Annotated in this window: 208 protein-coding genes, 3 tRNA genes and 1 pseudogene (2 of these 212 cut by a window edge); 95 read left to right on the top strand and 117 right to left on the bottom strand. The window is 32.4% G+C overall.

Annotated elements, in window-relative coordinates; translation table 11 throughout:
* From OLM52_RS12360 to OLM52_RS12350, 3 genes are all read left to right on the top strand, one after another.
* On the top strand, nt 1-340 hold the 3' portion of the coding sequence (locus OLM52_RS12360; protein ID WP_264548810.1) for a T9SS type A sorting domain-containing protein. Its footprint begins 2 nt before the window's first position; 340 of the gene's 342 nt are visible here — the last part of the coding sequence; the start codon is cut by the window's left edge — 1 of its three bases falls inside, at nt 1; the stop codon is at nt 338-340.
* 103 nt (nt 341-443) lie between these two features.
* A complete protein-coding gene (locus OLM52_RS12355; RefSeq protein ID WP_264548809.1) occupies nt 444-2171 on the top strand; it encodes a T9SS type A sorting domain-containing protein in 1728 nt (575 codons plus the stop codon).
* Between the two features lie 117 nt (nt 2172-2288).
* Entirely contained in the window at nt 2289-3269 is a 981-nt protein-coding gene (locus OLM52_RS12350) for an acyl transferase (protein WP_264548808.1), read from the top strand.
* A gap of 52 nt (nt 3270-3321) precedes the next feature.
* On the opposite strand, the gene tyrS is transcribed toward OLM52_RS12350, so the two are convergent.
* Nucleotides 3322-4611 (bottom strand): tyrosine--tRNA ligase, encoded by a 1290-nt coding sequence (gene tyrS, locus OLM52_RS12345; RefSeq protein WP_264548807.1) that lies wholly within the window; start codon nt 4609-4611, stop codon nt 3322-3324.
* A 143-nt stretch (nt 4612-4754) separates the two neighbouring features.
* Between tyrS and OLM52_RS12340 the strand changes: the two genes are divergently transcribed.
* Nucleotides 4755-5738, top strand: coding sequence for an NAD-dependent epimerase/dehydratase family protein (locus OLM52_RS12340; RefSeq protein WP_264548806.1), 984 nt, complete (start codon nt 4755-4757; stop codon nt 5736-5738).
* Here OLM52_RS12340 and OLM52_RS12335 read toward each other — a convergent pair.
* The 3 genes from OLM52_RS12335 to OLM52_RS12325 are packed head-to-tail and all read right to left on the bottom strand — an operon-like array spanning nt 5735 to nt 8178.
* Nucleotides 5735-6109, bottom strand: coding sequence for a DUF4296 domain-containing protein (locus OLM52_RS12335; protein WP_264548805.1), 375 nt, complete (start codon nt 6107-6109; stop codon nt 5735-5737). The two genes, OLM52_RS12340 and OLM52_RS12335, sit on opposite strands and share 4 nt — an antisense overlap.
* Nucleotides 6110-7456: a dihydroorotase gene (locus tag OLM52_RS12330; RefSeq protein ID WP_264548804.1), complete on the bottom strand. Its 1347-nt coding sequence runs from the start codon at nt 7454-7456 to the stop codon at nt 6110-6112.
* Entirely contained in the window at nt 7456-8178 is a 723-nt protein-coding gene (locus tag OLM52_RS12325; protein ID WP_264548803.1) for a polyprenol monophosphomannose synthase, read from the bottom strand. Before OLM52_RS12325 ends, OLM52_RS12330 begins: the two co-directional genes overlap by 1 nt.
* A 105-nt stretch (nt 8179-8283) precedes the next feature.
* Here OLM52_RS12325 and OLM52_RS12320 point away from each other — a divergent pair, with 105 nt between their 5' ends.
* Nucleotides 8284-8949, top strand: a complete 666-nt coding sequence (locus OLM52_RS12320; protein WP_264548802.1) for a DUF4271 domain-containing protein — start codon at nt 8284-8286, stop codon at nt 8947-8949.
* Nucleotides 8950-8966: 17 nt separating this feature from the next.
* Nucleotides 8967-9716, top strand: a complete 750-nt coding sequence (locus tag OLM52_RS12315; RefSeq protein ID WP_264550549.1) for a uroporphyrinogen-III synthase — start codon at nt 8967-8969, stop codon at nt 9714-9716.
* Between the two features lie 107 nt (nt 9717-9823).
* On the opposite strand, the gene pckA is transcribed toward OLM52_RS12315, so the two are convergent.
* The gene (gene pckA / locus OLM52_RS12310) at nt 9824-11452 is read right to left on the bottom strand and encodes a phosphoenolpyruvate carboxykinase (ATP) (RefSeq protein ID WP_264548801.1); all 1629 of its coding nucleotides are present in this window, start codon (nt 11450-11452) and stop codon (nt 9824-9826) included.
* Nucleotides 11453-11522: 70 nt separating this feature from the next.
* The gene (locus OLM52_RS12305) at nt 11523-11909 is read right to left on the bottom strand and encodes a DUF423 domain-containing protein (protein ID WP_264548800.1); all 387 of its coding nucleotides are present in this window, start codon (nt 11907-11909) and stop codon (nt 11523-11525) included.
* A 126-nt stretch (nt 11910-12035) separates the two neighbouring features.
* On the opposite strand from OLM52_RS12305, the gene OLM52_RS12300 reads away from it, so the two are divergent.
* On the top strand, nt 12036-13406 hold the full coding sequence (locus OLM52_RS12300; protein ID WP_264548799.1) for a saccharopine dehydrogenase family protein: 1371 nt from the start codon (nt 12036-12038) through the stop codon (nt 13404-13406).
* A 102-nt stretch (nt 13407-13508) separates the two neighbouring features.
* Nucleotides 13509-13979: an Lrp/AsnC family transcriptional regulator gene (locus OLM52_RS12295; RefSeq protein WP_264548798.1), complete on the top strand. Its 471-nt coding sequence runs from the start codon at nt 13509-13511 to the stop codon at nt 13977-13979.
* A gap of 138 nt (nt 13980-14117) precedes the next feature.
* Here OLM52_RS12295 and OLM52_RS12290 read toward each other — a convergent pair whose 3' ends face one another.
* The 6 genes from OLM52_RS12290 to OLM52_RS12265 all read right to left on the bottom strand — a co-directional run bounded on the left by OLM52_RS12290 (nt 14118) and on the right by OLM52_RS12265 (nt 23411).
* Nucleotides 14118-14813, bottom strand: coding sequence for a zinc metallopeptidase (locus OLM52_RS12290; protein ID WP_264548797.1), 696 nt, complete (start codon nt 14811-14813; stop codon nt 14118-14120).
* Between the two features lie 79 nt (nt 14814-14892).
* Nucleotides 14893-15315, bottom strand: a complete 423-nt coding sequence (locus OLM52_RS12285; protein ID WP_264548796.1) for a hypothetical protein — start codon at nt 15313-15315, stop codon at nt 14893-14895.
* 209 nt (nt 15316-15524) lie between these two features.
* Nucleotides 15525-18554, bottom strand: coding sequence for a leucine--tRNA ligase (locus OLM52_RS12280; protein WP_264548795.1), 3030 nt, complete (start codon nt 18552-18554; stop codon nt 15525-15527).
* A 128-nt stretch (nt 18555-18682) separates the two neighbouring features.
* On the bottom strand, nt 18683-20239 hold the full coding sequence (locus OLM52_RS12275) for a WG repeat-containing protein (RefSeq protein ID WP_264548794.1): 1557 nt from the start codon (nt 20237-20239) through the stop codon (nt 18683-18685).
* Nucleotides 20226-21734, bottom strand: coding sequence for a toxin-antitoxin system YwqK family antitoxin (locus OLM52_RS12270; RefSeq protein WP_264548793.1), 1509 nt, complete (start codon nt 21732-21734; stop codon nt 20226-20228). Before OLM52_RS12270 ends, OLM52_RS12275 begins: the two co-directional genes overlap by 14 nt.
* A gap of 3 nt (nt 21735-21737) precedes the next feature.
* Nucleotides 21738-23411 (bottom strand): WG repeat-containing protein, encoded by a 1674-nt coding sequence (locus OLM52_RS12265; protein WP_264548792.1) that lies wholly within the window; start codon nt 23409-23411, stop codon nt 21738-21740.
* Nucleotides 23412-23526: 115 nt separating this feature from the next.
* Here OLM52_RS12265 and OLM52_RS12260 point away from each other — a divergent pair, with 115 nt between their 5' ends.
* The 5 genes from OLM52_RS12260 (at nt 23527) to OLM52_RS12240 (ending at nt 26861) form a co-directional block, all read left to right on the top strand.
* A complete protein-coding gene (locus OLM52_RS12260; protein ID WP_264548791.1) occupies nt 23527-24402 on the top strand; it encodes a cell division protein FtsX in 876 nt (291 codons plus the stop codon).
* Nucleotides 24403-24452: 50 nt separating this feature from the next.
* Complete coding sequence (locus OLM52_RS12255; protein ID WP_264548790.1) at nt 24453-24692, top strand: DUF3098 domain-containing protein; 240 nt, start codon at nt 24453-24455, stop codon at nt 24690-24692.
* A 75-nt stretch (nt 24693-24767) separates the two neighbouring features.
* Nucleotides 24768-25553 (top strand): undecaprenyl-diphosphate phosphatase, encoded by a 786-nt coding sequence (locus OLM52_RS12250; RefSeq protein WP_264548789.1) that lies wholly within the window; start codon nt 24768-24770, stop codon nt 25551-25553.
* Nucleotides 25553-26251, top strand: a complete 699-nt coding sequence (gene truB / locus OLM52_RS12245) for a tRNA pseudouridine(55) synthase TruB (RefSeq protein WP_264548788.1) — start codon at nt 25553-25555, stop codon at nt 26249-26251. Before OLM52_RS12250 ends, truB begins: the two co-directional genes overlap by 1 nt.
* Nucleotides 26238-26861 (top strand): YiiX/YebB-like N1pC/P60 family cysteine hydrolase, encoded by a 624-nt coding sequence (locus OLM52_RS12240; RefSeq protein WP_264548787.1) that lies wholly within the window; start codon nt 26238-26240, stop codon nt 26859-26861. Before truB ends, OLM52_RS12240 begins: the two co-directional genes overlap by 14 nt.
* Here OLM52_RS12240 and OLM52_RS12235 read toward each other — a convergent pair.
* Complete coding sequence (locus OLM52_RS12235) at nt 26853-27458, bottom strand: thioredoxin family protein (RefSeq protein WP_264550548.1); 606 nt, start codon at nt 27456-27458, stop codon at nt 26853-26855. The genes OLM52_RS12240 and OLM52_RS12235 overlap by 9 nt on opposite strands.
* Before the next feature lie 64 nt (nt 27459-27522).
* Here OLM52_RS12235 and OLM52_RS12230 point away from each other — a divergent pair, with 64 nt between their 5' ends.
* From OLM52_RS12230 to OLM52_RS12195, 8 genes and pseudogenes are all read left to right on the top strand, one after another.
* On the top strand, nt 27523-28305 hold the full coding sequence (locus OLM52_RS12230) for a patatin-like phospholipase family protein (RefSeq protein ID WP_264548786.1): 783 nt from the start codon (nt 27523-27525) through the stop codon (nt 28303-28305).
* A 68-nt stretch (nt 28306-28373) separates the two neighbouring features.
* Nucleotides 28374-29080: pseudogene (pyrH, locus tag OLM52_RS12225) on the top strand (UMP kinase).
* A gap of 107 nt (nt 29081-29187) precedes the next feature.
* Nucleotides 29188-29751 carry a ribosome recycling factor gene (gene frr, locus OLM52_RS12220; protein WP_264548785.1) on the top strand — a complete coding sequence of 188 codons (564 nt, stop codon included), beginning with the start codon at nt 29188-29190 and terminating at the stop codon, nt 29749-29751.
* A gap of 70 nt (nt 29752-29821) precedes the next feature.
* Nucleotides 29822-32305, top strand: a complete 2484-nt coding sequence (locus OLM52_RS12215; RefSeq protein WP_264548784.1) for a DUF5686 and carboxypeptidase regulatory-like domain-containing protein — start codon at nt 29822-29824, stop codon at nt 32303-32305.
* A 75-nt stretch (nt 32306-32380) separates the two neighbouring features.
* Nucleotides 32381-34792, top strand: a complete 2412-nt coding sequence (locus OLM52_RS12210; RefSeq protein WP_264548783.1) for an efflux RND transporter permease subunit — start codon at nt 32381-32383, stop codon at nt 34790-34792.
* Nucleotides 34793-34821: 29 nt separating this feature from the next.
* Nucleotides 34822-36267 (top strand): asparagine--tRNA ligase, encoded by a 1446-nt coding sequence (gene asnS, locus OLM52_RS12205; RefSeq protein ID WP_264548782.1) that lies wholly within the window; start codon nt 34822-34824, stop codon nt 36265-36267.
* 94 nt (nt 36268-36361) lie between these two features.
* Nucleotides 36362-37831, top strand: a complete 1470-nt coding sequence (gene rpoN / locus OLM52_RS12200) for an RNA polymerase factor sigma-54 (RefSeq protein WP_264548781.1) — start codon at nt 36362-36364, stop codon at nt 37829-37831.
* Nucleotides 37832-37838: 7 nt separating this feature from the next.
* Nucleotides 37839-38450, top strand: a complete 612-nt coding sequence (locus OLM52_RS12195) for a hypothetical protein (protein WP_264548780.1) — start codon at nt 37839-37841, stop codon at nt 38448-38450.
* Here the strand turns inward: OLM52_RS12195 and OLM52_RS12190 are convergent.
* From OLM52_RS12190 to OLM52_RS12150, 9 genes are all read right to left on the bottom strand, one after another.
* Entirely contained in the window at nt 38445-39101 is a 657-nt protein-coding gene (locus OLM52_RS12190; RefSeq protein WP_264548779.1) for a porin family protein, read from the bottom strand. The two genes, OLM52_RS12195 and OLM52_RS12190, sit on opposite strands and share 6 nt — an antisense overlap.
* A 74-nt stretch (nt 39102-39175) precedes the next feature.
* A complete protein-coding gene (locus OLM52_RS12185; protein ID WP_264548778.1) occupies nt 39176-39649 on the bottom strand; it encodes an ExbD/TolR family protein in 474 nt (157 codons plus the stop codon).
* A 12-nt stretch (nt 39650-39661) separates the two neighbouring features.
* Nucleotides 39662-40279, bottom strand: coding sequence for an ExbD/TolR family protein (locus OLM52_RS12180; RefSeq protein WP_264548777.1), 618 nt, complete (start codon nt 40277-40279; stop codon nt 39662-39664).
* Nucleotides 40280-40282: 3 nt separating this feature from the next.
* On the bottom strand, nt 40283-40711 hold the full coding sequence (locus OLM52_RS12175; protein WP_264548776.1) for a hypothetical protein: 429 nt from the start codon (nt 40709-40711) through the stop codon (nt 40283-40285).
* Nucleotides 40712-40717: 6 nt separating this feature from the next.
* Nucleotides 40718-41533 (bottom strand): MotA/TolQ/ExbB proton channel family protein, encoded by an 816-nt coding sequence (locus OLM52_RS12170; RefSeq protein ID WP_264548775.1) that lies wholly within the window; start codon nt 41531-41533, stop codon nt 40718-40720.
* A gap of 81 nt (nt 41534-41614) precedes the next feature.
* Nucleotides 41615-41702 (bottom strand) — tRNA-Ser (locus OLM52_RS12165).
* 75 nt (nt 41703-41777) lie between these two features.
* Entirely contained in the window at nt 41778-42809 is a 1032-nt protein-coding gene (locus OLM52_RS12160; protein WP_264548774.1) for an asparaginase, read from the bottom strand.
* Nucleotides 42796-43935 carry a 1-acyl-sn-glycerol-3-phosphate acyltransferase gene (locus OLM52_RS12155; protein ID WP_264548773.1) on the bottom strand — a complete coding sequence of 380 codons (1140 nt, stop codon included), beginning with the start codon at nt 43933-43935 and terminating at the stop codon, nt 42796-42798. Before OLM52_RS12155 ends, OLM52_RS12160 begins: the two co-directional genes overlap by 14 nt.
* A gap of 62 nt (nt 43936-43997) precedes the next feature.
* The gene (locus OLM52_RS12150; RefSeq protein ID WP_264548772.1) at nt 43998-44765 is read right to left on the bottom strand and encodes a TatD family hydrolase; all 768 of its coding nucleotides are present in this window, start codon (nt 44763-44765) and stop codon (nt 43998-44000) included.
* A 102-nt stretch (nt 44766-44867) separates the two neighbouring features.
* Between OLM52_RS12150 and OLM52_RS12145 the strand changes: the two genes are divergently transcribed.
* Nucleotides 44868-45305 (top strand): retropepsin-like aspartic protease, encoded by a 438-nt coding sequence (locus OLM52_RS12145; protein WP_264548771.1) that lies wholly within the window; start codon nt 44868-44870, stop codon nt 45303-45305.
* Between the two features lie 86 nt (nt 45306-45391).
* On the opposite strand, the gene OLM52_RS12140 is transcribed toward OLM52_RS12145, so the two are convergent.
* From OLM52_RS12140 to OLM52_RS12085, 12 genes are all read right to left on the bottom strand, one after another.
* Nucleotides 45392-46180 carry a hypothetical protein gene (locus tag OLM52_RS12140; RefSeq protein ID WP_264548770.1) on the bottom strand — a complete coding sequence of 263 codons (789 nt, stop codon included), beginning with the start codon at nt 46178-46180 and terminating at the stop codon, nt 45392-45394.
* A 16-nt stretch (nt 46181-46196) separates the two neighbouring features.
* Nucleotides 46197-46463: a hypothetical protein gene (locus tag OLM52_RS12135; RefSeq protein ID WP_264548769.1), complete on the bottom strand. Its 267-nt coding sequence runs from the start codon at nt 46461-46463 to the stop codon at nt 46197-46199.
* Between the two features lie 72 nt (nt 46464-46535).
* Entirely contained in the window at nt 46536-47432 is an 897-nt protein-coding gene (locus OLM52_RS12130; RefSeq protein ID WP_264548768.1) for a hypothetical protein, read from the bottom strand.
* A complete protein-coding gene (locus OLM52_RS12125) occupies nt 47333-47665 on the bottom strand; it encodes a hypothetical protein (RefSeq protein WP_264548767.1) in 333 nt (110 codons plus the stop codon). Before OLM52_RS12125 ends, OLM52_RS12130 begins: the two co-directional genes overlap by 100 nt.
* A 40-nt stretch (nt 47666-47705) precedes the next feature.
* Nucleotides 47706-48248: a hypothetical protein gene (locus tag OLM52_RS12120; protein WP_264548766.1), complete on the bottom strand. Its 543-nt coding sequence runs from the start codon at nt 48246-48248 to the stop codon at nt 47706-47708.
* 85 nt (nt 48249-48333) lie between these two features.
* Nucleotides 48334-51060 carry a fibronectin type III domain-containing protein gene (locus OLM52_RS12115; RefSeq protein WP_264548765.1) on the bottom strand — a complete coding sequence of 909 codons (2727 nt, stop codon included), beginning with the start codon at nt 51058-51060 and terminating at the stop codon, nt 48334-48336.
* A 127-nt stretch (nt 51061-51187) separates the two neighbouring features.
* Nucleotides 51188-52894, bottom strand: coding sequence for a helix-turn-helix domain-containing protein (locus OLM52_RS12110; protein ID WP_264548764.1), 1707 nt, complete (start codon nt 52892-52894; stop codon nt 51188-51190).
* 557 nt (nt 52895-53451) lie between these two features.
* Nucleotides 53452-53733, bottom strand: a complete 282-nt coding sequence (locus OLM52_RS12105) for a F0F1 ATP synthase subunit epsilon (RefSeq protein WP_026725933.1) — start codon at nt 53731-53733, stop codon at nt 53452-53454.
* 76 nt (nt 53734-53809) lie between these two features.
* Nucleotides 53810-55321 carry a F0F1 ATP synthase subunit beta gene (gene atpD, locus OLM52_RS12100; RefSeq protein ID WP_133608716.1) on the bottom strand — a complete coding sequence of 504 codons (1512 nt, stop codon included), beginning with the start codon at nt 55319-55321 and terminating at the stop codon, nt 53810-53812.
* Between the two features lie 152 nt (nt 55322-55473).
* Nucleotides 55474-57321 (bottom strand): glutamine--fructose-6-phosphate transaminase (isomerizing), encoded by a 1848-nt coding sequence (gene glmS / locus OLM52_RS12095; protein ID WP_264548763.1) that lies wholly within the window; start codon nt 57319-57321, stop codon nt 55474-55476.
* A 6-nt stretch (nt 57322-57327) separates the two neighbouring features.
* Nucleotides 57328-59034, bottom strand: a complete 1707-nt coding sequence (locus OLM52_RS12090; RefSeq protein WP_264548762.1) for a DUF4270 domain-containing protein — start codon at nt 59032-59034, stop codon at nt 57328-57330.
* A gap of 16 nt (nt 59035-59050) precedes the next feature.
* Entirely contained in the window at nt 59051-59857 is an 807-nt protein-coding gene (locus tag OLM52_RS12085) for a glycogen/starch synthase (RefSeq protein WP_264548761.1), read from the bottom strand.
* A 107-nt stretch (nt 59858-59964) separates the two neighbouring features.
* Here OLM52_RS12085 and panC point away from each other — a divergent pair, with 107 nt between their 5' ends.
* From panC to OLM52_RS12055, 6 genes are read left to right on the top strand one after another with little or no spacing between them, the layout of a single operon-like run.
* Nucleotides 59965-60813 (top strand): pantoate--beta-alanine ligase, encoded by an 849-nt coding sequence (gene panC, locus OLM52_RS12080; RefSeq protein ID WP_264548760.1) that lies wholly within the window; start codon nt 59965-59967, stop codon nt 60811-60813.
* 13 nt (nt 60814-60826) lie between these two features.
* Nucleotides 60827-61177, top strand: coding sequence for an aspartate 1-decarboxylase (gene panD, locus OLM52_RS12075; RefSeq protein WP_008255780.1), 351 nt, complete (start codon nt 60827-60829; stop codon nt 61175-61177).
* A 1-nt stretch (nt 61178) separates the two neighbouring features.
* Nucleotides 61179-62141: a lysylphosphatidylglycerol synthase transmembrane domain-containing protein gene (locus tag OLM52_RS12070; protein ID WP_264548759.1), complete on the top strand. Its 963-nt coding sequence runs from the start codon at nt 61179-61181 to the stop codon at nt 62139-62141.
* Between the two features lie 40 nt (nt 62142-62181).
* The gene (locus tag OLM52_RS12065) at nt 62182-63381 is read left to right on the top strand and encodes an alpha/beta hydrolase-fold protein (protein ID WP_264548758.1); all 1200 of its coding nucleotides are present in this window, start codon (nt 62182-62184) and stop codon (nt 63379-63381) included.
* A gap of 6 nt (nt 63382-63387) precedes the next feature.
* On the top strand, nt 63388-64749 hold the full coding sequence (gene radA, locus OLM52_RS12060; RefSeq protein WP_264548757.1) for a DNA repair protein RadA: 1362 nt from the start codon (nt 63388-63390) through the stop codon (nt 64747-64749).
* 42 nt (nt 64750-64791) lie between these two features.
* Nucleotides 64792-64998, top strand: a complete 207-nt coding sequence (locus tag OLM52_RS12055; protein WP_264548756.1) for a hypothetical protein — start codon at nt 64792-64794, stop codon at nt 64996-64998.
* Nucleotides 64999-65016: 18 nt separating this feature from the next.
* On the opposite strand, the gene OLM52_RS12050 is transcribed toward OLM52_RS12055, so the two are convergent.
* From OLM52_RS12050 to OLM52_RS12040, 3 genes are all read right to left on the bottom strand, one after another.
* On the bottom strand, nt 65017-65496 hold the full coding sequence (locus OLM52_RS12050) for a hypothetical protein (protein ID WP_264548755.1): 480 nt from the start codon (nt 65494-65496) through the stop codon (nt 65017-65019).
* A gap of 211 nt (nt 65497-65707) precedes the next feature.
* Nucleotides 65708-68971 carry a transcription-repair coupling factor gene (gene mfd, locus OLM52_RS12045; protein ID WP_413614428.1) on the bottom strand — a complete coding sequence of 1088 codons (3264 nt, stop codon included), beginning with the start codon at nt 68969-68971 and terminating at the stop codon, nt 65708-65710.
* Nucleotides 68972-69053: 82 nt separating this feature from the next.
* Nucleotides 69054-69683, bottom strand: a complete 630-nt coding sequence (locus OLM52_RS12040; protein WP_264548753.1) for a hypothetical protein — start codon at nt 69681-69683, stop codon at nt 69054-69056.
* Between the two features lie 226 nt (nt 69684-69909).
* On the opposite strand from OLM52_RS12040, the gene OLM52_RS12035 reads away from it, so the two are divergent.
* Nucleotides 69910-70866, top strand: coding sequence for an NAD-dependent epimerase/dehydratase family protein (locus tag OLM52_RS12035; protein ID WP_264548752.1), 957 nt, complete (start codon nt 69910-69912; stop codon nt 70864-70866).
* A gap of 49 nt (nt 70867-70915) precedes the next feature.
* On the opposite strand, the gene OLM52_RS12030 is transcribed toward OLM52_RS12035, so the two are convergent.
* The 5 genes from OLM52_RS12030 to OLM52_RS12010 all read right to left on the bottom strand — a co-directional run bounded on the left by OLM52_RS12030 (nt 70916) and on the right by OLM52_RS12010 (nt 75442).
* Nucleotides 70916-71497: a hypothetical protein gene (locus OLM52_RS12030; RefSeq protein WP_264548751.1), complete on the bottom strand. Its 582-nt coding sequence runs from the start codon at nt 71495-71497 to the stop codon at nt 70916-70918.
* Between the two features lie 18 nt (nt 71498-71515).
* Entirely contained in the window at nt 71516-71953 is a 438-nt protein-coding gene (locus OLM52_RS12025) for a hypothetical protein (protein ID WP_264548750.1), read from the bottom strand.
* 149 nt (nt 71954-72102) lie between these two features.
* Complete coding sequence (locus OLM52_RS12020; RefSeq protein ID WP_264548749.1) at nt 72103-72594, bottom strand: nuclear transport factor 2 family protein; 492 nt, start codon at nt 72592-72594, stop codon at nt 72103-72105.
* A gap of 47 nt (nt 72595-72641) precedes the next feature.
* A complete protein-coding gene (locus OLM52_RS12015; protein WP_264548748.1) occupies nt 72642-73976 on the bottom strand; it encodes an ammonium transporter in 1335 nt (444 codons plus the stop codon).
* Nucleotides 73977-74152: 176 nt separating this feature from the next.
* Nucleotides 74153-75442 (bottom strand): NAD-dependent succinate-semialdehyde dehydrogenase, encoded by a 1290-nt coding sequence (locus tag OLM52_RS12010; RefSeq protein ID WP_264548747.1) that lies wholly within the window; start codon nt 75440-75442, stop codon nt 74153-74155.
* Nucleotides 75443-75637: 195 nt separating this feature from the next.
* On the opposite strand from OLM52_RS12010, the gene OLM52_RS12005 reads away from it, so the two are divergent.
* On the top strand, nt 75638-76231 hold the full coding sequence (locus OLM52_RS12005; RefSeq protein ID WP_264548746.1) for a 2OG-Fe(II) oxygenase: 594 nt from the start codon (nt 75638-75640) through the stop codon (nt 76229-76231).
* A 56-nt stretch (nt 76232-76287) separates the two neighbouring features.
* Here the strand turns inward: OLM52_RS12005 and OLM52_RS12000 are convergent, their stop codons facing one another.
* From OLM52_RS12000 to OLM52_RS11980, 5 genes are all read right to left on the bottom strand, one after another.
* Nucleotides 76288-79338 carry a choice-of-anchor I family protein gene (locus tag OLM52_RS12000; RefSeq protein WP_264548745.1) on the bottom strand — a complete coding sequence of 1017 codons (3051 nt, stop codon included), beginning with the start codon at nt 79336-79338 and terminating at the stop codon, nt 76288-76290.
* 199 nt (nt 79339-79537) lie between these two features.
* Nucleotides 79538-79611, bottom strand: a tRNA-Asn gene (locus OLM52_RS11995).
* A gap of 37 nt (nt 79612-79648) precedes the next feature.
* A tRNA-Asn gene (locus OLM52_RS11990) sits at nt 79649-79722 on the bottom strand.
* Between the two features lie 72 nt (nt 79723-79794).
* A complete protein-coding gene (locus tag OLM52_RS11985) occupies nt 79795-81378 on the bottom strand; it encodes a site-2 protease family protein (protein WP_264548744.1) in 1584 nt (527 codons plus the stop codon).
* A gap of 70 nt (nt 81379-81448) precedes the next feature.
* Complete coding sequence (locus OLM52_RS11980; protein ID WP_264548743.1) at nt 81449-83374, bottom strand: M1 family aminopeptidase; 1926 nt, start codon at nt 83372-83374, stop codon at nt 81449-81451.
* Nucleotides 83375-83606: 232 nt separating this feature from the next.
* On the opposite strand from OLM52_RS11980, the gene serS reads away from it, so the two are divergent.
* The 8 genes from serS to OLM52_RS11940 all read left to right on the top strand — a co-directional run bounded on the left by serS (nt 83607) and on the right by OLM52_RS11940 (nt 92997).
* On the top strand, nt 83607-84878 hold the full coding sequence (gene serS / locus OLM52_RS11975; RefSeq protein WP_264548742.1) for a serine--tRNA ligase: 1272 nt from the start codon (nt 83607-83609) through the stop codon (nt 84876-84878).
* A 74-nt stretch (nt 84879-84952) separates the two neighbouring features.
* Entirely contained in the window at nt 84953-86734 is a 1782-nt protein-coding gene (locus OLM52_RS11970) for a tetratricopeptide repeat protein (RefSeq protein ID WP_264548741.1), read from the top strand.
* Between the two features lie 58 nt (nt 86735-86792).
* Nucleotides 86793-87119 (top strand): DUF4286 family protein, encoded by a 327-nt coding sequence (locus OLM52_RS11965; protein WP_264548740.1) that lies wholly within the window; start codon nt 86793-86795, stop codon nt 87117-87119.
* A 1-nt stretch (nt 87120) separates the two neighbouring features.
* Nucleotides 87121-87900, top strand: coding sequence for a 16S rRNA (adenine(1518)-N(6)/adenine(1519)-N(6))-dimethyltransferase RsmA (gene rsmA / locus OLM52_RS11960; RefSeq protein WP_264548739.1), 780 nt, complete (start codon nt 87121-87123; stop codon nt 87898-87900).
* Nucleotides 87890-89242: a magnesium transporter gene (gene mgtE, locus OLM52_RS11955; RefSeq protein WP_264548738.1), complete on the top strand. Its 1353-nt coding sequence runs from the start codon at nt 87890-87892 to the stop codon at nt 89240-89242. The genes rsmA and mgtE overlap by 11 nt, the downstream gene beginning before the upstream one ends.
* A gap of 67 nt (nt 89243-89309) precedes the next feature.
* Nucleotides 89310-89840: a hypothetical protein gene (locus OLM52_RS11950; protein ID WP_264548737.1), complete on the top strand. Its 531-nt coding sequence runs from the start codon at nt 89310-89312 to the stop codon at nt 89838-89840.
* 11 nt (nt 89841-89851) lie between these two features.
* Nucleotides 89852-91462 carry a DUF4139 domain-containing protein gene (locus OLM52_RS11945; protein WP_264548736.1) on the top strand — a complete coding sequence of 537 codons (1611 nt, stop codon included), beginning with the start codon at nt 89852-89854 and terminating at the stop codon, nt 91460-91462.
* A gap of 134 nt (nt 91463-91596) precedes the next feature.
* Nucleotides 91597-92997: a PQQ-dependent sugar dehydrogenase gene (locus OLM52_RS11940; RefSeq protein ID WP_264548735.1), complete on the top strand. Its 1401-nt coding sequence runs from the start codon at nt 91597-91599 to the stop codon at nt 92995-92997.
* Nucleotides 92998-93012: 15 nt separating this feature from the next.
* On the opposite strand, the gene OLM52_RS11935 is transcribed toward OLM52_RS11940, so the two are convergent.
* From OLM52_RS11935 to OLM52_RS11925, 3 genes are all read right to left on the bottom strand, one after another.
* Entirely contained in the window at nt 93013-94053 is a 1041-nt protein-coding gene (locus OLM52_RS11935; RefSeq protein WP_264548734.1) for an aldo/keto reductase, read from the bottom strand.
* Between the two features lie 100 nt (nt 94054-94153).
* Nucleotides 94154-95119, bottom strand: a complete 966-nt coding sequence (locus OLM52_RS11930; RefSeq protein ID WP_264548733.1) for an OmpA family protein — start codon at nt 95117-95119, stop codon at nt 94154-94156.
* Between the two features lie 28 nt (nt 95120-95147).
* Nucleotides 95148-95909: an exodeoxyribonuclease III gene (locus OLM52_RS11925; protein WP_264548732.1), complete on the bottom strand. Its 762-nt coding sequence runs from the start codon at nt 95907-95909 to the stop codon at nt 95148-95150.
* 196 nt (nt 95910-96105) lie between these two features.
* On the opposite strand from OLM52_RS11925, the gene OLM52_RS11920 reads away from it, so the two are divergent.
* The gene (locus OLM52_RS11920) at nt 96106-97896 is read left to right on the top strand and encodes a lysophospholipid acyltransferase family protein (protein WP_264548731.1); all 1791 of its coding nucleotides are present in this window, start codon (nt 96106-96108) and stop codon (nt 97894-97896) included.
* A gap of 35 nt (nt 97897-97931) precedes the next feature.
* On the opposite strand, the gene OLM52_RS11915 is transcribed toward OLM52_RS11920, so the two are convergent.
* From OLM52_RS11915 to OLM52_RS11870, 10 genes are all read right to left on the bottom strand, one after another.
* A complete protein-coding gene (locus OLM52_RS11915) occupies nt 97932-98348 on the bottom strand; it encodes a DUF2752 domain-containing protein (protein ID WP_264548730.1) in 417 nt (138 codons plus the stop codon).
* Nucleotides 98349-98370: 22 nt separating this feature from the next.
* On the bottom strand, nt 98371-98757 hold the full coding sequence (locus OLM52_RS11910) for a DUF4234 domain-containing protein (RefSeq protein ID WP_264548729.1): 387 nt from the start codon (nt 98755-98757) through the stop codon (nt 98371-98373).
* Nucleotides 98758-98836: 79 nt separating this feature from the next.
* Nucleotides 98837-99790: a 2-hydroxyacid dehydrogenase gene (locus tag OLM52_RS11905; protein ID WP_264548728.1), complete on the bottom strand. Its 954-nt coding sequence runs from the start codon at nt 99788-99790 to the stop codon at nt 98837-98839.
* 75 nt (nt 99791-99865) lie between these two features.
* Nucleotides 99866-101101 carry a murein hydrolase activator EnvC family protein gene (locus tag OLM52_RS11900; RefSeq protein WP_264548727.1) on the bottom strand — a complete coding sequence of 412 codons (1236 nt, stop codon included), beginning with the start codon at nt 101099-101101 and terminating at the stop codon, nt 99866-99868.
* 49 nt (nt 101102-101150) lie between these two features.
* Nucleotides 101151-101915, bottom strand: a complete 765-nt coding sequence (locus OLM52_RS11895; RefSeq protein WP_264548726.1) for a DUF4292 domain-containing protein — start codon at nt 101913-101915, stop codon at nt 101151-101153.
* Nucleotides 101915-103252 carry a tetratricopeptide repeat protein gene (locus OLM52_RS11890; protein WP_264548725.1) on the bottom strand — a complete coding sequence of 446 codons (1338 nt, stop codon included), beginning with the start codon at nt 103250-103252 and terminating at the stop codon, nt 101915-101917. Before OLM52_RS11890 ends, OLM52_RS11895 begins: the two co-directional genes overlap by 1 nt.
* Entirely contained in the window at nt 103253-104263 is a 1011-nt protein-coding gene (locus tag OLM52_RS11885; protein WP_264548724.1) for a sugar nucleotidyltransferase, read from the bottom strand. It abuts the gene before it with no gap.
* A 149-nt stretch (nt 104264-104412) separates the two neighbouring features.
* Complete coding sequence (gene dut / locus OLM52_RS11880; RefSeq protein WP_264548723.1) at nt 104413-104847, bottom strand: dUTP diphosphatase; 435 nt, start codon at nt 104845-104847, stop codon at nt 104413-104415.
* Nucleotide 104848: 1 nt separating this feature from the next.
* Nucleotides 104849-106309 (bottom strand): lipopolysaccharide biosynthesis protein, encoded by a 1461-nt coding sequence (locus OLM52_RS11875; RefSeq protein WP_264548722.1) that lies wholly within the window; start codon nt 106307-106309, stop codon nt 104849-104851.
* 27 nt (nt 106310-106336) lie between these two features.
* Nucleotides 106337-106792 carry a hypothetical protein gene (locus OLM52_RS11870; protein ID WP_264548721.1) on the bottom strand — a complete coding sequence of 152 codons (456 nt, stop codon included), beginning with the start codon at nt 106790-106792 and terminating at the stop codon, nt 106337-106339.
* A 108-nt stretch (nt 106793-106900) separates the two neighbouring features.
* On the opposite strand from OLM52_RS11870, the gene OLM52_RS11865 reads away from it, so the two are divergent.
* Nucleotides 106901-108982, top strand: coding sequence for a prolyl oligopeptidase family serine peptidase (locus OLM52_RS11865; protein WP_264548720.1), 2082 nt, complete (start codon nt 106901-106903; stop codon nt 108980-108982).
* Here the strand turns inward: OLM52_RS11865 and OLM52_RS11860 are convergent.
* The 16 genes from OLM52_RS11860 to OLM52_RS11785 all read right to left on the bottom strand — a co-directional run bounded on the left by OLM52_RS11860 (nt 108979) and on the right by OLM52_RS11785 (nt 123906).
* On the bottom strand, nt 108979-109407 hold the full coding sequence (locus OLM52_RS11860; RefSeq protein ID WP_264548719.1) for a GNAT family N-acetyltransferase: 429 nt from the start codon (nt 109405-109407) through the stop codon (nt 108979-108981). The two genes, OLM52_RS11865 and OLM52_RS11860, sit on opposite strands and share 4 nt — an antisense overlap.
* Nucleotide 109408: 1 nt before the next feature.
* Nucleotides 109409-111751 carry a S9 family peptidase gene (locus tag OLM52_RS11855; RefSeq protein WP_264548718.1) on the bottom strand — a complete coding sequence of 781 codons (2343 nt, stop codon included), beginning with the start codon at nt 111749-111751 and terminating at the stop codon, nt 109409-109411.
* Between the two features lie 514 nt (nt 111752-112265).
* A complete protein-coding gene (gene atpG / locus OLM52_RS11850; protein ID WP_264548717.1) occupies nt 112266-113123 on the bottom strand; it encodes an ATP synthase F1 subunit gamma in 858 nt (285 codons plus the stop codon).
* A 76-nt stretch (nt 113124-113199) separates the two neighbouring features.
* Nucleotides 113200-114777 carry a F0F1 ATP synthase subunit alpha gene (gene atpA, locus OLM52_RS11845; RefSeq protein ID WP_153201107.1) on the bottom strand — a complete coding sequence of 526 codons (1578 nt, stop codon included), beginning with the start codon at nt 114775-114777 and terminating at the stop codon, nt 113200-113202.
* A 23-nt stretch (nt 114778-114800) separates the two neighbouring features.
* Nucleotides 114801-115334 (bottom strand): ATP synthase F1 subunit delta, encoded by a 534-nt coding sequence (gene atpH, locus OLM52_RS11840; protein ID WP_264548716.1) that lies wholly within the window; start codon nt 115332-115334, stop codon nt 114801-114803.
* A gap of 4 nt (nt 115335-115338) precedes the next feature.
* Entirely contained in the window at nt 115339-115839 is a 501-nt protein-coding gene (locus tag OLM52_RS11835) for a F0F1 ATP synthase subunit B (protein ID WP_264548715.1), read from the bottom strand.
* A 90-nt stretch (nt 115840-115929) separates the two neighbouring features.
* Nucleotides 115930-116118 (bottom strand): ATP synthase F0 subunit C, encoded by a 189-nt coding sequence (gene atpE / locus OLM52_RS11830; RefSeq protein ID WP_111566383.1) that lies wholly within the window; start codon nt 116116-116118, stop codon nt 115930-115932.
* 36 nt (nt 116119-116154) lie between these two features.
* On the bottom strand, nt 116155-117297 hold the full coding sequence (gene atpB / locus OLM52_RS11825; RefSeq protein ID WP_264548714.1) for a F0F1 ATP synthase subunit A: 1143 nt from the start codon (nt 117295-117297) through the stop codon (nt 116155-116157).
* A gap of 117 nt (nt 117298-117414) precedes the next feature.
* Nucleotides 117415-117792, bottom strand: coding sequence for a hypothetical protein (locus OLM52_RS11820; RefSeq protein ID WP_264548713.1), 378 nt, complete (start codon nt 117790-117792; stop codon nt 117415-117417).
* 2 nt (nt 117793-117794) lie between these two features.
* Complete coding sequence (locus OLM52_RS11815; RefSeq protein ID WP_264548712.1) at nt 117795-118016, bottom strand: AtpZ/AtpI family protein; 222 nt, start codon at nt 118014-118016, stop codon at nt 117795-117797.
* A 33-nt stretch (nt 118017-118049) separates the two neighbouring features.
* Nucleotides 118050-118403 (bottom strand): bactofilin family protein, encoded by a 354-nt coding sequence (locus OLM52_RS11810; protein WP_264548711.1) that lies wholly within the window; start codon nt 118401-118403, stop codon nt 118050-118052.
* A gap of 17 nt (nt 118404-118420) precedes the next feature.
* The gene (locus tag OLM52_RS11805) at nt 118421-121057 is read right to left on the bottom strand and encodes a tetratricopeptide repeat protein (protein WP_264548710.1); all 2637 of its coding nucleotides are present in this window, start codon (nt 121055-121057) and stop codon (nt 118421-118423) included.
* Nucleotides 121058-121163: 106 nt separating this feature from the next.
* Nucleotides 121164-121829 (bottom strand): aspartate kinase, encoded by a 666-nt coding sequence (locus OLM52_RS11800; RefSeq protein ID WP_264548709.1) that lies wholly within the window; start codon nt 121827-121829, stop codon nt 121164-121166.
* A 71-nt stretch (nt 121830-121900) separates the two neighbouring features.
* Entirely contained in the window at nt 121901-122260 is a 360-nt protein-coding gene (locus tag OLM52_RS11795; RefSeq protein WP_264548708.1) for a YraN family protein, read from the bottom strand.
* A gap of 40 nt (nt 122261-122300) precedes the next feature.
* A complete protein-coding gene (locus OLM52_RS11790) occupies nt 122301-123263 on the bottom strand; it encodes a S66 peptidase family protein (RefSeq protein WP_264548707.1) in 963 nt (320 codons plus the stop codon).
* A gap of 4 nt (nt 123264-123267) precedes the next feature.
* Nucleotides 123268-123906, bottom strand: a complete 639-nt coding sequence (locus OLM52_RS11785; protein WP_264548706.1) for a hypothetical protein — start codon at nt 123904-123906, stop codon at nt 123268-123270.
* An 87-nt stretch (nt 123907-123993) separates the two neighbouring features.
* Here OLM52_RS11785 and metG point away from each other — a divergent pair, with 87 nt between their 5' ends.
* The 3 genes from metG (at nt 123994) to OLM52_RS11770 (ending at nt 127432) form a co-directional block, all read left to right on the top strand.
* The gene (gene metG, locus OLM52_RS11780) at nt 123994-126051 is read left to right on the top strand and encodes a methionine--tRNA ligase (RefSeq protein ID WP_264550547.1); all 2058 of its coding nucleotides are present in this window, start codon (nt 123994-123996) and stop codon (nt 126049-126051) included.
* Nucleotides 126052-126125: 74 nt separating this feature from the next.
* The gene (locus OLM52_RS11775) at nt 126126-126812 is read left to right on the top strand and encodes an HAD family hydrolase (RefSeq protein WP_264548705.1); all 687 of its coding nucleotides are present in this window, start codon (nt 126126-126128) and stop codon (nt 126810-126812) included.
* Complete coding sequence (locus OLM52_RS11770; RefSeq protein ID WP_264548704.1) at nt 126809-127432, top strand: chloramphenicol acetyltransferase; 624 nt, start codon at nt 126809-126811, stop codon at nt 127430-127432. The genes OLM52_RS11775 and OLM52_RS11770 overlap by 4 nt, the downstream gene beginning before the upstream one ends.
* 29 nt (nt 127433-127461) lie before the next feature.
* Here the strand turns inward: OLM52_RS11770 and OLM52_RS11765 are convergent, their stop codons facing one another.
* The 4 genes from OLM52_RS11765 to OLM52_RS11750 form a co-directional block, all read right to left on the bottom strand.
* Nucleotides 127462-127902, bottom strand: a complete 441-nt coding sequence (locus OLM52_RS11765) for an HRDC domain-containing protein (RefSeq protein ID WP_264548703.1) — start codon at nt 127900-127902, stop codon at nt 127462-127464.
* A gap of 4 nt (nt 127903-127906) precedes the next feature.
* Nucleotides 127907-128230 (bottom strand): single-stranded DNA-binding protein, encoded by a 324-nt coding sequence (locus tag OLM52_RS11760; RefSeq protein WP_264548702.1) that lies wholly within the window; start codon nt 128228-128230, stop codon nt 127907-127909.
* A 72-nt stretch (nt 128231-128302) separates the two neighbouring features.
* Nucleotides 128303-128623 carry a single-stranded DNA-binding protein gene (locus OLM52_RS11755; RefSeq protein ID WP_264548701.1) on the bottom strand — a complete coding sequence of 107 codons (321 nt, stop codon included), beginning with the start codon at nt 128621-128623 and terminating at the stop codon, nt 128303-128305.
* Nucleotides 128624-128701: 78 nt separating this feature from the next.
* Nucleotides 128702-129070 (bottom strand): four helix bundle protein, encoded by a 369-nt coding sequence (locus OLM52_RS11750; RefSeq protein WP_264548700.1) that lies wholly within the window; start codon nt 129068-129070, stop codon nt 128702-128704.
* A 186-nt stretch (nt 129071-129256) separates the two neighbouring features.
* Here OLM52_RS11750 and OLM52_RS11745 point away from each other — a divergent pair, with 186 nt between their 5' ends.
* Genes OLM52_RS11745 through OLM52_RS11720 form a run of 6 tightly spaced genes read left to right on the top strand, consistent with a single transcriptional unit; the run spans nt 129257 to nt 134041 of the window.
* Entirely contained in the window at nt 129257-130783 is a 1527-nt protein-coding gene (locus tag OLM52_RS11745) for a carbon-nitrogen hydrolase family protein (RefSeq protein ID WP_264548699.1), read from the top strand.
* Nucleotides 130784-131269 (top strand): DUF6265 family protein, encoded by a 486-nt coding sequence (locus OLM52_RS11740; RefSeq protein WP_264548698.1) that lies wholly within the window; start codon nt 130784-130786, stop codon nt 131267-131269.
* 3 nt (nt 131270-131272) lie between these two features.
* Nucleotides 131273-131623 carry a hypothetical protein gene (locus tag OLM52_RS11735; protein WP_113987668.1) on the top strand — a complete coding sequence of 117 codons (351 nt, stop codon included), beginning with the start codon at nt 131273-131275 and terminating at the stop codon, nt 131621-131623.
* Nucleotides 131624-131631: 8 nt separating this feature from the next.
* The gene (locus OLM52_RS11730) at nt 131632-132279 is read left to right on the top strand and encodes a hypothetical protein (RefSeq protein WP_264548697.1); all 648 of its coding nucleotides are present in this window, start codon (nt 131632-131634) and stop codon (nt 132277-132279) included.
* Complete coding sequence (locus tag OLM52_RS11725) at nt 132279-133115, top strand: SDR family oxidoreductase (protein ID WP_264548696.1); 837 nt, start codon at nt 132279-132281, stop codon at nt 133113-133115. The genes OLM52_RS11730 and OLM52_RS11725 overlap by 1 nt, the downstream gene beginning before the upstream one ends.
* Before the next feature lie 2 nt (nt 133116-133117).
* A complete protein-coding gene (locus OLM52_RS11720) occupies nt 133118-134041 on the top strand; it encodes a DMT family transporter (protein ID WP_264548695.1) in 924 nt (307 codons plus the stop codon).
* A gap of 46 nt (nt 134042-134087) precedes the next feature.
* On the opposite strand, the gene OLM52_RS11715 is transcribed toward OLM52_RS11720, so the two are convergent.
* Both OLM52_RS11715 and OLM52_RS11710 read right to left on the bottom strand, forming a co-directional pair.
* A complete protein-coding gene (locus OLM52_RS11715; protein ID WP_264548694.1) occupies nt 134088-136157 on the bottom strand; it encodes a M13 family metallopeptidase in 2070 nt (689 codons plus the stop codon).
* A 3-nt stretch (nt 136158-136160) separates the two neighbouring features.
* Nucleotides 136161-139559 carry a VPS10 domain-containing protein gene (locus tag OLM52_RS11710; protein ID WP_264548693.1) on the bottom strand — a complete coding sequence of 1133 codons (3399 nt, stop codon included), beginning with the start codon at nt 139557-139559 and terminating at the stop codon, nt 136161-136163.
* 126 nt (nt 139560-139685) lie between these two features.
* Here OLM52_RS11710 and OLM52_RS11705 point away from each other — a divergent pair, with 126 nt between their 5' ends.
* From OLM52_RS11705 to OLM52_RS11685, 5 genes are all read left to right on the top strand, one after another.
* Nucleotides 139686-140384, top strand: coding sequence for an SCO family protein (locus tag OLM52_RS11705; protein ID WP_264548692.1), 699 nt, complete (start codon nt 139686-139688; stop codon nt 140382-140384).
* A gap of 96 nt (nt 140385-140480) precedes the next feature.
* Nucleotides 140481-140711 carry a FeoA family protein gene (locus OLM52_RS11700; RefSeq protein WP_264548691.1) on the top strand — a complete coding sequence of 77 codons (231 nt, stop codon included), beginning with the start codon at nt 140481-140483 and terminating at the stop codon, nt 140709-140711.
* 2 nt (nt 140712-140713) lie between these two features.
* Complete coding sequence (feoB, locus tag OLM52_RS11695; protein WP_264548690.1) at nt 140714-142816, top strand: ferrous iron transport protein B; 2103 nt, start codon at nt 140714-140716, stop codon at nt 142814-142816.
* Nucleotides 142817-142855: 39 nt separating this feature from the next.
* Nucleotides 142856-143692, top strand: coding sequence for a hypothetical protein (locus OLM52_RS11690; RefSeq protein WP_264548689.1), 837 nt, complete (start codon nt 142856-142858; stop codon nt 143690-143692).
* Nucleotides 143693-143876: 184 nt separating this feature from the next.
* Nucleotides 143877-146102, top strand: coding sequence for a TonB-dependent receptor family protein (locus OLM52_RS11685; protein ID WP_264548688.1), 2226 nt, complete (start codon nt 143877-143879; stop codon nt 146100-146102).
* Nucleotides 146103-146298: 196 nt separating this feature from the next.
* Here OLM52_RS11685 and OLM52_RS11675 read toward each other — a convergent pair whose 3' ends face one another.
* Both OLM52_RS11675 and OLM52_RS11670 read right to left on the bottom strand, forming a co-directional pair.
* On the bottom strand, nt 146299-147117 hold the full coding sequence (locus OLM52_RS11675; protein ID WP_264548686.1) for a ZIP family metal transporter: 819 nt from the start codon (nt 147115-147117) through the stop codon (nt 146299-146301).
* Between the two features lie 2 nt (nt 147118-147119).
* Complete coding sequence (locus tag OLM52_RS11670) at nt 147120-147767, bottom strand: metal-dependent transcriptional regulator (RefSeq protein ID WP_264548685.1); 648 nt, start codon at nt 147765-147767, stop codon at nt 147120-147122.
* Between the two features lie 81 nt (nt 147768-147848).
* Between OLM52_RS11670 and OLM52_RS11665 the strand changes: the two genes are divergently transcribed.
* From OLM52_RS11665 to OLM52_RS11640, 6 genes are all read left to right on the top strand, one after another.
* Nucleotides 147849-150107 carry a TonB-dependent receptor gene (locus OLM52_RS11665; protein WP_264548684.1) on the top strand — a complete coding sequence of 753 codons (2259 nt, stop codon included), beginning with the start codon at nt 147849-147851 and terminating at the stop codon, nt 150105-150107.
* Nucleotides 150107-151246, top strand: a complete 1140-nt coding sequence (locus tag OLM52_RS11660; RefSeq protein WP_264548683.1) for a lycopene cyclase family protein — start codon at nt 150107-150109, stop codon at nt 151244-151246. Before OLM52_RS11665 ends, OLM52_RS11660 begins: the two co-directional genes overlap by 1 nt.
* Nucleotides 151247-151348: 102 nt before the next feature.
* Nucleotides 151349-151759, top strand: coding sequence for a BrxA/BrxB family bacilliredoxin (locus tag OLM52_RS11655; protein ID WP_264548682.1), 411 nt, complete (start codon nt 151349-151351; stop codon nt 151757-151759).
* Nucleotides 151760-151846: 87 nt separating this feature from the next.
* Nucleotides 151847-152581 (top strand): lysophospholipid acyltransferase family protein, encoded by a 735-nt coding sequence (locus OLM52_RS11650; protein WP_264548681.1) that lies wholly within the window; start codon nt 151847-151849, stop codon nt 152579-152581.
* Between the two features lie 4 nt (nt 152582-152585).
* Complete coding sequence (locus OLM52_RS11645; RefSeq protein WP_264548680.1) at nt 152586-153578, top strand: acyl-ACP desaturase; 993 nt, start codon at nt 152586-152588, stop codon at nt 153576-153578.
* Between the two features lie 67 nt (nt 153579-153645).
* On the top strand, nt 153646-154293 hold the full coding sequence (locus tag OLM52_RS11640) for an HD domain-containing protein (protein WP_264548679.1): 648 nt from the start codon (nt 153646-153648) through the stop codon (nt 154291-154293).
* Here OLM52_RS11640 and OLM52_RS11635 read toward each other — a convergent pair.
* From OLM52_RS11635 to OLM52_RS11615, 5 genes are all read right to left on the bottom strand, one after another.
* A complete protein-coding gene (locus OLM52_RS11635; protein ID WP_264548678.1) occupies nt 154290-155105 on the bottom strand; it encodes a LytTR family DNA-binding domain-containing protein in 816 nt (271 codons plus the stop codon). The two genes, OLM52_RS11640 and OLM52_RS11635, sit on opposite strands and share 4 nt — an antisense overlap.
* 73 nt (nt 155106-155178) lie before the next feature.
* On the bottom strand, nt 155179-155934 hold the full coding sequence (locus OLM52_RS11630; RefSeq protein ID WP_264548677.1) for a hypothetical protein: 756 nt from the start codon (nt 155932-155934) through the stop codon (nt 155179-155181).
* A gap of 108 nt (nt 155935-156042) precedes the next feature.
* Nucleotides 156043-156876, bottom strand: coding sequence for an enoyl-CoA hydratase/isomerase family protein (locus OLM52_RS11625; protein ID WP_264550546.1), 834 nt, complete (start codon nt 156874-156876; stop codon nt 156043-156045).
* 65 nt (nt 156877-156941) lie between these two features.
* On the bottom strand, nt 156942-158159 hold the full coding sequence (gene odhB, locus OLM52_RS11620; protein ID WP_264548676.1) for a 2-oxoglutarate dehydrogenase complex dihydrolipoyllysine-residue succinyltransferase: 1218 nt from the start codon (nt 158157-158159) through the stop codon (nt 156942-156944).
* A gap of 84 nt (nt 158160-158243) precedes the next feature.
* Nucleotides 158244-161015, bottom strand: a complete 2772-nt coding sequence (locus OLM52_RS11615) for a 2-oxoglutarate dehydrogenase E1 component (protein WP_264548675.1) — start codon at nt 161013-161015, stop codon at nt 158244-158246.
* 116 nt (nt 161016-161131) lie between these two features.
* Between OLM52_RS11615 and OLM52_RS11610 the strand changes: the two genes are divergently transcribed.
* Nucleotides 161132-161677 (top strand): hypothetical protein, encoded by a 546-nt coding sequence (locus OLM52_RS11610; RefSeq protein WP_264548674.1) that lies wholly within the window; start codon nt 161132-161134, stop codon nt 161675-161677.
* Here the strand turns inward: OLM52_RS11610 and OLM52_RS11605 are convergent.
* Together OLM52_RS11605 and OLM52_RS11600 are read right to left on the bottom strand one after the other, a co-directional pair.
* Nucleotides 161674-162027, bottom strand: coding sequence for a hypothetical protein (locus OLM52_RS11605; RefSeq protein ID WP_264548673.1), 354 nt, complete (start codon nt 162025-162027; stop codon nt 161674-161676). The genes OLM52_RS11610 and OLM52_RS11605 overlap by 4 nt on opposite strands.
* Before the next feature lie 47 nt (nt 162028-162074).
* Nucleotides 162075-163049 (bottom strand): polyprenyl synthetase family protein, encoded by a 975-nt coding sequence (locus tag OLM52_RS11600; RefSeq protein WP_264548672.1) that lies wholly within the window; start codon nt 163047-163049, stop codon nt 162075-162077.
* Between the two features lie 161 nt (nt 163050-163210).
* On the opposite strand from OLM52_RS11600, the gene OLM52_RS11595 reads away from it, so the two are divergent.
* The 8 genes from OLM52_RS11595 to OLM52_RS11560 all read left to right on the top strand — a co-directional run bounded on the left by OLM52_RS11595 (nt 163211) and on the right by OLM52_RS11560 (nt 176138).
* The gene (locus OLM52_RS11595) at nt 163211-163807 is read left to right on the top strand and encodes a TetR/AcrR family transcriptional regulator (RefSeq protein WP_264550545.1); all 597 of its coding nucleotides are present in this window, start codon (nt 163211-163213) and stop codon (nt 163805-163807) included.
* 3 nt (nt 163808-163810) lie between these two features.
* Nucleotides 163811-165151 carry a TolC family protein gene (locus OLM52_RS11590; protein ID WP_264548671.1) on the top strand — a complete coding sequence of 447 codons (1341 nt, stop codon included), beginning with the start codon at nt 163811-163813 and terminating at the stop codon, nt 165149-165151.
* Between the two features lie 5 nt (nt 165152-165156).
* Entirely contained in the window at nt 165157-166224 is a 1068-nt protein-coding gene (locus OLM52_RS11585) for an efflux RND transporter periplasmic adaptor subunit (RefSeq protein ID WP_264548670.1), read from the top strand.
* A 9-nt stretch (nt 166225-166233) separates the two neighbouring features.
* The gene (locus OLM52_RS11580; protein ID WP_264548669.1) at nt 166234-169410 is read left to right on the top strand and encodes an efflux RND transporter permease subunit; all 3177 of its coding nucleotides are present in this window, start codon (nt 166234-166236) and stop codon (nt 169408-169410) included.
* Between the two features lie 103 nt (nt 169411-169513).
* Entirely contained in the window at nt 169514-170104 is a 591-nt protein-coding gene (locus OLM52_RS11575; RefSeq protein ID WP_264548668.1) for a TetR/AcrR family transcriptional regulator, read from the top strand.
* Nucleotides 170105-170125: 21 nt separating this feature from the next.
* Nucleotides 170126-171472: a TolC family protein gene (locus tag OLM52_RS11570; protein ID WP_264548667.1), complete on the top strand. Its 1347-nt coding sequence runs from the start codon at nt 170126-170128 to the stop codon at nt 171470-171472.
* A gap of 9 nt (nt 171473-171481) precedes the next feature.
* On the top strand, nt 171482-172645 hold the full coding sequence (locus OLM52_RS11565; RefSeq protein WP_264548666.1) for an efflux RND transporter periplasmic adaptor subunit: 1164 nt from the start codon (nt 171482-171484) through the stop codon (nt 172643-172645).
* A 19-nt stretch (nt 172646-172664) separates the two neighbouring features.
* A complete protein-coding gene (locus OLM52_RS11560) occupies nt 172665-176138 on the top strand; it encodes an efflux RND transporter permease subunit (RefSeq protein ID WP_264548665.1) in 3474 nt (1157 codons plus the stop codon).
* Nucleotides 176139-176173: 35 nt separating this feature from the next.
* On the opposite strand, the gene OLM52_RS11555 is transcribed toward OLM52_RS11560, so the two are convergent.
* From OLM52_RS11555 to OLM52_RS11540, 4 genes are all read right to left on the bottom strand, one after another.
* Nucleotides 176174-177592: a sensor histidine kinase gene (locus OLM52_RS11555; RefSeq protein WP_413614427.1), complete on the bottom strand. Its 1419-nt coding sequence runs from the start codon at nt 177590-177592 to the stop codon at nt 176174-176176.
* 56 nt (nt 177593-177648) lie between these two features.
* Nucleotides 177649-178206: a CopD family protein gene (locus tag OLM52_RS11550; RefSeq protein WP_264548663.1), complete on the bottom strand. Its 558-nt coding sequence runs from the start codon at nt 178204-178206 to the stop codon at nt 177649-177651.
* Between the two features lie 52 nt (nt 178207-178258).
* Nucleotides 178259-179275 (bottom strand): ferrochelatase, encoded by a 1017-nt coding sequence (gene hemH / locus OLM52_RS11545; protein WP_264548662.1) that lies wholly within the window; start codon nt 179273-179275, stop codon nt 178259-178261.
* Nucleotides 179276-179379: 104 nt separating this feature from the next.
* A complete protein-coding gene (locus OLM52_RS11540; RefSeq protein WP_264548661.1) occupies nt 179380-180252 on the bottom strand; it encodes a helix-turn-helix domain-containing protein in 873 nt (290 codons plus the stop codon).
* A 230-nt stretch (nt 180253-180482) separates the two neighbouring features.
* Here OLM52_RS11540 and hemA point away from each other — a divergent pair, with 230 nt between their 5' ends.
* The 7 genes from hemA to hemF all read left to right on the top strand — a co-directional run bounded on the left by hemA (nt 180483) and on the right by hemF (nt 188238).
* The gene (gene hemA, locus OLM52_RS11535) at nt 180483-181739 is read left to right on the top strand and encodes a glutamyl-tRNA reductase (protein ID WP_264548660.1); all 1257 of its coding nucleotides are present in this window, start codon (nt 180483-180485) and stop codon (nt 181737-181739) included.
* Nucleotides 181736-182656, top strand: coding sequence for a hydroxymethylbilane synthase (gene hemC, locus OLM52_RS11530; protein ID WP_264550544.1), 921 nt, complete (start codon nt 181736-181738; stop codon nt 182654-182656). The genes hemA and hemC overlap by 4 nt, the downstream gene beginning before the upstream one ends.
* A 12-nt stretch (nt 182657-182668) precedes the next feature.
* Nucleotides 182669-184411, top strand: coding sequence for a TrkH family potassium uptake protein (locus OLM52_RS11525; RefSeq protein WP_264548659.1), 1743 nt, complete (start codon nt 182669-182671; stop codon nt 184409-184411).
* Between the two features lie 10 nt (nt 184412-184421).
* Nucleotides 184422-185129 carry a potassium channel family protein gene (locus OLM52_RS11520; RefSeq protein WP_264548658.1) on the top strand — a complete coding sequence of 236 codons (708 nt, stop codon included), beginning with the start codon at nt 184422-184424 and terminating at the stop codon, nt 185127-185129.
* Nucleotide 185130: 1 nt separating this feature from the next.
* Nucleotides 185131-185790, top strand: a complete 660-nt coding sequence (locus OLM52_RS11515) for a uroporphyrinogen-III synthase (protein ID WP_264548657.1) — start codon at nt 185131-185133, stop codon at nt 185788-185790.
* A 29-nt stretch (nt 185791-185819) separates the two neighbouring features.
* Complete coding sequence (gene hemE, locus OLM52_RS11510; RefSeq protein WP_153201084.1) at nt 185820-186845, top strand: uroporphyrinogen decarboxylase; 1026 nt, start codon at nt 185820-185822, stop codon at nt 186843-186845.
* 490 nt (nt 186846-187335) lie between these two features.
* Nucleotides 187336-188238: an oxygen-dependent coproporphyrinogen oxidase gene (hemF, locus tag OLM52_RS11505; RefSeq protein ID WP_264548656.1), complete on the top strand. Its 903-nt coding sequence runs from the start codon at nt 187336-187338 to the stop codon at nt 188236-188238.
* Between the two features lie 48 nt (nt 188239-188286).
* Here the strand turns inward: hemF and OLM52_RS11500 are convergent, their stop codons facing one another.
* Together OLM52_RS11500 and OLM52_RS11495 are read right to left on the bottom strand one after the other, a co-directional pair.
* Entirely contained in the window at nt 188287-190185 is a 1899-nt protein-coding gene (locus OLM52_RS11500) for a DUF4836 family protein (protein WP_264548655.1), read from the bottom strand.
* A gap of 6 nt (nt 190186-190191) precedes the next feature.
* Nucleotides 190192-190824 (bottom strand): hypothetical protein, encoded by a 633-nt coding sequence (locus OLM52_RS11495; protein WP_264548654.1) that lies wholly within the window; start codon nt 190822-190824, stop codon nt 190192-190194.
* Nucleotides 190825-190925: 101 nt separating this feature from the next.
* Between OLM52_RS11495 and hemB the strand changes: the two genes are divergently transcribed.
* Together hemB and OLM52_RS11485 are read left to right on the top strand one after the other, a co-directional pair.
* Entirely contained in the window at nt 190926-191921 is a 996-nt protein-coding gene (hemB, locus tag OLM52_RS11490) for a porphobilinogen synthase (RefSeq protein ID WP_264548653.1), read from the top strand.
* 69 nt (nt 191922-191990) lie between these two features.
* Nucleotides 191991-192404 carry a c-type cytochrome gene (locus tag OLM52_RS11485; RefSeq protein WP_264548652.1) on the top strand — a complete coding sequence of 138 codons (414 nt, stop codon included), beginning with the start codon at nt 191991-191993 and terminating at the stop codon, nt 192402-192404.
* 4 nt (nt 192405-192408) lie between these two features.
* Here the strand turns inward: OLM52_RS11485 and OLM52_RS11480 are convergent, their stop codons facing one another.
* Complete coding sequence (locus tag OLM52_RS11480; protein WP_264548651.1) at nt 192409-193095, bottom strand: response regulator transcription factor; 687 nt, start codon at nt 193093-193095, stop codon at nt 192409-192411.
* Complete coding sequence (locus OLM52_RS11475; protein WP_264548650.1) at nt 193088-194356, bottom strand: sensor histidine kinase; 1269 nt, start codon at nt 194354-194356, stop codon at nt 193088-193090. The genes OLM52_RS11480 and OLM52_RS11475 overlap by 8 nt, the downstream gene beginning before the upstream one ends.
* Before the next feature lie 147 nt (nt 194357-194503).
* Here OLM52_RS11475 and OLM52_RS11470 point away from each other — a divergent pair, with 147 nt between their 5' ends.
* The 6 genes from OLM52_RS11470 (at nt 194504) to OLM52_RS11445 (ending at nt 200771) form a co-directional block, all read left to right on the top strand.
* Nucleotides 194504-195004, top strand: coding sequence for a DUF1573 domain-containing protein (locus OLM52_RS11470; RefSeq protein WP_264548649.1), 501 nt, complete (start codon nt 194504-194506; stop codon nt 195002-195004).
* 74 nt (nt 195005-195078) lie between these two features.
* The gene (locus OLM52_RS11465; RefSeq protein ID WP_264548648.1) at nt 195079-195552 is read left to right on the top strand and encodes a methylated-DNA--[protein]-cysteine S-methyltransferase; all 474 of its coding nucleotides are present in this window, start codon (nt 195079-195081) and stop codon (nt 195550-195552) included.
* 61 nt (nt 195553-195613) lie between these two features.
* Nucleotides 195614-196813, top strand: coding sequence for a serine hydrolase domain-containing protein (locus tag OLM52_RS11460; RefSeq protein ID WP_264548647.1), 1200 nt, complete (start codon nt 195614-195616; stop codon nt 196811-196813).
* A gap of 17 nt (nt 196814-196830) precedes the next feature.
* Entirely contained in the window at nt 196831-197544 is a 714-nt protein-coding gene (locus OLM52_RS11455; protein ID WP_264548646.1) for a 3'-5' exonuclease, read from the top strand.
* A gap of 109 nt (nt 197545-197653) precedes the next feature.
* A complete protein-coding gene (locus tag OLM52_RS11450; protein WP_264548645.1) occupies nt 197654-199093 on the top strand; it encodes a nucleoside recognition domain-containing protein in 1440 nt (479 codons plus the stop codon).
* A gap of 76 nt (nt 199094-199169) precedes the next feature.
* Complete coding sequence (locus OLM52_RS11445; RefSeq protein WP_264548644.1) at nt 199170-200771, top strand: fumarate hydratase; 1602 nt, start codon at nt 199170-199172, stop codon at nt 200769-200771.
* Nucleotides 200772-200835: 64 nt separating this feature from the next.
* On the opposite strand, the gene OLM52_RS11440 is transcribed toward OLM52_RS11445, so the two are convergent.
* The 11 genes from OLM52_RS11440 to OLM52_RS11390 all read right to left on the bottom strand — a co-directional run bounded on the left by OLM52_RS11440 (nt 200836) and on the right by OLM52_RS11390 (nt 211419).
* Nucleotides 200836-201234, bottom strand: coding sequence for a hypothetical protein (locus OLM52_RS11440; protein ID WP_264548643.1), 399 nt, complete (start codon nt 201232-201234; stop codon nt 200836-200838).
* A 109-nt stretch (nt 201235-201343) separates the two neighbouring features.
* Nucleotides 201344-202507 carry a class I SAM-dependent rRNA methyltransferase gene (locus tag OLM52_RS11435; RefSeq protein WP_264548642.1) on the bottom strand — a complete coding sequence of 388 codons (1164 nt, stop codon included), beginning with the start codon at nt 202505-202507 and terminating at the stop codon, nt 201344-201346.
* A 114-nt stretch (nt 202508-202621) separates the two neighbouring features.
* Nucleotides 202622-202990, bottom strand: coding sequence for a four helix bundle protein (locus OLM52_RS11430; protein WP_264548641.1), 369 nt, complete (start codon nt 202988-202990; stop codon nt 202622-202624).
* Nucleotides 202991-203102: 112 nt separating this feature from the next.
* Complete coding sequence (locus OLM52_RS11425; protein WP_264548640.1) at nt 203103-203762, bottom strand: CoA transferase subunit B; 660 nt, start codon at nt 203760-203762, stop codon at nt 203103-203105.
* Nucleotides 203763-203764: 2 nt separating this feature from the next.
* Nucleotides 203765-204466, bottom strand: coding sequence for a CoA transferase subunit A (locus OLM52_RS11420; RefSeq protein WP_264548639.1), 702 nt, complete (start codon nt 204464-204466; stop codon nt 203765-203767).
* Nucleotides 204467-204484: 18 nt separating this feature from the next.
* Nucleotides 204485-206773 carry a penicillin-binding protein 1A gene (locus OLM52_RS11415; RefSeq protein WP_264548638.1) on the bottom strand — a complete coding sequence of 763 codons (2289 nt, stop codon included), beginning with the start codon at nt 206771-206773 and terminating at the stop codon, nt 204485-204487.
* A gap of 1 nt (nt 206774) precedes the next feature.
* Nucleotides 206775-207272, bottom strand: a complete 498-nt coding sequence (locus tag OLM52_RS11410) for a gliding motility lipoprotein GldH (protein ID WP_264548637.1) — start codon at nt 207270-207272, stop codon at nt 206775-206777.
* Nucleotides 207253-208413 carry a stage 0 sporulation family protein gene (locus OLM52_RS11405; RefSeq protein ID WP_264548636.1) on the bottom strand — a complete coding sequence of 387 codons (1161 nt, stop codon included), beginning with the start codon at nt 208411-208413 and terminating at the stop codon, nt 207253-207255. Before OLM52_RS11405 ends, OLM52_RS11410 begins: the two co-directional genes overlap by 20 nt.
* Nucleotides 208414-208589: 176 nt before the next feature.
* Nucleotides 208590-208820: a ferredoxin gene (locus OLM52_RS11400; RefSeq protein ID WP_264548635.1), complete on the bottom strand. Its 231-nt coding sequence runs from the start codon at nt 208818-208820 to the stop codon at nt 208590-208592.
* Nucleotides 208820-210061: a peptidase U32 family protein gene (locus tag OLM52_RS11395; RefSeq protein ID WP_264548634.1), complete on the bottom strand. Its 1242-nt coding sequence runs from the start codon at nt 210059-210061 to the stop codon at nt 208820-208822. Before OLM52_RS11395 ends, OLM52_RS11400 begins: the two co-directional genes overlap by 1 nt.
* Nucleotides 210061-211419: a rhodanese-related sulfurtransferase gene (locus OLM52_RS11390; RefSeq protein ID WP_264548633.1), complete on the bottom strand. Its 1359-nt coding sequence runs from the start codon at nt 211417-211419 to the stop codon at nt 210061-210063. Before OLM52_RS11390 ends, OLM52_RS11395 begins: the two co-directional genes overlap by 1 nt.
* Nucleotides 211420-211637: 218 nt before the next feature.
* On the opposite strand from OLM52_RS11390, the gene recA reads away from it, so the two are divergent.
* The 4 genes from recA to OLM52_RS11370 all read left to right on the top strand — a co-directional run bounded on the left by recA (nt 211638) and on the right by OLM52_RS11370 (nt 215276).
* Nucleotides 211638-212642 (top strand): recombinase RecA, encoded by a 1005-nt coding sequence (gene recA / locus OLM52_RS11385; protein WP_264548632.1) that lies wholly within the window; start codon nt 211638-211640, stop codon nt 212640-212642.
* Nucleotides 212643-212735: 93 nt separating this feature from the next.
* Nucleotides 212736-213143: a hypothetical protein gene (locus OLM52_RS11380; RefSeq protein ID WP_264548631.1), complete on the top strand. Its 408-nt coding sequence runs from the start codon at nt 212736-212738 to the stop codon at nt 213141-213143.
* A 7-nt stretch (nt 213144-213150) separates the two neighbouring features.
* Nucleotides 213151-213693, top strand: coding sequence for an RNA polymerase sigma factor (locus OLM52_RS11375; protein WP_264548630.1), 543 nt, complete (start codon nt 213151-213153; stop codon nt 213691-213693).
* Nucleotides 213690-215276, top strand: a complete 1587-nt coding sequence (locus OLM52_RS11370; RefSeq protein WP_264548629.1) for a hypothetical protein — start codon at nt 213690-213692, stop codon at nt 215274-215276. Before OLM52_RS11375 ends, OLM52_RS11370 begins: the two co-directional genes overlap by 4 nt.
* 89 nt (nt 215277-215365) lie before the next feature.
* Here the strand turns inward: OLM52_RS11370 and OLM52_RS11365 are convergent, their stop codons facing one another.
* Nucleotides 215366-216106: a lysophospholipid acyltransferase family protein gene (locus OLM52_RS11365; protein ID WP_264548628.1), complete on the bottom strand. Its 741-nt coding sequence runs from the start codon at nt 216104-216106 to the stop codon at nt 215366-215368.
* 140 nt (nt 216107-216246) lie between these two features.
* Between OLM52_RS11365 and trpS the strand changes: the two genes are divergently transcribed.
* Together trpS and OLM52_RS11355 are read left to right on the top strand one after the other, a co-directional pair.
* A complete protein-coding gene (gene trpS, locus OLM52_RS11360; protein WP_264548627.1) occupies nt 216247-217215 on the top strand; it encodes a tryptophan--tRNA ligase in 969 nt (322 codons plus the stop codon).
* A gap of 128 nt (nt 217216-217343) precedes the next feature.
* A complete protein-coding gene (locus OLM52_RS11355) occupies nt 217344-217688 on the top strand; it encodes a toxin-antitoxin system YwqK family antitoxin (protein WP_264548626.1) in 345 nt (114 codons plus the stop codon).
* Nucleotides 217689-217747: 59 nt separating this feature from the next.
* Here OLM52_RS11355 and OLM52_RS11350 read toward each other — a convergent pair whose 3' ends face one another.
* The gene (locus OLM52_RS11350) at nt 217748-219241 is read right to left on the bottom strand and encodes a PLP-dependent aminotransferase family protein (protein ID WP_264548625.1); all 1494 of its coding nucleotides are present in this window, start codon (nt 219239-219241) and stop codon (nt 217748-217750) included.
* Between the two features lie 68 nt (nt 219242-219309).
* On the opposite strand from OLM52_RS11350, the gene OLM52_RS11345 reads away from it, so the two are divergent.
* Together OLM52_RS11345 and OLM52_RS11340 are read left to right on the top strand one after the other, a co-directional pair.
* The gene (locus OLM52_RS11345; protein WP_264548624.1) at nt 219310-221133 is read left to right on the top strand and encodes a TonB-dependent receptor plug domain-containing protein; all 1824 of its coding nucleotides are present in this window, start codon (nt 219310-219312) and stop codon (nt 221131-221133) included.
* A gap of 51 nt (nt 221134-221184) precedes the next feature.
* Nucleotides 221185-221667 (top strand): hypothetical protein, encoded by a 483-nt coding sequence (locus tag OLM52_RS11340; RefSeq protein WP_264548623.1) that lies wholly within the window; start codon nt 221185-221187, stop codon nt 221665-221667.
* A 63-nt stretch (nt 221668-221730) separates the two neighbouring features.
* Here the strand turns inward: OLM52_RS11340 and OLM52_RS11335 are convergent, their stop codons facing one another.
* The 3 genes from OLM52_RS11335 to aspS form a co-directional block, all read right to left on the bottom strand.
* On the bottom strand, nt 221731-221931 hold the full coding sequence (locus OLM52_RS11335; protein ID WP_008255794.1) for a cold-shock protein: 201 nt from the start codon (nt 221929-221931) through the stop codon (nt 221731-221733).
* Between the two features lie 84 nt (nt 221932-222015).
* On the bottom strand, nt 222016-222246 hold the full coding sequence (locus OLM52_RS11330; RefSeq protein ID WP_264548622.1) for a hypothetical protein: 231 nt from the start codon (nt 222244-222246) through the stop codon (nt 222016-222018).
* 2 nt (nt 222247-222248) lie between these two features.
* Nucleotides 222249-223994 (bottom strand): aspartate--tRNA ligase, encoded by a 1746-nt coding sequence (aspS, locus tag OLM52_RS11325; RefSeq protein WP_264548621.1) that lies wholly within the window; start codon nt 223992-223994, stop codon nt 222249-222251.
* Between the two features lie 139 nt (nt 223995-224133).
* On the opposite strand from aspS, the gene OLM52_RS11320 reads away from it, so the two are divergent.
* Nucleotides 224134-225132 (top strand): TlpA family protein disulfide reductase, encoded by a 999-nt coding sequence (locus OLM52_RS11320; RefSeq protein WP_264548620.1) that lies wholly within the window; start codon nt 224134-224136, stop codon nt 225130-225132.
* A 137-nt stretch (nt 225133-225269) separates the two neighbouring features.
* On the opposite strand, the gene OLM52_RS11315 is transcribed toward OLM52_RS11320, so the two are convergent.
* Together OLM52_RS11315 and dprA are read right to left on the bottom strand one after the other, a co-directional pair.
* Nucleotides 225270-227843, bottom strand: coding sequence for a phosphoenolpyruvate carboxylase (locus tag OLM52_RS11315; protein ID WP_264548619.1), 2574 nt, complete (start codon nt 227841-227843; stop codon nt 225270-225272).
* Nucleotides 227844-227882: 39 nt separating this feature from the next.
* Nucleotides 227883-228986, bottom strand: a complete 1104-nt coding sequence (dprA, locus tag OLM52_RS11310) for a DNA-processing protein DprA (protein ID WP_264548618.1) — start codon at nt 228984-228986, stop codon at nt 227883-227885.
* Nucleotides 228987-229236: 250 nt separating this feature from the next.
* Here dprA and OLM52_RS11305 point away from each other — a divergent pair, with 250 nt between their 5' ends.
* Both OLM52_RS11305 and OLM52_RS11300 read left to right on the top strand, forming a co-directional pair.
* Nucleotides 229237-230169 carry an SPOR domain-containing protein gene (locus tag OLM52_RS11305; protein ID WP_264548617.1) on the top strand — a complete coding sequence of 311 codons (933 nt, stop codon included), beginning with the start codon at nt 229237-229239 and terminating at the stop codon, nt 230167-230169.
* Between the two features lie 98 nt (nt 230170-230267).
* On the top strand, nt 230268-230686 hold the 5' portion of the coding sequence (locus OLM52_RS11300) for an acyl-CoA thioesterase (protein WP_264548616.1). 94 nt of this gene lie beyond the right edge of the window; 419 of the gene's 513 nt are visible here — the first part of the coding sequence; its start codon is at nt 230268-230270; its stop codon lies off the right edge, out of view.

The raw sequence follows: 230686 nt of genomic DNA, 5'->3' as shown, positions 1-230686 counted from the left end.
GATAAAAAAATACTCTAATATTATTTTCTTACTAATTGTTTTATTTTCTTTCAGTGCACACGCACAGGAAAATAAACAATCTGCCGTATCTAAAAATCAAGAACCTTCAATTGAAGGACTTACAATCTACCCAAACCCTGTAAACTCTGGAAAAATTTTTATTACAACTAAGTCTTCTTTAGATAAAAAAGTAGAAATTTTTAATGTACTTGGGAAAAAAGTACTAGAGACTGTTATTACTTCAAAAGAAGTAAACGTGAGTCATTTAGAAGCAGGTGTTTACATCATCAAAATAAAAGAAGGCGAAGCCTCAGCTACTAGAAAACTAATTATCAATTAGTTAATATATCATATTCCTAAAATTTAATTTTAAGTTAACAACTAAATATTAGTCTAAAACTTAAAAACTATTTATCTTTGTACCATAATTTAATTTTATAAAAATGAAAAAACTTTACTTTTTATTATTTTCAATTTTGCCTTTTATTGGTTTTACACAAGCTTCTGATTTATATTTCAGTATGTATGGTGAAGGTTCTAGCAACAATAAATTCTTAGAAATTTATAATGGAACTGGCGCGCCAGTTGATTTAGTTGACTACTCTATTGAATTGTATGCAAATGGAGCTACTGCTGCTTCAAACACACAGACTTTTACTACTGGAACTATAATTGCAGCAGGAGATGTCTATGTTTTAAGAAACAGTAGTGCTGCTTTAGCTGCTATTACAAGCGCTGCAGATATTTCATCTTCCGTTTGTAATTACAATGGTGATGATGCAATTGCTTTAAAAAAACTTGGTGCTGTTATCGACGTGATAGGATCAATAGGTACTGATCCAGGTTCTGCTTGGGCAGTTGGTAGTACTACAGATGGAACACTTAACCATACCATAGTTAGAAAATTAACAGTTTGTAGTCCGAACCCGGTAAATTTAAGTTCATTTGGAACTGATGACGCCACTTCAGAATGGATTGTTTATGCTATCGATGGTGAGTTAGGCCAATTAGGCAGTCATTCTGGTTGTTCTTCAACACCATCATTATCAATATCTTCACCTGCTAACGCAACAATTTTCAATCCAAATACAACAAATGTGAACATAACTTTTATAGTTAACAATTTTACAGTTGCAAATGGAACGGGTGACGGTCATATCCATTACACTATAAATGCAGGTTCAGTTGTAATGAAATATGATACAACCCCAATTTCTATACCTACAACACCAGGAACATACACTGTTTACATGGAATTAGTAGACAACACACACACTGCAATAACTCCTGCAGTAAATGCAACTGTTACTTTTGAAGTTGCTGCATTAAATGTAGTTACAGATTTAGCAGCATTAAGAGCAGATGTAATAGCAAATGGTGCTGGAAAATACTATCAAGTATCTAGTACTCCTGTAATTTCTTATGCAAGAACAACTAGAAATCAAAAATATATTCAAGATGCATCTGCTGGTGTTTTAATTGACGATCTTCCTGGAACTATTACAACTACTATGGTTGCTGGTGACGCAATTTCTGGACTTAAAGGACAAGCAGCGCTATTCAGTGGTGTTTTACAAATTTTACCATTAGAAAATGCAACAGTTGCTTCTTCTGGAAACACAATTACTCCTCAAGTAGTTACTGCAGCAGATATTGCAGCTAACATAGAAATGTATGAAAGTGAATTGGTTCAAATTAATAATGCAACATTCACAGCTGCAGATGGAACTGTTGTTTTTGCAACTAATTCAAACACAGATTTAAATGATGGTTCTAGTATTATTTTTAGACCTATTTTTGCAGAAGCAGATTATATTGGTCAAGTTATTCCTTCAGGAGCTGCTAACAGAGTACTTTTAGTAGCTGAATTTAATGGAACTGCTCAAGTTGTAGCTCGTTCATTAGCTGATGTAACTTTATCATCAAATTCTTTTGATGCTATCAATGGTTTATCAATGTATCCAAATCCATTATCTGGAAACACTTTATTCTTAACTTCTACTGCAAATGCTCCAATGACTGTTCAAATTTTTGACTTATTAGGGAAAGAAGTTGTAAAAGCTGATGTAGTGAATAACACAGTAAACGTTGCTAAATTAACAGCTGGTGTTTATGTAGTTAAAATTACTGAAGAAGGTAAAACTGCTACAAGAAAATTAGTTATCAAATAATTTAGATGCTGAACTAAATTTAGCATAACAAATAAGAGAAAAGCATCAACGAAGGTTGGTGCTTTTTTTATTATCTAAACTTTACAGATTGCCCAAATTGTTTGTTATTTTTGCATTATGATTTCACAAGAAGACATCTTCCAAATTAATTCTAAAAAAGAATTTGAAAAAATTACTTTAAAAGTATTTCGTCATCAGTACGACAATAATTTGGTATACCAACAATTTTGCAACTTCTTAAAAAAAGACAAAACCAATGTGAAATCGTTAACCGAAATTCCTTTTTTACCCATTCAATTTTTTAAAAGTCACAACATCTTGAGCACTGACGAATCTATTCAGCAAACTTTTACAAGTAGCGGAACAACAGGAGTGCAAACCAGTAAACATTTCGTAACAGATGTAAGTTGGTACGAAATGAGTTACCGCTTAGGTTTTTCGGAATTCTATGGAAATATTGAAGATTATTGTGTTTTAGCCTTGCTTCCTTCCTATTTAGAACGCGAAGGTTCTTCGTTAATTTACATGGTCGAAGATTTAATTCAACGTAGTAATCATCAAGATTCTGGATTTTATTTACACAATTATGACGAATTAATTTCTAAACTAATTGAATTAGATCTTTTGGGACAAAATGTAATTTTAATTGGGGTCACGTATGCTTTGTTGGATTTGATTGAGCAACAAAATTTTCAATTAAAAAACACTATTATCATGGAAACTGGCGGTATGAAAGGCAAACGAAAAGAAATGATTCGCGAAGAACTCCATACTGTTTTATGCAAGGGATTTGGTGTTTCTAAAATTCATTCAGAATATGGCATGACTGAATTGCTTTCTCAAGCGTATTCTCTTGGCGATGGCATTTTCGAATGTCCGCCTTGGATGCAAATTCTAATTCGTGATACTGAAGATGCCTTAACTTATGTTTCTGAAGGAAAAACAGGTGGAATTAATGTGATTGACTTAGCCAACATCAATTCGTGTTCATTTATTGCTACGCAAGATTTGGGCAAAAAATATCCCAACCATTCGTTCGAAGTGTTGGGACGTTTTGATCATTCTGATATTCGTGGTTGTAATCTGATGGTAGTTTAACTGTTAAAATGTTTATTTTTTTAATCGATTCTACAGTTCAACAATTTATCGATTAAACAATTTTTATCACATAATAATTTTTCTTTCCTTTTTGCAATAATAAGAATTGGTTGTTGATTAAATCCTCTTTCGTAATAATTTTCTCTTCACCCACTTTCTCTTTATTCAAAGAAATTGAATTTTGCTTTAATTCTCTTCGTGCATCACTATTAGAAGCCAAGAAGTTGGTTTTAGCAGAAAGTGCAGCAATCATATCCAAACCTTCGTTTAATTCTTCCAAAGAAATTTCTGCTTGAGGAACTCCATCAAACACTTCTAAAAACGTTTTCTCATCTAACTTTTTCAATTCATCCATTGATGGACTAAAGAACGCATTTGAAGCTGCGATTGCATTTTCCAAATCTGCTGCAGAATGTACCATCACAGTAATTTCTTCAGCCAAACGTTTTTGCAATACTCTTAAATGAGGCGCTTCATTATGTACTCCAATTAGTTTTTCAATCGTTTCTTTATCTAAGAATGTGAAAATCTTAATGTATTTTTCTGCATCAACATCCGAGGTATTCAACCAGTATTGGTAAAATTTGTAAGGAGACGTTCTTTCTGCATCTAACCAAATATTTCCACCTTCTGATTTACCAAACTTCGTTCCATCGGCTTTTGTAATTAACGGACAAGTTAAAGCATACGCTTTTCCAGATTCAATTCTACGAACTAATTCTGTTCCTGTGGTTATATTTCCCCATTGATCACTTCCACCCATTTGCAACGTACATTTTTTTGCACGGTATAAATGTAAAAAGTCGTAACCTTGAACTAATTGGTACGTAAATTCAGTAAATGACATTCCTTCCGAAGTTTCTCCGGTTAAACGTTTTTTAACTGAATCTTTCGCCATCATGTAATTCACAGTAATGTGTTTTCCTACATCGCGAATGAAATCTAAGAATGAAAATTCTTTCATCCAATCGTAATTATTTACTAATTCAGCAGCATTAGCTTCCGCAGAAGTAAAATCTAAAAATCGAGCCAATTGTCCTTTAATTGCCTCTTGATTATGACGCAAAGTAGCTTCATCTAATAAATTTCTTTCATTAGATTTTCCTGATGGATCACCAATCATTCCTGTTGCGCCACCCACAAGCGCTAATGGTTTATGACCACTTAATTGGAAATGTCTTAACAACATCACTCCAACTAAATGCCCTATATGCAATGAATCTGCGGTTGGATCAATACCCACATACGCCACACGCATCTGCTCCATCAAATGTTCTTCGGTGCCTGGCATTACGTCGTGGAGCATTCCTCTCCAAGTCACTTCTTCAATAAAATTTTTCATGATTCTTAAATAATTTGAGCAAAGATAACTTTTAGTCTTAAAGTGGCAAAGTCTTAAAGTCAAAAGTGATAAAGTTTTGAAATTCTGAAATCAAAAATCGATAATCATAAATCTGTAATCAAAAGATTTGCTATTTTTACAACATGATTTTAGTCACAGGAGCAACGGGTTTAGTAGGTTCACATTTGTTAGTGCAACTTCTTCAAGAAAATGAGGAAGTAAAAGCGCTATTTCGTTCTGAAAAACAGCTTGAAAAAGTGAAGAATGTTTTTGCTTTTAAAAATCAATTAGGTCTTTTTGATAACATTCATTGGGTTAAAGGCGATATTACTGATATCCCTTCATTAGAAATAGCATTTGAAAATGTAACTCATGTGTATCATTGTGCCGCTTTAATATCCTTTGATCCAAATGATGAAGATGCACTTAGAAAAATTAATATTGAAGGAACTGCCAATGTTGTAAACTGCTGTATCGATTTTAATATTAAAAAATTGTGCCACGTTAGTTCAATTGCCGCACTTGGCGATACGAAAGAGCACGAAAACATCATTACAGAAGACACAGAATGGAATCCAGAAGAATTACATAGCGACTATGCCATTACAAAATATGGTGCAGAAATGGAAGTTTGGCGAGGTTTTCAAGAAGGATTAGATGTTGTGATTGTGAATCCAAGTGTGATTTTTGGTTATGGCTTTCCAAATCAAGGGAGTGATGTTATTATACAGTCTGTTAAAAAAGGACTTTCATTTTATACCAATGGTACAATTGGTATTATTTCGGTGGAAGATGTGACCAATTGTATGGTTCAATTAATGAAAAGTACTATTTCGGGTGAACGATATATTTTGGTTGGAGAAAACATAAATATTAAAGATTTCATTTATTATTTAGCTTCAAAATTTAAAATAAAACCACCTGGTTTTTATGCCTCCAAAAGCATAACAAACTTGGGTTGGCGATTAGATTGGTTATTAGCTAAAATAACAAACAGAAAAAGGAAGCTTACTAAAATAACTTCAAAAGCATCTCATTCAATTGATCAGTATGACACAACAAAAGTGGTTGCCGCTTTGGGTTATAATTTTCAAAAAAAGGAAACGTATTTACCGAACATTATTTAATTTTTAACAGAAGTACCGTCTATAGCTGTTGAATCTTTTTTAATTTCTGATTCCGATTTTATCTTTTCTAAACGCGCTAAAACGTCCTGATGCATTTTTTTGTATTTTCTGGTATTTGCAGCGTAGTACTTTTGATTTTGATAATAAGTAGTACTGTCAATTTTATACTTTTCATAAATAAAAGTATTTACTTTAATATTGTTTTCTGTTAAACGATATGTCATGGTTCCTTCCGCTGCTTGTAAAACGGCAATATCAAATAATATGTTTGTCATTACCTCATCATCTAGCAAATTATCAGGTTTTGGGGCCGGATTTTTTGAACATGAAATAATTACAATTCCAATAACTAATAGTAAAAACTTTTTCATTTATAGGGTTCTATCAAATAATAAACGTTGACCTGCTTTTGCTTCTTTAACCTTTCCATTAGCATACACTAATTTTCCGTTTACAAAAGTATGTGTAACTCTTGATTTAAAATTATAGCCTTCAAAGGGAGACCATCCACATTTGTAAAGAATATTTTCTTTTTTAACATTCCAAGGCAAATAAGCATTTACTATGGCAATATCTGCAAAATATCCTTCTTTAATGAATCCGCGCTTCTCAATTTTGAATATTTTAGCCGGATTATGACACATTTTTTCTACAATTTTTTCTACCGAAATTTTCCCTTGATGATGTGCTTCAAACATTGCTACTACTGCATGTTGTACTAAAGGACCTCCAGAAGGGCAAGTTGTATAAGAATTTATTTTTTCTTCTAGGGTATGAGGAGCGTGATCCGTAGCAATAACATCTATTCGATCATCTAATAATGCTTTCCACAAAGCGTCTTTATCTTGTTGCGTTTTAACTGCAGGATTCCATTTGATTAAAGAACCTTTTGCATCATAATCCGCATCGGTAAACCACAGGTGATGGATACAAACTTCTGCTGTTATTTGTTTGTCTTCCAACGCAATTTTATTGGTAAACAAATCCATTTCTTTTGCTGTTGACAAATGAAAAACATGCAATCGTGCGCCTGTTTTTTTGGCCAATTCAATCGCTTTTGATGAAGACAAATAACACGCTTCTGCGCTTCGAATTAAATGGTGATATTGCATTGGAATGTCGTCACCAAATTCTTCTTTGTATTTTAACGTATTGGCCTGTATTGTTGCTTCATCTTCACAGTGAACAGCTATAAGCATCTTAGTAGATGAAAAAATCTTTTCTAAAACTTCTGGATTATCGACCAACATATTTCCGGTTGAAGAACCTAAAAACAATTTGATTCCTGCAACATTTCTTGGATTAGTCTTTAAAACTTCTTCTAAATTATCGTTTGTTCCTCCCATCATAAACGAATAATTAGCATATGATGTTTGAGAAGCTATTTGGTATTTATCTTCTAAAAGTTCTTGTGTAACAGCATTTGGAACCGTGTTTGGTTGTTCTATAAACGAAGTAATACCGCCAGCAACTGCTGCTCTACTTTCTGTTTCAATAGTTCCTTTGTGTGTGAGTCCTGGCTCTCTAAAATGCACTTGATCATCAATAGCACCCGGAATTACATAACTCCCTTCTGCATCAATAATAACACAATCTGACGATTTTGGACTTATTTTTTCGGCAATTTCTTTTATAATTTCATTTTCAATTAATATATCACCTTCAAAAACAGCACCTTCGTTTACAATTTTGGCATTTCTAATTAAATATGTATTCATTATAATCTATTAAATATTTTTCTTAATCTCAACATTATTACTCCAACAACTGCTTCTCTAATAATTCCTCCACTCATTTTAGATTGTCCTTTAGTCCTATCCGTAAAAATAATAGGCACTTCAACAATATTGAATTTATTAACAAATGCTCGATATTTCATTTCAATTTGAAACGCATATCCAACAAATTTAATTCGGTCTAAATTTATTTTTTCTAAAACAATTCTTTTATAACATTTAAAACCTGCAGTTGCATCAGCAATTTTCATACCTGTAATCATTCGCACATAAACCGATGCAAAATAAGATAACAAAACACGACTTAAAGGCCAATTGACCACATTAACTCCATTTGAGTATCTTGAACCTATAGCTAAATCAGCCCCATTTTCGCAAGCCGCTAATAATTTTTCTAAATCATTAGGGTTGTGAGAAAAGTCGGCATCCATTTCAAAAATATATGCAAACCCATGTGAAAGCGCCCATTTAAAACCATGCACATAGGCTGTACCAAGACCTGCTTTTTTTGTACGAACCTCTAAAAACAACTTCCCTGAAAATTCCTTTTGCATTGCCCTAACTTTATCTGCTGTCCCATCTGGAGAATTGTCATCAACAATTAAAACATGAAAAGGAGTCTGCAAAGAAAAAACAGCAGCAATTATTGCTTCAATATTTTCAATTTCGTTATAGGTAGGGATTATGACAACGCTTTTAGCCATAGAGTGTGTTAATTTTGATGCAAAAATAAGTTATTTCTAGTGTATAATTCTTAATAATTTTATAATAATCAAATTGAGTGTATTTTTTGTAAATTTGCAAATAATATGTTAGCAATTCAACTCAATACTCGAATAATAGAAAATAACGATTGGGCAACCATTTTGTTCCTCTTGTGCGTGGGAATAATTGCCGTAAACAAAACTATTTCCTCTGTTAGATTTAATGAATTTATCCGGTTGGCTTATTCTGATAAATATACCAAAATTTATCGAGACAGCAGCAATTTAATGAGTGGATTTACTGTTTCAATGTTTGTCTTGCAGTTGTTTTCTTTTTCATTTTTTACGCTTTTAGTGTTGCATCAATTTGAAAAAACCGAAAAAACTAATTTCATTGTTTATATTCAGATATTTACTTTTTTAACCGTTTTTATTCTATCTAAATTTCTAATTGAAAAAATAATAGCAACCGCTTTTAAAATTGAAGAATTTAGCGAACAATTTAATTTACTAAAAGTCAACTATCGTGCCTACTTTGGTTTTATACTTTTGCCGGTGAATATTATTCTATTTTACAATTCATTTGATTCAAATTTGTTTTTTTGGATATTACTTATTGCATTATTCGTAATTAACACTACTACTTACCTAGTTGCATTGAAATTATATCAAAATTTACTGATGCGTAAAATATTTTATTTTATTTTATATCTTTGCACCCTTGAAATAGCTCCGTACTATTTTATTTATAATTGGTTTACAAAAAATTAGAGAGAAATATGTCAAATTTGAAAGTGAAAACAATATTAGTTTCACAACCAGAGCCTAAAGTAGAAAATTCTCCTTATTTTGAGCTTCAAAATAAACTTAAAGTAAAAGTTGATTTTAGACCCTTCATTCATGTTGAAGGTGTTCCTGCAAAAGAAGTAAGAGCTCAGAAAATCGATTTAAACAACTTCACCGCTATTATATTGACTAGCAGAAATTCTGTTGACCATTTTTTTAGAGTTGCAGAAGAAATGCGCTACAAAGTACCTGAAGATTTAAAATATTTTTGCCAATCTGAAGCCGTAGCTTTTTATTTGCAACGTTATGTTGTTTACAGAAAAAGAAAAATTTATGTGGGACAAAAAGACTTTGTTGACATGTCTCCACTTATAAAAAAATATAAAGACGAAAAATTCTTGCTTCCCTCTTCTGATCAATTAAATATCGATGTTCCTCAAACACTTGATGGACTAAAGGTAGATTGGACTAAAGCCATTTTTTACAGAACTGTAATGAGTGATTTAACGGATTTGAAAGATGTTTATTATGACATTTTAGCCTTTTTTAGTCCAACTGGAATTAAATCATTATTTAAGAATTTTCCAGATTTCAAACAAAACAATACTCGAATTGCAGTATTTGGAAGCACTACTCAAAAAGAAGCTTTAGAACATGGTTTACGCGTAGATATTATGGCTCCAAGCCCTGGAACACCTTCAATGACAGGTGCTTTAGAAAAATATGTTGCTGAAGCCAATAAAGGAAAATAAATCCAAAGATTCTTTTCAATCATTTAAAACACATTAAAAAGTTTTATTTAATACCATAAAAAAAGTCCCGAAAATTCGGGACTTTTTTTTATGAACTAATAATCTATTTATCCTAATTTTGGACCCGCAGCAACAAGGTTTTTACCTTCTTCATTGTCTGTATATTGTACGAAATTTTTAATAAATCTTGAAGCTAAATCTTCTGCTTTTGTTTGCCATTCTGCTGCATCAGCGTAGGTATCTCTTGGATCTAAAATAGCAGGATTTACATCATGTAAAGCCGTAGGCACAACAAAATTAAATACCGGAACTGTTTTTGTTGCTGCTTTCTCAATAGAACCATCTAAAATAGCATCAATAATTGCTCTAGTATCTTTGATAGAAATTCGTTTCCCTGTACCGTTCCAACCTGTATTTACCATATAAGCTGTAGCATTATGTTGCTCCATTTTCTTAACAAGTTCTTCGCCATATTTTGTTGGATGTAAAGACAAGAATGCTTTTCCAAAACAAGCTGAAAATGTTGGTTCTGGTTGGGTTACTCCTCTTTCTGTACCTGCTAATTTAGCTGTAAATCCTGATAAGAAATAATATTTTGTTTGCTCTGGTGTTAATTTAGAAACGGGTGGCATTACTCCAAATGCATCAGCTGTTAAGAAAATAACTTTTGTAGCGTGACCTGCTTTAGAAACGGGTCTTACAATGTTATCAATATGATAAATTGGATAAGAAACACGTGTATTTTGTGTAACTGAGCCATCTTTAAAATCAATTTTTCCATCCGCATCAAGAGTTACATTTTCTAATAATGCATCTTTTTTAATGGCCCCAAAAATATCTGGTTCATTAGCAGCACTTAAATCAATTGTTTTCGCATAACAACCGCCTTCAAAATTAAAAACACCATCATTGTCCCATCCGTGTTCATCATCTCCAATTAATTCGCGCTTTGGATCAGTAGACAAAGTGGTTTTTCCTGTTCCCGATAATCCGAAGAAAACAGCTACATCTCCATCTTTTCCTTTATTCGCAGAACAATGCATTGAGGCAATTCCTTGTAATGGCAAGTAATAGTTCATCATTGAGAACAATCCTTTTTTCATCTCACCACCATACCAAGTTCCACCAATTAACTGAATTTTCTCGGTTAAATTGAACGCAACATATACTTCAGAATTTAATCCGTGTGCAGCATAGTCTTTGAAACTTGTTTTTGAGCCATTCATTACAATAAAATCTGGCTCACCAAAATTTTCCAATTCTGCTTCTGTTGGACGAATGAACATATTTTTAACAAAATGCGCTTGCCAAGCCACTTCCATGATAAAGCGAACTTTTAATCTTGTATCTTCATTAGCGCCACAAAAAGCATCTACAACAAACAATCTTTTTCCAGAAAGCTGTTTAACCGTGGTTTCTTTTAAAGCATTCCATGTAGTTTGAGAAATAGGCTTGTTATCGTTTGCAGCTTTATCAGAATTCCACCAAACGGTGTTTTCGGTAACACTGTCTTTTACTATATATTTATCTTTTGGAGAACGACCTGTAAATTCACCTGTCATTACATTTACCGCACCAAGTTCAGACAATTGACCTCTTTCGAAACCTTCTAAAGTTGGATTTAATTCTTCATTATATAAAAATTCATATGAAGGATTGTAGATTATTTCTGATACATTAACGATTCCGTATTTTTCTAACGAAATCGATTTCGTAATTTGGGCATTCGTATCCATAAATTCTTTGTTATGTTGTGTATTTAATAAAGTGCAAAATTATAAATTTAATTTCAGATAGCGTTTTAAATTATGGTTTTTTACTTAAAATTGAGTAAAATAAATAGCTCCAAGCCGATATCAACAGTAATCCTCCTATAGGCGTGATTGGACCTAAAAATTTAGTTTTCAAATTGGTTATCCCATTAGTTGCCAATAAATAAATGGAACCAGAAAAAAACAATACTCCCGAAATAGTTAACCAAAATATAACTAAACGATCTTTTTCACTCAAAAAAGTAAATACGCCTATAAACAATAAAAACAACGCATGATACATTTGATAACGCACACCTACCTCAAAAGATTGCAATTGCGCTTCAGAAAGTACTTTTTTTAACGCATGTGCACCAAATGCACCTAAAATTATTGCCGTAACTCCTAAAAAAACAGCGACTAATAGAATTTTCTTATCCATTTTTCTTGATTTGTGACCAAAGATAGGAAAAGTTTTTATGTTAAATTATGACATAAATCAACAAAATGTTTTCATAAATATAACATTTTACTATCTTCGTGTGATATTTTTACAACACACCCAAAGATGAGACATATTCTAGTAATTGGAGCAGGTAGATCTGCTTCATCACTCATAAAATACTTATTAGAAAATTCAGAAAAAGAAAATCTTCATGTAACAATTGGCGATTTATCAGAAGAATTGGCGAAACAAAAAACAAATCACCACAAAAATGCTACTGCAATTGCTTTTGATATATTCAATGAAACCCAACGAAAAGCAGAAATTCAAAAAGCAGACATCGTAGTTTCGATGTTGCCTGCGCATTTGCATTTAGAAGTTGCTAAAGATTGTATTACCTATAAAAAACATATGGTAACTGCCTCATATATTAGTCCTGCTATGCAAGAATTAGATGCTGCTGCTAAAGAAAATGGTTTGGTTTTCATGAATGAAATTGGGCTTGATCCGGGTATTGACCACATGAGTGCAATGAAAGTATTAGATGAAATTCGTGAAAAAGGTGGAAATATTATTTTATTTGAATCATTCTGTGGCGGATTAGTTGCTCCAGAAAGCGACACCAACTTGTGGAATTACAAATTTACTTGGAATCCAAGAAATGTTGTATTAGCGGGTCAAGGTGGTGCAGCAAAATTCATACAAGAAGGAAATTACAAGTACATTCCGTATTCAAAATTATTTAGAAGAACTGAATTTTTAGAAGTAGAAGGCTATGGAAGATTTGAAGCTTATGCCAACAGAGATTCTCTAAAATATAGAAGTGTATATGGTTTAGACAATGCGTTAACTTGTTATAGAGGAACAATTAGAAGAGTAGGATATTCGAGAGCTTGGGACATTTTAGTACAACTTGGAATGACCGATGATTCATACATAATCGACAATTCGGAAGAAATGACGTATCGTGAATTTACGAATTCATTTTTACCCTATCATCCAACAGATACCGTAGAAATTAAATTGCGTGCATTGCAAAAAATTGATCAAGACGACATTATTTGGGACAAATTAGTCGAAATCGATCTATTTAATCCGAACAAAAAAGTGGGATTGGTAAAAGCAACTCCAGCTCAAATATTAGAAAAGATTTTAGCTGAAAAATGGGCTTTGGAACCAAATGACAAAGATATGATTGTGATGTATCATAAATTTGGCTACGAATTAAACGGCGAAAAAAAACAGATTGATTCTACCATGGTTTGCATTGGTGACGATCAAACATATACTGCAATGGCAAAAACAGTTGGACTGCCTGTCGCAATAGCAACATTAAAAATATTAAATAAAGAAATTACAACTCCAGGCGTTCAGTTGCCTATTACAAAAGAAGTTTATACTCCAATTTTAAAAGAATTAGAAAGTTATGGTGTAATTTTTAAAGAAATTGAAGTCCCTTATTTAGGATACAATCCCTTAAATGTAAAAAGTTAATGATTATTTCAAAGGTTGAAAAATCCGAAATCGTAATTGGTTTCGGATTTTTTTATTCCGTTTAAAATCGATTTTGTATTTTTACTTTCAAATCAACTCAAAATGAAGATAAATCAGTTACAAATTGAAATCGACGGAATTGACAAAGAAATCCTTCGTGATTTAATGGAGGATGCGCGAAAACCGATCTTACAAATCGCCAATAAAATCGGGATTTCAGGTGCTGCAATTCATCAACGACTAAGAAAACTAGAACAAGCTGGGGTAATCTCGGGTTCAAAATTTGTGGTAGACACAAAAGTTTTAGGTTACAGTACGATGGCTTTCATTGGAATTTATTTAGAAAAAGCCTCAAATAATCCAGAAGTGGTAAAAGAATTGAAAAAAATTCCTGAAGTTTTAGAATGTCACTACACCACCGGAAATTGGAGCATTTTAATCAAATTGATTTGTAAAGATAACGAACATTTGATGCAATTGCTCAACAAGAAAATCCAACCCATTGATGGAGTTTCACGAACGGAAACGTACATTTCTTTGGAACAGCAGATAGAACGACAAATTCAGTTGTAAAAAAATCCAATAGAAAAATTCCAAATTCCAAAACTCAGAAACAAAAAAATTCAGAAACAAAAAAATTCAAAATTAGAAGAAAAAAAATTCCAAACTCACATTGGAATTTGGAATTTCTATTTTTGGAATTTTAGTTGTTTAATCTCTCGAACCTAAAATTTGGAAAGCCCAATATAATAAAGATGCTAAAGCTCCTAAAGCGGCTACTACATAAGTACGTGCTGCCCATTTTAATGAATCTTCGGCACCCGCATATTCTTGCTGACTTACCATGTTTTTATTTTTCAACCAAGCCAAAGCTCTGTTACTTGCATCGTATTCTACTGGAAGTGTAACAAAACTAAATGCAGTTGCAATTGCCATTAAAATTAAACCTGCAACCGCCACATAAAATCCTAAACTTGATTTTGATGCAAAACCTAAAATTAACCCTCCCATAATTAACCACTGTGACATACTTGACGAAATATTAACCACAGGAACCATTTTAGAACGCATGGTTAACCATTCATAGGCATGCGCATGTTGTACCGCATGACCACATTCGTGAGCTGCAACAGCGGCTGCGGCTGCATTTCTTTGGTTATAAACTGCTTCTGACAAATTAACTGTTTTGTTCGCCGGATTATAATGGTCTGTTAATTGACCGGGTGTTGAAATTACTTTTACATCGGTAATTCCGTGGTCTTGCAACATTTTTTCTGCAATTTCGGCACCACTCATTCCATTACGCAAAGTTACTTTTGAATAAAAAGCAAACTTACTCTTCAATTTATTACTTACTAACCAACTCACAAGAGCAATCGCTCCAATTATTATATAATATGTCCACATATCTTTTTATTATTTACAATTTAAAGTTACTAAAATTATATCAAAATACAAGCCAAAATTTAGAAATGTCATTTTGACATTATTCTTGCATTTGCTTTACAGGTGATTTTTTAGAAACATCCATTACCGGAACCATTCCATTAGTTGGTACGTAGATAATTTGTGGTAAATCGCCTTTATCTGCTAATTTCTCTAACGTTCTAATGAATAAATATTGGTTATACGTTTCGCTTAACGTTCCATTTTCTAATTTCATGGCTTCTGCCATCCCTTTTGCGCGTTCAATTTCGGCTTGTGCGTTTAATTTTTCGGCTTCTAATTTGGCTTTTGCTTCTTCTACTAAAATTCTACGATTTTGCTCGGCTTTTGCCATTTCTGCTTTTCCTGCCATTTCTTGTTGCCACACGTTATATCTTGGCAAACCAAACATTAAAGCGGCAATAAACACAAATGCAATGACTACAACTCCAGCAATTATTTTTCCAACGTTTCTTTTTTCCATTTTTATAGTTTTTTAGTTTATCTATTATACGTAAAAAATGAAAAATGTTACAAAAACAAGAAGAAAAAACCGCAGATTCGCTGATTTTAAATCAATCTACGAATCTGCGGTTTAATGTTATTCACATAGTTTGTCACTCTGAAAGAGTTTCTAAAAGTCAATCAAGAAATCTAAAAGATGCTTTCAGCATGACAAGATTGTGTTTAAGTTTACACTACAAAGTTTATAACTCTTCCTGGTACAACAACTACTTTTTTTGGAGAAGCACCTTGTAATTGCGCTTGAGTTCTTTCATCCGCCATTACGATTTCTTCAATTTGAGCTGTCGTTAAATCCAATGGTAATTTAATCGTAAATCGCATTTTTCCATTGAACGAAACTGGGTATTCTTTTTCAGATTCGACTAAATATTTCTCTTCAAATTTTGGAAAAGCAACGGTTGCAATTGAACCTTCATGACCTAAAGCGCTCCATAATTCCTCAGCGATATGTGGTGCATAAGGTGAAACTAAAATAGCTAATGGCTCTAAAATAGCGCGGTGATTGCATTTTAATTGTTGTAATTCGTTCACGCAAATCATAAACTGAGAAACCGACGTATTGAAAGAGAAATTCTCAATGTCTTCTGTTACTTTTTTGATGGTTTTATGTAACGATTTATACATTTCTGCCGTTGGTTCATCATTTACAATTACGGAACCATTGTCATCAAAGTATAATCTCCATAATTTTTTCAAGAAACCAGAAACACCAGTAATCCCTGCTGTATTCCAAGGTTTAGATTGCTCTAATGGTCCTAAAAACATTTCGTATAAACGCAACGTATCGGCTCCATATTCTTCACAAATATCATCTGGCGAAACTACATTGTATTTCGATTTCGACATTTTTTCTACTTCTCTATAAACAGAAAGTATTTTAATATCATCTCCTTTTATAATAGAGTCACCATCGAAGTATGAAGAATTCAAAATATCTATTTTATATCTATTGTCGTCATTTAGTTCATCAACAATAATTTCATTTTTTAAATTAACATAATTTACATCAACAGGAGTTTTGTAACAAATAAAATTAAATGGCAAACCTTTCAAATCTTGGTTAAATTCCAAGTGAAAGTTCATACTTTCTTTGAGAAAAACTTCTAATTTATTAGGTAAAACATCAATACTTCCGCCATTAATAAACTCTGAATACAATTCTTTAGAAACTATTACTTGGATATTACCACTTTTATCACCAAATTTAGCTTGTAAAATATATAGAAAAGCACTTTCTCCCAAAATCATTCCCTGATTGATCAGTTTTTTGAATGGTTCTTCTGTTGGGGCGTAACCTCTGTCTTTTAAGAATTTGTTCCAAAAACGAGAATACAATAAATGTCCGGTTGCGTGCTCGCTTCCGCCAATGTATAAATCTACGCTTTCCCAATATTTTAAAGCTTCTTCATTCGCAAACTCTTCTGTATTATGCGCATCCATATAGCGCATCCAATACCATGAAGAACCTGCCCAACCTGGCATCGTGTTTAATTCTAACGGGAAAACTTTCACGTTATCTATTAACTGATTACTAACCACTGAACACTGAACACTATCCCATGCCCAAACGGTTGCGTTACCTAATGGTGGTTGACCGTCTTCGGTTGGTAAATATTTTTCGACTTCTGGTAAAACAATTGGCAAGTGTTTTTTGTCAATCATTTGTGGTAAACCATTCACATAATATACTGGAAAAGGTTCACCCCAATATCTTTGGCGAGAGAAAACGGCATCACGTAAACGGTAATTTACTTTCGCATTTCCTGCACCTAATTGTTCTAAAGCTTCAATTGCTTTTTTCGTTCCGTTTTTGTAATCCAATCCGTTTAAGAAATCAGAATTTACCAATTCAAAACCACCTTTTTCTCCAAAAGCGGCTTGTGAAATATCTTGGTTGAAAATATTCTTAATTGCTGGCATTCCATTAGTTCCTTTGAAGAAATTCGCGAAAGCATAATCACGCTCATCCCCACAAGGAACCGCCATAACCGCACCCGTTCCGTAACCTGCTAACACGTAATCGCCAATCCAAACTGGAATAGGTTCTTTTGTAAAAGGATGTTCTGCATAAGCACCTGTGAAAACGCCTGAAATGGTCTTTACATCTGCCATTCTTTCACGTTCTGAACGTTTTGCAGTTGCTTCTACATAGGCTTCAACTGCTGCTTTTTGTTCTGGAGTAGTAATTTGTGAAACCAAATCGTGCTCTGGCGCTAATGTCATAAAGGTAACTCCGAAAATCGTATCAGGTCGTGTTGTAAACACATCAATTTTCGCATTATGATTATTTACGTTGAACGAAACCATTGCTCCAACTGACTTTCCAATCCAATTACGCTGCGATTCTTTGATCGATTCACTCCAATCGATTTCGTTTAAACCTTGCAATAAACGTTCCGCGTAAGCAGAAATTCGCATACTCCATTGTGTCATTTTCTTACGAACTACTGGATGTCCACCACGCTCTGAAACGCCGTTTACAATTTCGTCATTCGCTAACACGGTTCCTAAAGCCGCACACCAATTGACTTCGGTTTCGGCTAAATAGGTTAATCTATATTGTAAAAGTATTTTTTGTTGTGCTGACGATGAAAATGATTTCCAATCTTCTGCTGAAAATGGCGCAATATTATCATCACAAACTGCATTTACATTGGCATTTCCGTTTTTTTCAAATTCTTGGATTAACGTGCAAATGCTTTCTGCTTTATCCGAATTTTTATTGTACCATGATTCGAATAATTGAATGAAAATCCACTGCGTATGCTTGTAATAATCGGGGTTAGAAGTACGCACTTCACGACTCCAATCGAAAGAAAAACCAATTCTGTCTAACTGATTTCTGTAGCCTTGAATGGTATTTCCTGATTTATCGATGCCACCTTCAATATTCATTCGAGTGGTATCAGCAGGATGTTGTCCTGTTTGAATCGCATATTGTTCGGCTGGCAAACCAAATGAATCATACCCTTGCGGATGCAACACATTAAACCCTTGATGTCTTTTATATCTTGCGACAATATCAGAAGCAATGTAACCTAGCGGATGCCCAACGTGTAAACCCGCACCAGAAGGATAAGGAAACATGTCTAATACATAGTATTTTGGTTTTTCAGAATGGTTAGATGCAGCAAAAGTTTGATTTTCTGCCCAATATTGTTGCCATTTGGCTTCGATTTTTTCGTGGTGGTATTTCATTTTTCAGTTTTCAGTCTCAGTTTTCAGTCTCAGTTTTCAGTCTCAATTAAAACAACTGATGACTGTGACTGCGACTGACTTCTATTTTTTTTCGGTGCAAAAATACGTTTTATAAAACTTTTATAAAACTAATCTTTAAAATATAGTGTTCCGTTTGGATTGGCATATCCTTTGAAGTTTCCATTTTGGTCTTCTAAAATTATATAATCAATGGCTTGAACTACATTTTCTGGGTATATTTTTTGTAAAGTGCTTTTTAAAACTATTTCTTTTATTTTGTAATCAAAAAAAGTAGGAAGTAGTTCAGCGTTATATTTTTTCCCATTATAATAATTAACCAAAGCTCCATATTGATTGCTTTTCTTCACTAAAAGAAAATCATCATTTTTGTTTGTGTCTGAAATATAGTCATAAACAACAGGAAGCAATTGTTCTTTTTTATCATTGATTAAACCATAAAAATTGTCTTTCTTTACTAGGAACGCTTTTTCTCTTTTAAAACCATAGTAATTGAAATGATACCCTAAAACAATATCGTCAAATTCTATGGGGATGATTTCATTTTGATACAAATTAACTACTCCAAAATTCATCTTTTTTGTTTTTTTGTTAAAAATTCCGACTTTGATGTAATTGGATTCGGTATCGTAATTTTTAATTGACTTCATTATTTGGAGAGAATCATACAAGTTTCCTTTTTCAAATGGATATTTAAAGAAAAAACCTGTTCTCTTTTTTTGTTTAAAAACGATGATATTAGAATATCTATTTATTGTATCATTAATTTTTTGTTCTGTAAATCCATTGGTAAGGGTTACTGTTTGAAAATTGGCCTTAAAAGGAAAATCTACAATTTTTTGATTTTGTTTTGATTTGGGAGCTCTTTGTTTTTTATAATTAATTTCGATTCCATTTTGATTAATTATATAATTGTGTGTTACAATATTTAAAACTTCAAAAGGCACATCCTCGGCAACATCAGTATGTGGTTCATAATCATTTGATGATTGTTTTTTTAGGAAGTTTTGTTTGGCATTTTCATCTAATACCGAAATAGCGTCTTCCTCTTTTTTAATAAAAACCAATTCTTCATTGCTTTTTTCTGTTTTTTTTATTTTTACAACATCAACTCTAAAATTTGATTTCGTTTGATCAATTTCTAAACTATATACATTTTCTATAAGATAATTAATTTTATTTTGATTGTAAAAATCGACACTAACATAGGAATGTTTGTTATTAATATCTTTCAAATAAAACCCCTTGATAAAATTACTGTATGAATAGTTATATCCTTCCATTAAACCGATGAAGCGAAATTTATTTTGGATCAGTAAACTTCCATCCGCATTAAAAACTTTAAAAACAGTTGCCCCATTTTCTTTGTTTTCGGTAATAATTATTCCCTTTCTGTAAATTTTAATATTTTCATATTCAGCTGGAATTATGATTTTTGAATTATAAAACAATCCTTTTTTTTCTCCATTGCTAATTTCATAATACCCTTTTTCATATATGCTTCTCTCAATATTTGTAAAAGTGGGTTGCAAAATTATTTGTGCACTTTCATCGCAAAATCCCCATAAATTACCTTCTCGATATGGAAAATAATTGTGTTGTGAATATCCAAGACATTGAACTAAAACTATAAAAGTTATGAGTAATTTGTGTTTATTTTTTTTCATTCTTGGTTAGCTTAATAAATTCTTCTTTGGATACAATTTTTGATTTTCCTTTGGTTTCATAATGATAGGTTTCTAATATTATTTTACCGTCAAGGTCATACTCTGTTCTTTTTCCGTGTGGTTGTTCGTTTCTGTATTGGTATTCATTTTTGCCTTTTGATGTAAAATAAATCCATTTTATTTTTTTTCCATTTTCGTCGTAATGTGTTTCGTCATAGAAATTCATTTCATCATTTTTCAAATAGCCATTTTTATGAATTCCAATACGTTTTCCTGAATCATTAACCTGATTTATGTGGATTGTTTTTCCTTCTTTATCAAAAAATTCTCGTTCGAAGTTTTCACCTTTTTTCGTTTCTGTTGAAAATACTTTGCCGTTTTCATAGTACATTTTTGACCATTTTGTGGTATGTCCAACTTTGAATATTTCACTTTCTAATATTCCGTTATTAAAATTTTGTGTTACTCCTGTATTGGAATTATTAGCATTATAATTTGAAATGGATTTGATATTTTCATTGTTATCATAAGTTGTTGTTTTATAAGAACCGTCAGTATTATAAGTAGTTTCAATATATTTTTTATCATAATTATACTTCATCCAAGTTCCCGTTTTATTGCCATTTTCATCATAATATTCAACATTTTCTAATTTTGAATCATGAGAATATTTTTCATGTTTCCCAATTTTTTTACCAAACTTGTATTCGCATTTAGACAACAATTCGCCATTTCTATCATAATATTCGACAATCCCATTTTTTAATCCAAATGTGAATGGAATTTTGGCATACATTTTATCATTTCCAATATTATAAATTATAGCTGTTCCATGAAGTTCACCTGCCACCAAATTATATTCTTCAACTAATTTATTTTGGTAAAAACGCTTCACTTTTCCATTTTTTAAGTCGTTTGGATAATGATACACATCACCATATTCTTTTGTAATGATTAAATCACCTATAATATTATCATTTTTATAAATTGCTTCAATACTTATAAATCCTCTTTTGTTGATATAAAATATTCTTTTTCCTTCTTTTACGTTGTTTTTATACTCGGTTTCAAAGGCTAATTGGTTTTTTTCGTCATAAATTTTTGCACTTCCATTGGCTTTGCCTTTTACATATTCCATTTCATAAAAAGGATTTCCATTTCCATGATAAATTATTTTTTTCCCCTCTAGTAATCCGTTTGAGAATTTAGAAAATGAAAAAAGTTTGTTGTTAACATAAATAGTAACTTGAGCATATTTACTAGAACCTTTTGAAATATCATATCTAACAATAGGAAACTGGTTTTCTTTGGCTGTTTTTTCTATTTCTGCCAATGTTTTTGCGTTTTCTGCAGGATTAAATTCATATTCAGAAAAATAAAAATTTTCAAAGTTTTTGGTTTCTAATAATCTAATGTCAAAATAGCCACCTTCAGAATAATATTGAGCAGAAGAAATTGAGCAAAAAAACAATAGTATATATAAATAATTCTTCATGTGTTAGTCTTTAAAAAATTGTTTTCCATTGAAATCTGCATAACCCATGAATTCTCCTGATTCATCTTTTAATTCAATGAGCGAGATGGTTTTTGGATTTTTTTTAGCGCTACTTATTTTGTTGTTTTTATATTCTGGATATTTTGGAATTACTCCTTTTATTGGATAATCAAAAATAGGTTCGAGTGCTTTAATTTCAGAGTTGGTTAAATAAATTAATCCAAATTTTGTGTTGTTTTGAATTTGAAACACTTTTGTTCCAGAACGATAGTTGTTGTGCACTTCCTTTAAATCGCTAAAATTTGCTGGCAACAAAATTTTTCCATCTGCTTGAATGACACCAAATTTATTGTTTTTTTTAACTTTGAATAAAAAAGTACCATCATTAGAATAATGTTGAATGTTAGTAAATTCGTCATATTCAAAATCAATAATTTGCTTTCTTGCATTAGAATACAAGCCATATTTTAATTGGTTATTTTTGTCTTTTTTTCCAACCAAATAAACGGTTTCTTTTGTACTATTATTTTCCTTTATTTGAAAACTTCTTTCATCAATAAAGTCAAATTCAATTTTTGTATTTATGTCATATGGAAAAATAACAATTGTTTTACCATTTTTTGGATAGCGAATGAAATTACTATAATTATCAGAACCATTTTCTTTTTTTAAATAAAACGAGCCATACGATAATTTGATTTCATTTGCTGGAATTTCAACTGGAATTTCTTTTGTTTTTTTATTTTTATAATTTCTATCTTCATAGCTTTCCATAAAGAGTTTATTATCTTTTACAACCAAATTATGTTTCCAATGTTTCTCTTTGAATTCTTGAGTTTCAGAAATAATTGTTCTTTCATCATAAGGAATTGCCATTGGCGCATCTTCCATTCTATCTGATGAACCAGTATATTCTACTACTTCCATTACTTCTCCAGTTTCAGAACCCGAATAATAATCATTATTTTTGCTTGAATAATATTTATCAGCAAAAAACCGCAAGAATTCATCTTCTTTTAAATACTGAAAGCCCGAATTGATTTTTACCAGTGGAATTGCATTACTTGTCCAATTTTCAACAAGTAAATTGCTAGTTGCTGTTTTTTTAACCAAAAAATATAATTGACTCACTTTTGTTATTTCATTTCTGGTTTTAAAAAGCGAAATCGAATGGTAATTGTCATACAAAACTTGTACTTTTTTCAATAATTTCATATCATAAATAAACAAGCTTTCGGTTAAATTTTGATTCAAAACATGAAATAATTTGTGATTTTTGTTAATTTCGAATCGAGACAAGATATTTATAAAAGGTTTTTCAAATATTGAAGTTCCATCAGGCAACAGAATGTCTTGCTGGCTTCCATTTTCGGTTGATCTTACATTAAAAAAGCCATCGTCATTATAAATAGATGTGTATTTTGGCTTTAAAATTTCTTTTCCATCAATAATCAATCCTTCTAAACCATTTAGTTTAGAAATCATATAATCGTTTGCATTTTCATAAGAATTAGGAAATTCTAATTGATCAAACTTGGGTTCAATCAGCATTTTACCAGCTTCATTAGAAATTCCCCATAAATTTCCATTGCGGAAAGGAATTGCAATTTCTTGTGCCGAAAGTGAAAGAAAATGGAATAAAAAAACAATTGAAAAAAAGTTAATTTTGAATGACATACTGCAAAATTTAGAAAACAAAAATAATGATTATAAATACTAAAGTTAAAACTTTGTTGTTATATTCTGTGTAAACAAAATATCTTTACTATTTTTACGGCTTAAATACACTTTTATGGCATCATCATTTGAAAATTACAACAAGCGACGTTTAATTTCGTCTTACTTTTCGGTAGTTTTAAGTATCTTTTTAGTTTTATTCCTTTTGGGAACATTAGGATTGTTTGTAATTAATTCTAAAAAAATATCAAATGATTTTAAAGAAAATATTCCTATGACGGTTTTCTTTAACAATGAAGCAAATGATAGCTTGTTAAATTCATTTGATGTAGAACTAAAAAATGCAAGATTCATTAAAGATTATGCATTTGTTCACAAGGACAGTGCTGCTAAAAACAATGTTGATATTGTAGGCAAAGATTTTATGGAATTTTTAGGATTTAATCCACTACAAAATTCATTTGATATTCACTTAAAAGGCGATTACGTTAACACAGATAGCATCAAAAAAATTGAGCGTACAATTCGTAAAAATGAAATGGTTACCGAAATAATTTATGACAAAGAACTTGTCGATTTAGTAAACAATAATGTAAAAGAAATCAGTTTTTGGATTTTAATTATTAGCGGAATTTTAACTGTAGTTGCTATGCTACTAATTAATAGTTCTCTTCGCCTTTCTGTTTATTCACACCGATTTACAATTAAAACGATGCAAATGGTTGGCGCCACTAAATCTTTTATTAGAAAACCCTTCATTTGGACCAGTATCAAATTGGGTTTAATTGGTTCTGCTTTAGCAATTATGGGTTTAATTGGTGTTGTAATTTATGTAGATGGTTTATTTCCAAGCCTTGGAATTGCTAAAGATTATGTTTCTATCGGAATTGTAATTGTGGGCGTTCTAATTGTGGGCATCATCATTACTTGGATTAGCACTTTCTTTGCTACACAACGTTTTTTAAACTTAAAAACAGATGATTTGTATTAATTTGAGATTGATGATTAACAATTTGCGATTTTACAATTAAATAAAAAATTATGAACAACGAAAATAACAAACCTGAATTTCTTTTTAATAAAGTTAACTACAAGATTCTTTTGGTGGGATTGGCAGTAATTGCGCTTGGATTTATTCTAATGAGTGGTGGCGGAAGCGATGACCCTAATGTGTTTAACAAAGAAATTTTTAGTTTCAGACGAATTCGTTTGGCTCCAACTGTAGTTTTAATTGGATTCGGAATTACAATTTATTCCATTTTAAAAAATCCTAAAAAATAGTGTTCAGTATTCAGTATTCAGTCGCAGTTAGCAGATTAATACTGAATACTGAGACTGAATACTGAAAACTAACAAATGAACGCACTACAAGCTATTATTCTTGCCATCATTGAAGGAATAACCGAATTTTTACCTGTTTCATCAACAGGACACATGATTATTGCCTCTTCATTTTTTGGTATTGCGCAAGACGATTTTACTAAACTTTTTACAATTGTTATTCAACTAGGAACTATACTTTCGGTAATTGTTCTGTATTTCAAACGTTTTTTTCAATCGCTTGATTTTTACTTCAAATTATTGGTTGCTTTTATTCCAGCCGTAATTTTCGGATTGTTATTAAGTGATTTTATCGACGGTTTATTAGAAAATCCCATCACAGTAGCGGTATCGTTAATCATCGGTGGTATTTTATTGTTAAAAGTAGATGAATGGTTTGGTAATTCAGAAGAAACCAAAATTTCTTATTTAACGGCTTTTAAAATCGGGTTATTTCAATGCTTAGCTATGATTCCGGGTGTTTCTAGAAGTGGCGCAAGCATTGTAGGCGGAATGACACAAAAATTATCCCGAACAACTGCTGCAGAATTTTCATTTTTCTTAGCCATTCCAACCATGTTGGGAGCAACTTTGAAAAAATCTTACGATTATCACAAAGATGGTTTTGTCCTTTCAGACGATCAAATCAATTTATTAATCATTGGAAATGTGGTCGGATTTATTGTTGCTTTAATTGCCATAAAATCATTCATCGGGTTTTTAACCAAACACGGATTTAAAATTTTTGGTTATTATCGAATTGTAGCTGGAATTGCTATTCTACTCATTCATTTCTTCGTTCAAAAATTAACTATTATCTAATGAATGCAGAAGAAATTTTAGAAGGAAAAGTAATTTTAGTCGACAAACCTTTGAAATGGAGCTCGTTTCAAGCGGTGAATAAATTAAAATATGTTTTAAAAAACGAATTGAATCTTCCTAAAAAATTCAAAATTGGTCATGCCGGAACTTTAGATCCACTAGCAACTGGTTTATTGATTATTTGCACGGGAAAATTTACTAAAAGAATCACTGAAATTCAGGCGCAGGCCAAAGAATATACTGGAACAATTGTTTTAGGCGCAACGACACCTTCCTATGATTTAGAAACCGAAGTAGATGCAACTTTTCCAACTGAACACATTACAGAAGCCTTGATTTTAGAAACCACCAAACAATTTATTGGTGAAATCGACCAGAAACCACCTGTGTTTTCTGCCATTAAAAAAGACGGAAAACGTTTGTACGAACACGCTCGAGCAGGTGAAGAAGTGGAAATTCAATCGAGAAAAACTACCATTCACGAATTTGAAATCACACGAATTCAATTACCAGAAGTAGATTTTAGAGTTACTTGCAGCAAAGGCACTTACATTCGATCGTTAGCTTTCGATTTTGGATTAGCATTGCAATCTGGAGGTCATTTATCAGTGCTTCGTCGTACAAAAATTGGAAATTATAGCGTTGAAAATGCGGTTAGTCCCGAAGATTTTGAACAATCACTTCATGATGAAAAATAAAATTTTACTTCTATTCTTTTTGCAGTTTCAATTTGGGTTTTCTCAAAATGTAAAACTAAAAACGGGCGATATTTTATTCCAATCGATGAATTGCGGACCACTTTGTGAAGCGATTAACGAAGTAACGGAAGGTTATCAAGGAAAAGATTTTAGCCATTTAGGAATGGTGTATATTAAAAATGATTCTGTTTTCGTAATTGAAGCCGCAGGAAAAGCAGTTAAAATAACATCTTTCGAAACCTTTAAAACCTACACTACAGAAGAAATGTTTGTAGGAAGATTGAAACGCAAATACCGAAAATACATTCCTGAGGCGATTTCATTTTCGTTACAACAAGTTGGCGTTCCATATGATGATGAATATTTGTACAACAATGGAAAATATTACTGTTCGGAATTAATTTATGACGCATTTCTTCATGCATACAAAAAACCATTATTTGATTTGTATCCGATGACGTTCAAATCGCCAAAATCAAATGAGTATTTCGAAGTTTGGGCAGACTATTATGAAAATCTACAAATGGAAATTCCAGAAGGTCAACTGGGTTGCAACCCTGGTGGAATTTCCACTTCTGATAAGTTAAGGATTATTGGAACCTTACGCTAAAATATTTTCATGCATTTCCACAATTTCATGCTGAATCGAAATTCCTTTATCGTGTAAATACCATTTTTGCAATTCAATTTTGGCCGTTTCATCTACAACACCATGCGCAGCTTTGTACTCTAAAATCAATTGTTTAGCACCATGAGGTCTTGGTCCCCAATCAGCTATAACTTCTGAAGTTTCTGCATCTAAAACGATTAATTTTGGAATGGCTTTTCCGCCATTCGTTAAAAAATGTTGCATTAAAGCATCGTTATCATCGCGTAACGCAATTTTTAATTCAACCTTATTTGTGGTTTCAGCCATTTTATGAATCACAGGCAAAACTTGCGCAGCATCACCGCACCAACCTTCTGCTAAAACTAACCAAATATACTTTTTATCTAAATTTTCTAATTTGGCTTTTACTTCATCAACAATTGCAATGGTTTTTTCTAAACGATTCATTCGGGCTTCATTCAATTCAGAATAATGCAATAAATCATTCGATTGTTCATGTCCTGTTGATTTTCCTTCAGCAATTAATTCGGTAACTTTTTTTCTATACTCCGAATAAGAAAAACTATTTAGTAACGTTTGTTGTATGGTATTTTTCATCATATTAACTTTATTTGACAAATTTAAGTCTAATTTTGGAAATTAAATGTAAGAATTGTTACATATGGATTTAACTTCAAAATCAATCGGATTAGCGCTTTCTGGTGGCGGTTCAAAAGGCATCGCTCATGCTGGAGTACTAAAATTTTTAGCAGAACAAGGTATTGAACCTGCTTGTATTTCAGGTTCTAGTGCGGGCGCAATTGTAGGAAGTATGTATGCTTTTGGCAAAAAACCTGAAGAAATTTTAGATTTTTTCAAGTCCATTTACTTTTTTCATTGGAAACACTTTACGTTTAAGAAACCTGGAATTGTAGATTCAGACTCGTTTAAAAAATATTTTGAGGAAATTTTTGGAGAAACTACTACACTTAGTGAACTCAAAATTCCGACCTACATTACCGCAACTGATATGGTAAAAGGCAAGCTGAAAATTTTTAGTCCCGAAACCAGAATTGTTGATGCTGTTTTGGCTTCAACGGCTGTTCCTGGGATGATATCACCATACATAATAAAAGAGAAATTATACAGTGATGGCGGTATTTTGAATCATTTTCCTGCTGATTTATTACAAGGAAAATGCGATTCAATTATTGGTGTTTATGTGAGTCCCGTTCAAAACATTGAAGCAAAAAATTTAAATTCAATCAAATCAGTAACCTATAGAGCATTAGAATTATTGACTGCTAATTCAAATCTTCAAAAATTTAATCATTGCGATTTAATCATTGAACCTAAAGAATTGACTAAATTTAGTACGTTTGAAACCAATAAAGCTAAGATGGATTTAATATTTGAAAGCGGTTACAATGAAGCAAAAAAAGCATTTCAAAATTTAGCAACATAAATGTTAAAACATTTTTTTTAGAAAAAAGCTATTTAACTATATTTGCACCACAAATAATACAACACACGATGAAGTACAAAAGAATTCTTCTAAAATTAAGCGGTGAAGCTTTAATGGGCGACAGACAATATGGAATTGACCCACAACGCTTGGCTGAGTATGCTGAAGAGATAAAACAAATTCACGATAAAGGTGTAGAAATCGCTATCGTTATTGGTGGTGGAAACATTTTTAGAGGTGTAGCTGGTGCAAGTAACGGAATGGATAGAGTGCAAGGTGATTACATGGGAATGTTAGCAACAGTTATTAATGGAATGGCTCTACAAGGCGCTTTAGAAGAAGCTGGAATGCAAACGCGTTTACAAACGGCTTTAAAAATTGAAGCAATTGCTGAACCTTACATCAAAAGAAGAGCTACACGTCATTTAGAAAAAGGTAGAATCGTAATTTTTGGTGCAGGAACAGGAAACCCATATTTTACAACAGATACTGCTGCAGTTCTTAGAGGAATTGAAGTTGGTGCTGATGTAATTTTAAAAGGAACTCGTGTGGATGGTGTATACACCTCTGATCCAGAAAAAATGCAGATGCCGTTAAATTTGACTTTATTTCGTTTGAAGATGTATTAGCAAAAGGACTAAATGTAATGGATACAACCGCTTTTACATTGAGTCAAGAAAATAAATTACCAATTATTGTGTTTGATATGAACAAAGATGGCAATTTATTAAAAGTGTGCGAAGGAAAAACTATCGGAACAACAGTAACAATATAATTAGATAATTAGACTTTTTAGAACATTAGATAGTTAGACTTTTAAAATCTGGTTATTTATACATTCTGAAAATCTAAAAATCCAACAATCTAAAAATCCAAAGAGAGATGACAGAAGAAATTAACTTTATTTTAGACAGTGCAAAAGAAGCTATGGTAGGTTCTGTTGCGCATTTAGAGAAAGAATTTTTAAACATTAGAGCTGGAAAAGCTTCACCTCAAATGTTAGGTGGTGTTTTTGTTGATTATTATGGTTCTCAAACAGCATTATCGCAAGTAGCAAACATTAATGCACCAGATGCGCGTACATTAACTGTTACACCTTGGGAAAAAAACATGTTGCATCCTATTGAAAAAGCAATTATGATTGCTAATTTAGGGTTAAACCCAATGAACAACGGTGACAACATCATCATCAATATTCCAGCTTTAACAGAAGAAAGAAGACGCGACTTAGTAAAACAAGCAAAAGCGGAAGCGGAAGATGCAAAAATTGGAATTAGAAATCACCGAAAGGATGCTAATTCAGACATTAAAAAAGAAGAAAAAAATGGAACTGCTGAAGATATTTGTAAAAAAGCAGAAGAAGATGTACAAAAATTAACCGATTCTTTCATCAAAAAAATAGATGAACTTTTAGCGGTTAAAGAAGCTGAAATTATGAAAGTATAAATTTAAGTCCCGATTAACACTCGGGACTTTTTATTTTAAATATCTTTGTGAAATACTTCAATAAACTTACATGAACTATTTTTGGCTTTTTTTGTGTTTTATTAGTACCCCTAGCTTACTCGCACAAAACAAAATTAAAGGACAAATTATCGATTTTGACAATGCAATTCCTATAGCGTTTGCATCGATTTCCTATAACAAAGCAACTATTACAGCTGATTGGGAAGGAAAATTTTCATTGGAAATAAAAGATTCAAAACTTCCAATTAAAGTAAATTATAAAGGCTATTATGAAAAAATTGTTTATGCTTCAAAGAACAATTCTATTCTTACAATTAAATTAATTACAGATTTAAATGATAAAAAAGCAGAAGTCTATTCTGAAATTGAAGTAAATAATATCATTAAAAAAGTAATTGAGAATAAAAAAAACAATGAGCCTGAAAAAGCCTTGTCGAGTTTTCAATACAAAAACTACGAATATTTATATGTAACGGCGAATCCAGACAGTATTTCGAATAAAATTGACACTATTTATAAAAATCGATTTCTTAGAAAACCATTACTAAAACTAGATTCTACCAATTATAAATTTAAAAAGTTAATTACAAAACAACATTTATATCAAACTGAAAAAGTTAACCTAATTCAATATGCAAATAAAAGAAGCAAAGAAACGATTCTCGCAAGTAGAATGGCTGGCTTTGAACAACCTCTTTATGAATATCTCGGATTAAAATTAGTCTCCTATTCGGTATACGAAAATCCATTTGAAATACTTGAAATTCCCGTTCAAAATCCAATTTCAAACTATGGTCGCAGATTATACTCCTATAAACTGATTGATACCGTTTCTATTCAAGGCAGAAAAGCATTTCGTATCTATTTTCAACCTAAAAAACTAAACGCCAATAGATTAAGAGGATTACTATACATTGATACCGAGACTTTTGCGATTTCAAAAGCATATTATCGAATTTATGGCATAGTAAACATAAATGCAACTTATAGTTTTAATTTTCTTAAAGAACACAACATTTGGTTTCCTGAAAAGCGTATTTTTAAAGTATTAAAAGGTAATAATTATGAAGATTTAAACATATTAGGTGGTACAATTAAATTTAGTTCTTCATTGGAAGAAATTGAAAATAAAAATGCAACTGATCAAGCTTATTTACAAATAGAATCTACTCCGTATGACATTGAAATCAATCAACCAATAACCATAACAAAACCCTATGTAAAAATCGAAGTCCCAGAAAGTAGCCTCAAGAAACCTGCTGCTTTTTGGAACACAGTCGCTAAAGATACGATAGACAAGAGAAAACTGAGAACGTACACTTCTATTGATAGTTTATCTATGTCAGAAAAAATAGAGCATAAAATCCTTTTGGGTAAAAAAATCATTAACGGTTATTTTCCTATATCTGTTGTTGATGTTGACCTAAGAAGTATTATTAAATATAATAATTTTGAAGGATTTAGATTAGGATTAGGCGGCATCACAAACGATAAATTATCTCAAAAATATAAAGTGGCCTTTTATGGAGCCTATGGTCTAAAAGACACCGAATTTAAGTTCGGAATTACGCCTTCCTATTTAGCGCACAAAAATTCTGAAACATGGATAAGTGCTTCCTATTCTGACGACATCAATGAAATTGCACAAACCAATTTTGCTACCGATTCGCGCAGATTTAAAATCTATGATCCTCGACCAATTAATATTTCTACTTTTTACAATAGTAAAGCGAGCTCGATTTTTGTAGAAAGTAAAATAGTACGAAAAACAACTAGTTATTTTGCACTTGCTCAAAGTCAAATAACACCTTTATTCAATTATACATTTGTAAACAATGGTGTTTCTTATACAGATTACAATATTACAACGGTTCAATTAGGCTTTCAGTGGAATCCATTTAGCAATTACATGCAAACGCCTATGGGGAAAATTGAGATGGAAAAACGGCATCCAAAATTCTCAATTCAATACACCCAAACACTTCCCGATGTTATTGGCAATGATTTTGAATTTTCCAAAATAGATTTCAAAACATACTATGAATTACCCTATTTATCGGGTCAAAAAAGTACTGTTTTATTCCAAACTGGTATTGCTTTTGGCGATGTTCCTATTACGCATTTATACAGTATTGTTCCCAATAATTTGAATCGTGATGCTATTTTACAACGAATAACTTTTGCAGGAAAAAATAGTTTTGAAACCATGTATTTTAACGAATTCTTCTCCAATAAATACGCTTCATTACAACTAAAACACACGTTTAACAAAATTAGATTAGGATACAAAATTAATCCTGAAATCACTGTGGTTTCCCGAATGGCAATTGGCTCAATCGACAAAAATAACCAACATTTAGGTATTACATACAAAACCATGGAAGAAGGCTTTTTTGAAAGCGGCATCGAATTAAATAAAATATTTAAAGGAATTGGCTTGGTTGCGTTTTACAGATACGGCCCAAATCAATTGGCTAACTTTGACGACAATATTGCCATAAAAGTTTCTTACTATTTGGATTTAGGCTTTTAAAATTAACTTAAATCTCACATTCTAAACCAATAAATTAAGCAAAAATCAGTACCTTTGCACACTAATTTTTGAGAGATGTTAAAGTGGTTAAGCACCAGTTTTTGGGATTATATTGCCAGTAGAATTTTAAGAAACCGCGTTTTTTTATTAGTTCTTGTTTTACTTTTTACCGTTTTTATGAGTTTTCAGTGGCAAAACATGCGTTTTACCTTTACTGAAGCTAACTTATTACCTGATGATCATGAAGTAAACATTCAATACAAATCATTTTTAGATAAATTTGGAGAAGAAGGAAATTTAGTCGTTCTAGGGTTCAAAGACAAAAATTTCTTTACCGAAAAAAACATTAAAGCTTGGGAGAAATTTGTTGAGACTATTAAAAAAGATAAAGCAGTTGAATTAACGCTGTCTATTGAAGATTTAAAAGTTTTAAGCAAAGACACTATTGCTCAAAAATTCAAATTAGTCCCTTTCATCAATAACGATAGTATTTCTGATGCTTATCTAAAAGTGAAAGAATCAGAATTCTATAACAACTTACCTTTTTATGAAGGTATGTTGTTCAATAAAGAAACTGGAGCTGTTCGGTTTGCAATTTACATGGATAAAAAAATTGTAAATACAAAAGCACGTAAAGACTTTATTGAAAAATATTTAAGCGACGAAAAAATTGCAGTTTTTGAAAAAGAAACTGGTATGGACCTTCGTGTTTCGGGAATGCCATACATTAGAACATTAAATGCAAAAAGTATCATCGATGAAATTGGTTTATTTGTTGGAGCTGCGTTAGGAATTACATCATTGCTTTTTTTCTTCTTTTTTAGAAGTGTTCGAGCTACACTAATTTCAATGTTTGTTGTAGTAATTGGTGTAATGTGGTCTTTTGGGACTTTAGGACTTTTAAATTACGAAATCACGGTTTTAACTGCGATTATTCCGCCATTAATTATTGTAATTGGAATACCTAACTGTATTTTCTTAATCAATAAATACCAACAAGAAATTAAAAACCACGGTAACAAAGCAAAATCGTTACAACGTGTAATTTCTAAAGTAGGTAACGCAACATTACTAACCAATTTAACCACAGCTGCTGGTTTTGGAACTTTCATTTTTACCGATAGTACACTACTAAAAGAATTTGGAATTGTAGCCTCGTTGAATATTGTCTTCTTGTTCTTCCTTTGCTTAATCATAATTCCTATTGTATATAGTTACATGCCTGCGCCAAAAGAAAAACACTTGGCACATCTAGGTAAAAATTATATGGCTTCATTTATTAATTGGATAGAAAACACCATAAGACATCACAGAGTAGCTGTTTTCTCAACTGCTATTGGATTATTGGTTTTAGGAATTATTGGAATTTACCAAATCAAAGTTTCTGGAAGTATTATTGAAGATATGCCTAAGAAAACTGGGTTCTATAACGATATTTTATTTTATGAAAAAGAATTTGATGGTGTAATGCCATTAGAAATTGTAATTAATACAAAACGACCTAAAGGTGCGTTAAAATCGGTTACTCTGAAACGAATTGAAGAACTTCAAGAAACAATTGAAGAGATTCCAGAATTATCAAAACCTGTATCTATTGTAAATTTGGTAAAGTATTCAAAACAAGCCTATTATAACGGGAATCCTGAATTTTACGAATTACCAACAAAACAAGAAGAAGCCTTTATTTTATCATATATCAAAAATTCGACTAAAAAAGGAAATGAAAACATGCTGAAAAGCTATGTTGACAGTACAGGCCAATATGCTCGCATTACGACTTTTATGAGAGATATTGGAACTGATAGAATGGAAAAGATTGAAGAACGCTTACAAGATAAAATCAATCATATTTTTCCAAAAGAGCGTTATGAAGTTTCACTAACTGGAAAAGCCTATGTTTTTGAAAAAGGAACACATTATTTAATCGGAAACTTAGTACAATCACTTTTATTTGCAATTGTTTTGATTGCATTGTTAATGGCATATATGTTTCGATCTTTTAAAATGATATTAATATCATTATTACCTAACATTTTACCATTGGTTATTACTGCAGGATTAATGGGCTTTTTAGGAATCCCGATTAAACCATCAACAATATTAGTATTTAGCATTGCCTTCGGAATATCAGTTGACGACACCATTCACTTTTTAGCAAAATACCGCCAAGAGTTAAAAGGAAACGATTGGAAAATAAAACGCTCCGTTTACAACACATTAAAAGAAGCAGGAATTAGTATGTTTTACACTTCAGTAGTATTGTTTTTCGGGTTTTCTGTCTTTACATTATCAAGTTTTGGAGGAACTGTTGCTTTAGGCGGATTAGTTGCAACAACTTTACTTTTCGCAATGCTTTCCAACTTAATTGTATTACCAGCTTTGTTATTATCCTTAGAAAAAACAATCGCTAACGAAAAAGAATTTTTGGAACCAACATTAGATATTTTAGCCGAAGATATTGAAGAAGAAAATTCAAACGAGAAATAGTATATTTGTATTTTAATAATTAACCGAAAATGAAACATTCAAAAGTTATAGACCTTTTAAACAGCACGAAAATAGTACATGAAGTAACCGCTAAAGGTTGGGTTAGAACATTTAGAAACAATCAATTTATTGCGTTGAACGATGGTTCAACCATTCATAATATTCAATGTGTTGTTGATTTTGAAAACACACCTGATGAAACTTTAAAAAGAATTACAACTGGAGCAGCTATTTGCGTTACAGGAACATTGGCAGAAAGCCGAGGTGCTGGGCAAAAAGTAGAAATTCAAGTAACAAAATTAGAGATTTTAGGCGATAGCGATGCGGAAAAATTTCCTATGCAACCTAAAAAACATTCACTTGAATTTTTACGAGAAAATGCACACTTGCGCGTAAGAACAAATGCTTTTGGAGCAATTATGCGCGTGCGTTCAACTTTGGCGTTTGCGGTACATCAATATTTTCAAGAAAAAGGTTTTTTCTATGTAAACACTCCTATTATTACAGGTTCTGATGCAGAAGGTGCAGGAGAAATGTTTAAAGTAACTGCTTTACCATTTGACAACACACCAAGAACAGAGGAAGGAAAAGTTAATTACAAAGAAGATTTCTTCGGAAAAGAAACAAATCTTACCGTTTCTGGACAATTAGAAGGTGAAACTTTCGCTATGGCGTTAGGTCAAATTTATACTTTTGGACCAACATTCCGTGCAGAAAATTCTAATACGTCTCGTCACTTAGCAGAGTTTTGGATGATTGAACCAGAAGTTGCTTTCAATGATTTGGCTGACAATATGGATTTAGCTGAAGATTTCATCAAATACGTTATCAAATATACAGTTGAAAAATGTGCCGATGATTTAAAATTCTTAGAAGGCAGATTACTAGAAGAAGAAAAGTCAAAACCACAAGCTGATCGTAGCGAAATGGCTTTATTAGAAAAATTAAACTTCGTATTAGACAACAACTTCAAACGTGTTTCTTATACTGAAGCTATTGATATTTTAAGAGATTCAACACCAAACAAAAAGAAAAAATTTCAATACCTTATTAACGAATGGGGTGCAGATTTACAAAGTGAGCATGAACGCTTCTTAGTAGAAAAACACTTCAAATGTCCAGTAATTTTATTTGATTACCCTGCAAAAATTAAAGCATTTTACATGCGTTTAAACGACAATACCGAACCCGGAAAAGAAACCGTTAGAGCTATGGATATCTTATTCCCTGGAATTGGAGAAATTGTTGGAGGTTCGCAAAGAGAAGAGCGTTACGATGTATTAGTAGAAAAAATGAAAGCCTTAGGAATCGACGAAGAAGAACTTTGGTGGTATTTAGACACAAGAAGATTCGGTTCGGCAGTGCACTCAGGATTTGGATTAGGCTTTGAAAGATTAGTACTTTTTGTAACCGGCATGACTAATATTAGAGACGTAATACCATTCCCGAGAACACCACAAAACGCAGAATTCTAATAAAATAGGTTATAAGTTTAAAAGGTTAAGAGTTTATAAGGTTTGATTTCATCCTTTTTAAACTCTTAAACGATAAACTCTTAAACATAAAAAGATGTTAAAACACAGTTTACAATTCAAATTATCTCAAAAATTATCGCCTCAACAAATTCAGTTGATGAAGTTAATTCAATTGCCTACGCAAGCTTTTGAGCAACGTCTTCAGGAAGAATTAGTTGAAAACCCTGCTTTAGAAGAAAGCAGTAAGGAAGATAATTACGAAATGGATGATTACGAAGTAAACACCAACGACGACGATTATGATGATTTTGATAATGAACACATCGACGCGCAAGACATCAATATTGACGAGTATTTAAGCAATGATGAGACGCCAGACTACAAATATCAAACTAACAATTATAGCGACGATGATGATGACAAATCACTTCCGTTTGCTGCTCCTGTAAGCTTTCATCAAGATTTAATCAATCAGTTAAATACTTTTATTTTGACCGATGATGAACGTGATATTGCTGAATTTCTAGTAGGAAGTATCGATGATATGGGTTATATCAGAAGAACCACTCAAGATATTGTGGACGATATGGCATTTACCCAAGGTATTTATACTGACGAAACCACAGTAGAACGAATTTTGCATCTGGTACAAGAATTAGAACCCGTTGGAGTTGGCGCTCGTGATCTACAAGAATGTTTATTGTTACAATTAAAACACAAAACACCATCAGATTCAGTAGTTTTAGCTATTAATGTGATTGAACAACAGTTTGAAGCATTCAGCAAAAAACACTATGATAAATTGTTACAAAAATTTGATGTTTCGCAACAACAATTACGAAAAGCAATTGATGAAATTGAAAAACTGAATCCAAAACCAGGTGGTAGTTTTGATGGCAATCAAAAAATGGTAGAACACATTGTTCCCGATTTTACGATACGAATTGTTGATGGCGAATTAGAGTTACTATTAAACGGAAGAAATGCTCCAGAATTGCACGTTTCTAAAGACTATCAGGAAATGTTGCAAAGTTATAAAGACACTTCTGAAAAGTCAACATCTCAAAAAGACGCGGTGCAGTTTATCAAGCAAAAATTAGATTCAGCAAAATGGTTTATTGATGCGATTAAGCAGCGTCAGGAAACATTATATGTGACCATGAATGCAATTATGTTTTATCAGCAAGAATACTTTTTAGATGGTGAAGAAACTAAACTTCGTCCAATGATTTTAAAAGATATTGCCGATATGGTTGGTTTAGATATTTCAACCGTTTCACGTGTGGCAAATAGCAAATACGTTGACACACCTTATGGTACGAAATTAATCAAAGAGTTTTTTAGTGAATCGATGACAAATGACCAAGGTGAAGAAGTTTCTACAATTGAAATAAAAAATATTTTACAGCAAGTAATCGCTGAAGAAGACAAGAAAAAACCTTTACCAGACGATCAATTGGCAGAAATTTTAAAAGAAAAAGGGTATCCAATTGCTAGAAGAACAATTGCAAAATACCGAGAGCAATTAGACATTCCTGTGGCGCGTTTGAGAAAGAAAATCTAAGCAAAAAATGGATTTAAAAAAAATACTTCCCGTGTTTTCTTATATATTTCATCCCATATTTATTTCTATTTATGGTACGCTTTTTTATTTTTTAGTTACACGCAGTTATTTTTATGATTCGCAAATTTATGTAACACTCATTCAAGTGATTATTTTGACTTTGCTTTTGCCGTTATCTATCTACTTTTTATTTCGTTCACTAGGAGTAGTTACTTCATTTACAGAAGCCACTTTGAAAGAAAGACAAATGCCAATTGCGGTTCAGGCGATATTGTTATTGGTTTTATTAAAATTTAGTGTTTCAAAGGAAATCACAACCGAATTATTTTACTTTTTCTTGGGTGGATTATTTAGCTCTATTTTGGTGTTAACGGCTGTAATTATAAAATTTAAAGCAAGTTTACACATGATAGGAATTAGCGCCTTAACCGCTTTTATTTATGGACTAAGTTCTTATTATCAATTGCCTTTTGTAAACTTAATTTCTTTTTGTATTGTTAGTATAGGATTAGTGGCATCTTCAAGACTTTACATGAAAGCTCACACTTATCCAGAATTACTTGTTGGAATTGTTATTGGGTTGGCTCCGCAATTGTTTTTATACCGCTACTGGTTATAAAATATAGAATTTAAGTCCCACATTTAAAGCAGTAACATTATTTTCTAATGTGGTTTTGTTTTTGTCAAAAATTGGGTTTAAACCATAATAAATATAAGGATTCCAAGTGTTGAAACCAAAAGCAACATAAACACCATATTGCAATTCATTGGCAACTTCTTTGATTTTAAAATCGCCATTCCCAATTGCATCAGACTCGTAGATAAACTTTCCTCCTAATAAATAGCTCACTTTAAAACCAATGTGAATTCTCCAAAATTTATGACTTTCAGGCGAGGCATTTCTCCATCTAATTTCCAGAGGCACTTCTAAATAATGAATCGTCATTCTACTCCTTACAATAGTGACGGCACTTGAACTTGAAGCAGCAGAAAAATCAATATTTTGCTTTAAATCATTATAGGAATAACCTATTCCTGGAGCAATGGACCAATGTCTATTTTTAGAAATTGGAAAATCTCTAAAAACCCCAGCTGTAAGTCCAGCAGAAAAAGAATACTGACTAAAATTATCAGGTTTATTTTGTAAAAAATTATACGATACAGAGCAATAGATTTGGTCTTCTCTAAATAAAGAATCTACAACCTTTTCTGTAGATTGTGAAAAGGTAAAATTTAAACCGATAAAAAAGAATACTACTAAAAATCGCATTTTATAAATTTTATATAAAAATAATAAAAAAAGGCACGCCAAAGCGTACCTTTTATACTTTATCAGTAAATAAATTACTCAACAGGATTTCCTTGTGTAGTAGTATAATTTACTTTTAATTGGTCTATTTTACGAAGTTCTAATTTAATATCACTTACAAGACCCATTTTTACGTTTTTATCAATCTTCAATGATGCAGTTAAATATTTCTCATCTTCAGAATTTCTATTAGCTCTTTCTAAGATAACAAAGTTTTTAATATCCGCAGTTGAAGCCATTTTATCAGCTAATTGTATACGATCAGATTTACCTAAAGTAGTAACATATCTTTCATTAGGTTTTCCAGCGTATAAATACATTACATATTGTTTCTTGTGCAATTTTGCTGTTTGATTTGCTTTTGGTAAAGTGTTTTCAATTTTCAAATCACTATCTTTCATTGTAGTAGCCGTCATAAAGAAAAACAAAAGCATGAATACAATATCTGGCAGCGAAGCTGTTGAAATAGCAGGTGTACCACCTGATTTTTTCTTTTTAAATTTAGACATAGTTATACTTTTTTAATTCTTTTTAGGTTCTGCTTCAGATAGTCTCATTGGAATTAATTCTTGAATTTTTTCCACTTTAGGCTTCAAATCATCAACTAATCCTTCGGTTGCTTTAGAAGCAGGATCATTATAAATATAATCCATTTCACTAAAAGTCATACCGAAACGTTTCTTACACTCTCTATCTCTTAAATAATTATAAGCTCCTACTAATTCATTCTGAACAGCTATATAAGTACCATATGAAGTTTGTCCATCATTATTTAACGAAATAACTGCATCTTGTGGACTATCAGATAATTTAGGATCTTTTTTTCCTAAACAATAGCTACAACTACCATTACCGTTATTCTCAATGAAATCTATAGCAGTTTGACGCAAATCTTGAATATCAACCAGTTTTTCGTTTACTAACAATTGGTTGTCTTTATTTACTAAAACCGTTAATATATTTCTTTCATTAATATCTGGAACTACTGGATTAGGTTCATAACGAGGCAAGAGTCTATTAATTCCTTGATCAACTCCAATAGTGGTAGTAACCAAGAAGAAAATCAAAAGTAAGAAAGCAATATCTGCCATAGAACCTGCATTCACTTCTGGTGGTGCACCTCTTTCTTTTCTAGCCATAGTTTATTTTTTAATTTTTGAAAAACCTGTCCAACCTAATACCGCAATTGATGCAAAAGCAAGAATATAAAATGTATTAAGTCCTGTACTAATTATTTTAGAATAAGAAGATGAAATCATCCCTCCATCTTTTAATTTTACTTCAGTACCATCAGCTAATATGAAAGCTACTAAAATAACTGCAAGAAATAAACCAACAGTAATCATAGCCCTTTTCAACTGATCTTTGTGAGTAAGTAAATTTTTTATTACATAGTATAAAACAGCTGCAACAGCAATTGCCATAGCAATGTAAGATACTGCAATAAAAACACCTACTAAACTATTTGCTTGCAATTCTTCTTGGTCATAGGCGAAAGTAGCGAAATATACTACTAAGCCAATGATACCAATAATGAAGGCAGCAATTTTTATTAATTTATGTGTGTTCATTTTTAATTATTTTTTGTCATTAAAGTAATCAGATAACATATCTACTAAAGAAATAGATGCATCTTCCATATCATTAACAATAGAGTCAATTTTAGCAGTAATGTAGTTGTAGAAAACTTGAAGAATCATAGCTACAATTAAACCAAATACCGTTGTTAATAACGCCACTTTAATACCCCCTGCTACTAATGAAGGCTCCATAGAACCAGCAGATTCAATGTTGTCAAAAGCAACAATCATACCGATTACTGTACCTAAGAATCCTAACATCGGTGCTAAAGCAATAAATAAAGAAATCCATGATACGTTTTTCTCTAATTGACCCATTTGAACACCACCGTAAGCAACGATAGATTTTTCAGCAGAATCTAATCCGTGAGAAGAACGATCTAACCCTTGGAAGAAAATAGAAGCTACAGGTCCAGAAGTGTTTCTTGCTACTTCTTTAGCCGCATCTATTCCACCTGATTTTAAAGCAGCTTCAACTTCTTCTACTAATTTTTTAGAGTTTGTAGTAGATAAGTTTAAATAAATAATTCTTTCGATTGCAATTGCTAAACCTAAGATTAAACATAATAATACTGCTCCCATGTAAATTGGATCTCCCTCAATGAAACGTTTTTTCATAGATTGAGTAAATGTAACTTCTTCTGCTGCTGCTTCTTCTGTTGGTGCTACTGCTGCTTCATCAGTTGTTGCTGTTGCAGTTGAGTCAGCTACTTGTTCTGTTGCTGGAGCTGCTGCTGCTGTTGAATCTTGAGCTTGAACATTTCCAAAAGTCATAAGCCCCGTGATTGCTAAAATAGAAAATAATCTTTTCATCGCTTTTGTTCTTAAATTTTAATTAGTTAATGGGTAAAGATATAAAAATATTTATAAAAATTTAAAATTAATATTATTCTGCAGAGAGGAAGGGATTCGAACCCTCGATACCCTTGTGGAGTATACACACTTTCCAGGCGTGCGCCTTCGACCACTCGGCCACCTCTCTATCGTAATAACACTCGATTTTAAGGGCGCTAAATAACATAAAAAAATTGATGTATAAAAATTTAATGTGTTATTTTTATGTCATTTCTCCACGAATAGCAGTTTCAAAAATAGTTTTTAACACATTTGAGGAAACTTTTTGCCCTAGGAGATACATTAACTTAGTAATTGCCGCCTCCGTTGTTATGTCTTTTCCTGAAATTACGCCTATATTTTTTAACTGTGTACTGGTTTCATAATTTCCCATCGAAACACTTCCTCCACTACATTGTGTTACATTAATAACGTGAATATTCTTTTTTATTGCCTTGTCTAATGCTTCAACAAACCATTTTTCAGTAGGCGCATTTCCCGAACCATAGGTTTCTAAAACAATACCTTTTAAGTTAGGTATAGCAAAAATAGCGGTTAACACGTTTTCGTTGATGCCAGGAAATAATTTCAGTATTGCTACATTATCGTCAAATTCTGTATGAACTTTAAGTTTTTTTGTTGGCTTTGAAACCAATATTAGATCTTTATTTACTTTTAAATGCACACCAGATTCAGCTAATTCAGGAAAATTTGGAGAAGTAAACGCATTAAAATGCTCGGCACTTATTTTTGTAGTTCGATTTCCTCGATATAATTTATATTCAAAATACAAACAGACTTCTTGAATTACGGGCTTTTTATTGCTTTGTAATGACGCAACTTGAATAGCAGTAATCAAATTTTCTTTGGCATCTGTTCTTAAATCACCAATTGGCAATTGTGAACCCGTAAAAATTACTGGTTTAGCTAAATTTTCTAACATAAAACTCAATGCCGAAGCACTATACGACATGGTGTCTGAGCCATGAAGTACTACAAAACCATCAAATTTTAAATAATTTTCTTCAATTAGTTGTGCCATTTTTTGCCAATTGGAAATATTCATATTTGATGAATCAATTGGCGTTTCAAAAGAAATGGTTTCAATTAAACAATCTAAAAGATATAATTCAGGAATTCGATTGAGCAATTCTTTAAAATCAAATGCCTTTAAAGCACCGGTTTCAAAATCTTTGACCATACCGATGGTTCCACCCGTATAAATTAGCAATATTTTTGCTTTATGCGATGTCATTTGTGTATTTCAATTTATTCACAACTGGGTTTGCGTACATGGCTAAAAAACCTTCTCTCATCGTTTCATTTTCGGCATCAATTCGCATTTCTAATCTTCTTTCAAATAATTGACGCTCTTTTTCGTCGTATAAATGCTCGAATTTATTAGTTTTATATAAAATATCGTATGCGATATAATTCGTTGGCCACAATTTATAAGTTTGCAGAATAGAATCATCAATTACTTGAGCCAACGCTTGAATTTGTTTGTTATTATTATCCGTTTCTGCTTTAATTTTTTCGTATTCAGCTTCTAAAACATCGCCCACATGAATATGAATGCGTTTCTTTTGACCAATAATACCACTTAAAAGGGTTATAAAATCCTCGTTTTTCTCTTTAATATATACTTCATCTTTTGAAAGTGCTAATAATTGTGGCATTTTCAAGGCATCCGTTGGATCGTATTCGTATGAAATAGAAACAGGAACTATTTTTAATTTTTTGAAGAAATCCATAACTTTTGCTTCATCGCTGGCCATTCCAAGCATTTTCAAAACTCCTTGATGAGTTGAATCGTTACCATCTTTTGTTCTTCCTTCACGTTGTGCAATCCATACGGAACGATTTTCTTTAGACAATAAATGATACATGTATTCTGACATCAACTTTGAACTTTGTAATAATTCTCGTGGTGATAAACCTCTTTGAACTAAGAAATTTCGATTGAGTTTAGATAATTTCAACAAAAAATCTTTTTGAACCAAGTTATCTCCAATAGCCGAAGCTGTCATTATCAATTTATGGTCATACAAAGAAACATTCAATAAAGACGTATCTAAAATAATGTCTCGATGATTGGAAATAAACAAATAAGAAGTGTTAGGATCTAATTTTTCGAAACCAGAAGTTGAAAGTCCTTCCGAACTCCTCTCAAGTACGCGTTGTATGGACTGATACACAAAATTAATTTGAAAATCGCGAATAGAATGTGTTCTACTCAATTGCTCTTTCCAAACCTCGTCTTCCACTTCCGGAAAAGTAAAATCCATCATAGCCTTCATCATAGGATGATTTAACAAAGATTTTAAGGCTTCGTTAACTTCTGAATCATAATACGGTCGAATAGAATCGAATTTTGACATAGTTTTTTTGGAATCAATCCACAAAAGAACAAAAATTTTATGAATTGAGGTTTGATTTTAGGTTAAATTCCGAAAATTTGCTTTGAATTCTCTGTAGTGATTTTTGCAATTTCTTCTACTGATAACTTATAAATTTCAGCTAATTTTTGTGCTACTAATAAAGTATAACTGCTTTCGTTTCGCTTTCCTCTGTATGGAACAGGCGCTAAATAAGGCGAATCGGTTTCTAAAACAATGTGTTTCAAGTCGATTTCATTTAAAAATTGATCAATTTTCCCATTTTTGAACGTTACTACTCCTCCAATTCCAAGTTTCATTCCTAACGAAATCGCTCTTTGGGCTTGACCTAAATCACCTGTAAAACAATGAAAAATTCCGAATAAATCAGCTGCTTTTTCACTTTCTAAAACCTCAAAAACTTCATCAAAAGCATCTCGACAGTGAATATTGATTCCTAATTTATACTTTTTCGCTAATTGAATTTGATGTTTAAAAGCATGTTGCTGTTCATTTAAGAAAGTTTTGTCCCAAAATAAATCAATTCCGATTTCTCCCACGGCATAAAATTTTCTAGAAGCTAATTCTTTTTCCACATGCGCCAATTCTTCCAAGTAATTTTCTTTCACATACGTAGGATGCAAGCCCATCATTAAAAACACATTTTCGGGATATTTTTTTTCTAATTCGTACATTTTAGTCGTATAATTAGAATCTATTGAAGGTACGAAAAAACGAGAAACCCCTTCATTTATAGCGCGTTGCATCATTTCGTTACAATCTTGATCAAATTCTTCTGAATATAAATGCGTGTGTGTATCGGTAAGTATCATTTATTGATGGGTTACAAAGTGGCAAAGTTATAATAAAAGTATTAAGATTAAAGAATTAAGTATTAAGACTGAAATAATGTAACAATTTTCTATTTTTGATTCATGGAAGATTTGCAAGACTTTTTAAAAGGGAAAAAATATAAAAAGATAAAATTTACGGTGCTAAAAACCCAACATTTATTAATCAAAGGAAAGATAAATGATGTTATGGGCAACTTTATTTTAGACACAGGAGCAAGCAATAGTTGTGTTGGGTTTGAAAGCATTGAACACTTCAAATTAGATGCGCAATTTTCTGAAACCAAAGCTGCTGGAGCTGGTGCCACTGGACTAGAAACGCAATTGGCAAAAAACAACGAAATTCAATTAGGAAGATGGAAAAATAAAAAATTTCATTTGATTGTTTTTGATATGAGTCATGTGAACCAAGCCTTAGTCCAATACAAAACCAAGCCGGTAGATGGTATAATTGGTGCTGATATTTTGCTAAAAGGAAAAGCAATTATTGATTATAGTAATCATTGTTTGTATATGAAGTGAATTAACCACAAAAAAAATCTAAAACTCCAAAATGGATTGGAATTTTAGATTTTAAAGTTCAATTTTTTATGTAAAATTTACACTAGTTAATCATCATCTATAACTACGTTGAAGTCTATTTCTTTATATGTCAAGGAATCTTTGATGCTAATTCTAGCTAAATTAGAGGCATCACTTTTAGAAAAAAGAAAAGTTTTAATGCAATCATTTTTAATTCCTTCAGGATATTTATTATACTCTGTAAATAGCGAATCAATGTCTTCAATACTATTTTTTGAATCTTCACAATAAATCATCATATTAAAAAGATCATTATAATTTTCAAAGGTCTTTTTCAATGTATTTTCAAACCTTTTTTGATTTAATTTGTTTTCTTTTACAATTCTTGCAACTTCTTTTTTATACTCAAATAGGTTTTGACCTTTTTTATTTTTTAACGCTTCAATGTCGACAACAATAATTTTAATCTCATTTTTTGAATAGATAGTTTTATTTACTTTTTCTAAGATACTATCAATTTTTATTATTGTTTCTGCCTCTTCTGAAATACTAAAAAAGCGTGCTTTACCATTGAGTGATATTATTTTTTTAGATTTTTTACTTTTTATAAAAGTTATCCAAAATTCACTGTTTGCTTGAGTTAAAAAATATTCAGGTTTAATTTTATGATGTGTTTCATCAGTTGCATAAGCGTCAATAAGTTCACATCTGTTTGTGTTATTCGGGAAATTATCAATCCTTAACTTTATCGTCTGATTAACAACGTCGCTTGTGTCTATATCGGTTCTATCATATACAACTTTTACCTCTTGACTTTGTACGTTATAAGTAGATAATAAAATTAAAATGATTAACTTTATTAGAATACTCTTCATATCTAAATACAAATTTTTAAAAATGACCCGTTGCTATATAAAACATTAGCCAACCAATACATCCAATTGCTAACCTCCAAATTAATTTCTTCAATAAACCGCTAGACATTGATTTTCCTTGTTCAAGATATTCGTCGGTTTTTTCATTTGCTGTTCCAACTTTCTTTGATAACTTGGTTCCAGCAACAGCGCTTAATGATATGATGTAAAGAATTCCAACCCAAGCGGCATTGATAAATCCTAACACCATCATTATCATTCCTATAATCGATAAATTTTCCATTTTGTTTTTGTTTTAAAATTAATCCCAAACAACATAAACTATGAAGTTTGGGATTAGAATCTGTTTTAAAAATTATTGCTTTATACTCTTTAAAAAAGTTTGCATATAAGTATCTATAGATTGTGCTGTTTCTGTGCCTCTTCCAATTTCATTGCATATCATTAATACTATATCTGGGTTCGTTGGATGGTTAAGGATATAGATTCTGAATTGTCCTACATCTTTATAAGTTTTTCCATCTTGTCTTCCTGTATTGTACAAACCAGATTGAAATGTGTATCCTTTCATATTTCCGAATTCTACTTTTTCATATAAACTCATTAAATCTTTTGATTTCACATCTTTGTTTATAAAATAATCTACATTTTGTATTTGTTCATCTCGGAAAAGTACGCAGATATGATACCAAGGTAAATTATATTTTTCGAAATCATATTCATGGATTTTTTTTACTTTATCATTATTTGAATGATAGGTAACTCTATGAATAAAATCTTTAGCTAATTCATCAACCGTCAAACCTGGATGTGCAGATTTTTCGAATGCATAAATTTTATAAGTTTCTTGATTTTTGTGTATTTGGTAGCCTACTTCTGTATCACTCCTGTCTGTGCTTCCTGTCTGGCTGGTATTGATATCTTCTTTTATATTCGTTTTATCTACAGTTAGATCAAGATAAGGAAGGTATAAGTTTTTTGGTTCCCAAATAGGCACATTAAAGAAAATTGGTTCTAATAATTGAACTTTTGGTCCATATTCTTTATATCCGATTTCTTCTCTAACCCAAAATCCAATTTCAACTTTTATCGTTTTTTGTTTTTCTACTCCATTTGCGCCGTTTAAAATCCATTCAAGTGTATTTCCTCTATTTATAAAATCTTTGCCTTCAAAAACACTGAATTTTTTGTTACAGGTGTATTTTTGATAAAATCTAACATGGCAGTATAGCCTTCTTTTTGAAGACTCCAACTATTTATATAGGTATTAGAATTATCTGAAAACTCTACATATAAATTTGTATAACCAGAATAAACGGTTACATTTTTGGCTTTTTTGAAACTAACTTGTAATGTTGCTAAGTCCTTTTTAGAAACCGTAGCACCAGACTTTACTTCTTTCCCATTAATAAGTACTGATAATTGAGCTTGAGAAAAAGTAAAAGAAAGTAATAAAACTAATAATAGTAAGCGATTGATTTTCATAGATTGTAATTGTATAATGAAATTAATTTGTATCAATTAATTAAGCTGTTGCTTGAGATTTTTTCAAGTATAATTTGTAGCTCATAAAAGCACATCCTGAGCATACTATAAGACCAATACAGGCAATTAAAGCAAGAGATTTAGGATTTGCTCCTGAGAATGTTCCCTCTTCCATGTATGGTGCAATAGCCCACAGAACTATTGACAATACAGCAACAAGAATACTTAATTTAGTAACAAATTCTTTTTTCATAAATGCTACTACAACCATTACAAAAGCAAGAACAGCTAATACTATACCTAATTTACCCGCATACACAACTTTCCATTTTGGAGGTGTACTTTCGATAATTTCTAAACTTTCTTTTATTTGTGGATCTTCAATTTTAGTAACGTCAATTCCGTCTTTTTTTAATTGATCTATTTGTTTTTGTTCGTTTTCTACTAAACGATACACTTCTTCCAGCTTTTCAGAATCGCCGTCTGTTCCCATTCTGTTTTCAATGTTTTTAAATAAAACTCCTGCACAAAAACCTCCTACTAAAAAGGATAAAATCATAAAAATTAAAGCTAATACTCTCATAAATTTGTTTGTTAAATAATTGGTTAATAAAATAAGTTTGATTTTTTTAAGAAACGCTTTCAATTAATAAATGAAACGTTTCGTTTTATTGTTTAATGATTTTTGCTGTTTTCACTTCATTATTAGAAGTTACTTTTACAAAATAAGTCCCAGCAGATACATCTGTAAAATCTATTGAAGTTTCATTGTTGTTTACAGATTTTGATAAAACTTCTTGACCTAATAAATTGTATATAGAAACAGTAGTAATTTCTTTATCAAATGAAAGGTTTAAAATATCTTTTACAGGATTTGGATAAAGCTTCAAATTTTTCATTGAGAATGATTCCGTAGTAAGCGTTTGGGTTGTAAACGAACCTCCCGAAACCCAATTGGTTTGTGTTTGTCCACAATTTGATTTTACCCAAAAATAATAGATAGTATTTGGCGATAAATTATTTAAAACCGCAAAGGTATCTGTTGTCGTTCCTGTGATTGCATTAGCAGAAAATGGATCGTTGATAGTACTATAACAATAAATATAACCATTACTTGGTGTAGGTGTAGCTTCTACCCATGCAATGTTATTAGTTGTCGACGTTAAACCATCGTAAAATAATTGTGTTGGTTCGTTACATCCAGATGCTGGATATGTGGTAAACGAACCTCCCGAAACCCAATTGGTTTGTGTTTGTCCACAATTTGATTTTACCCAAAAATAATAGGTAGTGTTTGGCGATAAATTATTTAAAACCGCAAAGGTATCTGTCGTCGTTCCTGTGATTGCATTAGCAGAAAATGGATCGTTGATAGTACTATAACAATAAATATAACCATTACTTGGCGCAGGATTTGGAGCAGACCATGCAATGTTATTAGTTGTCGACGTTAAACCATCGTAAAATAATTGTGTTGGTTCGTTACATCCAGATGCTGGATATGTGGTAAACGAACCTCCCGAAACCCAATTGGTTTGTGTTTGTCCACAATTTGATTTTACCCAAAAATAATAGGTAGTGTTTGGCGATAAATTATTTAAAACCGCAAAGGTATCTGTCGTCGTTCCTGTGATTGCATTAGCAGAAAATGGATCATTGACAGTACTGTAACAATAAATATAACCATTACTTGGCGCAGGATTTGGAGCAGACCATGCAATGTTATTAGTTGTCGACATTAAACCATCGTAAAATAATTGTGTTGGTTCGTTACATCCAGATGCTGGATATGTGGTAAACGAACCTCCCGAAACCCAATTGGTTTGTGTTTGTCCACAATTTGATTTTACCCAAAAATAATAGATAGTATTTGGCGATAAATTATTTAAAACTGCAAAGGTATCTGTTGTCGTTCCTGTGATTGCATTAGCAGAAAATGGATCGTTGATAGTACTATAACAATAAATATAACCATTACTTGGCGCAGGATTTGGAGCAGACCATGCAATGTTATTAGTTGTCGACATTAAACCATCGTAAAATAATTGTGTTGGTTCGTTACATCCAGATGCAGGATATGTGGTAAACGAACCTCCCGAAACCCAATTGGTTTGTGTTTGTCCACAATTTGATTTTACCCAAAAATAATAGGTAGTATTTGGCGATAAATTATTTAAAACCGCAAAGGTATCTGTCGTCGTTCCTGTGATTGCATTAGCAGAAAATGGATCATTGACAGTACTATAACAATAAATATAACCATTACTTGGCGCAGGATTTGGTGCCGTCCATGCAATATTATTTGAAGTCGAAGTTAAACCATCATAAAATAGTTGCGTTGGAGCATTACAAACTGAAATTGTAGCACATGTAATAGATCTTACTCTGTTTGTGTTTTGAGTTCCACAACTAGAATTGGCATTCAAATGGTATCTAACTACTCCAGAGGTTGTACCAGATAACCAAGTTAAAGGAGTTAAACCACTGGCTAAAACCGCTGTTCCTGTTGCATTAGTTATCGTAACAAAATCCGTAGAAACTGAACTAGTAAAAGTATATTGTTTATTTGACAATACATTTACATTTGAATATTCTCCCGCATAAGCATCTGCAACGATTTGTTCTGTATTTCCTGTACAAGCAGGTGTAAAAGTTGCATCAGGATATAATCCATAAATTGCACCGTTACAAGTTAATGCAGGTGGTGTAGTAAAATTACCACCAGAAACCCACACACCAGTTGTAGCTCCACAGTTAGAGCGAATCCAGTAGTAATAGGTAGTACCTGCCGCAACGTTTAAATACATAGTGGTAGTTAAGTTAGTTGTACTAAATAATGTAGGAGTAGAATTTGCAGTAGGAGCGCTATTTGTTGTAACGATATAAATATCATAATTAGAAGAAGGTACTGGTGATGCAGCTGTCCAAGTCATTTTACAAGAATTGGATGTTATATTTGATACCGCCAAATTTGAAGGTGGTACGCAGTTTGATGCATCAGCACATCGAATATAGCGAGACCTTTCTACTTGTTGGTTACCACATGAAGCATTAGAATGAAGGTAATAACGGATAACGCCTGTAGTACTTCCAGAATCCCATATTACGGGTTGTGTTCCGCTTGCATAAACAACACTTCCAGTTGCATTCGTAATTGTGATATAATCCGTTGTTACAGAGCTTGAGAAGGAATATTGTTTGTTTGCAATTACATTCACATTGCTGTATTCGCCTGCATAACTTTGACTGGTTAATGTCTCATAGTTTCCACTACAGTTTGGTGTATAAGTATTAGCTGGAAATAATCCATACGTTGCTGAAGTACATTGAGCAACAGCATTAGGGATGAAGTACAAAAATGCCAATAGGCAGAGTAAAGTAATTCTTTTTTTCATATTTTCGGTCTTGATTTTATTTTACACCAAAACTATGAGATAAGAAGAACTAGACCAATATATATATTGGACTATTTATAAATAATCAGAAGATTAAAAGATACTTATTTATTTGAATACCAAATACTTAATCTGTATTTTCTAATTTTTCAATGTAATAATTAGGAGAAAGTCCCGTTTGCTTTTTAAAAACGCGAACAAGCGTATTGGCATCTTTGTAACCCACTTCTTCTGCAATAGCTTGCAAGGTATATTTACGAAAATAGGGAGCATCTTTCAGTTTTTGAAGTACGTAATGAATTCGCAATTCTTGCGTATATTCTGAAAAGGTTTTTTGAGTTACCTGATTGAAGTATTGTGACAAATAAGCGGTATTTGTATTCAATTTTTTTGCCACAAAAGCCAACTTGAAGTTAGGATCTAAAAAGGTCTCTTTTTGTTCTAACTTTTTTAAACCACTTGCTATTTTTTCGATAAGCTCTTCATCGAGTGTTTGTTTTGGTTGTGGTTCGGTTTTATCAATTTGTAGAATACTAATTTCTGAAATTTTAGATTCTTTTAGATCTTGAATAATTTTTAAAAACCGATAATGCTTTTCTTTTTGATTTTTGTAATAATAATAAAAACTATAAATCACAACTGCAAAAAGAATCAAAATACCAAAAAGCGATATTTTAAAATAATTCTTAGATGTAATAACTTTATTAGATTCCTCTTTTATTTTATTTAAATCATAATTGTGAAGAAAATTTAAAGATTTACTTTTTATTCCTTCTATTGATTGAATTAATTCTAAACTTTTTTGGGCGTAGCGATACGCATTTTTAGTGTCATTTTTTTCATTATAACATTGTGTCATAATGTTATAGGTCATTAATAAATTTTCTTTGGAAACCTTAGTTATTTGATAACTTTCAACATATTTTTTACAATAAAAAAGTGCCGAATCAACTTGTTTTAAATGATGAAAACAATCGGCCATTCCTAAATCAAATAACTGCTCAGTTCTTATGTTATCATTAATCGTAGGAAAGTTTTTTCTTTTTCTATATAAAGACAATGATTTATCGTAATTTCCTGCTAAAGCAGCACTTTTTGCTTCTCTCATACTCAATAATGCTTTTGTATACTCAGGCTGAAAATTATCTTGTAGCATCATTCTTGCAGCAACATTAAAGTAGTGATTTGCAGAATCTAACAATACTTTTTTCTTAGACTGAATATAATATTTTTGATAAGCTTCACCTATGATATTGTATTTATCAGCAAATAATTTTTTGTTCATTACTTTTTTTTCTCCAACTCCTAATTTTAGGTGAGGAGTGGTTTTTAATTCTTTCTTTAACAAAGCAATTCCATTCACATAATCGCCCATAGCTACTTTTATTGAGCCATATTGTTCGTTAAAATGATTATTTGGTACACTCGTTTTATATTTATCAAGATAAAACAATGCTAAGTCATACTCTCCTAAATTTTTATGGATATAGAAAAGTTTATTGACACACATTCCAATCAAATCTTGGTATACTTTGCTTGATTTATCAATCTCACTTTTTTCAATACTCTCTATAAGTATGATAAGAAGCTTCTTTGAATAAGTAAATTCTGACTTGTTGTAAAAATAATTAGCTACGTAATATTTGCCATAAAAACGAAACAACTCATTTTTAGAATTACTAATTTCCAAAGCTTCGGCATAAGCTTTTTCGGGATTTGAAATAAGATATTCCTGAATACTTCGAGTTCTATTAATTTCAGATTCACTCAATTCTTGAGCAAATGCCAAGTTAATAAATAATAGTATTATGATAGAAAAAATAAATTTATGCATCTTGAAAATTGATAACTCAACCTGAAAATTATAATGCGCTAAAATAAGAATAAAACTATATTATTCTGTAAATTCTTTCTGTGAATAGCTTTTATCATTTTTACTATTTTTTTATGTTTAAAATTTAAACTAAGTCTTTTTCTTTCAAAGAAAAATCCCAAACTCTTTTGAATTTGGGATTTTAAATATTGGGATTTATATCTCTATAATTCTAACTCTTTTCACATTATCACCCATTAATAATTCTATTGGGATTTCTAATTCTTCTTTAACTGCTGCTAAGAAACCAACAGGCTCACGACTGTCAATTATTCAGTTTTTGTATGATAATGCAAAATACATTATAAGAGAAATTACTATTTTATTGTTTTTGATAAGATTAATGTGAATGATGTGCTTCGCTATTACAAAACCAAACCAGTTGATGGTATTATTGGTACTGATATTTTGCTAAAAGAAAAAGCAATTATTCATTATAGCAATCATTTCTTGTCTTTAAATTGATAAAACAAAAAAGTCCCGCAATTTGCAGGACTTTTTACTATAAATCTATTGTCTTAGTCGGCTAAAACAATAATCTTGTTTTCATTCATTTCGATGGTACCAGAATTAATAGGTAACCAATACGTTTGCTCATTAACTTTATTGAATTTAGAAACGAATTCTTTTTCAATTTTAATGTTTTGAGCATTGATTTTCACATTCCCTTTTGCTAATAATGAAACAATTGGTGCGTGATTATTTAGCATTTGAAACTCACCGTTAATTCCAGGAACTGCTACCGAAGTAACTTCTCCTTTAAACAATGTAGCTTCTGGTGATACTATTTCTAAAATCATATTTCTTAGTGATTAGTGAATAGTGATTAGTGATTAGCAAGTAACTGAATACTGTGACTGAACACTGAACACTAAATTATGCTTCTGCTAACATTTTTTGTCCAGCTTCAATAGCTTCTTCGATAGTACCTTTAAGGTTAAACGCTGCTTCTGGTAAGTGATCTAATTCACCATCCATAATCATATTAAATCCTTTGATAGTTTCTTTGATATCAACCAATACTCCTGGAATACCAGTAAATTGCTCCGCTACGTGGAAAGGCTGAGATAAGAAACGTTGTACACGACGTGCACGAGATACTGATAATTTATCTTCTTCAGATAACTCTTCCATACCTAAGATGGCGATGATATCTTGTAATTGTTTGTATTTTTGAAGAATCTCTTTTACTCTTTGAGCACAGTCATAATGTTCAGCACCTAAGATTTCTGGAGTTAAGATACGAGAAGTAGAATCTAATGGATCTACCGCAGGATAAATACCTAACTCAGCAATTTTACGAGACAATACTGTTGTTGCATCTAAGTGAGCAAACGTTGTTGCTGGTGCAGGGTCAGTTAAGTCATCCGCAGGAACGTAAACCGCTTGTACAGATGTAATAGATCCTTTTTTAGTTGAAGTAATACGCTCTTGCATCGCACCCATTTCAGTTGCTAATGTAGGTTGGTACCCTACTGCAGATGGCATACGACCTAATAAAGCCGATACTTCAGAACCTGCTTGTGTAAAACGGAAGATATTATCAACGAAGAATAATACATCTTTACCTTGGTCAGATCCAGCTCCATCACGGAAATATTCAGCGATAGATAATCCTGAAAGTGCTACACGAGCACGAGCTCCAGGTGGCTCATTCATTTGTCCGAAAACGAAAGTAGCTTTAGACTCTCTCATTCCTGGCATATCTACTTTAGACAAATCCCATCCTCCATTTTCCATAGAGTGCATGAAATCGTCACCATATTTAATAATTCCTGACTCTAACATCTCACGAAGTAAGTCATTTCCTTCACGTGTTCTTTCACCTACTCCTGCGAATACAGAAAGTCCACCGTGACCTTTTGCAATATTGTTAATCAACTCCTGAATCAATACTGTTTTACCTACTCCAGCACCACCAAATAATCCAATTTTCCCTCCTTTTGCATAAGGCTCAATAAGGTCGATTACTTTGATTCCTGTAAATAAAACTTCAGAAGAAGTTGATAAGTCTTCAAATTTTGGAGCTGTTCTGTGGATTGGTAAACCGTTTGCGCCTGCTTTAGGTAAATCTCCTAAACCGTCAATTGCATCACCAATTACATTAAATAAACGACCAAAAACGTCCGCTCCAATTGGCATTTGAATTGGTGCACCAGTAGCAACTACTTCAACACCTCTTGCTAAACCGTCTGTAGAGTCCATAGAAATGGTACGAACAGTGTTTTCACCAATGTGAGATTGAACTTCAAGTACTAATAAAGTACCATCTTTTTTAGTGATTTCTAATGAATCATAAATTTTAGGTAATTCGTTATTTGAGTCATTAAAAACGACGTCAACAACTGGCCCGATAATTTGTGCAACTTTTCCTGTGATTCTAGACATTGCTTATGTATTTATTTAATAGCTAATTAATGTTGAAAAAATGATGTATTTTTCCGAGTGCAAAGATAGTTTTTTCTAAAACAATTTTGCAATTTATTTTTTGAATTTTTTGCAATAAAAAAGCGAAATCTTCCAATTTCGCTTTTAAAATGTTATTCTACGGTAACGGATTTTGCTAAATTCCTAGGTTGATCGACATTACAACCTCTTAAAACTGCAATATGATACGATAATAATTGTAACGGAATTGTAGTTAATAACGGTGTAAATGGTTCGTTTGTTTCTGGAATTTCAATTACGTGGTCAGCTAAAGCTTTAACTTGCGTATCTCCTTTAGTAACTACAGCAATAATTTTACCGCTTCTTGATTTTATTTCTTGAATATTACTTACCACTTTATCATAATGTCCTTTATTTGGAGCAATTACGATTACTGGCATATGTTCGTCAATCAACGCAATTGGCCCGTGCTTCATTTCTGCTGCTGGATATCCTTCTGCGTGGATATATGAAATTTCTTTTAATTTTAATGCACCTTCTAAAGCTACTGGAAAGTTATAACCTCTTCCTAAGTATAAGCAATTGGTTGCATCTTTGTAAATTTCGGCAATTTGTTTAGCAACATCATTTGTTAATAAAGCCTCTTGAACTTTTTCTGGCATTAATTCTAATTCCAACAAATAACGTTGGTAATCTGAATTATTCATCGTCCCTTTTGCTTTTGCTAAACGTAGTGCTAACAAGGTAAGAATGGTAATTTGAGTTGTAAATGCTTTTGTAGATGCTACTCCGATTTCTGGACCCGCGTGAGTGTAAGCACCTGCATGAGTTTCACGAGAAATTGAAGAACCTACCACGTTGCAAACTCCAAACACAAAAGCTCCGTTTTCTTTAGCCAATTTGATTGCTGCTAACGTATCTGCCGTTTCACCTGATTGTGAAATTGCGATAACAACATCATCTTTATTGATGATTGGATTTCTATAACGGAATTCGGATGCGTATTCTACTTCTACTGGAATTCTTGAAAATTCTTCGATAATATATTCTGCAACTAAACCTGCGTGCCATGAAGTCCCACAAGCTACAATAAGGATTCGTTTTGCGTTTAAGAATTTTTCTAAATTATCTTCAACACCTGACATTTGGATAATTCCTTTGTTCGCCAAAAGTCTTCCTCTGTAAGTGTCTTTGATTACGCTTGGTTGTTCGTAGATTTCTTTCATCATGAAATGATCATAACCCCCTTTTTCAATTTGCTCCAAGTTTAATTGAAGTTCTTGAATGTAAGGATCAACCAATGAATCGTCTTTAATTTTTCTAACTTTTAATGGTTTGTGTAATCGTACAATTGCCATTTCTTCATCTTCTAAATAAATAGCATTTGAAGTATATTCGATAAATGGAGTTGCATCAGATGCGATAAAAAACTCATCTTCACCAATTCCAATTGCTAATGGACTTCCTAAACGAGCAACGATAATTTCATCTGGTTTTTCAACATCAATTACTGCAATAGCATAAGCACCTATAACTTGATTTAATGCAATTTGAACCGCTTTACCAAGTTTGCAATTTTCTTTTTTCTTAACTTCTTCAATCAAATTGACTAACACTTCCGTATCTGTATCAGACTTGAATGTGTAACCTCTTTTGATTAATTCTTGTTTCAATGGTTCATAATTTTCGATGATCCCATTGTGAATTATCACTAACTTTCCAGAGTTAGAAAAATGTGGGTGCGAGTTTACATCATTAGGAACTCCATGAGTTGCCCAACGTGTGTGTCCCATTCCTATTTTACCAATAGTTGTTTTCTCACTTTCGGCTTTTGCTTCTAAATCAGAAACTTTCCCTTTAGTTTTTGATAATTTTAAATCTTTTCCGTCATATAAAACAATACCAGCACTATCGTAACCTCTGTATTCTAAACGATGTAATCCTTTAATAATAACTGGATAAGCATCTCTATGACCAATATAACCTACAATTCCACACATATAATACTAGTTAGGTTTTGTGAAATAAATTTCAAGTTTTAATTTTTTAGCTTCATCTTGTGGCGCCACATTAGTTCCATATAAAACTGTCCCTAATGGGTTCATTACTGAAGTTACAGGAACAAATTCAACTGATTCTGATCCTATTGAAATAGGATTAGCAGGATTAATGAAAGCGTTTTCTGGAATATTTATTGATTCAATAACAACAACACCTATACGAATATTATCATCATAAGCATCATTTTCATTTTTTATCAATTGTTTTATATATTCAGTAAGTCTAATTTTATATTTTAAACCCTTTCCATCTGTGCCTTTTTCAATTAAACCACCGAAAGAACCTTTATTCTTTTTAGGATTAGAGCTCGTTGAATTATCAGCATAATAATCTAAAATTGGTTTATTATTTGTAGCATCAAAAATATAAATACGCTGTGGTTCAACTACATCTGTAATATCCATTACATCTCTATCAATATGAAATGTTAAACTCGCTTCATTTATTAACCAATTGTTTGCTAACATGTCGGCTCTAAGCTGTTCTAATTCATCTGGAATAGTATTATTGTCTGAATCAGCTCCAAATACATCAAGAAATACAACTGAACCATTACCTCCTTTTAAATACAATCTATCATCCCCATTAACCTCGTCTGAGCTTAACAATTTTGTATCATATGTAGCACTTTTAGTATGCTCGATAAAATTAACATTGTTACTTTTCTTACTTGCCGTAGCTTTATACCCCATTTGTAAACTCAATGTTCTTTTTAATGCATCTCCACCTCCAATAGAAGATTTAAAAAGCACTTTAAACTCTGCTGCAGAAAAATCCAGCATAGCCATAGCTCCTTGACCAGGAGTAATTTCTTCTACTTCAAATAACAATCCTCTAAAATATTCTTTAAAAGTGTTGTTGTTAAATAAAACCCCTGAAGCTGCTGCGTCTAATATCTTTTGTTGAAAAAAACTATTTTTTAAATCCAACCATATGCCTGGTGTTTTTCTTTCCTTTATAACACGAAGAGAAACGTCTGATTGATTTGCTAAAACAGCACCTGCCGCATCAACATACAAACCACTACCATTTGTTTTATAAATGTATAATTCTTTGTTACTGATTACAAATTCCTCATTTTGAGAAACATTAGAACTATTGTTTAATAATTCAGTCCCTTTATAGGCATCAACTAAACTTTTTTCGTTTGAATAATATTTTTGAGTAGTTTGAAAATCTTCTGCAGGATCAAAATCTCTTAAAAAATAACCATTTTCGTATACATGAAGCTTAAACTTTGCGTCTTCCGAATAGCCATAAACAGAATCTAATTCATAAATTCTCTCTCCTGATTCTGAAGTCGATTTTAAAGTACTAAAATAAGGTACATATAAATAAACCGAGTCTATAACCGGAGAATCTCCAATAGTTGGATTTGAACTACTCAATTCTATTTGGCTTACAAAGTGTGCTTTTGTAACCCCAAAATAAGGATTTTCATAAATTCCTAATGCGCTGATAGGTAAATTATTTGACTGTACAGGCCCAGTTGCTTTTGAATAAGCTTTTAAATTTTGAACTTCATATTTTTCAAGATTAAAATGAGCGTCGTCTGCTAAATCTGAATCTAATGAATTAAAATCCTTGTCACATGACGTAAATGTAAACAAAGCTGTTGCTAGTAATGTTATTTTTAAAAAAATGCTTTTCATAATGGGTTTACCCTTTTTATAATACGTTATTCTTAATAAACGAAGTATATACTTCTTTAATTGTGTCTTTCGATGCGAAAGGTAAAAAAGGTTTGTTTGAACTTTCTATATATTTTGTTAAAGTTGGAGAAAGCTTCTCAGAACCAATAACCACAGCATCTGAATGCAAAACTGAAAGCTTCATTATGTTTTCATAACTTGGTTTTTCAATTAAAGCTACGGCTTCTTTATCAATATTATCAAACAATATTTTATCTAATAAATTGGTATCTAATTCTCCTTCAAAACCTTGTTCATAAACTGAAGAAATGATTTTAGTTTCTGCAAAAATCCCTTCATCTTTATAATAGTGTTTCAAATAAACTGGCAATAATGCCGCCATCCATCCATGTACATGGATTACATCTGGAACCCAATTTAACTTTTTAACTGTTTCAACTACACCTTTCGCAAAGAAAATAGCTCTTTCATCATTATCTGGATACAATACACCTTCTTCATCTGAAAAAGTGGCTTTTCTTTTGAAATATTCATCATTATCGATAAAATATACCTGAATTCTTTCTTTTGGTATTGAAGCTACCTTTATAATAAGAGGCATATCCATATCGTTTACCACCAAGTTCATTCCTGATAAACGGATAACTTCATGTAATTGATGTCTTCTTTCGTTAATATTACCATACCTAGGCATAAAAATTCGTATTTGACCTCCTAAATCGTTAATCATTTTAGGCATTTCATACGACTGTAACGACACTTCGTTTTCTGCTAAATAAGGCACCACTTCAGATGATACATACAATATCCTCTTGTCTTCCATAATGTATTCTAGTTAATTAATGTTTTAAAAAACCTTGCAAAATTACAAAATTTTATGGATTTATCCACTAAAATAGTAAGTTTGCATCCGAATTAACCGTTATCAAAATGCTCATTTTTAACAAAAAGTCCGATTTAAGTGCTTTTTTAAGCCCATTAATCAATCAAAATAAATCTATTGGATTTGTTCCAACAATGGGTGCGCTTCATGAAGGGCACTTATCTTTACTAGAAAAATCACTTATAGAAAACGACATTACAGTGATGAGTATTTTTGTGAATCCAACACAATTTAATAATGCCGAAGATTTAGAAAAATACCCGAGAACACTTGAAAAAGATGTTGAAAAAATGAGCTTTGTTAGCCAAAAAATTATTGTATATGCGCCATCTGTTTCTGATATTTATGAAGGAAATACCATCTCAGAATCATTTGAATATGATGGATTAGAACACCAAATGGAAGGCCAACACAGACCGGGTCATTTTGACGGTGTAGGCACAATTGTTAAACGTTTATTTGAAATTATTAAACCTAATAAAGCTTATTTTGGCGAAAAAGATTTTCAACAATTACAAATCGTTAGAAAATTGGTTTCAAAACACAAGCTTCCTGTAGATATTATTGGTTGCTCTATTTTTAGAGAAAAAAGTGGTTTAGCAATGAGTTCAAGAAACGAAAGACTTTCTCCAGAAGCTCGAAAAAAAGCAGCTTTGATTTTTGAAATTTTAACCAAAGCTAAAGAAATCTTCCAAAACGAATCGATCACAGAAACAATTCACTTTGTAGAAAAATCATTTAAAAAACATCCTGAATTTGAATTAGAGTATTTTGAAATTGCTGATGAAGAAACACTTTTATCCACTGAAACAAAAGATACAACCAAGAAATATCGCGGATTCATTGCGGTTTTTATCGAGAAAATTAGATTAATTGATAATATTTCACTAAATTAATTACCTTTGCATCATGCAAATTCAAGTAGTAAAATCAAAAATTCATAGAGTAACTGTTACAGGTGCCGATTTGAATTACATAGGTAGCATCACCATTGACGAAGCGTTAATGGAAGCTTCTAACATTATCGAAGGCGAAAAAGTACAAATCGTTAACATCAATAATGGTGAGCGATTAGAAACATATGCCATCAAAGGACCAAGAAATACTGGCGAAATTACATTAAACGGACCCGCTGCTCGAAAAGTACACAGAGGTGATATCGTAATTATTATTTCGTATGGGATTATGGACTTTGAAGAGGCAAAAAAATTCAAACCTACATTAGTTTTTCCTAACGAAAAAGACAACTCCTTAACGTAGTTTGAAAACACCATTCCGTAAATTTTTAAGCTTAATTATTCCATTACTTATTGGATTGGGAATCATGTATTATCAATATAGTACTATGACTACCGAACAAATTGAAAAAACAAAAATTAGTTTCCTAAAAGCCGATTACTTTTATATTTTTTTATCTCTTTTTATCGCTTTATTTGGTTATTGGTCAAGAGCATATCGTTGGAAATATGCTTTACAACATTTAGGTTATCAAACTAAATTTCGAAACGATTTAATGACCGTTTGTGTTTCGTATTTGGTCAATTTAACCATTCCCCGTTCAGGAGAAATATCCAGAGCCGCTTTATTGAAAAAATATGAAAATGTACCATTTGACAAGGCGTTTGGGACTGTAGTAGCTGAGCGAATTGTGGATATGCTTATTTTTTTACTTTTTTTAGCAATCGGATTTGTTTTGCAATTTGACAAAATATATCAATTTTTAATTGAAAAAGGTGTAAAATTCGAAACTCTAATTTGGCTTTCAATTGGAGGACTTATACTTGTTATCCTTTTTGTTTTAGTATGGATTTATGCCGAATGGAACATTATTTTAAAACTAAAACAAAAACTTTCAGGGCTAATAGAAGGCATGCAAAGTATCTTAAAAATGAAAGACAAATGGAATTATATTTTTCATTCTTTTTTTATTTGGTTTTCGTATTTAATGATGTTTTACGTAACTATTTTTGCACTACCAGAAACCTCAAATATTAGTTTTGATGTAGTTGTGATGGGATTTATTTTTGGCACTCTTGCTGTTGGGTTTTCTAATGGCGGACTTGGGGCTTATCCTTTAGCAATATCTACCGTGCTATTTTTATATGGAATTCCTAAAGAAACAGGTGCCGCTTTTGGATACTTAGTGTGGACTTCTCAAACACTTTTAACTATATTTCTTGGTTTATTATCTTATTTACTTTTACCTATTTTAAATAAGAAATAAATTAGTAAATTGCTACTCTATTTAACCAAACTATTTTCTCATGAAAAAAATTCTTTTGCTAATTTTGTTAGCAACAACCAGCATTTTTGCGCAACGAACCCCTGAATCTATACAAACTAAAAAAATAGGAACAAGAACTTTTACAGTTGTTACACCACCTTCTTATGAATCAAGTCCCGAAAAAAAATATCCAACATTAGTTTTATTAGATGGCGAATATTTATTAGACCCTTTTGAAGGTATTTTAAAATATGGCAGTTATTGGGATGATTTACCTGAAATGATTATTATCGCTATTAATCAAAATAATGGCGAAACACGCTTTTTAGACAGCGAATACGATGAGGCTGGATTTCCTTCTGGTCCAGGAGCAAATTTTTTTGAATTTATCGGGCAAGAACTATATCCATTTGTTGAATCTAAATACAGAACATTGCCTTTCAGAGTGGTTGCCGGACATGATACCACTGCAGGTTTTTTAAATTTTTATTTATACAAAGACAATCCTGTTTTTAATGCTTATATTTCATTAGCACCAGAAATGGCTCCAGCAATGGAAACTAGAGTTGCTGAACGTTTAGCGAAAATCACAAAACCCGTATTTTACTATCAAGCAACTGGAGAAAGTGATTTGCCTGAAATCAACGAAAAAGCAGCCGATTTGGACGCAAATATTAAAGCAATTCCAAATCCAAATTTTAAATATTTTAACGACACTTTCAAAGGCGCTTCTCATTATTCATTAGTTGCAAAAGCAATTCCAAATGCATTATATTTTATTTTTGATGGTTATCAACCAATTTCAATGGTTGAATTTAAAGATAAAATTTTAAAATTAGACGCGGGTTATGCAGACTATTTAATTAAAAAATATGATGATTTAAATATAAAACTTGGATTGCAAATAAAACCAAGACTATCAGATTTTAAAGCTATCGAAGCGGCTATTATGAAAAATAAAGCCTATGATGATTTTCAGATATTATCAAAATATGCTGAAAAACATTACCCAAAAACTATTTTAGGCACTTATCATCAAGCAATGTACTATGAAAAAACGGGTAACTATAAAAAGGCATTAAAAGAATATCAAAAAGCTTACACACAAGAAGAAATTAGAGAATTAACTAAAGATTATATGCTCAGTAAGGCCGAAGCACTGAAAGGAAAAGAAGACAAACCAACAGAAGAAGCTCCAGCTGAAACTCCGACTGAAGAACCAACAGAAAAAACAGAATAAAACAAAATGAGTAAAGTAAAAACGGCTTTCTTTTGCCAAAATTGTGGTACCCAATATTCAAAATGGCAAGGACAATGTAACGCTTGCAAAGAATGGAATACCATTGTAGAAGAATTGGTTCAAAAAGAAGAAAAAGTAGCTTGGAAAACCACAAGTGCCTCTTCAAAAGCCGCAACTAAACCTTTACTGATTAGAGAAATAGATACCGCACAAGAAATCCGATTGAACACAACAGATAACGAGTTGAATCGGGTTTTAGGTGGCGGATTGGTTCCGGGTTCCTTAACTTTGTTAGGTGGCGAACCAGGAATTGGAAAAAGTACATTGCTGTTACAAATTGCTTTGAAATTACCTTACAAAACACTTTATGTTTCGGGTGAAGAAAGCCAAAAACAGATAAAAATGCGTGCCGAACGTATTACCTCAACGGGCGATAATTGCTACATTTTAACCGAAACCAAAACCCAAAATATCTTTCGACAAATTTTAGAAATTGAACCCGATATTGTCATTATCGATTCCATTCAAACGTTGCATACCGATTATATTGAATCGTCTGCGGGAAGTATTTCTCAAATTAGAGAATGCACGGCGGAGTTGATTAAATATGCCAAAGAATCGAATGTGCCGGTTTTATTAATTGGACACATTACCAAAGACGGCACCATCGCTGGCCCAAAGATTTTGGAACACATGGTCGATACCGTTTTACAATTTGAAGGCGACAGAAATCACGTTTATAGAATTTTACGTTCGTTAAAAAACCGTTTTGGTTCAACTGCCGAATTAGGTATTTACGAAATGCAAGGTTCCGGTTTACGAGAAGTGGACAATCCTTCCGAAATTTTGATTTCTCATAAAGACGAGCAACTTTCTGGTACAGCCATTGCTACAACTTTAGAAGGCATGCGCCCGTTGATGTTGGAAATTCAAGCTTTAGTTAGCACCGCCGTTTATGGAACACCACAACGAAGCACTACAGGTTACAACGCTAAACGCTTAAACATGATTTTGGCCGTTTTAGAAAAACGTGCAGGTTTTAGATTAGGCACAAAAGACGTGTTCTTAAACGTAACAGGTGGAATTTCAGTAGAAGACACCGCGATAGATTTAGCCGTTGTTGCCGCTATTTTATCCTCAAACGAAGACATTGCCATTGCAGAAGGTTTTTGCTTTGCAGGAGAAGTAGGACTTTCAGGCGAGATTAGACCCGTTAACCGTATTGAACAACGCATTCAAGAAGCCGAAAAATTAGGCTTTACTACCATTTTTGTTTCCAAACACAATAAAATTTCTCTAAAAAATACGGGAATTAAAATTGTTTTAGTGGCCAAGATTGAAGATGTGGTGAGTGAGTTGTTTGGGTAGGTTTTTATATCTCCCTAACGAAAAAATAAAACCTCGAAAATTATGAAAAAAATTCTTTTATACAGTTTATTCTTAGGATTGTTGAGTTTTTCGACCTTAAATCTTGAAAGATCTGAAAATAAAACTACAAGAACAGATGTTGTTTCTTGTAAACACGGTCAATGTAAAGCAATTGCTAAAAGCACAAAAAAACAATGTAAAAATTGCGTTTCAAAAAGAGGTGATTCATATTGCTCAAGACACAAATAAAAATCACGAGCAATCAGATTATTTTTTATTGTCGCTTAAAAGACATTTTAAATTTTCTTTAAATAATAAATCTTTTTTTTCAGAAATACTAAAATCTTTATTACTCTCAATTAATATTCTTATTTGTTTAATTTTACTATTCAATAACAGATTTATTTGTTCTTCGTCTAATCTAATTATAATTGACGTTCCCCCACAATCAATTTTTCCACGATAAGGAAATTCTTGAACCTCATCCTTTTCTAATAAGAAATAAACTTTTGATTTTTCAGTTAAACATTGTGAAGTTATATTATTTAGAAAAAAACTTAAATAATAGGTTTTTTCATCACTTTTTTCAAGTTTATAAAAGTCGCATGACAAGCCCGCTGATAAATTATTTTGAATTATTTTACTTTTAATTGTCATATTAAAAGCATCTTTTTCTACTTTAATTTTACAATCTTGAGAAAATAATTGTAAAGAAAATAACAAAGTAAATATTAAGAATCTTTTCATTTTTCTAAATTTTAATTGTAACAAATATAGAAAATAAAGCTTGATTCAACTATCAAATGTAACTTTTGAATTTACAAACTTAAAAATTGCCAACTTATTTTTTTCGATAGCACGGGATTTCATTCAATACCCACAATCTCCATCAATCAAACTAAATAAATCATTTAAACATTTCTTTAGATTCTGAAACAAGTTCAGAATGACACAACCACTAAATCCCCTCCAACAACTCCAAAGCCTTATTCACTGATTTCACATTGTCAAAAGTCAGTAATAAACGTAAGCCGTTTTTGGTTTCTTTCTCTTTCATTTTACACACGTTTCCGTTGCGTTGGGCAAATTGTACTACTTTGATAAAACGATTACTTTGGTAGAAATTACTTTGTTGATCGCCAATAAAATACCCTATCATTTTGCCTTGTTTCATCATCAAACGTTCAATTCCCATTGCGGTTGCTTTCCATTTGATACGCACGCTATTTAATAACGCAATGGCTGGTTTTGGCAACGCTCCAAAGCGGTCAATTAGTTTTTGTTCGTATTGTTGTAAGTCAGCTTCGTCTTTAATTTGGCTCAACTCGTTGTATAAATTCAAACGTTCGGTAATGTTGTTGATGTACTCATCTGGGAACAGCAATTCAAAATCAGTATCAATTTGAATGTCTTTGACAAATTCTTTGGTTTCAATGTCGTTTTCTTCCTGATACAAGTCTTTGAATTCGTTTTCTTTCAGTTCGTCAATAGCTTCGTTCATGATTTTTTGGTAGGTATCAAAGCCAATTTCATTGATAAAACCACTTTGTTCACCACCTAATAAATCTCCCGCACCACGAATTTCCAAATCTTTCATCGCAATATTGAAACCGCTTCCTAATTCGCTAAATTGCTCCAAAGCCGTAATACGCTTTTGCGCTTCACCTGTCATCATCGAATACGGCGGCGTAATGAAATAACAAAACGCTTTTTTATTACTTCTTCCCACACGCCCACGCATTTGGTGCAAATCAGACAATCCAAAATTATTCGCATTATTGATAAAAATAGTATTCGCATTCGGCACATCTAAACCGCTTTCGATAATGGTGGTGGCTACCAAAACGTCAAATTCGCCTTCCATGAAAGCCAACATCAATTCTTCTAGTTTTTTTCCATCCATTTGACCGTGACCGATACCCACTTTTGCTCCTGGCACCAAACGTTGAATCATTCCGGCAACTTCCTTGATGTTTTCAATTCGGTTATTGATGAAAAACACTTGACCACCACGCTGAATTTCATACGAAATGGCATCACGAATGGCTTCTTCGTTAAAACGAATCACATGCGTTTCAATTGGATAACGATTTGGCGGAGGTGTTGTAATTACCGATAAATCGCGCGCCGCCATCAACGAAAACTGCAACGTTCTCGGAATCGGAGTGGCAGTTAAAGTCAACGTATCGACATTCGTAGCTATGGTTTTCAATTTATCTTTTACGTTGACTCCGAATTTCTGTTCTTCGTCGATAATCAACAAACCTAAATCTTTAAACACTACATTTTTATTCACCAATTGATGTGTACCAATCAAAATATCGACTTTTCCTTCTTGCAATTTTTGAAGCGTTTCCGATTTTTGTTTCGCTGTTCTAAATCGGTTCACATAACTTACGGTAACCGGCATATCTTTCAAACGTTCCGAAAACGTTCTAAAATGTTGATACGCTAAAATCGTGGTTGGCACTAAAACCGCGACTTGTTTTCCGTTGTCCACCGCTTTAAAAGCCGCACGAATAGCCACTTCTGTCTTTCCGAAACCAACGTCACCACAGACTAATCGGTCCATCGGACGCTCGCTTTCCATGTCGGTTTTAACGTCTAAAGTGGCGGTAATTTGGTCAGGCGTATCTTCGTAAATGAATGAACTTTCTAATTCTTTTTGCAAATAACTATCGGGTGAAAACTGAAAACCTTTGTCTAATCTTCGCTTCGCATACAACTGAATTAGGTTGAACGCAATGTGTTTTACACGTGCTTTTGTTTTTTGTTTTAAGGTTTTCCAAGCATTACTTCCTAATTTGTAAATCTTAGGAGGAGCACCATCTTTCCCGTTGTATTTTGAGATTTTATGTAGCGAATGAATGCTCACATACACAATATCGTTATCGGCATAAACCAATTTTATGGCTTCTTGCGTTTTGCCTTCGACCTGAATTTTCTGTAAACCACCAAATTTTCCAATACCATGATCAATGTGCGTTACATAATCACCCACCGACAAAGAAGTTAATTCTTTTAACGTAATGGTTTGCTTTTTTGAATAACCATTTTTGATGGAAAACTTATGATAACGCTCAAAAATTTGATGGTCGGTATAACATGCAATTTGATTTTCTTCATCGATAAAACCTTCAAACAAAGGTAACACCATGGTTTTATATTGCTTGCGAATACTTTCGTGATTGGCTTCATCAATATCTTCAAAAATATCATGAAAACGACTCGCCTGATTTTCATTAGAACAACACAAATAATTTTTGTAACCGTTGAAATGATTCTCGCTCAAATTGTTCAACAACAAATCGAATTGTTTATTGAACGAAGGTTGCGGTTGTATATGAAATTCGACTTTTTTATCAGTTTTAAAAACAGCATTAGCCTGCAATTCAATTACTGAAAAATCTAGTGCACGTTTTAAAAACTGCTTTTGATTTAAGAATAATTCTTCTGGCGGTGCATGTTGAATGTCCTTAGATAATTTTTCGAAAGCTTCATTGGCTTTGTCGAATAATTTATCCAATTGTTGTCCTAATAATTCGGTGTTTTGAATCATTAAAACCGTTTTTTCGTTGATATAATCTAAGAAACTTTCACGGTTTTCTTGCAGTAATTTATTTTCAACATTTGGAATGATTGAAATCTTTTTCAGTTTTTCAATCGATAATTGTGTTTCGACATCAAAACTTCGGATGCTGTCGATTTCGTTACCGAAAAATTCAATTCGGTACGGATTATCATTGGAAAATGAAAACACATCGATAATTCCACCACGAACTGAAAATTCGCCTGGTTCGGTAACAAAATCTACGCGTTTGAAATTATATTCAAAAAGTGTTTCGTTGATAAAATCAATGGACAATTTGTCTTCCACAGATAGTTTCAACGTATTTTTCTCTAATTCTTTTCGGGTAACCACTTTTTCAAAAATGGCTTCGGCATATGAAACAATTATTGCTGGTTTTTTTCGTGAATTGATTCGGTTTAGCACCTCAGCTCGTAAGAGAACATTGGCGTTATCGGTTTCTTCAATTTGATACGGTCTTCGGTACGAACTTGGGTAAAAAAGTACGTCTTCGGCATTAATTAATTGCTCTAAATCATTTAAATAATAGGCCGCTTCTTCTTTATTACCGAATAAAATCAGGAAAGGAAGTTCTGACTTTTTAAACATCGAATGCACTACAAAAGACAACGACGATCCTACCAAACCCGTCATTTGAGACTTTTTACGAGATGCGAATGTGCTTTCTAAAACGGCGATTTTTGGTGACTTATCGTAAATGGATATGATGTCGGACTTACTCAAAACCTACTTTTTTAATATGATTTGAAATTTCCATTTTTTCTTTCATTTGAGAAGGTCTTGCATTTCTAGTAGTGTCCAATGCTTGTAACATTAATTCTTCACCAATTTCTTTTGGAATGGCTTTTTTTATAATAATTTCATCCCATTGATTGTATAACCCTCTAATTTCTTCATTAATTTCAGGAATCAATTTTGCAATTTTTTGTTCAGGAATTACTTCTAAATTCATGAAAGTTTCCAATGATTTTATTTTGGTATTCAATGTAGTCAATCGACTTAAAATTTGAGGTTTTTTATATTCAAAAGGAGCTGTGATTACTAAAGTATCTGCTTTAGAAGACACATTTTTAGTTTTCATTTTAAAAGCAGACAATGTTGATTTTGGCTTTTGTGAAAGTTCAATTTCAAATTGTCGCCATTCGTTCCATTGGTTTAAAGTACCAGCGACTTCGGGTCTTGGATTTGGGAAATTAAACTGCCACATTTTGGAAATATTTTTAAAAACAGCTTCGTTTTTTTGGGCTATTTTTTGGGCTTCCAATTGCTGATGCGAATCATTTTCACAAGCGATTAAACTTAATGTTAGAACCAATATAATTGCTATAAAACCTTTCATTTTCATAATTTAAAAAACAAAGGTACAAATGTTTATAAAATTTAAGTACTAATCTAATAATATCTTAACAGTTGATTGATAAGCAATCTATTAAGTTTTTAATAATTCCTATTTAAAAAAGTAAATTTTGTTAAATACGGATTAAAATAGCGCTTTTACTAAAAATATAACAAAAAAAGCGCTTTTCGATTCATCTGAAAATGGTATATTTGTTTTCTCTTTATTCTATCAAATGGACACGAAAATTTTAATAATTGGTGCTTGTGGTCAAATAGGCACTGAACTTACGGCAAAACTTAGAGCAACTTATGGTATTAATAATGTAATCGCATCTGATATTCGAAAACTAAATAACGATGTAGTTAATAATGGTATTTTTGAAGTAATAAATGCTTTAGATTATAATCAAATTGAGCACTTAATTGAGCAATATCAAATCACAGATGTGTATTTAATGGCTGCTTTACTTTCTGCTACAGCTGAAAAAAATCCTGCTTTTGCATGGGATTTGAATATGAATTCACTGTTTCATGTTTTAAATTTAGCCAAAGCAGGAAAAATAAAGAAAATTTTCTGGCCTTCAAGTATTGCGGTTTTTGGACCTACAACACCAAGACATAATACGCCACAATATACCATAATGGAGCCTTCAACGGTTTACGGAATTTCGAAACAAACTGGTGAAAGATGGTGCGAATATTACAACAAACAATATGGTGTTGATGTAAGAAGCATTCGTTATCCAGGATTAATTAGCTGGAGTACAGAAGCTGGTGGAGGTACTACAGACTATGCCGTTGACATCTATCATAAAGCCATTACTGAAGGTAAATTTACGAGTTTTTTGTCGGAAAATACCGAATTACCAATGATGTACATGGATGACGCTATCAAGGCGACTATTGGAATTATGCAAGCTCCAGCCGAAAAAATCAAGATTCGTTCTTCTTATAATTTAGCAGCAATGAGTTTTACGCCAAAACAAATAGGCGAAGAAATTAAAAAACATTATCCAAACTTTGAATTGAGCTATGAACCAGATTTTCGTCAAAAAATTGCAGACAGTTGGCCCGCAAGTATTGATGATACTTCGGCAAGAGAAGATTGGGGATGGAAAAATGACTATAATATAGAGAATATGACCACTGATATGTTCCAAAATTTAAAAGAACACATTTATAATAAATAGAAAAACGCTCCAATATTTGGAGCGTTTTTCGTTAAAACAAAAAACAAACTTACTCCTGAACTATAGGAGCTCTCAACGATTCCAATACTGCAACAACTTCACCAATAATTTCAGGATCAGTTACACCGTTTAAACCAGCAGCTGCACCTACATAACCAATAAACTTGTCGTATTCAGCATTGTTAGATTTTTTACCCATACGTGGATTTTGTGCAGGATCGTGTGCTGCCACCATTCCCAAACCACTGTATGTATTTGTTGCTCCTCCACCCGTATTGGCAGAAAAGAAATCAGTTAGATTTTTACTTAAAATTGCTACGTTTGTTGTGTTACCACTTAATGCCTCAGAAAGAACTGGTGCAAAATGCTGTCCCAAATTACCAGGTTCTCCATCAAGCACATCTGATACAATTAAAGTAATGGTTGAATCTACAACCGAACGGTAGCTTAAACGTCCTTGCTCAATCATTTGGCTTGGATTGTTTGGGTCAGCAACCATTGTAGTTCCGCCTAATTTTGCATACAAAGATGCTGGTTCTGCGGCTTTATCATCGTCGTCATTACATGATGTAACGAAAGCTCCCGATGTAATAAACAATGCCATTAAGGCTAATTTTGAAAAATTTTTCATAGTAATAGTATTTGGAAATTAATTAAAAATTCGTTGAATTCCTCTTGAAAATTTATAACTGAAACTATCTTCAGTCATAACTGGACAAGCGGTTTTGTTTTCTAATCCTTTAGGAAGTACGTATCGCTCTGCTTTATAATTTCCTAAAGCAATTAACTGATTGTATATTTCTTCTGAATTGGCGATTTTTATATCATGAAAATAAACCAATACACCCGTTTCTCTATTCAATCTATCCGTTTTTACACCGGGTATTTTTTTTAAGTTTCTGTGAATCTCTTTTGCTTTGAGCGAATCTATTGGTTCTTTAAAATCTATTCGACTAATTTGAAGCGATGCATTATCAATCACCAAAGGTTTTGCAGTAGCAATATGCACTACTAAAACCAAAAAAAGCAGTACAAATATTCCAAGAATACTTCCTACTATAATTTTGACATTTTTGTTAATTTTCATTTTTTTGAGATTTTTTTGTTTAGTAGCATTTACGAGAAGTAAATCATCTTGGTTTTCTCAAAATGGAAAAAAAATTAATTTTAACATTTAGGCATAAAAAAATCCCAAGACAAATTATCTTGGGATTGGATATTATTTAATTATTTTAATTATTTCTTTTCAGTAAGAATTTTATCTTCTAAGGCTGATTTTATTTTAACCACTTCATCCATGTTATCATTTGGAACGGTCATGGAAAGCACATAATGCTTAATTTTCCATTGTCCGTTTTCTTGAACCATAACGCCAGAGCCTCGACAAAGTTTCATTTGAGTACTTAATAATTCATCAAACCAAACATTTTTTCCATTTTTACTAAAATAAATATTACGTTCAATAGCTTTAAAATTCCATGCCTTTCCTTTGTCAAAATAAGGTTTTGCAAAAGCTTGAAATTGTTTTTTATTCCAATTTTCTGTAGCATCTGTACCTATGTATATGGATTCATCAGACATAGTATCAAAATAATTGTCATAATTTGCATCAGCGGCAGCTTTGTGCCAGTTGTCTAATACCGTTGAAATTTCTGTTTTTTGTTGGTCACTATTTTTTGTTGACGCACAACTTATTATTAGTAAGAAAAGAAGAGGCAAATATTTCATAATGCATTTGATTTTAAAATTTTCTAATCAAAAATACTATTTTATCTTTAAAACTTTTCATTATGTTGAGATAAATCGAGGCCAATTCGTTCAGAATCTTCAGATACGCGCAATGGAATAAACCAGTTTGTTACTTTATACAAAACTAATGAACCAAAAAATGCAAAAAGAGCAACTAGAACTAAAGCCATCATATGATGTCCAAAAACAGACCAACCGCCATGTAGCAAACTAGCATTTTCACCTTCTGCAAAAATTGCGGTTAAAATCATTCCCATAATGCCACCTACTCCATGACATGCAAAAACATCTAGTGTATCGTCAATGGCTTTAAGTTTGTTCCAATACAACATTCTATTTGATACAATTGCGGCTAAGAACCCAAAGAAAATACTTTTGGGGATAGAAATAAATCCTGCTGCAGGCGTGATAGCAACTAAACCTACAACAGCACCTATACAAGCGCCCATAGCTGAGGCCTTTCTTCCGTTTATCCTATCAAAAAAAATCCAAGTTAACATAGCAGAAGCAGAAGCGACCGTTGTAGTTGCAAAAGCCATAGCAGCCGTTCCATTTGCCGCTAAAGCCGATCCAGCATTGAAACCAAACCAACCAAACCACAACATTCCTGTTCCAAGTAACACAAACGGAATATTGGTAGGAATATGTTCGTTGTTTTTTCGTTTACCTAATACCAAAACCCCTGCTAAAGCAGCAAAACCGGCGCTCATGTGCACCACAGTTCCACCTGCAAAATCTTTTACACCAAAATAACTTCCTAACAATCCATTGGGATGCCAAACCATGTGACATAATGGAGTATATATGAACAAAGTAAACAAACAAATAAAAAATAAATATCCAATAAATCGAACACGTTCTGCAAATGAGCCTGTAATTATTGCAGGGGTAATGACTGCAAATTTCATTTGAAACAAGGCGAATAAAACAAACGGAATAGTACTTGCTAATTGTTGATGTGGTAGTGAACCTACGTTGTCAAAAAACATAAAATCAAATGGGTTACCTATTATTCCGTAATGTTTACCCGCTATTTCGAAACCTAAACTTTCTCCAAACGATAAGCTAAAACCTACAACTACCCATAATAAACTTACGACTCCCAACGAAATAAAACTTTGCAACATGGTTGAAATTACATTTTTTTTACCCACCATTCCGCCATAAAAAAACGATAAGCCAGGCGTCATCAACAATACAAATGAAGAAGAAGTTAGCAGCCAAGCCACATCGGCATAATTAATTGCTTCTGAAGTTAAAAAGTGTGCCTGTAATTGATTTTTATTTTCCCAAAATAAACTTGAAATAGAAACAATACAAATAATTACAAACGAAACGAGCCATCTTTTTTTAATTTTCATATACCCCTAATTTTATAGGGTAAATTTATAAAAAAGTTAATTTTTATAATACTAAATGTTGAAAATATAGAGGATACTTATTTATTTTTTTAGAATATTTACATTACACCCCATTAAATATAGAACAATTAGTGTATTTCTAAAATTTTGACTTCTTTTTGAGAAATAAGGAATAATTATAGCTTATTAATTACCACTGTTTTTATATTTACAAACTCTTTGATGCCTTCTATAGCTAATTCTCTTCCATAACCAGATTTTTTGACACCTCCAAAAGGCAATCTTGGGTCAGATTTTACCATTTCGTTGACAAAAACTGCGCCTTCGTTAAAAGCTGAAATCTTTGTTTTAATAAAATCAATGTCTTGAGTAAAAATAGAAACACCCAAACCAAATTCCGATTGATTACTTAATTCGATTGCGTCATCAATGGTTTTAAAAATTGTTATTGCAACCACTGGTCCAAATGTTTCTTCTTTGAAAATAGGCATTTCTGTTGTTACTTCAGTCAACAATGTGGGTTCATAAAAAGCTCCTTTTCTGTTTCCTCCAATGATTAATTTGGCTCCCATTTGAATTGATTTTTGCACTTGCACCTCTAATTCTTCGGCTAAATCTGGTCGTGCCAATGAACCAATTTGCGTTTCTATAGCTAATGGATTTCCTTTTTTTAAATTTTGAATTGCTACTTTAAATTGTGCAATAAACTCCGCTGCAATATTTTCTTGAATAAAAAATCGTTTAGCGGCAATACAACTTTGACCTGCATTTTGCATTCGAGCATTGACCGCTGTTGCCACCGCTTTTTCTAAATCGGCATCTTCTAAAACGATAAAGGCATTATTTCCACCCAATTCTAACACGCACTTTTTTAAATGTTTACCGGCTTCAGTAGCCACTGCAACTCCCGCTTGCTCACTTCCTGTTAAAGAAACGGCTTTAATAATTGGATTAGCGATAACTTTAGCAACTTCGCTACTTGGAATTGGTAAATCTTGATAACAGCCTTTTGGAAAACCAGCTTGCTCAAAAATCGATTGAATTAATTCGGCAGATTTAGGAACATTACTAGCATGTTTGACAACAACAGTGTTTCCTGCAATGAGTGTTGGAACAGCAAATCGAAATACTTGCCAAAAAGGAAAATTCCATGGCATTACACCTAAAATTACACCTAAAGATTCATAGGTAACAAAACTTTCTGAAGCATCGGTTTTTATGCTTTTTATAGCTAAAAATGATTCAGCATTTTCGTAATAGTAATTGCATAAAAGGGCGCATTTTTCAACCTCAGCAATGGCTTGCGAAATGGGTTTGTGCATTTCGGTAGTGATACAAGTTGCATATTCCTCTTTGTTTTCTAAAAGTAATTGAGCTAATTGAGACAAAAAAGAAATTCGATTTTGAATACTTAAATTACGCCAAGAAAGTTGCGTGTTTTCTGAAACTTTTAAAAAATTTTGCATGTTGAAAGGTTTTTGTAAAAATACAGATTTTAATTGAAAAGCCGGTTTGCGTTAGGGATAGAAGAGAAAATCCTTTATTTGTAAAATTCTTAAATTTTATAAATAAAGATTGAAACGAATAGCCCGACCCTTGTGGGAACGCCCAAATTCAAAAGGAAATGATATCTTTGTAGGGTATTTTACAACTTAAATAAAATGGAAGATTGTTTTGAAACCTTAATTTCGAGTTATTTGGATTCGAAAGTGGGCATTGTGGAACATTTTGTATCGGAAGAATTGGCGCAACACTTGGTAAATAGATTGTTTGAACTGAAAGAGCAAAATTTACTAAAAGCCGCTGGAATAGGAAATGCAGCAAAATTAACTCAAAATTCGGCGATAAGAAGTGATGCTATTTATTGGCTAGACCGGGCGAATAATAATGCACATGAAAATGCCTTTTTGGATCAAGTGGATGCTTTTGTGACCTATTTGAACCGCAGTTGTTATACGGGAATTACGGGTTATGAATTTCATTTTGCGTTGTTTGATAAAGGCAGTTTTTATAGAAAGCATTTAGATCAATTCCAAGATAATTCGAGCCGACAATTTTCGATGATTACCTATTTGAACGAAAATTGGCAACCTGAAGATGGTGGTGAATTGTGCATTTATGATGGTGATGTGGCTCAGAAAGTAGCTCCAACGAATCGAAAAACGGTTTTTTTTAAGAGCAATGAATTAGTTCATGAAGTTTTGGAAACTAATAAACCTCGATTGAGCGTTACGGGTTGGTTGAGAAGAGATTAAAATAAAATAAAAAAGCCAGTTTTAAAACTGGCTTTTTGTTCAAAAAAATTATAAAACTACTTAACAACTAATTTTTTTGTAATTCCTTCTGCTGTTTTAACAAAGTAAATCCCCGATTGTAATTTTGACGTATTGATAGTTAGTGCCTCTTTTTCTGAAAGGATTAATTTTCCAGTTACATCATACAATTCAATATCTGCTACTCTATTGAAATAAACTAATTCTGAATTTGATGCAGGATTAGGGAAAATTACAAATGTTTTTGAATCTGAATTAAAATCAGGAGACGTTAATGTGTTTGCATCTACTTCGTAAATTGTGATTGTTCCGCTGATTTCATTAGCTACTAAAACATAACCTAATCCTGTTGGGCTATTTACTGGAGCTATGTAAGTAATTCCTTCTGGACCGTGATCACCTGAATATGCTGAAGTACTTCTTGAATTTTTATAATCTACAAAAATTGGATTATTAGGATCCGTAATATTGTAAACCATTACACCGCCTACTCGTTCTAGAGAAACAAAAGCAAAAGTTTCAGTTGCAATTTGAGCAATAGTTACTCCTTCTGGCTCTGGACCTTTTGCACGGCTTCTTCCTTTTGGTGTGTTTTCTTCGTGATCTGCGTTAAAAAGTGTTGGTAAATTTGCTGCTGTGTAACGTTCAAAATCATCTCCACTATCAAAAACTATCTGTTTGGTAGTCGTATTAAAAATTGAGAACGAACGTGTTCCAACACAATGAATAGTTTCAAACTCTGCATCCGCATCTGTATTTCCGTTAAGATTTGTTGCTCTAAATCTTCCTAAATTGTGATTTTGTTTTAAAACAGAAGCATTTGGAAAATTTGCTGCATCTAAAAGATACGACCCAGAACCAACAGCAACTCTTTCGGTAAAAGCACCATATTCTTTTTCGTCACCTTCATTTGCGGTTACTAAATAAGTGGTTCCACCAACCGTGTAACTTGCAACACCATCTGGAATAAAATACGCTTGAATAGGCCAATTTGCAATTAAAACCTGACCATTATTATCAGAAACATCAAATCCGTTACCTGGCAAACTAATATCTTTTATTCCCAATGCCCAAATATCTGAAATGGTATTATTTGTTAGGTTAATTTCAGCAATTGCATTATTTTCTTGCAAGGTTACCCATGCTTTTTGAGAATCAGAACTTATTGTAATGTATTCTGGTTCAAAATCTTGAGACAATGTACTGGTTAACTTCAGTTTTCTAACTCCTGAAGCAATTAAAGTCGCTTCTTGCGCATTATAAGCCGTGAATAACAACGTTGTTACATTTGATTGCGATAAGCTTGCGATTCCTCCTGAAATATCAATAATACTTACCGAACCTTCTGGGTCAATTGAATAGTCGACATTAGGTTGTCCTTCATTTGCAGTCATTACTTTTGTTCCGTCTGGAGAAAAGGTAATCATATCTGGAAGTGCACCCACAGTTACTTGGTTTAAAAAAACTCCATTTGTATCAAAAAACAAAACTGAACCATTTAGTGTTTCATCAGCATTTGGTGAAGCAACAGCCACAATTCCGTTTTTTACAGCAACACTTGTAACACCTCCATAAGGATTTATGTTTACCGAATTAATTACTGAAGGATTCGTTGGGTTAGAAAAATCGATAATATCTAAATATCCTGCTACCGCACTTGTGGTAAACAAACGTTGTGAAGCAGCATCATGTACTACAATTTCGCAAGTACTTGTACTAGCTCCGGAAGGATCAAAACTTCCCACATAATTTAATTCGATTTGGTTACTTGGAATTGGAGCCTGACTGTCATTATCCACAATATAAATTGTAGTAGTTGGAGTTCCCGAAATTAAAATTCCTGAAGCATTTTCTAAACTCAAAACAAAATATTCTGAATGTTGTTCATCTAAACTGTCATCAATAATTGGAATATTTATAGTTTGAGTTGCTGGTGAAGAAGTCGTAATTGAAATTGTTTGTGTAGTCAACGTAAAATCTGAATTATCTGCTGTACTAAAAGGAGCTGACTTTACAACTAAATCTACCGAACTAGTTGCTGGATTAGCAATGTTTAAAACCAACGATAACGATCCATGATTTTCATTTACTGTAATAAAATTTGTGGCAAAAGAAATACTTGGATTTGCAGTTGTAAAAACTCCCGATTGAGTTGTTGTAATTGTATTATCGTTTAAATCTTCAACTGTGTTTTCTAATAAAGCGATATAAAAAGTTTGATTTACTGCTAAAGTTGAAAGTGGTATAATCGAAATTATATTTCCGGAAATAGTAGCATCAAAAGGAACGATTGCCCCAGAAGCATTATTTAAACGTAATTCAACTAACGCATCCACATTATTATTATCAATCGAAGTATTATCAACCAAACGAATTGCTTCGTTAAAAGAAATAGTAGGAACAATATTCGTAGCAACATTAGTTGCATTGTTAGCAGGCAAAAAAGTAACTATTGGTGCAATACTATCTGGTCCACCAAAAGCAGTTCCTTCCAAAGTAAAATTATCAAAACGATTGTTACCAACTGTTCCGCCAGCTCCTTGTTGAAATTCTACTTTCAGTTTAAAATTGGGATTATTGTCTGTTGCATCAATTCCTGAAAAATCTAAAGTTGCTAGAGCAGGATCTCCATTGTTAGGAATCACATTTGTAAATGGAAGGTAATTTGTTCCATCAATTGAATAAGACCAATTTTGCGTTCCTGCTCCTGAATTCGAACGACGAGTAGCAAATTTTACAATACAATTTTCATAACCTGTAGTTGGTAATGAAAATTCTAAGGCACCACCAATAGGATCGTTAAATCGTAAATGTGTTCCTGAAGCATCGCTATTTCTTGCATTTAAATTTAACACATTAAAATTTTGTCCGGTTCCATTTGCAAAATCAATTAAACTAATTCCGCCCGGAATTGCATTGATAGCTGCACCACCAAGTGATTGACTTGGCGAGGTGATTGTAGCAATTGATGTGCTATTGTTAAAGTTCCAATAATGTACTAATGTTTGTCCGTAGGTGGTAGAAACAAACAAAACCAAAAGTAGCGATAAGAATCTGCTGTTCTTTTTTGTAGTGTAATTTTTATTCATTTTTGTGTAGTTTAATGTTGCACAAAATTGAACTCTAAACGTTATAACTTAATGAATTAAAAAATAAGAAACTATTAAATCATTATAGGCTATTATTTGCTAAAAGTTAAGCCGTAATATTTTAATGATGTTGAAGAAATGATTCATTTTCATTTTGATAACACAAAAAAAGAGCAACACTTTCGTATTGCTCTTTTTGCTCCCCCTCTTGGGCTCGAACCAAGGACCCTCTGATTAACAGTCAGATGCTCTAACCAACTGAGCTAAGGAGGAATCACCTCAAAGGTTTATATTGTTGCTTAAAAGTTTGCTCCCCCTCTTGGGCTCGAACCAAGGACCCTCTGATTAACAGTCAGATGCTCTAACCAACTGAGCTAAGGAGGAAGTTGTATATCTTTTAAGCGAGTGCAAATATAAACTGATTTTTTGTTATCGCAAATTATTTTGTTGAAAAAATTATAAAACTTTATCTACTACCAATTGGTAAATATCTTTTCCGAAAGTTAATGCCATTAGTGTCAACAAGATAATCATTCCAAAGGTTTGAACATAACCAGCTGCTTTGTCTGATAATTTTTTACCTGTAATCATTTCAACGATTGTAAATAATGCATGTCCACCATCTAATCCAGGGATTGGCAACAAGTTCATAAAAGCCAATCCGATTGAGAATAATGCTGTAAAATTCCAAATAAATTCCCAATCCCAAGTATCTGGTAAACGACGTGCAATTCCAATAGGACTTTGAACATGCTTATAAGCTTCTGTTTTTGGACGTAAAATTAGTTTGAATTGTTTCACGTTGTAAACTAATAATGCCCAAGATTCTTTTACTGCTGCAGGAACTGCTTGACTTATTGTCAAATCATTAACCTTAGTATACATTACCTCAGCCGTTTTATCATTAAAACCTATTCCTAAGGTGCCTTTTTTGGAAACCATAGCAGTAATAGTCTTTGTAGCATCTTCTCTAATTATTTCAATGCTAACTTTTTCGCCTTTTCTAGTGCTTACAAATTGTTTAAAGTCTTTTACATTATTTATTGGTAAATTATTTACACTTTTTATAATGTCCCCAAATTCAATTCCAGCTTTTTCAGCTGCAGAGTTTTCTTCAATTTGATTTACAGCAGCATTTTTAAATTGATAGTTTGGAGCAATAAAAAAAGAACTATTTAACCCTATTTTCCCTTCACTATCAACCTTTACAGAAACTATTAATTCTTTGTTTTCTCTTTTTACTATTACATCAACAGATTTATTTTTATTGTTTTTCAACTCATCGGTAAACTGATCGAAATACTGAAACTTTTTGTTACCAATTCCAACAAACTCATCAAATCTTTTAAAAACAGAATTAACCCCAACAGAATCAATAAAAGCATCAGAAATGGTTCTTCTTGCAGCTATAAATCCTTTCCCTTCTTTACTTATAATTTCACCCTTCATTTCGTCGGTTAAAATCACATCAACTTTATCGCCATTACGTTCTACCTCAACTTTATCGCCTAATAAAACATCTAATGTCATTCGGTTAAAACTAGGTTGGTGTTTTCCGTCTACTGAAAGAATTTTATCTCCATTTCTAAAACCTGCTTTCTGACCTACTTCGCCAAAAGCCAATCCGTTTTCTTGAATTTTTGCTGTTGAAATGAATTTTTGCCCAACAGTTGAATACATAATTGTAAAAATCAACCAAGCCAAAATTACATTCACAATGATTCCACCTAACATAATAATTAAACGCTGCCAGGCTGGTTTTGAACGGAATTCCCAAGGTTGAGCTTCTGCGTTCATTTGTTCAGTATCCATACTTTCATCAATCATTCCAGAAAGTTTTACATAACCTCCTAATGGCAACCAACCAATTCCCCATTCAGTTTCACCGATTTTCTTTTTTACTAAAGAAAACCCAGCATCCATAAACAAATAAAATTTCTCTACACGTACCTTAAACATCTTGGCTGTAATGTAGTGACCAAATTCGTGAAGAATTACTAAAACGGATAATATGAATAATATTTGAGCTACTTGAATCATTTTAATGCATTTATTTAAACGACAAAAGTAAGGTTTTCACCTTACTTTACATCATATTTTTATAGTTGAACTATTTTTTTATAAAATTTTTATGAATTACACCTTCCGAAGTAGTGATTTTAATCAGATGCAATCCTGCAGATAATTCGGCTACAGAAAAATCATTAGCTTCTTTTGTATCTACTAATTGCCCTAACGTATTATAAATTTCAACTTTTTCTAATTGAATCGTTGTTGGCATCATAATATGCAAAACATCATTTGCTGGATTTGGGTAAATCGTAATGGTTTGCTCTAAATTGAAAGACTCGTTTGCCAAAGTAGCCACATTATTTTTTGAAATAATATGTTTGTTCGGATCAAAAGTCACTCCAGTAACTACAAAAGGAACCGGAACTATAAATTCTTGTCCGTTTGAAGTATGATTTACCACCACGTCATGCGTTAATCCACCAGCACCAGATAATCTGATTTCTAAAGGCATTTCAAAAAAAGAAACACTTGCATTTGACTGTGATTGGTTCACAGTAATTTTTGCTTGACCTGCTCCCCAATTTTGTGCATTAACCGTATAAGTTGGATAGCCTTGCAGGTAAACCCAGTCGTTAAAAAATTCTGTTAAACTACTTCCGTGCACAGCTTCTAATTGCGATTTTAGATCTGTAGTAACAGCATACCCAAACGCTAAATTAGGAGCGTTCAAATAATTTTGAAGTGCTTGAAAAAAATTCGCATCACCCATAACCCAGCGCAACATATGTGTCACCATAGACCCTTTGTTATAAGATAATCTTGAACTAAAAATTCTATTTACATCCTCAGCTTCGGTATCGGTTAAATAAACTGCACCACCTGTTTGTGATGTAATATTATTAATTTTTCCCGTTTTCCATGAAACAAATGCTGCATCTCCATCTAACTCTTCAACTACAATTCCAGCTGTATATTCTGTTAAGCCTTCATTCAACCAGATATCTTTCCAAGTTCCGCAGGTAACTTTATTTCCAAACCATTGGTGGCCTAATTCATGTGCGATTAAACTTCTGCTCCACCCTCCCATTGACGACATGGTAGTGTGCTCCATTCCTCCACCCCAACTAAATTGAACATGGCCATATTGCTCGCTTCTGTATGGATATGGTCCAAATTTTTCTTCAAACACATTCATTATTGGCACTGTTTGATTAATTGCATTTTGAACCGTTACAGTATTGCTTTCTGGATATAAATAATTGTTTATTGGAAAAAATGGACTCGCAACAGTACCTAAACCAGCCTGAATATTATAGGTAGCATAATTAGTCACATTTAATGAAATTAAATAAGCCGGAATAGGATAATTGTGATGAAAATGTCTTGTTACATTTCCACTAGAAGTTGTTGAACTTTGTAACAAACCATTTGATACACCAATATAAGCATCAGGACATGTTATATAAATATCAACACTATCAATTTTATCATTTAAATCTTGTTTGCATGGCCACCAATCTCTAGCTCCAAAAGGCTCTGAAAGTGTAAAAATTACTGGAGTCCCACTATGAGTTGTTTGTGTAAATGCAGCTTCAGCATCTGATGGAACACCTGAATAGTTAATTACAACTGTGGCTGAATTACCAACGTTTAATAATGATGGTAACGTTATTACCAATTCATTTGATGTATTTTGTACAAAAGTTAATGGGCTTCCTCCTAATGTTACAGTACTCACCGTCAATTCGTTTGTTAAATCAAAAACAACAGAATTCATTGGAGATAATGCCGTAAAAGTAGAAGTTACTTGACCCGAAATAAAATCAACTGCCGGATTAACTGTAAAACGCAATTCATGATAAGTTAAGTCATAATTCAAAGTATTTGGATTTACAGCAAAGGCTTGTAAAGAGGAAGCCGATTTCATTTCAGCTTCAACCATTTGTTCAAAATCAATCTCTTCGGTTTGGGCAAAACCAAAAATTCCTGAAATAAGAATTAGACAAAAAGTAATTTTTTTCATTTTCATGTAGGTTTTAAATTCTGGGCATACTTTTGTTAAAAGAAAAATTATTTCTTGGTAACAATAAATTTGTTTTTAAATAAAAATTTAGCGAATATAGTACAAAATGTTTAATTTTTAAGCAATTTATCACTGAATTTCATATATATACGTAAACCTAATAGCATTTCGTTTTTTTATAGATTTTCTAAATCCAATTTCTTAAATTTGCAACCTTAAAATCCTATATATTATGTTACAGATAGCGTACATTAGAGAAAACAAAGATGAAGTAGTAAAACGATTGGCTAAGAAAAACTTAGATGCTAAAAATGCGATTGAAGATGTAATTGCATTAGACGAAAAAAGAAGAGCAACTCAAGCAGAACTAGACACTATTAAATCTGAATCGAATAAGCTATCCAAAGATATTGGTGATTTAATGAAAAATGGTGAAAAAGCAAAAGCTGAAATCTTAAAAGAAAAATCAGTTCAACTTCGTGATAAAGACAAAGAGCTTACTGAAGTATTGAATAGTTTTGCCTCAAAATTACAAGAAGAATTATACAAATTACCCAATTTACCAGCAGACATCGTTCCGGAAGGAAAAACTCCTGAGGAAAACCTAAACGTTTTTCAAGAAGGTGAAATCCCTAAATTACACGAAGGTGCTTTACCTCACTGGGAATTAGCAAAAAAATACGATTTAATTGATTTTGAATTGGGCGTAAAAATTACAGGCGCTGGTTTCCCTGTTTACAAAGGAAAATGTGCCAAATTGCAACGTGCGTTAATCACTTATTTCTTAGATAAAAATACCGATGCGGGTTATTTAGAATACCAAGTTCCTCACATGGTAAATGAAGCTTCTGGCTTTGGAACAGGACAATTACCAGACAAAGAAGGACAAATGTATCACGTTGGCGTTGATGATTTGTATTTAATTCCAACAGCTGAAGTTCCAGTAACCAATATTTTTAGAGATGTTTTATTAAACGAAAATGACTTACCAGTTCTTTGTACAGGATACACACCTTGTTTCCGACGTGAAGCAGGTTCATATGGCGCACACGTTCGTGGACTAAATCGTTTACACCAATTTGACAAAGTAGAAATCGTTCGTATTGAACATCCAGATAATTCATACAAAGCATTAGACGGAATGGTAGAACACGTGAAAGAAATTTTACAAGAATTAAAATTACCCTATAGAATTCTAAGATTATGTGGTGGCGATATGAGTTTTGCTTCGGCTTTAACCTATGACTTTGAAGTGTATTCAACTGCACAAGAACGCTGGTTAGAAATTAGTTCGGTATCTAACTTTGAAACGTTCCAAGCAAATCGTTTAAAATTACGTTTCAAAGATAAAGAAGGTAAAAACCAATTGGCACACACGTTGAATGGAAGCTCATTAGCTTTACCTAGAGTATTAGCTGGAATTTTAGAAAACTATCAAACACCTGAAGGTATAGTAGTTCCTGAAGTTTTAAGAAAATACACAGGATTTGATATTATCAATTAAACGTTAATCTTTATAAAATAATGTACTAATTTGACACTAAAAAGTGTTACTTTAGTACATTATTTATTTTATTTATGTTACAAAAAATTGCTTTTTTTATTTTCTTTTTGACTTCGTTTTGGGTTTCGGCACAAAATGAACAATTGGCGCTACAATATTTTGACGATGGCGAATTTGAAAAAGCATTAACTATTTTTGAAGAAAATTTACAAAAACAACCTTCCAATTATTTCTTTTTTCAAAAAGTAATCGAATGCCGTCAGCAATTGAAACAATATGACAAAGCCGAAGAGGTTATTTTAAAAAGAAAAGAAAAATACAATCAACCTATACTTTTAGTAGAACTTGGCTACAATTATCAACTACAAAAAAATGAAATCGAAGCTAAAAAACAATATAATTTAGCGCTTTTAGAAGTTGAAAAACAAGCCAATCATGCCTATCAAGTGGCGAATTTCTTTGAAAAGAAAGTCTTGTTAGATTGGGCAATAAAAACATATGAAACCGCACAACAAGCCAACCCAAATCTTAATTTTGATTACCAAACAGCTTTACTGCAAGGACAATTAGGAAATTTAGATTTAATGCTAGAAAAATTACTCGATTATGGTTACAAAAATCAAGAAAATACTGCATTAGTTCAAAATCAATTAAGTCGATATTTGCTAGACGACACTGAAGGCACTTTTGCTGATGCCATCAAGAAAAGTTTGCTTTTAAAAACACAAAAATCGCAAGATGTGTATTGGAATCAATCGTTAAGTTGGTTGTTTGTGCAGCAAAAAGAATACGGCAAAGCTTTTGTTCAAGAAAAAGCAGTTTACAAACGAAATCCCGAAAGTTTTTACAACATTGTAACGCTTGCTCGATTGGCTATCGAAGAAAAACAAAACGAAGATGCAACTACAATTCTAACATTCGTTTTAGAAAACACACAAGATTTGGAGTTACAAATGCAAGCGCACCATTTTTTAATCTCTATGGAAATTGAATCGGCTTTGCAAAAAGAATATGCTGCAATCGATTTAAAACTGCAAGATTTACTAAAAAAATATGGAATTAGTCCGTATTCATTAGACTTACAATTGTTGACCGCTCATTTTGAAGCTTTTTATTTGAATCAGCCCGAACTAGGAAAACAATTGCTGCAAAACGCGTTAAAATTACCATTAAACCTGCGAGATCAATCAAAAGTAAAAATGGAATTGGCTGATATTATGGTCTATGACGAAAAATTCAATCAAGCCATTTTATACTATGCACAAGTGGAAGACAACCTTAAAAATGATGTTTTAGCACACGAAGCCAGCATGAAATTAGCCAATGCCAACTTCTATAAAAAAGATTTTGATTGGACTTTACAGCAAGTAAAAAACCTCAAACAATCATCAAGTTTACTAATTGCAAATGATGCAGTTGAACTGTTTTTACTTATTCAAGACAACTCTGTTGAAGACAGTTTACGCGTGGCATTACAAGCTTACGCAAAAGCAGATTTACAATTGTACCAAAAGAAAAACGAAGAAGCGCTTCAATCATTTTTAACCATTTTAGAAAAACACAAAGGTGAAAGTATTGAAGACGAAACCTTATTAAAAATAGCTGATATCTATTATCAAAAGAAAGATTATTTAAAAGCATTAAGCTATTATCAAAATATTTTAGATAATCATAAAGAAGGAATTTATATTGATGAAGCCTTATTCTTTTCGGCCGAAATTTATAGAAAATATCTTTTGGACAATGAAAAAGCAAAGGCTTTATTCGAAAAAATAGTTTTAGAACATCCAGATAGCTTATATTATACAGAAAGTAGAAAGCAATATCGAACGTTGCGAGGTGATACTACGATTTAGAGAAAAGGAGAAAGAATCAAGAGAGAAGATATTTTAGTTAAACGATTAAACAAGAATAATGATTATATATAACGTAACTGTAAACGTAGACGAAAGCATTCACCAGGATTGGTTAAAATGGATGCAAAACAAACATATTAACGATGTTTTAGCAACTGGTTTATTTACCAATGCTAAAATGGTTCGAGTAGTGGTGGAAGAAGAAATGGGAGGCACAACCTATGCTGTTCAATATTTCACCGATTCGAGAGCAAAGTTAGAAGATTATTACCAAAATCACGCACCGAGATTACGTCAAGAAGGGCTTCATCTTTTTGCAGATAAAATGTTAGCTTTCAGAACCGAATTAGAAGTAATGGGCGAATTCTACGGAGAAACAAATTAAAATGGAAAAAGTAAGCGCAAAAAAACACTTAGGACAACATTTCCTAAAAGATGAAAGCATTGCAAAAGATATTGCTGATACACTTTCGCTCGAAGGCTATTCAAAAATTTTGGAAATTGGTCCAGGAATGGGTGTTTTAACCAAATATTTATTGGACAAACCTACTGAGACTTATGTCATTGAAATCGACAAAGAATCGGTAGAATATTTGGGTGTTCATTTTCCAAAACTAGAAAATCATATTATTTCTAAAGATTTCTTAAGATACGATTTAAACGAGGTGTTCAACAAAGAGCCTTTTGCAATCATTGGAAATTTTCCTTATAATATTTCAACCCAAATTGTGTTCAAAACGCTGGAAATGCGCGACCAAATTCCAGAATTTGCTGGTATGTTTCAGAAAGAAGTTGCCCAACGCATTTGTGAAAAAAAAGGAAGTAAAGTCTACGGCATTTTATCAGTTTTAACCCAAGCATTTTATGAAGCGGAATACTTATTTACTGTTCCTCCAGAAGTTTTCAATCCACCACCAAAAGTAGATTCGGGTGTATTGCGATTGCGACGAAAAGCAGATTATTCGTTACCATGTGATGAAAAATTATTCTTCAGAGTAGTAAAAACTGGCTTCCAACAAAGGAGAAAAACGTTACGAAATAGCTTAAAATCGTTCAATTTTTCTGATAATTTAAAAGAAGACACTATCTTTGACCTCCGTCCGGAACAATTAACGGTGGAACAATTTATAGAAATTACCCAAAAAATAACAGCCGATGGAGTTTAAAATCAGCAGAGAGTTTCTATCTGAAATAGAACAACTTATAAGTGAAAACAAGGCGCAAGAATTACTTTTGCTTCTTGAAGATATTCACTTTGCTGATATTGCCGAAATCATGGAAGAACTCGATGATTATGGTGCTGGTTATATTTTTAAAACCTTAGATTCTGAAAAAACAGCCGAGATTCTGTTAGAATTAGACGAAGAAGTTCGTGAAAAAATCTTAAAAAACCTTTCTCCAAAAGAAATTGCAGAAGAGCTTGACGAATTAAGTACAGATGACGCTGCCGACATTATTGCCGAATTACCACAACACAAAAAAGAGCAGGTAATCTCGGAATTAGAAGACGTTGAACACGCCAAAGACATTGTAGATTTATTACGCTATGATGAAGATTCTGCCGGTGGATTAATGGGTAAAGAGCTTGTAAAAGTAAACGAAAACTGGAACGTACTAACCTGCGTGAAAGAAATGCGTGCGCAAGCTGAAAATGTTTCAAAAGTACATTCAATATATGTTGTTGATGATGAAGATCGTTTAAAAGGTCGTTTATCGTTAAAAGATTTGTTAACCACCTCAACAAAAACCCACATTAGTGAAGTTTATATCAAAAAAGTGGACTATGTAAAAGTGGACACTAAAGATGTAGAAGTAGCACGTATTATGCAGAAATATGACTTGGAAGCCATTCCGGTTGTAGATGAATTGGGTCGTTTAGTAGGTCGAATTACCATTGATGATATTATCGATGTCATCAAAGAAGAAGCCGACAAAGATTACCAGTTGGCAGCGGGTATTTCGCAAGACGTTGAAGCGGATGACAGTATTTTAGAACTAACAAAAGCACGTTTGCCTTGGTTAGTTTTAGCATTGTTTGGAGGATTTATTTCGGTACACGTTTTAGGAATCTTTGAGCCTGTGATGGAATTACATCCCGAATTATTTTTCTTTACACCGCTTATCGCAGCGATGGCGGGAAATGTAGGCGTTCAATCTTCAGCAATTATTGTACAAGGTTTAGCTAATAACACCATTATTGGCCCCGTTATAGAACGTTTACTAAAAGAACTTTCGTTAAGTTTATTAAACGGAGTGATTCTTTCAGTAATCTTATTGGCAGGTAGTTATTTCTTGTTAGGTTACGAAATCCATGTAGGTTATACTGTCTCAATTGCATTACTTTCGGTAATTATTATGGCATCGTTAATTGGAACTTTTATCCCAATTATTTTAAATAAGTACGGCGTTGACCCTGCATTAGCAACAGGCCCGTTTATTACTACCAGCAACGATATCTTAGGGATTTTAACTTATTTTACAATTGCGAAAATTATTTTAGGAATTTAATTTCACTCGCTTCCCAACCTTTTTATTTTTATTTCACTCTATACAATAAACACTAAAGTTTATAGAGATGAAAAAAATAATTTTGACGTTCCTTTTATCAACCTCAATAGCATCATTTTCACAAGAAGAAACTAAAGAGCACTTCTTATTTGAAAGAAAACTAAACCTGGCTACTAAAAATGATTCTATTTCCAAGCACATAAAAAATATTGAAGAAATTTCGATTCCTGCAAATATTGATTCTTTGTCATCTGACTCAAAATGGGAACTTTTATATTTGCACGAAACAGGATGGCAAGAATCAATGCCAAATAATCCTCATACCATAAATAACTTGTACATTGGTAAACAAAACAATATCGTTACTGGTAAAGATTTAAAAGACTTTTTTCAATCAATCGGGCAAAAGGAAATTGTATTTAACCAACTACCGCCTGAATTGTCCTACATGCATAGAGGGGCTCCTTTAAATGGAAAATTTACAATTATATTTCTAAAAAACAATCATATTACTTTACAATACATTCACAGTTATCCTAACGGAAATCAATCGAGTTGGTTCAGAAAAACCAATTATTATTTAAAAAGAATAAACTAAAACTATATCAAATGAAAAAAATATTTTCACTAGTAATTGTTCTGGTGTCAGCAATCACATTTGCTCAAAAACCAATTTTTACTTCAGCCAAAATTAAAAGCGCTACTATTTATAGTAATTCTGCCGAATTAAACCACACTGCTTCAGCTACAATCCCTTCTGGAACTAGTGAAATTGTCATTAAAAACGTTGCTGATTATATCAATGAAAACACCATTCAAATTGGTGCTCCTGCAAATGTTACGGTTTTATCGGTTCAGTTTACACGAAATTTTATTTCGGAATATGAAATTGACGAAAGCAATCCTGTGATTAAAAAAGTACGTGATAGCATTGTGTTGCTTCAAAAAGAAATCGCAAAAGTGGGGAACGAAAAAGTTTCTTTTTCTAAAACGATTGATTTATTAGACAAAAACCAAACTGTTGCCGGACAAAACTCAGGTTTAAATGTTGCCGAATTAATGAAACTAGTTGATTATTATAGTGCCAAAAGAAATGAATTGAGTAATTTGATAAATGCACTATATGAAAAAGAAACCAAACTGAATGAAAAGCTAGCCAAACTCAACATAAAATTAGAATTGAATACTAAAAAAGAAGAGAAAACTTCACAAGGAAAATTAGTATTGCAAGTCATGACTGATGTTGCAAGTTCAGTGAATCTTGACATTAATTACATCACAGCAAACGCATCTTGGTCGCCATTTTACGATTTACGTGCCGACAATATCAATTCTCCTATCAACTTAATGTACAAAGCAAAAGTGGTGCAAAACACAGGAATTGATTGGAAAAAAGTGAAACTAACACTTTCAAGCGGTAATCCAAATCAAAACAACACAGCTCCTATTTTACAAGCTTGGTTTTTGAGATATGGCTTTCCGAGAGCTATTAATAATAGTAATGTAGTTATGAATTCTATTCAAGGTTATGCTTCTGATGCAGCATATAAAAAAGATAAAACGTATAATGATGAATCCTCTATTTCAAATTATACTACAATCAATGAAAACCAATTAAATGTTTCTTTTGATATTGATATTCCATATGACATTTTATCCAATGGAAAAGCACATAGTGTGGCTTTGAAAGATTTGAAATTACCAGCAACGTATAAATATTATGCAGTTCCAAAAGTGGAAAAAGAAGCTTTCTTATTAGCTGAAATTAGCGAATATTCTAAATTCAATTTATTGCCTGGAGAAGCGAATATAATCTTCGAAGGAATGTATGTGGGTAAAACCATGATCCATCCAAATCAAACTTCAGATACATTGAATTTGAGCATGGGAAGAGATAAAAAAATCGCCATCAAACGGGAAAAAATCGCTGATAAATCGGGAACTAAATTCTTATCCGGTTATAAAGAACAAACGTTTACTTATGACATTACCGTAAAAAACAACAAAAAAGAAGCGATTGAATTATTGTTGAAAGATCAATACCCAATTAGCACAGATAAAGAAATTACCATAGAATTATTAGACAACGGAAAAGCAAAAGTAAACACCGAAACTGGAATTCTGACTTGGGATGTAAAACTCAACGCTGGAGAAACCAAAAAATATAGAATCAGTTATAAAGTCAAATATCCAAAGGATAAATTTATAGATAATTTATAATCACTAACCCTAGTGAATAAAAGCGTAAAGAGCGTGAAAACTCTTTGCGCTTTTTTATTTTACAAATGTAAATTACTGAAAATGAAATAGTTTAAAAAATATTTCTTAAATTTAAGAACTCAAAACTACCCATTATGAAAACAATACTACTTTTCAGTTTAATGATGATGTCATTTTTTGGACAGTCTCAAACCATCAGTTTACAGTCTTTTGCAACTGGTTTTGATAGCCCTGTTGAAATTACAAACGCTGGAGATTCACGCTTATTTGTTGTTCAAAAAGGCGGATTAATTAGAATATTAAATACAAACGGAACGGTAAATACAACTCCATTTTTAAACCTCTCTACCCTAATTTCTTCAGATGGAGAACGTGGATTATTAGGCTTAGCTTTTCATCCCAACTATACAACAAATGGGTATTTCTTTGTCAACTATACCAACACTTCTGGAAATACAGTTATTGCAAGATATTCTGTAAATTCAGGAAACCCAGATATTGCCAACACCACAGGAACAATTTTAATGACAATATCTCAACCTTATTCTAATCACAATGGTGGTAGCATAAAATTTGGCTCCGATGGCTATTTATACATTGCTATGGGTGATGGTGGTAGCGGTGGCGATCCTGAAGGATATGCTCAAAACTTAACTATAAATGCATCATTTCCTACAAGAGTATTTCTTGGTAAAATGTTGCGTATTGATGTCAATTCTACAATTGCACCTTTTTATACAATTCCAGCAACAAATCCTTATTTTGGACAATCTGGTTTAGGAGAAATTTGGGCAACAGGATTAAGAAACCCCTGGAAATTTTCATTCAACAGATTAAATGGTGATTTATGGATTGCTGATGTGGGTCAAGGTGCTATTGAAGAAATTAATAAAATTGTAAACCCATTACCAAACACTGGAATTAATTTTGGTTGGAGATGTTACGAAGGAAATTCAACTTACAATACCTCGGGTTGTGCGCCTTCAAGCACTATGACATTTCCATTTGCTCAATATGCACGTTCTGGCGGAGCTTGTTCAGTAACTGGCGGATATTTTTATACGGGTTCAACCTATCCAAATTTTCAAAACAAATATTTCTTTACAGATTATTGTGATGACAAAATTAGAATGGTTAACAGTGCTGGAGTCATAACAACTACTACTTCATTTTCGGGAAATAACTTTGTAACTTTTGGTGAAGATGTGAATGGCGAATTATATATCGCAGGAATTTCTTCGGGAACAATTTATAAAATAATCGATTCATCTTTAAGTAGTTCTAATTTCGAAACTAATGGGTTTTCATTATTCCCAAATCCAACCAAAGAATCGTTTACTATAAAAAGTTCGACCGCTAATTTGGCAACTAAAATTGATGTAATCGACTTAACCGGAAAATTGCTTTTTACCAAACAAGTAAGTACAAATCCTGAAAACACCATTACCACAGCATCCTTGTCAAAAGGAATCTACTTGGTTTCTGTTGAAACCACAAATGGGACTAATTATACAACAAAATTAATTGTTGAATAACTAATTGAAAACCATTTAAGGCGCTGGATTTGGAATTAATTCCTGAATTTTTTCAATTTCAGCAATAATTTCGTCTGATAAAACAGTGTCAAAAGCTTGAATGTTTTCTTGCAATTGTTCCATAGTTGTAGCGCCAATTATCGTTGAAGTTACAAATTGTTGACGATGTACAAATGCAATTGCCATCTGCGTTAACGTTAAACCGTTGGCTTCAGCTAATTCTTTGTATAATAGGGTTGCTTTGAAGCAATTTTCATTAGTATAACGAACAAAATTAGGAAACAATTTCATGCGCGAATTTTCGGGATAACCCTTCAAATATTTTCCAGATAAAAATCCGAAACCTAACGGAGAATAGGCTAATAATCCAACATTTTCTCGCATTCCAACTTCTGATAGCCCTACTTCATACAATCGATTCAATAACGAAAACGGATTTTGAATCGTAGCAATTCTTGGCAAACCGTGCTTTTCACTTTCCATTAAAAAACGCATCACGCCCCATGGATTTTCATTTGAAAGTCCAATGTGTTTGATTTTTCCTTCTCTGATTAATCCGTCGTACACTGTTAACACTTCAAAAATATTATCTTGCCATTTTGGGTCTAATTCCTGAACACCACGTTTTTGAAACATGTTCATAATGCGTTCTGGCCAATGCATTTGATATAAATCGATGTAATCCGTTTGAAGGTTTTTTAAACTCAATTCTACTGCTTCGTGAATACTATTTTTCGAAAAATCCAATGGTTGACGAATGTATTCCATTCCGCGATTTGGCCCTGCAATTTTTGTAGCTAAAACCAGTTTTTCACGCTCTGAAGTTCCAATTTTTTGAATCCAAGTTCCAATGTGACGTTCAGTACTTCCAAAAATTTGAGCGTTTCCACCAATAGGATACATTTCGGCAGTATCAATAAAATTAATTCCTTTTTCAATGGCATAATCCAATTGACTGTGCGATTCACTTTCGGTATTTTGATTCCCAAAAGTCATTGTTCCTAAGCAAATTTTACTGACTTTTAGTTGGGTATTTGGTAGTGTTGTATAGTTCATTTTCAATTTCAAAATTTAAAATCCAAAGTTACAAAGTTTAAACCAAAGAAAAAGGCTTGAATTTTGAACTCAAGCCTTTTTATCAATCTTTTATGAAATGTTATAGTTCATTCAACATTTTAGAAATTTCATCTAACTTAGGCGTTAAGATGATTTCGATTCTTCTGTTTTTTGCTTTTCCTTCAGCGGTTTCATTACTCATTAAAGGTGCATATTCACCACGTCCAGCAGCAGTTAAGTTGCGCTTGTCAATAGCTTTGTTTTGTGATAAAATGTTTACAATAGCTGTGGCACGTTTTGTAGATAAATCCCAGTTATTTTCAACTCCACCACCAATAGTTCCAGTAATTTTATCATCATCTGTATGTCCTTCAATTAATACAGAAATGTCTGGATTATCTCCTAAAACTTTACCTACTAAATCCACGGCTTTTTTACCTTCAGCACCCACTGTCCAACTTCCCGATTCGAAAAGTAACTTGTTTTCCATCGAAACATAAATTTTTCCATTTCTATTTTCAATGGTTAAACCTTTACCTTCAAATGCCTTTAACGATTTTGATAAAGTTTCTTTCAATTTTTTTAGAGCAGCCTCTTTGTCTGCCATCATTTTTTCTAATTCGGCCAAACGAGTGGATGATGCTTCTAAATCTTTTTTCAATTTATTCAATCGATCTTGTTCTGCTGTCAACGCTTTTTGTTTTGCTTCTAACTCTGCTAGTAATTGTCTGTTTTTATTGATATTTGCTTCTAGAGCAGCATTGCTATCTTTTTCAAGAGCAGCATAAGAAGATTTTAAGTTATCTAAACTTTTTTTAGTAGAAGCATAATCTGATGCAAGTTTGTCGCGCTCAGCTTTGGTTTTATCTAATTCCGTTTGTAAGTTACTTTTATCTAATTCTAACTGATTTTTATCGGTTTTTAAAGTCGTATTTTCATCTGATAAAGCGTTGTGCTCCTTCTTTAAATCAGCATATTTATTTTCTAAATCTTGATAGATTTTTTTAGAAACACATGAAGTAGTTAAACTTAAAACTACGCAGGCAAGGGCAAATTTTCTAATCATTAGTATGTCGTTTTTGATTAATTGATTCTTATTTAATTTCTACTAAAACTGGGCAATGGTCCGAATGTTTGGCTTCGGGTAAAATTAGTGCTCTTTGAATTTTATCTTTCAAAGGTTCGGCTGCCAAACAATAATCGATTCTCCAGCCTTTGTTATTATTTCGAGCATTGGCTCTGTAACTCCACCAACTGTAATTGTGTGGTTCTTTGTTTAAATGACGGAAAGTATCTACAAATCCACTTTTCATAAAACCATCTAACCAAGCGCGCTCTTCAGGTAAAAAACCAGAAATTTTTGCGTTTCTGATTGGATCATGAATATCAATGGCTTGGTGGCAAATATTATAATCACCACAAATAACCAAATTTGGGATTTCTTTTTTCAAATCATTTATATAGTTTTGAAAGTCATCCATAAACATAAATTTATGTTCCAATCTATCAATATTTGTGCCAGATGGGAGGTACAAACTCATTACAGATAGGTTTTCAAAATCTAGGCGTAAATTTCTTCCTTCAAAATCCATATGTTGAATTCCTGTCCCAAATACCACATTTTTAGGTTCAATTTTTGATAAAACTGCTACACCACTATACCCTTTTTTTTCGGCAGGAAAATAGTATTGATAGGGATAACCCGCTGCTTCGATTTCAATTTTTGGAATTTGCTCTTCCGTTGCTTTAATTTCTTGAAGACAGATAACATCAGGATTTGCTTGTTGTAACCAGTCTAAGAAACCTTTTGTAATGGCAGCACGAATTCCGTTAACGTTGTATGATATGATTTTCATGAATATAATTAGCTTTTGACCAAATATAAGAAAAAGGTTTTAAATAGTAACGCCCAAATAAACGCTCAATTTATAATTAATTAGTTATCAGATTAATAAAAAAAATAACAAAATTGCATTTTTAAATATAATATCAAATAGCGTTCAATTCAATAGAATTGTTATCTTTGTTTCTTGCTCAAAAAACAAATTATAAATGGGTTTAGTTACTGCTAAAGAAGTTGCAAAAGCGATTAACGTGGATAAATACGGAGTTTTCGGTACTTTTTCTGGGTGGCTATTAATGAAAGTACTAAAAATTTCTGCATTAAATAAGCTATATGATCGACATAAACATTTAAAAGATGTTGAGTTTTTAAAGGCTATTTTAGACGATTTACAAATAAAATTTGAGATTCCAGAAGAAGACTTAAAGCGTTTACCAAAAGATGGCGCTTACATAACAATCTCTAATCATCCTCTTGGTGGAGTTGACGGAATTTTACTATTGAAATTAATGCTTGAAAGAGAACCTAATTTCAAAATTATTGCAAACTTTTTATTGCATCGTATAGCGCCTTTGAAGCCCTATATTATGCCTGTTAACCCTTTTGAAAATCATAAAGATGTAAAATCAAGCGTGATTGGAATAAAGGAAACATTGCGTCATTTAAGTGATGGAAAACCTCTAGGAATGTTTCCAGCAGGTGAAGTTTCTACCTATAAAGACGGAAAATTAGTCGTAGATAAGCCTTGGGAAGAAGGTGCAATTAAAGTAATTCGCAAAGCACAAGTTCCGGTGATTCCTATATACTTTCATGCTAAGAATAGTAGATTATTTTACTTCTTATCAAAAATTAACGATACACTAAGAACTGCCAAATTACCAAGTGAATTACACACTCAAAAAGATCGTGTAATCAAAGTTCGTATTGGAAAACCTATTTCAGTTGCCGAACAAAATGAATACCAAGACATTGAAGCGTATGGCGATTTTTTAAGAAAAAAAACCTATATGCTTTCTAACGCTTTTGAAGATGAAAGTAAGATTAATTTACCAAAATTAAGCCTTCCTAAACCTCCAAAGCAAATTGCAAAACCAGCCAATCAAGATCAAATTTTGGAAGAAATGGCTTGTTTGAAAAAAGGTGATTATCGTTTATTGCAAAGTAAAAATTATGAAGTTTACTTTGTAACAGCTGATAAAATTCCGAATATTTTACATGAAATTGGTCGTTTAAGAGAAATTACTTTTAGAGAAGTGGGCGAAGGAACTAACGAATCGTTAGATTTAGATCCTTACGACAAATATTATCATCATATGTTTTTGTGGGATGAAGGTGCGCAATGCATTGCAGGTGCCTATCGTATGGGATTAGGTTCGCACATCTATCCAAAACACGGAATCGACGGGTTTTATTTGCATGAATTATTCCGTTTTGAACCAGAATTATATGACATGATGAGTAAATCTATCGAAATGGGTAGAGCATTTATCATCAAAGAATACCAACAAAAACCAATGCCTTTATTTTTACTTTGGAAAGGAATTGTACATACAACTTTACATTTTCCAGAGCATAAATATTTGATTGGTGGTGTGAGTATTAGTAATCAGTTTTCAGAATTTTCAAAATCATTGATGATTGAATTTATGAAATCACATTATTACGACCCTTATATTGCGCAATATGTGCATCCGAAAAAAGAATTTAAAGTAAAACTAAAAGATGCGGATAAAGATTTTGTTTTTAACGAAACTGAATCTGATTTAAATAAATTTGATAAGATTATTGACGAATTAGAACCTGGAACTTTACGTTTACCCGTTTTAATCAAGAAATATATCAAACAAAATGCTAGAGTGGTTGCATTTAATGTTGACCCACTTTTCAATAATGCTGTTGATGGATTGATGTATATTAGAATATCTGATATTCCTGAAAGCACCATGAAACCAGTTATGGAAGAATTTCAGGCAGAATTAGAACGAAAAGAAAAAGGATAAAAAATAAAAACGGCTTACAAATTTGTAAGCCGTTTTTATTTCCAAATACTTTGTTGCACAATATCATTCCATGAATTTTCTTGTACAAAAAGAATTAATCTTACAATGTGATATCCTATCAAAAATGTAGCTAAGTAATACGCTAATTTTCGGTTGTAAAACCATTCTCTAAAATAGGTTTTATTTGTTTTAATTTCAACTAAAAACAGTACAATCATAAAGATACAAAACCCAACAACTAATGGTCCAAACAGATGAAAACTTAAACTTTTCAATACGTTTCCATCATAAAAATAAACAATTGATTTTGTGATTCCACAGGATGGACATGGAAAACCTGTAGTTGCTTTTAATGGGCAAAACGATTGCTCTTTATCTAACGAATTATTACTGTTTTGAAGCCATAAAACAAAGGGTATCGCAAGTGTTAAAACTGCACCTGTAATACCCAAAATTCTATTTAAAACAAAGTTTTTAATTGTATAATCTATTAATATCTCCTTGAACAATCATTGCTGCTGCCATAGGGAAAAATAAACCTAAAATGATTAGTAAAGTAGATTGGTCTTTATTTAATTCTCCTGTTCTTTTATAAACATTTGGTAATCCGTCTTTACCTAAAACGTAATAAAAATATAAGTTTACTGGTAAACAACATCCTGAAAAAACGGCTACAGGTGTAGAAATCACTTCTTTATTAGATACTGCATTTACGACTTCAGCTACTTTTATATTCCAATAGATTAAATACAATCCACAAGTTATAAAACTCAATAATAATACAATAATTGGGTCAACTTTGAATACTGGAATGTTGTTGTTTGGCTGATTCCATGTTTCTTGTTGGTTGGTTACTTCCATTTGTTTTTGTTTTTTGGTTAGTTGTACGAATATATAAAAATATTGCTTATAAGTCTAACCTATTTGATTTTGTTACAACTTAATTTGTGTAATTATTTTTTATTTTATCAACTATAGTTTGTGCTAATTTTTGATGACTTTCAAATGTCCATCCCGCAATATGTGGCGTTAATAGTACGTTTTCAGCTTGTAATAAATACTCAAAAGCTGCAGGTTTTTCACCTTCAAACAACGTTTCAAACGAAAGTTTTTCATATTCTAAAACATCTAAACCTGCTCCAGAAATTTTTCCCGATTGAAGTGCTTGAACTAAATCCTCTGTTACTACCGAATTTCCACGTGCGGTGTTAATAAACCAAAATGGCTTTTTGAATTTATCAATAAAATCTGCATTTATCATTTTATCGGTTTCTATTGTCCAAGGTGTGTGCAAACTTAATACATCGGCTTTTTCTTGTAATTCACTTAGAGAAACTTGAGTTGCATTTGCGTCTCCCATATTGGGTAAAATATCATAACATAAAACCGTTACATCAAATCCTCGCAATTTTTTTGCAAACGATTTTCCCATATTTCCATAACCGATAATTCCGATGGTTTTTCCCTCTAATTCATGTCCGCGATTGGCTTCTCGTTTCCACTGACCTGATTTTACCTCGTTATTGGCTTTGTTCAAATTATTAAAAAGAGATAACAACATTCCGAGTGCATGTTCACCAACCGCATTGGCATTGCCTTCTGGAGCCGCGATTAAATGAACACCTTTTGCCACAGCATAATCGCAATCGATACTTTCTAAACCAGCACCAACTCGCGCAATAAATTGCAAATTAGTAGCTTTATCTATAAACGTTTTATCAATTTTAAAACGACTTCTGATGACAATTCCGTGGTAATTCTCGATTTTAGCTTCTATTTCTTGTTTTGATGAAGAAAAATCAGCTTCATTATGAAAACCGGCTTGTTGCAACTGTTCCCAAAGTAATGGGTGATTGCTATCGATGTGAAGAATTTTTATTTGTGACAAGTTCATTTTACTCAATTATTAGATAAAAATACAAGAAATAATAATTCAAAAAAAATGAGGCCATTTGACCTCATTCTTGTTTTATAAATTTAACCAAGATTCTGGATTTAGTGTTGTGGTATTTTGCAATACCAAAAACTTAATTACCGCACTACCCGAAGAATCGGTATGAATTTTTCCGATATTTTGTTTGATTGTCACTTTTTGACCTTTAGTAACACTCACAGAAGATAAATTCAAATAAACGGTAATAAAATCTCCATGCTGAATATAAACCGCTTTATTGTTTGCCGAAATGACCTGGACTTGTAAAACCTCGCCACCAAAAACAGCTCTTGCTGATGAACCTGGTTTTGTTGAAATTTCGACACCACTATTGTGAATGGTCAAATTCTTATGAACTGGATGCGGTTGATCGCCATGTTTTAATGAAATATAGCCATCCACTACAGGCCAAGGTAATTTCCCTTTGTTTGCTTTGAAATTATCTGAAACTACTTTACCTTCGGCAGATAAAACAAATTTAGACGCTGCAGCAGTTCCTGTTTTTGGAGCTGCTGTACCTGTTTTTGCAGCATTTCGTTTGTTAGCAGCAGCAATTTCGTCAGCAATAATTTTCTTGATTTTTGCATCAATTTCTTTTGCTTCTTTTTGCTTTTTGTTAATTTCGGCAGTATATTTTTTCTTATCCTTTTGAATTAGTTTTACTAAACGCTCTTGTTCTTGCTTTTCTTTCTCTAATTCTTGTTTTTCTTTTTCAGTTTGGACCAAAACCTTTTCTTTCTCCTTTTTACTGTTTTGTAAATTGATTTCGGCTTGTTGTAGTTTTTGTTGCTTTTCTTTTATTTCTTCACCTTGCATTTTTCTAAAACCTGCATACTGCTTCATATATTGAATGCGTTTGTAAGCTTGAAGGAAATTTTCAGAGGATAAAACAAACATAATTCTACTTTGTTCGTTTCTACTTTTATATGATTTCACAATCATTTTTTCATAATCCTCACGCAAAACTTTTAATTCTCTATTCAATTTGTTCATTTCGAGTTGCGTCAAATAAATGTCATCACTCAATAAACGGGTTTGTTTTGCAGTTGCACTTAATAACTTTTGTCTAAGATTTATTAAGTTTTTTTGTTGGGTAATTTGTTTTAATACCGATTTTTCCTTTTTCTTTTCCGATTCTAAACGTGCTTTGTTGTCTGCAATTTCTTTTAAAATTTGCGCTTTTTTTTGTTCTAATTTTTGCTGTTCAGAAGTTTGAGCAAAAGCAATAGAAGTAATAAAAAAGAAAAGAAGTATTTTGAAAAATTGGTTCATGCACTTTGGATTTTTACAAAGGTAGTTTTTGTTTTACTAAAATAAAAAATTAATCAATTTCAATTGCCTTATAATCGTTAGGTATCGAATAAGAATAACTCAAATTTTCATTAAATGTTGTGTTTTTATATTCAATATCAATTGAAACTTTATCCTTCTGAGATGCTTTAATGTTAATCTCATTAGGTAAAAACATTTTTTCAACCAATTTGTGTGACGGATATTTAATCTCTAATGCTCTATTTTGACTTGCCTGTGCAATCGTTTCTTTTTTTAATAAATAATTTGCTGCTTCAAAGTAGAACTCTTTTGTAATAGCCGTATCAGATGGTTTTGATAATTTGAATAGTTTTTCATTGATTTCAGAAACCCATTTGCCTTTTGTTAAATCATCAATTGATTTTCCAAGAAACAAATTTTGCACTTTGTTAAAATCTAAATCAGTTCCGAGCCAATTGCTTAACATACTAAAATCGCCTTCAAAATAAGTACTGTTTATTTTTTCGTAATAGCTCACTTTTGTTGGTGTAATGAGTGCTTTTGCTACAGGAAAACCTAAAACTTTAATATTTATCCAAATAATTTCGTCTTTTTTAATTCTAATTTCAGCGTTTATTGATTGCGATTGCTTTTCATCTTCATATTTGGCATTGGCACGAATACTTAAAGTTTTAAAATCGTGTTCGTTTGCATAATGACCTTTGATAATTTTTGAAACTTCTATAGTATCATTTGCTGCAGCAGTTGCCACAGATTGCTTGGATTTACATCCTATTAAAAAGAAAATTAGTATGGCTGATAAAAGGTATTTCATTATTTTGTTTGTTTTAGTTTATTTGAATACAATTGCTTTTTGGCAGTGTCATTCAAATTTTCGCAACTAATAATTAATTGTTTATAAAAATTAGCTTCTAAGGTTTTGTTTTCTACTACAAAATCTAAGCCGTTTTCTAATAATTCTTTTGCTTTTTTAAAGTTCTTCAACTGATTGTGTCCAAAACCTGCGTAAAAATAATAGCTTGCTTGTGTTGGATATACTTCTGTGAAATCAGTAGCTTTTTTTACCAATAGTTGAAAATCTTGTTTTTGATAAATCACTTCTAAATAATAATCGATACTTTCAATGTCTTCAGGATTTTTTTTGATTGCTTTCTCGAAGTAATAAATTGCTTTCTCTAAATCGCCTTTTTTCCAAAAGAATTTTGCTACTTCTTTTGCAACAGCAATTTCTCTATCGTTATCAAAATAAGGAATTGCAGTATCAACATCGTTGAAAAATGTTGGATTTTTTATAGCGAAAATCAAAAATTCATTAAAAATACGATGTTTGATTTTTAAATCAATTTTTTCATTTTCCAATACTTTAAACATTGATTTAGAAGCATTTACCCCATCATTATTGTTCAAGTGAAATTTTATTAAACTCACGTGAGCCCAATCGGAATTTGGAATTTCTTTCTCCAATTGTTTTGCCACTTCAAACGCTTTATCTTCTTGGTTAAAGCTCGAGTACAGCACAATTAAATCTATGTAATTTTGTTCGTACTTTGGGTTTTTTTTGATGGCTTCTTCTAATACTTCTTTTTTTGGTTTTGCAAATTCGTTTGATTCTTCTAATTTAAGTTTGTAGAATTCCATTGTAGTGGTCAAATGCGAACTTGCTTGCATTTCCTTTAACAAGGCTAATGCTTTTTCTTTTTGATTGGTATTCATGTAAAGTGAAACCAAATCTTCTCTCATATTTGGGTCGAACTCAATTAGTTTTTGAACCACTGGAATCGATTTTTGAAAGTCTTTGGTTTGGTAATATACATCATACAAACCATTCCAATACCAACGCTGTTTGTTATCTTGCTCTATTGCTTTTTTGAATGAGACTTCCGCATCAACATAGTTTTTTAAATCCAATTGATTTTTTCCTAATTCATATAAAAAAGCGGGGTTTTTTGGTTCTTTTTCTAAACATTTCTGAATCGCCACAATAGCTTTGTCATAATTTTCGATGCCTCGTTGTTTTAAAGCTTCATAAAAATTATCTTCGGTTTGGTTATCTACTAATGCAATGTCTTCGGGATTTTCTTGCGCAAAAGCATAGTTTCCAAAACTGAAAAGCAGGAACGCAAATAAAACGATGTGTTTTTTCTTTATCATCTATTCTAAAACGGAATAATCTCCGATACTAATACTTGTAAAATTGCCATCAAAAGTTGCATGATTTCCTATCATTGCATTGTCTAATTTGGCGTTTTTTATGTTTGAATGCGTTTGCACCAAACTATTTTTTATGGTAGAATCAATCACATGACATCCTTTTCCTAAGGAAACATTTGGTCCAACTGTTGCGTTTATCAAACATACATCCTCCCCAATATAACATGGAGGAATGATGGTTGCATTTTCTAATTTCACATCAGCAGCAACTAAATTTTCACCGTCGTTATGTAAAAAACCTAACATTCTTGAATTGGTTTCAACGGTAACGTCTTTATTTCCACAATCCATCCACTCGTCTACTTTCCCTGGTACAAATTTCATGCCTTTTGCCATCATTTGTTTAATACCATCATTAATTTGGTATTCGCCACCGTGAATAATATTGTTATCTAACACCGATTGCAATTCGTTTTTCAACACAGCAACATCTTTGAAATAGTAAATTCCGATTACGGCTAAATCTGATACAAATTCTTTTGGTTTTTCCACCAATTCGATGATTTCTCCGTTAGTGTTTAAATTTACTACACCAAAAGCTTCTGGTTGATCGACTTGTTTTACCCAAATTACGCTATCAGCAGTGGTATCTAAATCGAAATCAGCACGAATTAAGGTATCGGCATAAGCAATAACCGCTGGACCACTCAAAGAATCTTTGGCACACATAATTGCGTGACCTGTTCCTAAGGCTTCATTTTGATAATAAATGGTTCCTTTTGCACCTAATTTTTGAGCAATGGCAATTAAATCTTCTTCTACTTTTTTACCAAAACTTTCGTGAATAATAAACGCAACTTCATCTATTTTCTGATTTAAAACTCCGGCAATATCCTCCACTAACCTGTGAACGATTGGTTTTCCAGCTACAGGAATTAATGGCTTTGGAATGGTTAAGGTATGTGGGCGAAGACGTGAACCACGACCTGCCATAGGAACGATTATTCTCATTGTATGTTTTTATTTTAAACGCAAAGCTTGCAAAGGTTTTTCGCAAAGTTCGCTAAGATTATATTTTGATATTTTTCTGAACACTTTATTCAGAAGACTTCAACTTCGCTCAATCAGACAAACTGCTAACTGAGACTGAAAACTGATTACTATTTCACACCAGTACTCCCAAAACCACCTTCACCTCTTGAAGTTTCAGATAATTCTGTTACTTCAAGCCATTCAGCGCGTTCGTGTTTGGCGATGATTAATTGAGCAATGCGTTCTCCGTTTTCGATTACGAAATCTTCATGGGATAAATTTACTAAAATCACACCAATTTCTCCACGGTAATCGGCATCAACTGTTCCGGGTGAATTTAAAACGGTGATTCCTTTTTTGGCTGCTAAGCCACTTCTTGGGCGCACTTGAGCTTCAAAACCGATTGGTAATTCAATAAAAAGACCTGTTTTTACAATGGTTCTTTCTAATGATTTTAGTGTAATTGGTTCAGATATATTCGCGCGTAAATCCATTCCAGCCGAAGCGATTGTTTCGTAGTTTGGTAACTCGTGATTTGATTTATTGATGATTTTAATCTGCATGTTATTTTCTTCTGATAATCGTTAAAATACTTTCTTTTTCGTTTCGGTATACAAAGTAAGCAAAAAACAAGATAGCTGCAATTCCGAATATGTAAGTTTCACGTAAAATTGGCACATAAAACGAAATTCCAGAAAGCACTATTGCTAATCCCAAATACGTAAAAATCGATTTCTTATCGTATGGGATTGGGTATTTTTTTTGTCCCATCCAATATGAGATTAACATCATGGTTCCGTATGCAAAAATGGTAGCAATTGCTGAACCCATATAACTGATAATTGGAATTAAAAGTAAATTTAAAACTAAAGTTACTATTGCTCCAACAATTGAAATATAAGCCCCAATTCTAGTTTTGTCGATTAATTTGTACCAAACGGATAAATTGGTATAAATCCCTAAAAAGAAATTTGCTAAAACTATTAATGGCACTACATCCATCGCATCCCAGTAAATTGCTTTTGGTACTAAAATTAATTTTAAAATATCGGCAAAAACGATAACTCCTAAGCAGATGAATGAACCAAAAATGACAAAATATTTCGTAATTGTTGCATACGTTTGCGGTGCATTTTCGTTTTTTGAATGACTAAAGAAAAACGGTTCAATTCCTAAAGAATAAGCTGTTCGAAACAGCACCATAAACATCCCAATTTTATAACACGCAGAATAGGCTCCAATATCGGCCATATCCACATGCATCCAATCTAATAGAATCTTATCAAAATGTTCATTGATTGCAAAAGCAATTCCTGCAACTAAAATGGGCAAACCATATTGCATCATTTTCTTCCACAAATCAGTATCAAATTGCCATTTGATTTTGAAATAATCAGGTAAAACAAATAATAGCGTGCATAAACTTGCTATTAAACTCGAGACAAAAATATAACCAATTTGGAAATCATCATGATAGATGGTTTGTATAAACAAATTAGAAGATTCACTTGCGATTTCAGGTAGAAAAATCAAAAAGAAAACGTTGAACATCAAATTAATCAAAACATTTGAAATCTTAATTACTGCATATTTTATAGGACGACCTTCTGCCCTTATTTTAGAAAACGGAATAATTGCTAATGCATCTAGAGTCAAAATCCAAATGGCAAAAACAACATATTCAACATTAATTTCTGACCAATCCGCTAAGTTTTTTCGAAACAAAAGAAACAATACCAAAAAACCTATTGTGGACCAAAAAAGTGAAATGGTGGATGTAGAAATTACTTTGCCTTTGTTTTCTTCCGAATTATAAAATCGGAAAAATGCGGTTTCCATTCCGTAAGATAAAATCACATTAAAGAAAACTAAATAAGAAAAAATTACGGAAACTTCTCCCATTTTCTCCTTATCAGTAAGATAATAAACAAAAATTGGATTTAGAATAAAACTAATAATTCTAGGCAAAACTGTTGCTATGCCATAAATTGCCGTTTGTTTAAAAAGACTTTTGTAAAGACTCATTTATTGTTTTTAGAATAACAAATGTAATTAATTCTTTGGTTTTGTTGAAGGATATTGTAACATTGGTTTTTCTTTAACTTCTTTAATAGTTTGACGGATTTCTTTTCCGTTTTTTAAGAAGATTAAAATGGCTTCATTTTCGGCTAATGTTAAGGCATTTTTTGGACTGGTGTAAATTTGGGATTCATCACCATCAAATTTTTGTTGATTGCCTTCGGTTTTTATTCTTGCTATGAAATGTAATGCGTTTTGTTTTTCAAATGGCACTTCGTACCCTCTAAAAATTACTTTTTTTAACTCAATTTCTTCACTTAATGTCGTTTTTAAATTCACATAAAAGTTGATACCACTTCCACCACCACGCACTCCCGCTACCCAACTTTCATAGGATGCAGATAAGTTGGTTTCTTGTACAATTGTTTTAGATGAGTTGCAAGAAATTAAATTTGCACTAACAAATAGTATTAAAATATACTGAATCATTATAAATTTCGTTTTGATAAAGTTACTGAAATTATTATTGCAAAAAACAGTCCAAAAGTATTGTTTAGGATAATATTTTAATACTTTCGTAAGACTATTTGTATGATTATGACACGATATTTATTTTTACTACTTTTTGTTTCAATTACAGTTTTTTCTCAACATAAAATAGAAACAAAAAAAGTTTCGACAACTCTTTCTAAACATGGAATTACCATTCAAGACGACTACACTTGGTTAGAAAACACTTCTAACAAAGAAGTAATTGATTGGATAACATTACAAAATAATGTTAGTGAGCAAAAGCTTACTGAAGTTGTTAAAAACCATAACTTTTCGTTTAAAATAAAAGATTATGACTATTTATCCACCTATTCATTGCCAAGTAAAAACGGAAAATATTTTTATAACACTTACCGAATTGATAAAAACAAACCCGGTGTTTTATATTACAGAGAAAGCTTAAATGATTTAGGCAAACCGTTAGTTGATCCGTATGATGTTTATAAAGATGAAAATGTTGTTTTGTTAGGTTATTATCCTTCAAAAAATTCAAAATATTTAGCTTTTAGAATAAGTCCGAATGGAAGTGATCGACATGAAATAAAATTTAGAGATTTTGTAAATAAAAAATACCTTAATGATGTTTTAACCGATATTAAATTTTCGAGTGTTGCTTGGAATGGTGATAAAGGCGTTTTTTACAAGAAAAATTCAAACAAAGAATTCTTTGCAAGAGATTCTACCTATCAGTTATTTTATCATAAAATTGGTGATGTCCAAAGTAAAGACCAATTGGTTTTTGATACTTCAAATACAAAGTCAAATTTTAGTTTTTTCACTAAAAAAAATAAATTATACATAAGTGAGGTTAGTGAAGATGAAACCACTAAAAACTATTATTATACTGAACTAGATAATGAACAATTTGATTTTAAAAATTTTGTAAAAGAGGATAAAACAAATTTTGAATATTTAAATATTGTAGCTGATAAATTTTATTTTTCTGACGAAAAGTATCCTTGGGGAAATATAAGTTATTTTGATATAAATAATCGTGCTGAAAGTACGATTTTAATTCCTCAAGTATATTCTCATTTACTAATAGGAGCCACATTTTTAGACAATTATATCATTTGTAAGTATAACAATATGGGCAAATATTATATGTCAATTTACGATTATACAGGAAAATTTATTCGAAAATTTGAAGCACCACACAGTATGGATTTTCAAATTAGATTTTATGACGAAAAAACAAATGAACTTTTTGTTACTTTTTATTCCTACACAATTCCTTCATTAAATTACAAATTAAACATTACTACTGGAGCCAATGACATTTATTTTAATGAATTTATTCAACCAAAACCTACCTTGTTTCCGTTTAACTATTTTGAAACCAAAATTATTACGTATAAAAGCAGAGATAACAAAGATATTCCGATAGTTATTATTCACAAAAAAGGAATTGAGTTGAACGGAAACAATCCCACTTTATTAAAAGCTTATGGCGGTTTTGGAAGCATTAGTAGCCCAACTTATGACACCGGATTATTGCATTTTTTAGAAAAAGGTGGTGTGTATGCTTATGCACAAATTAGAGGTGGTGGCGAAAAAGGGAAAAATTGGCACAAAGAAGGAAAAGGTTTGAAAAAAATTAATTCGATAAATGATTTTGTGGATGCAGCCGAGTTTTTAATGTCGGAAAAATATACAAACCCTAATAAAATAGCAATCACTGGTGGTTCTAATGGCGGATTAGTGGTTGGTGCCGCAATGACCCAGCGCCCTGATTTATTTAAAGTCGTAGTTGCCAATGTGGGTGTGTTTGACATGATAAATGCTCAAAAATTCACGGTTGGAAAATATCACTTAGATGAATATGGAAACGCTGATATCAAAGAAGAATTCAATTCTTTATTAAAATTTTCTCCATTACATAACATAAAAGAAGATGTAAATTATCCAACTTGCTTAATTATTACATCTGAAAATGATGACAGAGTGCCTCCATTTCATTCTTATAAATTTGTTGCAAAACTTCAAAGTAGAAGCGCTCAAAAAAACCCCATTTATTTAAAAGTAAATAAAAATGCAGGTCATTATGGAAACATTTCAAATTATGAAAACAGAGTAAAAAAAGAAAGTGAATTTTATAGTTTCATCTGGGAACACTTAAATAATTAATGCTCTAAATATTTTACAAAATGAAATCCTTTGGGTACAAAACCATGATTCATGTAGAATTTTTGGGCTCCAAAATTAGTGGTATACGCATCTAAAGCAATCATATTACACTTTTCATCGATGGCTTTTTGGTTGAGATATTCGGTCATAATGCTGCCAATTCCTTTGGAACGAAAATCTTCGTGTACCACGACATTGTCTAATTCCAAATATTTGCCACACCAAAGCTTAGTTCCTATCCAAAACCCAGCCAATCCTGTAGTGATTCCGTTTTCCACTACAATTAATTGTTTGTAATTGTGCGGAATCATTTTATCTAACAAATCGCCATAAATTTCTGGCGTGTAATCGGGATACAATTGTTTTATGATGGATAATTGCTCCAACATTTCGGTTTTCGTTCCTAATTCAAGTAACTGGTGCATTTTATTTTTGTACTAAATTTTCGTTGAATAAGTCTAAAATTCTTCGGTATTCGTCTACCCATGAATAGGTTCTTTTAAATCCGTGTGCTTCTACTGGAAATACCGCTAAATCCCAGTCTTTTTTGCCTAATTCGATAAATCGTTGCGTTAATCGAACAATGTCTTGGAATTGGACGTTATCGTCTACCATTCCGTGGAGCATTAACAATTTATCTTGTAGATTATTCGCAAAATAAATAGGAGAACTTTTTTTATAGGCTTCTGGATCGGTTTCTGGGAAATTCAAAATGTTTGAGGTGTAGCCGTGATTGTAATGCGCCCAATCGGTTACCGAACGTAAAGCGGCTCCTGCTTTGAATTCGCCAGGTTCTGTCAACAAAGCCATTAATGTGATAAATCCGCCATACGAACCGCCATAAATTCCCACTCGGTTGGCGTCAATTCCTGCTTTTTCTACTAAATATTTCTTTCCATCCAATTGATCCGATAAATCTTTTCCACCCATGTGACGGTAGATTCCCGTTCTGAAATCACGACCGTAACCATCGCTGGCTCTGTAATCGATGTCTAAAACCGTGTAACCTAAATCGGTAAGTAAATTGTGAAACATGAATTCTCTATGATACGTGCTCCAATAATTGTGTGCATTTTGCAAATAACCTGCGCCGTGTACAAAAATGACTGCCGCTTTGTTCTTGTTCTCCACTTTTGGTTGGTACAAACGCGCGTAAACAGTTGTACCGTCTTCCGCTTTAAAAGTAATGACTTCCGGTGCTTTCCAATTGTATTTTTTGAATTCTGGCGTAGTTGAAAACGTAATTTGTTTTAATTCGGCATTCGGTTTGTTGGCACCAACGTATAATTCCCATGGTTTGTTTTTATACGAATAGCGCACCAAAAGTGTTTGTTCGTCAGGAGATAATTCCACTTCGTAATTGCCATCGTTTGTTAAAATTCCAGTCATTTTTTTTGAAGCGATGTCCAATTTGTAGAAACTTCTGTTGCCTGGATGCGTTGTGGTTGTCGTAATATAAAACGATTTGGCATCATTCGATAATTGAACTTTTCGAACTTCCCAATTGCCTTTTGTTAGCGCTTCTTTTTTCTTGGTTTTCAAATTATATGCATACAAGTGCGAAAAACCGGAAACTTCTGATTGAAAATAAATGGTTGAATTGTCAATAAAACCTAAAGTTCCGCTACTGAAACTATATCCTGGAATTCCTGGACCGCCAATCCATGCTTCGTCGTGTTGATGATCTAATTCGGTGATTTTTCCTGAAACTAAATCCAATTCCACAATCCAGCGGTGTTTATTGTCTTGACTTCTGATTTCTAAAACGGCATTTTTTCCGTCTTTGCTATACACTGGACTTTGCATTACTACAGGAATATCGTATTCCGAATCGCCTTTTAATTTTTCATATTCTTGATAATATTTTGGCGCTTCTTTTATACCCGATAAATTGGAAAACGAAACGTAATACGTAGTATCTTTTTCTACATTGAAAATTCCGAATTTGTGCTTACTGAAATTATCAATCGAAACTTTTGCGCGTGCTTTTTTACTTTGAGTAAATCCATCGGCTGTAATAAAATGCTCTACATCGGTTGACGTTTGCGTTGGATAATCTGAAATTCGGAACGTTACAAATTTTCCATCAGGCGAAATTTTTACTTGTTCCAAAGACGATTTATCATAGAAAATTTCTTTTGGAAACTTCTCGTTATTGGATTTGGATTGCGCTTCATACCATTCGTCTGATTTAGCTTCATCGCGAACAAATTGAAACAACTCCTTTTGTTGCGCAACAAGAAATGAATCTTCTTCTTTGTCGGATTTACTTTCTTTTCCTGTTTTGAAATTCGTTAATTGAACAATTGAAAAGTCTTTGGTATTAAATTGATATACATTTCGATTTTGCTGAAAGAAAATAATATCAGGATTACTGCTTCTTTCTACCGAGTTAATGCGTTCGGCTAATTGAATGACTTTTTTGGTCTTTTTTGTAGATTTGGTATACGCATACAAAACGCCTTGATTGGTGTAATATACAACATCATAATCTTTCTGTGTTGCCATAAAATCCAAATCGTAAATAGGATTTGAAGTCGTTACTTTTTGAGGCGATTTACTTGATTTGTTCCAAAAATAGGTGCTGTTATCAATTTCATTGTTCGGATTCCAATCAAATAAAACGGTTTGCCCATCGATAGACCAACGGTGATTTTCGGGTTGATGCCCGATGAATTCGTCTCCTTTCATGATGTCTTCTAAACGAAGATTTTGTGAATAACTAAAAAATGTGAAAAGTAGTAAGAAGAAACCGCAATATTTTTTCATTGGAAAATAGTTTGTTACTTACAAATATACCAATAAAAGTAAATGCGTAAAAAAAGGATTTGTTAAATGAGTTTGTTGTTTGTGGAAATTTTATTGTGGGAAGGAATAGAATTCTATTTTATCTTGGTTAGTTATAAATTTCTATAAACACTTAAAATTAAAAAAATTAAACAAAAAAATCCCATAAACATAAATATTATCGAAAACTGCTTAGAAATCAAAATAAAATAATTTTTAATGTTTGAATCCTCAGATGAAGTCTTAGCCTTTTTTATAGAGTGATTTTTAAAACCTAAAAAACCAATAATAATCATAAGAATTGATTGAAAAAAGAATATAGTTACCCATACACTATCCATAAGTATTTAAGATATAAACATTAATAATTGATTTTTACATTCTAAAGATTTCATTTAATAAAAAAATTGGTTTTATCAAACAATTATCATAAATACAAATATAAAACAAAAAAGTCCCGAATAAATCGGGACTTTTTTAAATATGTGTATTAAAACTAGCTTTTCAAAGCTTCTGCTCCACCAACGATCTCTAAGATTTCGTTTGTAATAGCCGCTTGACGCGCTTTGTTGTAAGTTAATTTTAATTGGTCTCTTAATTCTGTAGCATTATCGGTTGCTTTATGCATTGCTGTCATACGTGCTCCGTGTTCTGCTGCAAATGAATCTCTAATTGATTTGTATAATTGTGTTTTTAATGATTTTGGAATCAATGTCAACACAATTTCTTCTTTAGATGGTTCAAAAATATAATCAGAAGCTACTACTTCGCCACCCACAATTGGAGCTAAAGGTAAAAACTGTTGTGTTCTCACAATTTGAGTTGCAGCATTTTTAAATTCGTTATAAACGATTTCGATTTTATCGTAATCACCTTTCACAAATTTATCCATTAATTGTTGTGCAATATCAGAAGCATTTTCGAAAGTTAATTTGTCAAAAATAACATTATTAACTTCGATTACGTTGTTTGTTTTACGTAAAACGTCGTTTCCTTTTTTACCAATAGCAAAAATATCTACTTGTTTTCCTGCATACGTATCAGCAACTGCTTTTGCTTGTTTAATTACATTGGTATTAAACGCACCACACAAACCTCTGTTTGAAGTAATTGCAACGATAAGTACTTTATTTACTTCTCTTTGAGCTGTAAAAGCACCACCAACTTCTCCTTCAAGAGTTGCACTTAAGTTTTGTAATAGCTCAGTAAGTTTTTCTGCATACGGACGCATTGCTGTAATAGCATCTTGCGCTTTTTTTAATTTTGCAGCAGAAACCATTTTCATCGCCGATGTAATTTGCATCGTAGATGAAACAGAAGTAATCCTATTACGTATTTCCTTTAAGTTTGCCATTTTGTTAATTTGTCAATGTGCCAATTTATCAATGTGTCAATTAATTGTCTAATTGACACATTGTCTAATTGACTAATTAATTATATTTTGCTGAAATTTCTTTCGCTACTTTTTCTAAAACGTCAGTGATAGCGTCATCAAACTTACCTGCTTTAAGTGCGTCTAATGTATCTCTGTGTTTAGCGTTTAAGTATTCTAAGAAATCTTTTTCAAATTCTTTTACTTTAACAACTGGTACATTTCTTAACAAGTTTTTAGAACCTGCATAAATGATAGCCACCTGATCTTCTACTGTAAAAGGAGAGTTTAAACCTTGTTTTAAGATTTCAACGTTTCTTTTTCCTTTTTCAATAACGTTTAAAGTTACAGCATCTAAGTCAGAACCAAATTTCGCGAAAGCTTCTAATTCACGGAATTGTGCTTGGTCTAATTTTAAAGTACCTGATACTTTTTTCATTGATTTAATCTGTGCATTACCCCCAACACGAGATACAGAAATACCTACGTTAATTGCAGGACGAACTCCAGAGTTGAATAAATCACCATCTAAGAAGATCTGTCCGTCAGTAATCGAAATTACGTTTGTAGGGATATATGCAGAAACGTCACCTGCTTGTGTTTCGATAATTGGTAACGCTGTTAACGAACCACCACCTTTAACGATTCCTTTGATAGAATCTGGTAAATCGTTCATGTTTCTAGCGATTTCGTCGTTATTAATTACTTTACAAGCTCTTTCTAATAAACGAGAGTGTAAGTAGAAAACGTCTCCAGGATAAGCCTCACGTCCTGGTGGTCTTCTTAATAATAAAGACACCTCACGGTAAGCAACAGCTTGTTTAGATAAATCATCATAAACAATTAAAGCTGGACGACCTGAATCTCTAAAATACTCACCAATTGCAGCACCTGCCATAGGAGCATATACTTGCATTGGAGCTGGATCAGAAGCATTTGCAGCAACAATAACAGTGTAAGCCATTGCACCTTTTTCTTCTAACATTTTTGCGATTCCTGCTACAGTTGAAGCTTTTTGTCCAATTGCAACATATATACAGAATACAGGTTTTCCTGCATCGTAAAATTCTTTTTGATTTAAGATGGTATCAATACAAACTGTTGATTTACCAGTTTGACGGTCACCAATAACCAACTCACGTTGACCTCTACCTACTGGAATCATAGCATCAACTGCTTTTACTCCTGTTTGTAATGGTTCAGTTACGGGTTGACGGAAGATAACTCCAGGAGCTTTTCTTTCTAATGGCATCTCGTATAACTCACCACCGATTGGACCTTTACCATCAATTGGGTTACCTAAAGTATCCACAACACGACCTACCATTTGTTCTCCTACTTTAAGAGAAGCAATACGTTGTGTTCTTTTTACTGTAGAACCTTCTTTGATTCCTGTTGATGGTCCTAAAAGTACCACCCCAACATTGTCTTCTTCTAAGTTCAATACGATCGCCTCTAATCCGTTTTCGAATTGTACTAACTCTCCGTATTGAGCGTTTGATAATCCGTAAACACGAGCGATACCGTCTCCAACTTGAAGTACAGTTCCAACTTCTTCTAACGATGCACCAGATTCAAAACCTGATAATTGTTGTTTTAATATTGCTGAAATTTCAGCAGGTTTAATTTCCGCCATTGTGATATATCTTTAATGGTATATTAATTACTAAACTCTCTTTTTAAATTTTGCAATCTGCTTGCAACAGATGCATTGTATTGTTTGTCGCCCATTCTTAAAATAAATCCTCCAATGATAGCAGGATCTACAATGTTTTGAATGGTAATATTTTTATTTGAAAACGATGCAATTTTTGCCAATACTTTAGCTTCTAACTCAGGCGTAATTGGGAAAGCGGTAGTTACCTTTGCAATCTCAATTCCGTTAAGTTCATCGTATAAAGAATTGAACTGTAAAGCAACATCGTTTAATAATTCAAATCTTTTGTTTACTAAAAGCAATTGAAATAATCCTTTTGTCTCTTTTTGAGCAGAAGCAAAAATTTCGTTTAAAGAAGAAAATTTAATTTCACCTTTAACTATTGGACTTTGCAAGAAATCTTTTAATTCAGCGCTGTCTTTAATTGCGTTTACAATTGAAGTCATGTCAGAATTTACAGCTTGTGTGCTGTTGTTTACTTGGGCAATGTCCAAAATGGCTTTAGCGTATCGAATTGCTGCTCTAGTTCCTGCCATGATATTAGTTTAATTTAGCGTCACCTAACATTTTCTCAACCAATTTAGTTTGAGCTTCTTTGTTAGATAATTCTCCTTTTATTAATGTCTCAGCAATTTCTAATGACAAAGAAGAAACTTGATTTTTCAATTCTGCCATAGCTGCATTTTTCTCACTTTCGATTGAAGCTTTTGCCGATTCAATCATTTTTTCGCCTTGAGCTTGTGCTTCAGATTTAGCATCAGCAATCATTTTTTCTTTGATTTCTCTTGCTTCTTTCATCATCAAGTCTCTTTCAGCTCTTGCTTCAGCTAATAATTTTTCATTATCAGACTTCAAGTTCTGCATATCTTTCTTAGCGTTTTCAGCTGCTAATAAAGCGTTAGAGATTCCTTCCTCACGAGCTACAATTGAATTCATGATAGGTTTCCATGCAAATTTAACCATTAGTAAAATTAATACTAATAAGATAATTGCTTGCCAGAAAAATAGTCCGAATGAAAAATCGTTAATTAATTTCTCCATGTTTTGAAAAATATATGTTTAAATAGTACTTTCTTTTTTAAAAGCAGTACCTGTAACCAACCGTTACAGATACTGTTTTTTCTTTCTTTATTATTTTCCTAAGATTAAAGCAGCGAATGCTAAACCTTCTAATAAAGCAGCGATAATAATCATCGCTGTTTGAATTTTACCAGCAGCTTCTGGCTGACGTGCGATAGCGTCCATTGCAGAACCACCAATTTTTCCTAAACCTAAACCTGCACCGATTACTACTAAACCAGCTCCAATTAAATTGTACATAATAATTGATTTATAAAATTAAACAATACTCAAATTTTAATGATGATCGTCATGATGATGATCTTGAACTGCCATACCAATAAATAATGAAGACAACATTGTAAAGATAAAAGCTTGTAGGAATGCTACTAAAACTTCGATAATTGAAATGAACAATGTTAATCCTAATGATATAGGTAAGTCAGCTGCTAAATTTTTTCCAACAAAAATCATTGCAATTAAACTCATGATTACAACGTGACCCGCCGTAATGTTTGCAAACAAACGAATTAATAATGCGAATGGTTTTGTTAATGTTCCTAAAATTTCAATTGGCATTAAGATAATCTTCATTGGAACAGGAACACCTGGCATCCAAAAAATGTGTTTCCAATAATCTTTATTAGCACTAAATTGTGTAATAAAATAAGTAAACAACGCCAAACAAATAGTTACTGCAATGTTACCTGTAACGTTGATTCCTAGTGGAGTCATTCCAAGTAAATTTAATAACCAAATTAAGAAAAACACAGTTAATAAATAACCCATGAATTTTCTATATTTTTTCTCACCAATATTAGGAATAGCAATTTCGTCTCTAATGAATAAGATAAGAGGCTCTAACACTCTACCAAACCCAGTTGGAATTGGTCCTTTTTTATAAGATTTAGCTAAACCAATAAACATGAACAACAACAAGATTGAAGTAAACAACATTGAAAACACATTTTTCGTAATTGAAAAATCTAATGGTTTTGCATTTGTTGGATGATGATGCTCGTCATAATTAATAGTTCCTACAGCATCTGTTTTGTAAATTTTTCCGTGGTATAATTTGTAGAAATTTCCATCAACTTCAGCAACCGTTTCTCCGTGGTGAAATTTAGAAGATGAAAATACCTTTAAACCATTGTCAATTAAAATAACCGGCAATGAAAACCCATAATGCTTACCTTCTTTTTCATCTGAGAAAAAAGTAAAATCGTGAGAATCTTGCAAGTGATGTTGAATGTAAGCATCTACTTTAGCTTTTTTGTCCTGAGGCTCAGCTGTTTCTCCATGATTAGCTTCAGCAGCACCATGAACTTCATGCGCTTCTTTTTTAACTGAATCATTAGAAACATTAGCAAAACTAATTAAAGGCAATATCGCGATTGCGATTGCTGCTATTACATGAAGTGGTTTTCTTGAAATCACCATATTGATTATATTCTAAAATTTTGGTCTTAAAAATTTTTGCAAAAGTACAACTTTAATTAATATTCCAAGTTTCAAAAATATTTTTTTTTGAATATTTAATGATTTTTTTGCCTTAAATTACTTTTTGTTTAGCAATCTTATTGTAAAATAGACATCTAGGCTTAAAAAAAACAGAAAAGTGATAAAAAAATTAACTTTGTTTGTTTCAAGCATTGACTTATTCTGAAATAAATATTCGGTAGCAAAAAAATAACTAATTCCTACTTTTAATGTTGACAATCCTAAAAAAGCAAAACCTAATTGTTCTTTAGCGGTTTCATAAATTTTAATCATTGCTAATAAAATTACCAATGTCATTATAAATTGTAAAGCAAATGACATTAAAAAAGGTATTATGTCAATTTTATTTAAAAAAGTAACTATTCCAAAATGAATTAGAAAAAAAACGATTGAAATTAATATAGCTTGAACAGTTACGGGTAATTTTTTTAACATCTTTACTTTTTATTATTTAATTGATTTACTTGCTTGATTACATTATAAAGTGCAACAAAAACACCAAAAAGTGTAATTCCTTTTAGAAAATAACCTTCAGGATTTGGATATTTTTTATCCAACCAACTACCAAGATATGAAAAGCCAAAAATAATCAATCCCATTTGAAATGGGATATTAATTAGTGCCAACCACTTGTTGGATTGTTTTTTATTGGATTCCATTATTTGTTTTGTTTGGATTCGTTGAATTCGAAATTAAGAACTTCTCATTTCACAGCTTGCTTCAAATTTTGCTCCAGGCTCAACTGCTAATTTACCCACTATTACTTCTCCTGTTATGTGTGCCTTTGATTTAACATTTAACATCCCTTCAGCAATAAGTTTTCCAGAGAATTTTCCTTCAATGTCGATACTTTTACAGGTAATATCACCCATTACTTGTCCGGTTGGTCCAATTACTATTTTTCCTTCAGAAGTAAAGTTTCCAGTGAGTTTTCCATCTAATCTAAAATCAGCAAAAGTTGTAATATCTCCATTTATAGAAGTTCCTTCAACAATTCTGTTTGTTTTTCCTAATAAATGATCTTGGTTTTTAACTTTATCAAACATTTTATGAGGTTTTGGGATTATTGTTTATTCAACAAAAGCCATTCTTCAAATTTTTTCTTCATTTGAACAATCTTGTAATCTTCGGTTGAAATAATGTAGGCTTGGTCTTTAATTTTATAATTTTTATGTTCTTTTAAAACCGACAAAACTGCGTTTGCAGATTCTTTTGAACTAAATCCATGAATTACTATAAAATTATCTGAAATCAAATAGATATCATCTGAAGATTTTAGCAATACTGCATTAGCATCTTTAAGGTATTTTTCGATTTTATCGGTTAGATTTTTTACGTCTTTATCCAACGGAAATTTCTTTGGAAAAATAATTTTCCATTCCATTGCTTCGCTTTTGCCAAAATCTAAAGCTTCTAATTTTGGAATATCGGTTTTTAACAAACTTTCTGCTTGTTTTCCTTCTTCTATATTTGGATAGGTTAATGCTACAAAGTTTAATGCTTTTTTGTATTCGTCTAACCCTTGTAGTCTTCCAATAACTTTAGCTTTTAACAATTCGAATTTAGCAACCGATTCTTCGCCTGTAAATCGATTAATCATTTCGTCAATTTCGGAAGAAACTTCTCTTATTTGATTGTTTTCGAATTTCTTGTACACATTGTAATATACTGCTTCTGGATTGGTTTCATCAGCAATTTCAATGGTTGGGTTTTTAACAATTTCGGCATATCGACTTGTTGGATATTCGGTCAATATTTGTTGCTTCATCAATTCAGCCTTAGCTGGAGAAATGATTTGATAAATCTTATACAAATTATATTTTGCAGGAAGAATTAAACGTTCTTCGGGATTGTTTTTTAATAATTGTTCTAAGCGAGAAGCTGCCAATTCATTTTCTCTGAATTTTTCCTTGTAAATAAGTCCTAATTGATAATACGCGAAATTTCTATCCTTAGCTAAACTATCCAATAATTTTTTATCGGATGGGATTTGTTTTAAATAAAAGTCAACAGTGTAAAATGGATTTGAAACTGTTTCTTCTTTCTTCTCATCAACTACATCTTCATCTGTTCCTTCGTCTTCGTCTGCATTGATGTTTGCATTATTTCCTTTTAAATTAGACCATTTCCAATTGTCTTTTAGTTCGCGTTTCCCCCATTTACTTACGAATTCTTTCTTTCCATATTCGACAGTAACTGGATTGTAGAAATAAAAAGTGCTGTTATCAACACCGCCCATCATTCCTGGTGGCATATTCGAAGGCATAGTGTTAACTTTTGAAACAGTTGCATTATCTTTTCCACCCAAAATAGCAGGATTTGAAGTTGCTTTTTGACTTGCTAACAAATTGGCTTCTTTTTCAGCTTTTTCGGCCGCTAATTTTGCTTTTTTCTCGTCTTCGATTTTTAATTTAGCGATGTATTTTTCGTAATATTGATTTCTATCCGAATCGTTCATCGCAACAACTGATAAAATACTATCGTTTTGTTGTGCAATGGTTTCATATTTAATTACATCGTCCAGATTGATTCTTTTCTTTTTGATTCTTCTAAATTCTCTTGTTCGATCATCTAATCGAATTAATGTACTGTCATAATATTGCCCAGCCGTTTTATATTTTGCCTCACGAAAATATATTTCTCCAATATTTCTATAATTTGAAGAAATTAAATAATTATCTTGAGTAATAGATTTGATAGACTTATTATAATATTTTTCAGCTACTCTATTCTTTCCTTGCTTGTCATAAAAAAGGCCCATTTGATGATTCAAAATATCCAAATAAGGTCTATTTTCTCTGTCTTCTAATAAATTTTTGAATTTTTCTACGAATGCTAACGTATCCCCATTTTTGTAATCAAATTGTTGTGCTTGTTTGGCATGTGCTTGAATTACATATCTGCGTGGCGATTTTCTATTCATTTGAATTACATCCTCAAAAGCGACAAATGCACTATCTTGATAATTCATGCTTTCATACAATTGCCCCAATATGAATGAATATCTTGCTTTTTCTTCGTTATTTGCAGTGGTTTCTTTAGCAATTTTTAGGGTTGCAATAGCGCTATCCTTAGCCTGAATGTTCATGTAAGCTTGTGTTAACATGGCATTTGCATCCGCTAAATCTTGACCCGAAATTTTTTTATCTTCTAAAAGTTTTTTCAGATTCTTAATCGCAACTTCATCATTATCTAAGCGAATATTTACTTTTTCACGCCACACTTTTGCATGATAAATTCGGTCACTTAATGGATATTTATATAAAATGTAATTTAATGCTTCTAATGAAGGAATGAAACGATTATCATAATAACGTGATTTGGCTAATAGCAAATATGCCTCATCCATTTGCGGATTTTTTTCAGTACCTGCAATGTTCATTGAGTGCTTTTGAATAGCTTTAACAGCCTTTTCTTCGGCACGTTCAAAACTCGGATTTTTGCTTTGTCCTGGTAATAAAGCATCTTCATTTTTAGGCATTCTTTCTATAGGAAGAATTTCCCAAAAATTATCTTGATAGGTTGCTTTTAAATCTACTAAGCCCTTATCTAAGGCCAGATTTCCGTTATATAACACATTGTATTCAGTAGTTACAGCGTGAAAATTTCGATTAATAAACTTATCTTTTTTAACAGAACAAGCTATTAAAAAAAGAAGAAAACCAATCGATAAATAGTATTTTAATATGTTGCTTTTCAATGTAAAACGTTTTTGTTCTTAAACTACTAAAACTTGTTTTTAGTATGTATAGAGTGGTAAAAATACGTTTCTTTTTTTGATGTGAAAAAAAATAAACTACTTTTTGTTAATCAAATACATTTTTTAAGTCTTTTATGACTTTGAAAGCTACATCTATTTGTTCGTCACTTACAATAACTGTAAATTCATTTGTAGTAGAAATTACTTCATGAATAATTACTCCTTCCCAAGCTAGTCGCTGAAAAATATAATAATATACACCCGGAGTTGATATGTTTTCTTGAGGCAATTTAACCGTAATTGATGATAAATTATCTATCTTATGTGTTAATTTCTCCCCTTTAAATAAAGCATCTATAATAGGTGCAACTGAAGCACTGGTAACTATATTTGTTTCATTTACACCTCGCGATGAAGTGTAAAAAATATCTTGAAGTTTATTAATCTCTGGTAATAATTTTGCTTGGTTATCTAACAATGTATCCGAAATTACAAACGTATAATCTGTTAATGAGGAGCGCACAGTTATTTCACCAATATTTTTTAAAACTTTAGAAATCTTATAATTAATTTTAAAATCTAATTCTTCAGAAAGTCTTTTTAACGACATTACAACAGCTCCTTGCTTTACGTCTTTTCCTAAATGCGCCTCTAGTTCAGGCATCATTATTCTTGCCAATGATGTTAAATTGATAATTCCTTGCGACAGTGAACTCAATAAAAAGGGTTTGGATTTAATGTACTGTTCTACTACTGATGAGATAGTTTTCATTGTGATTTGTAGGTTATGTAGTTATTTGCTGCAAATATACAAACTAAAAACAAATTGTTATAAATATAACATTAAAAATAATAAAACGCCTCCTCTATGTGTTCTAATACAAAACCCTCATTTTCTTTGTGAATTGCTACAATATCAAATCGAACTTCAACCTCTAAATCATTTTGGGTAACATATTCATTTATAGCTTTTACCAATAATTGAATTTTTTTAGGCTTTACAAATTCTTGTGGCAATCCAAAATCTAAACTTGAACGTGTTTTCACTTCTACAACCGCTAAAATTGTTTCTTTTTGAGCAATAATATCAATTTCAGCTTTATCAAAAGTCCAATTGGTTTCTAAGATTTCGTAGCCATTTTTTTCTAAAAAATCAACTGCTAATTCTTCTCCAAGTTTACCTAAATCGTTGTGTTCTGCCATTTTTCAATGTGTCAATTTTCAATGTGTCGATGTGCCAATTTTAATGAAATTGAAGTTTTACTTCTTTATCATTCACTTCAAAATCTACTTGTTTTCCTAATATCAAAGTTCGGTTGTCTTTTTGATGACCCGCTGGGAATTCAAATGCAATTGGAATTTTAAATTCTTTAGCAATTTCAGTTATAATTTGCACTTCATTTTGTCCAAAAGGAATTTCATTATCGTGCATGTCGGCCATACTTCCTACAATAATTCCTTTTACATTTTCGAAATAACCATTGCGTTTCAAATTGTACATCATTCTATCGATGTGGTACAAATATTCATCCAAATCTTCAATGAAAAGGATTTTTCCTTTCGTATCAATCGATGATTTTGAACCCAATAAACTATATAAAATAGAAATGTTTCCGCCTACTAATTCGCCCGAAGCTTTTCCTTTTACATCATACGATTTAGACGGAATGGTGTACGAAATAGCTTCTCCAAAAAGTGCTTTTCGTAAGGTTTCTTTCACTTCTTCAGGTGCTTTTGGAACTGTAAATGGCATAATAGAATGCAATGTTGCAACGCGATCTACATTCAATTGACTGTGCAAAACCGTTACATCAGAGAATCCCATAATCCATTTGGGATGCTTTTTGAATTTGGTAAAATCCAACGAATCTATTATTCGAACCGTTCCATAACCACCGCGTGCGCACCAAATTGCTTTGATGTTGTCGTCGTCCATCATTTCTTGAAAATCGGCTATTCGTTCAGCATCAGTTCCGCCTAATTGACAACTATCTAAACCTATAGTTCTGCCTAATTTAGCTTTCAATCCCCAAGATGCTAATAATTCAATAGCGGGTTTAGCTTCATCTGGAGAAAATTTACGAGCGGTACAAACAATAGCAACTGTGTCGCCTTTTTTAAGATAAGGTGGAATTTTCATTTTCTTTTGTGCATAATTTTGAAACGAAATTACTAATAAAAATGATATCAATATTTTCTGTACCATAAAATTAATAGTTTTTGTGCCAACCAAATCCATAAGTAACCGCCAAACCAAGGTAATCATTTTTTGCAAAGTTACCTGTAATTTTAAAGCCAATACTCCTGCCAAAACTAACTCTTCTTGATCCAATTGGAATTAATCCATAATAGGCTCTAAATCGAGATTTCTCTGCTTTAAACCATTTGACATTTAGTTCTATTGGAATGCCAAAATAATCCTGATTTAATTTTTCATAATACTCATCAACTCTTTTATAATATACTCTGTCTGTATGCGAAACCCCAGAAGAAATACTAAATGAAACATTCTCTTTCACCCATCTCTTACCATACAAAAGTGCATATTCTTGTTGCGTTTCCTTCCTGTCAGAAAAAGGTAAAATAAGGGTAGGAGCTAGCAAAGTATAATTATCATAAATCCCTAACAAACCTGAAAATCTTGCAGTTAAAAAATCTTTGTCATTGAATTGATAATTCAAATTATAACCCAATAACCATAGGCCTCCATTATCACTTCCTGCTCCACCAAAATAAAATTCAGAAAAAAGTATAGGATTACTTTTATTTCTAATTTTACTAACAATTGAATCTTGTCCAAACGAATTTAGATGAAATAAAAATAATAGCAGAACAGCTTTAAATTTCATAGTTTTATTTCAAAAATAAACAAAAAGAAATAATTCTTCGTTAATTAGTAGTTAATGAATTATTTTTGCATCAAATTTTATGATGATATGTTAGAAAATCCAAAAAGATATACGATTACAGCGGCTTTACCCTATACAAATGGACCCATTCACATTGGGCATTTAGCGGGTGTTTATGTTCCTTCCGATATTTATGCAAGATATTTGCGTTTGCAAGGGAAAGATGTGGCCTTCATTTGCGGAAGTGATGAGCACGGTGTAGCGATTTCTATGAAAGCTAAAAAAGAAGGCATTACGCCTCAACAAGTAATTGATAAATATGACGGAATTATTCGTCAATCGTTTTTAGATTTCGGCATTTCTTTTGATAATTATTCGAGAACTTCTTCGGAGATTCATCATAAAACCGCATCAGAATTTTTCAAAAAATTATACGATAACGGCGATTTCATCGAAGAAACAACCGAACAATTATACGATGCGAAAGCGGACCAATTCTTAGCAGATCGTTTCGTAACTGGAATTTGTCCAAAATGCGACAATCCAGAAGCATATGGCGATCAATGTGAAAAATGTGGTTCGACTTTAAATGCAACCGATTTAATTAATCCAAAATCAACTATTACAGGCGAAACTCCGATTTTAAAATCAACCAAACACTGGTTTTTGCCTTTAAATCGTTACGAATCGTTCTTAAGAGAATGGATTTTGGAAGGTCATAAAAACGATTGGAAACCAAATGTGTACGGACAAGTAAAATCGTGGGTTGATGGTGGTTTAGAACCAAGAGCTGTAACGCGTGATTTGGATTGGGGAATTGATGTTCCTGTAGAAGGTGCGGAAGGAAAAAAATTGTACGTTTGGTTTGATGCGCCAATTGGCTACATTTCTTCAACCAAAGAATGGGCGGCTCGCGAAGGTAAAGATTGGGAACCGTATTGGAAAGATGCCGATACAAAATTGGTTCACTTCATTGGAAAAGATAATATTGTTTTCCATTGCATCATTTTCCCAGCGATGTTAAAAGCAGAAGGAAGTTATATTTTACCTGATAATGTTCCGGCAAATGAATTTTTAAATTTAGAAGGAAACAAATTATCGACTTCTAAAAACTGGGCGGTTTGGTTGCACGAATATTTACAAGATTTCCCAGAAAAACAAGATTCGTTGCGTTATGCATTAACGGCAAATGCTCCAGAAACCAAAGATAACGACTTCACTTGGAAAGATTTTCAAGCAAGAAATAATAATGAATTAGCTGCGATTTTTGGAAATTTCATCAATCGTGTCGTGGTGCTAACCAATAAATATTACGACGGAATTGTTCCAGCTCCGAACGAATTTTCTGAAGTTGACGAGCAAACATTAGCCGAGTTAAAAGCGTATCCTGCCGTAATTTCAAGTTCAATTGAACGTTACAGATTTAGAGAAGCTTTAGGCGAATTAATGAACGTAGCCCGTTTAGGAAACAAATATTTAGCGGATGAAGAACCATGGAAAATGGTGAAAGAAAATCCGGCTAGGGTGCAAACACAAATGTATGTAGCATTACAAATTGCTGCTGCATTAGCCGTTTTATCGGAACCATTTTTACCTTTTACGGCTAAAAAATTATCAAATATTTTAAAAATCGGTACTTTAGGTTGGAACGATGTAACTACTAAAACAGATTTAATACCAGCAGGACATCAAATTGGTCAAGCCGAAATTTTGTTTGCCCAAATTGAAGATGCCGAAATCCAAAAACAATTAGACAAATTAGAAGCAACTAAAACGGCCAATAAAGTGGAAAATGCAAAAGCTGAACCGCAAAAAGAAACGGCTTCATTTGAAGATTTTGCCAAAATAGATTTACGAATCGGGACGATTATCGAGGCAGAAAAAATGCCAAAAGCCAACAAACTCTTAGTTTTAAAAGTAGACACTGGAATTGATGTTAGAACCATCGTTTCTGGAATTGCCGAGCATTTTACACCGGAAGAAGTCATTGGAAAACGCGTAACTGTTTTAGTAAACTTAGCACCAAGAGCATTACGCGGTGTGGAAAGTGAAGGAATGTTGTTATTGACGAATAATGCAGAAGGTAAATTGGTTTTCGTAAATCCAGATGCGGAAGGTGTGATTAATGGCGCGATGATTTCTTAATAAAACATAAACACAGATTTCACAGATGAACACAAATTGAAAAAATCAGTGGAATCTGTGTTAAATAAAATAATATGACTCCAAAAATAATCGCTTTCGACGCCGACGATACTTTATGGCACAACGAACCTTATTTCGATGAGGCCCAAGAACGCTTTTGTGTTTTGTTTCAAGATTATGCTTCGAGTCAGGAAATTTTGGGATTGATTTTGAATCATCAAATTAAGAATTTACCACTGTATGGTTTCGGAATCAAAGCATTTACATTGTCAATGATTGAATCGGCTTTGGAATTGACCAATCATAAAATTTCGGGACAAAATATTCAAAAAGTGATTCAAATTGGGAAAGATTTACTGCAAAAACCAGTCGAATTATTACCCAACGTTACTGAAGTTTTAGAACAATTAAAAGGCAGTCATAAATTAATTGTAGCTACAAAAGGCGATTTAAAAGACCAACACCGCAAATTGCACGATTCAGGAATTGGTGCTTACTTTCATCATATTGAAGTCATGAGCGACAAAGCCGAATTGGATTATGAAAAAATGTTAGGTCGTTTAGATTGTAAAGCCGAAGATTTTCTAATGATTGGAAATTCATTAAAATCAGACGTTTTACCTGTTTTAAATATTGGCGGACATGCGATTCACATTCCGTATCACACGACTTGGGAATACGAGAAAATTGATTTTGAAATTGAGCACGATAATTTCAAATCGTTTACCAATATTACGGAAATTTTACCCTTACTAAAATGAAGCAGAAAATAGACCTCTCTACTTGGAATCGAAAAGAACATTTTGAATTTTTCTGTACTTTCGAAGAACCTTTTTTTGGGATTACTACACCTATAGACATGACTATTGCTTATGAAAAAGCGAAAGCCATGCAAATTCCGTTTTTTGTTTATTATTTACACAAAACGATTGCTGCTGTAAACCACGTGGAAAATTTCAGGTATCGAATTCAAGGAAATGATGTGGTGCTTTATGACGAAATTGACGCTTCTTCTACCATTATGCGCGAAGACAAAACGTTTGGTTTTTCGTTTATGAAATTTCATTCCGATTTGCATGAATTTGCTAAAATTGTGCAAACTGAAATTGAAAGAATTCAAATAACTCCTGGACTTTTTACTAGAGAATTTCCTGAAAATATTATTCATTTTTCTGCCGTTCCTTGGATCAATTTCACAGGATTAACACATTCTAGAAATTTTAGTATTCCAGATAGTTGCCCAAAAGTTTCTTTTGGAAAATTGATGACTGAAAATGATAAAAAAACAATGTCTATGACGGTTTTAGCGCATCATGGTTTGGTTGATGGTTATCACATGGGATTATTTGTTGAAGCTTTACAAACAGAATTAAATAAATAAACCACCGACAAAAGTCGATGGTCCATCCATTAAACAGCATTCAAAATTGCTAAAATATCTTCTCCAAATCGCTCCGATTTTTGTTTTCCGAAACCTTTAATCTGCTGCAATTCATCTAAGTTACTTGGCTTATATAGCGCTAAATCTATTAATTCTGAATTGTGACAAATCATGTATTTTTTCAATTTCAAAGCCTCTGATTTTTCGTTTCTCCACTGATTCAAATAACCATAAACTTGTTTGTCTTTTGGGTTTAAATCTTCGTAAGATTTTTGTTCAAATCGTTCTAGTTTTTGTTGTTCCAAAGTTTCATAATGAACAATAACCGACCAATGCGCTTCTTTTCCTTCAACAAATTGTGTGCTCGATTTCTTAAACGTTACCGTATTCAAAAAAGCATTCAATTGCTGTTGATCATACTCCAAAAACGCGTTATCCAAACGGATTGAAAATACGCAAACTTGCATCATCAACTTATTTACTGATTAATAAAATTTCATTAGCAATTACTTCTGTAATGAAGCGCTTGTTTCCGTCTTTGTCGTCGTAACTTCTGTGGGTTAGTTTGCCTTCAATAGCAATTTCTTTGCCTTTGGTTACAAATCTTTCAATGATATCCGCCGTTTTGCCCCAAGCGGTAACTCGGTGCCATTGCGTTTGTTCTACTTTGTCACCGTTTTCACGATAATAGACTTCATTAGTAGCTATTGAAATATTAGCTAATTTTTTTCCTCCTTCAAGATTTTTGATTTCTGGTTCTTGTCCAACATGTCCGATTAATTGTACTGAATTCTTCATGGCGTATAAAATTTAATATTTGTGTTTATAAAAATGTTTAGTATTTAAAAATGTCCTTGATTTTGAACTTGCTTATTTACTTAATAAAACCAATTCATTCGCAACCACTTCTGTGATATAACGTTTGTTTCCGTCTTTATCGTCGTAACTTCTGTGGGTTAGTTTACCTTCGATGGCAACGTGACTTCCTTTGGTTACTAATTTTTCGATTATGTCTACTGTTTTTCCCCAAGCGGAAACGCGGTGCCATTCGGTTTGTTCAACTTTTTCACCTTTGGCGTTAGTGTAATTTTCATTCGTAGCGATAGTGAAGTTTGCTACTCTTCCAGATTCTAATGTTTTGATTTCTGGCTCTTGACCTACATGTCCGATTAATTGTACTCTGTTTTTCATGGCGTTTAAATATTTAATGTTAATAATTATGTTACTTTTTTAGTCGCAGTCGCAGTGTTCAGTCACAGGTGTTTAATTTTATAATTTACAACCAAATCTTGTTGGATTTAAAATCATATAATTAATTATTTTACCAATTTCTTCGGATTTTACAACCATATCAATATGTTGTTCCTTTGATAAATAATTACATTCTAAAGCAAAATCTAACCAAACGGAAGTTTCAGAATTTTCACCATCAGAATCAGTAAGCTTACTTATAAAATGATTTATATATCTTCTTTTTCTGTAAGCTTCCGCGATATTGGCACATACACTTCTTGATGACCTTCTAATTTGATCCGTTAGTGCATATTTTTCATCTTTTGGAAACGAGTCTGATACTTTTTTAATTTCCATAGCTAATGAAAAAGCTTTTTGATAGACTAATAATTCTTTGAAATCCATTCTATTAATTTTTCTGAAAACTGTGACTGAAAACTGTGACTAATAATTCGTTCATTTCGACAGTGCAAAGATGTGGCGAGAAAAAAAGGTTATTCGGTATTTAGCTATTTACTTTCGGTTGTAAATATTTGTAAGCGTTTGTAAATGGGAATTATTTTCGCTATATTTGTTGAAAATCAATGTTATATGCCAAATTTAATTAACAAAGTAGAATTACGAAACCTTCAAATCGAAGATTACAAAGAATTAAAAAAATCCATGATTGAATCCTATCCTGAAATGGTAAATTCATATTGGAAAGAAGATCATATTGAAAAATTATTAGCTTTATTTCCTGAAGGTCAACTTGTAATTGTAGCTGACGGAGTTGTGGTTGGTTCAGCATTATCCATTTTAGTTACGGAAGATTTTGCATTTAAAACCAAAAATTACAAAACCATTACAGGAAATTATACGTTTTCAACTCACAATCCTAAAGGAGAAGTTTTATACGGAATTGACGTTTTTATCAATCCAAAATATAGAGGATTGCGATTGGGAAGAAGATTATACGATTCGCGAAAAGAATTGTGCGAGCAATTGAACTTAAAATCCATCATTTTTGCAGGAAGAATTCCGAACTATGGAAAATATGCATCCGAAATTAATCCGAAACAATACATTCATAAAGTAAAGCGTAAAGAAATTTATGATCCTGTTTTATCATTTCAGTTGAGTAATGATTTTCACGAAGTTCGTGTGCTAAAAAATTATTTAGAAGGCGACATAGAATCGCAAGAGTATGCGGTTTTATTAGAATGGAATAACGTTTATTATGAAGACAATCCTAGATTAATTAATACTGAAAAAAGTATTGTTCGATTGGGATTAATTCAGTGGCAAATGCGTTCGTTAGGAAATTTAGAAGCACTTTTTGAACAAACCGAATTTTTTGTAGATACCGTTTCTGGTTACGGAAGCGACTTTGCACTGTTTCCAGAACTATTCATTGCGCCTTTAATGGCAGATTTCAATCACCTTTCTGAAGCCGAAGCCATCAAAGAATTGGCAAGACACACCGATGCTATTCGAAAGAAAATGCAAGAATTTGCTATTTCTTACAACATCAATATCATTACGGGAAGTATGCCGTATTTAGAAGACGGACACGTGTATAACGTAGGATTTTTATGCCGAAGAGATGGAACACAAGAGATGTATCGTAAAATTCACATCACGCCTAACGAAATTTTCCATTGGGGAATTACAGGTGGTGATAGTATTCAAACTTTTGACACTGATTGTGGGAAAATTGGAATTGTAATTTGTTATGATGTAGAGTTTCCGGAACTTTCTCGTTTAATGGCTGATCAAGGAATGAATATTTTGTTTGTTCCCTTTTTAACCGATACGCAAAATGGTTATACACGCGTAAAACATTGTGCACAAGCGCGTGCTATTGAAAATGAATGTTATGTTGCCATTGCGGGTTGTGTTGGTAATTTACCAAAAGTAAACAACATGGACATTCAGTATGCACAAGCGGCGGTTTTTACGCCTTCTGATTTTGCTTTTCCGAGTAATGGAATTAAAGCCGAAGCTACGCCAAACACCGAAATGACGCTAATTGTAGACGTTGACATTAATTTATTAAAAGAATTACATGAACATGGTAGCGTTAGAACCATGAAAGATCGTAGACATGATTTGTATCAACTTAAAAAAATAAAATAGATGAAAACCTTTCTTTTTTTACTACTTTTTGTTTTAGGAAACACTTTTAGTAACGCACAAAACACTCTGAATTATAACGATGAAAAAGGTTCGCCAAAAGCCACTTTACAAGATGTAAAATGGATTGTCGGGAATTGGACAGGCGAAGCATTAGGTGGTATTTGTCAAGAAACTTGGAGCGAACCCATAGGAAATTCGATGATGTTTAATTTTAAATTAGTCGTAGACGGAAAAGTTGTTTTTTATGAATTGGGACACATTATTGAAAAAGACAAAACGCTATTATTACAACTCAAACACTTTGACGGCGAATTGAAAGGCTGGGAAAAACCAGAAGTCAGTGAAAACTTTGAATTGGTAAAAGTGACACCAACGCATGTGTATTTCGATAAATTTACGTTTGAGAAAATTTCGGATAACGAAATCAATCTTTATGTGGTTTTTGAAGATAGTGGAAATGAAATGAAGTTTAATTTCAAGAAGTAAACCATGAGTAAAACCTGCTTAGAATGTGGCGATAAAATCATTGGTCGCGAAGATAAAAAGTTTTGTTCGGATGGCTGCCGCAATGCATACAACAACAAAATGAACAAAGATCAGAACAATCTGATGCGCAACATTAACAACAAATTGCGTAAAAATTACCGCATTTTGTGTGAACTCAATCCAGAGGACAAAGGAAAAACTACGAAAACCAAATTACTTAGTAAAGGTTTCGATTTTGAGTTTTTTACAAGCATGTTACAAACCAAAACGGGTAACACCTATTTCTTTTTGTACGACCAAGGCTATCGTGCTTTGGAAGATGATTTTTATATGTTGGTGAAGAAAGATAGTTAAGAAAATAGATGAAAGAAAAAAGAAAAAAGATTTCATTTAGAGAAGAAATAACTATTTCTAAGCTAAGACTTTGGGGTGGATTTATAGTTAGCACTCTCTTAAGTTTTTCGGGATATCTATTTTTTACTTGCTTAAGAGATTTATATAGATTGTTTTCGTTAACAGAAGATTTTGAGTATTTAAAATTTAGTTCTGAAGAATTACAGTTTTATAATTTATTTTATGCATTTCTTGGTTTACTAATTGGTTTACATTTTTACTTAAAAATCTCATTTGATACAAATAAACAATTTTTAAGCAAAGATATTCTGTTCAAAAAAAGCAAAACAATAAATAACCAAAACTCCTTAATTTGGTATTTCTTGTCTTTTTTTTCAAAAGTTAGTTTTATATATGGCGGATTTATAATGAGTAGTTTTGGTCTTGAAAAAAACTACAATCTAAATTTATTCAATCATATTAATTTTTACAGAGAATATAAACTCTTATTTTTACTAATTATTTTAGTTCTTTTATCACAATCTTTGATGACACCAATGATTACTTTTAAAACTAAAATCAAAATAGTACTTCTTATTATTTTATTTGCATTTCTATTTTCACAATTTAATTTAATTGACGTAGAAACTTTAATAACTAAAATGAAATCACAGTAATGAATCAAAAAATCTCCATACTCGGCTGCGGTTGGCTTGGTTTGCCATTAGCTAAATCATTGCTTTCAAAAGGACACGAAATAAAAGGTTCAACCACTTCGGAAAGTAAATTAGAAATGTTAAAAAATGCTGGAATTTTGCCTTTCCAAATTCAGCTGGAAGAACATCAAATCATTGGAAATATTGAAGATTTTCTGAAGGAAACGCATGTTTTAGTGATTGATATTCCGCCAGGATTGAGAAGAGAGTTCTCGACTTCGCTCGAAATGACATTCGTAAATAAAGTAAAAACGTTGATTCCGTTTATTGAAAAATCAGGTATTCAGAAAGTTGTTTTTGTGAGTTCGACTTCAGTTTATGGTGATGGTTTCCCAATTGTTGAAATTACAGAAGAAACACAACCAAATCCAGATACCGAAAGTGGGAAACAATTAGTCATTGCCGAAACACTTTTACAATCGAACTCATATTTCAAAACTACCGTAATTCGTTTTGGTGGTTTACTTGGCGATGATCGTCATCCTGTGAAATTTTTAGTAGGAAGAACGAATGTGGAAAATCCTGATGCGCCTGTGAATATGATTCAGAGGGAAGATTGTATTGGAATTATAGAAAAGTCTCTCGACTTCGCTCGAGATGACAATTGGGAATGGAACCAAACGTTCAACGCTGTCGCACCTCAGCATCCAACACGTAAATCATATTATCACAAAAAAGCTGAACTATTCAATTTGCCATTGCCTACCTTTGCCGAAAATTCGGAATCGAAGGGTAAAATTATTTCTAGTAAAAAAGTGGAAACCATTTTAGGCTATTCGTTCCAAAAAGAAATTTAGTAATGGCGTATTTTAGCGTATTTCACAATTACATCCAACAAAAGAAAAATGCGATTGGGTTGCCCATTTTAGCACTAATTTGGATTAGTTTTTTCTGGGGAACTACTTGGATTGCTTCCAAAGAAGGTGTCAAGCACATGCCGCCAATGCAATTAGTAGCACTTCGTCAACTTTTTGGTGGATTGTTGTATCTTCTTTATTTCTTAGTCAAAAAACATCCTTGGCCAAACAAACGTCAATGGAGAAATATTCTTGTTTTAAGTGTTTTGAATTTCATGCTGAGTAACGGTTTGAGCACTTGGGGTGTGAAATACATTTCAAGTGGTTTGGGTGCCATTATTGGTTCTATTTTTCCGCTTTGGATTGTAATTATCAGTTTGTTTCGCGGACAAAAAACGTCTTGGAAAGCTGTTGTAGGTTTAATTGTCGCTTTTGGCGGCATTTGTGTGATTTTCTACGATTACCTCAACGATTTCTTACAACCTGAATTCCGATTTGGAATTTTACTTTCGGTTATTGCTACGTTCACTTGGGCATTATCATCGATTTACATTAAAGAAAATAAGACGAATTTCAATCCCTATTTTAGTTTAGGATTACAAATGTTAATTTCGAGCGTTGTGATTTCGAGTGTAATTGGATTTAATGGTACTTCGATTCCGTTGACTGAAATTCCAGCGATTTCTTGGTGGTCGATTGGGTATTTAGTCGTTTTTGGTTCAGTGTTAACGTTTATTGCCTTTATTTATGCATTGGAAAATCTGCCAACCGAAATTAGTAGTTTGTATGCGTACATTAATCCGATGGTGGCGTTGTTTTTTGGTTATTTGTTATTTAATGAACCTTTAACCACAGCGATTATCATTGGTGGAACAATAACCATTATTGGCCTTTATTTAGTGAATCGAGCAATTAAGAAGAAATAAAAAATCCCACCTAAAAGATGGGATTTGATTTGTTTTTTGAATTTGATTACCAAATTTTCACGCGTTTATCTGGTGCAACATACATACCGTTATTTTGTTGAATGTTGAATGCCTTATAAAACGCTTCCACATTTTGTAACGGCACATACGCACGATACATTCCTGGTGAATGTGGGTCAGTTTTTACTTGATTTTTAATCGCTTCATCACGCATTTTACTTCTCCAAATGGTTGCCCAAGAAATAAAGAAACGTTGTTCTGGTGTGAATCCGTCGATTAAACCTGGGTTTCCGTTTGCTTTCAAATAGATTTGTAATCCGTCGTAAGCAGCATTAACTCCACCTAAATCTCCGATGTTTTCTCCTAAAGTGAATTTTCCATCCACAAAAATTCCAGGCAATGGTTCTAATGCTGAATATTGATCTGCTAAAGCACTTCCTAATGTAGTAAATTGCTCTAAATCTTTATCACTCCACCAGTTTACTAAATTCCCATCCGCATTATATCGTGAACCTGAATCGTCAAATCCGTGTGAAATTTCGTGACCAATTACAGCGCCAATTCCTCCATAATTTACGGCTTCATCCGCTTTGTAATCATAAAATGGTGGCTGTAAAATCGCCGCTGGAAATACAATTTCGTTGTTAGTTGGACTAAAATACGCATTTACCGTTTGTGGTGACATTCCCCATTCTTCTTTGTCAACTGGTTTGCCTAGTTTTTCAATATTCTGTTTGTGACTCCAACGTGCATATAATCTTGAATTTTCAAAATATGTTCCTCCCTTTTCTGGACCTACAATTGTTAATTTTGAATAATCTTTCCATTTATCAGGATAACCAATTTTAACGCGGAATTTATTCAATTTAATCTTAGCATTTTCCTTAGTTTCTTTTGTCATCCAAGGTAAATTGTTGATTCTATTATCAAAAGCCAACATCACATTTGCAATCATAGCTTGTGCTTTTGCTTTTGCTTCTGGTGGGAATTTTTTAGCTACATACAATTTTCCTAACGCTTCGCCTAATCTTCCGTTAACTGTTGCTAAGGCTCTTTCTTCCGCTGGACGTTGTTTTACAGCTCCAGTTAATGTTTTTCCGTAGAAGTCAAAATTAGCATTTTCGATTTCCGTTGAAAGTAATCCTGACGAACCTCTTAATGCTGTCCAACGCATGTATGCCTTCCAATCTTCTATTTGATTTTCTTTCAAAATAGTTTCAACCGCTTGCAAATATTTTGGTTGCGAAACTACTAAAGAATCAACTTTACCAATTCCCACATTTTGAAAATACGCATCCCATTTAACTGTTGGAGCTAACTTTTGTAAATCAGAAAAACTCATTGGATTGTAGGTTTTTCTTCTATCTCTACGTTCAACTCGGTCTAAAGTTGCGGTAGACATTTTAGTTTCTAAAGCTAGTATTTTCTTCGCATTTGCATTTGCTGTGGCTTCAGATTCACCTAAATACTGTAACATTCTTGTTACGTGAGCCACATATTTTTCTCGCTTTTCTTTGTTATCTGGTGCATCAGAAACATAATAATCTCTATCTGGTAAACCAAGACTTCCCGTTCCTACATAAATTACATTTCTATTGCTATTTTTTGCATCAGCACCGATATAACTTCCAAAGAAACCTAATCCCATTTCTGGTTCCATTTCGGCTAATAGAGCGACTAATTGATCTGCGTTTTGAACACTATTAATTTTAGCTAAATAAGGTTTTAACGGGTCGATTCCTGCTTTATTTCTGCTAACTGTATCTAAAACCGTTTTGTATAAGCTAATTGCTTTTGCTTGATCAGAATTTGGATCGATGGTTTTGTCGTTGATGGCTTCTTTCAAAATGGCCATTACATCGTCATCGGTATTTTTGCGAAGTTCATCAAAACTTCCCCAACGTGTTCGATCGGCTGGAATTTCAGTTTTATCTAGCCAAGTTCCGTTTACATAACGGTTGAAATCATCGGCTGGATTTGTAGATTTATCCATGAAGGCAACGTTGATTCCAACCGACTCTTTTTTTGGTGCTACTTCTTGCGATGATTTACAAGAATATAATGCTACTGACAAAAAAAGGAAGCCGAAACTTCCTTTTAAGATGAATTTATTCATAATTTATTCTTTAATGATTCTTTTTACGGTTGATTGATTTTCAGCAGTAATTTTTACAAAATAAATTCCTGTTGCTGCATTAGATAAATCAATAGAAGTTTCAATATTTGACGATTGAATAGCTGATTTCGATAAAATAACTTTACCGGTTAAATCATAAACATCGATTGCGGTTGGTTGAATATTTCCAAGAGAAATATTAAAAATTCCTTTCGATGGATTTGGGTAAACCACAATATTATTCATTTCAAAATTTTGATTTGAAAGTGTACCGCTTATTACAAAATCATCAACATTTACACCTCTTAAATTTTCAGCTTCATCTGAATGGAATACAATTCTAAAAATGATATTTGTTTCCGTATTTAATGCATTTAATGGGTATGAGTAAGTTGTTAAACTTGCGTTAGTTCCCGTCCATTGTGCTCCAGGGCAGTTGTAACAATCGTTTCCAGCTGTTGCTTGAGTTCGATCACTATTATACCAGTTGGGTCCCATTTGTCCTAAAACACTCCAGTTAGCACCAAAATCTGTTGAATATTCTACGTAAACGATATCCCAGTTTAGCTCTAAATCATATTTCATTGCAAAACTAATTTGTGGATTAGTTACATTTGAAAGATTATAACATTGTGATACTAAATATGATTTTATATTGTCTGGATAATTTCCAGTCAAATTAGTTGTGTAAACCGTATTTCCTGAAGATGTCATGATACCAGAAGTTCTTATTCCTCTAACCCATTGTGAACCTGATCCTCCATCATTATATGAAATCAAAGCATTTGCAGGAGTTGTAAATGGATTCACAACACCAACCGTTCCTGGATCATTAACATAAAAAGATATTGTTCCGCTATTATTGTCAGAGTAGGCATCATTTGTTATTGTTGAAGTAACATTTAAATTGTGTACACCACGAGATAAAGAAGCCGCTGGTAAAGCAACCGTTGCATTCGCATTTGAAGCTATTGAACCATTCCAAACATAATTAAAAGGCGTACCATCTATTGTATAATTAAAAGTTACTGCTGTAATAGCATTCGTTCCCGTATTTTTTACTTCAACTTGAGGCGTAATCGTTGCACCACAATTGATGTCAATTCCAGGGCTTTGAATACTAACAAATTTTACGTCATCGGTTGGTATTTGTACAGGAATATCTGTTTGCCAAATTCCTCTTCCATAAGTTGCAGCTACTAATTTAGCATCTTCTAAGTTTACTTCTAAATCGGTAACAGAAACATTTGGTAGGTTAATATCAAATGGTTGCCAAGAAGTCATAGAATCATCTCTATAAAAAACGCCTAAATCAGTACCTAGATATAATGGATTGTCGGTATTTCTTCCTTGATGAACAATTATATTTTTACCTATACTTGGCAATCCTGTTGAGAAATTAGTAAATGTTGTTCCTCCATTTGTCGATTTTAAAACTTGACCTCCTACACCAGAAGTAGTTAAATAAACAATACTACTATCAGAAGAATGAACCTCAATAGAGGTAATAGCGCTTGAAGCACTGTATACATTGGTAAATGTAACCCCTAAATCAGTACTTTTATATAAACCCGAACCATTTGCAACATACATAGTATTGTCATTTGATGGATCAACACTAATTAATTCTATATTTCCTGAGCCAATTGGCGTTGTATTTTGCTGCACCCATGCTCCAGAAACTAATTTAAATAAGTTATTGTAGCCTGCAAACAAATCTCCCGCTGAATTAGCTGTAAGAGGCGTTACCCAGTTACCTTCTACTCCTGGTGAAGCAACAGAACCACTCGTGCCATTTCCAGCATTGTTACTGATATACATACTTCCACCAAATTGAATAAAACCGTAATATTGGTTTGGATTATTGGGATTAATTGCCGTGTCCATTCCATCTGCGCCATAGTAATTTTTCCACTGCCCACCACTGTAAGCATGTCCTCCATTATCTTGTAAACCACCTACCATGTTGGCTGCTGATTGTTTTGAAACCGCAATTTTATAAAATTGACTAATTTGAACGCCTGCCGTTAAATCTGTAAAGTTTGTTCCACCGTTACTTGATACATAAATTCCTCCATCACTTCCACAAAAAAGTCTATTTCCATGAAATCCCAAGTAATGAATGTCGGCATGTGTATAAGAAGGTGCCGAAGGAGAACTCCAATTGTTCATTTTTGTAACACTTACCCCACCATCAGTAGATTTCCACACATTTAAACATCCTGTGTAAATTTCATCTGCATTTGTTGTTGAAACAGCTAAAGCTAAATCATACCATGCTTGAGGTGATTCAAATACATCACCTATCACAGAGGTTTCATTTGAAGAAGTTTTTGTCCAATTCGTTCCACCATTTGTAGAGCGATAAATTCCTTGCATATCACCACTTCCATTTGCACTTAATATGTAAATATAATTTGCATCTGCAGGTGTTACATCCAACAAAAGTCTACTTGAATTTGCTGGCAATCCTGTATTAATTTGTGTAAAACTGTTTCCTTCATTTGTTGATTTATAAAATCTATTATTAGAAACTGCATAAACAGTTGAAGGATCACTTGGTTTTAATCTTATATTCCCTTGCGCAAAATCTCCTGTTTGAACTTGAGTCCATGAAATTCCTGCATTTGTCGTTTTATAGATACCATTATTTGTTGCACACCATAAAATTTGATTGTTAGTTGGATGAATTAAAATATCCCCTGCACGAGATGGATTTGAACCTCCCATAGTACCTGTAGGATTCCAAGTTAAACCACCATCTGTTGATTTGTATACTCCTACTGAATAAGAATCGCCTGCATCTTTATCTCCAGTTGCGATATAAATTACATTTGAATTGGAATAGTCAACCGCAATTCCTGAAACTCCAATTTGAGGTAACTCGTCAGTAAGAGGAGTCCATGTAGTGCCATTATCTATAGACTTCCATATACCACCTGCAGGTGCTCCTAAATAAATCGTATTTGGATTCGATGGATCAACATGAACAATATTAACCCTACCTTGACCCGAAGACCAAGAGCCTGTATTTGTATGTGTAAATGGACCAATAGGTTGCCAATTACTTACTGGAAGTGACATTGTTGCACTTCGGTTTGTTTTTGACTGATTTTTTTGGCGCCATGCATCCCAAAACTCATCTGAAGATACAATGTAACCCTGTTCGTTAGTGTAATTTCTCCAATGGTATTCCCAACGCATAAAAGGCTTGAAGCCAGAACCTCTAACGTTTTTATCTCTTGTTGACCAATAATGGTTGAATGCCTCAACTTGTTCGTCTATCGTAGCCTGACCTTGTTTTGCCGTTTTTACTTCACTCATCCAAGGGGCCGATGTATTAAATTGTGAAAATCCTATAAAGGAACACAATAAGCTAATAATCAGGTAATTTTTAATCATTTTTTTAGTAGATTTATGGTAAATTTTCACAAATATAATAAAGATTATCAAGTAATTACAAATTTAACATTTGTGTAATTCAGTAAAAAAATGAAATAAACACTATTTTTGTAAAAAAATTTAAAAATGTTGCATTATCTCAAATCCTACAAAACATTTATAATTGTCTTTTTAATTCTTTCTTTGGGGATTTTCTTTGGTATTTATGCCCTACAAACGCCAGAAAAAATGTTACCCATATATTCTCCAAGAGATATTAATCCAGAATTAGTAGATTCTACAGTACAACATATTGGCAATGACCACAAAATAGCCGATTTTGCTTTTACCAATCAAAACGGAAAATTAATCACACAAAAAGACTATGAAAACACAATTTATGTAGCCGATTTCTTTTTTACAACTTGTCCTACTATATGTCCTAAAATGACTGATAATATGGTTTGGCTACAAAATCAATTAGAAAAATATCCCAACGTAAAATTATTATCTTTTTCTGTGACTCCAGATATTGATACCCCACAAATTTTAAAAAAATATGCTGTTGAAAAAGGCGTTGATGATACGCGTTGGAATTTGGTAACTGGTGATAAATCAGCCATTTATTATTTAGCCCGAAAATCCTATTTGGCAGTAAAAACAGGTAAACCTGAGGAAATGTATGATATGGTTCATACCGAGAATTTTATTTTGGTTGACAAAAACAAACGCATTCGTGGTTTTTATGATGGCACTAATTTAGACCAACCTTCAGAAGATGATACAACCAAAAATATGCAGCAATTGCTAGCTGACATTATTTGGCTTTCTGAAAACCAAAAATAATTTTTAATGTAACTAATTGTATTAAAGTTGATAATTATCAGCTGTACTACAATAATAATTTTTACTTTTGTATTTTAATTCAATCTAAATAAGAAAATGGACATTCATTCGTCGGATCTCAAAATAGGACAAACAGCCACAATAACAGCTGTTAATTTAGACGAAATTCCTCTAAAGTTATTAGAGATGGGTTGTTTGCCGGGCAATAAAATCACATTGCTTCAAGTAGCACCTCTTGGCGATCCATTATATTTTAATGTAAACGATTCTCATGTGGCAATTCGTTTAGAAACAGCCAGAGAAATTAGTATTACAAAAGACCTTTAACAATGAGTTCAAATCTTATAAAAGTTGCTTTAATTGGAAACCCAAATGTGGGTAAAACCTCTGTTTTTAATGAACTTACAGGTTTAAATCAACAAGTAGGTAACTATCCTGGAATTACGGTTGAAAAAAAACAAGGCGTTTGCAAATTATCCGACTCAGTTAAAGCTAAAATTATAGATTTACCTGGAACATATAGCTTAAATGCAAGTTCAATTGACGAAAATGTAGTGATTGAATTACTGTTGAACAAAAATGATGAAGATTTTCCAGATGTTGCCGTTGTGGTTACTGAAGTAGAAAATTTAAAGCGAAATTTACTTCTTTTTACTCAAATTAAAGATTTAGAAATTCCGACCATTTTAGTTATCAATATGGCCGACAGAATGCAACTAAAAGGAATTGAATTAGACATTCCCCTTTTAGAAAAAGAACTAAAAACTAAAATTGCATTAATTAGTTCTAGAAAAAAAACAGGAATCGACGCGTTAAAAGCATTAATTTTAAACTTCCAAAATTTATCAACCGAACCGTGTTTACATGCGTCTTCGATTGATCCAGATTATTTTAATAATTTAAGACGCGCATTTCCCAACCAATTGTTATATAAACTTTGGTTAGTTATTACGCAAGATGTCAATTTCTTAAATTTAGAACGGAACGAAATCAAAAGTTCGTTTACCAAATCGCACGCAGATTTAAAACGTTTACAACAAAAGGAAACCATAAAAAGGTACCAATTTATTAATGATACGCTAAAAATTGGTCAAAAAATAGATGTTTCAAAAGCTTCAGATATTCGAGCAAAAATAGATCGAGTTTTAACACATAAAATTTTTGGGTATGTAATTTTCTTCGGAATTTTAATGCTTATTTTTCAGTTTTTATTTGATTGGAGTAGCATCCCAATGGATTTTATTGATGAATCATTTGCTAATTTTAGTTCACTTGCTAAACAACATCTTCCCGCTGGAGAATTTACAAATTTAATTAGTGAAGGATTAATTCCCGGTATTGGTGGTATTGTAATTTTTATTCCACAAATTGCGTTTCTATTCCTCTTTATTTCTGTGTTAGAAGAAAGTGGCTACATGAGTCGTGTAGTGTTTTTGATGGACAAAATAATGCGAAAATTTGGTTTATCAGGAAAAAGTATTGTGCCTTTAATTTCAGGAACTGCATGTGCTATTCCAGCAATTATGAGTGCACGAAATATTGAAAACTGGAAAGAACGTTTAATTACCATTTTAGTCACACCTTTTACCACATGTTCTGCAAGATTACCTGTTTATGCCATTTTAATCTCCTTAATTATTCCCGAAAAAAGAATTTTTGGCTTTTTAAGTTTACAAGGATTAACACTTATGGCATTGTATTTATTAGGTTTTGGTATGGCAATTTTTTCTGCCTATTTGCTTAATAAATATTTGAAGCTAAGTTGCAAATCTTATTTCGTAGTAGAAATGCCAAGTTATAAAATTCCAATGTTTAAAAATGTTGGGATAAACGTTTTAGAAAAAACCAAAGCTTTTGTTACAGGTGCCGGAAAAATCATTTTAGCTTTATCGGTAATTTTGTGGTATTTGGGTTCACATGGTTTGAGTGATGATTTTAATAATGCAACGCAAATTATTACCCAACAAAATAAAAATAAAACCATTACAACAGAAGCGTTTGAAGACCAAGTAAACTCATTCAAATTAGAAAATTCGTATATTGGTTATATGGGAAAAGCCATTGAACCGGTGATTCGTCCATTAGGTTATGATTGGAAAATAGGAATTGCTGTGGTAAGTTCTTTCGCTGCACGTGAAGTTTTTGTGGGAACATTAGCAACAATTTATAGTGTAGGAAGCCACAGCGAAGAAGAAAGTACAATTAAAAATAAAATGGCAGCCGAAGTGCATCCTATAACTGGAAATAAAATTTTTAATTTCGCAACCGGAATTTCATTATTACTGTTTTATGCTTTTGCGATGCAATGCATTTCTACATTAGCTATTGTAAAAAAAGAAACAAACTCATGGAAATGGCCCATAATTCAGTTGGTTTTTATGAGTGGATTTGCTTACATAACTGCGTTAATTGCTTATCAAGTTTTAAAATAAAAAGGCACAATTTTTGATTCTAAAAAATAAAAAAATGTGATGAAAAAATCGTTTCTTGTAATTTTACTTGGCTTTACAATACACACTTCTTATTCGCAAAAAATTGATAAATCAAAAAACGAATTAAAATCAGGGAATACTTCCTCAAGTTCATCTTCCAATGGCGGCACAACAAATACTTCTAATTCAGGCAGAAGCTCATCAAATAACGATGATTTTGGACTTGTAGGCTTGATTGCAGAAGGGTTTTTATATGTGACTTTTTATTCAACAATTGGCGATTACAGGAATGAAAATCATTTGTACAATTCACTTTCAAAATATCCGTATGCTGATGGTGATTCTGGAAACTTTCAAAGCAATAACGACAGCATAAACTATGGAAATCTGATGCGTTTGGATGTTGAAAATCATTTTCTTTACAGCAGTAATACTTCATTTGGAAATCATTTAAAAGTAAAGTTTAGACCTTTTCAGTACTTTTATCTGCAAGCAGATTATAAAGAGTTAATTGAAAAAAATGCCTTTACAGAGCGTTTTTCAAATCTTTCACTGTTTCAATTTAACGTATCATATGATAGAATACGTTTCAAAAAATTCAATTTAGGCTGGACATTAGGAGCTACTTATGTGGGAAATGATGTTCAAAAAGCTGGCTTTTCTTATGGTTTGCATACTGACGTTTTTGCGTTTAAAAACATTAGTTTTAATAGTGCAATACTATGGAGTAAAATAAATGGCTTACCCGTAAATTCATTTGAGATTAGAGGGAAATACCATAAAAAGAACTACTTTTTTGCTTTAGGTTATGAACATTTAAAAATTGCGACTCCTAATTATAATTATATCACTGTTGGAACAGGGATTTATTTCTAAAAAAAGAACTTATTTTTTCATCTTTTTCATCTTTTTTTTAAAATAAAATAGAAAAAACATAAACTTTTTCATAAAAAATAAGATTCTCAACAATTCTACAAAACTGCAGAAAAAACTTTATTTATAATTTGTCTAAATAAACTTTAGTAATTATTTTTGCTCCGTAGAATTAATCTAAATAAAAATGAAAATAGTTGTTACCCAAATTGCGCTATCATTATCGTTATGCTCTTTTGCACAAGAAGAACCTAAAACCACTGCAGCTGATTCTGTTAAAACTTTAAAAGAAGTTGTTGTTTCTGCGAATCAAATTATCGGAAGTAAATTTGAGGCAGCTAATAAAACAGGTTCGGCATCCTATATTTCTGCTGAAGATTTACAAAAATTCAATTACACCGATATCAATCGCGTACTACGCTCTGTAAATGGTGTTAATGTATATGAGGAAGACGGGTTTGGATTGCGCCCAAACATCAGTTTAAGAGGAACATCACCAGACAGAAGTGCAAAAATCACATTAATGGAAGATAATGTTCTAATAGCGCCTGCACCCTATAGTGCTCCTGCGGCTTATTATGTTCCATCGGTTGGAAGAATGAATGCCGTTGAAATTTTAAAAGGAAGTAGCCAAATTCAATACGGTCCATTTACCACAGGAGGAACGATTAACTTTGTTTCGGCACCAATTCCATCTAAATTTAGTGCTGGATTTTTGACCGATTATGGAAGTTTTAATACCAGTAGAACTATCGCAAATGTTGGAATTGCAAATGAAACTTTTGGAGCAGTTGTTCAGTTTTTAAATTACAATTCAGATGGATTTAAAGAGTTGCCAAACGGAGCAAATACAGGTTTTGACAAAAATGATGTAATGGCAAAATTCAAAATACAATCAAAACGAACTAGCAAAATTTATAATGCGCTAGAGTTTAAAATGGTGTATGCTGATGAAGATGCAAACGAAACTTACTTAGGTTTAACGGAAGAAGATTTCAAAACATCTCCTTTCAAACGCTATGCAGGTTCACAAAAAGATAATATTACTACAAAAAATAATCAATTTTCAATTACGCATACTTTAAAAACCAATAATTACTTTAGCATCACCACTACCGCTTATCGCAATAAATTTGCTAGAAATTGGTATAAATTAAACGATGTTAGATTTGGCGGAACTACGTATGCGATTGATGCAATTTTGGAAGACCCAACAACAAATGCATTAGCTTTTGATTATCTTACAGGTGCGCAAAACTCTCCAAATAATGCTTTAAGAGTTAGAGCTAATAATAGAGGTTATCTAGCACAAGGCGTACAAACCAAATTAGATTTTCATTTTTTAACAGGCAATATCTACCACGATTTAGAAATAGGAATTAGATATCACAAAGACAGTGAAGATCGTTTTCAATGGAATGATAGCTATGCAATGATTGATGGATCTATGGTTTTAACCACTGCTGGAACACCAGGAACACAAGACAATAGAATTGCATATGCTAAAGCCTTAGCCGCTCATGCTTTGTATAAAATTAAATACAATAATTTAACCATTACACCTGGAATTCGTTTTGAAACCATTGATTTAAGAAATGAAAACTATGGAACAAATGATGTGAATAGAACAGGAATAAACTTAGTTACAAACGACAATCACCTAAAAATTTGGTTGCCTGGCGTAGGTGCAAATTATAAAATTGACAACAATTTATCATTTTTTGGTGGTGTTCATAAAGGGTTTGCGCCTCCTACAAATACGCCTGGAACACAAGCAGAAAAAAGTGTAAACTATGAAATAGGATCACGTTTCAAACACAATAAATTATCGGGAGAAATTGTAGCTTATTTTAATGATTATTCAAATTTATTAGGAAGTGATTTAGCTGCAAGTGGCGGCACGGGTACATTAGATCAATTCAATGCTGGCGAAGCACATGTTAGAGGAATTGAACTGTTGTTAAATTATCAAATCTTAAAAGAAGACGGAAAATTCAAGTTACCTGTATCTTTTGGTTACACATTAACAGATACCGAATTTGTAAATGAATTTGCAAGTACAGATGGAATTTGGGGAACTATAGCTGAAGGAGATGAAATTCCATACATTTCTAAACACCAGTTTAATGCTTCTATTGCTTTAGAACATTCAAAATTTGAGTTGGTTTTAGCAGCTCGTTTTAATGGTGAATTTAGAACTATTGCGGGTCAAGGTTCAATCCCAAATGAGTTTTCAGTACCAAACAATACTGTGGTTGATTTTGCTTCTAAATATAAATTCAATAAAAATTTCAGCCTAACAGGAAACATAAATAATCTTTTTGATACCACATATTTGGTTTCAAGAGTTCCTGCAGGTTTGAGACCAGGAATGCCCTTTAGTGCTTCGGTTGGTATTGCAGCACAATTTTAATAAAAGTTAGTTTAAAGTTAATTAAAAAGCAATCTCAATAATATTGAGATTGCTTTTCTTATTTTTGTACTATGGATATACAACAAATATTAGTTTACATTTCATTGGCAATAGCCGTAGGATTTTTGGTTAAAAAATTCTTTTGGAAAAAACGCGTTAAGAAATCAAAACCTTGTGGCGACGATTGTGCATGTCATTAACCCAAAGCTACATCTAAAACCATCATTACAATAAATCCTCCGATAAAACCTAAGGTGGCAATATCGGTATTTTTATCTTGTTGGGTTTCTGGAATTACTTCTTCAACTACCACAAAAATCATCGCTCCAGCTGCAAAAGCTAAAGCATAAGGCAAAATTGGCGTAAAAAAAGTTACAGCAACCGCACCAATAACCCCAAAAATAGGTTCTACAATTGCAGACGATTGTCCGTACATGAAACTTTTTCTTCTGCTCATTCCCATTCTTCGTAAGGGCATAGAAACGGCTATTCCTTCAGGAAAATTTTGAATTCCAATTCCGATAGCTAACGTAACGGCACCTGCAATAGATGCTTCCGGAATTCCAGCGGCAACACCACCAAACAAAACACCAACTGCTAATCCTTCTGGAATATTGTGCAACGTTATAGCTAAAACCAAAAGCGTAGTACGTTGCCATGGTGATTTAATTCCTTCGGTTTCTTTAAAATTAATGTGCATGTGAGGCAACACTTTATCTAATCCGAAAATAAAAATAGCACCTAATAAAAATCCTATAGCAGCAGGAATTACTTTTACAAATCCAGCACCACCACTCATTTCTATAGCTGGCGCCAACAAACTCCAAAAACTTGCTGCTACCATTACACCGCCAGTGAAACCAAGCATTCCGTCTAAAACAACGCGGTTCATACTCTTAAAAAAGAACACAAACGAAGCACCAAATGCCGTTAGACCCCAAGTAAATGTGGTTGCTAAAAAAGCCGCCAAAATTGGGTCAATACTTTCAAAAAAATGAATAATTGAATCAAACATAATTATTGTACATATAAGTTATTAGCAATTTTATTCGAAATAGTCAATCGTTTTCCATCAATTTCAACCGTTAATGTATCATCAAAATCTTCTTTGTCAATTACTTTTACAACCGAACCTAAAGCTATTTTTTGTTTGTCTAAATATTTTAAAAAATCGGTAGAGGAATCTTTTACACCTACACAATGAAATGATGCATTAATTTCAACTTCCGACAAGAGTTGTTTTTCTATTTTCTTAATTATTCCGTTTTCATCTGGAATTGGATCACCGTGCGGGTCTGCTATTGGAAAACCTAAAAAGGCATCTAATTTATTTATCAGTTGTTCGGACTTGATGTGTTCTAATTCTTCTGCAATTTCATGCACTTCATCCCACGAAAACCCTAATTTATCTACCAAAAAAACTTCCCACAAACGGTGTTTTCTTACAATCATTTTTGCCGAATGCAACCCTTTTTCAGTTAAAGTTACGCCTTGATATTTTAAATAACTTACCAAATCTTTATCCGAAAGTTTCTTCATCATATCCGTAACAGATGATGCTTTTGTCTCTAACATTCCTGCAATAGCATTAGTATTAACGCCTTTTGGAGAAACCAACGATAAATGGTAAATAACTTTAATATAATTTTCTTCAGAAATGGTCATAAACAATTCTTTTTTACAAATATATATTCTTTTTTTAGATTACTAAATATTTTATTTTTAGTTTTGTCTAAATTTATTTTTATGAAACTACAAATATTTATTTCTATATCGCTTTTGTTTGGGATTTTTTCTTTCTCTCAAAACACGATAAAGGGAACAATTTCTGCAAACAACGAACCTTTATCTTTTGTAAATGTATACCTGAAAGAACTAAAAAAAGGTGCTGAAACAAATGAAAAGGGGATTTATGAATTTACAAATGTTCCTAATGGTTCCTATACAATTATTGCATCCTATGTTGGGTTTAAACCCGAAAGAAAAAAAATAACTATTTTAAATGAGCCAAATTTAACTCTGAATTTTAATTTGATGGAAGATGCAAATGTTTTAAACGATGTTGTGGTTTCGGGGACACTAAAACCTGTTTCTCGAATGGAAACCCCAGTTCCTGTAGAAGTATACACAACAGCCTTTTTGAAAAAAAATCCAACATCAAATGTTTTTGAAGCCTTGCAAAATGTAAATGGCGTTCGACCTCAACTCAATTGCAATATTTGCAACACAGGCGACATTCACATCAATGGATTAGAAGGTCCATATACTATGGTTACCATTGACGGAATGCCAATTGTAAGTTCGCTTTCAACCGTTTATGGTTTATCTGGAATTCCCAATTCGTTGATTGATCGAATTGAAATCATAAAAGGGCCAGCCTCAAGTTTATATGGAAGTGAAGCGGTTGGAGGTTTAATCAACATCATTACCAAAAAACCTTTGAATGCCCCTTTGTTTTCTGCTGATATTTTTTCGACTTCATGGTTAGAAACCAATGTGGATTTAGGATTTAAAAGTAACATTAGTAAAAAAGCAGTTACTTTAGTCGGCATCAATTATTACACTTACAACCAACCAATCGATAATAACAACGATAATTTCACTGATGTAACCTTGCAAGAACGAATTTCTATCTTCAACAAATGGAACTTTGACCGAAAAAGCAATAAAGAGTTCACCATCGCTGGGCGGTTATTTTATGAAGACCGTTGGGGTGGCGAAATGCAATGGAATAAAACCCATCGTGGTGGCTCTGAAGTGTATGGCGAAAGCATTTATACCAAACGAGTGGAGCTTTTGAGCAAATATCAATTACCCACCACAGAGGATATGTATTTGTCGTTTTCAGCAACAGCTCACGATCAAAATTCGGTCTATGGAAATACGATTTACTTGGCAAATCAAAAAATCGCTTTTGGACAATATACATGGGATAAAAAGGCAGAAAATCATAATTTACTATTAGGAGCGGCTTTTCGTTACCAATATTACAACGACAATACGACTGCTACTATTTCGGCAGAAAAAACAAAAATTTACAGTATTTTCATTCAAGATGAAATAAAACTAGCGCCTAAGCATACGATTTTATTAGGTGCTCGCTACGATTACAACAACAATCATGGTAACATATTTACACCGAGAATAGCCTACAAATGGAATCCAACAGAAAATGATGTATTCCGAATTAATGCAGGAACTGGATTTAGAATTGTAAATCTATTTACTGAAGAACATGCCGCTTTAACAGGCTCAAGAGATGTTGTAATTACAGAAGATTTAAAACCAGAAACTTCATATAACATCAATTTTAACTATTTGAAGAAAATTAGATTTGAAAACGGTACTTTTTTAGGATTTGAAACCTCGGCTTGGTACACCTATTTTAACAACCAAATTATTCCAGATTATGATACAAATCCAAATCAAATTATTTATTCAAACTTAAATGGATATGCACAAACCATAGGAATTAGTAGCAATATCGATTTAGTAACACCTTTCGGATTAAAAGCAATTGTTGGTTTAACAATTATGGAACCAAAAAATGTGCAAAACGGAGTGAGTTCAACACCAGTTTTAACAGAAAAATACAGCGCCAATTGGGCTATAACTTACGATATTCCAAAATGGTTTTTATCCATCGATTACACCGGAAATGCATACGGACCAATGCGATTGCCATTATTAAGCGACCTAGATCCAAGAAGCGAGTATTCAAACCTATGGAGTTTGCAGAACATTCAATTTACTTATAAAAAATTTCGTAATTTTGAACTTTATGGCGGCGTAAAAAATATTTTAAATTGGACACCTAACAAAGGAACTCCGTTTTTAATTGCAAGAGCAAATGATCCATTTGATGAAGATGTAACATATGACACTAACGGAAATGTTCTAGCAACTCCAAACAATCCATATGCTTTAACTTTTGATCCGAGTTATGTGTATGCGCCCAACCAAGGAATTAGAGGTTTTTTAGGAATTCGATATACTATTTTTTAATGCAACATTATCACTATATTTTCACTGGGTCAGGTTTATCGGCTTTAATGACCGTTTATGAATTGCTTCTATCTGGAAAATTTGATGATAAATCCATTTTGCTAATTGATGAAAATACTAAAAAAGCAAACGATAGAACATGGTGCTTTTGGGACGAAGATAATTTATTTGATGAAATTGTCTCAAAAAAATGGAATCAAGCCATTTTTGCCAATGAAAAATATAATCGGGTTTTAGAACTAACGCCTTATCAATACAAAAAAATCAATGGATTAGATTTTTACGAATTGATTTTTAAGAAGATTTCAAAATATAAAAACATCCATTTTCTAAATCAAAAAGTTGTTGATTTTACAGAATTAGGCAATCATTGCATCGTAAAAACCAAAGAAGAAACTTTCACTTGCAATAAAATTTTCAATTCGATTTACCATCCTGAAGTTGTTACAGCACAAACCAAATTCCCGTTAATTCAACAACATTTTGTGGGTTGGTTTATTAAGAGTAATGAAGACGTTTTTACGCCAAACTGCGCAACTTTTATGGATTTTTCAGTGGAACAAAAAGGTAATACAAGATTTATGTACGTTTTACCAACATCAAAAACTGAAGCGTTATTAGAATATACGTTGTTTTCAAAAGATTTACTTTTAAAAGAGGAATATGAGTCTGAAATCAAAAAATACATTGAAAATTTAGGCATAACCGAGTATGAAATCATCGAAAAAGAACAAGGAACTATTCCAATGACGTGTTATCCTTTTTGGAAACACAATACTAAAAACGTTATCAATATTGGTTCGGCAGGCGGTTGGACAAAAGCTAGTACGGGTTATACTTTTAAAAGCGCATCCAAAAAATCAAAGTCGTTAGTTCAATTTCTAAAATCAGAATCCGACTTTTCGAAGTTTCATAAAAAAGATAAATTTTGGTTCTATGATTTGTTGTTACTGGACATTTTAAGTTCAAAAAACGAGTTAGGTTCCAAAATATTTTCATCGATGTTTAAAACTGGAAACTCGACTGTGATTTTTAAATTTTTGGATGAAGAAACTACTATTTGGGAAGATTTACAAGTCATTTGGAAATGTCCAAAAATGATATTTGTGAAGGCGCTAATTGGTAGAATTTTAAAATAAGAGTAAACTATCAAATCATAACAAATCTTTATGAATTGGTTTTCTATAACAAGCAAAAAACTTTGTAACTTTGCAACTCGTTAACTTATAACAATACAAATTATGTATCCAGAAGAAATGGTAAAACCAATGCGTGCTGAATTAACAGAAGCTGGTTTTCAAGAATTATATAGCGCAGAAGCAGTAGAAAATGCTTTAAAAAACGAAGGAACAACATTAGTAGTCATCAACTCGGTTTGTGGTTGTGCTGCAAGAAATGCACGTCCGGGAGCAAAAATGAGTTTAGATGGTACTAAAAAACCTTCGCAGTTAGTAACTGTTTTTGCAGGTGTTGATAGAGAAGCTGTTGATGCAGCTCGTCAACACATGTTTCCTTTTCCTCCATCATCGCCGTGTATGGCTTTATTTAAAGATGGTGAATTGGTACACATGTTAGAACGCCATCATATCGAAGGTCGTCCGGCAGAATTAATTGCTGAGAATTTAAAAGACGCTTACAACGAGTATTGCTAATATACTATGCTGGCATACAATAAAAACCACCAAAACATTGGTGGTTTTTTATTTTAAACCTTACTTTTGTGCAAATTCAATTCAAAAATGGAAAAAATAGTATCCTATCCACTTTCAATAGTGTATTACTTCTTTTTTTTACTTTGGTTAGTAATCTTTCATCCTATCCAATGGATTTGTTTCAATCTCTTTGGATATAATGCCCATCGTTTGAGTGTAGCTTACCTGAATTGGTTTTTAGTTCGTACTACTCATATTTTAGGCGCTTCATATCATATTAAAGGAATGGAAAACGTTCCAGAAAACAAACCTTTAATCATCGTTGCCAATCACCAAAGTTTACACGATATCACAACTATTATTTGGTTTTTACGAAAAGTACATCCAAAGTTTATTAGTAAAATTGAACTCGGTAAAGGAATTCCGAGTGTTTCTTATAACTTACGTCATGGTGGTTCGGCTTTAATTGACCGAAAAGATCCAAAACAAGCGTTGCCTGAAATTAAAAAGGTAGCCGAATTAGTAAACAACAATAATTATTCTGTGGTAATTTTTCCTGAAGGAACACGAAGCAAAACAGGAACACCTAAACCTTTCGCAGTGAATGGATTAAAAATGTTATATAAGTTTGCTCCAGATGCTTACTTCTTGCCTATTACGATAAATAACTCATGGAAAATGACTAAATTTGGACATTTCCCATTAGGTCTTGGTGTGAAATTAGATTTTACCATTCACAAACCAATGAAGATTTCAGAACATAAGTTTGAAGAAATTTTTGAATACACAGAAAAAACAATAACAGAACACATCAAAATATAACCCCATGTCAACACACAATGTACGATTAGAAGTAATGCAATTTTTAGAAAAAAAAATTGACACTTTTGTGGATGAATTTTTAATTCCTGTGGAGAAAATTTGGCAACCAACCGATTTATTACCAAATTCTCAAAACGAAACTTTTTTTGAAGAAGTAAGAGAACTTCGAGAAATTGCTAAAGATTTACCTTATGACTTTTGGGTAACTTTAGTGGGTGACACCATTACAGAAGAAGCATTGCCAACATATGAATCATGGTTAATGGAAGTTGAAGGTGTAAACCAAGATGGTGTAGGAAACGGTTGGAGCAAATGGATTCGTCAATGGACAGGTGAAGAAAATCGTCATGGTGATTTGTTAAACAAATATTTATATCTTTCTGGAAGAGTAAATATGCGAGAAGTAGAAATAACCACACAACATTTAATCAACGATGGTTTTGATATTGGAACTAGTAACGATCCCTATAAAAACTTTGTTTACACCAGTTTTCAAGAATTAGCAACCTATGTTTCGCACAATAGAGTGGCTTTGATTGCAAAAAAATATGGGGATAAAAAATTACATAAAATTTGCAACATGATTGCAGGAGACGAAATGCGTCACCACTTAGCATATAGCGAATTTGTGAATCAAATTTTTAAAGTTGATCCAAGCGAAATGATGTTGGCTTTCCAACACATGATGAAGCACAAAATTGTAATGCCTGCACATTTTTTAAGAGAATCTGGGCAAAAAATAAGCACTGCTTTTGAACAATTTTCTGATTCAGCACAACGAATTGGTGTGTATACAGCGGCTGATTATGTTGATATTATGCAAAAATTAATTGATAAATGGGAAATTGATAAAATTTCTGGATTATCTGATGAAGCTGAAAAAGCAAGAGACTATTTAATGAAATTACCAGCAAGAATGATTAAAATTTCGGAACGATTAGTCATTCCTGAAACTGGTCATGTTTTCAAATGGGTAGAACCTGCTTTAGCAAGATAAACATATTAAATTCAAAAAATAAATTCCAATTTTACATAAAATTGGAATTTTTTATACCCCCCAAAAAATGACAATAATAGACAATACAATTCTTTTTGTAAAACAGCAATTAGAAAACGCAGAAGGTGGTCACGATTGGTTTCACATTGAACGGGTTTACAAAAACGCATTGTTGATTGCTCGAGAAGAAGAAGATTGTGATATATTAGTTATTAAATTAGGTGGTTTATTACACGATATTGCCGATTCAAAATTTCATGGTGGAGATGAATCGATTGGTCCAAAAACGGCTAGAACTTTTTTGGAATCACAAAATGTAAAAGAAGAAATCATTTTACATGTAATAGCTATTATTGAAAACATTTCATTTAAAGGCGGAAATTTCGAAAAGAAATTCAATTCTAAAGAGTTAGAAATTGTGCAAGATGCTGATCGATTGGATGCGCTTGGTGCAATAGGAATTGCCCGTACGTTTAATTATGGAGGCTTTAAAAATCGGGCTTTATACAATCCAAATATTCAGCCTAATATGAGTATGAATAAGGAAGCGTACAAAAACAGCGAATCACCAACCTTAAATCACTTTTACGAGAAACTATTACTACTAAAAGATAAAATGAATACCGAAACGGGTAAAAAAATTGCACAAAAACGTCATGATTTCATGATTACTTTTTTAGCACAATTTTATGCTGAATGGGATGGTGAAGTTTAGTTAATCAATAAAACCTCTTTTAAAGATTCAACTACAGATTTTGATACAGGAATCAATTCATCAATAAATTTAATTTTCACTAAAACTTTTCTCTTTCGTGTTTCTAAATTTATAATCTTACTTACATTTACTATGTATGAGCGATGTATTTTTAACATCTGATCTGTGGATTGAATTTGCTCCGAAATTAAAGAAAAACTATTTCTAATAATATCCTTTTCTATTTGTTTTTCATGATTTAAATAATGGACCAACACATAATTTCCAAGTGCTTCTATCATTACTAAATCTTCTATTTCTAATTTAATTTTTTCATGTTTATTTTTTCCAACCAAAACAATCTTTTGATTATCAATATTTTGAATGTTATTTTTACTTTTTTTCTTATAAAAAACATAAAAGTCTAAAAATTTAATCGCTCCAAAATTAACATTCCCAATAAAGATTAAATAGTAATATAATCGGCCATCATAAACATAAGAATCTATAAAATTTTCATCAATATAATTAATGTAAATTGAATTAAAAATTAGAATATATAAAAGCACAAAAGTTAAAATAAATAATAGTGCTACAATATCTTTACCAAAAGTCCAATTATTTGGATCTTTATACTTTTTAAAAATGAAATGAAATGTTAAATATGAAATACCTGCAATTAGCGAATAGGCAGTAATAAAATGCATTATCCAAACTTTAGGGCGATTTGGATTGTCAAAAGCTTCAAAATGTAATAAAACAAACGTTATTAAAACTATAGTTAATGCAGTTATTATAGGCTTTGAATAGGAAAATTCAATTGACGTTTTCATTTGTTTTTAGTTATGGATACAAAAAGCTAAATGCATCTAAAGAAAAACATGTAGCCGTTTTTAATGGTAAAATTTATCTTATTCTTTTAACAACAAGACTTGAAGTTCCGATTGAATCAAAATTTATAATTGTTGAATCTCCGTCGCGGTATGATCTAAATCGAAGAATATCATTTTCATTCAAAACCAAATATTGAGTAAAATGAATTGATAATTGACCATTACTTCCACTATCTTCAGGAGCAATACCTCTAATTTTCTCACCTACATCTACACCATTAACATTTAATCGCATATTTAAATAAACCTCAATATCACTTGATCTTAAAGAAAAATTTCCTGTAATCTCATACAATCCTGCTTCAGAAATTCTTAAATCAGTATTGTTAATTTTTTGAAATAACGTTGATTCTTCGTTCCAATCTACTGTATTAAAAATATCGATGTATACCCCTCCAACTGTTGAAAAGTTTACTGAAGTTGAATTATTTCTGAATTTAATTGTTTTATTGATTTTTGTGTCTGCAATTGCTCTCCATTCAAAACCATCCCAATAATAAAATCCTGGAACAACATTATTTGGAAAAACCCCATTAGTTGCGGTGTTATAAATTAGAGTTCCTGCGGGTGGAGTTGCACTTACGGGCGCAATAACATTTCTGGAAGTTAAAGCAATTCTAGGAATTAAAACACCAGAATTTGTACTTTCTACTTTAAATTGTACTCCGTTTTCTATAACAGTAGTACCAATAGCTACTTGAGATATGGCTCGAGAATTTATAAGTAAAGTACATAATAAAAGAAGAGAGGTAGAGAGTAATTTTTTCATTTAAAATGTATTTCAAACAAAAATACTATACATTGAAAAAAAAATTCACGTTACAAGTATTTTTATACGAAAACCTACAATTTTTACACGAAAAAGTAGGTTTTCTGTTTATTTGAGGGCCAAAACTTTAAAAATTAATGTATAATTTTCATGATGTAATTTATTTCCCCGGAAAAATTGCTTTTCTTTTTCTAAGAAAGCTGAAGTTCCTTCTTTAAAATCTTCGGTACCAAAAGAAAGACCAAAGTTTTTAATTTCTACTTCATAACCGTTCGTTCCGTCTTCAAAATTGGCATTAATTGCTTCAATTGCTTTGGCAATAGCAACACTTGAATTGTTTGCGATTTTTGAAGCAATTCCTTTTGTGAAATCTAATAACTCTTCTTGTACAACAACATGATTCACTAAACCATAATTTTTAGCCGTTTCTGCATCAATCATTCCTGCTGTCATGATTAGTTCCATAGCACGACCTTTTCCAACTAATTGCGCTAAACGTTGAGTGCCACCATAACCTGGAATTACTCCTAATGTCACTTCTGGTAATCCCATTTTTGCATTTGTAGAAGCTACTCTAAAATGACAAGCCATTGCTAATTCTAATCCACCACCTAAGGCAAATCCATTAACTGCAGCGATGACAGGAGTACTTAAATTTTGTACAAAATCAAATAATAATTCTTGTCCTTGTGCCGCTAATTTTTCGCCTTCTTCAACTGAAAAATTTGCAAATTCTGAAATGTCTGCACCAGCAACAAAGGCTTTTTCTCCACTTCCAGTAATAAGTATGGCTTTCACCAATTTATCTTCGTTTAACGCCTTAAAGCCATCATGTAATTCTTGGATTGTAGCTTTATTTAATGCGTTTAATTTTGTGGGTCTATTAATGGTAATAACCGCAATATTGTCTTGTTTTTCAATTAAAATATTTTCCATTTTTATTTTTTTAAAGAAATAATCCCAAACTCAATATGAATTTGGGATTATTTTATTTGCATGAATTTTGACTATAATTCTAACGCTTTTTTCACATTACCGCCCATTAATAATTCTGCTGGGTTTTCTAATGCTTCTTTTACCGCTACTAAAAATCCAACTGACTCACGTCCGTCAATGATTCTGTGGTCGTATGATAACGCAACGTACATAACAGGAGCGATTACGATTTGACCATTTTTAACGATAGCTCTTTCTACCACATTGTGCATTCCTAAAATACCTGATTGTGGCGGATTGATAATTGGTGTAGATAACATACTTCCAAAAACACCACCATTAGAAATTGTGAATGTTCCCCCTGTCATTTCATCAACTGTAATTTGTCCATCACGAGCTCTAATAGCCAATCTTTTGATTTCTGCTTCAACACCTCTGAAAGATAATGTTTCAGCATTTCTCATTACAGGAACCATTAATCCTTTTGGACCAGAAACCGCTACTGAAATATCACAGAAGTCGTAAGAAATTTTCTCTTGACCATCAATCATCGAATTTACATCTGGATACAATTGTAACGCGCGGGTTACTGCTTTTGTAAAGAACGACATGAAACCTAATCCTAAACCATGTTTTGCTTTGAACTCTTCTTTGTATTGATCACGTAAAGCGTAAATAGCCGTCATGTCAACTTCATTGAAAGTAGTTAACATTGCTGTTTCGTTTTTAGCCGAAACTAAACGCTCAGCGACTTTTCTACGTAACATAGAAAGTTTTGTTCTTTCCGAACCACGATTCCCACCTGTTGGTGTTCCCATTGATGGTACTGCATTTACTGCATCGTCTTTAGTGATTCTTCCACCTTTACCTGTTCCAACAATTGCAGAAGGCTCGATGTTTTTTTCGTCTAATATTTTTCTTGCTGCTGGAGATGGCGCTTGCGTTGCATATGTTTTTTCTGCTACTGGAGCAGTTTTTGGAGCTTCGGCTTTTGGAGCTTCAACTGGTTTTGCTTCTTCTTTAGCTGGAGCTGCACCACCTTCTGGTTTTGCTGCACCTGTATCGATTAAACAAACCACAGCACCAACTGCTACTGCATCACCTTCTTCTGCTTTTAATGTAATAATCCCGCTTGCTTCAGCCGGCAATTCTAATGTTGCTTTATCTGAATCAACCTCAGCAATAGCTTGGTCTTTTTCTACATAATCACCATCTTTTACTAACCATGTAGCAATTTCTACTTCTTTAATTGATTCCCCTGGAGAAGGGACTTTCATTTCTAAAATCATGTTTTTTAGTTTAAAAGTTTAAAATAAGTTTAAAAGTTTAAAAGTTGTGTTAGTCTTAAACCTAAACTATTATCTGTTTTATTTTTATTGAAATAATGTTTTATCAAAAACCATTGCAATGGCATTCTTTTGACGTTTTTTAGAACGTTCATAACTACCCGCTGCTGGTGCACTATATGCTTTTGGCGAAGCTAATCTTAATTTTACTAAATCGAAATTCATTAACATAAACGAATAAGCTCCCATGTTTTTAGGCTCTTCTTGTGCCCAAACATAATCATCAACATTTGGATAACTGTCGATAATTGCTTTGATTTGGTCAACTGCTAATGGAAATAGTTGCTCTAAACGAACCACTGCCACATCGTTTCTACCTAATTCTTCTCTTTGTGCAATGATGTCAAAATATACTTTTCCAGTACATAAAACCAATGTTTTGATTGCTTTTTTGTCTTTTACATTTGGATCATCTAATACTTCTTGGAATTGTCCGTTTGCTAATTCGTCCATTGAAGATACTACATCTGGATGACGTAATAAACTTTTTGGAGAAAATACTACTAATGGCTTACGAAATTCTGTCTTTAACTGTCTTCTCATTAAATGGAAGAAGTTAGCTGGCGAAGTTACATCGGCAATATACATGTTGTGTTTTGCACACATTTGTAAATAACGTTCCATACGTGCTGATGAATGCTCTGCACCTTGGTTTTCATACCCGTGAGGCAACAACATTACCAATCCGTTTTGATTGTTCCACTTATCTTCACCTGCAGAAATGTATTGATCAATCATAATTTGAGCGCCGTTAGAGAAATCTCCAAACTGTGCTTCCCAAATGACTAAGGTTTTTGGCGATGCCAACGCATATCCGTATTCAAAACCTAAAACACCATATTCTGAAAGGTGTGAATTGTAGATATAAAAGTTTCCTTTTTTATCTTTAATTTTATCTAAAAGAATTACTTCTTCTTCTGAATCTTCTACTTTAACTACAGCATGACGGTGGGAAAATGTTCCTCGTTCAACATCTTGCCCAGAAATACGCACGTCAAAACCTTCTGAAATTAAGGAACCATAAGCTAATAATTCGCCCATTGCCCAGTCTAATTTATTGGTTTCAACCATGTTTTTTCTATCTCCAATTAACTTCGTAATCTTACTGATGAATTTTTTATCAGCAGGAAGTTCTGTAATGGTTTTAGCAATTTCTGTTAATTGTTTTTTATCAAATGAGGTATCAAACTTTTGAAGCATTACATCATCAGAAACTTGTTTGTAGCCTTCCCATTCATTTTCCATAAATGGTGAAATTACAGTTAAATCTTTTTTACGAGAAGCTTCTAAATTTTCATCTAATTTTGCTTTATATGCTTCTTCTAATTCTTTTACAAATCCAGCCGAAATCACATTTTCTTGTGCTAATTTCTCAGCATAAATATCTCTTGGATTTTTGTGTTTCGCAATTAATTTATATAAAACAGGTTGGGTAAAACGAGGCTCATCACCTTCGTTGTGACCGTATTTTCTATAGCCTAATAAATCGATGAAAACGTCTGTTCCAAATTCCATACGGTAATCTAAAGCAAATAACATCGCGTGAACTACTGCTTCTGCATCGTCTGCATTTACGTGTAAAACGGGAGATAATGTTACTTTAGCCACATCCGTACAATAAGTTGATGAACGTGCATCTAAATAATTGGTTGTAAAACCAACTTGATTATTAATTACCAAATGGATTGTTCCACCTGTTTTATAACCATCTAATTTAGCCATTTGAATGATTTCATACACAATACCTTGACCAGCTACTGCGGCATCACCGTGAACGGCAATCGGTAACACTTTTGAAAAATCATTTGGATAATTTCTATCTTGTTTTGCTCTTGTAATTCCTTCAATAACTGCGCCTACTGTTTCTAAGTGCGAAGGATTTGGAGCTAAATTTAAGTTAATTTTTTTGCCTGAATCGGTTACTCTATCTGAAGTTAATCCCAAGTGATATTTTACGTCGCCATCAAAATTTACATCCTCATCATAGTCTTTTCCATCAAATTCAGAGAAGATATTTTGAGTGTTTTTTCCAAAGATGTTTGCCAATACATTCAAACGACCTCTGTGTGCCATTCCCATTACAAATTGCTCTACTCCTTTATCAGCTGCAGCTTCCACTAAAGCGTCTAAAGCAGGAATTACCGCTTCACAACCTTCTAGAGAAAAACGTTTTTGACCTACATATTTAGTATGTAAGAAGTTTTCAAATGAAACCGCTTCGTTTAATTTTTTAAGAATATGTTTTTTCTTATCGGAAGAAAAGTTTGGCAAATTATCGTTGATGTCTAAACGATTTTTAATCCATTCTAATTTGTGTGGCTCACGAATATACATGTACTCCACTCCAATAGATTGACAATATACGTTTTCTAAATGTTTGATAATTTCAGCCAAAGAACAAGGCTTCATATTTACCATTTTAGCAGCATCAAAAACCGTATTCAAATCGGCTTGTGATAATCCAAAGTTTTCAAGTGCTAACGAAGGACCATGAATTCTTCTGTCTCGTACTGGATTTGTTTTTGTGAATAAATGCCCACGTGTTCTATATCCTTCAATTAATTTAAGAACATTGAACTCCTTTTGCATTTTTTCAGAAATTTCGCCCGAATCACCAGAAGCTACATGAGCCACTTGTTGCGCCATTTCTTCTGAGCCATAATTGGCTTGAGCAAAATCAAATCCTTGAAAAAAACTTCTCCAGCTTGGTTCTACGCTATCTGGATTTTGTAAATATTGTTCGTATAAATCTGCAAAAAATGCAGTGTGTGCAGCGTTTAAAAAGGAAAACCTATCCATATCGTGTTGTCTGAAAGACCTTTTAATTAAAAATATTACGCAAAAGTAAAACATTTTATGATAATCTTTCAAGGATTTTTATACTTTTATAACATTAATTTTTTGAAAATTGAATTATGAAAAAGAATTCCGTAATAGATTTAACACTTTTGTTAACTATTGTGTTTTTATTTGGTTTTAAATCTGAAATTTATGCACAAGAAAACACTCAAATTAAAACAAAAAGTGATTTTTGGAAACACGTACAATTTGGAGGTGGATTAGGTTTAGGATTCGGAAATGGGTATGCCGATATCATGGTAGCTCCAAGTGCTATTTACAACTTTAATTCCTATTTTTCAGCTGGATTAGGCGCTCAATACAACTACGTTAAACAACGAAATTTTTACAGTGCTAATATGTATGGAGGTAGTTTAATCGCTTTGTTTCACCCAATTGAGGAACTTCAAATTTCAAGTGAGTTAGAGCAATTAAGGGTCAATAGAACTTTTGAAGATTCTTTTGGAAGTGAAAAACAGGATTTTTGGAATACCGCTTTATTTTTAGGTGCGGGTTATCGCAATCAAAATGTAACTATTGGAATTCGATACAATGTTTTGCATAAAGACAGAGACAATATATATGCAGAAGCTTTTATGCCGTTTGTGCGGATTTATTTCTAATACTTATTTCGAAACCACACTTTTTGCCATTCACGTTTTAACACTAAAAAAGCAACTTGTTCTGATAATTCTACTAAGTCTGAACCATCTAATTTTTTAATTTGTTCCTCTGGAACATCAATTATGTATAGTAAATTTAGGTATTCAGCAAATTTATATTGAATGAGTTTATATATTTTTTCTTGTACCAAATTTTTAAATTCAAACGGAAAAATACTTGTTGGCACATCTAAAGATTCATTTGCCAAAGCAAAATCTTTGTTGGTTTGCTCAATCAATTTAAAGTACAAATGCTCTTCTTCGGCTTGCGAAATTAGTGCATCTATATTTTGTGGGTTTACAAAATTCATTTTATTTTAAAATTGACACATTACCGAATTGATAAATTGGCACACTGTTAAACGTTTCTTCCCATTAAATTCTCACCAAAAGCTTTCAAAATAGCTTTCTTTTCAGCTTCGATATCCATTTTTTCTAAAGTTTCAAATGCTTTAAAAGTATAGTCTTGAATCGCTTTTTTAGTAGCTTCACTTGCTCCAGATGCATTAAAAATGGCTTTTACTGATTCTATTTTATCTGTATTTTCTGAAGGCTGAATGGAAAACAAATGTAATAATTGTTGTTTGTGTTCGGCTTGCGAAAACTCAATTGCTTTCAAATATAAATAGGTTTTTTTGTTTTCAATGATATCGCCTCCCACTTGCTTTCCAAAGGTTTCGGGATTTCCGAAAGCATCTAAATAATCATCTTGTAATTGGAATGCGATACCTAAATTTAATCCAAAATCGTATATCAAATTGGCATTTTCTTCTGAAGTTTCTGCAACAATTGCCCCCATTTTCATTGCCGCACCAACTAAAACTGCTGTTTTATATTCAATCATTTTTAAATATTCTGGAATAGTAACATCGTCACGCATTTCAAAATCCACATCATATTGTTGTCCTTCACAAACTTCTAAAGCGGTTTTACTAAATAATTTTGCTAATTTCTGGAATGTTTTTGGTTCGTAATTTTCAAAAAATTGATACGCCAAAATCAACATTGCATCACCCGATAAAATTCCGGTATTCAAATCCCACTTTTCATGAACGGTTTGATTGCCTCTTCGTAAAGGAGCATCATCCATAATATCATCGTGAATTAATGAAAAATTATGAAACACCTCAACAGCTGTTGCCGCAGGAATGGCTTTTTCGCTATCAACATTAAAAACTTCACAAGCCATTAAAGTCAAAACTGGTCGCATTCTTTTTCCACCAAGCGATAAAATATACTCGATAGGTTCGTATAAATTTTTTGGCTCTTTGTTGGCAACAATTTGCGAAAAATGATGGGTCATTTTTTCTTGGTAATAGGATATAGAATGCATTATTTGAATTTTTTGCTAAAATACTCCAATATTCTGAAATGAGACGAATATATCAAATGTTAAATTTTCGTAAAAACTTTGGAAACTATTTTTGTGTTAAAAGTTTCCGATATACATTTGTACCCGAAAATAAAATCCCAAAAAGCGATTTTAGAGAAATGATGAAAGATAAAATTATTAATAAAGCGAAAGAAATGTTTTTGAGACTTGGTTTCAAGAGCATTACTATGGATGATATTGCTTGCGAAATGTGTATTTCAAAAAAAACGATTTACAAGTATTTCAGCAATAAAGATGTTTTAATTGAACAAAGTGTTGAATTGGTTCACAAAGAAGTTCATGAAACGATAGACAAAATTGTATCTAAAAACTTCAACGCAATCGAAGAAAATTTTGAAATTAAAAGAATGTTTAGAGAAATGTTTCGTTCTGCAGAATCTTCACCTATTTATCAGTTAAAAAAACACTATCCTGAAGTATATGCAAAAGCATTAAGTACTCAAATTGAAGTATGCGAAACGTGTTTCAGGGAAAACATTCTAAAAGGCATCAGAGAAGGCTTGTATAGAGAAAATTTAGATGTTGACAATTATGTAAAATTTTATTACACGTTAATTTTTAATATCAATGAAAATACGATGTTAGAAAAAGATGCTCATGAATTAGAAGTTAAAGCATTAGAGTATCACATTAGAGCCATGGCTACATTAGCTGGAATTATTGAATTAGGAAAACACCTTAAAAACCCAATTATATAAACAATGAAGAAAACGATCCTCATAACATTATTAACTTTTACACTGTCAGTAAGTGCGCAAGAAGTGGCACCACTAACATTAAAAGACGCTATAACTTTTGCGCTTGAAAACAAAGCAGAAGCTAAGAAAGCAAAATTAGAAGTAGAAAATAGCGAGTATAAAATTCAAGAAGTTCGCTCTAGAGCTTTACCGCAAATTTCGGCTAATGGTAGCTTGAATTATAATCCTATTTTACAAACAACGGTAATAGATGGAGATAATTTTGGTGCACCTGGTACAACTATTCAAGCTGCCTTTGGGCAAAAATGGAATTCTGGAGCTGGTGTTTCTTTAAACCAAGCTTTGTTTGACCAATCGGTATTTACAGGATTGAAAGCAGCAAAAACCACTAGGGAATTTTATCAAATAAACGCACAATTAACAGAAGAACAAGTTATTGAACGTGTTGCAAATGCGTATTATCAAGTATATGTTCAGCAACAAAAACTTATCGTAGTTGATAATAACTTGAAAAACACAAACAAAGTAAAAGACATCATCAAAGGACAATTTGATAATGGTTTAGCTAAAAAAATTGATTACGACAGAATTACCGTTCGTGTAAACAATATCAATTCATTACGTCAGCAAATTTTAAATGCAATTTCGCTTCAAGAAAACGCCTTAAAATTTTATATGGGAATGCCAATGGAAAACAAAATCATCATTCCTAATACTGCTTTTGAAGTTACACCACAAGATTTATCATCAACAGCGGATGTTACTGGAAGAACCGAATATTTGTTACTAAAAAAACAAGAACAATTATTAACGTACCAAAAAAAGGTAGTTCAGGCGGCATATTATCCAACACTTTCATTAAGCGGAAGTTATAACTATATCGGTCAAGGTCCAGAGATGCCTCTTTTTGCAAAGCCATCAGATGGTGTTTATTGGTCTGATTATGCCTCAATTGGTTTAAATTTAAGAGTGCCACTTTTTGCTGGATTTGGAACAAGAGCAAAAGTAAGACAAGCAAATAATGCTTTAAATTCTTTAAAAGTTGATCTTGATGATACAAAATTGGCATTGGATTTAGCTTTTGATAATGCAAAAAAGCAACTTGAAAACAGTTTGATAACCATCAACAATCAAAAAGAAAACGCACAACTTGCTCAAGAAGTGTTTAACAATACGAATAACAATTACACGCAAGGATTAGCTGCATTAACCGATTTATTAGATGCTGAAAATGCAATGGTTGAAGCACAAAACAATTATACCAATGCTATTTTAGAATACAAATTAGCAGAAATTCAATTTATAAAATCAAAAGGCGAACTAAAAACACTAACCAATAAATAATTAAAATGAAAAAGAAAATTATAACCATAGTAATCATTTTAGCCTCATTAGGTTTAATCGGATTTATATTATCAAAAAACAAAACTGAGAACGAAGCTAAAACAGCAATTGTTGCAGAAAAAAATGCGTCGGTTTCAGTAAAAGTTGACACTGTAAAAACTGAAGAAGTTTCTTTAGATTTCGTATCAAACGGAAATTTTGAACCAATTCAAGAATTAAAATTTGCTGCTGAAAAGTCTGGAAAAGTAACTCAAGTTTTAGTAAAAGAAGGAGATTATGTAAAAGCAGGACAAACACTTGCTATTGTAAGAAGCGATGTTATAAACGTAAATGCGCAAAACGCAAATGCCGTGTATCAAAATGCTGTTGCAGATTACACAAGATTTGAAAATGCTTTTAAAACAGGTGGTGTAACAAAACAACAATTAGACCAAGCAAGATTAGCAATGGTAAATGCTAAAACAAATTTAACGCAAGCTAACATCAACGTAGGTGATACCAGAATTAAGGCACCAATTAATGGTTTTATCAATAAAAAATTCATTGAACCAGGATCTATTTTATCTGGAATGCCTCCAACAGAATTGTTCGAAATTGTAAACGTATCTAAATTAAAATTAAAAGTTACGGTTAATGAAAGTCAAGTGGCGAGCTTAAAAGTAGGAAGCGTAATTAAAATAGGTTCAAATGTGTATCCTGACAAAGAATTTACAGGAAAAATTACTTTTATTGCTCCAAAAGCAGATGCAAGTTTAAACTTTCCAGTTGAAATTGAAATTACAAACAATACTTCAAACGATTTAAAAGCAGGTATGTATGGAACAGCAAAATTTGCTTCAAACCAACAAAAACAAACTTTGAAAATTGTACCAAGAAATGCATTTGTTGGAAGTGTTAGCAGCAATGAAATTTTTGTAATTGAAAACGGAACGGCGAAACTTAAAAAAGTAACAGCGGGTAGAATTTTAGGTGACAAAGTAGAAATCTTAGACGGATTATCTAACGGAGAAATTGTAATTGTAACTGGACAAATCAACTTACAAGACGGAAACGCTGTTGAAGTTATTAAATAATCAAAATATATGAAATTAGCAGAAATATCGATAAAACGTCCGTCGTTAGTAATTGTATTGTTTACAATTCTAACACTTGGTGGACTGTTCAGTTATAGCAATTTAGGCTACGAATTGATTCCTAAATTTGAAACTAACGTAATTACGATTGCCACAATTTATCCTGGTGCATCGCCAAGTGAAATTGAAAATACGGTAACTAAAAAAATTGAAGATGCCGTAGCTTCTTTAGAAAACATCAAAAAAATTGATGCAAAATCATACGAAAGTTTATCAACCGTATCTATCACATTAACTTCAAATGCAGATGTTAATATTTCGATGAACGATGCGCAACGTAAAATTAACGCTATCATTAGTGATTTACCAGATGATGCCGAAACACCTTCGTTAACTAAATTCTCCTTGAGTGATTTACCTATTATGACTATTGGTGCCAACGGAAAAATGGACGAAGTTGCCTTTTACGACTTAATTGATAAAAAATTAGCTCCGATTTTATCTCGTGTTCAAGGTGTTGCGCAAGTAAACATCATTGGTGGACAAGAGAGAGAAATTCAAGTAAATCTTGATGCAGTAAAAATGCAAGGTTACGGACTTTCGATTCCGCAAGTGCAACAAAATATTTTATCATCAAATTTGGATTTCCCTACAGGAAACATTCAAACGCGTGACCAAAAAATATTAATTCGTTTAGCCGGAAAATATAAAAATGTTGAAGAATTAAGAAACTTAATTGTGTCATCAAGAAACGGAATTCAAGTTCGTTTAGGTGATATTGCAGATGTTCAAGACACGCAAAAAATTGCTGAAAAAGTTGCTCGTGTAGATCAAAAAAGTGCTATTCTTTTACAAATTGTAAAACAATCCGATGCAAATGCTGTAGCGGTAAGTGAAGAATTGGTAAAAACCATCAACAAATTAGAAAACGATTATAAATCTAAAGGTTTACAATTAGAAATTGCAAAAGACAGTACTATTTTCACATTAGAAGCAGCTGATGCAGTGGTTCACGATTTACTTATTGCCGTTATATTAGTGGCATTAGTAATGTTGTTTTTCTTACACAGTGTTAGAAACTCGTTAATTGTAATGGTTTCGATTCCTGCTTCGTTAATTGCAACTTTCATTGGGATTTACTTAATGGGATATACCTTAAACTTAATGAGTTTATTAGGATTATCATTAGTAGTTGGTATCTTGGTGGATGATGCGATTGTAGTATTGGAAAACATTTACCGCCACATGGAAATGGGTAAAAACAAAGTTCGTGCTGCTTATGACGGAACTGCCGAAATTGGAGGAACGGTTGTATCGATTACATTAGTAATCGTGGTAGTATTTTTACCAATTGCAATGAGTACAGGATTAGTTTCTAACATTATTACGCAATTCTGTGTAACCGTTATTATTTCTACTTTATTGTCGTTAGTGGCTTCGTTTACTATTATACCTTGGTTATCTTCTAGATATGGAAAATTAGAACACATTACTGGTAAAACCTTTTTCGGAAGAATTATCCTTGGATTTGAAAGTTATTTAACTCGTTTTACTGACTGGGTTTCAGGATTGTTGACTTGGTGTTTAGACCATTATATTAAAACATTCATTGTTGTTTTCACTTTATTTATTGCTTCAACAATAGGATTAATGGGTGGTGGATTTATTGGAGGTGAATTCTTCGCTGCGTCTGACAGTGGTGAATTTTTAGTTCAAATTGAAATGCCAAAAGACGCTTCGTTAGAACAAACCAATTTCATGACACAAAAAGCAGAAGCTTTCTTGAAAAAAGAAGAATATGTTCACAGTCAAATTACGACTATTGGGCAAACTAGTGAAGGTTTAGGAGCTTCTCAAGCAACCGCTTATAAATCGGAGATTAACGTAAAAATGGTTGGTTTAGACAAACGTGACGAACCAGCAAACGTTTATGCTGCCAAAACAAAACGTAAATTAGAAAAAATCTTAGTTGGAGCAAAAGTTAAAACGGTTCCAGTAGGTATTTTAGGAACTGCTGAAGATGCTACTTTAGGATTAATCGTTACTGGTCCAAATGTAGAAACAGCAATGGCATTTGCAAAAGCTGCTGAAAAAGAATTACGCACGATTCCTGGAGCAACAGAAATTGAATTATCGGTAGAAGATGGAAATCCAGAAGTAAACGTTCAAGTGGACAGAGATAAAATGGCTGCGCTTGGTTTAAGTTTACAAACTGTAGGTATGACCATGCAAACTGCATTTAGCGGAAATACTGATGGTAAATTTAGAGCTGGAGAATATGAATACGACATCAACATTAAATATAATGCATTCGACAGAAAAAGTATTGCCGATGTAAGTAACTTAATTTTCATTAACGATAGAGGTGAACAAATTAAATTAATACAATTTGCTACCGTTTCTGAAAGTTCTGGTCCAAGTGAATTAGAACGAAGAGACAAATCAGCATCGGTAACTGTAAAAGGTCAAAATGTGGGGGTTGCTTCAGGAACTATTGTATCGCAATGGCAAGAAAAAATTGATAAATTAGAAAAACCTACAGGTGTAGATTACATTTGGGGTGGTGACATGGAAAATCAATCGGAAGGTTTTGGAACACTTGGAATTGCTTTATTAGCGGCTATTATCTTGGTTTACCTTGTAATGGTTTCGTTATACGACAGTTTTGTGCATCCATTTGTAGTATTATTTGCGATTCCGCTTTCGTTTATTGGTGCAATGTTGGCATTAGCCTTAACTAATAATACTTTGAATATTTTTACCATTTTAGGTATCATCATGCTAATTGGTCTGGTTTGTAAAAATGCGATTATGTTGGTGGATTACACGAATCAAAGACGTAAAGCTGGAGAAAGTATTAGAACAGCATTAATTCAAGCAAATCATGCAAGGTTACGTCCAATTTTAATGACCACAATTGCGATGGTATTTGGTATGTTCCCAATTGCATTAGCTTCTGGTGCTGGAGCAGAATGGAAAAATGGTTTGGCTTGGGTAATTATTGGTGGATTAATTTCATCGTTATTCTTAACCTTAATTGTGGTTCCTGTAATTTATGAAATCATGGAGAAAATAATCGCTAAATTCTCTAAAGGAGAAAAAACAGATTATGAAGCTGAAATGGTTGCCGATTATGTTCACACAGAATTAAGTGAAGACGGTTTTAACCCGAAACACACTCTATAAGATTTAAATCTTTTATTTTAAAAAAACAGCTACAATTTGTAGCTGTTTTTTGTTTTCAAAAGTAAAACATTCAATTTACAAATGTACCTTTGCAAAAAAACAAATGAAAAACAGAATTTTACAAAAATCAACCGACATGTTTTTGAGACTTGGTTTCAAAAGCATTACAATGGATGATATTGCTTGCGAAATGTGTATTTCAAAAAAAACAATTTATAAATACTTCTCCAATAAAGACTTACTGATTGAAGAAAGTGTTCAAATGGTTCATAAGGAAGTGCATGAAACAATCACTAAAATTGTATCTCAAAACTTTAATGCCATTGAAGAAAATTTCGAAATCAGGAGAATGTTCAAAGAAATGTTCAAATCTACTGAATCATCACCAATATATCAGTTAAAAAAACACTATCCAGAAATTTACGAAAAAATTTTAACCATGCAAGTTAGTGTTTGCGAAGAATGTTTTCGTGACAATATTATTAAAGGAATTAAAGAAGGTTTATATCGAAAAGATTTAGATATTGAAAATTATGTGAAGTTTTATTACACTCTAATTTTTAGTATTAACGAAAACACTATGCTTGAAAAAGATGCTCAAGAATTAGAATTAAAAGCTTTAGAATACCACATAAGAGCTATGGCTACATTAGCAGGTATAAAAGAACTTGAAAAACAAATACTGAATCATTAATTAAAAATCAATAATCATTAAATGAAACAAAAACTAATACTAACCTTATTGTTCGTTTCACTATTCTTGAACGCACAAGATAAAAAAGAAACCTATAGCTTTACATTGCAACAAGCAATTGATCATGCTATTGAAAACAACTACAGTTCAATTAATGCAAAACGTGATATTGAAGCTGCCAAACAAAAAAAATGGGAAACAACTGCTTCCGGACTTCCACAAATTACCAGTAATTTACAGTATTTAAACAATCTTGACTTTCAAGTACAAGGGGTTTCTGGAAATGCGTTTAATCCGGGTGGTGATCCAAATGAAATTTCAACTATTGCTTTTGGAACAAAACACAGCGCAAATGCTTCCGCAACATTAAACCAATTAATTTTTGATGGATCCTATATTGTAGGATTGCAATCGGCTAAAGTGTATTTGCAAATTTCTCAAAATGCAAAAGAAAAAACCGATTTAGAAATCAAAGAAATGGTTACGAATGCCTATGGAAATGTACTTTTAGCTAGAGAAAGTGTTTTAATCTTTGAAAAAAACAAAACCACTTTAGAAAAAACATTATTTGAAACCAGTGAAACTTTTAAAAACGGTTTGACCGAAGAAGAAAACGTAGAGCAACTTCAAATTACGTTAACACAATTGAAAAGTTCTTTATCGAATGCCCAAAAAAGAGCCGAAATTGCATTAAATCTTCTTAAAATTTCTATGGGAATTGACATTAATAACGATGTAACGCTTACAGAAAAACTTGATGATTTAGCAGTTAAAAATGTAGATTTAGCTGTACTTGCTCAAGAATTTGATTCAACAAGTTCTATAGATTATAAAATCCAACAAAACAATGAAGAATCAAAACGTTTGTTATTAAAATTAGAGCGTTTTAGAGCACTGCCAACTATTGGAGCGCAATTGAACTATGGTGCAAATACATTTTCTAATGAATTTGATATTATTTCAACACAACAAAAATGGTATAATTACTCAAATTTTGGAGTAAATATTAGTTTACCAATATTCAGTAGTTTTAGAGATAAAGCCAGAACACAACAAGCAAAAATTGCTTTTGAACAAGCAAAAACACAACTTACCGAAACAGAACAACGTTTAAAACTTCAGTTTCAACAAGCTAAAACCGATTATGAATTTAGTATAGAACAATATGCTGCCTCAAAAAGTAATTTAAAATTAGCCGAAAGAATTGAAGGTAAACAACAAATAAAATTCAAAGAAGGACTTTCTACAAGTTTTGAATTTACCGAAGCACAACGTCAATTATACACAGCACAACAAGATTATTTACAAGCTATGATTGATGTTTTAAACAAAAAAGCAACTTTAGACAAACTAACCAATAAAAAATAAAAATACATAATGAAAAAAATACTATACATCAGTTTATTAGGTTTACTAATTACTTCTTGTGGAGGTGATTCAAAAACTGCTTCTGTTGACAAAGCGATTGAATCAAAGGATTTAACAACAATCAAAACTACAAGAGCCGAAATTCAGAAACAATATGATGCAATTGGAGCCGAATTAGCTAAACTTGATTTGGCTATTGCCGAATTAGACACACTAAAAAAATCAGCTTTAGTAACAACTGCAATTGTTAACGACACTATTTTCACGCATTACATTGACATTCAAGGAAATGTGGATACCAAACAAAACCTTATTATTTACCCAGAATATTCGGGAGTATTAACTCAAGTATATGTAAAATCAGGGCAAAAAGTAAATAAAGGGCAAATTTTAGCACGAATTGATGATGGTGGTTTAAGCAATCAATTGGCACAGATGGAAACACAAGCTACATTGGCAAAAACTACATTTGAAAGACAAAAAAATCTTTGGGATAAAAAAATTGGTTCAGAAATTCAATTTTTACAAGCAAAAACCAATTACGAAGCACAAATGAAGGCGGTTGCACAAATGAAGGCGCAACTTGGAAAAACAATTGTAAAAGCGCCATTTAGTGGTGTTATTGACGAAGTAATTACTGAAAAAGGTCAAGTAGTTGGCCCTGGACAACAATTAATGCGTATTGTAAATTTATCAGATATGTATGTTTCTGCAAATGTTCCTGAAAGTTTCATTGGGAAAATTAAAAATGGAGCAATCGTAGATGTTGAAGTAAAATCTACTGGTAAAATATATAAAGGAAAAGTGAGACAAATTGGAAATTATATTAATCCAAACAATAGAAACTTTAGTATTGAAGTAGCGGTTCCAAACTCAGATAATTTATTGCGCCCAAATCAAGTAGCTGTTTTAAAAATCGAAGACTACAAAAAACCAAATGCTATTTTAGTTCCAGAAAGTATTGTTACTGAAAATGCCGTTGGCGAAAAAATTATTTATACGGTTGATACTTCTGGTAAAGAACCAAAAGCAATCAAGAAAACCATTGTAGTAGGTTTAACTTCTGGTGCAAATATTGAAGTAAAATCTGGATTAAACAAAGGGGAACAAATCATTATTGAAGGCGCAAGAAGCGTTCAAAATGGCGATATTGTTGAAATTATTAAAAAATAGGTACTAAAAAATTATTGGTATGAGTAATAAAATAACCAAAAGCTTCGGAATTTCAACATGGGCCATTAATAATAAAATGACCGTGTATGTAATTACAGCTATTATCTTGATAGGCGGATTAATTTCCTACTATTCAATGCCTCGTGAAGATTTCCCTGAAATTATTGAAACTAAAATTTACGTTAGTTCAATCAACCCAGGAAATGCAGCTGAAGATGTTGAAAAACTAATCACAAAACCTTTAGAAGAAGAGTTTAACAATATATCCGGTGTCACTAAAATTACCTCAAACACACTTCAAGATTATTCTATGATTTTAGTGGAGTTTGATGAAGATATCTCGGTTGATGCAGCCAAGCAAAAAGTAAAAGACAAAGTAGATTTAGTAAAATCTGAAACGGATTGGCCAACCATGCCAGGAGGCGAAAAGGTAGAACCAAACGTTTTCGATTTAAACATTGCTGAAGAACAACCTATCTTAAATATTAATTTATCGGGAGATTTACCTTTAGATAAATTAAAAGATTATGCCGAATATTTAGAAGATAAAATCGAAAGATTACCACAAATTAAAGAAGCAGCTATTCGTGGTGCGCAAGAAAAAGAAGTGGAAATCGCAGTAGATATTTACAAAATGACGGCAGCTCAAGTCAGTTTTGATGATATTATTGGAGCTGTTTCTAGAGAAAACACAACCATTTCTGGTGGAAATGTAGTCAATAACGGCATCAAGAAAAACATTCGTGTAGTAGGAGAAATTGAAAATCCTGCCGAATTGGAAGATGTTGTGGTTAAAAAACAAGATGGTGTGGTGTATCTTAAAGATATTGCAACCATTAAGTTTCAACCTAAAGAAGCTACAACACATGCCAGAGAATATGGTAATGCAGTAGTAATGTTAGATGTTAAAAAACGTAGCGGTAAAAACATGATTGAGGCTACAGAAAGCATCAAACAAATTGTAAAACAAGCACAAGACGATTATTTTCCATCGAATTTAAAAATTTCTATGGCAAATGATCAATCTTCAAGAACCATTAACCAAGTAGATGATTTGGTAAATAACATCATTTTTGGAGTATTACTCGTTGTTGGTGTTTTGATGTTTTTCTTAGGATTTAGAAGTGCCCTTTTTGTAGGTTTTGCCATTCCGCTTTCTATGTTTATGTCGTACATTATTTTAGCTTCATTTGGAGTAACTTTAAATACGATGGTATTATTTGCCTTAGTAATGGGACTCGGAATGCTAGTTGATAACGGAATTGTAGTAGTAGAAAACGTACATTCGTTAATGAGTCAAGGCTTAAGCCGAAAACAAGCCGCTATTGAAGGAGTTGGAGAAATTGCTTGGCCAATCATTGCATCAACAGCCACCACTTTAGCTGCCTTTTTCCCATTAGGGTTATGGCCTGGAACAATGGGTAAATTCATGATTTATTTCCCTATGACGCTTTCAGTTGTATTATTTTCATCATTATTTGTAGCATTAGTTATCAATGCCCTTATTAATGCCGAATTTATGCAATTGGAAGAGAAAGAAATGTCTCAAAAAACATTAATTCGTTTGAGTAGCATTGTTGGAGGAATAGGAATAATTTTAGTAATTCTTGGTTTTTCAACCAGCACAGATGGTTTAAAAGGAATTGGAAATTTAATGGTTTTCTTTGCCGTAATGCTTTGGATTTACAAATATTATTTAGCAAGAGCTCAAAAATATTTTATGGAAGTTTCATTAGTTAAACTTGAAAATTTTTACAAAAAATCCCTGATTTATGTTTTGAGTGGTAAAAGACCTTATTATTTCTTATTTGGAACAGTTGGTTTATTAATTTTCTCATTTATTTTAGTGGGAATTGCCCAGCCAAAAGTATTATTCTTTCCGGAGAATCAACCTAATCAAATTATAACGTATATCGAATTCCCTGAAGGAACCGATATTGCTAAAACAAATGCTTTTACAAAAGAAGTTGAGAAAAAAGTATATGCTGTAGCCAATAAATATACCGATGAAGAGAATTTTAACTTTATGGTTGAATCGGGTGTAGCACAAGTTGGTGAAGGTGCTGGAAATCCTCAAACCGATGGTGGTTCACAAAATGAAATGCCACACAGAGGAAAAATTACTTTATCAATGCGTGAATTTAAGTTTAGAAAAGGAGTTGAAAGTAGCGATTTAATGAATGAAATTCGTGCAGCTGTTAAAGGTTATCCTGGTGTTTCCATCATTGTCGAAAAAGATCAAAACGGACCACCTTCAGGTTATCCGATCAATGTTGAAATTTCTGGTGAAAATTATAACGACATGTTAATTGAAGCTGAAAAAGTTAAAGATTTTATCAACTCGAAAAACATTGCTGGAATTGAAGAATTAAAACTAGATGTTAATAAATCAAAACCTGGTTTAGAAGTAATCGTAGACCGAAAAGTAGCGGGACAACTAGGGGTTTCAACAGCTCAAGTAGGACAAACATTACGTCGTTCTGTATACGGAGAAAAAATTTCTACTTATAAAGAAGACAAAGATGATTATGAAATAAATGTGCGTTTTAACGAAGATTTAAAAAATGATAACAGTGCTATTTTCAATCAGCCAATCACATTTAGAGATCAAGCTACTGGAAGATTACAACAAGTTCCAATTGCTGCGTTAGTAGAAAAAACAAATACATCTTCATTCAACACCATTAAACGTAAAAACTTAAAACGAGTAATTACAGTATATTCAAATGTATTGGAAGGTTATAATGCCAATGAAATTGTAGGTGCTTTGAAAAAAGAAATGGCAACTTATAAAATGCCAAAAGACACTAATTTCGCTTTTACTGGTGAACAAGAAGAACAAGAAAAAAACTCTTCGTTCTTATTTAAAGCTTTGTTAATTGCAATGGGAGGCATTATTTTAGTAATGGTAGCTCAATTTAATTCGATTTCAAAACCAGCTATTATTATGTTTACTGTGATTTTGAGTTTTATTGGAGTTTTCCTTGGATTGGTTATTTTTAGAAACGATTTCGTAATCATTATGACCATGATGGGTATTATTTCTCTTGCCGGAATTGTTGTAAACAACGGAATTGTATTGATAGATTACACTCAATTATTATTAGACCGAAAAGTAGCCGAATTAGGTTTAGAAGAAGGCGCAATCTTAAGTAAACAAGATTATTTTGATGCTATAGTTGAAGGAGGTCGTTCAAGATTACGTCCTGTATTGTTAACGGCTATTACAACGGTTTTAGGATTAATTCCATTAGCAATTGGTTTAAATATCGACTTCTTTGGATTATTTATCAACTACAATCCTAATATCTATATGGGTGGAGATAACGTAATTTTCTGGGGACCTTTAGCAAAAACGGTTATTTACGGATTAATATTTGCAACATTCCTTACGTTGATTATTGTTCCCGTGATGTTCTTCTTATTAAACAGAATGAAAATCAAAATTAAGAGTCGAAAAAACAAAGACACTGAAATCTTACCATCAGTATAAAACAAAAAAGTCCCGATTTAATCGGGACTTTTTTATTATAATGGTTTATTTATTGGGAAAGAAACCAGAAATTCGGTTCCAATGTTTAATTCAGTTTCAAAAGTAATTGTTCCGTGGTAATTTTCGATAATATTTTTAATAATTGCTAGACCAAGCCCCATTCCACTTGATTTTGTCGTAAATTTTGGCTCAAAAATTCGTGCTGCATTTTCTTCTGAAATTCCTTTTCCATTATCTTTTACTGCAATTTTCACTTGATTATCTTCTCTAAAAACGGTCACAAAAACAAGCTTATGTTCTTGCTCTTCCGGAATAGATTGAATAGCATTTTTTACCAAATTTGTGATTACACGTATTAGTTGCGTTCGGTCCAATTTGGCAATAATTTCGTCTTCTAATGCAGAAAATTGAATAAAATCTTCGTTAAAAATTTCCAATGCCATTTTAACAATAAACACCACATTTAAGGTTTCATTTTGTTGTGCAGGCATAGTTGCAAAGTTAGAAAAAGCACTTGCCACCGAACTCATTGTGTCTATTTGTTGTAAAATGGTTTGTGTGTAATCATTTAATTTTTTTGCAATATTAGGATCGTTTACATCAAACTTACGTTGAAAACTTTGCACCGTTAAACGCATTGGAGTAAGCGGGTTTTTAATTTCATGGGCTACTTGTTTTGCCATTTCGCGCCATGCTTGTTCCCGTTCACTTTGTGCTAATATAGTGGCACTTTCTTCTAATTTATCCACCATATTATTGTAGGAATTAATTAAAAGATTAATTTCCTTACTTCCATCTTCAATTACAATTTTTTCGTTGCGTTGATCTAATTGTGTTTGCTGAATTTTATCACTAATAATTTTTAATGATTTTGTAATATAACTCGATAAAAAGTAAGACAAAACAATTGCAATAAGAAACATGAACGTATAGACCTGTCCAAAACGAATTAAGAAATTTTGAACTTCATTGTCATAAAACTCTGCATCTTCTTCATACGGTAAATTTAAAATAGCAAGCGGCTTAAATTTATTATCTTTTAAATAAGAATAGGATGATCGAAACGTTCTATCGTCAACATTTGAAAATTCTATATACCTTTTATCCAATGAAGATTGAATGATTTTTAAGGTTGATGCATTTATTTTTGGTTTGTCTTTGTCTAGTCTAAAAATAGCTTTTGATGAAATTAATAAGTTTCCTTTTAAATCAAAAAAATTAATTTCCATACTATGAATATCTGCTAATTCAAAAATTTTATCTTTAAAAATTAACGGAATATTTTTTGTATTTAATGGATAAGTCGTCGTTTGTAAAACATAATTTATATGCTCAGCAATAGCGGTTTCCTTTCGTTCTAAACGATCTTGATGGTATTCTCTTGCCTCATTTCTAAATTGATAAATAGAAACCGTAGCAATAAGTATAGACGCAATAAGTGTTAAGAATATCATGGATAGAAATATTCTTATTCGAAGTGAAAGATTTTTAATATTAAAAATTCTATCCATTAACTGTTTTGATTCTTTTCTCTTATTTTTTTATACCATTTGAATCCTAACATAATAACTATCGAAAAAACAAAAATTCCGATGACGCCATAAATCCAATTAATTGCATTTTTTAAAATTACTAAAAAAACAACTGCAAATAAAATTATAGTAGCACCTTCATTCCAAATTCTGAAAAAATTACTTGAATGTTTTACTTCGTTACTTTGCAATTGCTTAAAAATTTGGTGGCATTTTAAATGATACAAATACAATAAAAACACGAAAGCTAATTTTACATGCATCCAAGGTTGAGCCATCCAAACTTTTCCAACTTCCGTAAAAAACAACATCCAAAAAGCAAAAACACTTGCCAAAACGGCACTTGGCCATGTAATTATATACCACAAACGGTATTGCATTAATTGGTATTGTTTAATCAAAATGTCTTGTTCAGGTTGTGGTTTTTGTTTGGCCTCTGCGTGATAAACAAATAAACGGACAATGTAAAACAACCCAGCAAACCAAGTGATTACAAAGATTAAATGCAATGATTTTATGTAGTTGTAAAGTTCCATATTTCAGTTTTCAGTTTTCAGTCGCAGGTGTTTACTGAGACTGTAAACTAATTTAGTTATTTTTAAATTCTTTAATCCAATTCGCAACCACAGCACACCATTCATCTTCATCATTTAAACACGGAACTGCCATGAATTCTTCACCGCCATGATGCAAAAATTGTTCGTTGGCTTCCATAGCAATTTCTTCTAAAGTTTCTAAACAATCGGCAACAAATGCTGGCGTTACAACCGCTAATTTCTTAATGCCTTGTTCTGGCATTTTGTTGATTTCTACATCTGTATAAGGTGTTAACCATTTATCACCTGCTAAACGCGATTGAAAGGTTTGGCTGTATTTTCCTTCTGGAATTCCTAATAATTTTACAACTTGTTTTGTAGTTTCATAACATTGATGACGGTAACAAAATTCGTGTGCTGGAGAAGGCGTGTTGCAACAAGAACCATCAATTTTACAATGCGATTTCGTTACATCTGTTTTACGAATATGGCGTTTTGGAATTCCGTGATACGAAAATAATAAATGGTCATATTCAAATCCTTCCAAATGCTTTTTAATAGAATTTGCCAAAGCCTGAATAAAATCGGGTTTGTTATAAAATGCGGGAACATTAGTAAATGTCATTTCTGGAAAATGCTTCTGACGTAATTCTTCTGCCAAAACTAAAATAGTAGTAGTTGAAGCCATGGCGTGTTGAGGATATAAAGGCAAAAGCATTACTTCGGTTACACCTTTATCTTTTAATTCTTGTAATCCTTTTAAAATGGTCATAGTTCCATAACGCATGGCTAAAGCAACCGGAACATCAACCAATTTTTGAACCTTTTGGTGCATTTTTTTAGAAATCACAATTAAAGGAGAACCTTCGCTAGTCCAAATTCGTGCATAGGCTTCAGCCGATTTTTTTGGACGCGTTTGCAAAATAATTCCTCTAACTAATAATGCACGCAATAAAAACGGAACATCAATTACGTATTTATCCATTAAAAATTCATCTAAATACGGCTTTACATCTTTTGCTGTTGGGCTTTCTGGTGATCCTAAATTTACTAATAATACTCCTTTCATATGGCAATTGTTTTTTTATAAAAGTAATTCATTTGGTTTTCTTACTTTTTAAATTATCATTTTTTTATTTATAGTTTGATATACGAAATTGATATCAATTGGTTTTATACATTCGTGTTCAAATTCATTAAATATTTTTTTGGTGTTGTCCCAAATTTCTTTTTAAAAGCTGCAATAAAATGACTTCCCGTGCTGTATCCGATTTTTAAACCTACTTCATTTACATTATATGAACCACTATCAAGCAATTGACGGGCATAATCCATTTTGTATTCAAATAAAAAGCCATAAACCGTATCGCCATAAATTTGCTTGAAACCCATTTTTAATTTCTTCAAACTTAATCCCACTTGTTCAGATAATTCTTCTAAACCTGGTGGCTCAGCCATATTAGAAATCATAATTTCTTTGGCTTTTTTTATTTTTAATACATTTTCTTCGTCTATCAAAAACGGACATTGTTCTGCATTTGGATCTTCAGAACGGTTAAAATACAAACTCAATAATTCGTAACCTTTTCCTTTATAGTATAGGTTTTTAATGAACGAGTTGAGGTTGTAATGGAACAATTGACTCAACACAATTGCCATCGACGGACTGATATCGTTTTCTTTATAGTACTTTTTATCTTTGTTTTCTTCGCTCAAAAACGGAATATGTTCTGCTTGAGATGAAAACAGACCATGAAATTTTTTTATCGAAATAATCACCGATACAATCCAAGTGTGTGGTGCCAATTCAAGATTAAGCGGCAATTCTTTTTGCGGATTATAAAACAAAAGTGACTTCTCTTCCTTTAAATCCAATGCATAATTTCCTTGATTGAAGATAAATTTTCCTTTTCCTTTTAAGCCAAAATGAAATTGAATAAATCCTTGATTTACAGGTTTTTGAATTCGATACATTTCGTCTCCATCATTTTGAAAAAGATATAAAATAAAATCATTTTCAATTTTTATTTCTTCTTGAGAACCCATAGCGATATTTTTTCGTATATAGTTACAAACAAAAATCAAATTGTTATTTAGAATTATTCTATATAGTTAAATTCAAAACACTTGATTTTGCTACAAATTTAATAGAAATAACGCTAAAAAGATGAATTAGATACAAAATATCTTTTATCGATACAAAAAGTCCTTTGAGCGTTACTTTTATAAATGGCATACTAATAATTTTGTTAAACTTTTAGGAAAGAGTATAAACCATGGAAAACAATACATTTGCGAAACATCCAACTTTCTACGCAGTAGGTTTAAGTTACAAAAAAGCCGATGCGGAAATGAGAGGTAAATTTAGTTTAGATGATAAAGCTAAGCAAAATTTATTACATCAAGCAAAAGCAGAAGGATTGGAAAGTTTAGTAGTTACTTCGACTTGCAATAGAACTGAAATTTATGGTTTTGCACAACATCCATTTCAATTAATTAAATTACTATGCGAAAATAGTCAAGGAACTGTTGAAGATTTTCAAAAAGTTGCTTTTGTATATAAAAACACGGAAGCAATTTCACATATGTTTCGTGTAGGAACAGGTTTAGATAGTCAAATTCTAGGTGATTTTGAAATCATAAGCCAACTAAAAAATGCTTTTGTTCAAAGCAAAGAGCTTAATTTGGCAAACGCTTTCCTAGAACGATTGGTTAATGCAGTAATTCAAGCAAGTAAAAAAATCAAAACAGACACACAAATTTCATCAGGAGCAACATCTGTTTCTTTTGCATCTGTGCAATATATCTTTAAAAATGTAGAAGATATTTCTAATAAAAATATTTTACTTTTTGGAACCGGAAAAATTGGAAGAAATACGTGTGAAAATTTAGTAAAACATTCGAAACACGAACACATTACCCTAATCAATCGAACAAAAGATAAAGCCGAAAAAATTGCCAACAAACTAAACGTAATTGTAAAAGATTATGCTGATTTGCAATTAGAAATTCAAAAAGCTGATGTTTTAGTCGTAGCAACTGGAGCTTTAAATCCTACGGTTGATAAAGCCATTCTAAATCTGAAAAAACCATTGTTAATTTTAGATTTATCTATTCCAAAAAATGTAAACGAAAACGTAAACGAATTAGATGGTGTTACATTAGTTCATATGGATCAATTGGCTCAAATGACCGATGAAACGTTAGAAAATAGAAAAAAACATATTCCTGCTGCCGAAGCAATTATTGAAGAAATTAAAGATGAATTTTTAGCTTGGACAAAACAACGCAAATTTGCACCAACAATTCATGCTTTAAAAGCAAAATTGAATTCTATTAAAGAAGGTGAATTGAATTTTCAACGTAAGAAAATTTCAAACTTTGACGAAGAACAAGCCGAATTAATTAGCGCAAGAATCATTCAAAAAATCACCAATCATTTTGCAAATCATTTAAAAGATGATGAAACCATGGTAGACGAAAGCATCGAATGGATTGAAAAAATTTTTCAAATTGAAACGGCTGTAAAATAATGAGTAAAATTATACGTATTGGAACTCGTGACAGCGAATTAGCACTTTGGCAAGCATACACTGTTCAAAAAAAATTAAATGATTTAGGTTATCAAACTGAGATTACAGCAGTTAAATCGCAGGGAGATATTCTACTTGACAAACCACTTTATGAATTAGGAATCACAGGAATTTTTACCAAAACATTAGACATTGCCATGTTAAACGGTCAAGTAGATATTGCCGTACATTCTATGAAAGATGTTCCAACTGCTTTACCCATTGGAATTGTACAAGCTGCAGTTTTAGAACGCGCCAACACACTCGATATTTTAGTTCATAAAGGCAATTTAGACTTTTTAAATTCAAACGGAACTATCGCCACTGGAAGCTTACGCAGACAAGCGCAATGGTTGAACAAATATCCCAATCATACTGTAGTTGATTTACGTGGAAATGTAAATACGCGGATGCAAAAATTACAAGATAGTGATTGGAACGGAGCTGTTTTTGCGGCTGCAGGATTAGAACGAATTAACTTAAAACCAGAAAATTATATCGATCTAGACTGGATGGTTCCAGCACCTGCACAAGGCGCAATGGTTGTGGTGGCAATGAAAAATGATGATTTCTGTAAAGAAGCATTGTCGAAACTAAATCACTCTGAAACAGAAATTTGCACACATATTGAGCGTGAATTTTTAAAAACATTAGAAGGTGGTTGTACAGCTCCAATTGGTGCTTTGGCAACATTTTCTTCAGATAAAATTAATTTTGAAGGCGTTTTATTTTCTTTAGACGGAAAAGAAAAACATACAATCAAAAAAAGTTGTACTTTTGATTCTTATAAAAACTTCGGAAAAAATTGTGCCGAAGAAATTTTAAACAATGGTGGAAGTGCTTTGATGGAAAGCATTCGTCGTGATTTAAAAAAGTAATTTTATTCCAAAATGGAGAAAGAATCATTACTCAATTATTTATATCGTTTTTTTGATATTATCGTATTACTTTTTATTGTTTTTGACTTTGGATATGATTTCGAAGAAAATTATAATTCTCCTCATGTTGTTGGCTTAATACTTCTTTCTATTGGCTTATTAGCATTTAATTCGTTTAAGTTTTTTACCTATAAATATAAAAGCAACAAAAAAGTAGCCTTGGCAAATATGATTTTGCTAACCGGAATTTTGTTAACTTGTTTTATAATTTCGATATTAAACTTTGACTTCCCTTCCTATTATATTCTTCAAAAAGTAAAACCTATTTTAGAAGGCGGACTTATATTTTATTTCTTGCTTAGACTTTTGGTTTTAGTGCGCCATATTTATGATATCTATTTCAATCCAGCAATTGTATTTGTTGGAAGTTTTATGATTTTAGCCTTAACAGGAGGGTTTTTATTAATGCTCCCAAGTGCAACCACAAACGGAATTACCTTTACCAACGCACTTTTTACTTCAACAAGTGCTGTTTGTGTCACAGGGTTGGCGGTTGTTGATACTTCTACAGCTTTTACACTTGTAGGACAATCTATTATTTTAGTTTTAATTCAATTAGGTGGAATCGGAATTTTGACTTTTACCTCATTCTTTGCATTCTTTTTTAGAGGAAGTTCTTCGTTTAAAGAAGGCTTAAATACTAAAGATTTTATTGCACACGATGGTATGAGAGATGTTTTTAGAGCCGCTCTTAATGTTGTTATTTTTACTTTAGCAGTTGAAGCTGTGGGGGCTGTTTTTGTTTATTCGTCTATTATGGACAATAATGCTGTTGACAATAAATTTTTCTTCGCAATATTCCACTCTATTTCGGCTTTTTGTAATGCTGGTTTTTCTATTTTATCGGCTGGATTATATGATGAAGCAATTCGTTTTGATTATTTCTTACAATGGATTATAATGACTTTAATTGTGTTAGGAGGTTTAGGCCACAACATTGTATTTAACTTTTATCAAAAAATTAAAACTCATGTAGTAGAGCTTTTTGATAAAACCATTATTCATAAAAAAGTTAGAATCATTACATTAAATACTCAAATTGTAATTTATACCACTTTAGTATTATTAATTGGTGGTTTTATTTTCTTATATATTTCAGAATACAATAACACCTTATTAGAACACCAAAGTACTTTTGGAAAAATTACAGCGGCTTCTTTTAATTCGGTAACACCAAGAACTGCAGGATTTAATGCCGTAGATTTTACTAAAATGAATGTTCCTTCATTGTTGTTCATCATCTTTTTAATGTGGATTGGTGGCTCACCCGCTTCTACTGCCGGTGGTATCAAAACCAGTACTTTTGCATTAGCAACTTTGAATATTTTTGCTGTTGCGAGTGGAAAAAGTAGAATTCAATTGTTTGGCAGAAGAATATCATCTGAATCTACCTCTCGTGCCTTTGCCATTTTGTGTATTTCATTAATAACAATTGGTGTTTCTATAGTTGCTTTACTTATTTTTGAACCAAAAGGAACACCTTTATTAACAGTTGCTTTTGAATGTTTTTCAGCATATAGTACTGTAGGATTAAGTTTAAATTTTACACCAACAGTAACTGAACCAAGTAAATACATTTTAATTGCTTGTATGTTTATTGGTCGTATAGGAATGCTCAACTTAATGGTTGGATTATTACGAAGATTGAACCATCAATTCTATGAATATCCAAAAGAAAATATATTAATTAACTAATCTACCAAAAATGAAAATTATAGTATTTGGTTTAGGAAACTTCGGAATGTCGCTTGCCATCAGCTTAACTGAAACAGGAAACGAAGTAATTGGTGTAGATAAAAACATCGAAAAAATTAATCTTATCAAGGATAAAATTTCACATGCAATTGCGTTAGATTCAACAAATGAATTGTCTTATGAAGCTTTACCATTAAAAGATGCCGATAAAGTTGTTGTAGCCATTGGAGAAAACGAAGGTGCTGCAATTATCACAACAGCGATTATTAAAAAACTAAGCGATGTAAAAATCATTAGTAGAGCTTTGTCACCCATACACGACACGGTTTTAGAGGCGATGGGAATTTATAGTATTATTCACCCAGAACAAGAATCGGCAGACCGATTAACCAAACAAATCAACTTTAAATCTACTTTAGAAAATTATCAATTAGATGATAATTATACAATTTCTGAGGTAAAAGCAAAACCAGAATTCTTTGGGAAAACATTAGCCGAATTAGATACTATCGATAAATATCATTTAACTTTAATTACCATTATCCGTAAGAGAGAAAAACGAAATTTAATTGGTAAAAAATCCATCATAAAAGAATCAGTTGGTCGTCCATTGCCTGAAACAATCATACAAGAAAATGATATTTTAGTAGTTTATGGAAACAATAAAGACATTGAAACGTATTGTTTAGGACAAGAAGAACATCAAATTAGAAGCTAAAATGAACCAAATTCTCTCTACAAAAAAACTTTCTAAAGCATTAAAAAAGAAGTTTTCTGATGCCAAAATTGAACTTGTAGAAAAGAATTTTATTCAAACCAAATCTGTTTCTTTTAAAACGCCTCAACTAAACAATTACCTAGTTTTTACAAGTAAAAAAGCTGTAAAAAGTGTATTAAAATCGGAAGTAACAAACGTTCATTCAATTTCTTGTTTGTGTGTAGGAAGCAAAACCAAAAATTTTCTAGAAAAAAACGGTTTCAAAGTCATTGAAAATGCTAATTATGCTGAAGATTTAATTCAAATAATTGATGCAAAATACAAAAGCAATTCGTTTACGTTTTTCTGTGGAAACATCAGAAAAAATACAATTCCAAATTATTTTCAGCAAAATAAAATCGCATACAACGAATTTGTCGTATATGAAACCAAACTAAAACCACACCAAATAAAAAAACCTTTTGATGGCGTTTTATTTTTTAGTCCGTCTGGAGTAAATAGTTTTTTGGAAAACAATTCATTAGATAATAAAACGTGTTTTTGCATTGGAACCACCACTGCCAAAGCATTAGAAAACAAAACAGAAAATATTGTAATTGCAGCACAACCAACAGTTGAAAATGTAATTACCGAAGTAATAAAATATTATAAACGCTTATAGCCTATTGCTTAAAGCATAAAGCATAAAAAATGATTAAGAACGATTTATTTTTAAGAGCATTAAAAGGAGAAACAGTTGAACGTCCACCCGTTTGGATGATGCGTCAAGCAGGAAGATATTTACCAGAATTTAGAGCTTTACGCGATAAATATGATTTTTTCACCCGTTGCGAAACTCCAGAATTAGCAGCTGAAATTACCGTGCAACCCATTCGTATTGTAAAACCAGATGCAGCAATTTTATTTTCGGATATTTTGGTAGTGCCAAGAGCGATGGGAATTCACGTAGAATTAAAAGACAATTTAGGTCCGATAATTCCAAATCCAATTCGTACTGCTGAACAAGTAAATCAGGTTTTTGTGCCGAATATTCACGAAACTTTAGGTTATGTGATGGATGCGGTAAAATTAACCAAAGAAATGTTGAACGACGAAGTGCCATTAATTGGTTTTGCTGGTTCGCCTTGGACAATTTTTTGTTATGCTGTGGAAGGAAAAGGTTCCAAAAGTTTTGATACGGCTAAAGGATTTTGCTTTTCAAACCCAGTAGCGGCTCACTTATTATTGCAAAAAATCACGGATACCACAATTTTATACTTAAAAGAAAAAGTAAAAGCAGGTTGTAATGCGATTCAGATTTTTGACTCTTGGGGCGGAATGCTTTCTCCTGTGGATTATCAAGAATTTTCATGGCAATACATCAATCAAATTGTTGAAGCTTTAGCCGAAGAAACGGAGGTTATCGTATTTGGAAAAGGGTGTTGGTTTGCCTTAAACGACATGGCAAAATCAAAAGCATCAGCTTTAGGAGTAGATTGGACATGTTCGCCAAGAAACGCCCGTTATTTAACAGGTGGTGACATTACTTTACAAGGGAATTTCGACCCAAGTCGTTTACTTTCTCCTATTCCAACCATCAAAAAAATGGTACATGAAATGATTGATGAATTCGGAAAAGACAAATACATAGTAAACTTAGGTCACGGTATTTTACCAAATATTCCTGTGGATCATGCTAAAGCGTTCGTTGAGGCAGTGAAGGAATATAAGAAGTAAAGATGTTTTAAAATGAAAGAAGATTTTATAAACAGTAACATCATTCAACCTGTTTTTTTGGGTTTTGGAATAGTTACTTTTATATTACTTTATTTTGATGTTGTTTTAAAAATCAATACTAGAAAACTTATAAATTCATCGCTATATATAATTAAATGCTCAGGAATTATTTATATAATGTTGTGGTGTACTTGTTTGTTTTTAGATAAAAGTTTAATTCATCGATTTAGTGGCAAATATTGGTTTAATGGATGGTTTTTAATGTTCACCTATCCCATATTAAGTCAATTATTTTGGATAAAAAAAGTAAGAAAATCTAATTTACTAATCTATATAATTTCAATACTTTTTATAATTTCTAATTTTATTTTTTCTGGAAAAATAATTTGCTTTGATGGCGATTGTGATATGGTAATATTCATATTGGAAATTCTAAAACAAATTGGTATTTATTTAATAATGCTTTTGTTGGTAACCTACTTGTTGAAAAATGAAAAATAAATTTTACACCTACATACAAACCCTGCAAGATCAAATCTGTAAAGGGTTAGAGAACATTGATGGCAGCACCAAATTTCGTGAAGACATTTGGGAACGACCAGAAGGTGGTGGCGGTCGCACCCGTGTTATTGAAAACGGAAACGTTTTTGAAAAAGGTGGTGTGAATATCTCAGCCGTTCATGGAAAATTACCTGATACCATGCAAAAGATGTTTGGTGTAGGAGAAGCCGATTTTTTCGCTTGCGGATTAAGTTTAGTAATTCATCCGAAAAATCCGATGGTGCCAACGGTTCATGCCAATTGGCGCTATTTTGAAATGTATGATGAAAATGGAAAAATCATTAATCAATGGTTTGGCGGCGGACAAGATTTAACTCCTTATTATTTGTTTGAAGAAGATGCCAAACATTTTCATCAAACTTGTAAAAATGCTTGCGACAAACATAACCCTGAATTTTATCCGAACTATAAAAAGAAATGCGACGAATACTTTTGGAACGCACATAGATTTGAAGCTCGTGGAATTGGCGGTTTGTTTTTCGATTACTTAAAAGCAACCGAGCAAATGTCGATGGAAGATTGGTTCAATTTCGTTTCAGAAGTTGGAAATTCTTTCTTACAAGCGTATGTTCCCATTGTGGAAAAAAGAAAAGATTTACCTTATACGGAGGCGCAACGCACATGGCAAGAAATTCGTCGTGGTCGTTATGTAGAATTCAATTTAGTTCATGATAAAGGCACCCTTTTCGGGCTAAAAACCAACGGAAGAATTGAAAGTATTTTGATGAGTTTACCACCACATGTACAATGGGTATATGACCATCATCCAGAACCAGGAAGTGAAGAAGAAAAATTGATCAAAGTATTAGCAAAACCTGTTGATTGGGTATAAAAAAACTCCGCTATTAAAAATAGCGGAGTTTTTTATTTTTTCCTTTGTCTAGTTTAAATAATCAACTAAATCCAACGTTTGTAAAATAATATTTTTATCTGAAAAGTTGGAATTCATTTCCATTTCAACTTTCATTTTATTCCCTTTTATTTTGTTTGAAGATTTGAATTCTATGTTTTTAAACTGATTGCTCACTTTTAGCATTTTTTCGGTGTCTTTCCCGAAATTTTCAGACATCAACATGCTTTTCATGAAACGTTGCATTTCGAAGTTGCCGTATAAATAATTCTTACTCAACTCTTTTTTAACTTGTTTAGAAAAATCTGATTTTGAACCATTATTCAAGTAATTTAATCCATTTGTAATTACAAAAACATCACCGTCTTTTAACAATGCTAATTTTCCAACTTCTGTAAATTCTTTTACAACATAATGATTACCTTCTTTTACTAATACATTTTTTCTTACGCCTAAATTCAATAATTTATCACCCATTGTTGGATGTGTTGATGTCATAATCATAGTGAAAATAGGTCTTGTTTTAGTCATGGTTTTTTCTTCCTTGACTTGGTTGTAATCTTCATCATACGAAATACCAGTGTATGTATACTCATACGGTTCCATACTATGTAAAAACATTGAAAAATCTCCATCAAAAAGCGTTGCTGTAGCCTCTTCATCAACAATTGTACTTACCAAGTCAGTAATGATTTCCGTATCTTGTTGATCAAATGGTAAATTTGCTAAAATTTGCTCCGTAATCTCTGGGTAACTTTTCAAAACCTGTTCGGTGCTTGAATGATATGACATATAAGCCAACGGCGTTTCTTTTGGAAAATAATTGTAACTATTTTTATTTGGTTTTCTATCAATTATTTTTCCCATAACTTTTGCTAACGATTCCGAATATTCAATCGTTTGCTCCATTCTTGCTTTGTCGTTTTCAAAATAAAAATCAACATTCATTCCTTTTACCACGTTTTTATAAGAAGCCGTGTTTTGATTTGGTGTAAATGTTCTAAACAAGTAATAAAATGAATTCATTTTGCCATAAACCGATTGATAATCCACCCACGAAGAAATATCGGCTTTTGTGTTAATTTTATCCGAAGAAGGAAATACAAAATCGTTATCAAACAAAAGGGCTACTTGTTCTTCTTGTTTTACTTGTTTTTCTCTTCGTTCTTGAATTACTTCATTTTCACGATCTGCTAACCATTTATTATAATATAAATCATCATCATAATCTGTTTCCTCATCGTCTTCCCAGTTTTCATCTGTAACAGCTTCTAGAGGCCTTTGTACCGGAGCGGGTGGCAAAACGATATCCTCAACCTCTTCAACCCCAACTTCTTCCACTTCAATTACTTCAATTGGTGCGTCTTCATATTCCTCTTCATAATATTCTTCATCGTATGCGACTGCTGCGCTATCAACTTCAGCACTATAGTCATAAGCATATTTTGGTTGCGCATAATTGTTTTCAACAAGGCCATAAACAATAAAATTATTGTTGTTCCAAGCTAAAGTATAGTCGTTGTTTTTTGGAGAATAAACACTATATTTTGAATGTATTTTAATTGCATCAACTATTGAATCTGTTGTATTTGTATTGATTTTATCAACTTTATTTTGAATAAAATTTGTCAATCCTTTTGCGTCTTTCAGCGGAAATGTCATTTGATAATACGCAATACTATCTGTGAAATTTCCATGAATTACAACTGGTTTTGATTGATTTATATATGAAATAAAATCGTTAAGCTTAAAATCTGAATTTTCTCTATTAAAACTTTTAAACGCTTTGTGATTGAACAACTCATCAATATTGACTTTTTTAGCAAATTGTGGTGTGTTAAATTGAATAAAATAGTCGTGCTCTTTTGAATTGTTTTGACTGAAAAGTAAGACTGGAAGGGCAAATAATAAATAAAAATACGTTCTCATATTAAATTAAGGATTAAAACTTATGGAATTATTCATCAGTTTATTGTTGTTTAAAACATTCCATATATTTTGTTTTAAAAACACTGTTTTTTTTGATTTTGAAAGTTTAGAATTCGGATTTTGAACTGTGGCAACATCTTTGTCAAAGGTATAAACTGCTGTAATATTTGCCTCAAGTAAATCTTCTTTTTTGTCTTCTTTTTTAGCTAAATCTTTTGGCAATGGATATGAAGCTATCCGTTCAAATCTTCCATTATTATTTTTAAAATGAACCAATGTGTTTTTCTTATCAATTGTGTTCAAAACTGCATTCAATGTTTCTATAGAATTGTATGAGAAATTAATTTTAAACACATAAGTATTAAAATCATACGAGGTAGAAATTTTTGAAGTCCCTTTTATTTTAGAGGCATCGGCTCTAAATTGCGCTAATTTTGATTTGATATCTTCTTCATTTGGAATGCTCACACCATCCACTTCTTCTAACAAAATAGCCGATTTAGTTTTCAGCCAAGAATTAGAAAAATCAATCACTAAGCTATAATCACCGCTTTGATTACTGTTGTGTTTAATTTTTTCAGTTATTTCAAAACAACTGGTTAGCAGGAGACAAATGCTTAAAATGAATAGCTTTTTCATAGGACAAAAATAGTATAAATTAACACAATACTATCAATTGTAAAAGAAAGAATTTCGGTAAAAATAACTAACTTTACGCTTTAATATTTGAAATACAAATTATGTTTCCATTACACAGAGGTAGAAGATTGCGCGTAAACGAATCCATAAGAAGTTTAGTTCGTGAAACCAGTTTAAGTCCGGCAGATTTTATGTTTCCTATGTTTATTGCTGAAGGCGAGAATTACAAATCTGAAATTTCGTCAATGCCTGGAATATTTCGTCGTTCAATAGATTTGACTGTTGAAGAAGTAAAAGAACTTTTTGCTTTGGGAATTCGTGCGGTGAATATTTATGTTAAAGTAGATGAATCATTAAAAGATAATACTGGTAAAGAAGCTTGGAATGATAATGGTTTGATGCAAAAAGCGATTCGTGCTATCAAAAAAGCTTGCCCTGAAATGATTGTAATGCCAGATGTAGCACTTGATCCTTACTCAATTTATGGTCATGATGGAATCATTGAAAACGGCGATATTGCTAATGATGCAACTAACGATGCTTTAGTAAAAATGGCCGTTTCTCACGCACAAGCTGGAGCCGATTTTGTTGCACCAAGTGACATGATGGACGGTCGTGTATTGCGTTTACGACAAGGTTTAGATGCTGCAGGTTTTCAAAATGTAGGAATTATGAGTTATTCGGCTAAATATGCTTCAGCGTTTTATGGCCCTTTTAGAGATGCTTTAGATAGTGCTCCAAAAGAAGCCGATGTAGCAGTGCCGAAAGACAAAAAAACGTATCAAATGGATTACGCCAATCGAATTGAAGCGGTTAAAGAAGCATTATGGGATGTAGAAGAAGGAGCAGATATGGTTATGGTAAAACCCGGAATTGCTTATTTAGATATTGTTAGAGAAGTTAAAAATGCAGTTGATGTTCCAGTAACGGTTTTTCATGTTTCGGGAGAATATGCCATGATTAAAGCGGCTGCCGAAAGAGGCTGGTTAGATCATGATAAAATTATGATGGAACAATTAATGTGTATTAAAAGAGCAGGTGCAAGTCTAATTTCAACCTATTTTGCCAAAGAAGCAGCTATTTTATTAAATAAGTAATGTGACATTTGTCACATTCTGAGTAAAATCGATAGTGTAATTTTATCGATATTTCTAAACTTTATAAACATGAAACTTATATTAAAATCGTTAGCCGTTTTTGCCTTAGCAATTACACTGACTAATTGTGGTGAAAAAAAAGAAACCGACAGCTACGGAAATCCTGTTGACAAAGATGCGACAGCGCAACCTGAAGCAACAGTTGATCCATTATTAGCAAAAGGACAAGAACTTTTTGAAGGAAAAGGAACGTGTGCAACTTGTCACAAAGCAGATGTTAAAGTCGTTGGGCCTTCAATTAAAGACATTGCTAAAATTTACAAAGAAAAAGGCGCAAGTATTGCTTCGTTTATTAATGGCAAAGGGGAACCTTTAGTAGATGCTTCTCAATATGAGATTATGAAAGCCAATTTTGTAATTACAAAAGCTATGTCTACTGAAGACCGAAAAGCATTAGAAGCTTACATGATGAGTTTAGAATAAACAATTACTCAACCACCAATTTAAAGCCCACGCGCGGAATATTTTCAATTCTAACGTGGGTTTCTTCTTTTATGATTTTTCGTAATCGAGAAATAAAAACATCCAAACTTCTGCCTAAAAAATAATCATCACTACCCCACAATTCCATCAGAATTTTTTCGCGTTTTAAAACGGTGTTTGGATTGTCTAAAAACAACTTAAGTAACGAAGCTTCTCTTTCAGTTAGCGTGATATTTTGGCTTTCATTCTTTAGTAAATAGTTCTCAGGTTCAAAATGAAAACTGCCAAAAGTATATTGTTTTTGGGTCGAATTATCGGTCGATTTTTGGCTTCGGTTTAAGAAAATTTCGATTTTTAAAATAAGTTCTTCTATCGAATACGGTTTTATTAAATAATCATCTGCACCCAGTTTCAAACCTTTAATTCGGTCTTCTTTCATGGTTTTCGCAGAAAGGAAAATAATCGGAATTTCTTGATTTCGTTTTCTAATTTCGGTTGCAATTTCAAAACCATCCATATCGGGCAACATGATATCCAAAACACACAAATCAAAAATTTCTTTGCAAAACAATTGAAAGGCCTCTTTGCCATTATTACAGTGCGAGACTTCAAAATGTTGCTCTAAATTATCGGCTGTTAAAAACGCTAAAGTTTCGTCGTCTTCTACATATAAAATGCGCTTTTTACTCATAATCGTTTTTATTTATTTGGATTGACACTGTGATGCCTTTATCTTCATTATTTTTAACAGAAACATTCCATTTATGCCATTCGCAAACGCGTTTAACATAGGATAATCCTATTCCAAAACCTTCAATATCTTTGTTGTCTTGACGCGCAACACGATAAAATTTATCAAACACAAAAGGCAAGTCATTTGGTGGAATTCCGATGCCTTTATCTGAAAAATTCAATTGTAATCCTTTAGTGTTTTCTTTGGATGTTATTTGGATGTTAACTTCACTTTCAGAATACTTAACAGCATTGTCAATAACATTATAAATTAAATTATAAAAATGAAATTCATCTGCCAGAACAAAATATTTTTTATGTAAACCTATCTCAATTTGAATGTCTTTTTGGTGTTTTAATTGAATATTCTCTTTAACCAACTCTAAGATAGCTTGTACATCAACCTGAGTTTTTTCTAACACAATTTGATTACTATCTGTTTTTGCCACATACAAAATCTTTTCAATGTGTTGATTTAACTTATTACTCTGATTGATAATGATTTGCATGTATTTTGACAATTTTGGATTGTCTTTTATTTCATTTTGGGAATTAGCGTAGTTTGAAGCAATTAAAATTGAAGCCAGTGGGGTTTTGAACTCATGCGTCATGTTGTTAATAAAATCTTTTTGCAAATCAGTATACCTTTTTTGTTGCAACATTAAGAAAACCGAATAGACATAGATAATAAGTACCAAAAATAAAACCGCAGTAAATGCCCAATATTGACTTAAACTTCTAAAATAACTTTGCTTAACATGTGGGAACCGAATAGCAAAATAATAGGTTAAATCGGTGTTCTTAGAAAAGCAATCTTCGCAAACACTTTCTTTTTTTCCATCAACCGCAACATAATTTCCATATACCATAGATTCTGAACTACAATCATAAATTGCATATTCAAAATCCAATTCTAATTTTACTTTTTCAAATTCTGTTTTTAAATAATGTTCTAAAATTTGATTTTCAAAAACATCATTTACATTAACAATAAAATAATTTTCACTGACTTTTTTTATTAAATTTGTAGTCGGCAATTCTGATTTATTGTCTCTATAGATGCGCTCCACCACATCTTGCAATGCAAAATGGATTTTATCTTCTACATCTTTTTTCTCAAAAATATAGGCTTGGTTAAGTAGAAACAATTGCATGATGATAACCCCTACAATAGCAAAAAAACCAATAAAAATAACTGTATTAAATCTATTAAACTTCATAATAGCAACGATATTACAAAAAAAAGAAGCGTAAAAAAGCACTGTTAACAAGTCATTAACAATCATTAAAATTTAATTAACAAGAACTTTTTTTTGTTTCTATAGCTTTGTAACACAAAATTAAAATAACTAAAAATAGTATAAGGTATGAAATCAATTAAATTATCAATCGTAGCGTTATTTATTGCTAGTGCTTCGTTTGCACAAGTTAAAGAGGCTAAAACCGAAACAGCAAAACCAGTTCAAGCTCCAGTTCAAGCAACTGTTACGCCAGCACCAGCTCCTAAACAATCTGTTATTAAATGGGATAAAGAAATTCATGATTTTGGTGATATTGAAAAAGGAAAACCAGTTACTTATGAGTTTTCGTTTACAAATACAACAAACGAAACTGTTTTGATTACAAACGTAAAACCAGCTTGTGGTTGTACTGCTGCTAATTACACAAAAACACCTATTAAACCAGGCGAAAAAGGAATGGTAGCCGCTACATTTAATGCTGCATCACCTGGTGGTTTTCAAAAATCAGTTACTATCTTAACAAAAGAAGGTAATATTGACGCATCAAAAACTGTTTCTTTTAAAGGAAAAGTAATTGATACAACTGCTCCAGCTACCACTGATAAAAAGACAGACATTAGATCATAAAAATATTATTAATTCAACTTTTGCATCTTATTAAACCACCTGAATAATCAGGTGGTTTTTTTTATATTTACAAAATGAAAACAGCAATTATAAAAACCCCTTTAGGATTTACAGAAATTTGTGGCGATGAAAAAGGCGTTTCAAAAATTCATGTACTAAATGAAGAAACTGAAACTTCTACAAAAATTCCTAAAGAGCTAAAAGATGCTGTTGTTCAACTTGATGATTATTTTAAAGGAAAAAGAACTAATTTTTCCTTTAAAATTAATCCATCAGGAACTGATTTTCAACAAAAAGTTTGGCAAGAATTATTAAATATTCCATACGGGAAAACGTGTTCTTATTTAGACCTTTCAAAAAAATTAGGCGATGTAAAAGCAATTCGCGCAGTTGCTTCTGCAAACGGTAAAAATCCTCTTTGGATTATAATTCCTTGCCATCGGGTCATAGGTTCTGATGGCTCATTAACGGGTTATGCAGGCGGTTTATGGCGAAAAAAATGGCTATTAGAACATGAAAATCCTGTGAAACAAGAAAGTTTGTTTTAGTTTTTTTAAAATCATTCTAACTTTTTGCTACTTTTATAACACAATCCTATAAAATTAGTAAATGAAATTCCTGTTGAAATTCCTAAAATGGTTCGCAATTATTTTTGCGTCGATTATCATTATTCTATACATTTTTGATGTTGATTATTTACTTCGCGCTGTAAAAACAATTTATTTTAAAGGATATACTACCGCTTTTTTAGAAGATTATAAAGAATTTCCGAATCGAGAAATTAAGAAAGGAACAGCTCAACCATGGGCAATTGCATCAGATTATAATTCGGTTCCCGCAACTCAAAATTTACAAAAAACGCATAAAGAATTACAATCAATAGCTTACATAATCATTAAAAATGATAGCATTTGGCACGAAAGTTATTTTGATGGATTTGATAAAAACTCCAAAACCAATTCATTTTCAATGGCAAAAAGCGTGGTTACAATGGCATTAGGAAAAGCCATTATGGAAGGAAAAATTAAAAGTTTAGACCAAAAAGTAACCGAGTTTTTTCCGGAGTTAAAAGGAAAATTTGCAAAAGAAGTAACCGTTGGTGATTTATCTTCAATGGCTTCTGGCTTAAGTTGGGACGAAAAATATTACAGTCCGTTTTCAATTGTAACCCGAGCTTATTTTGATGATGATTTAGATAAAGTAATTCTTGGATTAAACATCAATGAAAAACCTGGACAATCGTTCAAATATCTAAGTGGCGCTACCCAATTATTAGCCATGTGTATTGAAAAAGCTACTGGAGAATATTTATCCGATTATGTTTCAAAGCACTTTTGGCAACCAATGGGAGCCGAAAACGAAGCCCTTTGGCAATTAGATGAAGCACCTGATGGAATTGAAAAAGCCTATTGTTGTATCGCTAGCAACGCAAGAGATTTTGCGCGTTTTGGTAAATTATATTTGAATAATGGAAACTGGAACGGCAAACAATTATTGGATAGTGCTTTTGTAAAAAAATGCATTACACCTCGCTTTAATGAAACGCCACATTATGGGTATGGTTGGTGGATGAACAACTTTTTAGGCAAAGATTTGTATTACATGCGGGGTCATTTAGGGCAATTTGTAATTGTAATTCCTGAAGATGATTTAATTATTGTGCGATTAGGCCATTTAAAAGGTGTGCAAACAACTTATGATCCACACAGTGAAGATTTATATGTTTATGTGGAAGAAGCGTATGAAATGTTGGGAAAAAGAAAAAAAAAGCAAGAAAATAGAAAATACATTAACCTGAAACTAAATTAACTATAAACCATACAAAAATGATTGAGAAAATTAACTTAAACAACATTCTGTTTTTAGACATTGAAACCGTTCCAGAACACCAAAATTATGGTATTTTAGACGAAGAAACACGTTATTTATGGGAACACAAAACCCAATACCAACGCAAAGACGAAGTTTCTGGCGAAGATTTTTATGAACGTGCTGGAATTTGGGCCGAATTTGGAAAAATCATCACCATTTCTGTGGGTTATTTTGTGAACAAAGGCGATATCAGAAATTTCAGAGTAACCAGTTTTTGGGGTGATGAAAAGAAAATTTTGAATGATTTTTCGAACTTATTAAATACTCATTTCAACGGAGCGCAACACGTTTTATGTGGTCATAATGCCAAAGAATTTGACATTCCGTTTATTGCTCGACGTATGATTATCAACGGAATTGCTTTGCCAAACAAACTCAATTTATTCGGTAAAAAACCATGGGAAGTACCTCATTTAGATACTTTAGAATTATGGAAATTTGGCGATTATAAACATTTTACTTCTTTAAAATTGCTTACAAAAGTTTTAGGGATTCCATCGCCAAAAGATGATATCGACGGTAGCGAAGTAGCACACGTTTTCTATGTTGAAGATAATATTGATAGAATTATCACCTACTGCGAAAAAGATGTTATAGCTGTAGCCCAAATTTTTCTCCGACTACGAAGAGAAGATTTATTGATTGATGATGAAATTATTCACGTTTAAAGTATAAATTCCAATAAGAAAATTCCAAATTCCAAATTCCAAAATCTTGAAATTGAACTTGATTTTTGAACTTGAACTTGATTAACTACATTTACAAAAAATATAACACATGGTTTTAAGCAGATTTTGGTTGGTGATATTTGTATCGTCTATCTTTTTTATTGTCTTTGGATTATTTTCTTCGCAATACTATTCAATCGATTATGTTTTGAATGGAAAACAAGGCGAACCACTTTTAATTGGTGAAAAATATTTAAACGAAGTACCTCAATTTGTTCAAGATAGTTTACAAAAAGCAGAAGACAAAACGTTTGTTTTAAATAAAAATACTGCCGATGCCGATACCACTTATGTTTACAACAAACAAACGGTAAAAATATTCAGTGGAAAACAGCAAGCCGACGGTTTACTTCCTATGACTAAAAGTAGTTTGTTTGATTTGATTCTGCCATTGATTGCTTATTTATCTTTTTTCTGTGGAATAATGGAATTACTTATAATTTCTGGTGCGTCAGAGCGATTGGCTAAAAAGCTAAGTCCAATGTTTGCCAAAGTATTCCCATCTATTCCTAAAAACCACGAATCAATATCCTACATGACTTTGAATTTTGCGGCCAACTTTTTAGGATTAGATTCTGCCGCAACGCCTTTTGGTTTAAAAGCCATGCAAAGTTTACAAGAACTCAACAAAGACAAAGATGTTGCAAGTGATGCCCAAATCATGTTTATGTGTTTGCATGCAGCTGGTTTGACCTTAATTCCCACTTCAATTATTGGTTATCGTGCTGCTGAAAACGCTGCCAATCCTGCTGATGTGATGTTGCCGTGTATCATCACGTCTTTTATTGGAACCATTGCAGCTTTTGTTTTGGTAGGAATTAAGCAAAAAGTAAATTTTAAAAGCGCCTCTTTATTAGCGGTTTTAATGGGAGTTATTGGAGCTATTGTTGGGTTGTTGTTTTACGTAAACAGTTTAGATTTAATTGGAAAAAACTATTTCACTTCAAATCTTTCGGGATTATTATTGATATTAATTATTGGTTTTACCCTAATATTTTCATTCATTCAAGAAAAGAAATTTGTGGAAAACAAAACCACCATTTTCGACACGTTTGTAGTTGGTGCCAACAACGGATTAAAAACGGGAGTTACTATTTTTCCTTATGTGATGGGAATGTTAGTGGCGATATCGTTATTTAGAAATAGTGGTTTGTTTGAAAACATCAGCTACGGAATTTCGTTTGTTTTTGCACATTTGGGTGTCGCTAAAGAAATCACTGATTCGCTTCCTGTGGCGATGTTGCGTCCTTTTAGTTCTGGTGGATCACGAGGGTTTATGATTGATGCGATGAAACAATTTGGCCCTGATTCATTAACTGGAAGATTGAGTTGTATTTTTCAATGCAGTGCCGAAACCACTTTCTATGTTATTGCTGTTTATTTTGGAAGTGTCAACATTAAAAACACACGCTATACGTTAGGAATGATGCTTTTGGTGGATTTGATTTGTGTAATTACAGCGATTTTTGTGGCGAGTTGGTTTTTTTAAGAAATTCTAAATAAGCATCATAAATCTTTTACAAAACACAAAGAATCCGTAACTTTACCTTTCAAAACATACACAAATGGACTTTTTATATCAAGACCCGTATCCTATTCTAAAAGACGATACACACTACAAAAAATTAACTTCAGATTACGTAAAAGTAGAACAACTTGGCGATAGAGAAATCTTAGTAGTGGACCCAAAAGGATTAGAATTATTAGCACAAGAAGCAATGGACGACGTTTCGTTTATGTTGCGTTCGGCACATTTACAAAAACTAAGAAACATTATCGAAGACCCAGAAGCAACAGACAATGATCGTTTTGTGGCCTATAATTTATTACAAAACGCTGCGGTGGCTGTAGAAGGTCAATTGCCTTCTTGCCAAGATACTGGAACTGCGATTGTGGTTGCCAAAAAAGGTGAAAACGTTTACACAGGTGTGGAAGACGGCGAATGGTTATCAAAAGGAATTTACAATACGTACCAAAATAAAAATCTTCGTTACTCGCAAATTGTTCCAATTTCGATGTTTGAAGAAAAAAACTCAGGTTCAAATCTTCCAGCGCAGATTGATATTTATGCGAAAAAAGGAAATTCATATGAGTTCTTATTTTTAACAAAAGGTGGTGGTTCGGCCAACAAAACCTTCTTATATCAAAAAACAAAATCGTTGTTAAATGAAAAATCGTTAGACGAATTTGTTCGTGAGCGCATTATGGATTTAGGAACAGCGGCTTGTCCTCCGTATCACTTAGCTATCGTAATTGGCGGCACTTCTGCAGAAGCAAACTTAGCAGCCGTAAAAAAAGCATCAGCAGGATATTTTGACAATCTTCCAACTTCTGGAAACATGTCGGGTCAAGCGTTTCGCGATTTAGAATGGGAAAAAAGAGTACAAATTATTTGTCAAGAAAGTCAAATTGGAGCACAATTTGGTGGAAAATATTTAACACATGATGTTCGTGTCATTCGTTTACCTCGTCATGCCGCATCATGTCCTGTTGGAATGGGAGTTTCTTGTTCAGCAGATCGAAATATCAAAGGGAAAATCACGAAAGACGGTATTTTCTTAGAGCAATTAGAAACAAATCCAGGACAGTTTTTACCAACAACAGCACCTCATTTAGAGCCTGCGGTGGAAGTTGATTTGAACAAACCAATGCCAGAAATTTTAGCAGAATTATCAAAATACCCAATCAAAACGCGTTTAAAATTAAACGGAACGTTGATTGTGGCACGTGATATCGCGCATGCAAAAATCAAAGAATTATTAGACGCTGGAAAACCAATGCCAGAATATTTCAAAAATCATCCAGTATATTATGCAGGTCCAGCAAAAACTCCAGACGGAATGCCATCAGGAAGTTTTGGACCCACAACCGCAGGAAGAATGGACGTTTATGTAGACGAATTCCAAGCCGCTGGCGGAAGCATGATTATGTTAGCGAAAGGAAATCGTTCAAAACAAGTAATGGACGCTTGTAAGAAATACGGAGGATTCTATTTAGGTTCGATTGGTGGTCCTGCTGCGATTTTAGCAAAAGAAAACATCTTATCAGTAGAAGTAGTAGACTTTGAAGAATTAGGCATGGAAGCCGTTCGTAAAATTACCGTGAAAGATTTCCCTGCGTTTATTATAACTGATGATAAAGGGAATGATTTCTTTATGAATTTGTAAAGTATTAAGATAAAAGAATTAAGATTTAAGATAGCCTGTGAGTTGAAAAAGACTTGCAGGTTTTTTATTTGTAAAATCTCTTAATAATTTGAAAAGACAATAATTCTATAAAGACTAGAATACTGTAAAAAATGATATTTGCATTAAAAACAGCATCATTAAATCTAATATGCAATTCATAATCATAGTCATAAACATTTTTTAATATTTCTTGAACCAAATATATTCCTGAAATAAATGTAAATAATGAAACTGTAAATAAGAATACGATTTTCTTTAAGAAATTTATTTTATAAAAATCATAAATTAATATCACCCCTACTATTAAGACAAATAGAAAATTGAAATAATGAAACTTCATATTCATTCCACCTTTAGCAAACATCGAAGGAAAACTATATGAAATAATTAAAGTTAAAACTATAATTATGAGTGTTTTATAAAAATTTGAAATTGATTTCATAAGAGAAAATATTTATCTTCTTGTTTGAACAAAATAAATTAAGATTCGTTCTGAATGAAACTATGCGTGAAATACTGAACACTTCATACTGACCACTGAACACTTTAAACTACTCCACAAACAACACCAATCCTTTTAAATAATGCCCTTCTGGGTGATAAATGTTGATTGGGTGATCTGGGCCTTGTTCTAATTTGTGTAAGACTCGGATATTTCTTCCGGTTTCTATGGCTGCTGCGGCAACAGTGTTGTAAAACAAAACATCGTCAATTACCTGTGAACACGAAAACGTGAATAAAATTCCGTTAGGTGCTAAGGCTTTTAAACCAGCTATATTTAAACGTTTGTAGGCTTGCGTTGCCGTATGTTTACTTTTGATGCTTTTCGCGAAAGCGGGCGGATCTAATACAATAACATCGTATTGTTGCGTGTGCTCTTTCATGAAGTTGAATACATCATCCGCAACTGCTTTATGATTGGCGTTTGGAAAATTTAATTCCATATTACTGGCTGCTAAATCTACCGCTTTTTGAGAGATATCTACCGAAGTTACCAATTCTGCGCCAGCACTCATCGCGTAAATTGAAAATCCGCCTGTGTAACAAAACGTGTTTAATACTTTTTTGCCTTTTGAGAATTCGCCTAATAACTTTCGGTTATCGCGTTGGTCTAAGAAAAACCCTGTTTTTTGTCCTTCTACCCAATTTACTGAAAACAAAATGTTGTTCTCTTTAGCAACTGCTTCTGCTTTGTTTCCGAATAAGAAATAATCGGTTCCAGTATTCGGTAAAGTTCCTGAACTTTTGCAATAAATGGTTTCGCAATAGTCTGTAAAATTAGATTTTATGGCTTCAGAAATTTGCTCCATTTGAAGAAAAACTCCTGTCGAATGCGCTTGTATTACCCAATTTTTATCGTAATAATCAATAATCAATCCCGAAATTCCATCGCCTTCTCCGTGAATTACTCGGAACGCATTGGTAACTTCAAAATCTAATAATTGGGTGCGTAAATACCAAGCCGATTGTAGTTTGGCTGCCCAAAAGTTTTCAGAGAAAGTCTCTTCGCCAAACGTCAAAATACGAACCACAATACTTCCTTTATCACTGAAATATCCGGTTCCTAAATGATTGTTTTTCGAATCGACTACATCTACCATTTCGCCATCGTTTATTTCACGACTCACGCCATAAACCGCACCACTGAAAATCCAAGGGTGACGACGTTGAATAGATTTTTCTTTACCTGATTTTAGAATTACTTTTGGGAACATGTTAATGTGTCAATTAGTCAATGTGCCAATGTGCCGATACAATGTGTCAATTTGAGAATTAGTCAATTATTAAATTACTAACTCATCAACTAATTGGCATATTGTCTCATTGCCTTATTGGCTAATTTTTTTGGTTGTTGAAATGATTTTATTTGTAATTTTTAATATATCAAAAACTTCAGTTAGTAATTCTTCTGTATTTGGATAATTTTCTAATTCGTTACAAAGGAATAACCAAAATTCGGTTTCATCAGCTTCTTTCATTGCAATTTTCATTTTATGAATAAAGTCTGCTTTGCTTTCAGAATTTTGAGCTTCTTTGATATTTGCTCCTATCGAAGTTCCTGATTTTAATAGTTGATTAGCAATTACATACTTTCTGTCTTCTTCTAATTTTTCTGTGTATTGAACCACTTTTTTAGCAAATTCAAATGATTTTAAAAGAATTAAATTGTTTTTGTACTTTTCTTGAAATGTTATCATGGCTTATATATTTATTTAATGTGTCAATGAGACAATGTGTCAATGTATCGATTTTTTTCATTAGCTAATTTACTAATTAGCTTATTGGCACATTGCCTCATTGACTAATTGGCTAATTAATACTCATTTCAGGAATATCTCCATCAATGATTAAATCGGCTTCTGTTGCTTTGATGATTTCTTCTACTGAAACGCCAGGCGCTCTTTCTAATAATTTGAAACCGTTTGGAGTGATTTCTAAAACGGCTAATTCAGTAACGACTTTTTTCACACAACCAACACCTGTTAATGGAAGCGTACATTTTTTAAGAATTTTTGATTCTCCAGCTTTATTTACGTGCATCATGGCTACAATAATATTTTCTGCAGAAGCTACTAAATCCATAGCGCCACCCATTCCTTTTACCATTTTTCCTGGAATTTTCCAGTTGGCAATGTCGCCGTTTTCGGAAACTTCCATCGCTCCTAAAATAGTTAAATCTACTTTTTGCGCACGAATCATTCCGAAACTAAACGCCGAATCAAAGAAACTTGCTCCTGGCAAAGTGGTAATCGTTTGTTTTCCTGCGTTGATGATGTCAGCATCTTCTTCTCCTTCAAAAGGAAATGGACCCATTCCTAAAACTCCGTTTTCCGACTGAAATTCTACTGAAATATCGGTACGAACGTAATTGGCAACTAAAGTTGGGATTCCGATTCCTAAGTTTACATAGTAACCGTCTTTTACTTCTTGTGCTATTCTTTTTGCGATTTGATTTTTATCTAATGCCATGATTAACTTCTTTGTCTAACAGTTCTTTGCTCAATTCTTTTCTCAAATTTCTCTCCTTGGAAAATACGATTTACCATAATTCCTGGGATGTGAATTTCGTTAGGATTTAAAGTTCCTGCTGGGACTAATTCTTCTACCTCAGCAATTGTAATTTTTGCAGCACCTGCCATACAAGCGTTGAAATTACGAGCCGTTCCTTTGAAAATAAGATTTCCTGCTTCGTCACCTTTCCATGCTTTTACGATAGAAAAATCAGCTTTGTAAGCCAATTCCATTACGTGCATTTTTCCATTGAACTCCCGTGTTTCTTTACCTTCAGCTACTTCAGTTCCAAAACCAGCTGGTGTAAAAAAAGCAGGGATTCCAGCTTGAGCAGCACGACATTTTTCGGCTAAAGTTCCTTGTGGTGTTAATTCTACTTCTAATTCACCTGAAAGCATTTGACGTTCAAATTCGGCATTTTCACCTACATAAGAAGAAATCATTTTTGTAATTTGACGTTTTTGTAAAAGTAATCCCAATCCGAAATCATCTACACCTGCATTATTGGAAATACAAGTTAGATTGGTTACATTTTTATGTACTAATTCAGCAATACTGTTTTCGGGAATTCCACAAAGACCAAAACCACCTAACATGATGGTTTGTCCGTCTTGAATTCCTTCTAAAGCTTCTTTAACGTTATTAACTTTTCTAGAAATCATATTTTGGTTTGTTGTTGTTTATAATCCGAACTCGTCCATATTAGGTTCGTCTGTTGGAACTGCTGTGGTATCTACTACTTTTTTAGGAGTCCAACAATCTACTTTTATGGATAAATTTTCTGGTTTTTCAAAAGGATCTTTAGACACATCTAAATCGCTATCGGCATAACATTTTTTCATAAAAATTCCCCAAATAGGCAATGCCATTGTTGCTCCTTGACCTAATCTTGTGGCTCTAAAATGAGCAGCTCTGTCTTCGTTTCCAACCCATACTCCAGTAGCTAAATTAGGTACCATTCCAATAAACCATCCATCAGAATTGTTTTGCGAAGTTCCTGTTTTTCCTGCAATTGGATTGCCAAAACTATAATCGTATTGGATGAAACCACCACCACCATATTTTAAACGAGCTCCTGTTCCTGAACTGGTTACGCCTTCCATTAATTTTATAACAGCATAAGCGACATCTTTATTTACAATATCTTTTGTTACTGGTACTGGTTGGTCAATAACTACTCCGTTTTTATCTTCTATTTTGATGATAAATGTTGGTTTTACATATACTCCTTGATTGGCAAACGTACTCATTGCACCAACCATTTGTTCAACGGTAATATCAACAGCTCCTAACGCAATTGAAGGTTGCACAGGAATATCAGATGTTACTCCTAATTCTTTTGCCATGTCAACTACTGCTTGTGGACCGACTCTATCAATTAATTTAGCTGAAACTGTGTTAATCGAATTTGCCAACGCTTTCTGTAAAGTTGTGGTTCCTCTGTAATTTCCGTCTGAGTTTTTTGGAGACCAATCTTTATCAATTCCCCATTTGCCTTTTGGCATCGTAAAATAACTGTCGATTATAGAATCACAAGGCGACATTCCTAATTGCTCGATAGCCGTTGCGTACAAAAATGGCTTAAAAGTAGAACCTACTTGTCTTGCTCCTTGACCTACGTGATCGTATTGAAAATATTTATAATTTACACCTCCAACCCATGCTTTTATGTGGCCATTTCTTGGTTCCATTGCCATCATACCTGTTTGTAGCATGTGTTTGTAATATATGATCGAATCTGTTGGTTTCATGATGGTGTCTTTTTCACCTTCATACGTAAAGATTTTCATTTTTGCTGGCACATCAAAAGATTTAAGAATTTCTTCTTTTGTTTTACCATTCGAGTCCATTTTTCTCCAACGTTCTGAATTCTTCTTGGCTTGCAACATAATTTGTTGCGTTTGCTCAGGAGTAATATCAACAAAAGGAGCATTTTCTTTGTCTTTCGCTGCAATGAAAAATTCTTTTTGTAGATTTTTTAAATGTTCGGTTACCGCTTCTTCTGCATATTGTTGCATTTTAGAATCAATAGTCGTGTAGATTTTTAAACCATCGCGATATAAATCATATTCCGTTCCATCATCCTTTAAGTGATTTTTTACCCACTTTCTCATGTAATCTCTTAGATATTCTCTGAAATAGGTAGCACTTCCTTCTGAATGACTTTCAGGTCTGAAGTCTAATTTGATTGGAAGTTTTTTTAACTCTTCTTTTTTTGATTCGGTAATTACACCGTTTTTAACCATTTGACCTAAAACCGTATTTCTTCGGTCTAAGACTAATTTTGCTCTTTTTTTTCGGTTAGGATTATATAACGAAGGATTTTTTAACATTCCTACAAACAAAGCGCCTTCTTCAATAGTTAAGTCTTTTGGCTCCTTATTCATGTAAATTTTTGCTGCTGAACGAATTCCGACTGCTCCGTTTACAAAATCTACTTGATTTAAATACAAAGCGATGATTTCTTGCTTGGTATATTGACGCTCTAAACGAACAGCAATGATCCATTCTTTTACTTTTTGAATTACTCTAAAGAGGATAAATTTTGAACCTTCTCCATGGAATAAGTTTTTAGCTAATTGTTGGGTAAGTGTACTAGCTCCACCGTCTTGAGCCAATTTTACTACTGCTCTCAATGTTCCTTTAGCATCAATTCCTGAATGCTCATAAAAACGTTCGTCTTCAGTTGCAACTAGCGCTTTTACTAGATGTTGTGGCAAATCTTCATATTTAACAGGTGTTCTGTTTTCTTTATAAAATTTACCAATAACTACTCCGTCAGCAGAAATAATTTCGGTTGCCACATTTGAATCTGGATTTTCTAAATCATCAAATGAAGGCATTTTTCCAAAAAAGCCCCACGAAGCAAAAAGGAATAATAAAATAATTCCTAAAAAGCCATACATAAAAAGTTGCCAAAATCTTCTTTTGTAGGCAGAATAATCGTTTGTAACTGGTTTTGTAGCCATGTTATTTTGTTTTTTCTATTCGTAACCCTAATTCTGTAATTCCTTTCAAATCAGCTACACCTTCTACTTTTCCTGTTTCTCTAACTGCTTGAACTATCTCAACATTGTATTTTCCAGCTCTTTTGAATTTGTGATTTTCTAAATACCACAATTTACTTTCTTTAACATCTGAAAAACCTTCGCCCATTAGCGTTCCATCTGGATTTGCCATTAAGTATTCTAATGTATCTACTTTGATTGTTGGTTTTTTCCCTGGTTCTTTCATGGAAACAATCAAATACATGTTGTTGAACGGATAATCGTTGTTGTTTCTAACATTCAAAAACAAATGATATGGATTTACAGTATCCTTTTGTTCAAATGTAAAACGCAAGGTATCTGCCTTTTTCCAAGTACCATCTAATTCTTTATATTCGCTGAAAAATTGTTGTTTATCGCAAGAGATAAAAAGCACAGCAATCAGCATCAAACCAATAAAATTAGTCTTTTTTAGGTGCATTTTTAAAATTTGTAGGTTTCTTCTTTTTGTTTCTATTATTTGATTTTTTCTTAGGTTGATCAAAACGTGTTAAACTGTCTTGACCTACTACGTTTTCAAATTTTTTCTCTACTTCCTGAACCGTTTCTATTACATAATCTTCTAAACCAGCAACGCGTTCTTTTTTCTTATTGATTGCTAAAATTTCTTTCACTTTTGCAACAGGCAAAACCATCCATTGAGCTGGTGCATTCGCATAAGAAAACCACATAATTTCTTTGAAAATATCGATTTTCTGACAATATGCATCACCTTTTTCAGTGTAAAGCTTGGTTTCCATGTCAGGCATGTCTTTCAATGCATCTAAATAAGTGTCTAATTCGTAATTCAAGCAACACTTTAGTTTTCCACATTGACCCGCTAACTTTTGTGGATTTAACGACAACTGTTGGTATCGTGCTGCCGAAGTATTCACACTTCTAAAATCGGTTAACCAAGTAGAACAGCACAATTCTCTTCCGCAAGAACCTATTCCTCCTAAACGAGCTGCTTCCTGACGGAAACCTACTTGCTTCATTTCGATTCTAATTTTGAAATCTTGAGCAAATTCTTTAATTAATTGACGAAAATCGACTCTATCATTAGCCGTGTAATAAAACGTTGCTTTTGAACCATCGCCTTGAAATTCTACATCAGAAATTTTCATTTCTAACTTCAAATTGATAGCGATTTCACGAGCACGCATACGCACCGCTTCTTCTTTATTTCGGGCTTCTGTCCAAATATCAATATCTCTTTGCGAAGCTTTTCTATATATTTTTGCTAAATCTTTATCGGGATTTTCATTTTTCTTTTTCATTTGAATTTTAACCAATTCGCCTGTCAAAGTGATAATTCCGATATCGTGACCAGGAGAAGCTTCGGTAGCGACAATGTCTCCAATAGATAACGTTAGTTTTTCGGTATTTCTAAAAAATTCTTTTCTTCCGTTTTTAAATCTAATTTCAACAGCATCAAAAGGTGCTTGACCACCTGGTAACGTCATGTTTGACAACCAATCGAAAACCGAAAGTTTGTTGCAGCTATCGGTGCCGCAAGTCCCATTATTATTACACCCCTTTGGTGCACCACCATCAGCGGTTGAACAGTTTGTACATGCCATAATTTAAATATATAGTGATTGTCCTAACGGACTACGTTTCAAAACGTTTTTGAGCGTAAAGATATTGATTTTTTATGGAAACTTTCAAATTCAATCTTTTGAAGTTGTACAAAAACAAAAAACCTATCTCATTATAAAACGAAATAGGTCTTTATATAGTATTGAAAACCAAAAATTTATGTTTCTTTTACCGTAATTATATGCACAGGACAAGCCTTTACTGCCAATTCACAATTTTCAACAATGGTGTGGTCTGCCGATTTTAAAGTGTGAAAACCTTTGGCATCAACTGATTTTATTAACACTGATTTTCCGTCTTTTTTTGACATTTGAAACTGTGCTGGTGCCATTTCGACACAATAATTGCAGCCAATACATTTGTCTCTTTGAAGCGTAACAACAACCATTAGTTTTCAACAATTTTATACATTTTGTCCGATAAACGAATGCGGAACGGCACTTTCAAAGTACAACTATCTCCTTTGGTTGCTTTTTCAGAAGTGGCATCATTCACAAAAAAATCTTCTAAAATTAATTCTTGTGCACCCGTTGAAGGACCTGTGATTAAAATCTTATCCCCTTTTTTGATGTCGTAAGCTTCGATTTTGAATTCGGCAATATTAGATTTTGGAAAATAATGCATTCCTTTTCCAACGTATACTTTTTTCTGAGTTGCATTAGAACCAGGATTATCTGACCATTCGCCTAACTTTTGCCCCAAATAATAACCACTCCAAAAACCGCGATTGTAAACGGTTGCCAAAGCTTCCATCCAGGTGTTGATTTTTTCCTTGGTAAAAGTTCCTTCATAATACGAATCGATGGCTTCACGATAGGTTTTGATAACCGTTGCTACATAATCAGCTGCTCGTCCTCGACCTTCAATTTTCAAAACTTTTATTCCAGAATCGATTACTTGATCTAGAAAATCTAAGGTGCATAAATCTTTTGGCGACATTAAATATTCGTTATCTACTTCAATTTCGAAACCACTTTCTTGGTCAATAACCGTATATTTTTTGCGACAATTTTGCTTGCAAGCACCGCGATTTGCTGATGAATTATGCGAATGTAAACTCAAATAGCATTTTCCTGAAACCGCCATACACAAAGCACCATGACCAAAGATTTCGATTTCTACCAAATTGCCACTCGGACCTTTGATTTGCTCTTTTTCGATGTCTTCAGTGATTTTTTTCACTTGACGTAAACTCAACTCGCGAGACAATACAATGGTATCGGCAAACATGGCGTAGAATTTAACCGTTTCGATATTAGTCACATTCAATTGGGTTGAAATATGCACTTCGATTCCGATGGTTCTAGCCGACATAATCACCGCTTGGTCGGATGCAATTACAGCCGTAATTCCAGCTTCTTTGGCTTTGGTCAACAATGTTTTTACAATCGATAAATCGTGATCGTAAATAATTGTATTTAAAGTTAGATAAGTTCTAACCTTTTTCTCTTTACATCTACGAGCAATTTCAGGTAAATCATCCAAAACAAAATTCACTGTTGCTCGAGCACGCATATTTAGTTGTTCGACACCAAAATAAATGGAATCGCAACCATTATCTAAAGCCGCTTGCATAGATTCAAAATTTCCTGCAGGCGCCATTAATTCAATTCTTCCCGAAGTTGTCATTAGCCAATAATTTTAAATAATTTATCAGATAATCTTACTCGGAAAGGTACTTCAAAAGTTATTTTATCGCCAACTTTAGCTACTGAATTTTCAGTTCCGTTTACCAACATTTTTTCTAAAACTAATTCTTGGTTCCCAGTAGTTGGTCCTGAAATTAAAATTTTATCGCCAACATTTAGTTCTTGATTTTCTATAACGAAAAGACCTACTTGTGCTTTCACATAATAGTGTTCGGCTTTACCAAGCAATACTTTTTTTACTTTTATTTTCTGACGAATGTCTTTTGTTTTTTCGGCTACAGCCAAAGGTTTATCGGACAATTCTCCTGAATGTTTGAATTTCAAATTTTCTGATTTCCCTTTTCGGAACACTTTATTACCCACTTGTTTGCCTCTGCGAAGTTTAACTTGTTCGGCTAATGGCAAATGCGTGATTTCTAAACATTCTGTGGAACAACAATTTTCCATAGCAGCTTGACATTCGTCACATTGAATGAACAATAAGTGGCAACCATCGTTTAAACAATTGGTGTGATTGTCGCAAGGTTTTCCACATTGATGGCATTGCGAAACGATATCTTCGGTAATTCTTTCACCAAGTCTGTGGTCGAATACAAAGTTCTTTCCAATGAATTTACTTTCTAAACCTTCCTCTTTAAGTTGCTTGGCATAATTGATAATTCCGCCTTCTAATTGGAATACATTTTTAAAACCTTGGTGTTTAAAATAGGCTGATGCCTTTTCGCAACGAATTCCACCTGTGCAATACATTACTAGGTTTTTATCTTCTTTAAAATCTTTTAATTGCTCGTTGATGATGGGCAAACTTTCTCTAAAAGTTTCTACATCTGGCGTTATGGCACCTTTAAAATGACCGATTTCACTTTCGTAATGATTTCTAAAATCAACTACAATAGTATTTGGATCTTCTAATATTTGATTGAATTCTTTGGCTTTTAAATGCACACCAATATTGGTAACGTCAAAAGTTTCATCGTTCAAACCATCGGCTACAATTTTGTCTCGAACTTTTACAGTCAATTTCAAAAACGAATGATCATCGTGTTCTACGGCTACATTTAAACGAATGCCACGCATAAAATCATAGGCTTCTAAAGTTTCACGAAAAGCTTCGAAGTTTTCAGCGGGAACACTCATTTGAGCATTAATTCCTTCTTTGGCTACATACGTTCGACCAAGAGCATCGAGTTTGTTCCATTCGATAAATAAGTCGTCGCGAAATTTTTTGGGATCTTCAATTTTGGCATACGCATAGAAAGATAATGTAAGACGTTGTTGTCCGGCTTCATCAATAAGTTGAGCTCTTTCTTCTGCGCTTAAGGTGTTATACAGTTGCATGCTATAAACGTTTTAAGATTAGAAAATATGAGACGCGATAAATCGCATCTGTACAAAATGGAATTCTAAATGGAAGAATTCGGGTGCAAAGGTAATAAAATTGGTTAAAAATCAAATCTTTAAATGGGTTAGAAAACATATCAACAATTTTTGGAGCAATTGAAAAAAACTGTATTTTTACAAAAAAAAGAATTGTAATCAATTTAAAGCCAAATATTATGAGTTCAGACAAAGAAGCCAAATTAAAAGCCTTACAACTAACATTAGACAAACTTGACAAAACGTACGGAAAAGGAACCGTAATGAAACTAGGCGATAGCGCAGTTGAAGAAATAGAAGCTATTCCGTCAGGTTCATTAGGGATTGACTTAGCCTTAGGTGTAAATGGTTACCCAAGAGGAAGAGTTATTGAAATCTACGGACCAGAATCGTCAGGTAAGACTACATTAACATTACACGCCATTGCTGAAGCTCAAAAAGCGGGAGGGATTGCTGCGTTCATTGATGCAGAACACGCCTTTGATAGATTTTATGCAGAAAAATTAGGAATCGATATAGATAACTTAATTATTTCACAACCAGATAATGGTGAACAAGCTTTAGAAATTGCAGAAAGTTTAATTCGTTCGGGAGCTGTTGACATTGTTGTTATTGACTCGGTTGCTGCTTTAACACCAAAAAGTGAAATTGAAGGCGATATGGGTGATTCTAAAATGGGATTACACGCACGTTTGATGTCGCAAGCTTTGAGAAAGTTAACAGGAACTATTCACAAAACAAATTGTACTGTGTTTTTCATTAACCAGTTACGTGATAAAATTGGTGTAATGTTTGGAAGTCCAGAAACTACAACGGGAGGAAATGCATTAAAATTCTATGCTTCAGTTCGTATTGACATTCGTAAATCAACTCAAATTAAAGATGGCGATAATGTTTTAGGAAACAGAACTAAAGTTAAAATCGTTAAAAACAAAGTCGCACCACCTTTTAGAACTGCAGAATTTGACATTATGTATGGTGAAGGAATTTCAAAAGTAGGTGAGGTTTTAGACTTAGCCGTAGAATTTGAAATCATTAAAAAAAGTGGTTCTTGGTTTAGCTACGGAGAAACAAAATTGGGTCAAGGTAGAGATGCCGTAAAAGCTTTAATCAAAGACAATCCAGAATTAATGGACGAATTAGAGCAAAAAATTAAAGATCTAATCAAAGAAAATAACGCATAAAAATTAAATCACGCCTTGAGCGTGATTTTTTTTGTAATTTAACGCAACCATTTATAGAATTATTCATCTAAATAGAAACACACATTAAAAAAAATGAAAAAGTTAGTTTTATTATTGAGTTTACTTTTTGTTTTTAGCTCTTGCAACTTGGACGATGAACCGAATGTTGAATACGTTCTTCTTCCCGTTGAATCTGTTGAAATGCCAGTTGATTTCAATGTAAATGTAATTAATCAAATAAAAATTAGATATAGAAGACCCACCACTTGTCATTTATATGATGGTATTTATTATAGATATGATGGTAACACAAGAATTGTTGCAATAAATGCGGTAAAACTAAAATCTAATACTTGTGAAAATGCGATTGAAGAAGGTCCTTATGAAGTTACTTTAGATTTTAAACCAACCGAAAGCCAAACTTATTTGTTTAAATTTTGGACCGGAACAAATGCAGCAGGTGAAGATGAATTTTTAGAATATGAAGCGATAGTAAACTAATATAATTTTGATTTTAGAACAACTCATATATGAATGTACTAAAAATAATACCAAAGCACAAGAACAACTTTACCATCTATTAGCGCCAAAGTTGTTTTCTGTGTGTTTGAAGTATTCGAGAGATTATGCCGAAGCACAAGACAATTTACAAGAAAGTTTTTTAATCATTTTTGATAAAATAAGTCAATTTAAAAATAAAGGTTCATTTGAAGGTTGGGCTAAAAGAATAACTATAAATTACACCTTACAGCAATATAGAAATAAAGGTGTTTTTGAAATAATTTCTGAAAAAATAGCCGACGAAGAAAACGTTGAAATTGAAGATGAAAATATTTCATTGGATTTTCTTACCAAAATTATTCAAGAATTACCTGACAGGTATCGATTGGTTTTTAATTTATATGTGATGGATGATTATTCACACAAAGAGATTGCAGAAATGCTAAACATCAATATTGGAACATCAAAATCTAATTTAGCACGAGCAAAAGCAATTTTAAAAGAAAAGATAGAATTGAATAACAACTATTCAATCCAAAAAACAAAATGAAAGAACAAAAAAATATAGAACGATTATTTCAAGAAAAATTCAAAGACTTTGAGGCAATTCCTCCTCAAAACTCTTGGGACACTATTGCATCTCGTTTAAATGAAAAAAAGAAGAAAAAAAGAGTGGTTCCTTTTTGGTTTCAACTTTCAGGAATTGCCGCTTCATTATTTATTGTTGGAACACTAATTTGGAATTACCAATCTGAAAATGATACTTTAAATCAAGACAATACCAACTCTATTGTTTCTGATGATGCAAAAATTAAAACAAATAATAACGCTAATTCTGGAATAGAAAATTCTGCCATTACAAGTTCAGAATCAAATGAATTAAATCGAAACACTTCTGAAAAAAATAAATTTGAAGAAAAAATTAATCAGAATAACGTTACTATAAATGAATTAACAAAATCAAAAAATGCTATTGTTTCTGGTACAAAAGAAAACAAAAAAACCAATTCAAACAGCACTATAGTTGACAACACCAAAAGAAATAAAATTTCAAAAAGCAATGTCATCACAACATCAAATGATGAATTGATAAATAATGAAAATGTATTTAATAATTCAAATGATAAAGTTTTAGTTACAATTCAAAATAAAAAATCAATTGATAAAACAAATAACAAGGATATTAATTCAGATAAAATTGATGCTTTTTTTGAAAAAGACAATATAGAAACAACTGTTACAAATAATACCAATACTGATTTAAAAGAATTTAACAATTCAAAAACAATTGTTACTTCGAGTGGAATCATTACTAAAGATAGTACGCTAGTGGCAAAAATTGCTGAAGAAAAAAATCCACTAGAAGAATTGCTTGCAGCAAAAGAGGATGGGAAAAATGAAGATGAAAAAGAAAAAGAAAAAAGAAGTAAATGGGCGATTAGCACTAACGCATCGCCTGTTTATTTCAATTCTTTAGCGGAAGGATCTTCTATTGATTCTAGATTTTTATCAAATCAGAAAAGCTTTAACAATACTCTTAGTTATGGTGTTGGTATTAATTATAATATTACACAAAAACTAAGTATTAAAACAGGTGTTAATAATTTAAAAATTGATTACAATACTAATGATATTGCTTTTTATCAAGATGTGAGCGCAATACCACTTGAAAATGTTAAAACAAATTCTGCCGGTAAAATGATTAATATTGAAAGCAAATTACAAGAAAATGGTGAATTTGTTTCGGTTTTAGGAACACCGCTTGTAAAATATGATGGCTCATTGAATCAAGAAATTGGTTTTGTTGAAGTTCCAGTAGAATTAAGTTACAAGCTATTAGACAAAAAATTTGGAATAGAAGTGATTGGTGGATTAAGTACTTTATTTTTAAGTGAAAACAAAGTCTCGCTTGTTTCTAACGGACAAGAAATGAATATCGGTAGTGCAAATAATTTAAACAATATACATTTTAGTAGTAATGTCGGTTTGGGTTTTAAATACAGCTTTTGGAAGAATTTCAATGCGAATTTCCAACCTATGTTTAAATACCAAATCAATACCTTTAGTGAAAATTCTGGTAACTTCAAACCCTATTTTATTGGTTTGTACTCTGGAATAAGTTTTAGTTTTTAAGCTTTAGTTGGTTAAGCTTAAATTTAAGTTAAGTTGTTTCATTTCTAGTTAAAATGAAACCGAAAAAGTCCAGATGCGTTTGGACTTTTTTATTTCAAATCATTAACTAATGGTTCTAATATAATGTTTCGTACTTGTAGTTTAATAGCGTTTCTGTCTTCTAAGGTTTTTCCTTTAGTTTCAATTACTGGATAAATTTTTGCTCTCATTTTTCCTGGACTTCCGCTAAAAAAAGTATATGAAAAACGTTTTTTATTATCAAAAAATACCATCGGAACAATGGGTAATTGATGTTCAATTGCTATTCGAAATGCACCATCTTTAAAACCATCCAATACAATGTGCTCTTCTGGAACACCGCCTTCTGGAAAAATACAAATACTCAACCCTTGATGAATTCTTTTTTGTGCACGTTCAAAAACCTGGTAGCGACTTTTACTACTGCTTCTGTCGACCAAAATACAAACACGTTTGTAAATGAATCCAAAAATTGGAATTTTAGCTAATTCTTTCTTTCCTACAAAAACAAAAGGATGATTTTTAACCGCAATCAACATCAACATAATATCGGTCATTGAAGTGTGATTGGCTACTAACATATAACTTTTACCATCTTCAAAAACATCATCTCCTTCAATTGAATAATTGAAACCCATTCCAAATAAAATAATCTTAGACCATATTCTAGCTATTTTAAAAAATAAAGGATACGTTTTTTCGCTTAAAATAGTAGCTAATATAAACGGAAACAAAATTATTATTGGAACTAAAACCAGGATGTAAAACCAAATGCGATACAATAACGTGAGTGGATATTTTAAAAATTTCATTGTGGCTAGTCTATTAGATTTTCAAAAGTAATCATTTTAATAAAACTGATGCCTTTTTACTTTTCGGTTTTTACTCTACATTTGCATTTAAATAATAACTTGAAGAACATCGTGTCTTTGCTTTAAAAAAACACATTATAATGGCAAAAATCTTAACTGGAATTCAAAGTACAGGAACACCACACTTAGGAAATTTATTAGGGGCAATTATACCAGCAATTCAAATGGCAAATAATCCTGATAATCAGTCTTTTCTTTTTATTGCTGATTTGCATTCGATTACGCAAATCAAAAATGGAGCAGAACTAAGACAAAATACTTACAGTGTTGCAGCGGCTTGGCTAGCTTGTGGTTTAGATACCAATCGTGTGGTTTTTTACCGCCAATCCGATGTACCACAAACTACCGAACTTTCTTGGTATTTGAGTTGTTTTTTTCCTTTTCAACGTTTAACATTAGCCCATTCGTTCAAAGATAAAGCCGATAGATTAGACGATGTTAATGCAGGATTGTTTTCCTATCCAATGTTAATGGCTGCCGATATTTTATTGTATGATGCAAATTTTGTCCCTGTTGGAAAAGACCAATTGCAACATTTAGAAATCACGCGTGATGTGGCTTCACGATTCAATCATCAAATGGGTGAAACCTTTGTAATTCCAGAAGCTAAAATTGATGAAAAAATCATGATTATCCCGGGAACAGATGGACAAAAAATGAGTAAATCGAGAAACAATTTCATCAATATATTTTTAGACGATAAAACGCTACTAAAGCAAATAAAAACAATTGAAACCGACAGTACACCACTAGAAGAACCAAAAAATCCTGATACATGTAATGTTTTTGCTTTGTACAAATTATTAGGTACTGCAGAAGATGTAGCTGATTTGCGTGCTAAATACGAAGCTGGAAATTATGGCTACGGACATGCTAAACAAGCTTTATATGAGTTAATTACCATAAAATTCAAAACCGAAAGAGAAAAATATAATTATTACATCAATAATTTGGAAGAAGTTGATAAATTATTGTTAGAAGGTGCCGCAAAAGCTGGTATTGTAGCAAATAATGTATTAAAAAGAGTAAGAGAAAAATTGGGATATTAAACGTCAAATAAGCAGGTTTAATTTTAAATTTTAGCTCAATGTTATCAAATTGTTAACTTAAAGTTTTTTTATTGTAAAAAAACATTTATATTTGTTATAGTATTATTAACTCTTAAAAGAAATAGACTATGAAAAATATAATGATTGCAGGAATAATGTTAGTAACAAGTCTAACATTTGCACAAGAAGTTAAGCCAAAATATGAAATCATTGGGCAAGAAGTAAAAACTACTTACTACTATGATAATGGTCAAATCAAACAAGAAGGAAACTATTTAAACGGAAAACCAAACGGCAAATGGGTTTCATATAACGAAGATGGAACGAAACAAGCCATAGGAGAATTTGAAAACGGTTCAAAAAAAGGAAAATGGTTTTTTTGGTCAGAAGCTTCTTTAACTGAAGTTGATTTTTCTGACAGTAGAATTGCTGAAGTAAAAAAATGGTCAAAAGATGTTTTAGTTAAAAACTAATTCAATCAAACATAACAATAACGAACCCCAAAAATTTCTTTTGGGGTTTTTCTTTTTCTTTACAACAAAAAGTCATACGCTTGTTTGAGTTTTTTAACTATAATTTCGATTTCGTCTTCATTTAAATGCCCAAAACCAAAACGAATAGCACACGTGTTTTTATCTTGATATAGAATCGTTTTGGGTAAAAATAAATCGTTTTTATACGCTTGTTCTGCTAACTGAACTAATGAAATTTTTGGTTCAAATTGTAACCAAATTGCCAATCCTCCATTTGGTTTTTCAAAACGTATTGTTTGCTTAAAATTTTCAGTTAAACAAGCACATAAATAATCACAACGTTTTTTATAAATGAATACATTTTTTTTTATCAATCTGTGGATTTCTCCTTCATAAATTAATTCTGAAAGCAATTGTTCCTGAATCAAATCGCCTTGACGATCCAACATTTTTAAATAATTTTTGGCTTCCAAAATTAAATTATCGGGTGCAACTACAAATCCTGTTTGAAAACTAGGAAATAACGATTGACCTACTTTACCTAAATAAATTACCATTCCATTCGCATCTGCACTAGCCATTGGCAACTTTGAAACTCCATTGTACTGAAAATCATAATCAAAATCATCTTCAATAATTGCAAATTGATAAGCAGAAGCCAATTGGATTAACTTCAATCTTCGTTCGGCACTCAATGTTTTAGTTGTGGGATAATGCCTATTGGAACAAACATAAACACAACGAATTTTTCCTTTTGTAAAATGTTTTTTAATATACTCAACATCTAATCCTTGTTCATCAACTGGAATGGTTTTGATTGAAGCACCAGCTTGCTGAAAAATCATATTGGAAGCAAAATTGCTTAAATTTCCTACCAAAACAACATCATTGGGTTGAATTAAAAGCTGTGAAATAATAAACAAACTCATTTCGGAGCTTCGTGTACTGATTAAATTATTCGGTTGAATATGAAACCCGCGAGTAGCATTCAAATAATTACATAATTGACTTTCAATTGCCGAATGAGAAGATATATTGGTTTGATTCCATTTAGAAATTAACGATTTTCGTTTCATGGCAGCACTGTACCATTTCGAAAACTGATGAACAGGATGCAATCTCAAATCAGGTTCTCCATCGTTTATTGCATATTTTGCCTTAGAAAATTCGTTTGCTGGCGCTAAATGAAAAGAAGTTTTAAAATTAAATCCGGTGTTTTTTGAATACTTATAAATTCCATCAACAAGGTCTGAAGTTGCCTTTATTGGTTGGTTTTTTTGTTCAGGAATCAATACAAAAGTACCTTTATTGGCAATGATTTCTACCCAACCTTGTGAGGCTAATTCGTCATAAACAGCTACCGCTGTGTTTCTATGAATTTTTAGTAACTGACTAAATGTACGCGTGCCTGGTAATGCAGTTCCTGTTGTCAAATAACCGCGCTGAATTCCATTTATAATTTGTTGGGCAATTTGAATGTAAACAGCCGTTCCTCCAGATTTTTCAAAGTGAATCAGTTCTTTTAATAACACATTTACCGGACTATCTATCATTTTATATCTGGACTATTTTAATCGTCCGGAAAGTTACGAATTTTGCAGCGTTTTAAAATAAACTTCAAATGAAAAATAAATACTTTTTATCAGCCTTGCTTTTAAGTGCTATACTTGGAAATGCACAAGAAAATGAACCAAAAACCGATTCGCTTAAAGAAGTTATAGTATCATCTTCGCGAATTGATTTACCTTTTAAAGAAAATTCAAGAACCATTCAAATAATTACGGCAACTGATATTAAAAAACTGGGTGTTACCAACGTTGCTGACGCATTACAACAAGTTGCAGGAATTGATGTTAGACGTCAAGGTGTAAACGGAATGCAGGCCGATTTATACATTAGAGGTGGTGGTTTTGACCAAACATTACTGCTAATTGACGGCATTAAAGTTGATGATCCACAAACGGGTCATCATACCTTAAACTTAGCATTACCTATCGAATTAATCAAAAGAATTGAAGTGATTAAAGGTCCGGCTGCTCGAATTTTTGGACAAAATGCTTTTACAGGAGCTGTTAATATTGTAACAAAGGATGGTTTTGAAAATTCATTAATTGCCAAAGTTCAAGCAGGTTCTTTTGGACAGTTTACTACAGAAGCAACCGGAGCTATTAATTTAGAAACAAGTAGTCATATTGTGCATTTTTCTAAAAATATTTCAGAAGGTTATCGTCACAACACCGATTTTGACAATCAAAATTATGTGTTAAAAAGTCAATTCAATAAAAATAAATTACCAATTGATTTACTTACGACTTACTCAGAGAGAAAATTTGGCGCAAATGGTTTTTACGGAATTCCATCAGCTACAGAACAATATGAAGAAACCCAAGCAAGTTTAATTGGACTTTCAACCGTAATTAAAAACGGAAATTTTACTTGGAAACCAAGATTATATTGGAGAAGAAATCAAGACGAATATCATTATATCAGAAGCAATCCATCGGCGTATAGAAATTTACACATTACCAATAAAGTTGCAGCAGAATTGAATGGTTCATATGAATCAAAAGCGGGGATCACTGGTTTTGGTATAGAAATGGCTAAATATTACATTTCGAGTAACCGATTGGGCGATAATTCTAGAGAAATGGCTTCTCTGTTTTTAGAACATCGTTTTCAGTTTTTTGATAAAAAATTTGATATAACACCTGGAGTTGCGGTATCTTATTTTTCAGACTTTGATAGCAAAGCATTTCCAGGATTAGATTTAGGTTATCAAGTTACTTCAGATTTTAGAGTGTATGGAAACATCGGGTATACATACAGAGTCCCAACCTATACCGATTTATATTATATTGGACCACAAGCTATTGGAAATGAAAATTTACAACCTGAAGAAGCACTTTCAGAAGAAATTGGAATCAAATGGTTAACGTCTAAATTTGACTTTACGTTTGCAGCATTCAACAGAGATTCAAATGATTTGATTGATTATGTGAGACCAACCGAAGCAGATGTTATTTATACCCCACAAAACATTCAGGATGTAAACACAAAAGGATTTGAAACACAAGTTGAGTACCGATTTATGCTGAATACTTTACCACAAAAAATTAAAATGGGGTATACTTTTATCGAAGACGATGTTAAAAAAAGCAGTGCTGCTTATTCAAGATATTCTATCAATTCTATGAAACATCAATTTGTTGGAAATTATGCCATGGAATGGTTCAAGAATTTCAGTAATTCAATTGGATATAGATACGTAGAAAGAACTTCAGGAGTTAGTTACAACATTTGGGATGTAAGTGCTTCATATCAATTAAAAGCATTAGAATTTTCAGTATATGCTAATAATATTTTTAACACAGCATATGTAGAAGCAGGAATGGTTCCTATGCCAAAAGGAAATGTTTTATTTGGAGTAAAATATTTATTTAAATAAAATCAAAATTATATATTTGAAAAGGATTACAACTTTGTAATCCTTTTTTGTATGGAAAACATTATTAGTTATACGAAAGAGATTCCTTTTGTGAAGCGTTTTTTCGGAATTGCTTTCGCTTGTTTAGGATTTCTAATGGTAGTTTTAACAGGAAGTCTGTTTGCGTTTATTTTTATTGCTATTGGTTTGGGCTTAAATGTTGCCGAAGGAACAGATATAAACTTAACTAACAAAACTATTCGATCTTTTCAATCATTGTTTGGAATTAAGTTTGGAAAATGGAATCAGATGCCTAACTTTGAATATGCTTCAGTATTTAAAACAAATGAAAGCCAAACTATAAGGGTTGTTACCGCAGAAACAACCCAAAAAAGTAGTGTGATTTTAGTAAACTTATTTTACGAAAGAAATAAACATATTACATTTTATAAAACAACAAACAAAATAAAAGCTTTTGAGGTTGCTAAACATTTTAAATTAGCACTGGAAATAGATATTCTAGACGCTACTGAAAGTGAAAAGAAATGGTTGTAAACAAAAAAAGTCCCGATTTAATCGGGACTTTGTTCTTTCTAGGTAATCAAAAAATAATATATATTAGTCTTCGATAACTACTACTTGAGCAGCTACTTTACCTTTTCTTCCTTCTTCTTCTTCGTAACTTACTGCATCACCTTCATTAAGAGATTCAACTCTCATTCCGCTTGCGTGTACGAAAATGTCTTTTCCTGTTTCATCATCTGTAATAAAACCGTAACCTTTTGATTCATTGAAGAATTTAACTTTGCCTGTTCGCATTTTGTAATATAAAAAAATTAATAATACTTCAAAGATATACTTAATTACAATATAAAAAACAAAAAGGTATAAAATATTTCAAATTTATTGATTTTCAGGCTCTTTATCCTTCTTTAAATCAAAATTTAACATGCGATCTCTCACTTCTTTGTTCTTAAATCTTGAGTATAAAAATAATGGCATTAGCACAAAAGCAAGTACTAAAATTCCTATTCCAATCCATTTATCGCCATTTAAACCATTATTTTTTTGAAAATATCCAAAAGAAATTAGACCTGCAATAATTACGATAAGACCAATCAGAATTTTTTTCATCTTTATCTTAATTTAATATGTAATTCTTGCAATTGCGCTTCATCAATTGTAGATGGTGCATCAATCATTACATCTCTTCCTGAATTGTTTTTAGGGAAAGCAATAAAATCACGGATTGTTTCTTGACCACCTAAAATAGAAACCAATCTATCCAATCCAAAAGCTAAACCTCCGTGTGGTGGTGCGCCAAATTCAAATGCATTCATTAAAAATCCAAACTGAGCCTGAGCTTGTTCTTTACTGAAACCTAATAAATCAAACATTCTACTTTGTAAATCCCTATCGTGAATACGAATAGAACCTCCACCAATTTCGTTTCCGTTTAACACCATATCATAAGCATTGGCACGCACTTTTCCTGGTTCGGTTTCAATTAAAGCCATATCTTCTGGTTTTGGAGAAGTAAATGGATGGTGCATTGCGTGGTATCTTCCGCTTTCTTCGTCCCATTCTAATAATGGGAAATCTACTACCCATAATGGTGCAAATTCATCTGATTTTCTCAAACCTAAACGCGTTGCAACTTCCATACGAAGTGCCGATAATTGTGTTCTTGTCTTATCTGCCTTTCCTGATAATACTAAAATTAAATCACCTGGTTTTGCGTTGGTAATTTCTGCCCATTTTTTCAAATCTTCTTGATCGTAGAATTTATCCACTGATGATTTAAATGAACCGTCTTCTTCACATTTTACATAAACCATTCCTAATGCTCCAACTTGAGGGCGCTTTACCCAATCTATTAAAGTATCAATTTCTTTTCTGGTATAATTTGCACAACCTGGCGCAGCGATTCCGACTACTAATTCAGCTGAATTGAATACTGGAAAATCTTTATGCTGAGCTACAGCGTTTAACTCGCCAAATTTCATTTCAAAACGAATATCTGGTTTGTCGTTACCATAGGTTTTCATGGCGTAATCATAAGTAATTCTCGGGAATTTATCTACTTCAATTCCTTTGATTTCTTTAAGTAAATGACGCGTTAACCCTTCAAACATATCTAAAATATCTTCTTGCTCCACGAATGCCATTTCGCAGTCAATTTGTGTAAATTCTGGCTGACGGTCTGCTCTTAAATCTTCGTCACGGAAACATTTCACAATTTGGAAATATTTGTCCATTCCACCTACCATCAATAACTGTTTGAAGGTTTGTGGCGATTGAGGTAAGGCATAAAACTGTCCTTCATTCATTCTACTTGGCACTACAAAATCACGCGCACCTTCTGGAGTAGACTTAATTAAATAAGGCGTTTCAACATCACAAAATCCTTGGTCTGAAAGATATTTTCTAACTTCCATGGATACTTTATGACGGAATAATAAATTATTTTTAACCGGATTTCTTCTGATATCTAAATAACGATATTTCATACGAATATCTTCACCACCATCCGTTTCATCTTCAATCGTAAAAGGAGGCAATTGTGCTTCGTTTAAAATAGTTAATTCGGTAACTAAAATTTCAACGTCACCAGTTGCCATATTTGGGTTTTTAGAAACACGTTCTATAACCGTTCCTTTGATTTGGATTACAAATTCTCTTCCTAAAGATTTTGCTTTTTCAATAACAGCTTTATCAGTTCTTTGTTCATCAAAAATCAATTGGGTAATTCCGTATCGATCACGTAAATCAACCCAAATCATAAATCCTTTATCTCTAGACTTTTGAACCCAACCAGCAAGGGTAACTTCTGTATTAATATGTGATGCGTTTAGTTCGCCGCAATTATGACTTCTATACATTTCTAAAAAATTTTATGCAAAAGTACTAACAAAATTGAAAATTTTTCGTCTAATGCGTTAATTAAAATGCAATTTTAATTTGTTTTTGTAGTTTTATAAAATAATACTTTATTTTTACAATCATCTTATCCAATAATTTATGAAAAAAATCACTTATTTACTATTATTATCAGCTTGTTTTTCGTTTGCACAATCAACAGGCAAAGTAAAATTTTCGGCTAAAATCGAAAATCGAAATTCGGACACTTTAACAATTTTTGGTCCTAAAAAATTCAAACATGTAATTCCAGTTAACAAAAAAGGTGTTTTTGAATCTACATTTGAAATTACTGAAGGATTACACCAATTTAGTGATGGATCAGAATCATCATTACTATTTTTTAAAGATGGGTATGATTTAAATTTAACCATGAACGCTAAAGAATTTGATGAAACAATTGTTTATAAAGGAAAAGGCGAAAAAGAAAATAATTATTTAGCAAAAAAAGCGCTAACCGACGAGGTTTTTGAAATGGAATTAGAAGGTTTACTTGAAAAAGAAGAAGCCGAATTTAAAACTGCTTTAGAGAAAAAGAAAACCAGCGATTTAGCTAATTTAGAAAATGCAGGTTTAGATGCTAAATTGGTTGACATTGCAAAACCAATGATTAATCAGGAAGGCATGATGTTGATGCAATATTTCAATCAAAAAGCATCGGCGAAAAAACTTGAAAATGCCGTTGCTCCTTCATTTGATTATGAAAACCATAAAGGCGGAAAAACAAAATTAGAAGATTTAAGAGGAAAATATGTGTACATCGATGTTTGGGCAACTTGGTGCGGACCTTGTAGAGCTGAAATTCCTCATTTAAAGAAAGTAGAAGAAAAATACCATGGCAAAAACATTGAATTTGTAAGTATCTCAGTAGATGTTGACAAAGACCATGAAAAATGGCAAAAATTTGTAACCGAAAAACAATTAGGTGGCATTCAATTGTTTGCAGATAAAAACTGGAATTCAGATTTTATTAAAGCTTTTGGTATTAACTCTATTCCAAGATTCTTATTAATTGGTCCTGATGGAAAAGTTTTAAAAGCTGATGCTGCAAGACCTTCTTCTGCTCAATTAACGGAGTTGTTAGATAGTCTTTTGAAATAAAAAATTAATAAACCTCAAAGTTTAGATATCTAAATTTTGAGGTTTATTCTTTAGAAGCTGAAACAAGTTCAGCTTGACAAAGGAATTATAATGAAAACCACTGTCATCCTGAACTTGTTTCAGAATCTCATTTCAAACTAAGCCGAATTCCTACTCGCGTTAATATTTCCAAACAACGAGCGCGTTACTATTTTTTCATACACTGCAATTAATTTTTCGTCAGGTGTTGGGCTTTCTCGTAAGGCTTTTATGCGCAACAAAGCATATTGCTGAATGGTAATCAAAGGCACCACCATTTTTTCTCGCATTTCAATTGAAGCCTTTCCGTCGGGATAGTTTTCCATCAATTCTTTGAACCCTGAAATTTTTAACAATAAGCGTTTGGTTTCTAGATATTCCTCGTGAATTATCGTCCAAAAAGCGCCAAATTCTACATCGTTTTTCATGTAAGCTGTTAGCGGAAAAAACGATTTGCTCAACGCCATCATACTGTTTTCTAACAATGTTCTAAAAAACAACGAATGTTTGTACAAGTCACTTACTTCATGCCAACGGTTTTGTTCTTCAAAATATTTTAAAGCCGTTCCAACACCAAAAAAACCAGGCACATTTTGCTTCAACTGACTCCAAGAACCTACAAACGGAATGGCTCGTAAATCGTCTAAATTCAATTTGGCTGCTGCTTTTCTTTTTGATGGTCGGCTTCCGATATTCGTTTTTGCATAATAATTCAACGTGCTCATTTTTTCTAAATAAGGCACAAACAGCGGATGATTTTTAAAATCGATGTATTTCTTAAAACTAATTGTTGCCAATTGTTCTAAAATAGCATTTTCAGAAAGCGTTAATTCATTTTGGTTGGTGTTGAAAACCTGATTTTTTGCTCCAGCACTTACTAAATTTTCTAAATTATAACGACACGAATCCAACGTTCCAAAATTAGAACTAATGGTTTGTCCTTGCACCGTTAATTGCAATTGCTGACTTTCTATTTTTGGTCCTAACGAAGCATAAAACTGATGCGTTTTTCCACCACCACGAGCAGGAGGTCCACCACGACCGTCAAAGAAAATAACTTTGATATTGTATTTTCTGGAAATTTCGGTCAACGCTTCTTTTGCTTTATATATGGCCCAATTTGCCATTAAATAACCGCCATCTTTTGTTCCGTCAGAAAAACCTAACATTATGGTTTGCTCGTTTCCACGATTTTTCAAATGGTTGGCATAAACCGAATTGGTATACAATTGTTCCATCACTAAATCAGCTTTATGCAAATCTTCCACCGATTCAAAAAGCGGCACTACATCAACCGAAGGATTGTTCCAATCGCACAACTGAAACATGGCTAACGTTTCCATGACGTTCAAAGCACTTTCGTTGTTACTAATAATATAACGATTACAACCTAATTCGCCATTATTTTCTTGAATCGTTCGAATAGCTTCAATAGAACTGATGGTTTCTTTCGTAATTTCATTGTCAAAATCTGAAGCTTTTAATTGGGCAGAAGCTTTAGATAATATATTAATTTTTTCAGTTTCCGATAGATTAAAATAATCTGATGGAAACAAACTTTTCTCTTTTTGAACAATGTCTTGAAAAACCGCTTTATGAATTTTACTGTTCTGACGAATGTCTAAAGTGGCAAAATGAAATCCAAACAAATTGACTTTATTCAACAACAAATCCACTTCGTCCGCATAAAGCGATTGATGCTTTTCAACAATGATATTTTTTATAATCTGTAATTGTGTTTTAAACTCATCTAAAGAAATAAAAATTTCTCCTTCCGAATAAAAAACAGAGCGATACAATTTGTTTTCTAATTCGGCAATAATCACATCAACACCTGTAAATGTTAGTTTTCGTTTTAACTTTCTAACATCTGTATAATAACATTTTAAAATTGAAGTTCTTAAACGTTCAGCAACTTTCAATGTGATTTCGGTAGTAACAAACGGATTTCCATCTCTATCGCCACCCGGCCAAAAACCCAAATTGAGTACATCATTTTTAAGTTCATTTCCTTTGAAAATATTTTTTTGAAGGTAGTGCACCATTTCGCTTGCCGTTGGATAAAACACGTTTTCCAAATACCAAACCAAACTTACAGCCTCATCAAAAGGTGTTGGTTTTTCTTTTTTAAAGAAAGGTGTTTTACCCAATTGCGCCAACAAATCTTTAATTACAATATGGTTATTAGCTTTCAAAGCTTCCGTTAAATCGGTAATAATTCCTAAAACCGAACCCGGATAAAACTGTGTGGGATGTGCTGTTAAAACTGTTCTAACTTTAAAGTTTTCTAAAAACTCTTTCAGTTCTTTAGTTTTTCCTTCCGATTCTGCAGTTTCTTTAATAGCTCGAAGCGAACTTTTGCCTTCCATATTATTCACAATTTGAAAAGCCGCATCTTCAATCGCATCAAAAAGTACTACTTGTCGCTCCACATATTGAATAAATCGAAACAATAAACTAATTTTTTCTGCTTCAGAAGGATTATCTAAATATTTGGTAACGAACGTTTCAAAAATCTCCGCTGGACTTTGCTCGTTTTTGTATCCGTTTTCACAAACTTCAGAAAACAAAGGCAATAAAACGCCCGTGTTATTGATTTCGTCAAAAGGCAACGTGATGAAAACACTGTTGTAAATGGTATATTTTGAGGCCACATTTTGTTGGAACCGTTCAATTTTTGGAAGTGTGTACATGGTTTTGAAATTTGTACTAATTTACGAGTTTATTTTTAATTAAATCACCTCAAACATTTTTCCAGGTAAAGGTCTTATTACACCTTTTAATTCCATATTCAACAAAATAGATGAGATCCGATAAATGGGAAAATCACATTCTAAGGCGATGATATCCATCATTTCTTTGCCCACTTTTTGAAGGTAATCATAAATTTTTTGCTCTTCTTCGGTTAATGAAATAAACAGTTGTTTTTGGACTGCTTTTTGAGTTTCCCGCTGCAATTCCCAATTCAAAATATACACTAAATCGGCTGCTGAAGTAAGCAAATTGGCTCGTTGTGTTTTAATCAAATTATTGCAACCTTGACTATATTTATCAGTTGTTCTTCCAGGGACTGCAAACACATCTCTGTTATAATCGTTGGCTAAATTGGCTGTAACTAACGAACCTCCTTTTTCGGCACTTTCAATTACAACAGTTGCTTCACTAATGCCGGCAACAATGCGGTTTCGTTTGATAAAATTTTCTTTATCGGGATTACTGGAACTCCAAAATTCGGTTAAAAACCCACCATTTTGTTCCATTTTTGCCATATACTTTTTGTGCGTTTTCGGATAAATTTGATTCAATCCGTGTGCTAAAACACCTATCGTTTGCAAACCACAATCCATTGCCATTTGATGCGCATAAATATCTACTCCATAAGCAAAACCACTTATAACAATTGGATTTAATGGCGCAATTTCTTCTATAAGTTTTTTGGTAAATTCAATACCATATGAAGTGATTTGACGTGTGCCAACAATACTTAAAAGTTTTCGATTTTGTAAATCGATGTTTCCCGCTTGGAATAAAAGCACAGGACTGTCGTAACAATGTTTTAATCGTTCGGGATAATTTTTTTCAAGAAAATAGGTGGTGGAAATATTTTCCTTAGCGATGAATTGAAGTTCGGCTTCCGCTTTAGAAAAAACAGCTTTATTGTGTAAATTTTTGATTACAACCGATCCAATGCCTTCAATTTTTTGAAGTTGGGATTTTTTTGAAGCGAAGACTTCTGTAGCGTTTCCGCAATGTTGGATGAGTTTTTTGGCGATTACATCTCCTACTCCTTCCACTTGCATTAACGCAAGCGTGTGGTATAATTCTGACTGTGTCATGGCGTGTATAAAATTTATTTGGCATATAATTGAAGAACAAAAATAGTTCTTTTTAGCAATAATCCAAAAAAGAAAATGGAAACCTAAATAGCCCTGATGGGAGCGGCACCATGTAGAGCGGACAGCAGGAACATGGAAACCAAAAAAGCCCAAGCCATTCGCTTCCAATTGTTTATAGAAAAATTGCAATTGTTAATAATTTTTGTTGATAAAATTTTGATATTACTATTGATTATCTAACTTTGTTGTTATGCTTATAGAAAAACACATATCTGACTTATTATATCGTTATCAATGCGTTACCGTTCCTGGTTTTGGTGCTTTTTTAACCGAAACTGTATCGGCTCACGTTACTGGAAGTGCGAGTTCGTTTTTTCCACCTAAAAAAGTGGTTTCGTTTAATGCGAATGTAAAAAATAACGATGGTTTATTAGCAAATCATGTGGCATTACAAGAAAAAATGTCCTACGAATTAGCCGTAATCAAAATTGGTGATGTGGTGAACGAATGGACGTATTTGCTTCAAAATCGCAATCGAGTGGTGTTGAAAAACATTGGCGAAATTTCGGTTAACAATGAAATGAATTGGGTTTTTGAACCTGCTAATACTGTTAATTACCTAACCGATTCGTTTGGTTTGAGCAGCTTTGTTTCTCCTGAAATTACCCGAGAAGTTTTAAAGCAAGAAGTAGAAGCTTTAGAAGAAAAAGCGCCAATTATTTTTACTCCTGAAAGAAAAAGAGATTATTCTTATTTAAAATATGCCGCTGTTTTTGTAATGATGTTGGGTGCTGGTGGTTTGGGTTATATAACTTATAACAATCAAAAAATTGAAAATCAAACATTAGCTATTCAAAAAAACGTTCAAGAGAAAGTACAACAACAAATTCAAGAAGCAACATTTGTTATTTCTAATCCAATACAGACTGTTGAACTAGCTGTTGTAGAAGAAAAAATGCCTTATCATTTAGTTGCTGGTGCCTATAGAAGCGAAGAAAATGCGAAAAAAGCGATTGCAGAATTAAATGCTGCTGGATTTGAAAAAGCAAAAATGCTTCCTTTGAATAATCACAAATTATATCCTGTGGTTTATGCAAGCTTTAAAACGTTGAGTGAAGCTCAAATTGAACGTAAAAACATTCAAAAATCACACAATGCCGAAGCTTGGTTGTTGATAGAATAAATATTTAACACTTTGCATAATAATTATTAAAATCCCAATATTGGGATTTTTTTATGCATTTTGTTTTCAAATTCCTCATTATCTTTGCAAAAAAAACAATGCAACCAAAATTTCCTTCAGAATCCATAACGACTTTAACCGATTTAGTTTTACCTGGTGAAACCAATCCTTTGAACAATTTATTTGGTGGAGAATTGTTAGCTCGTATGGATAGAGCAGCAAGTATAACCGCAAGAAGACATTCCCGTAGAATTTGTGTAACAGCTTCGGTAAATCATGTGGCATTTAATAGAGCCATACCGTTAGGAAGTGTGGTAACCGTGGAGTCGAAAGTTTCTAGAACTTTCAATACTTCAATGGAGATTTTTATTGATGTATGGATTGAAGACAGAGAATCAGGAATTAAAAATAAAGCCAACGAAGCCATTTATACTTTTGTAGCAGTTGATGAAACCGGAAGACCTATTCCTGTTCCACCAATAGAACCAGAAACAGAATTAGAAAAAGAACGCTATGC

Origin of the sequence: Flavobacterium sp. N2820, assembly GCF_025947285.1 — a bacterium.
GTDB lineage: Bacteria > Bacteroidota > Bacteroidia > Flavobacteriales > Flavobacteriaceae > Flavobacterium.
Note: the sequence above shows the minus strand (reverse complement) of the source record. Positions and strands in the feature narration are given on the sequence as shown.

What these genes read in the sequence shown, in the direction of transcription:
- OLM52_RS11715 (WP_264548694.1), bottom strand. Translation starts at nt 136,157, where the DNA reads ATGAATAAATTCATCTTAAAAGGAAGTTTCGGCTTCCTTTTTTTGTCA.
- OLM52_RS12275 (WP_264548794.1), bottom strand. Translation starts at nt 20,239, where the DNA reads ATGAAAAAAAATAAACACAAATTACTCATAACTTTTATAGTTTTAGTT.
- OLM52_RS12125 (WP_264548767.1), bottom strand. Translation starts at nt 47,665, where the DNA reads ATGAAAATCAATCGCTTACTATTATTAGTTTTATTACTTTCTTTTACT.
- OLM52_RS12330 (WP_264548804.1), bottom strand. Translation starts at nt 7,456, where the DNA reads ATGAATACATATTTAATTAGAAATGCCAAAATTGTAAACGAAGGTGCT.
- odhB (WP_264548676.1), bottom strand. Translation starts at nt 158,159, where the DNA reads ATGATTTTAGAAATGAAAGTCCCTTCTCCAGGGGAATCAATTAAAGAA.
- rsmA (WP_264548739.1), top strand. Translation starts at nt 87,121, where the DNA reads ATGGAAAAAGTAAGCGCAAAAAAACACTTAGGACAACATTTCCTAAAA.
- OLM52_RS11430 (WP_264548641.1), bottom strand. Translation starts at nt 202,990, where the DNA reads ATGATAACATTTCAAGAAAAGTACAAAAACAATTTAATTCTTTTAAAA.
- OLM52_RS12055 (WP_264548756.1), top strand. Translation starts at nt 64,792, where the DNA reads ATGAAAAAAATTCTTTTATACAGTTTATTCTTAGGATTGTTGAGTTTT.
- OLM52_RS11485 (WP_264548652.1), top strand. Translation starts at nt 191,991, where the DNA reads ATGAAACTTATATTAAAATCGTTAGCCGTTTTTGCCTTAGCAATTACA.
- OLM52_RS11815 (WP_264548712.1), bottom strand. Translation starts at nt 118,016, where the DNA reads ATGGAATCCAATAAAAAACAATCCAACAAGTGGTTGGCACTAATTAAT.
- OLM52_RS11940 (WP_264548735.1), top strand. Translation starts at nt 91,597, where the DNA reads ATGAAAACAATACTACTTTTCAGTTTAATGATGATGTCATTTTTTGGA.
- OLM52_RS12305 (WP_264548800.1), bottom strand. Translation starts at nt 11,909, where the DNA reads ATGGATAAGAAAATTCTATTAGTCGCTGTTTTTTTAGGAGTTACGGCA.
- OLM52_RS12255 (WP_264548790.1), top strand. Translation starts at nt 24,453, where the DNA reads ATGAACAACGAAAATAACAAACCTGAATTTCTTTTTAATAAAGTTAAC.
- frr (WP_264548785.1), top strand. Translation starts at nt 29,188, where the DNA reads ATGACAGAAGAAATTAACTTTATTTTAGACAGTGCAAAAGAAGCTATG.
- atpE (WP_111566383.1), bottom strand. Translation starts at nt 116,118, where the DNA reads ATGTACAATTTAATTGGAGCTGGTTTAGTAGTAATCGGTGCAGGTTTA.
- OLM52_RS12350 (WP_264548808.1), top strand. Translation starts at nt 2,289, where the DNA reads ATGATTTCACAAGAAGACATCTTCCAAATTAATTCTAAAAAAGAATTT.
- OLM52_RS12300 (WP_264548799.1), top strand. Translation starts at nt 12,036, where the DNA reads ATGAGACATATTCTAGTAATTGGAGCAGGTAGATCTGCTTCATCACTC.
- panD (WP_008255780.1), top strand. Translation starts at nt 60,827, where the DNA reads ATGCAAATTCAAGTAGTAAAATCAAAAATTCATAGAGTAACTGTTACA.
- hemH (WP_264548662.1), bottom strand. Translation starts at nt 179,275, where the DNA reads ATGAAAGGAGTATTATTAGTAAATTTAGGATCACCAGAAAGCCCAACA.
- OLM52_RS12210 (WP_264548783.1), top strand. Translation starts at nt 32,381, where the DNA reads ATGTTAAAGTGGTTAAGCACCAGTTTTTGGGATTATATTGCCAGTAGA.
- OLM52_RS12135 (WP_264548769.1), bottom strand. Translation starts at nt 46,463, where the DNA reads ATGGAAAATTTATCGATTATAGGAATGATAATGATGGTGTTAGGATTT.
- OLM52_RS11865 (WP_264548720.1), top strand. Translation starts at nt 106,901, where the DNA reads ATGACACGATATTTATTTTTACTACTTTTTGTTTCAATTACAGTTTTT.
- OLM52_RS11470 (WP_264548649.1), top strand. Translation starts at nt 194,504, where the DNA reads ATGAAATCAATTAAATTATCAATCGTAGCGTTATTTATTGCTAGTGCT.
- OLM52_RS11905 (WP_264548728.1), bottom strand. Translation starts at nt 99,790, where the DNA reads ATGAACTTGTCACAAATAAAAATTCTTCACATCGATAGCAATCACCCA.
- OLM52_RS12015 (WP_264548748.1), bottom strand. Translation starts at nt 73,976, where the DNA reads ATGAAAATTAAAAAAAGATGGCTCGTTTCGTTTGTAATTATTTGTATT.
- OLM52_RS11500 (WP_264548655.1), bottom strand. Translation starts at nt 190,185, where the DNA reads ATGAGAACGTATTTTTATTTATTATTTGCCCTTCCAGTCTTACTTTTC.
- tyrS (WP_264548807.1), bottom strand. Translation starts at nt 4,611, where the DNA reads ATGAAAAATTTTATTGAAGAAGTGACTTGGAGAGGAATGCTCCACGAC.
- OLM52_RS12340 (WP_264548806.1), top strand. Translation starts at nt 4,755, where the DNA reads ATGATTTTAGTCACAGGAGCAACGGGTTTAGTAGGTTCACATTTGTTA.
- OLM52_RS11480 (WP_264548651.1), bottom strand. Translation starts at nt 193,095, where the DNA reads ATGAGTAAAAAGCGCATTTTATATGTAGAAGACGACGAAACTTTAGCG.
- OLM52_RS12235 (WP_264550548.1), bottom strand. Translation starts at nt 27,458, where the DNA reads ATGAAAAATACCATACAACAAACGTTACTAAATAGTTTTTCTTATTCG.
- OLM52_RS11910 (WP_264548729.1), bottom strand. Translation starts at nt 98,757, where the DNA reads ATGGAAGTAACCAACCAACAAGAAACATGGAATCAGCCAAACAACAAC.
- OLM52_RS12160 (WP_264548774.1), bottom strand. Translation starts at nt 42,809, where the DNA reads ATGACATCGCATAAAGCAAAAATATTGCTAATTTATACGGGTGGAACC.
- OLM52_RS11740 (WP_264548698.1), top strand. Translation starts at nt 130,784, where the DNA reads ATGAAAACCTTTCTTTTTTTACTACTTTTTGTTTTAGGAAACACTTTT.
- OLM52_RS11590 (WP_264548671.1), top strand. Translation starts at nt 163,811, where the DNA reads ATGAAGAAAACGATCCTCATAACATTATTAACTTTTACACTGTCAGTA.
- OLM52_RS11630 (WP_264548677.1), bottom strand. Translation starts at nt 155,934, where the DNA reads ATGAAAAAATTACTCTCTACCTCTCTTCTTTTATTATGTACTTTACTT.
- OLM52_RS11970 (WP_264548741.1), top strand. Translation starts at nt 84,953, where the DNA reads ATGTTACAAAAAATTGCTTTTTTTATTTTCTTTTTGACTTCGTTTTGG.
- trpS (WP_264548627.1), top strand. Translation starts at nt 216,247, where the DNA reads ATGGCAAAAATCTTAACTGGAATTCAAAGTACAGGAACACCACACTTA.
- OLM52_RS11700 (WP_264548691.1), top strand. Translation starts at nt 140,481, where the DNA reads ATGGACATTCATTCGTCGGATCTCAAAATAGGACAAACAGCCACAATA.
- OLM52_RS12040 (WP_264548753.1), bottom strand. Translation starts at nt 69,683, where the DNA reads ATGAAAATGAAAGGTTTTATAGCAATTATATTGGTTCTAACATTAAGT.
- OLM52_RS11720 (WP_264548695.1), top strand. Translation starts at nt 133,118, where the DNA reads ATGGCGTATTTTAGCGTATTTCACAATTACATCCAACAAAAGAAAAAT.
- OLM52_RS12090 (WP_264548762.1), bottom strand. Translation starts at nt 59,034, where the DNA reads ATGAAAAGCATTTTTTTAAAAATAACATTACTAGCAACAGCTTTGTTT.
- OLM52_RS11785 (WP_264548706.1), bottom strand. Translation starts at nt 123,906, where the DNA reads ATGAAATTTAAAGCTGTTCTGCTATTATTTTTATTTCATCTAAATTCG.
- OLM52_RS11900 (WP_264548727.1), bottom strand. Translation starts at nt 101,101, where the DNA reads ATGAACCAATTTTTCAAAATACTTCTTTTCTTTTTTATTACTTCTATT.
- OLM52_RS11675 (WP_264548686.1), bottom strand. Translation starts at nt 147,117, where the DNA reads ATGTTTGATTCAATTATTCATTTTTTTGAAAGTATTGACCCAATTTTG.
- feoB (WP_264548690.1), top strand. Translation starts at nt 140,714, where the DNA reads ATGAGTTCAAATCTTATAAAAGTTGCTTTAATTGGAAACCCAAATGTG.
- radA (WP_264548757.1), top strand. Translation starts at nt 63,388, where the DNA reads ATGAGTAAAGTAAAAACGGCTTTCTTTTGCCAAAATTGTGGTACCCAA.
- OLM52_RS11560 (WP_264548665.1), top strand. Translation starts at nt 172,665, where the DNA reads ATGAGTAATAAAATAACCAAAAGCTTCGGAATTTCAACATGGGCCATT.
- OLM52_RS11750 (WP_264548700.1), bottom strand. Translation starts at nt 129,070, where the DNA reads ATGGATTTCAAAGAATTATTAGTCTATCAAAAAGCTTTTTCATTAGCT.
- OLM52_RS11725 (WP_264548696.1), top strand. Translation starts at nt 132,279, where the DNA reads ATGAATCAAAAAATCTCCATACTCGGCTGCGGTTGGCTTGGTTTGCCA.
- OLM52_RS11305 (WP_264548617.1), top strand. Translation starts at nt 229,237, where the DNA reads ATGCTTATAGAAAAACACATATCTGACTTATTATATCGTTATCAATGC.
- OLM52_RS12170 (WP_264548775.1), bottom strand. Translation starts at nt 41,533, where the DNA reads ATGAAAAGATTATTTTCTATTTTAGCAATCACGGGGCTTATGACTTTT.
- OLM52_RS12215 (WP_264548784.1), top strand. Translation starts at nt 29,822, where the DNA reads ATGAACTATTTTTGGCTTTTTTTGTGTTTTATTAGTACCCCTAGCTTA.
- hemF (WP_264548656.1), top strand. Translation starts at nt 187,336, where the DNA reads ATGAAAAATAAATTTTACACCTACATACAAACCCTGCAAGATCAAATC.
- atpD (WP_133608716.1), bottom strand. Translation starts at nt 55,321, where the DNA reads ATGTCTAGAATCACAGGAAAAGTTGCACAAATTATCGGGCCAGTTGTT.
- hemB (WP_264548653.1), top strand. Translation starts at nt 190,926, where the DNA reads ATGTTTCCATTACACAGAGGTAGAAGATTGCGCGTAAACGAATCCATA.
- OLM52_RS11935 (WP_264548734.1), bottom strand. Translation starts at nt 94,053, where the DNA reads ATGAACTATACAACACTACCAAATACCCAACTAAAAGTCAGTAAAATT.
- OLM52_RS11525 (WP_264548659.1), top strand. Translation starts at nt 182,669, where the DNA reads ATGGAGAAAGAATCATTACTCAATTATTTATATCGTTTTTTTGATATT.
- OLM52_RS11575 (WP_264548668.1), top strand. Translation starts at nt 169,514, where the DNA reads ATGAAAAACAGAATTTTACAAAAATCAACCGACATGTTTTTGAGACTT.
- OLM52_RS11765 (WP_264548703.1), bottom strand. Translation starts at nt 127,902, where the DNA reads ATGATGCAAGTTTGCGTATTTTCAATCCGTTTGGATAACGCGTTTTTG.
- OLM52_RS12190 (WP_264548779.1), bottom strand. Translation starts at nt 39,101, where the DNA reads ATGCGATTTTTAGTAGTATTCTTTTTTATCGGTTTAAATTTTACCTTT.
- OLM52_RS12185 (WP_264548778.1), bottom strand. Translation starts at nt 39,649, where the DNA reads ATGTCTAAATTTAAAAAGAAAAAATCAGGTGGTACACCTGCTATTTCA.
- OLM52_RS11965 (WP_264548740.1), top strand. Translation starts at nt 86,793, where the DNA reads ATGATTATATATAACGTAACTGTAAACGTAGACGAAAGCATTCACCAG.
- OLM52_RS12145 (WP_264548771.1), top strand. Translation starts at nt 44,868, where the DNA reads ATGGAAGATTTGCAAGACTTTTTAAAAGGGAAAAAATATAAAAAGATA.
- OLM52_RS11890 (WP_264548725.1), bottom strand. Translation starts at nt 103,252, where the DNA reads ATGATAAAGAAAAAACACATCGTTTTATTTGCGTTCCTGCTTTTCAGT.
- OLM52_RS11550 (WP_264548663.1), bottom strand. Translation starts at nt 178,206, where the DNA reads ATGGAACTTTACAACTACATAAAATCATTGCATTTAATCTTTGTAATC.
- OLM52_RS12270 (WP_264548793.1), bottom strand. Translation starts at nt 21,734, where the DNA reads ATGAAGAATTATTTATATATACTATTGTTTTTTTGCTCAATTTCTTCT.
- OLM52_RS11655 (WP_264548682.1), top strand. Translation starts at nt 151,349, where the DNA reads ATGTATCCAGAAGAAATGGTAAAACCAATGCGTGCTGAATTAACAGAA.
- dprA (WP_264548618.1), bottom strand. Translation starts at nt 228,986, where the DNA reads ATGACACAGTCAGAATTATACCACACGCTTGCGTTAATGCAAGTGGAA.
- OLM52_RS11650 (WP_264548681.1), top strand. Translation starts at nt 151,847, where the DNA reads ATGGAAAAAATAGTATCCTATCCACTTTCAATAGTGTATTACTTCTTT.
- serS (WP_264548742.1), top strand. Translation starts at nt 83,607, where the DNA reads ATGTTACAGATAGCGTACATTAGAGAAAACAAAGATGAAGTAGTAAAA.
- OLM52_RS11855 (WP_264548718.1), bottom strand. Translation starts at nt 111,751, where the DNA reads ATGAAAAAATATTGCGGTTTCTTCTTACTACTTTTCACATTTTTTAGT.
- OLM52_RS11885 (WP_264548724.1), bottom strand. Translation starts at nt 104,263, where the DNA reads ATGAGAATAATCGTTCCTATGGCAGGTCGTGGTTCACGTCTTCGCCCA.
- OLM52_RS12320 (WP_264548802.1), top strand. Translation starts at nt 8,284, where the DNA reads ATGTTAGCAATTCAACTCAATACTCGAATAATAGAAAATAACGATTGG.
- OLM52_RS12260 (WP_264548791.1), top strand. Translation starts at nt 23,527, where the DNA reads ATGGCATCATCATTTGAAAATTACAACAAGCGACGTTTAATTTCGTCT.
- OLM52_RS11685 (WP_264548688.1), top strand. Translation starts at nt 143,877, where the DNA reads ATGAAAATAGTTGTTACCCAAATTGCGCTATCATTATCGTTATGCTCT.
- OLM52_RS11365 (WP_264548628.1), bottom strand. Translation starts at nt 216,106, where the DNA reads ATGAAATTTTTAAAATATCCACTCACGTTATTGTATCGCATTTGGTTT.
- OLM52_RS11370 (WP_264548629.1), top strand. Translation starts at nt 213,690, where the DNA reads ATGAAAGAACAAAAAAATATAGAACGATTATTTCAAGAAAAATTCAAA.
- OLM52_RS11460 (WP_264548647.1), top strand. Translation starts at nt 195,614, where the DNA reads ATGAAATTCCTGTTGAAATTCCTAAAATGGTTCGCAATTATTTTTGCG.
- OLM52_RS11380 (WP_264548631.1), top strand. Translation starts at nt 212,736, where the DNA reads ATGAAAAAGTTAGTTTTATTATTGAGTTTACTTTTTGTTTTTAGCTCT.
- OLM52_RS12050 (WP_264548755.1), bottom strand. Translation starts at nt 65,496, where the DNA reads ATGAAAAGATTCTTAATATTTACTTTGTTATTTTCTTTACAATTATTT.
- OLM52_RS11770 (WP_264548704.1), top strand. Translation starts at nt 126,809, where the DNA reads ATGAAGCAGAAAATAGACCTCTCTACTTGGAATCGAAAAGAACATTTT.
- OLM52_RS11755 (WP_264548701.1), bottom strand. Translation starts at nt 128,623, where the DNA reads ATGAAAAACAGAGTACAATTAATCGGACATGTAGGTCAAGAGCCAGAA.
- OLM52_RS12020 (WP_264548749.1), bottom strand. Translation starts at nt 72,594, where the DNA reads ATGAAATATTTGCCTCTTCTTTTCTTACTAATAATAAGTTGTGCGTCA.
- OLM52_RS11515 (WP_264548657.1), top strand. Translation starts at nt 185,131, where the DNA reads ATGAACCAAATTCTCTCTACAAAAAAACTTTCTAAAGCATTAAAAAAG.
- OLM52_RS11435 (WP_264548642.1), bottom strand. Translation starts at nt 202,507, where the DNA reads ATGTTCCCAAAAGTAATTCTAAAATCAGGTAAAGAAAAATCTATTCAA.
- OLM52_RS11390 (WP_264548633.1), bottom strand. Translation starts at nt 211,419, where the DNA reads ATGCAACTGTATAACACCTTAAGCGCAGAAGAAAGAGCTCAACTTATT.
- OLM52_RS11450 (WP_264548645.1), top strand. Translation starts at nt 197,654, where the DNA reads ATGGTTTTAAGCAGATTTTGGTTGGTGATATTTGTATCGTCTATCTTT.
- rpoN (WP_264548781.1), top strand. Translation starts at nt 36,362, where the DNA reads ATGTTAAAACACAGTTTACAATTCAAATTATCTCAAAAATTATCGCCT.
- OLM52_RS12155 (WP_264548773.1), bottom strand. Translation starts at nt 43,935, where the DNA reads ATGTCAAAATTCGATTCTATTCGACCGTATTATGATTCAGAAGTTAAC.
- OLM52_RS11610 (WP_264548674.1), top strand. Translation starts at nt 161,132, where the DNA reads ATGAAAAAGAATTCCGTAATAGATTTAACACTTTTGTTAACTATTGTG.
- OLM52_RS11950 (WP_264548737.1), top strand. Translation starts at nt 89,310, where the DNA reads ATGAAAAAAATAATTTTGACGTTCCTTTTATCAACCTCAATAGCATCA.
- OLM52_RS12295 (WP_264548798.1), top strand. Translation starts at nt 13,509, where the DNA reads ATGAAGATAAATCAGTTACAAATTGAAATCGACGGAATTGACAAAGAA.
- atpB (WP_264548714.1), bottom strand. Translation starts at nt 117,297, where the DNA reads ATGGTGATTTCAAGAAAACCACTTCATGTAATAGCAGCAATCGCAATC.
- OLM52_RS11445 (WP_264548644.1), top strand. Translation starts at nt 199,170, where the DNA reads ATGGACTTTTTATATCAAGACCCGTATCCTATTCTAAAAGACGATACA.
- OLM52_RS12005 (WP_264548746.1), top strand. Translation starts at nt 75,638, where the DNA reads ATGGAAGATTGTTTTGAAACCTTAATTTCGAGTTATTTGGATTCGAAA.
- OLM52_RS11870 (WP_264548721.1), bottom strand. Translation starts at nt 106,792, where the DNA reads ATGATTCAGTATATTTTAATACTATTTGTTAGTGCAAATTTAATTTCT.
- OLM52_RS11835 (WP_264548715.1), bottom strand. Translation starts at nt 115,839, where the DNA reads ATGGAGAAATTAATTAACGATTTTTCATTCGGACTATTTTTCTGGCAA.
- OLM52_RS12140 (WP_264548770.1), bottom strand. Translation starts at nt 46,180, where the DNA reads ATGAAGAGTATTCTAATAAAGTTAATCATTTTAATTTTATTATCTACT.
- OLM52_RS11735 (WP_113987668.1), top strand. Translation starts at nt 131,273, where the DNA reads ATGAGTAAAACCTGCTTAGAATGTGGCGATAAAATCATTGGTCGCGAA.
- OLM52_RS11705 (WP_264548692.1), top strand. Translation starts at nt 139,686, where the DNA reads ATGTTGCATTATCTCAAATCCTACAAAACATTTATAATTGTCTTTTTA.
- OLM52_RS11355 (WP_264548626.1), top strand. Translation starts at nt 217,344, where the DNA reads ATGAAAAATATAATGATTGCAGGAATAATGTTAGTAACAAGTCTAACA.
- OLM52_RS11335 (WP_008255794.1), bottom strand. Translation starts at nt 221,931, where the DNA reads ATGCGAACAGGCAAAGTTAAATTCTTCAATGAATCAAAAGGTTACGGT.
- OLM52_RS12325 (WP_264548803.1), bottom strand. Translation starts at nt 8,178, where the DNA reads ATGGCTAAAAGCGTTGTCATAATCCCTACCTATAACGAAATTGAAAAT.
- OLM52_RS12035 (WP_264548752.1), top strand. Translation starts at nt 69,910, where the DNA reads ATGGACACGAAAATTTTAATAATTGGTGCTTGTGGTCAAATAGGCACT.
- OLM52_RS11925 (WP_264548732.1), bottom strand. Translation starts at nt 95,909, where the DNA reads ATGAAAATCATATCATACAACGTTAACGGAATTCGTGCTGCCATTACA.
- OLM52_RS12120 (WP_264548766.1), bottom strand. Translation starts at nt 48,248, where the DNA reads ATGAGAGTATTAGCTTTAATTTTTATGATTTTATCCTTTTTAGTAGGA.
- OLM52_RS11400 (WP_264548635.1), bottom strand. Translation starts at nt 208,820, where the DNA reads ATGGTTGTTGTTACGCTTCAAAGAGACAAATGTATTGGCTGCAATTAT.
- OLM52_RS11605 (WP_264548673.1), bottom strand. Translation starts at nt 162,027, where the DNA reads ATGAATTTTGTAAACCCACAAAATATAGATGCACTAATTTCGCAAGCC.
- OLM52_RS12335 (WP_264548805.1), bottom strand. Translation starts at nt 6,109, where the DNA reads ATGAAAAAGTTTTTACTATTAGTTATTGGAATTGTAATTATTTCATGT.
- OLM52_RS12175 (WP_264548776.1), bottom strand. Translation starts at nt 40,711, where the DNA reads ATGAACACACATAAATTAATAAAAATTGCTGCCTTCATTATTGGTATC.
- OLM52_RS11420 (WP_264548639.1), bottom strand. Translation starts at nt 204,466, where the DNA reads ATGATTTCTAGAAAAGTTAATAACGTTAAAGAAGCTTTAGAAGGAATT.
- OLM52_RS11565 (WP_264548666.1), top strand. Translation starts at nt 171,482, where the DNA reads ATGAAAAAAATACTATACATCAGTTTATTAGGTTTACTAATTACTTCT.
- OLM52_RS11585 (WP_264548670.1), top strand. Translation starts at nt 165,157, where the DNA reads ATGAAAAAGAAAATTATAACCATAGTAATCATTTTAGCCTCATTAGGT.
- OLM52_RS11425 (WP_264548640.1), bottom strand. Translation starts at nt 203,762, where the DNA reads ATGGCATTAGATAAAAATCAAATCGCAAAAAGAATAGCACAAGAAGTA.
- OLM52_RS12240 (WP_264548787.1), top strand. Translation starts at nt 26,238, where the DNA reads ATGATGAAAAATAAAATTTTACTTCTATTCTTTTTGCAGTTTCAATTT.
- metG (WP_264550547.1), top strand. Translation starts at nt 123,994, where the DNA reads ATGTTAGAAAATCCAAAAAGATATACGATTACAGCGGCTTTACCCTAT.
- OLM52_RS11745 (WP_264548699.1), top strand. Translation starts at nt 129,257, where the DNA reads ATGCCAAATTTAATTAACAAAGTAGAATTACGAAACCTTCAAATCGAA.
- recA (WP_264548632.1), top strand. Translation starts at nt 211,638, where the DNA reads ATGAGTTCAGACAAAGAAGCCAAATTAAAAGCCTTACAACTAACATTA.
- OLM52_RS11495 (WP_264548654.1), bottom strand. Translation starts at nt 190,824, where the DNA reads ATGAAAAAGCTATTCATTTTAAGCATTTGTCTCCTGCTAACCAGTTGT.
- OLM52_RS11760 (WP_264548702.1), bottom strand. Translation starts at nt 128,230, where the DNA reads ATGAAGAATTCAGTACAATTAATCGGACATGTTGGACAAGAACCAGAA.
- pckA (WP_264548801.1), bottom strand. Translation starts at nt 11,452, where the DNA reads ATGGATACGAATGCCCAAATTACGAAATCGATTTCGTTAGAAAAATAC.
- panC (WP_264548760.1), top strand. Translation starts at nt 59,965, where the DNA reads ATGCTCATTTTTAACAAAAAGTCCGATTTAAGTGCTTTTTTAAGCCCA.
- OLM52_RS11330 (WP_264548622.1), bottom strand. Translation starts at nt 222,246, where the DNA reads ATGAAAAAAATTCTGATTGGTCTTATCGTAATTATTGCAGGTCTAATT.
- OLM52_RS11395 (WP_264548634.1), bottom strand. Translation starts at nt 210,061, where the DNA reads ATGACAACTTCGGGAAGAATTGAATTAATGGCGCCTGCAGGAAATTTT.
- OLM52_RS11980 (WP_264548743.1), bottom strand. Translation starts at nt 83,374, where the DNA reads ATGAAAAAAATTACTTTTTGTCTAATTCTTATTTCAGGAATTTTTGGT.
- OLM52_RS11920 (WP_264548731.1), top strand. Translation starts at nt 96,106, where the DNA reads ATGGGTTTAGTTACTGCTAAAGAAGTTGCAAAAGCGATTAACGTGGAT.
- mfd (WP_413614428.1), bottom strand. Translation starts at nt 68,971, where the DNA reads ATGACGGGTTTGGTAGGATCGTCGTTGTCTTTTGTAGTGCATTCGATG.
- OLM52_RS11945 (WP_264548736.1), top strand. Translation starts at nt 89,852, where the DNA reads ATGAAAAAAATATTTTCACTAGTAATTGTTCTGGTGTCAGCAATCACA.
- OLM52_RS11600 (WP_264548672.1), bottom strand. Translation starts at nt 163,049, where the DNA reads ATGCATTCTATATCCTATTACCAAGAAAAAATGACCCATCATTTTTCG.
- truB (WP_264548788.1), top strand. Translation starts at nt 25,553, where the DNA reads ATGAATGCAGAAGAAATTTTAGAAGGAAAAGTAATTTTAGTCGACAAA.
- OLM52_RS11670 (WP_264548685.1), bottom strand. Translation starts at nt 147,767, where the DNA reads ATGACCATTTCTGAAGAAAATTATATTAAAGTTATTTACCATTTATCG.
- OLM52_RS12105 (WP_026725933.1), bottom strand. Translation starts at nt 53,733, where the DNA reads ATGATTTTAGAAATAGTATCACCAGAAGCTACATTGTTTAAAGGAGAA.
- OLM52_RS11810 (WP_264548711.1), bottom strand. Translation starts at nt 118,403, where the DNA reads ATGTTTGATAAAGTTAAAAACCAAGATCATTTATTAGGAAAAACAAAC.
- OLM52_RS11440 (WP_264548643.1), bottom strand. Translation starts at nt 201,234, where the DNA reads ATGAAATCAATTTCAAATTTTTATAAAACACTCATAATTATAGTTTTA.
- OLM52_RS12110 (WP_264548764.1), bottom strand. Translation starts at nt 52,894, where the DNA reads ATGCATAAATTTATTTTTTCTATCATAATACTATTATTTATTAACTTG.
- OLM52_RS12065 (WP_264548758.1), top strand. Translation starts at nt 62,182, where the DNA reads ATGAAAAAAATTCTTTTGCTAATTTTGTTAGCAACAACCAGCATTTTT.
- OLM52_RS12280 (WP_264548795.1), bottom strand. Translation starts at nt 18,554, where the DNA reads ATGAAATACCACCACGAAAAAATCGAAGCCAAATGGCAACAATATTGG.
- OLM52_RS12290 (WP_264548797.1), bottom strand. Translation starts at nt 14,813, where the DNA reads ATGTGGACATATTATATAATAATTGGAGCGATTGCTCTTGTGAGTTGG.
- aspS (WP_264548621.1), bottom strand. Translation starts at nt 223,994, where the DNA reads ATGTATAGAAGTCATAATTGCGGCGAACTAAACGCATCACATATTAAT.
- OLM52_RS11540 (WP_264548661.1), bottom strand. Translation starts at nt 180,252, where the DNA reads ATGGGTTCTCAAGAAGAAATAAAAATTGAAAATGATTTTATTTTATAT.
- OLM52_RS12085 (WP_264548761.1), bottom strand. Translation starts at nt 59,857, where the DNA reads ATGGAAGACAAGAGGATATTGTATGTATCATCTGAAGTGGTGCCTTAT.
- asnS (WP_264548782.1), top strand. Translation starts at nt 34,822, where the DNA reads ATGAAACATTCAAAAGTTATAGACCTTTTAAACAGCACGAAAATAGTA.
- OLM52_RS11875 (WP_264548722.1), bottom strand. Translation starts at nt 106,309, where the DNA reads ATGAGTCTTTACAAAAGTCTTTTTAAACAAACGGCAATTTATGGCATA.
- OLM52_RS12355 (WP_264548809.1), top strand. Translation starts at nt 444, where the DNA reads ATGAAAAAACTTTACTTTTTATTATTTTCAATTTTGCCTTTTATTGGT.
- OLM52_RS12285 (WP_264548796.1), bottom strand. Translation starts at nt 15,315, where the DNA reads ATGGAAAAAAGAAACGTTGGAAAAATAATTGCTGGAGTTGTAGTCATT.
- OLM52_RS11415 (WP_264548638.1), bottom strand. Translation starts at nt 206,773, where the DNA reads ATGGCTACAAAACCAGTTACAAACGATTATTCTGCCTACAAAAGAAGA.
- OLM52_RS12250 (WP_264548789.1), top strand. Translation starts at nt 24,768, where the DNA reads ATGAACGCACTACAAGCTATTATTCTTGCCATCATTGAAGGAATAACC.
- OLM52_RS11580 (WP_264548669.1), top strand. Translation starts at nt 166,234, where the DNA reads ATGAAATTAGCAGAAATATCGATAAAACGTCCGTCGTTAGTAATTGTA.
- OLM52_RS11350 (WP_264548625.1), bottom strand. Translation starts at nt 219,241, where the DNA reads ATGATAGATAGTCCGGTAAATGTGTTATTAAAAGAACTGATTCACTTT.
- OLM52_RS11345 (WP_264548624.1), top strand. Translation starts at nt 219,310, where the DNA reads ATGAAAAATAAATACTTTTTATCAGCCTTGCTTTTAAGTGCTATACTT.
- atpA (WP_153201107.1), bottom strand. Translation starts at nt 114,777, where the DNA reads ATGGCGGAAATTAAACCTGCTGAAATTTCAGCAATATTAAAACAACAA.
- hemE (WP_153201084.1), top strand. Translation starts at nt 185,820, where the DNA reads ATGATTAAGAACGATTTATTTTTAAGAGCATTAAAAGGAGAAACAGTT.
- OLM52_RS11465 (WP_264548648.1), top strand. Translation starts at nt 195,079, where the DNA reads ATGAAAACAGCAATTATAAAAACCCCTTTAGGATTTACAGAAATTTGT.
- OLM52_RS11820 (WP_264548713.1), bottom strand. Translation starts at nt 117,792, where the DNA reads ATGTTAAAAAAATTACCCGTAACTGTTCAAGCTATATTAATTTCAATC.
- OLM52_RS11710 (WP_264548693.1), bottom strand. Translation starts at nt 139,559, where the DNA reads ATGATTAAAAATTACCTGATTATTAGCTTATTGTGTTCCTTTATAGGA.
- OLM52_RS11555 (WP_413614427.1), bottom strand. Translation starts at nt 177,592, where the DNA reads ATGATATTCTTAACACTTATTGCGTCTATACTTATTGCTACGGTTTCT.
- OLM52_RS11570 (WP_264548667.1), top strand. Translation starts at nt 170,126, where the DNA reads ATGAAACAAAAACTAATACTAACCTTATTGTTCGTTTCACTATTCTTG.
- OLM52_RS11615 (WP_264548675.1), bottom strand. Translation starts at nt 161,015, where the DNA reads ATGGATAGGTTTTCCTTTTTAAACGCTGCACACACTGCATTTTTTGCA.
- OLM52_RS11930 (WP_264548733.1), bottom strand. Translation starts at nt 95,119, where the DNA reads ATGATTAGAAAATTTGCCCTTGCCTGCGTAGTTTTAAGTTTAACTACT.
- atpH (WP_264548716.1), bottom strand. Translation starts at nt 115,334, where the DNA reads ATGGCAGGAACTAGAGCAGCAATTCGATACGCTAAAGCCATTTTGGAC.
- OLM52_RS11315 (WP_264548619.1), bottom strand. Translation starts at nt 227,843, where the DNA reads ATGTACACACTTCCAAAAATTGAACGGTTCCAACAAAATGTGGCCTCA.
- OLM52_RS12025 (WP_264548750.1), bottom strand. Translation starts at nt 71,953, where the DNA reads ATGAAAATTAACAAAAATGTCAAAATTATAGTAGGAAGTATTCTTGGA.
- OLM52_RS11790 (WP_264548707.1), bottom strand. Translation starts at nt 123,263, where the DNA reads ATGGTACAGAAAATATTGATATCATTTTTATTAGTAATTTCGTTTCAA.
- OLM52_RS12230 (WP_264548786.1), top strand. Translation starts at nt 27,523, where the DNA reads ATGGATTTAACTTCAAAATCAATCGGATTAGCGCTTTCTGGTGGCGGT.
- OLM52_RS11635 (WP_264548678.1), bottom strand. Translation starts at nt 155,105, where the DNA reads ATGAAAACGTCAATTGAATTTTCCTATTCAAAGCCTATAATAACTGCA.
- OLM52_RS11320 (WP_264548620.1), top strand. Translation starts at nt 224,134, where the DNA reads ATGAAAAAAATCACTTATTTACTATTATTATCAGCTTGTTTTTCGTTT.
- OLM52_RS11455 (WP_264548646.1), top strand. Translation starts at nt 196,831, where the DNA reads ATGATTGAGAAAATTAACTTAAACAACATTCTGTTTTTAGACATTGAA.
- OLM52_RS11475 (WP_264548650.1), bottom strand. Translation starts at nt 194,356, where the DNA reads ATGAAGTTTAATAGATTTAATACAGTTATTTTTATTGGTTTTTTTGCT.
- atpG (WP_264548717.1), bottom strand. Translation starts at nt 113,123, where the DNA reads ATGGCAAACTTAAAGGAAATACGTAATAGGATTACTTCTGTTTCATCT.
- OLM52_RS11645 (WP_264548680.1), top strand. Translation starts at nt 152,586, where the DNA reads ATGTCAACACACAATGTACGATTAGAAGTAATGCAATTTTTAGAAAAA.
- OLM52_RS11520 (WP_264548658.1), top strand. Translation starts at nt 184,422, where the DNA reads ATGAAAATTATAGTATTTGGTTTAGGAAACTTCGGAATGTCGCTTGCC.
- OLM52_RS12265 (WP_264548792.1), bottom strand. Translation starts at nt 23,411, where the DNA reads ATGTCATTCAAAATTAACTTTTTTTCAATTGTTTTTTTATTCCATTTT.
- glmS (WP_264548763.1), bottom strand. Translation starts at nt 57,321, where the DNA reads ATGTGTGGAATTGTAGGTTATATTGGTCATAGAGATGCTTATCCAGTT.
- OLM52_RS12030 (WP_264548751.1), bottom strand. Translation starts at nt 71,497, where the DNA reads ATGAAAAATTTTTCAAAATTAGCCTTAATGGCATTGTTTATTACATCG.
- OLM52_RS11800 (WP_264548709.1), bottom strand. Translation starts at nt 121,829, where the DNA reads ATGAAAACTATCTCATCAGTAGTAGAACAGTACATTAAATCCAAACCC.
- dut (WP_264548723.1), bottom strand. Translation starts at nt 104,847, where the DNA reads ATGCAGATTAAAATCATCAATAAATCAAATCACGAGTTACCAAACTAC.
- OLM52_RS11795 (WP_264548708.1), bottom strand. Translation starts at nt 122,260, where the DNA reads ATGGCAGAACACAACGATTTAGGTAAACTTGGAGAAGAATTAGCAGTT.
- OLM52_RS11690 (WP_264548689.1), top strand. Translation starts at nt 142,856, where the DNA reads ATGAAAAAATCGTTTCTTGTAATTTTACTTGGCTTTACAATACACACT.
- OLM52_RS11640 (WP_264548679.1), top strand. Translation starts at nt 153,646, where the DNA reads ATGACAATAATAGACAATACAATTCTTTTTGTAAAACAGCAATTAGAA.
- OLM52_RS11775 (WP_264548705.1), top strand. Translation starts at nt 126,126, where the DNA reads ATGACTCCAAAAATAATCGCTTTCGACGCCGACGATACTTTATGGCAC.
- hemA (WP_264548660.1), top strand. Translation starts at nt 180,483, where the DNA reads ATGGAAAACAATACATTTGCGAAACATCCAACTTTCTACGCAGTAGGT.
- OLM52_RS11895 (WP_264548726.1), bottom strand. Translation starts at nt 101,915, where the DNA reads ATGAAATACCTTTTATCAGCCATACTAATTTTCTTTTTAATAGGATGT.
- OLM52_RS12010 (WP_264548747.1), bottom strand. Translation starts at nt 75,442, where the DNA reads ATGCAAAATTTTTTAAAAGTTTCAGAAAACACGCAACTTTCTTGGCGT.
- OLM52_RS11405 (WP_264548636.1), bottom strand. Translation starts at nt 208,413, where the DNA reads ATGGCATGTACAAACTGTTCAACCGCTGATGGTGGTGCACCAAAGGGG.
- OLM52_RS11985 (WP_264548744.1), bottom strand. Translation starts at nt 81,378, where the DNA reads ATGATTCAAGTAGCTCAAATATTATTCATATTATCCGTTTTAGTAATT.
- OLM52_RS12115 (WP_264548765.1), bottom strand. Translation starts at nt 51,060, where the DNA reads ATGAAAAAAAGAATTACTTTACTCTGCCTATTGGCATTTTTGTACTTC.
- OLM52_RS11860 (WP_264548719.1), bottom strand. Translation starts at nt 109,407, where the DNA reads ATGCACCAGTTACTTGAATTAGGAACGAAAACCGAAATGTTGGAGCAA.
- OLM52_RS11665 (WP_264548684.1), top strand. Translation starts at nt 147,849, where the DNA reads ATGAAACTACAAATATTTATTTCTATATCGCTTTTGTTTGGGATTTTT.
- OLM52_RS12180 (WP_264548777.1), bottom strand. Translation starts at nt 40,279, where the DNA reads ATGGCTAGAAAAGAAAGAGGTGCACCACCAGAAGTGAATGCAGGTTCT.
- mgtE (WP_264548738.1), top strand. Translation starts at nt 87,890, where the DNA reads ATGGAGTTTAAAATCAGCAGAGAGTTTCTATCTGAAATAGAACAACTT.
- OLM52_RS11595 (WP_264550545.1), top strand. Translation starts at nt 163,211, where the DNA reads ATGAAAGATAAAATTATTAATAAAGCGAAAGAAATGTTTTTGAGACTT.
- OLM52_RS12195 (WP_264548780.1), top strand. Translation starts at nt 37,839, where the DNA reads ATGGATTTAAAAAAAATACTTCCCGTGTTTTCTTATATATTTCATCCC.
- OLM52_RS11340 (WP_264548623.1), top strand. Translation starts at nt 221,185, where the DNA reads ATGGAAAACATTATTAGTTATACGAAAGAGATTCCTTTTGTGAAGCGT.
- OLM52_RS12150 (WP_264548772.1), bottom strand. Translation starts at nt 44,765, where the DNA reads ATGATACTTACCGATACACACACGCATTTATATTCAGAAGAATTTGAT.
- OLM52_RS12000 (WP_264548745.1), bottom strand. Translation starts at nt 79,338, where the DNA reads ATGAATAAAAATTACACTACAAAAAAGAACAGCAGATTCTTATCGCTA.
- OLM52_RS11660 (WP_264548683.1), top strand. Translation starts at nt 150,107, where the DNA reads ATGCAACATTATCACTATATTTTCACTGGGTCAGGTTTATCGGCTTTA.
- OLM52_RS11730 (WP_264548697.1), top strand. Translation starts at nt 131,632, where the DNA reads ATGAAAGAAAAAAGAAAAAAGATTTCATTTAGAGAAGAAATAACTATT.
- OLM52_RS11410 (WP_264548637.1), bottom strand. Translation starts at nt 207,272, where the DNA reads ATGCACCTAAAAAAGACTAATTTTATTGGTTTGATGCTGATTGCTGTG.